Here is a 229,553-nt window from a genome sequence, read left to right on the forward strand (position 1 = left end):
GGGCAGCGAAGCGGCCCCAACAAATGGGCCTGCTGCGCAGTCCAGCGGGACGGTGCGGCGATCCGACAAGCTCCCTCGCCACGCGTTAATCAGTGCTGGTCGATCCCTTAACTGACTGGCATTAGGGCAAGCCCCCTCGCCACAGAACATTCGGCTCACCATGGATGATCTTTATTCCTCGCCACTGTCAGCCAATTTCCAGTACCCAACCGCCTTGACGAACTGCTCCTCCAGCCCATGCTCATCGAGCAACGCCCGACGAATCTGCCGCGACACTTTGCTCTCGGTCGCCACCCACGCGTACAGGCTGCCGGTTGGCACCTGGATCTGGCGCACGGTGGCCAGCAGATTGTCCTTGCCAACTTCACGCAACACCCAGATCACATTGACCTGGGCCGCACTGTGCAGCACTTGCTGCTCCTTGCCGTTTTCCACTTCCACGATCACCAACGCATGGCGGTTGGGCGCCAGGCCTTCCAGGCGCCGGGCGATGGCGGGCAGGGCGGTTTCGTCGCCGATCAGCAAATAGCTGTCGAAGATGTCCGGCACGATCATCGAGCCACGCGGCCCTGCGATGTGCAGGAATTGGCCGGGTTTGGCCTGCTCGGCCCAGGTCGAAGCCGGGCCGTCGCCGTGCAACACGAAGTCAATGTCCAGTTCCAGTTTTTCGAGGTCGTAGCGGCGCGGGGTGTAGTCGCGCATTTCAGGCAGCGGACCGCTGTCCTTGCCGGCGCCCGGCACCAGGGTTTCCAGGGTCGCAGCTTGCTCGGCGTTTTGCGGGAACAGCAGTTTGACGTGGTCGTCCGTACCCAGGCTGATGAAACCTGCCAATTCAGGGCCGCCCAGGGTAATCCGGCGCATGCGCGGGGTCAGGTCGACCACGCGCAACACTTCCAGACGACGGCGTTTGATGTCGTGCATGACACGGGCAATGGTGGTGATCACTTCAGTCATTCGGCGCTCTCCTGAACGGGTTGAACGGCAGGGCCGTCGACGATGGCTTTGGCCGTGTCGTTGAGCAAGTCGCGTACCCGCAGGATTTCTTCCGGGCTCCAGCGGCCATGGTGCATTTGCAGGGCGTGGCGCAGGTTGTGCACCGCCTCGTGGATTTCGGGTGGACGATCATGGCCTCGCAACGAGCGCTTGCTCACCTCGATGCGCATGCGAACGCCATCCAGCGCAACGGCCTGCTCACTCAAGGACAGACGTCCGGCGTCGGTGATTGTGTAACGTTTTTTTCCGCCTTCGGCGTCACCCTGGATCATTTCGCTTTCTTCAAGGAACGTCAGCGTCGGGTAAATCACACCGGGACTGGGACTGTAGGCGCCATCGAACATCCCTTCGATCTGGCGTATCAGGTCATAGCCGTGGCACGGCTGTTCGGCGATCAGCGCCAGCAGCAGCAGTTTCAGATCGCCGGGGGCAAATACCCGTGGGCCGCGACCACCGCGTTCGCGGCCGGGGCGTTTCTCGAAGCCGTCGCGGCCGTCACCGTGTTCGCGATGGGGGGAATGATGGTCTCTCATTTCGTCTTCTCTCGTCGTGTTTAGATACAACTTAAGATATATCTTTAGTCTGAATCAAGGCGTTTTCCGTGCGGGGCGACCTCATGCCGACGAGCGGTGGCGTAGCAAAATGTATGGAATCCATCGAAAAACCCCTACCGCCTGCCTCTATTTCTACGTACACCCGGTTATTCAAGAATCTTAAAGTTATTACTCTAAAGTTTTTGAGCTTATATTCTAAAGGGCGTAAAAGTCCCCATGTTAATTGGCTAGAACCGCTGTATGGTTATTTTCAATAAAACTGTATGTAGGGCATAACTTACAGTCACTGATTGATATTTTGATTTTTTGCGGTTTTGTCTTTCTGGTCATGAGGTAGTTGAACTACGAGCTCATAGGAAGTTGCCTGCTTACTTTCCAGAGCGATAAGTCGATCATGCCCCGGCGTTGAAAGCTTACAGCCACCGGCCTTCACGGCTATGAGCTGTGTGAACTTTCAATGGACCGATCCTTTAAAAGAAAACAGGTACTGAATGATGTTCAAGAAATTTGCAATCGCTGCCCCACTGGCTGTTCTGGCTCTCCAATCCTCCATGGCTTTCGCCGCGGGCGAGGCTGCTCACTCGATCAATCTCATCGCTCACGTGCCAACCAATGGCTTCTATGTAGTGCCAACCGACCCTGATCTGGTCAACAAGGATCAGGACATGAGCTTCCAGCCAGCCACTGGCAAGATGGGAGAAGTCAATGGTTTCTTCGATGTGCGCAACAATAACGGCTCGGTTCACGCCAGTCTGGAAAGTGCACCTAAATTGATCTCCGGTGCTCAGTCGATTGATTTGAAAGTCGAGTTCAATAACAAGGAACTGACGCTCACTCCACAACTGGTCGTGGGTGAATCCGAGTCCGACGCGAACTACCGCGCGCCGCTGAAAATCACCGCCAAGGGCACAACTTTCCAGCCGGGTGACTACACCGGTGTGGTCGCAATGACCTTCGACGCCGTTGCTCCGGTCGCCACGCGTTGATCGAACTTCAAGGCAACAAACGCTAACTGCTCAAGTGGCGTTAACCGGCGGACAAGCCAACCGGCCTGTCCGCCGGACTCCAACCCGTTCGTAACCAGAGTAAGAGTTCATGTTCCCGATGACACCCATCGCGGCTGCGCTTGCGCTGTTGTTTTGTGCCAGTGCAGCGGCGGCTCCCGTTTCCTCCGCCGGTACGACACCGCGAAGTCTGTTGGCCCAGGCCAAAGGCCTGCCGGCAGATTTCGAGGAGCATTTCTTTGATGTGCCTCTGGCTGTTCGGGTGGAACTCGATCAGCAACCGCTGGGTGAGGCCATGGTGGTGTTGTCTCGCGATGATCGCATTACCTTGCTTGAATTTACCGACACCAGCGAAAACCGCTTCGGCCCCGCCGAGCGGGAAAAGTGGGCCAGTTATCTCAAGCCAGGTGTGCCGCTGGGCACGTGCACCGGTTCGTGTCCGGATCAGGTGTTGGCCGTGCATTACAACCTGGAAAACTCCCTCGTCTCGATCCTCACCGAAAATGCTGAGCGCGACGTCGAGGACAAGCGTTATTACGAACAGCCTGATGGCGGCAGCAGCGGTCTGATGGTACGCAACCAGCTCAATCTCAACGGTGGCCAGCAACAGGATCTGGGCGGACGCTTCGGTCTTGAAGCCAGCGCCAGCCTGGGCAACTGGAGCCAGACATTCAACATGCAGCTGGCCCGTCTTGGCGGTCCGGATGACAAGCTTTATCACGCGGTCCATGAGCTTTACACCCAGCGCGAATTGCAAGGCAGTTTCTTTCGTCTGGGTTATTTCACCCCCAATTCCGAAGGACTGACCCGTCAGCCGCGCACGTTCGGCACCAGTCCCGACACGGCTATCGGCGTCATGTATGGCAGCTCCGACAGCCTGGCGATCAACAGTCCGATGCCCAGCGTCTATCCGATCTACGTCACGGCCAACCGCCAGGGCTCGGTGGAAATCTACCGCGACGGTCTGTTGATCAATACCCAGTCGGTGCCCGCCGGTTTGCAGACCCTCGACACTCGGCCGCTGCCGGGCGGGATCTATGAAGTCGAAGTGCGCCTGATCGAGGACGGACAGATCACCTCGAGCACTCAAGAGTTGGTGTACAAGCCCAACAACTGGCGCAACCTCGACGAGCGCTGGCGCTACAACCTGTTCGCCGGGGAAGAAAGCAAACTGTGGAGCAACTGGAATCAGCAGTCCAGCGGCAGCACCACGGCCGGGGCCTCGGTCAATTACCTGGCGCACCCACGGGTTATCCTAGGGCTGTCGGCGCGCCAGGTTCGCGAAAAACTGCAATACGGCAGTTCCGTCGACTGGACCCTGGCCAATCACCTCAGCCTGTACGCCAACGTCTACCAGACACAGGACCACGGCACCGGTCTGGACCTGCAAAGCCTCTATAGCTATGGCGCCGGCAGCGTGGTGATCAGCCACAACCGCAGCTGGCTGGACACCACCAACCTTTACGAAACCCTGCCGGATGGCACCCGGATACGGCAACGCAACGTATTCGTCGGTGAGACCAGCAACTCCTCGCTGGCACTCAATCATCGACTCAACAGCAAAAGCACGATCAATGCCCGGGTGTCCCACAGCGAGGGCAACGTCGAAGGCGTCGGCCTCGATCTGGGCTGGAACCAGCGCACCAACCTGTTTGGCAGCGATGGCAACTGGCGGCTGTCATTGTTCGATCGGCCAGGCAGTTTAAGCAGCGGCAACGACCGCAATCGCGGCGTCGACCTGAGCATCAACCTGGCACTCGGCGCACCTGGACAGCAGATCAGCGGCAGCATCGGTTCGCGCACGGCCCGAGACGGCGGTCGCGACAACAACGCCTCCATTGGCTGGCGCAAAGACCTGAAAGATCACGTGCTGCAAAACGTCTCGGTGACGGCGCTCACCGATACCTACGGCGTCGGCGTTTCCAGCCTCGCCAACTTTCGTACCGACGCGATCAATGGTGATGGTTTCGTTCAGCGATCGTCCTTCAACGGCAATTTTACCGGCGGCCTCAACCTGGACAGTACCCTGGTCCTCGGCGGCCAGCAGATGGTGTTGACCAGCCAGCATGAGATGCGTGGTGCCGGGCTGATTGTCGATGTGGAGTCGGACATCGACGACATTGCCCTGCGCGCCGACGATTACAGCGGCGGCAGCGCGGCGCTGAAGCCGGGACGCAACTTCATCCCGATCACCGCGTACCAGAACAGCTCGGTGAGTTTCGATTTCGAAGGCAACCATGTGCCGGCGGCCACCATCGAACCGGCCCGCACCCGTTATCACTTGAACAAGGGTGGGGTCGAGTACCGCAAGGTGCGGGTGATGAAAACCCTGACCGTGCTGGGCCGGCTGGTCGATTCGCAAGGGCAGCCGCTCAAGGGTCACCATGTGATCAACCACGCCAGTCGTGGCGTGACGGAGGTCGATGGTTTCTTCTCGATGGAAATGAACGCCGGTTCGCCGACGCTGGAAGTGCGTCAGGGCAACCAGTTGCTGTGCCAGTTCCGTCTCGATGCCGACCGGCATCGCAGTGAAAACAACGTGCTGATGATCGGTGACCTGCGGTGTACGCCGGACACCTTGGCCGATATCACCTTCACCGAGCAGAAGGCGGGTTGAGGATGAAAAGGTCTATACGTTCACTGGGGGGCCTGACGGTGTTGCTGCTGTTGAGCCTGGCAGGTGAACCGGTATCGGGCGCAACCATGGATATCCGCGCGGTGTTCCGCCCCGACCCGGCAAACCCGATGCACAACGAATTTATCAACATGACGCCCGTCACCGGGCATTGCGCGAATCAACCTGCGTTCTGCAAGGAGAGAGAACTGTTTTCTCTGCTGACACCGATCGGCTTTCGGTCTGTCGGTGCGATCGAGGCCGGGCACAACGACCCGCGCAGGGCCCCGATGTTTCGGGTTCCGGGGGACTGGCGAAGGCTTAGTGTGCGGCATGCCGACACGCAGGAAGAGGCCGAGGTCGAAGTGCGGATCGTCTCGATCGGAGGCCGCTACATTCTTTCCGATACGGCGGAAAACCTGGTGGGCGAAGGTGAGCCCACGACATGGCCCGGCTGGCATATACGCCTGTTGGGCGACTGGACCTGGGCACCGCCATCGCCGTGCAGAAGTACCGGAGGCATGTATGCGTGGCCAGACGCCAGAACGTTCTTCTGGCTGACGTCCGGAACGAGCGTGTGTGCCGCCCGGGCCAATTACCGCATCCCCGGCTTTACCTATGAGCAGGTGCAGATTGGCTACGAACTGCGTACGCCCAACCCGCTGAAAATGTCTTCGGGCCAATACTACGGTGACCTGACCTACACCGTCGGGCCCGGAATGGATTTCGACATGGGGGACATCATGCAGCCGGACGACTCGGTATTGACGCTCAATTTCAACCTGGACGTAGAGCACACCCTGAAGGTCGACCTGCCACCGGGTGGAAACAAAGTGGCGCTGGAGCCAGAAGGCGGCTGGAACCGCTGGATCGAAAGCGGTCGCCAGCCGACGCGGATTTACCGCGATCAACTCTTCTACATTTCGGCGACCTCGCGCTTCAGCGTGATGATGCAGTGCGATTCGCTGGGCGGTACTCGCTGTTATTTGCGCAGTGAAAACGGCGACAGCACACAGGTCGAGACACGGCTAAGTCTACCCGTGGGCATCACCGGCCCCGGTGGTGGGGCGGTCAATCAGACCCCGTTGTTGAATAACGTTTGGGTAGGCCCGTTTCAGCCTGGTCACTATCTGGATCGCAAGCCAGGTTCGCTGCGTTTCGAGATGCCGCGGGACGCGATCGACTTTCTGATACGCCCCGGCTTCAGCGGCACGCTCAGGGGCAATATCACCATTATCTGGGATTCGGAAGTGTGAACCTCCGCAACCCTCCATTTTCGAATTTTGTGAGATTGAAAACATGACACGTCTGTTTTTGCTGTCGATGCTCAGTGTGTTTTGCGTGGCGGCTAACGCCGGGCCGCAAATCAATGTCGGCACGGTTTATGACTATCTGGATGGCGACAAAAGTACTTACCTGAAGCGGGTCTTCAACAGCGGTGACAGCACCGCATTCGTCAAGGTCAACGTATTGGAGATCGTGTATGACGCTGACGGTACATCTCGGGAAATCCCGATCGAGACCTCCGCTGACAAGGCGTCGCGCAATGGCCTGATGGCCAGCCCCGCGCGGCTGATCGTGCCGGCGCAGGGTATGCAGGGCACTCGCCTGCTGTACATGGGTGAACGTGACCGCGAACGTTATTTCCGCGTGCGTTTCGTGCCGGTGGTGCCGGAAAAGGAGGACGAATTCGTGGTCAGCGGCGAAGAGCGCGAAGACTACAAAAAGACCCTGAGCGCCGGCGTCAACGTCATGACCGGGTTCGGCACGATCTTCTTCGTGCGACCCAAAGACGCCCGTTTCGAAACGGCCATCACTGAAACCGACAGCCGTTACGAACTGCGCAACAACGGCAACTCGGTGCTCGTCATCGATGAGTTCAAAAACTGTTCATTGAGCAAGGAGAGCGATTGTGGAGCCACCACTAAACACCATGTTCTGGCGGGTAAATCATTCGGCTTCGACAAGGAAAAGGGCCGTGAATACCGTTTCAAGTTGCTCGAAGGCGAACGTAAACAGGACTTGAAGGTAGTTAGCCGCTAACGGCTGCTTCCATGGGCGGGGTAGGTAATGAATATGAGCAAGCAAGGCGCCGTCGTCGTACTGATGGCAATCACTGGACTGATGAGCGCCATGAGTTGGGCCGCTCGCGAAGAGCATACGTTCGAAGTGTCGCTGACGGTTCCGAGTCGGGCTTTCTACATCATTCCGTCCGAACCGGACTGGATTCATCGGCCGCAGCCACTGCTCTGGAGCTACCCCACATCAACCTTGGGCAGTCTGCGCAAGGATTTCGATGTGCGCCACGACACCAGCGCGATTGAAGCGCGCCTGGAAAGTACGCCCTACCTGTCGAATGGCAGGCCGGACGACGACATCGCACTGCGGGTCAGGTTCAACGGCGTTGAACTGAGTTCTGTCATGCGCCAGGTCGTGTCTCGGGAAGAAGCCGCGGCGGGCAAGCGGGTGGCGCTGGAGATCGACCCGGTGAAGCCAGTCGGCGGATATCGCGCGGGTGATTACGCCGGCAACGTCTTGCTGCTGTTCAACGCCAGAGTGCCGGGAGAATGAAGCGCCCAGTATCGAATCTATCGGGAATGACACGAATGGAATGTTTGAAAAAATTGACCGGTAAATTGGCGTTGCTGATGACGCTGTGCGTGCCCTCGGCAGAGGCGGCGAACCAGGAGATCCGCGCGTTGTTCAGGCCGGATCCTGCGCAACCGAACAGGAACATGTTCATCAACACGACGCCCAACAGCGGATATTGCGCGATTCATCCAACCGAATGCGCGGGCAAAAAGATGTTCAGCATCCAGGTGCCGATTCGTTTCAACTCCACGCGCCCCATCTCTCCCGGCCTCTCGGGTGTAGGGGTGAAAGCGCCTGCCGATTGGCGGCAGCTGACCGTCACCAATCGGGATACCCAGGAAACGGAAACCGTCGAAATACGCATCACTGGCATGGGTTCAAGATATTCACTGAGTCATTCAGCCGCCAGTCTGGTGGGGGTGACAGACATACTTGAAGGTCACCAAAAGCTTTGGATCGGTGGCATCGGCGGCAGCTGGGATTACGCAGCCCCGCCTTGTCTGTACAGCGGTGTAGGAAGCTACAGCGATAAGTCCTATAGTTTTTTCTGGAAGACGCCAGTGCAAGCGGCGTGTACCAAGGTACCCGCGTTCCAAATTCCAGCCATGGCGTTCGAGTACTTCGATTTTGCCTATGAGCTGCGCACGCCCAATCCTATGGGCATGTCGACTGGGCTTTACACCGGGTCGCTGGCGTATTCCGTCGGGCGGGGTGGAGACTTCGATATGGGGCAAGCGATGGCGCCGGACCAAACTTCGCTGGACCTCGATTTCGTACTGGATGTTCAGCACACGCTCAAGGTAGACCTGCCACCGGGTGGGAACAAGGTCGCGCTGCAGCCCGAAGGCGGCTGGCAACCCTGGATCGAGAGCGGTCGCAAGCCGACCCGTATCTACGCCGACCAACTGTTTTACATCTCGGCTTCGTCGATGTTCAGAGTCACGTTGCGTTGCATTAAAGCGGACGTGCTCGCATGCGCTCTTCGGAGTCCGAACGGTGAAAGCGCTGTCGTAAACGTAATACTCACCCTGCCCAACGGGATCGAGCTCAACAATGTGCCGGTCAAGGAGTTTTATCTGCAGGTCGACGTTCCGCGCGGACCTTTTCAGCCTAAGCATTATGTGGATCGAAAAGGCGGGTCGTTGCGTTTCGAGATGACCCAGGCTTCCATCGATTTGTTGTTCCGCCCTGGATTCAGTGACACGTTCAGCGGCAACATCACCGTTATCTGGGACTCGGATGTGTGACGTTTGGCAATTACCGCAAGGCTCCTGAAGGCAGGGCAACTGCCGGAACTTCAGGAGCCGGTTACCCGTTTACAACGCGTGTTTATCCAGCAGCATTCGGGTCAGGCTTCGTCCCAGTTGCAGTTTTTCATCGGCCAGCGCGTTGACGCTTTGCGAGTAAGCCTGCTCATTGATTTCGCCAGCTTCCCTGCGTTGTTCGAGAAGTCGCAACTTCTCATCGAACGCCCGATCATCTGAACGGAATCTCAGGTCATGGGTCTCGCGCAGGTACCGGTCCCAGAACGGCTGCTCGAGCATGGCGTCAAGCAAGCCGTCCCCTTCCTCCAGCGCCAACACGGTGGTGTAGGCCTGTTCGATGGCGTTGTCGCTCACGGCGGCGATCTGCCGGTAAAGCATGTCCTCGGATTGCCAGGGCAAACCAAGGCGCAATGCCAGGCGGGTTTGATACGCCAGGTAAATTTCCACTTCTTCGGCCCTGCTCGGGCGTGAAAGTGCATCGGCCCGGGCGATGTCGTTGACCCGTTGCAAACGCGCGGCGCCCTTGCTCAATTTCACCAGCCGGGCTTCCAGTTCGCCGGCGTAGGTCGAATACGCATACGCCTGTGAGGCGAGCGCCTGCACGCCCATGTTGTTGAAAACTTCGGAGCTGGCATCGGCACAGGTGGTGGGTTGCTCGGCGGTCTGGAACAGTTTTTCGCGCAGTGGCGTATCCAGATCCACCGCATCGATCAGTTCCCAGACGCGACGGGACAAGGCTTTGCGCGTAGCTCCACCGGCTCTGAAATCGGCCGAATGGGTCAGGCTATCGATGATTCTGAAGAAGCCTTCGCTGTTCGGCTCATTCATGAGATTGTCCCAGGCCTGGGCCCTGTAAGTCCCCAGGCCAGGCGAGTTCGCACCCCAAAGCGAGGAGTCATCATCGACCGGCCATTTGGCGCGCGCATTGGCGGCCAGAGGGGCATAGGTGTTCTGGCGCGGCAAGCCCGATGAATCGCGGTACTGGAACAGGAGCTGGCGCTGGATATCGTGCAAGGAGTCGATGTCCAGCCGCGCGCGCGCCACTAGAAGTGCTTGCCTTGATCCGTTGACGACAGTGGGGACGGTCTTGATCGGGTTATTCCGCAGATCAAGAAAAAAACCCGTTGGACGATGTTTGCTCAGCAGTCCGTCTGGCCAGGCATCGATCCCGGTGTTTGAAAGGTTGAGCACTTTCAGGCGTGGCATGCGCTCGACATTGGGCGGCTGGCCCAGCGGGTTGTTGTCGAGCCGCAAGGTCTGCAGGCGTGTCAGATGCTTCAATTGCTCGACCGCCTTGGTGTTCAGCGCAATATGATTGTGGCTCAGCCGTAGGGTTTCGAGCAGGTGCATGCTGGCCACATTGTCTGGCAAGCGGGTCAGCTGACAGCGACGTGCGCTCAGATGGCGTAGCCGGGAAAAATTTTTCAATAACCCCGTGGAGTCCGGCGAGATTTGCGTCCCATCCAGATTCAAGGTGCTGATCTGTTCAAGATAAGGGCGGATGTCTGGCAGCTTTTTCCACCAGGGCTCCAGGTTCATACTTTGTAATTCAGTGGACAAGTCCAGTGCATAACCCTTGTCGAAGTGAGTACTGCGCTCACCCAATACCCGAGCTTTTCGCTGTAAGCATTCCATCAGGCGATCAGCGATAAAAATGACTTCCTTGGGCGCAAGGAACGTGTTATCGGGCTCGAACGGCGTGTGCTTTACCTTCCATGCGTCAAGGATGTTTTGCAGTTCTATGAGTCGTTGTTTTTGATTTTTTATCCACTGAAAAGGATCGATGCCAGGAGGTATTGAGCGGACAAGATTATCGACTTCATATTCGCTCAGGTGTGGATGCAGTTTTTTTAGCGCTTGCTCGACGGTGACTGGCTCTCTGGAAAATACGGGGCCGCGCAACATCAGGCTCGTTTCCAGCTCCGCCACCGGACGAATGGAGGGTTCCAGCAAGAGCGTGCGGCGTTCGGCCGGTGGCCGGGACTTGACCATTATCCACTGCTTGAACGCTTGCCCCTGGCCGAGCCCATAGCCCAATGAACGGCGAGCCCGCTCGGGCATGGCACCCAGGAGTGCTTCATAAAAGTCGACAGCATCGGAAAGCTTGCGATGGTGGCCATCAACAACTTCATAACGGCCATGTTCGTCGCGTAACAGCATTCGAATATTGAGCGCATCGTCAAGACCGACACTGCAACGCAAAGGACCGTCGGCGGTGCCGTCACGTATTTCCAGGCGCAGATCGCGCAAGATCCCACTGGTCAAACGCAGCGCGTTGAGCGACAGGCGCTCGGTGTCGGCTGTCAGTCGTTCGTTCTGGTAGAAGCCTTCACAGGCCCGTGTCGCGCGGGTTTCAAAAGCACACTCACGGGCGCGGCTTTTGAGGTCCAGCGGCAGGCGCTGCTGCTCGGCAACGATGCGCAGATCGTCTTGTCTGGCATTAGCGACAAGGCGTTCGGCGATGATCGTCGGCAGTTCAGGGTATTGCCGCTGCATGACCTGAACGCGTCGATCGGTACTGCGCGCGCGCGAGCGATAGATGTAATCCGCGATGTCGGCCTTGCGCCCTTCGACCTGGTTGGCCAGGCGATCACGCAGGCGCTGCACCTTCGCCTGTCTGGAGAGTCCCGGTCCGACCAGCGCTTCGAGCTGTTGCTCATCGAGAAACCTGACGACCCGCTCCGGCAATTTGCCTGCCATTACATCCGCCAGCCCGATATTCAACGTCCGTTCCGGCCGGGCATTGGCGTTGCCGTACAGGCGGGACGCGCCGAGCAGGTCGGATCGTTCATATACCCTCAAGGCATGGTCGAACGGCCAGCCCGGCAGTTCGGTGATCAGTTGCTCGAACCAGTGCGATGACGGGTCTATCGGGCTTCCCGAACGAATCTGCGTGGTCGTGGCGGCGACATCTTCCATCGTCCGGAAGCGGATTACCGTGTCTTCCAGCAATAGCGGCGGCTCGGCGTTTTCGACATGCACGCGCCGCAGTGCGTCTTCTTCGGTGCCGCTGATCAGGCGGATGTCTTCCAGTTGCTGGGGGTTCAAGCCATCGGTCATGTGCCCCAGCCGTTGCATCAACTTCGGGCCCTCCCAGGTCAACGGGTTTTCCCCTTCATGACGCCAGGCGCCGCGACCGTTATGGGTCAGTTTCGGCGCATAGGCTTCGGGGCGAGTGGGGTGTTCAAGTCGATACTGTGCAGTTTGCGGATCTTTGCGGGTCACATAGTGGCGACCTTCCAAAGGAAGAATATCCTGGCCTTGATGGTGATGCAGGCCGAGCCGGTCGGGCCTGGAATCGGTTGGCAGCGACAGGTCAGGATGGGCGTAGGGTTCGATGTCCGGGTGCCACAAGCGGGTTTCACCGGTGGGCAAGCTCACTGGTTGCAGGCTCTCGATCCCTGTAGAAACCTTGAGCCGGAACGCGTCGGCGATGCTCGCCCCGGCGGCAAACGCGGCCAGTTGAACCACGTCCGTCACGACCCCCACAATGTGATCCGCGGCTTCTGCCCATAGTCCCTCGGCCAGGTCCACAGCGCCTTCAATGACATCACTGGTCAGTTGATACGCCGTGTAGGCCAGCATGAGTTCGCCCAGCCCCGGAACGAACGGCGTGGCAATCAACAGCGCGACATTGAAAATATCGGAGGCTATTTTTTTGAAGTTGTCCCACCAGGCCCACCGGGCCTTGCGATCGGTATCGGCGGTCGACACGGCGATGTCCCGCGCGTCATTGAGGATCTTGTTCAGTTTGTTTTGATAAAGATGTACCCAGAGTTCGCCCGTGATTGGCTCGATGTCGAAACTCAAACGCGGGTTATCGATCGGCACATCCCGCCAGCTTGGGCCCGGATCGAACGTTTCCTTTCGATGCCATTTGACCTCGAACAGGCGTTGTTGCAGCCCGCCGAAGAAATGCCCGCGTTGCGAATGGTCGATGAACCGGCTGAAGAACTGGCGGTACGTCATCCCGGTGGACGCGATAAGCGCGTCGTCGCGCAACTGGCGCGTCAATTCGTTCATGAACGCGACGGTCGAGGGGTATTGCTTGAGCGGGTGCTGCGGATCCTGCGGCACATAAGCGATCACTGGCATCACCTGGTGCGATTGCTCCAGGTCCGCAGTGATCAGTACGATGCCGGTCAAGGGGATGTCGAGAATGGACAGGTCGGCAAATTGCACCGGCTTGCCTTTCCAGGTGGTGTTGCGCTGGCCCTCCAGCATTTCAATGACCCTGTCGCGGGCATCGGCGTCGATATCGCCGGCCATCGTTGCCTGTTCCACGGCGGCTCTGAAAGCGGCTTTCTCGCTTTCAACGATACGGCTTTGGAGCAAATACTTTGCGGCACCATCACGGGGCAGTAACTGTTCTTCCAGGTATCGGGTGTAGTGGGCGCCGATATCCAGCTCACGGCACAACGCCTGAAACCTTGCGATGGAGAGTTTGTGCTTGATAGGCAAGACAACGAACTGACCATGCTGATCGGGTTGGCTGATGTAATCGGAGTCCGGTTCGCAGGTTTCGCCAAGGGCGAAGTTGTGCAGTGCGGCGTCGATCAGCGAAACAGTGCGGGCGACGACACCTCCGGACGTATCGATGACATACCAGGGCTGTTCTTTGGGCAGATAAAGATGCAAATACGTTTTTTTAACGTCGACATCGATATCCAGTTTCTTCAACGCATCGGTGAGTAGGGGCTCGGCAAATTCATAAACGTTTTGCAACGGGTCGAGAAACCGATCCACCTTGTTGCGGGAAGACCAGAGTTCGAGGCTGGCTTTTTGTAAGCGGGATTGATCGAGTGCAGTGGCAGTCTTGAGCCAGGGCGCGGGCGATTTTTCGACGCGGCCCAGTTCCCGGACATTTCGCAATGAAGTGCTTTGAAAGACCGGATGAATCCGGTTTTTGATCAATTCGTAGTGCCGGCCTTTATGGTCGGTTGTCGACGTACTTCCTTGTAAGTCAGGCATGTTGTTAATAAACCTTGAGTGTTAATGGGAGTCATCAGCCTAACGCCCAAGGCTCAAAGTAAAAGTCTGAATTATTGTTGCTTGAACAGTGTCTTTGCTCTCAATGCATTGGAATTATCCATGCCGAAAATAGTTAATTACCGCCGCACGACGTAATGGTTTTGTTAACGCCGCGCGACATCAGTCGGCAAGCAACCTGTTTTGCTGCCAGGTTGCAGGTACGGCATGAGAATCGGTGCCATGCCTTTGAGCACCTGCACCGGCAACGCCGAGGTGAACTTGTAGGCTTCGGCTGTTTGCCCGGGCACGAATGCGGTCAGGGTGCCGAAGTGTGAATCGCCAATGTAGAAGACAAACGTCGCCGTCCGGTTGATGGATTTGGAGCTCAGAATCCGCCCGCCTGAACCAATGGCTTCAATGCGGTTGTCCCCTGTGCCCGTTTTGCCGCCCATGGCCAACGGGTTGCCATCCGGGGTTACAAAACTGCCGGACACCCGTTTCGCCGTACCGGCATCCACCACCTGCGACAAGGCTTCGCGCATGGCCGTGGCAACTTCGGATGGCATGACCCGTTTGCCGACGTTCGGGTCATTGATCAATTTGGTTTCATACGGTGTGTTGGCCGCGAAATGCAGACTGTCGATACGCAGGGTCGGCATGCGCACACCGTCATTGAGGATGGTGCCGATCAGTTCCGCCAATGCTGCCGGACGGTCGCCGGAGCTGCCGATGGCGGTCGCCAGTGAGGGCACCAGGTGATCGAACGGATAGCCGACTTTCTGCCAGCGCTGGTGAATGTCGAGGAATGCTTCGATCTCCAGCATGGTGCGGATGCGACTGTCGCGGGCACCCTTGTGTCTGCTTTTGAACAGCCAGCTGTAGACTTCCTGGCGTTCGAACTGGCTGGCTTTGACAATGTCGCCCCACTTGGCGTCGGGGTGATTGAGCAGGTAGCCCATCAGCCAAAGGTCCAGCGGGTGAACCTTGGCGATGAAGCCCTGGTCCGGCAAGTCATAGGCGCCGGGAGCGTAGGCCTCGTAGAGCCGCACGAGACGCTCGTCAGTGAGTTTTTCAGTGAGCTTGGCGCCGGTGAGGTGCGAGCGCACGAAGGCGTTGAAGCTTGCCTGACTGGCCTGTGGCAGCAGGTAGCGGTGCACGGCGGCCAGGCGGATCGGGGTCGGGCGCATGCTGTCGAGGAAGGTCTCGAGCCGGTCCTGGGTGTCTTTGTTCTTGTACTTCTTCCAGAACTTGAGCAGGAACGAAGTGCCCTCGCGGTCGGCGAATTCGGCCAGGTATTCCTGGCGCCGCGGGTCGCGGTCGTCCTTGAGCATTACGGCACTGCTGTTCGGGCCGGAGTAGGTGGTGTAGCGCACCAGGTCACGCATCAGGCGAATGAACGGCAGGTTGATCGACTCGCGCAGGGCGTCGCGCAGGGTCGGTATGCGGTCGTTGTCTTCCTTGCGGAAGTTGTTGAACACGTGCAGGCCGCCACCGGTGAAGAACGCCTCGCCGGGGCTGGCGGAGTATTTGCGGTCCAGGGCTGCGCCGAGCATTTTTTTCAGGTCGCGGTCCTTGTTTTCGATCAGGTAATCGACCGCCCAGCGGCTCAGGCGGTCCTGCTCCGGCACGTCGACTTTCTTCAGTTCCGGGACGGTCATGCCGGCGTATTTGTCGTGCAGCTCGGCGATGATTTGCAGGTAGGTGGTCAGCACGCGCATTTTCGCGGTGGAGCCCAGCTCCAGTTTGCTGCCTTCGTTGATGTCGAATGGCTGGTCGGTGCTGTCGGTCTGCACCCGTACCCGCGAGCCGTCCGGGGTCAGTTCGAACAGGGTGAAGCTGTAGCGAACCTGGGTGGTGCTGGTGGGGGTCAGAAGGCGTTCGCCCATCAGGCCGATTTGCGTGGCAAAAGCGGGGTCAGCCAGTTTTTTCAGGTACTCGGTGGCCTCGGCTTGCAACTCGCCTTGCAGGGTGCTGGTGGCGGACAGGTCAAGTCGGTCGAGGTCATACAGCGGGCGATTGAGCATGCCGGCCAGGCGGCTGCGCGCGACACTGATGCCCTTGTTGGCTTCGATCGGTTGAATGGTCGGCTGGGTGGCCCAGTCGCGGTAGGTCAATTTGCTGGCCAGGGCGGCGGCGGCGAACTGAGCGTCGATCACATTGTTTTGCGCCAGCAGACGAATATGGCTGTCGGTGAGGTCGGCCAGTTCATCGTGACCCTTGGTCAGGTAATGCGACGGGCGGCGCTGGGCGATCATCAGCGACAGCATTTCACGCAGGGCCAGGCCTTTTTCCGCCATGGTTTTTGGGTCCGTTGCTGTGCTGGTCAGGACTTCGTTGGCCTTGTTGAAGTCGGAGCCATACCACACGCGCAAGCCCTCAGCCATGCCATGCACTTCGCCGTGGCCCGGTACGGCCGACAGCGGCACGCTGTTGAGGTAGTCGCGAACCACGTTCTGCCTGGCTTCGAGGGTTTGTGGCCCGGCCTGATAGGCGCGTACGGTGGCGGAAATCATCTGGCGAATTTTTTCCGCGCCATTGACCGTCAAGCCATCGGGGGAGTGCCGGTACTTTTCCAGTTGCGTGGCCAGGGTACTGCCGCCGGCGGATTGGCCGGGTACGTGAAACAGCTTGGCCACCTGTGACCACGCCGCCATGCCGAACCGCGGCCAGTCCACCGCCGGGTTGGCCAGCGGTTGCCTGGGGTCCAGCAGAAAGCGGTTCTCGATGAACAGCAGGCTGTTGACCACTACCGGCGGGATCGAGGCAAAGGTTGAATAAAGCTGCTGCGGATAGTTGTACTGATACAGCGGCGCTGCGCGGCAATCGGTGATCGACAGCCCGGCCTGGATTTTCTCGGCATAAGGCACGAACAGGCCTTTGTCGCTGTACTTCAACAGCGCCGGAGAAAAGCGGGTTTGCGCCTCAACGACGAAATTGCGCTTGATCAGGCGCGGCAGGAATTCATCCAGCGAGCTGTAGCCCAGGCGCCGATCGAACGGACCGTCGCCCGGATAGCGGATCGCATCGCTGGGGCCGGGTTTGAGCTCAAAGCTCAGGGACGCTGCATATTTGCTGACTTCCCGGGCCTGGAATTTCGAGGTACGCATTTCCCTCGCAGCCGCCAGCCCCACGACAATCGCGATGATCAACAGCAATAGCCAGAACGCTCCCCATCCGTGTTTGGAACGGCGGGGTTTTTCAGGTGGCGGCGCTTCATCCTCACGTTCAGTCGGAACCACGGTTTTACTCGAATCGGTTTGCCACAAAGCGCCCATAGTCGACTGATCCATTTACGCAGATTGATCGGACTTGACTCAAGCTTAGACGGTGGTTGGCGAGGGTGAAAAAAATGTGAAGGGCAAAATGATGCACGGACACATAACTAATCGGGCTGCTTGAAGCACTTGTGGCGAGGGGGCTTGCCCCCGTTCGGCTGCGAAGCAGTCGCAAATCCGGTAATCGCGGTGTGCCAGACGCGACAGAGGTGACCTGAATGATGGGCCTGCTTCGCAGTCCAACGGGGGCAAGCCCCCTCGCCACAAAACGCTCGGCGTATGGACTGCCTGTTTACAGCCAACATGCATCCCAGAGCGGATAGTCGCCAATTTTATCCACAAGCCCCGCTCTGAGTGGATTGGCAACGATGTAGCGAGCGAACGGTAGAAGTTCTTCTCCATCGCGAATGGCCCGGTCGTGGTAGCCGGTTTGCCAGAGCGGTCCATGGCGGCCGGTGATTTCATTCACTTTGCGGGTGCAGCGTGACTTGATGGCTCCGATGACATGCCCAAGATTGCCTTCCTCCAACTGCATCAACCAATGAAAGTGATCGGGCATGACCACCCATGCGATGGAGTTCACTACGTTGGTTTCATGAGCTCGGCGCAGTTCTGCAACAAGTAAGCGTCCCAAATGCCAATCCGAAAAGACCGGTTGACGATCATGAACAACGGCGGTGATGAGATATGCCCGACCGCTCTCGGAATATCGGCCCAGACGCAAGCGGTGGGAGTTGGGTTGAGTTGGCATTCCATTGCTTTCCTTGAGGTTATCAATCGCACATTCAAGGCTAGTACCCGGTTGTCCAGGGCAGATCTGCATGTGTTGAGTGAAAGCTCTGATACCTGTGAAGGAATGACGGCATGAGAAGGCTGTTGTTTTTGTGGCGAGGGGGCTTGCCCCCGTTGCGCTGCGAAGCGGCGCTAAAACCTGCGACTGGTGATTGCCTGGCACACCGCGTTTTACCGTTTTGCGACTGCTTCGCAGCCGAACGGGGGCGAGCCCCCTCGCCACAGTTGTGATAACACCTGGAGAAGGGTGATGGCCTGTAATGGCCGGACTAGAGCTATTTCGAGGGTAAGTACGGCTTTCGTAGGGGCATGACGATGCACCATTGTTGTGCAATACTTCGTGCCGTTTAAATGGCGGAAATTCCTACAAGATCCAGGTGATGCCTCTCCAAAAGTCGCGTTATTGCCGGGGTTTATGGCTGAATTTAGTGGTTTATATAGTGAATATCTCTGTCGTCAGCTTTTTATACTGCCCGACCCGCTGATCTTGCAGGTTTTGTCCTACAGGATGGTTCTGCTTACAAAGCAGGCCCGGTTACGCGAAGCAGCTGGCTTATCGGTCGGGGGCTTCAACGCTCGGTGGTCATATCCAACAACAAGATGAGGTACCCCTTATGCCCGTAGGCAATCACCAGCCCAACGGCGAGACCGCTCAGGGCGGTCCGCTTAAACGTGAACTCGGCGAACGGCATATTCGCCTGATGGCACTCGGTGCCTGTATCGGCGTCGGTCTGTTCCTCGGTTCAGCCAAGGCCATCCAGATGGCCGGCCCCGCCATCATGTTGTCCTACATCATCGGCGGTCTGGCGATCCTGGTGATCATGCGCGCCCTCGGCGAGATGGCCGTGCATAACCCGGTCGCCGGCTCGTTCAGCCGTTACGCCCAAGACTACCTCGGCCCGTTGGCGGGCTTCCTGACCGGCTGGAACTATTGGTTCCTGTGGCTGGTGACCTGCGTCGCGGAAATCACCGCCGTGGCGGTGTACATGGGCATCTGGTTCCCCGACGTGCCGCGCTGGATCTGGGCGCTCGCTGCGCTGATCAGCATGGGCTCGATCAACCTGATCGCGGTCAAGGCCTTCGGTGAGTTCGAGTTCTGGTTTGCCCTGATCAAGATCGTCACCATCGTTGCGATGGTGTTCGGCGGCATCGGCATCATCGCCTTCGGTTTCGGCAACGACGGCGTGGCCCTGGGCATCTCCAACCTGTGGAGCCACGGCGGTTTCATGCCCAACGGTGTAACTGGCGTGCTGATGTCGCTGCAGATGGTGATGTTCGCCTACCTGGGTGTGGAGATGATCGGCCTGACCGCCGGTGAAGCGAAGAATCCGCAGAAGACCATTCCCAATGCGATCGGCTCGGTGTTCTGGCGGATTCTGCTGTTCTACGTCGGCGCGTTGTTCGTGATCCTGTCGATCTACCCGTGGAACGAAATCGGTACCCAGGGCAGTCCGTTCGTGATGACCTTCGAGCGTCTGGGCATCAAGACCGCCGCCGGCATCATCAACTTCGTGGTGATCACCGCGGCGCTGTCGTCCTGCAACGGCGGCATCTTCAGCACCGGGCGCATGCTCTACAGCCTGGCGCAGAACGGCCAGGCCCCGGCCGGTTTTGCCAAGACTTCGAACAACGGCGTACCGCGTCGTGCGCTGCTGCTGTCGATCTTCGCCTTGCTGCTGGGCGTGCTGCTGAACTACCTGGTACCGGAGAAGGTCTTTGTCTGGGTGACGTCCATCGCCACCTTCGGCGCGATCTGGACCTGGGTGATGATCCTGTTGGCCCAGCTCAAATTCCGCAAAGGCCTGAGCGCCAGCGAAGCGGCCGGCCTGAAATACCGCATGTGGCTGTACCCGGTCAGTTCGTACCTGGCGCTGGCGTTCCTGGTGCTGGTGGTCGGCCTGATGGCGTACTTCCCGGACACCCGCGTGGCGTTGTATGTGGGACCTGCGTTCCTGGTGGTGCTGACGGTGCTGTTCTACATGTTCAAGCTGCAACCGACGAATGTTTCGCAAGGTGCGGTGCGTTCGGCTTCGTAAGTTGTAACGCCTGAAAGACCAAAGCCCCGGTCGTAAATGATCGGGGCTTTTTGGTTTTTAAGATCAACAGATCGCAGCCTGCGGCAGTTCCTACAGGGGAATGCGGCCTGATTTTGTAGGAGCTGCCGCAGGCTGCGATCTTTTGATTTTCTGGTTCAAACGCTTGTTGAACTCAAGCCAGGTCGCCAGCAACGCCATCAACCCGGCCCCCACCAGCGCCGTGAAGATCTGCATGGCAACAGCATCGTCAGTCAACGCATTGACCATGTCCGCCAAGGGCGCCAGCAGCACGCCCAGGCAGAAAATCTCCAGCGAGAAACGGCCCATTCGGCAACTTTGCTTCGCGAGCCAGTTTTGCGTCCATCCGCTGTCGGGAATCAGCTTCGCCGTGACGTAGGCCAATGCGAGGAAATGCAGCAGGCGCACGGGGGACAGGTCGGTCTTGCTGATGGGGTACAGCAAGTTCTTCAGGCTCGCCGGCACCACGGCATCGTGTAGATCTGGCCAACGCCACAGGACGGTCAACACACCCGCGGCCACTACATACAGCGCCGCACTGACAAACAACGGCTGGCGTAGCAACGGGCGAGTGTCGGAAAGGCGCGGGCGCTGGCTGTGAATCGCAGCGGCACCGCCGAGTACGAACAGCAACTGCCAGGCAACCGGGTTGAAATACCACACGCCGTCCTTGATGGCCGCCAGGTTCCAGCCCGCCAGTGGCACCATCAGATACAGCGCCAATGACATCGCGACCACCACCCAGGCCTTGCGCACCTGTACGGGCAGCACCAGGGGCAAGCCCGCCAACAGCACGATGTACAGGGGCAACGGGTCCATCAGGTTTGGCTTGAAGCGCAACAGCAGTTCATCGATCAGGGCCTGCTGCGGGTTGCTGATGAAGTGATGCATGCCCATTTCCTCCACCAGATCCCGTGTTTCCACATGGCTGTTGGCGAAAAACACAATGCCCATCAGCATCGCCAGCAGGAAGATATGCACCACGTAGAGCACCCACGCCCGGCGCAGGATTTTCACGCAGGCGATCAGAACGCCTTCGCGCGCCAGGACTTTGCCGTACGCCAGCACGGCCGCGAAACCTGCCAGAAACACGAAAACCTCGGCCGCATCGCTGAAACCGAAGTTACGCAGGGTGATTTGCCCCAACGGGTTGTGGGGCACGTGATCCCAGAAGATGAAGATCAGTGCCAGACCACGAAAAAAGTCGATCCGGTGATCGCGCGCTAACGTCATGACAGTTGGCTCGTAACAGCGGGTGAAGATGGGATTGGCACGTGGGTGCAAAAGGCCCCGCGCCCAAGCGGCGGCGCGCAGGGTGGACTGATTCGCGGGCAATTGCAAAAATCGGGATATTACCGGATGTCTCGGGCATTGCCCCGAAGCTCAACCGCTGGTCTGAAAGGTCCGTTAACCTGCGCTATCTGACAGTAGACAGGCTCCAATATTAATGAGCGCAACGCTCTTAAAACGGGAGCCTCACATGAGACTGTTGTGGAAGGGGCTGTCCAGTTACACGGTGATCGGGGTCGCCAACACCCTGATTCACTGGCAGGTCTTTTTCCTGCTGAGCATGGCGGCCGGCCTCAGTCAGGCGCTCAGCAACCTGGCAGCCTTCTGCGTGGCTGCCTCGTTTTCCTTCTACATGAACGCGCAATTTACCTTCGCCGCCAGTGCCACGGTCGCAGGTTATCTGCTGTTTCTTTTGGGCATGGGGGCGTTGAGCCTGGGTGTCGGCCATCTGGGCGACGTCTGGCAATTGCACGGTTTGTTCACCGTGGCCCTGTTTTCGGCGTTGAGCCTGGTGTTCGGCTTCCTGTATTCCAAATACGTGGTGTTTCGCGAGCGTGATCGATGAAAATCTCGCTCATTGTCCCGGTGTTCAATGAAGAGCAAGCGATCAACCTGTTTTATCAGGCGGTGAGACGCGAGTTGCACCTGCGCGATGCCGAGGTCGAGATCGTGTTCATCAACGATGGCAGCTCCGACCGCACGGCCGAACAGGCTACGGCACTGGCCCAGGCAGATGATCAGGTTATGCTGATCAATTTTTCGCGCAACTTCGGTAAGGAACCGGCACTGTTTGCTGGCCTGGAACATGCCAGCGGCGATGCCGTGATTCCCATGGATGTCGACCTGCAGGACCCGATCAGTGTCATCCCGTTATTGGTCGAGCAATGGCAAAAGGGCGCCGATGTGGTACTCGCCAAGCGCCGCAATCGGGACGTCGACGGCTACCTCAGGCGTCACAGTGCGTCAATTTTCTACCATGTGCTCAATCGCATCGCCTACACGCGCATCGAGGAAAATGTCGGAGACTTCCGGCTGATGGATCGCAAAGTGGTCGACGTGATCCGTTCCCTGCCCGAGCACCAGTTGTTCATGAAAGGCGTGTTGTCGTGGGCCGGGTTCAACACGGCGGTGGTGGAGTATGAGCGGGCCGGGCGGGTGGCGGGGAGCAGCAAGTTCAATGGCTGGAAACTGTGGAACCTGGCGCTGGAAGGCGTGACCTCGTTCAGCACCGTGCCCCTGCGCTTGTGGACATACGTTGGTGGCGGCATTTCGATTTTCGCGGTGCTCTATGCGGTGTACATGGTGCTGGACAAGATTTTCTTCGGCAACAGCGTCCCCGGTTATCCATCGCTGATGACGGCGATCCTGTTTCTCGGCGGCGTGCAACTGATTGGCATCGGCATCCTCGGCGAATACATCGGTCGCATTTATATCGAGGCCAAACACCGGCCGCGCTACGTGATCAAGGACATCGTCGGCGGTAAAGACCGGGGCGGGCGTTAGCATGGGGCGGTTCAACGACTTCCTCGTTCGCGAGCTCAGCCGGCATCAGGTCTGGCGGTTTTTTCTGTTCGCGACCTTCTTATATGTCCTGCCGTTGATCCTCGCGGACTTCCCCTACATCGATGACAACTGGCGCTCGCTGGCGGCAGGCATGGCCTGGGCTGAACAGGGGCGACTGTTCGCCCAGCTGTTCTACAACGCCCTGACTTTCAGCCATGCCGCGCCGAACATCTTTCCCTTGCCCTTGCTGATCGCCACGCTGGCCATGGCGTCGGCGCTGACCAGCCTGACGTTCCATTACTTGCGTCAGCCCACCGTCGCTTGCTGCCTGGTGCTGTTGCCGCTCTGGTACAACCCGTTCTTCCTGCAGAACCTGTCTTATCAATACGACGGTCCCACCACGACCCTGAGCCTGGTGGCGGTGATCTACGCGATCACCTTTCGTCACCCTTTGCGCAGCGTGCAATGGCTGGTGCCATCGTTCCTGATTGCACTGGCGCTGGGGTTGTACCAGATCAGCCTGAATGTGTTCCTGGGCCTGTGTTGCCTGGAGTTGCTCAGGGCCGCCAACGATAAAACCACCCCGGTGCCATGGGGCGACCTGCTGGGCTGGAAAGCCGCCCAGCTCATCCTCGGCGGGTTGATCTACAGCGTCAGTGCTGGTCCGTTCATGGACTCCAATCGCACAGCGTTGCTCAATTGGTCGGCGCATCCTCTATTGCAGATCCAGATCAACATTGCCCGGGTCCTGGAAAAAGTCGTGCTGCTGTTCAATGGTGGATGGCTCTGGGTATTCGGCGGGTTGTTGCTGTTGGCGATGGCCGGGGCGGTGCGGCTGGGACTGAACGTAGCGGCGCGTCAGGACGGTGGACCGAAGAAGCTGTTGATCGGCCTGATGTGTTTGCTGACATTGCCGCTGGTGACGCTGCTGGTGTCCGGTGTCGCGTTGTTTTTCCGCGACTTCAACGAAGGCGCCCGCACCTTGATCGGCTTCGCCGTGTTGCTGGTGTTGCTGTGCTATTTGAGCCATCTGGCGCTGGCGTCGATCCATGAACGACTGCCACTGTTGTTGATCATTCCGCTGCTGGCGATGTTGTCGCTGTCGTTCGCCTATGGTCGGGTGCTGACCGTGCAGAAAACCTTCGCTTCCACGGCGCTGGCCAGCCTTGATTACGACATCGTCAGCCATCAGGCACTGCGCGAGGCCAAGCGGATCTATATGTCGGTGACTTATTCCGACTATTGGTTAACGGCGGCGGCAGGCTCATTCAAGCAGATGCCGGTGCTGCACTACCTGCTCAATACCGACTTTTACATGCTGGCCGAGAATCTGCCGAAAGCGGGTATCACCAACGTGGTGGCGGAGCGGGAGCGGCGCAACGCGACACGGGTCGGTTATCAGGGCTATCCGCCGCTGGTGGACAGCCAGTTCTACCGGATTTACCTGATCGGTGATTACGGTTTTATCGTGATGAAGGAGCCGGCCCCGAGCAAAACGCTGCGTTGGTGACGTGCGATTTCGACCGGGGCGGCGAGGTCATGCAGCTTCTATTTCATGAGGCTCGAAACTGTCGGCCCGAGCCATCTGCCACATCCGCGAGTAGAACTCGCCGTTCACTTCGCCGGTCAGCAACTCGCCCGGCTTGAGGAACACGTGTAACTGCGAGAACAGCTTGATCTCGGTCGCCGACATGCGTCGCACCAGATGCTTGGCCGACAACTGCGAGGGATGTTCGAGGCCGGCGGCGGCGAGCATTTCCGCCAGGGCCTTGAGGGTGTTGCGGTGGAAGTTGAACACGCGCTGGGCCTTGTCCGGCACCACCAGCGCGCGCTGGCGCAGGGTGTCCTGGGTGGCGACTCCGGTTGGGCATTTGTTGGTGTGGCAGCTCTGCGACTGAATGCAACCGATGGCGAACATGAAGCCGCGCGCCGAGTTGGCCCAGTCGGCACCGATGGCCAGCACGCTGGCGATGTCGAAGGCGCTGACGATCTTGCCGCTGGCGCCGAGTTTGATCTTGTCCCGCAGGTTCAGGCCCACCAGGGTGTTGTGCACGAACAGCAAGCCCTCGCGCATCGGCACACCGATGTGGTCGGTGAATTCCACGGGCGCGGCGCCAGTGCCGCCTTCCTTGCCATCGACCACGATGAAGTCCGGGAGGATGCCTGTCTCCAGCATGGCTTTGGCGATGCCCATGAACTCCCATGGATGGCCGAGACAGAACTTGAAGCCCACCGGTTTGCCACCAGACAGTTCACGCAGCTGTGCGATGAAATGCATCATTTCGATCGGGGTGGAAAACGCGCTGTGGCGTGACGGTGACACGCAGTCTTCACCCATCAGGATGCCGCGGGTTTCGGCGATTTCTTTGGTGACCTTGTGCTTGGGCAGGATGCCGCCGTGGCCGGGTTTGGCGCCCTGGCTCATCTTGATTTCGATCATCCGTACCTGCGGCGTCCGGGCTTGTGCCGCGAAGCGTTCCGGGTCGAAACGGCCGTCGCTGGTGCGGCAGCCGAAGTAGCCGCTGCCCAGTTCCCAGGTCAGGTCGCCACCGTTTTCCCGGTGATAGGGGCTGATGCTGCCTTCGCCGGTGTCATGGACGAAGTTGCCGAGCTTGGCGCCCTGGTTCAACGCGCGGATGGCGTTGGCGCTGAGGGAGCCGAAACTCATGGCTGAAATGTTGAATACCGAGGCCGAATACGGCTGGGTGCACTGCGGGCCGCCAACGGTGACGCGAAAACTGCTCGGGTCGCTCAAGGGGGCGGGGCGCATGGAGTGGCCGATGAATTCGAAACCTGACTGGTACACGTCAATCAGCGTGCCGAAGGGTTTGTCGGCGGTTTCGTTCTTGGCCCGGGAGTACACCAGCGAGCGCTGTGACCGAGAGAAGGGCAGGGCGTCGCTGTCGGATTCGAGCAGGTACTGGCGGATTTCCGGGCGGATGCCCTCGACCAGATAACGAATATTGCCGAGGATCGGGTAATTGCGGCGTACCGCGTGCGGACTTTGCAGCAGATCGAACAGGCCGATCAGGCTGAGGACGGCGGTGACGGCGGTAATCGGCCAGAGCCAGTCGTATTCAAGAAACGGCAGGCTGGCGAGGGTGAAGATCACGCAGACGGCAAAGAAGGCGTAACGGCTCAGGAGTGACAGGCTCATACGGTTTCCTTGGGTTCGGACTCGGGTTTAAAGATCGCAGCCTTCGGCAGCTCCTACAGGGGAATGCGATCCATGTAGGAGCTGCCGAAGGCTGCGATCTTTTCAGGCATTTTGTGCCTGCAGAAAAATCGAAAACAGCTCGGACTGGGACTTGATCCCCAGCTTGCTGTACATGTGTTTCTTGTGGACCTTCACGGTTTCGACCGAGATTTCCAGCTTACGAGCGATTTCTTTACTGGAGCAACCGCTGAGCATCAAACGCCCGACATCCAGTTCCCGGGCCGTCAACTGCGCGCCTTTGAGTTGCTGCACCGAGGCCTCCAGCTGTACCCGCCAATCGGCTTGCGCCGGTGCGGGGGCCAGGGCCACGACTTCGTTGATTTCATAGGGTAGACGTTGGCGCAGCAGGCCGAGCACCCACGGCTGGATCAACGACAACAAGGCAATCTGCTGGCTGCTGAAGCGCTGCGTGCTACCCAGCGACAGGCACAGCGTGCGCTCGCCCTCGAGCTGACAATTGAACTGGATTTCGTCGGCCACCACATTCAGACGAAAGTAGCGCTGGTAATACTCGGTCAGCTCGAAGTGCTCCGGGGCCACTTCGGACAGGCGATACAGCCCGGTGCGCGATTGCTCGCGGCAGGCGATGTAGAAGGGGTCGAGCAGGTACAGGCCGCGCAGGTAATCCTGGAACAACTGGTCGGGGCTGCCGTCCTCACCGGGGCATTCGGCAAACACCTGGGGACGCTGATCGGCGCTGAAAAGCAGCGCCACCCAGCTGTCGAAGGACACGTACTGGTCCAGCAACCGGACGAGTTGGGTCCAGAAATTGGGCTTGTCCAGAGCGTCGATCAGTTGCCCTACCGAGCGGTGCCAGGCGATGTCGTCCAACGAGAGTGTCATGCATCTACCCCTATCGTGTTACCCCAGCGGCGTAATTCCCCGCCCGGTTGCTTGCTGCGCATACTGGCGCACAGACACCGACCGGGCAATCTTTCTGCCGCCCGGCCCATGACAAGGAATACCCATGAAGGTCGAACTCGCCCAATTGGCAGGCCGTGACAACGACACGGCCTACAACCTCGAACGCACCCTGGCGGCCATTGCTGCGTGCGCAGCCGGTACACAGCTGATCCTGTTTCCTGAAGGCCACTTGATGGGCTTCCCTTCGGCGCAGTCCGTGGCCGAGGTGGCCGAGGCACTGGACGGACCGTCTGTCAGTGCGGTGATCGCCGCCGCCCGCCAGCGCAATATCGCCGTGGCCATCGGCATGGCCGAGAACGACAACGGCCGTTTCTACAACACCACGCTGCTGATCACTCCTGAAGGCATCGCGCTGAAATACCGCAAGACGCACTTGTGGGCTTCGGATCGCGGGGTCTACGAGGCGGGCGATCGCTACGCCACCTGCCTGTTCAACGGCGTGCGCGTGGGTCTGCTGATTTGCTACGACATCGAATTCCCCGAAAGCGCCCGCGCCCTGGCGCAACTGGGGGCCGAACTGTTGATCGTCACCAACGGCAACATGGACCCGTACGGCCCGACCCACCGCACCGCGATCATGGCCCGCGCCCAGGAAAACCAGGCGTTTGCGCTGATGGTCAATCGGGTGCAAGAGGGTGACGGTGGCTTGTTGTTCGCCGGTGGCAGTGCACTGGTCGATCCGTTGGGTACCTTGTTGTTCGAAGCCGGACGCGAGGAAGGGCAGTTCGCGGTCGAACTGGACCTGAACCAGTTGACGGCGGCGCGCCAGGATTATCGCTATCTGGATGATCAGCGGCTGAGGTTGCCTGGGGAGAGGGTTGAGCATGCGTCCGGGTTACGGGAGCTGCTGATTCCCACGGGCTGAAGATCAAAAGATCGCAGCCTGCGGCAGCTCCTACATTGATCGCGGTCCCCTGTAGGAGCTGCCGCAGGCTGCGATCTTTTAACGATTTATCTGACTCAACGCCAAAGAACAACAACGCAACATCCGTAATTTGCGCCGAACTCGGCTCTGCCATAAATCCAATAAAATTCGGAGTAGTCGCTCATGGCTCGTTTGCAACGCACCCTGTCACTGGGGTCGGTGGTGCTGTTTGGCATCGCCTACATGACGCCGATCATTGTGCTCGGCACCTTTGGCATCCTCGCCCAATCCACCGCCGGCATGGTGCCGGCCGCGTACCTCGCGGCACTGGTGGCGATGTTCTTCACCGCCATGAGCTACGGGCGCATGGCTTCGGCGTTCCCGGTGGCCGGCTCGGCCTACAGCTATGTGCGCAAGGCCATCAGCCCTAAACTCGGGTTCATTGCCGGTTGGGCGGTGCTGCTCGATTACCTGTTCCTGCCCATGGCGATCTGGCTGATCGGCGCTGCCTACCTCAACTCCGCGTTCCCGGCCGTGCCGCAGTGGATCTGGGTGCTGGCGTTCATCGGCATCACCAGCGCGATCAACATCGTCGGCCTGAAACTGGCCAACGGCATCAATGCCTTGCTGATGCTGGTGCAGTTTTTGGTGCTGGTCGCCTTCGTCACGCTGTGCGTGCATTACGTCGGTGGTGATGCGAGCACGCCATTGTGGTCGATCAAACCGTTTTTCAACGGCGACATGCAGATGCCGCTGATCATGAGCGGCGCGGCCATCGCCTGTTACTCGTTCCTCGGTTTCGACGCGGTCAGCACCCTGACCGAAGAAACCCGCGATCCACGCCGTACCATTCCCCGGGCGATCATGCTGATCACCTTGATCGGCGGGCTGATTTTCGTCGGCGTGTCGTACTTCGTGCAGATCGCCCATCCGTCGTTCCAGTTCGACAGCGTCGACTCGGCGGCCTACGAAATTGCCCGCAACATCGGTGGCGACCTGTTCGTGTCGGTCTTCCTGATCGGCCTGATCGTCGGCCAGTTCGCCTCGGGGCTGTCGGCCCAGGCCAGCGGTTCACGGCTGCTGTATGCCATGGGCCGCGACGGCGTGTTGCCAAAAGCGTTTTTCGGCACCTTGCACGAGCGCTTCGGCACGCCGATCAACAGCATCCTGCTGTGCGCCGTGGTGGCATTGCTGGCACTGAAACTGGACGTCACCACCTCGACCTCGTTCATCAATTTCGGCGCGTTCCTGGCGTTCAGCCTGGTCAACCTGTCGGTGATCTTCCATTACTGGATCGGTGGCGAGAAGAAAAGCCCGCGCGAATTCGTGCTGTTCCTGCTGTTCCCGTTCATCGGCCTGGCGGCGGATTTGTGGCTGATGGTCAGCCTCGATCATCTGGCGGTTTATCTGGGCCTGAGCTGGCTGGCGATTGGCGTGGTGTACCTGGCGGTGTTGACCGGTGGTTTCCGTCGGCAGCCACCGGAGATGGATTTCCAGGAAGCGCTCTGAGGCGTCGTCAGGCGGCCGGTCGGGTCTGGCGAAGCGGCAGTTGTATGCGAAACGTCGTCCCGCTCCCCAGTTCGCTGCGCACCGAAATATCGCCACCATGTTTTTTCACGATGCCATAGGACAGGGACAGGCCAAGCCCTGTCCCTTGGCCCACCGGTTTGGTGGTGAAAAACGGGTCGAAGATTTTTGGCAGGGTGTCGGGCGCGATGCCTGATCCTGTATCGGCGATTTCGATCCACGCCGTGTCGCCCTGCGTCCCGGTACTCAGGGTGATGGTGCCGCGTTCGGAACCCATGGCCTGCACGGCGTTGACCACGAGGTTCATGATGACCTGGTTGATTTGCGAGGGTAAGCACTCAATTTCCGGCAGCACCTGGTAATCCTTGACCACATCGGCCTTGTACTTGAGTTCGCAGGCAACGATGTTCAGTGTCGACTCGATGCCCTGTTGCAGATTGGCCCATTGCCATTCCTGATTGCTGTCGATCCGAGAGAAGTCCTTGAGGTCCCTGACGATCTGCCCGACCCGGCTGATTCCTTCCTTCGACGCCTTGATCAACAGCGGCACGTCCTCGCGCAGATACTCAAGTTCGATCTGTTCACGCAAATGCGCAAGTCGCAGCGCTGTCTGGCTGCCCGCCAGAGCCTGTTCTGCGCTGTGATAGGCGTCGAGCATGGTCAGCAGTTGCTGAAAGTAACCATCCAGAGTGCCAAGGCTGGAGGAGATGAACCCGATCGGATTGTAGATCTCATGCGCGACACCGGCCGCCAATTGGCCCAGTGAAGCAAGCTTCTCCGATTGAACCAACTGGCCTTCCAGTTGCTTGCGCCCGTCGATCTCTTGCTGCAATGCCTCGCTGGCCTGCTTGAACTGGGCTGTACGCTGATCCACCAGGTGCTGAAGGTGATGCAACTGCAGCGAAGCCCGCTCGGTCATCTCCCATTTGGTCAGCAGGGTGTTGGCCAATTGCTGAACTTCGATGTTGTCGAACGGTTTTTTCAGGATAAGCAGCCGGTCATGGGCATTCAGACGATTGAGCAGATCGTCCCAGGAATAATCGGAGTAGGCGGTACAGACCACCACCTGTAATTGCGGATCCTGCTGCCACAGATGTTCGATGGTTTTTGCCCCGTCCCAGCCGTCGGGCATGCGCATGTCGACAAACGCCAGCGCGTAGGGGCGTTGCTCCTGCAGGGCCTGGTTGAGTTTGCCCAGGCCTTCTTCGCCACCATAGGCCGAATCCAGTTCGAACGTCGGGCGCTCGGGCTTGGCCTGTTCGCCAAACAAGGCGGCTTCCATCTCGTCGAGTTCTGCCGACCGGGCCGGGGGCGGGGCGAGGATCTTGCGAAAATCGTCGTGGATCGACGGCATATCGTCGATCAGCAGAATGCGGCGGTTCGACAGCTCACTCATGCGTTCTCCGTTACGGTGATCAACGGTATCTGCAAGGTAAACAGCGCGCCCAGGCCCGGGCCGTCGCTGTGGGCGGTGAGGTGGCCGTTCATCTCGATGGCCGCCAGCGCGCAGCTGTGCAGGCCGAAACCATGACCTTCCTTGCGGGTGGTGAAACCGTGGGCAAAAATCCGCGTCATGTTTTCCGCAGCGATACCTTCGCCGTCATCCTTGACGCTGATTTCCAGGAAAGTGTCGTCGATGATTCGCACACCGAGGGTCATTTCCCTGGGCCGGTTGTTGAGGTCGGACATTGCGTATTTGGCATTGCTGATCAGGTTGATCAGGATCAGCAGCAAGCGGTGCTTGTCAACCATCACCTGAGGCACCTCGCTGTATTCCCTGATCACTGTGACGTGGTGCCGGGTCAGCGCGCCGGCATTCATGTGCAGGGCGTCCTCGAGCAGTTCGCTGATGTACAGCGGTTCGGTGATGCTGTGGGCCCCGGTATAGGATTGTTGGGTGGCAACGATGTCCTTGATGTGGTCGACACTCTTGCTCATCTGCCCTAGTTCGTCGGCCATTTCCTGCTGTTCCTGGGCGATGGCGTCGACCAGTTGATTGAGATAACCGGGCAGCAGCTTGCCCTTGTCGTCCTGAGTCAGGAATTGCCCAAGGTCTTGCGGGTGCTCGTTAATCAGTTGCATTGCCTTGCCCAGGCCCCGGGTCTTGCTGCTGCGAAGCTTTCGCGCAATCAGGTCGGAAGAAATGTTCACGCTATTGAGCACGTTGCCGACGTTGTGCAGCACATTGGTCGCGATTTCGGCCATGCCGGCCTGGCGTGCGGCGTCGAGCAGTGCGCTCTGGGCATTCCTGAGCTCGCGGGTACGCTCCTCGACCCGTTGTTCGAGCACGTCGTTGGCGGTCTGCAAGGCCGTATTGACCCGATTGATCTCGGCGAAGCTGCGGATCAGGCGGATGGTCAGCCAGATCAATACCAGCACCAGCAAGACGGAAAGCAGCAACAGGTAGAAATGGTACTTCTTGTCGGTCTTCTCGGCTTGTTGCTGATCACGGTCGAGCATGCTGGTGATGTTGTCCAGACGATCGGCCACAGGAACCGCTTCGATCTCTTCGAGCAAGCCGTTGACGATCGGCTGCTCACGCAAAATCAAGGCAACGTGATTGCTCAGGATCCTGATCGGGGCATGAAACTTCATGGGCAGGCGTTGCATGTTCACCGTCAGTTTGCTCAGCCCCACCTGAATGTCGGCGGCTTTGTCGGCGGAGGTGACCTGCGCGAACTCCAGGGCACTGAGCAACAGGTCATAGGTGTCGGTGGCGATGTTCTGCACTTGCAGCTTGTCGAGATCAGGCAGGTTGGTCAGTTGCGCCTGGATGTCGTCCTCGGCGGTGGGCAGGAAAGCCAGGGAGTTGCGCAACAAGGCGTTGTGCGATTTGAACCGCTCCACCAGACGGGTCTTTTCCTGCATCGCCTGCAGAAAACCCTCATGGGCATCGTCCCATTGCCGTGAGTTGTTGCGGCCATGACCGGACTCCATGGTGTCGAAGCGTTCCCACAGCCGGTTCATCTCGTTCATTGGTGAAACCAGAGGGTCGTAGTTATGCGAAATCGCCACCCTGGATTTGAGGACCTCGGTTTCCCACCGTGAGTCCTGCTGTTTGATCTGGCGTACCAGATCCCGGGACTCGGTGTATGCCACGGTCTGTGCCGAGCTGGATTTGAGGTAGAGAAAGACCAGGATGGAAGCCAGGGTCACGGCGATGATCCCGAGAAACAGCAGGCTGGCGCGACGAGAAATTCTTTTCATGGCTGCCCCTCCCTTTTGCCGGTCAGGGTCTTGAGGAACTTGATGATCAACGCTTTGTCTTGCGCGCTCGGCATGCGCCCCAACTGATACTGGAACATGACGTCCACGGCTTTTTCGAGGGTGGGTGCCGAGCCGTCGTGAAAGTAGGGGGCGGTCAGCGCGACGTTGCGCAGGCTCGGGACCTTGAACACCGAACGGTCCGCTTCGTCAGCGGTGATGTTGAACCGTCCCTGGTCGGTCACGGTCGGGTTGCCGCGATCGGCGATGTAATCACCGAACACCCCGAACTTCTGGAACATGTTGCCACCGATGTTCACGCCCTGGTGACAGGCAATGCAGCCGTAGTCCTTGAAGCGCTGATAGCCGTATTTTTCCTCGAGGGTCAGGATGTCCGTATTGCCCAGCAGGTATTGATCGAAACGGGATCCGGGCGTGAGCAAGGTACGCTCGTAGGCGGCCAGGGCGCTCTGTATGTTGGTTTTGGTCACTGCATCCGGGTACGCCGCGCTGAAGCCTGCGCGGTAGTCTGCATCTTCGGTTATCCGTTGGATGATGGTGTTCCAGTCACTGCCCATTTCGTGGGGACTGGTAATGACCACGTTGCTCTGCGCCTCGAGTGTTTCGACGCGACCGTCCCAGAACTGGCGAAAATTGAGGCTGGCGTTGAACACCGTCGGCGTGTTGATCGATACCGGTTGTCCATCGAAGCCGAGGGAAAATGCGCGGGTGTCGGCCCCGCTCTTGTCCAGTTGATGACAACTGGCGCAGGACAGGGTGTTGTTGACCGACAGGCGCGGATCACTGAAGAGCCTGCGACCGAGTTCGACCTGATTGGGGTTCTGTTTCGGTATCTCGGGCAAAGGTTTGAGCGGTTCGTCCAGCGGCGCGGCACCGGCGACTGCACAGAACCCGTAAAGCAGGAGCGCAAGCGCTCGATGCGCAAGGGGCACTGGCGATTGCCCGGCGAACTCGACGCCGGGCTGCAGTTTCTGGCTGTTCATGAGTCGTCTCGCTGTTCTGCCCAGCCGACGGCCAGCAGCCGCGCAAAAGCGTCTGCCGGCAAGGCCTTGCTAAAGTAGTAACCTTGGCCTTCCTCACATTGATGGGCCTTGAGAAATGCCAGTTGTTCCTCGGTCTCGATGCCTTCGGCGATGACATTCAGCTCCAGGCTCCTGCCCAGGCTGATGATCGCGCCGACCAGGGCGGCGTCGTTGGTGTCATTGCTCAGGCCACGAATGAACGACTGATCGATTTTCAGCACATCGATGGGGAACCGGCGCAGATAGCTCAAGCTGGAATAGCCGGTGCCGAAGTCATCGATGGCCAGCCACACCCCCAGCGTCTTGAGCCGGTGCAACGCGGTCATGGTCGCCTCGACGTTCTGCATCAGTACGCCTTCGGTTATTTCCAGTTCCAGCAGGCAGGGGGGCATTCCCGTCTGTTGGAGTATCTGTTCGATGCTTTCGACGAAATCACGTTGACGAAAGTCGATGGCCGATATGTTGACCGACATGCGGATCTCCGGCAATCCGGCTGCTTGCCAGCATCGTGTCTGGCGACAGGCTTCGGCCAATACCCACTTGCTCAGTGGCACGATCAGGCCGCTGTCTTCGGCCACGGAGATGAATTCGGAAGGATAGATCCAGCCACTCCCGGGTTTTTGCCAGCGCACCAGCGCCTCGGCACCGACCACCTTTCCGCTGCGCAGTTCGATTTTCGGTTGGTAGTGCAGGACGAATTCGTGCTTTTGCAGGGCCTGACGAATACCCGATTCGATGCTCTGCTGCTCCCGGGCACGCTGGTTCATGGCTTCGATGAAGAAACCGATATCGTTCGGGCCGCTTTCCTTGATGTTGCGCATGGCGGATTCGGCTTTTTTGATCAGGTCAATAGCCTCTAACCCGTCATCGGGATAAATGCTGATGCCCAGGCTGGCGGTGATGCTGATCTCCTGGCCGGCGATCGACTGTGGGCTGCGCACGGCACTCAGCAGTTTTTCGGCGATGCCACGGGTCTGCTGGGGGTGGTTGATGTCGCTGAGGATCACCACGAATTCGTCGGCGCCATAGCGAAAGACCGAGTCGGACTCTCGCACGTACTTGAGCAGTTGTTGCCCGACCCGTTTGAGCATTTCGTCCCCGGCCGGGTGGCCCAGAGCGTTGTTGATGCGCTTGAACCGGTCCAGCCCGAGAAACATCACCACCAGATGCTTGTCATGGCGTCGGCAAGTGGCCAGCGACTGGCTCAGGCGATCACCCAGCAATGTGCTGTTGGGCAGCCCTGTGAGGGCGTCGTACTGTAGCAGGTGCGACACCTTGAGCAGTTCGTGGACCCGTGCCTCGATGGTCTGCTCAAGGCTCAACAACTTCAGCGCCGCGTCCTGTGCCAGCTGCCATTTCCAGGTCAGGGCATTGGCCATCTGGCGGATTTCCAGGGTGTCGAAAGGCTTTTTCAGAATCAGCAACTGGTCACCGAACTCCAGTCGTTCGGCCATGGCCTCCCAGCTGTAGTCGGTATAGGCGGTGCACAAGGCAATTTGCAGGTTCGGGTCGGCGTTCCACAGGTGTTCAATGGTTTCCAGGCCGTCCCAGCCGGGCGGCATACGCATGTCGATAAATGCCAGGGCATAGGGGCGGCTATCGGCCAGTGCACGCTCGACCAGCTCCAGGGCTTCCTTGCCCTGGTAGGCGGAGTCGACCTGGAAGGTGAGACGTGGTGATTGCGCAGTCCCGAACAGTGAGTGTTCGAGACTGTCCAGATCCACCTCGTCGCGGGTGCTCGGGGTGAGGGTCTTGCGAAAATCGGCATGGATCGCCGGTGCATCGTCAATGATGAGAATACGTCGGTTGGTCGGGGGGAAAAGTGTTTTCATCCCTCATCCTCCCTGGAGGACGGGGGCGTGATGCTCCCGTCCCTGAGCAATCGGGCCGCTTGTTCAGGATTCACGGCCTCGCTGAAGTAGAGGCCTTGCACGCTTGATAGCGGGGCGGCGGACTCTGGCGTGCGGGGCCGATCCGACGGCTGGACGCCTTCGGTAATGATGCCGATACCCAGGTCCCGGGCGAAGTTGACGATTGCCCGCAGGCTGTTGGCGCCAGCCGCATCCTGGGTCGCGCCGTCGATAAAGGATTGGTTGAGCTTCAGGTGATTGACCTGGTAGGTTTTCAGGTAATCGAATGATGAATATTCGGTGCCGAAATCATCGATGGCGATTTTTACCCCCAGCTCGCGCAGGCGTGGCAGTACATCGTTTTGGGTCCACTTGGTTTGCGCCAGAGTCGCTTCGGTCACGTCGAAACGCAGGTCCCAGGGGGCGAGTTCCCATCGTGCAGTGGTGCGCAGCACGTCGTAAATGAGTTCCGGACCACTCTTTAGTTGCGCCAGGGACAGTTTGATCGCCATCACGGGGGGCGCCATTCCCTCGTTACGCCACAGGCTCATCTGCCGGCAGGCCTGATCCAGCACCCAGCGACCGAGAGGGATGATGGCACCGGTCTTTTCCGCCGCGGGCACGAAAGCCGAGGCCGGCAGCTCGCCGCGCCGGGGATGGCACCAGCGCACTTGCGCTTCCATGCCCAGGATCCTGCCGCTGTGCATATCCACTTCCGGAACGTAATGCAGCGCCAGTTCATCGCTTTCGATGGCCGTCATCAAGTCATTGGCGATCGCCATGCGTTCGGCCACCTCCTGAGTGATCTCCTGCGAGTGGAAGTGATATTGGTTGCGGCCCATTTCCTTGGAACGGTACAGCGCCATGTCCGCCTGGCTCAGCAGGCTGTCGGCGTCGAGGCAGGCGACGCTGTAGCTACTGATGCCGATGCTGACTGAAAGGTGCAGGGCATTGCCGGCGAGGTTATACGGCGTCAGCAGCGCATCGCGGATTTTGGCCGCCATGGCGGCGGACTGGGTCGGGTCGCTGACGTCCAGTTGCAGGATCGCGAACTCGTCTCCTCCCAGGCGTGCCACCACATCGTTTTCCCGCACGCCGGATTTGATGCGCCGGGCCACTTCCTGCAACAGCAGATCGCCCACCGGGTGGCCGAGGGTGTCGTTGATCCGCTTGAAGTGATCCAGGTCCAGATAAAATACTGCGAATTCCGCTGCGCCTCGACGTGCGGCAGCAAAGGCCTGATGCAGACGTTCGATCAGGGTGGCGCGGTTGGCCAGGCCGGTGAGCCCGTCCGTGCGGGCGAGCAAGGCCATTTTTTCCTCGGCCAGCCGGCGCTCGGTAATGTCGAGAATGATCCCTTCGACTTCCAGCAGGCGACCGTCCTGGTCCCGTACGGGAATGTAGCGGTTCTCCACCCAGCGCCATGCACCCTGGCCGGTGCGCAGGCGAAATTCAATCGAGGCGCCCAGCGCATGGCGGTCCAGCACCCGGGCCATGGCCGCATCGACACTGGCTTGATCTTCCGGGTGGATCAACTGCTGGGCCCAGTTGGCCGAGCTCACCAGATCGGCGGCGACGTGACCGTAGCGGGTGATGTTATGGGAAATGTACATCAGCGGAAACGACGGCTCGCCACGTAACCGGTAAAGGATGGTCGGGCTGTTCTGCACGATGATGTTGGCATCGGACAGTTCCCGGGTGCGTTCCTGGACCGCTTGTTCCAGCAGGTTCATCTTGAGCGCGGCGTCTTCGGTCATCTGCCATTTGACCGTGAGGGCGCTGGCCATCTGGCGTATTTCAATCGCGTCGAAGGGCTTCTTCAGAATCAGCAGGCGGTCGTTCAGCGCCAGTCGTTGGTCGATGTCCTCCCAGGAGTAGTCGGAGTAGGCGGTGCACAGCGCCACCTGCAGTTTGGGATCGACCTGCCACAACCGTTCGATGGTCTCCAGGCCATCCCAGCCTGGCGGCATGCGCATGTCGATGAATGCCATTGCATAGGGACGATCATCGGCCAGGGCGGCTTCGAGCCTGTCCAGGGCTTCGCGACCCTGGAACGCCGAGTCCAGTTCAAAATGTTGGGTCTGCGTGGTGTACTGAGTGCCGAACAGGAGGCTTTCGGTTTGTCCCAGACTGTCATCTTCGACAGTGGCCGGGCTGAGTATCTTGGCGAAATCGGCATGAATCGACGCGGTGTCGTCGACGATGAGTATGCGGCGATTGATTTGCGGCGGCCGAAAATTCATTGATCGGCACCCGCCGAGGTACACACGTTCAACTTCGGGAGCATCCTTTTCCCCTCCACACGCCCGCTTGCGGGCCGGTTGTCTCATCCAGTGTGTGAGCATAGTTGTCAGTTCGTCACTTCGCCTGTCGGGTTCAAGGCGATGATTTGCGCCCGTGGCGGAAAATTCATCCAGCCTGTCATTCAGGCATGGGCAAGAAAGGACGTAGGCCCGCGCCCGCTATCGTGGCTATCCGAAGCAGAGCGAATCGCTACTGATGACCCTGGCCCCGATGAAGGCCCCGATGAAGGATGCGGCGCGGTTGATCCTGCACCATCAGGAACGCTGGGACGGCAGCGGTTTCCCCGACCGGCCCCGCAGCTGCTTCAGGCCAAGGCATGACGGCGGACGGTCGGACATGGGATCCTTGTGATTTCCATCAGGGTCCATGGCTGACACATGACATCTGCATCCGCTGTTTCACCGCGTATTATCCATATCGCCGCCGCCCTGCTGATCGGCCCTGATGGCCGCACACTGTTGGTACGCAAGCGCGGCACCACGGCGTTCATGCAGCCGGGTGGCAAGATCGAGCCCCATGAATTGCCGGTTCACGCCCTGGCCCGTGAGCTGGAAGAAGAGCTGGGTCTGGACATCGACCCGGCGCACGCCGTTTATCTCGGTCACTTCTCGGCACCGGCCGCCAACGAGCCGGGTTTTGTCGTCCACGCCGAGCTATTTCAGCTGAATATTGATTCAAACGTCACCCCGGAGGCGGAGATCGAAGAAGTGATCTGGATCGACCCGGCCACCGATGGCGGTATCAGCCTGGCGCCATTGACACGGGACCTGATCCTGCCGTTTTATCGGGCATCGCTGACCGCGATCGCCTGATCATTACGCAAAGGACCTCGCCCATGATCCCGCCTTCAGGACCTGCTGATTTTTGCCGCTGCCGCATTGCATCCTGGTTCGTCAACACCCCAACCTGGCTGGCGATGCAGCGCTATTTCATGGACTTCGTGTTGTCCGGGCTGGCACTGCGGCTGATGCTTGAGCAAAAACGGATGGCTTGAGCATGTGGATCGAACGACTGGATGCCAGCCATGCCCTGGACTACCGGGCGCTGATGCTCGAAGCCTACGACCTGCACCCGCAGGCCTTCACTTCGAGCGTGCGCGAGCGGGCGGCGATGCCGCTGGACTGGTGGGAGTCGCGCCTGACGGGCAAGCTGGACCTGGTGCTCGGGGCATTCGAAGAAGGCCGGTTGGCCGGTATCGTCGGCCTCGCATTCGAGTCTCGGGAAAAGGCCCGGCACAAGGTGACGCTGTTTGGCATGTATGTTTCACCGACGGTTCGCCAGCGCGGGCTCGGCTATCAGCTGGTTCAGGCGGCCTTGGCCGAGGCGCAGAGCCATGCGGGTTTGCGCCTGATCCAGTTGACTGTCACCGCCGGCAACGATGCCGCGTTCAACCTCTACCAGCGCTGCGGTTTCGTCCAGTTCGGCCTGGAACCGATGGCGGTGCGAGTAGGGGAGGATTATTTCGACAAAATCCACATGTGGCGTGATCTGGCACCTGACAAGCGCTAGATTCCCGTTGTATTAGAAGACAGCCCCTTACGAGCTCATAGCCTGAGATGTTGTTTATCGTCAACGCCATGGACGATGAGAACTTCGCCTCAGCGGTCAAGGCTACGGGGCGCAAGAAACTGATCATCGCCGGGGTCACCAATGACGTCTGCACGGTCTATCCGGCGCTGAGCCTGGTGCGCGATGGTTATGAAGTACAGGTGGTTGCTGATGGCGGCGGTTCCCCTGGCGTAATGGCGGATGATATCGCCCTGCGCCGGATGGAAAAGGGCGGTGTGACGCTGACCACTACCAATCAGTCGATCACGGAGCTCGCAGGAAGCTGGGCTACACCCGAAGGTGGTCAGTTGGTACAAGTCCTGATGACGGCACTTCAAGGCTAAATACACCTGTGAGCGATTTGCAGAACCATGATGTGTGGTTCTGCAAATCCTCAGGTGGGCTAGAAGGCTCGCTCCTACTAGCTGTTCGAGGCTACCTCCGGCAGTTGCGGGTGCGATCCACATTTGAGTCGACCTCTCATCGTCCGCATTGGGTTGAATCCACAGCCGAAAGCGGACGTTCCCAGGCACCTGCGAAGTTATGGCGATTTAGTCTTGGTCCGTGGGAAATCAGTGCTCGCCATTAATCTTTCGTGAACATACTCCTCAAATTGTTCGGCTGGCAGTGGCGGGGAAAACAGGAAGCCCTGGTAGGTCTGGCAGCCATGCTTGACCAGAAAGGTGCGCTGAGCTTCTGTCTCCACACCTTCTGCAATCACCGAAAGCCCCAATATCTGGCTCAGGCTCACAATCGCGCAGGCGATGGCGGCGTCGTTGGGATCAACCAGCACATCTCTGATGAAGGACTGGTCGATCTTGAGTTGATCCAGCGGAAGGCTCTTCAGGTATGACAGTGACGAGTAGCCGGTTCCGAAATCATCCAGCGAAAGGCCTATGCCGATCTCTTTCAACTCGATCATTTTGGCGACAGTACTTTCCATATCCTCTATCAGCAGGCCTTCGGTCAGTTCCAGTTTCAATTTCTTCGGATCGGCCCCGGTGTATCTCAGTACTTGCAGTACCTCCTCGACGAAGTCCGGATGGTGAAACTGGCGGGCGCTGACATTCACAGCCATACCCAGTCGGGCGGTTTCCGAATGCTTTGCCCAGGCAACCAGCTGAGTGCAGGCTGCCTGCAGCGCCCAACGGCCTAACGGCAGAATCAACCCCGTTTCCTCTGCCAAGGGAATGAACTCGCCTGGAAACACGACTCCGCGCTCAGGATTCTGCCATCTCATCAGTGCCTCTGCGCCAATGATACGGCCCTCACTATTCACCTGCGGCTGGTAATGAAGAAGGAATTCGTTGCCCTGCAAGCCTTGGCGCAAGTCTACTTCCAGTCTGGCGCGTGCCGTGGCAACCGCCTGCATATCCGGATCGAAGAAGCGCATGGTGTTGCGGCCCGCCGCCTTGGCGCGATACATCGCCAGGTCAGCGCGCTTCATAATATCGTCCACTGTGCTCAGCTGCCCCTGGAACAGCGCAATGCCGAGGCTGGGGGTGCTGTGGTGCTCATATCCATCCAACTGGTAGGAAATGTTCAGAGAGTTGAGAATCTTTTCGCCAATAGCCTTGGCCTGGATAGCTGCTCCTGGAGGATTCTCATTAAGGCCATCCAGCAGGACGACGAATTCGTCTCCGCCCAGGCGAGCCACGGTGTCGCTCTCGCGTATGCAGCCGCAAAGGCGCAGAGCAACTTGCTGCAGCAACATGTCGCCTCTGTCATGCCCCAGCGTGTCGTTCAGTGCCTTGAAGTTATCCAGGTCAATGAGAATTATCGCGCTCGTATGCAGGCTACGGGAGCTGCCCGCCAGCAGATGCTGTAACCGGTCCAGCATGAGCCGCCTGTTGGGCAGCCCGGTCAACTGATCGTAGAAGGCCAAACGCTGGACCTCTTGCTCCGCGGTCTTACGGTGGGTGATGTCAGTATTGATCGACAGAACGGATTGCGGCTGGCCATCATCGTCTCGCACCAGGGTTCGATGACTTTCGAGCGTGATGGTGCAGCCATCCCGGCGTCGAAGTGTAACTTCGTCCGCCCAGTCACCCGTTTCTATCAGGCTGTTAGTGGCCGCATTGAAAGCGGCGCTACCCTGGTAGATCAACTCCTGTGCCGATTTGCCGAGTGCCTCTTCCTTTGACAAACCGTAGAGACGCTCGGCACTTTTGTTCCAGTACAAGATGCGGTTATCCATCCCGTGAACGACAATGGCGTCCTGGGCCTTGTCCAGCAGCGATGCTTGCTGGCGGGCCTGCTTCTCGCTTTCGCGCAACACTGCCAGATAACCTTCCCTTTCGGCTGCTTGCGACTCCATTTCGCGCCTGATCTTGCCCCCGTAGATAACGGCCGCACTGACCATCAGTAGCACGAACACCATGATCGCGTATTCGACCCGGCGCAGTTCTTCGACCGACTCAAGCTCCTCCTCCAGGAGCCTGCTTTGAATCAGGCCAACGCGATCCCGCACGGTACTGAGTGAGGCGAGCAACTGGGCATACTTCCTGTCCATCGTTGCCATGCGTTTGCCGGCATTATCCGACTGCCCCTCCCTGAAGTAGGAAAAGATCAGCAAGGCCTCGTTCACCATTTCGACCATCGCGGCATCAATTGCACCCACCTCATCCTTCAATGCAAGGGTAAAGGCTTGTATATCCGCACTGTGTTCAGCCTCATTGGCGATCCGTACTTCCAACTGTTTTTTGGCCAGTGCCAAATGCTCGTTGAAGGCGCGCAAGGCTTCATTCATGTTCCGCGATTCGGCTTCAACATTATGTGTATCGAACACATTATTGCCCGGCGCATTGACTGTGGAAGCCAGGCTGCCCAGCGTTGAATAGCTCGACAGCTGTTGGACCCACGACTGGTTTGCCTTGATGGAACGGTGATAGGTATCGACGATCAGGTGATTCAATAGCACGCTAAGCACAACAACCAGCACGTCGAATCCCGCAAGAAAAAAGTACATGCGGTGCCATTTGGTCGAGCGCGGCTTATTTGAACTGGTGGGTGGGGCTTGCTTTGCGGTGCTTTTATTCCTGAAAAAATCCATTTCACAATCTCCAAACATAATCCTTCTAAATTGACCAACAGAAGCAGTATTCGGAAACCAATTAACCTTTTGTGCCGACACCTGAACCTGAGAACACACCGCACGTAGCATTAGCCAAATTTTTTCTCTGTTCTGGATTCACGCTGGTTTTCGTGAGCGAAGCTCCCGAGACAAGCAATGGCTACCGAAGCTATACGTCTTAAGTGTCACGCCAACCAACTATTCGACACTAAGCAATGCATTCACTTTTGCCAGGTGTTCTGTTCCTTTCAATTTCCTCAGCCTCGTTCTGCGCCTCTGGCGAGCGTGCAGACCTTGGCCAGCATGTCTGGGGTGAGCATATCCCCGTTTTCGCAGTGCCCGGCCGCACCGTAACGAAAGTCGATTCGATCCTGAGTGATCCCAACAGATCTAGTCCAAACCCTGCGCCTGCCGGTGCAGGGTTTGCTCCATGTCTTCCCGAGTCGTTGCGGATTTGCGCCCCTGAACTGGATGCTTCACGCAGAATAGTCGGGTGACATAGGGCACGTTGCGGGTCATTTCCGCGCAGCCTGCCGGACTGCCTGATCAGTTTCGACAGCAGACCAAGCATAGCCACTAATTTGCAATTATTCTGTTCGCCGACTGCTCCAGGTCGGTAGCAGCCCTTGATGGTCGACAGCTTTCGGCCGATTCTTTTGAAAAAGTCGGCCATGGTTTGCGCATCAGAAAAGTACGCGTCCGAGATTGAAATCTATACTTTTCGGCCTCCAAAAAGCGGACGCCCCCGCGCTCCGCGACGACTGCCTGATCGTTTCATTATCGTGCAGACCTGACAGCAGCGTTTGAAGGGACCATTCACTCATCGAACCAAATTCTCCCAAGCAAGGCAGGTAATGTCGGCAGTTGACCGTCATAGACTAACCTCCACCTCTGACGAACGCTCAAATGAAGGGTTGCCATGGGATTGCAATGAGGCAGATTGGCACTCACTCACTCGTTCCACGCGTAAAAAAATACGTGAAAAAAGTTAGATTAGATAAGTGACTGATTTATGGAAGATAAAACACATATAACTGTTAGCAAGGCTCCGGAACCCATGAACTCTGAAGTCACCGCAGATCCCCTGTGGGAACGGGCTTTTGTGGCGATCCGACAAGCCCCCTCGCCACAAAGACCGCATCGTCTGATTGTTTTAGCGAACTGCACTCACCCCATCCAATGTCGAAAACGACGTGTCCTTGGCCGTCAGCAAGAAGTCGCGCATGTACGGTGCATCCAGCATGTCGGCACGGATTGCCGCATACAACGTCGCGAACAGACCTTTCTCACCCAGCCGCTTGGCCTTCACATAACCCCGTGAGCTGTATTCATGCAGTGCCCAATGGGGCATGCCGCACACGCCACGACCGCTGGCCACCAGTTGCATCATCATCACTGTCAGTTCCGAGGTGCGGACCTGGGCCGGTTCGATATCGGCGGGTTCGAGGAAGCGGGTGAAGATGTCCAGCCGGTCCCGTTCCACCGGGTAGGTGATCAAGGTTTCCGGGAGCAAGTCTTCCGGGACGATGTAGGCCTTGCTGGCCAGGCGGTGCTGGTTGGCCACCGCGAGCATCGCTTCATAAGTGAACAGCGGTACATAGGTGATCCCGGCCAGATCCACCGGGTCGGAGGTCACCACCAGGTCCAGATCGCCACGGGCCAGGGCCGGGAGCGGAGCGAAGGAGAAGCCCGAGGCCAGGTCCAGTTCGACTTCCGGCCAGGCGTCGCGGAACTGGTCGATGGTCGGCATCAGCCACTGGAAGCAACTGTGGCATTCGATGGCCATGTGCAAGCGACCGGCGGTGCCACCGGCCAGGCGACTGATGTCGCGCTCGGCGGCGCGCAGCAGCGGCAGGGTGGCGTCGGCCAATTGCAGCAGGCGCAGACCGGCGCTGGTGAAACGCACCGGTTTGGTCTTGCGCACGAACAGCGGCATGCCCATGCGCTCTTCCAGTTCTTTGAACTGGTGAGACAGGGCCGACTGGGTCAGGTGCAGACGATCGGCCGCATCCACCAGGCTGTCGGCTTCGCGCAAGGCGTGCAGGGTCTTGAGGTGACGGATTTCAAGCACCGGCGGGGGCTCCATGAGAAAAACTTGTCGATAAATCGAAAAGGTTGAGTTTGTCTCATGTTGGGTTGGCTGTCGACAGGAGTGCCCTCTTTTACACCGGAGCAAGTTCGCTCCCGTTAGTGATCAATGTTGTTCACAAACTCTGTGATCGACATAAATCTTGTGAGCGAGCCTGCTCGCGGTGAACGATAACGCGGTCCTGAAGACGACCGCCCGGCACTCTTCATCAAACTGTCATGGAACTGTGGCAGCGCGCTTGAACAAACTTCATCAGACTCGCGCTCTACTGGGGTTCTGCGTTTTGGTGTTTTTCATGGGTGCTTCATTCTTTTCACGAATCGTACTGTTGGCCGCGCTGCTGTTCGGCCTGCCGTCCCTGGCGGCTTCGCGTTGTGACGTCAATGTTCCGACAGAACGGGTGGATCTGGCCCAGGTAAGCCTGGCGTACCAGAGTATCGGCCGTGCGTCGGACCCGGCCTTGCTGCTGGTGATGGGCCTGGGCGGGCAGTTGATTCACTGGCCGGACGAGGTGGTGGTCGCCCTGTGCCAGCAGGGGTTCCGGGTGATCCGTTATGACAATCGCGATGTCGGCCTGTCGACCTGGCGGCAAGCACCGGCCGAAGCCAACCTGACCTTCGAAGTGCTGCGCTACAAACTCGGATTGCCGGTGTCGTCGCCATATTCGCTGACCGACATGGCCGATGATGGCCTGGGGCTGATGGACGCCTTGCACATCGATCAATTCCACGTGTTGGGCGCCAGCATGGGCGGGATGATCGCCCAGCACATGGCGGCCATGGCACCGCAACGGATCGAGAGCCTGACCCTGATCATGACCACCTCCGGCGCCGAAGGCTTGCCAGCACCGAGTGCGGCGCTGGTGCAGTTGTTGTCCCGGCGCGGTGCACCGAGCCGCGAAGTGGCCCTGGAGCAACAGGCCGACTTGCTGGCGGCGCTGGGCAGCCCGATGGTCACCGATGATCGTCAGGCGCTGCTGCATCAGGCGGCGCTGTCCTATGACCGGGCGTTCAATCCCGAGGGCGTGAAACGCCAGATCATGGCCATTCTCGCCGAACCGAGCCGGGTGACCCTGCTCAATCAGTTGCGGGTGCCGGCGCTGGTGGTGCATGGCACGGCCGACCCGTTGTTGCCGGTGATGCACGGGGTGCATCTGGCGGCGCATCTGCGAGGCAGCCAATTGATCCTGATTCCGGGCCTGGCCCATCGCTTCCAGGAGGCATTCAAGGCGCCGTTGCTAGGGGCGGTGTTGCCGTATTTGCGCGAGCACCGTGAAGACACCTCGCACTGGGCGCAGATCGAGCCTGTGGCCGATCGCAACCTCCTCTAACCCCTCGATCCCCTGTAGGAGCTGCCGGAGGCTGCGATCTTTTGATTTTCAGGATTCAGATCAAAAGATCCAGATCAAAAGATCGCAGCCTTCGGCAGCTCCTACAGGGGTAGTGGGCGATCAGGTTTTGCTCAATGGCTTAGCCCGTATTTTTTCACTTTGTCGAACAACGTGGTCTTGGCCATGCCCAGTTCCTGGCTGGCCTGGGTCAGGTTGCCGCCGCTGCGTTGCAAGGCATCGCTGAGCAGGTTGCGCTCGAACGCTTCCACCGCTTCGGCAAACGCCAGACCCTGGCTGCCGCCACTGGCACCGGTTTTCTTGAACGCCGGCAGGCCCAGGGCAAAGCGCTCGGCAACGTTGCGCAGTTCACGCACGTTGCCCGGCCAGTCGTGGCTCATCAGGTTCGAAACGGTCTGGTTGTCCAGCTCCGGTACCGCGCGGTCGAAGCGCAGGGACGACAGCTGCAAAAAGTGCTCGAACAGTTGCAGGATGTCCTCACGGCGCTCGCGCAATGGCGGCAGTTCCAGGGTCACCACGTTGAGGCGGTAGTACAGGTCGCTGCGGAATTCGCCGGCCTTGCTCGACTCGACGAGGTCGGATTTGGTCGCCGCGATCACCCGGCAATCCACCGCCACGCTCTGGTTCGAACCGAGGCGTTCGAGGGTGCGTTCCTGCAACACCCGCAGCAGTTTGATCTGCAAGGGCAGAGGCATGCTTTCCACTTCGTCGAGGAACAGTGTGCCGCCGTCTGCGTGTTCGATCTTGCCGATCCGCCGTTTGCCGGCGCCGGTAAAGGCGTTGGCCTCGTGGCCGAAAATTTCGCTTTCGAAGAGGTTCTCCGGCAGGCCGCCGCAGTTCAAGGCGACGAACTGCTTGGTGTGCCGCCGGCTGAAATCATGCAGGCAGCGTGCGACCAACTCCTTGCCGGTGCCGGTCTCGCCTTCGATCAGCACGTTGGCCGAGGTATCGGCGACGTTGGCAATCAGTTCCCGCAGGTTCTGCATGGCCGGCGAGCGTCCGATGATCCGCCCTTCGAGGGAGTCGCGCTCGGCCAGTTGCCGGCGCAGCGACGACACTTCCCGTGCCAGGCTGCGTTGCTCCAGGGCACGGCGGGCCACGTCCACCAGACGCTCAGGGGAGAACGGCTTTTCCATGAAATCGTAGGCGCCTTTCTGCATCGCGCCGACGGCCATGGAGATGTCGCCGTGCCCGGTGATCAGCACCACCGGCAGGCTGCGGTCGCGGGCCTTGAGCCGGGTCAGCAATTCCAGGCCATCGATGCCCGGCAGGCGAATGTCGCTGACGACGATGCCGGCGAAATCGTCGCCGACCCGCTCCAGGGCTTCTTCGGCGCTGCCCACGCCAATGCAGGGAATGTCTTCCAGGGTCAGCGCCTGTTGGCAGCCGAGCAGCACATGGGGGTCGTCTTCGACGATCAATACACTAAGGTCGTTGTTCATATTGGCTCGGCGGGAGTGGGGCTTACCAACGGTAAACTGAGGACGAATGCGGTACCACCGCTGGACGGGTGCTCGACACCCAGGTGACCGCCGGTGGCGGCAGCCAGGCTGGCGGAAAGGGTCAGGCCAAGGCCCAGGCCCTGTTCGCCGGGTTTGGTGGTGAAGAAGGGCTCGAACAGGTGCTTGCGCGCTTCGGCGTCGATGCCATGGCCGTTGTCACGCACGCGCAGGCGGTATTTGCCATCGAACGCTTCGCCTTCGAGCCACAGCTCGGGTTGCGGCTGCGCTTGCATGGCGTCGAGAGCGTTGCCGATGAGGTTGACCAGAATCTGCTCCAGGCGGGTCTGGTCGATCTGCACCTGCACAGCTTCGAAATGGCGGTGCAATTGCAGAGGGGTGTTCTCCACCCGTGCACCGTGCAATTGCAGGGCCGCGTCCACCGCTTTGCCGAGGCAGGCCTGGCCCTTGTCGTCACCGCGCCGGGCGAACGAGCGCAGGCTGGCGGTGATCCGGCCCATGCGGTCGATCAGTTCGTTGATGGTCTTGAGGTTGGTGCTGGCCACGTCGAGCTGGCCACGTTCGAGGAAGCGCACGGTATTGCCGGACAAGGTGCGCAGCGCCGCCAGCGGCTGGTTCAGTTCGTGGGCGATGCTGGTGGACATCTGGCCGATGGCCGCGAGTTTTCCGGCCTGCACCAGTTCATCCTGGGCGCGGCGCAAAGTCTCTTCGGCGAGCCGGCGCTCGCGGATCTGCCCCTTGAGCCGTTCGTTGCTGGCGCGCAGGTCGGTGGTGCGTTCGGTAATCCGACGCTCCAGCTGATTGTTGGCTTCCTGCAAGGCTTCCCGAGCCGCCAGACGTGTGGCGATCACCTTGCGCCGCTCGTTCCAGGCGATCAACAGAAAGGCACAGAGGGCAAACGCCACGGCCACCAGAATCCCCTGGTTGATCGCTTCGCGGCGCAGGTCCTGGAGCGGCGTGAGCAGGGTGAAATTCCACGGCGTATCGCCGAGCGGCCGGGTTTGCGCCAGGTAACTGATGTTTTCATCGTCGGACGCCAGTTCGCTGTTGGCCGGGAACGTGAGTTTTTCCACGCCTTCGGACAGGGTTTCCCTGGCCAGCGGTTGCAGTTCGTTGAGCGGGAACCAGTAGTACTGCAGGCTGCGGGCGAGTTTTTCCTTGGTTTCTTCGCTCAACGGCACCACCGATTTCAAACGCCGAGCCGGATCGCTGGAGAGAATGATGATGCCGTTCTCGTCGCTGACGAAGGCTTCCAGGCGTGCCCGCTGCCAGCGTTCTTCCATGGCTTCCAGGCGTACCTTGACCACGGCGACGCCGATGATCTTGCCGTGTTCTTCCAGGCCATGGGCCAGGTAGTAGCCGGGTTCGCCGTTGGTACTGCCGATGCCGTAGAAGCGCCCGGGCTGACCACGCACGGCGTTCTGGAAATAGGCGCGAAAGGACAGGTCTTCACCCAGGTAACTGTCGACATCGCGCCAGTTGCTGGTGGCCATCACGCGGCCGGTGGTGTCCATCACGTAGATGGCCCGACTGCGGCTGCGCCGGTTCAGGCCTTCGAGGTAATCGTTGACCGTTTGCCGGTGTTCCGGGGTCGGGTCGGCCAGCAACTGCGAAACGCTGGTTTCGAGCTCCAGCAGGCTGGGCAGGTAGGTGTATTTGCTGATTTCGCTTTCGACGGCACGGGCGTGCAGTTCCAGCTGTCGCTGGCCGTTCTCGCCAAGGCTGCGAATGCCATAGTGCTCACTGACCCAGAAGCCGATATAGCCCAGGCCGATCATCATGGCGATGATCAGCGGTGGCAGGAACAAATGACGAATCAGACGGGGTTTCACGGCGAGTGATGGCATTGCTGCGCGATAAAGATTGGGGTCGCATTTCATCACAGATGCCTTGGGTCAACCACAACACTTGATCGTGAGATACCACCGATCGATGTGGGTGAGAAATCTGTGGCGAGGGGGCTTGCCCCCGTTCGGCTGCAAAGCAGTCGTAAACCCATTGCATGCGGTCTGACTTTAAAATACCGGGGCCGCTACGCAGCCCAGCGGGGGCAAGCCCCCTCGCCACAAAAGCCCGCTCCCACAGGGGGAGCGGTGTTTGCTTAGTGCTGCAGAATCTTGTTCAGGAAGTGCTGCGTACGATCCGCACGGGCGTTGATGTCGCCGAAGAACTCCTCTTTCTTGCAGTCTTCGATGATCTTGCCGGCATCCATGAAGATCACCCGGTCCGCCACTTTACGGGCGAAGCCCATTTCGTGGGTCACGCACATCATGGTCATGCCTTCGTGGGCCAGTTGCACCATCACGTCGAGTACTTCGTTGACCATTTCCGGGTCCAGCGCCGAGGTCGGTTCGTCGAACAGCATGACGATCGGGTCCATCGCCAGCGCACGGGCAATCGCCACGCGCTGTTGCTGGCCACCGGACAGTTGGCCGGGGTGCTTGTGGGCGTGAGCCGACAGGCCGACGCGCTCGAGCAGTTGCAGGCCTTTCTTGGTGGCTTCTTCCTTGCTGCGGCCCAGCACCTTGATCTGCGCGATGGTCAGGTTTTCTGTAATGGTCAGGTGCGGGAACAGCTCGAAGTGCTGGAACACCATGCCCACGCGCGAACGCAGCTTCGGCAGGTTGGTCTTCGGGTCGGCGATGGAGGTGCCGTCGACCACGATGTCGCCTTTCTGGAACGGTTCCAGGGCGTTGACGCACTTGATCAGGGTCGATTTGCCGGAACCGGATGGCCCGCACACCACGATCACTTCGCCTTTTTTGACCTCGGTGCTGCAATCAGTCAGTACCTGGAAGTCCCCATACCACTTGTTGATGCTTTTGATAGAGATCATACGGCGAACCTTTTTTGCAGACGCTTGACCAGCCGCGAGGCGGCAAAGCTGATGATGAAGTACACGAGACCGGCGAAAACCAGGAACTCATTGGAGCGGCCAATGATGTCGCCACTGGCACGCGAAGCATTGAGGAAGTCCACCAGGCCGACGGCGTAGACCAGCGAGGTGTCCTGAAACAGGATGATGCTCTGTTGTAGCAACAGTGGGGTCATCTTGCGGAATGCCTGCGGCAGGATGATCAGGCGCATCATCTGGCCATAAGTCATGCCCAGCGCCTGGGCAGCGCCCATTTGGCCCTTGGGAATCGACTGCACACCAGCGCGGACGATTTCGCAGAAGTATGCCGCTTCGAACATCATGAAGGCCACGATGCAGGAGGCGAACGCGCCGATCGGTGTGTCTTCGCCGGTGATCCAGCGCAGCACGAACGGCACCGCCAGGTAGAACCAGGTGATGACCAGCAGCAACGGGATCGAACGGAAATAGTTGACGTAGGCGCCCGCGATGTTCGACAGCACTTTGCTGTGGGACAGACGCATCAATGCCAGGATGGTGCCGAGGATGATCCCGCCGACCACGCCCATGGCCATCAGCTTGAGGGTCATGATCATGCCGTTCCACAGGCCCGGCAGGGACGGGATGATGCCCGAGAAGTCGAATTCCATCATTTACCCCCTACGGAAATCAGGCCCGGCACGGCGACTTTCTTCTCGACCATGCGCATCAGCAGCATCAGGCTCATGTTCAGGGTGAAGTAGATCAGCGTGGCCAGGGTGAAGGCTTCGAACAGGTTGGCGGAAAACTCGGCAGTCTGTTTGGTCTGCGCGAGCAATTCCATCAAGCCGATCAGCGAGGCCACGGACGTGTTCTTGAAGACGTTCAAGAATTCCGAGGTAAGCGGCGGAATGATGATCCGGTAGGCCTGGGGCAGCAGCACGTTCCAGTAGATCTGCGGCAGCTTGAAACCCATGGCGCGGGCCGCGGATTCCTGGCCTTTTGGCAGGGCCTGGATACCGGTGCGCACCTGTTCGCAAACGCGAGCCGTGGTGAACAGGCCCAGGCACACGACGACGCTGAGGAACGCCGAGGTGGTCGGGTTCAGATCCTGCTTGTACCACTCTTGCAGGTCTGCCGGCAGCAGGTCGGGTACCAGGAAGTACCAGATGAACAGCTGCACCAGCAGCGGCACGTTACGGAAGAGTTCGACGTAGCAGGTGGCGATGCCCGATACGATGCGGTTCGGCACGGTACGCATGACGCCCAGGATCGAGCCCAGTGTCAGGGCGATGATCCAGGCCGCGATGGCGATGCCGATGGTCCAGCCCAAACCGGTCACGTACCAGTCGAAATAGGTCTCGCTGCCCACGCCGGTGGACTTGAAGAACACGCCCCAGTCCCAATTGTAATTCATTAGGGTCTCCCCTCAGTTCAATCGATGTACAAGTGCCCGCCTGGGGGAAGCTCCGTTCCCGCCTGTCCTTGAGGGACAGGCACACGCGCCCGGCTCGACAGCCACCGGTTCGAGTGTTTCCAAAAAATGCCAGCAGGAAGTGACCACCTCCTGAAAGGGCATATGCCCTCTCAGGAGATAAGGTTAGTCAGAAATCAGGATTTCTTGTCGTCAGCCGCTTTATCGGTCGGATTGGCGATCAGGGCCTTGAGCTCGTTGCTCATCGGGAAATTCAGGTTCAGGCCTTTTGGCGGGATTGGCTGCATGAACCATTTTTCGTAGATCTTGTTGATCTCGCCCGATGCGTAGGTGGCCTTGATGGCGTCATCCACAGCCTTTTTGAACGGCTCGTCGCCTTTGCGCACCATGCAACCGTAGATTTCGTAGGACTGCGGAGTACCGGTCACTGCCCAGTCTTTCGCATTCTTGGCCTTGGCTGCTTCACCTGCCAGCAGGGCGTCGTCCATCATGAAAGCCACGGCACGGCCGGTTTCCAGCATCTGGAAGGATTCACCATGGTCTTTGGCGGAGATGACGTTCATGCCCATCTGCTTGTCGGCGTTCATCGACTTGAGGATGCGCTCGGACGTGGTGCCGGCGGTGGTCACGACGTTTTTGCCGGCCAGGTCAGGGAAATCCTTGTACTTGGAGTCTGCCTTGGACAGCAGGCGAGTACCGATTTCGAAGATGCCAACGGAGAAGTCAACTTGCTGCTGACGCTCGACGTTGTTGGTGGTGGAACCGCACTCCAGGTCCACGGTGCCGTTCTGCACCAGCGGGATACGGGTTTGCGAAGTCACCAGGTTGTACTTGACCTGCAGGTTTGGCATGTCGAGGTCTTTTTTCAGCGCTTCGACGACTTTCAGCTGGATGTCGTGGGAGTAGCCGACCGGTTTGCCGGAAGCATCCGCAATGTAGGAGAACGGAATGGAAGCGTCACGATGCCCGAGGGTGATGACACCGGACTCTTTGATCTTCTTCAGGGTGCCGGTGAGTTCGGCGGCGAAAACTGGCGTGCTGATCAGAGCGGCAGCAATGGCTGCGCCCAGGATGTGGGGAACGATGCGCATCAAATTTTCCTCGACATTGTTTTTTTTATGGAGCCAGTTCATCGGCCCTTTTGTGCTGCAAATCACCTGAGCGCTACTGAGAGAAGGCGCAAAGGACATTCGTCGAAGAAGTGTAGAGCATGACTCGTGCCAGACCAGTGCCAATAGGTCATGCTATTGATTTATAAGGAAATTAAATATTTATGGCGCGAATGTTGAGGCTGGATGATCCGGTTAACCGAACTGACCCGCAGGTCGCGTTCGGAAAACCGAATGGCGGTCGGGTGCTACTTGGTCGTCACGGATATTTGCGCTTGTCGGGAGCTGGCGGGAAGTACTGATACAACCAGGTTTCGCTCAGCGTGCGGTCGTTGGTGCGGATGAACAGGCGCAGCTCGACAGGTTCCACGCTGTCATTGGTCGGGTACCAGTCAAACAGGATGCGGTAGCCCTTGATGTCATCGAGCTTGAGCACGCTGAAATCCTTGACCTCGCCGTTCGAGCAAGTGACCACCGGCTCGATGCCCGCAGCTTCAGGCAAGCGGTCCAGGCCGCCGCCGGTGAAGTCCACGGCAAAACGACGGGCCCAGACTGGCGGGTAATGCTCGCCCGGCGCCCAGCCTTCGGTGAATCCGCCCATGCCTGAACGGGTCGCATTGACTCGCGCCAGCGGAGTGCCGACCGGTGGCAGTGCGCTCCAGTAGAGTTTGTAGCCGTAGTTCAACGAATCCCCCGCAGCCACTGGTTTCTTCGGGGTCCAGAAGGCGACGATGTTGTCCATGGTTTCGCCGGTGGTCGGAATCTCCAGCAGATCGATCGAGCCTTCGCCCCATGGGGTGGTCGGTTCGACCCACAGGCTCGGGCGGCGGCTGTACCAGTCGACGGTATCCTGATAGCTGGCGAACTCGTGGTCGGTCTGTACCAGGCCAAAACCTTTCGGGTCCTTGTCGGCGAAAGCATTGAATTGCAGGGTCGCCGGGTTATTCAGCGGGCGGCAGATCCACTCGCCGTTGCCGCGCCACATGGCCAGGCGATCGGAGTCATGGATTTGCGGGTGAATGGTGTCGCACATCCGGCGTTCGTGGGTGCCGCAACTGAACATGCTGGTCATCGGCGCGATGCCCAGTTGGTCGATGGCGGTGCGTGCGTTGACGTGGGCATCGATCTCCATCACCACGCGTTCGGCCTGGCAGTCGATATCGAAGCGGTAGGCACCGGTGGCACTCGGCGAGTCGAGCAGGGCGTAGACCACGAAGCGGGTGCTGTCCTTGCCCGGCGTCTCGAACCAGAACTTGGTGAAGTCGGGGAATTCTTCGCGCTTTTTGGCGTAGGTGTCGATGGCCAGCCCGCGGGCCGACAAACCGTACTGGCCGGTGGCGTCCACCGCACGGAAGTAACTGGCGCCCAGGAAGGACACGACGTCGTGCTTGTCCAGTTCCGGGGCCTTGAACAACTTGAAGCCGGAGAAACCCAAATCGCCCTTGAGCTGTGCGGTGTCGACCGTGGTGTTTTCATAGTTGAACAGCGGCGGGCGGAAATGCACCTCTCGCGCCTGTCGGGTCTTGGGGTCGACGCTGTACATGCGCACCGGCTGCTTGAACCCCATGCCGACGTGGAAAAACTGCACATCCAGCTGGCCGTTCAGGTCATTCCACAAAGAGTGCCTGGCGTCGTAGCGGATCGCATTGAAGTTCTGCGGCGTCATGCTCGCCAGGGTCGGCGGCAACTGTTGCTTGGTGTCCTGGTAGCGATGGCTGGCGAGCTGTTTGGCCTGGAGCTTCAGCGCCTCGAAATCGAACGCGGTGGCCTCGCCGTCAGCGGTGCCGCCGCTGGAGGCCCAGGCCTGGGCCGCCATCAGGCCGGTGGCGGACAAACCGGTGTAGGCCGCGATGGCCATGGAGGCTTTGAGCAAGTTCCTGCGGTGCATAAATACAACCTGTCGTGAACAATCCCGTGCCGTTCCTGGCACGTGCTGGATCAGAAATATCGGTTCGGACATGCCTTCGGCCAAACGCAACGGACTTTTATACAGAGGCCGGATAGCTTAAACCGTTCGATTGCAGAGCTGAATTGATTGATGGCACGGCGCTAGCCCGGCAATGAAACAAGACATGTCGGGAAACAATTCCGACAGTGGTTTCTGATTTAGAGGGCATTTCTGCTTTTTTCGACTAATTACTCTAAAAATTGCTTTTCAGCGCCCGGAATATTTCTATTCTGTGCACATGACCGGTTTATGCCCTTCGGACCGGTGCGGTTCAGTGGGCACCCAGCGGCTGCTGAAAAAGGGATAGGGCGATGCGGTTTTTGCAGTTTCTTTGACGTCTAGAGAAGGACATCGTCCATGTCGAAAGTACAGAACATCACTGAAATGTTGGGAATCTTTCCTTGCCTGGCTAGCGGGCGTCGAAGACGTCGGCTCAATAGCGAGGAAATGAAACTGGTGGAACGCTATCGGGAGCTGTCGGAGAGCGACAGGATTGCGATGAGGTATCTGGTGGATGCGATGCGGAGTGTTTCGCGGTTTTGAAGAAGGCGGGTATTCAGTCGCGGCTGAGTGATTTCTACCAATCTTGCGAGCGCTCCATTCGCTGATGGAGCACTCGCAAAACTTGAATTTTTCCTTGAGAAAATCGGTAAGGAGCAATGAATGGATAACGATCAAGAACCAGCTCTCGTACATCTGGCATGACGGAAGGTCTGCCTGAGCCAGGAAACACTTCCAGTTGTTTGAAGGACTGCAAAATCGTCGAGATGATCTTCATGGCGGCGTCTGCGCCTGCGGTCTCTCGGTAGTGTTCGTGGATATTGTCGAGGTCGCTTTCCGCTTTTTCAGTCAGTACTACGTTCGGCACGTTTTTCCCACTTAGCCTTCACGGCGTCCAGATCGGTGAGTTTCCCAGCATCGGCATCGGCTATACCCTCGCTGATGGCTTGCAGATGCCAAGACTCAGCTTCCACATATCGAACCAGTGCTCGCTTGAGGTGATATTGACGATCGCGATCAGTGGCTGCTGCCAATTGATCCAGTTGTTGAGCCAGAAGCTCTTCGACGCGAAAAGATAGAACGGGCGAGGCCATGACGGCTTTCCTCAATGTGTATACGCTGTAAACCACGTAAACACCCTAGGTTGTACCGTGATGTTCGTCAACCCTCACCACGTGCTGGGTAAAAGACACTCTAGCCAGTGATACCGCAGTGTACGGTGGGGAAATGTTGCGAGTGATTGCCTTGTAAGCAGATTGTCCACAGGCATTGGGGCGAACGCTGTTATCGACTCACCTTTCATGCCTCTCCTGAAGCGGCGATACCGTGGTCATACGGCAAACGGCGCAGACTGTAGCGTCCGCCCCGTTTTCATTAAGGGCTCAAGACTCAGCGGCAGGTGCCCGCAACCGGATAGGGTCGCTGCACCTGCATCAACTCAGGCATGTCTCGCCACTTGATCCACGCGTGATGTTGGTAATGCAGCAAGGGCACCGAGACTCCGGCCCAATTCAGAGAACTCAGGCTTGGCAGGTTTTCTACAGGCGCTGAATTCGCATCACGCAGCGAGGGTATGACTTCGTTGCTCAGCCATTGGCGCAGGTTGCGGTTTTCCGGGACGAAGTGGTGGACCAGCAAGGCGTACATGCCTGATTCGCTGACCATCAGGGTTTCGACCGTTTTGCCGTCCTTGCGCATCCAGACGCTGCGACGTTGGTCGGGATCGAGTTTCAGGGTGAGCCGTTCATTGAGGGGTTTGCCCATCAGGCGCCCAAGGTCCTGAACACAGAACCAAGCTTGGTTGTCTTGCATGAAAGCGTGGAGGAAGCGGTTGTGGCGGGTGAAGACGGTGGGATCGAAATAGGGAAGAGGCGAGCTTTGAGTATGCATTGGCATGGCGTGATTTCCGTTTTGGCTTGGAAAGTCGCCACCAACCCTCCGACAGGTTGGGTGGCGGACCGAGCGGCGTTCGAAGTCGGGACACTTCCAAGTCAAAACGGAAGCCGAAAGGCCCGCGCCACACGGCCCGCCATAATGCAGAACTGAAGGCATAAAACAGCCACAGTTCTATGGGGGCACACGAGCACCGTTTTGACTTGATCCGGCTTCGACTCCGGGCCGCTGATTTGGCAGCGACGGAACAAAGCCTATCGATCAGGCGCTCGCGGCGCCAAGTCTACTCTGGGGACGCTTGTTGTAGGAATCGAGGGTTTTTCATGAAGGCTGTATCTGTAGGAATTTTCTGTTTTTGCGCTGGACAAAACTCGCCCCGAGATCGCACTTGATCCCGGGGCGATTTTCATTAGTGACCAACCTTCCAAGCATCCCCCGCAGGCGCCGTGCCGTGGTCATACGGCTTGGCGATCCACATGTAGAGCAGGCCCAGACCAATCACGATGGCGGTACTCAGCACCATCGCGTAATTGATGTACCAGGCGGCGTCCGGCGTACGTGGCCAGGCCATGTTGATGATGGCGCCGACGCCGTAGACCAGCGCGCCGATGTTCACCGCCCAGCCCCAGGCGCCGAGGGTGAATTTGCCGCTCGGTTTCCAGCCCTTCATGCGGGCGTAAAGGGCCGCGAGCACGATCATCTGAAACGCCAGGTAGATGCCGATGGCCGCGAAGCTGACGATGGTGGCTACCGCGTCTTGCAGGAAGAAGCCGAGGATGATGATCAGTGCCGGCAGGACGCCGGACACGAACAGTGCGGCAACGGGTACCTGAGTCGTAGGGGAAATCTTTTTCAGCAGTCGGCTGCCGATGACCATTTCATCACGGGCGTAGGAATACAGCAGACGACTGGCCGCCGCTTGCAGGCTGATCACGCAGGAGATGAAGGAAATCATCACTACGCCCATCACTACTTTCGAACCCACCGGGCCGAAGGCGTTGTTGAGGATGGTGGTGACTGGATCCTTGTCGGTACCGTTGATCACCGCTTGCATGTCCGGCACGGCCAGGATCAGCGCCAGGCAGGCGAACATCGCCGCGATGCCGCCGATGTAGATGGTCATGCGCATGGCCACCGGGATCTGCTTGCTCGGGTTCGGGGTTTCTTCGGCCACGTCGCCGCAGGCCTCGAAGCCGTAGTACAGGAACATCCCCGCCAGCGAAGCGGTGAGGAACGCTGGCAGGTACGAGCCGTCGACACTGATATCAAAGGTGTTGAACAGCACGCTGATCGGTTGATGACGCTCGAAAATCAGCAGGTAAACGCCAACGATGACTGCGCCGACCAGCTCGCAGAGGAAGCCGAACATGGCGATCCGCGCCAGCACCTTGGTGCCGCTGAGGTTGACCAGGGTGGCGAACAGCGTCAGGAACAGGGCGATGATGATGTTGGTGTTGTTGCTCGGTTCAAAGCCCATCATGGCGGCGAGGTACGGACCGGCACCCACCGCCACGGCAGCGATGGTCACGCACAGGGCGATGGAGTAGATCCAGCCGACCATCCACGCCCAGCGCTTGCCCACCAGACGGCGGGCCCATGGGTACACGCCGCCGGAAATCGGGAACTGCGAAACCACTTCGCCGAAGATCAGGCACACCAGCAACTGGCCGCAACCGACCAGCAAGTAAGCCCAGAACATCGGTGGCCCGCCCGCGGCCAGGCACAAGCCGAACAGGGTATAGACCCCGACGACCGGGGACAGGTAGGTGAAGCCCAGCGCGAAGTTTTCCCACAGGCTCATGCTGCGATTGAAGTTGGAGGTGTAACCCAGTTTGCGTAGTTGCTCGGCATCGCTGTCGGCAAGGGCTGCAGAGAGTTCGGGTAATGCACTCATGTGTGTTTGCTCCGGAAAATCGGCAGATTTCGGATGTCCGAAACCGTGACGGGGCCTTGAGGGCGCCGCCCGGTTCGGTGGTTATTGTTTTGTCTTCTTTGGGGTGGAGCCTGGTGGTGCGTACTGCCGGTTTCTGCCTTGAAACCGTGGTGACACGTTCGCTGTAGGAGCGAGCTTGCTCGCGAAAAACCTGAGGACACCGCGGGGCGTCAGGATCCCCGTGTCATCGTTGACGTCCATCGTCGGAACGCCGCCCGGAGCAAGCTCGCTCCTACAGGCGATGCGTTTCTTAGTGCTTGAACATCACATGCCGTACGACGGTGTAGTCCTCCAGCCCGTACATGGACATGTCCTTGCCATAACCGGACAGTTTCTGACCTCCGTGGGGCATTTCGCTGACCAGCATGAAGTGCGTGTTGACCCAGGTGCAGCCGTACTGCAAGCGGGCCGACAGGCGATGGGCGCGGCCGACGTCGGCGGTCCACACGGAAGAGGCCAGGCCGTAGTCCGAATCGTTGGCCCAGCCCAGCACCTGTGCTTCATCGCTGAATCTGGTCACCGACACCACTGGCCCGAACACTTCGCGACGGACGATTTCGTCGTCCTGCTGCGCGTCGGCCAGTACGGTCGGTTCGAAGAAGTAACCGTCGCCTTCGACAGCTTTACCGCCAGTGATCAAACGAATGTGTGGCTGGGCGATGGCGCGTTCGACGAAACCGGTCACGCGGTCGCGGTGTTGCGCGGTGATCAGCGGGCCGAGTTCGGTCGAGGGATCATCCTGCAAGCCGTACTTGATGCTGCTGACTGCCGCGCCGAGTTTCTCCACGAACTTGTCGTAGATGCCTGCCTGGGCATAGATGCGGCAGGCGGCGGTGCAGTCTTGCCCTGCGTTGTAGAAACCGAAGGTGCGGATGCCTTCGACGGCGGCGTCGATGTCGGCATCGTCGAAGATGATCACCGGGGCCTTGCCGCCCAGTTCCATGTGCATGCGTTTGACGCTGTCGGCGGTGCTGGAAATGATGTTCGAACCGGTGGCGATCGAACCCGTCAGCGACACCATGCGCACTTTCGGGTGGGTCACCAGCGGGCTGCCGACGGTAGGACCACGGCCGAACACCAGGTTGAGCACGCCGGCCGGGAAGATGTCCGACGCCAGTTCGGCCAGGCGCAGGGCGGTCAGTGGAGTCTGTTCCGACGGTTTGAGCACCACGGTGTTACCGGCGGCCAGGGCCGGGGCGATTTTCCAGGCGACCATCATCAGCGGGTAGTTCCACGGCGCGATGGAGGCGATCACGCCCACTGGGTCGCGACGGATCATCGAGGTGTGACCCGGCAGGTACTCGCCACCGGCCGATCCGCTCATGCAGCGGCTGGCACCGGCGAAGAAACGGAACACGTCGGCAATCGCCGGGATCTCGTCGTTCAGCGCGGCGCTGTAGGGCTTGCCGCAGTTGTCTGATTCCAGTTTGGCCAGCTCTTCGCCATGGGCCTCGATGGCATCGGCGAGTTTGAGCAGCAGCAGCGAACGTGCTTTCGGCGGGGTCTGCGACCAGCTGTCGAACGCGGCGTCGGCGGCGCGCACGGCGGCATCGACCTGGGCCTCGCTGGCTTCGTTGATTTCCACCAGCACGCGCCCCAGCGCCGGGTTGAACACCGGTTGGGCGGGGCCTTCGCCGCCTTGCAGTTGGCCGTTGATCAAGAGTTTGGTTTGCATGGCATTGTCCTCATTGACTCTATTATTTTTCTGCTGAAACGTTGCCCCTGTAGGAGCGAGCTTGCTCGCGATGGACGTGAACGATGACGCGTTCAGTCTGGTTAAGCGCGGTGTGTTTGAAATCATCGCGAGCTCGCTCCTACAGGGGATCGGGTTCCTCCAGTTATTCGGTTACTTACCGCCACTTCCAGCCACGCTCTCACCACCCCGGGTCAGGTAATAGGCACCAAGAATCGGCAGCATGGTCACGATCATCACCAGCATCGCCACGACGTTGGTTACCGGCACGTCCCGTGGGCGGCTGAGCTGATTGAGCAGCCACAACGGCAGGGTGCGTTCATGGCCGGCGGTGAAGGTGGTGACGATGATTTCGTCGAACGACAGGGCAAACGCCAGCATGCCGCCGGCCAGTAACGCCGAGCCGAGGTTCGGCAGGATGATGTAGCGGAAGGTCTGCCAGCCGTCGGCGCCAAGGTCCATCGAGGCTTCGATCAAGCTGTGGGAGGTACGACGCAAGCGGGCGATGACGTTGTTGTAGACGATCACCACACAGAAGGTCGCGTGGCCGACGATGATGGTGAACATCCCCGGTTCGATTCCCAGCGTCTTGAAGGTCGCCAGCAGCGCGATACCGGTGATGATCCCCGGCAGGGCAATCGGCAGGATCAGCATCAGCGAGATGCCTTGCTTGCCGAAGAAGTCCCGGCGGTACAACGCGGCGGATGCCAGCGTGCCGAGGACCATGGCGATCAGGGTGGCAATCGAGGCGATCTGCAACGACAGCTTGATCGCTTCCAGCACGTCCGGCCGCGAGAACGCCACGCCGATCCACTTCCAGGTGAAACCCTTGGGCGGGAAGCTGAACGCCGCGTCTTCGGTGTTGAAGGCGTACAGGAATATGATCAGGATCGGGAAGTGCAGAAACACCAGCCCGCCCCACGCTGCGATTTTCAGGCCTATTGAGGCCTGCCCCTGTGATGAAGAGTCAGAGTGCATCGAAGGCCCCCAGTCGTTTGACGATGGACAGGTAGATGGCGATCAGCACGATCGGCACCAGGGTGAAGGCGGCGGCCATCGGCATGTTGCCGATCGCGCCTTGCTGGGCATACACCATGCTGCCGACGAAGTAGCCGGGCGGGCCCACCAGTTGCGGCACGATGAAGTCGCCCAGGGTCAGCGAGAAGGTGAAGATGGAGCCTGCGGCAATGCCCGGGATCGACAGCGGCAGGATCACTTGCATGAAGGTCTGGCGTGGCCTGGCGCCCAGGTCGGCGGAGGCTTGCAGTAGCGACGGCGGCAGGCGCTCCAGCGAGGCCTGGATCGGCAGGATCATAAACGGCAGCCAGATGTAGACGAACACCATGAAGCGTCCCAGGTGCGAGGTCGACAAGGTACTGCCGCCAACCCCCGGAATGCCCAGCACGAACTGCAGGACCGGTTCCAGCCCCAGGTGCTGCACGAACCACTGCGCCACGCCACCCTTTGCCAGCAGCAGCGTCCAGGCGTACGCCTTGACGATGTAACTGGCCCACATCGGCATCATCACCGCGATGTAGAAAAACGCCTTGGTCTTGCCGGTGGTGTAGCGCGCCATGTAGTAGGCAATCGGGAACGCGACGATGGCGCTGGCCATCGACACGACGACTGCCATGCCCAGGGTGCGCAGGATGATGTCGAAGTTCGATGGCTGGAACAGCGCGGTGAAGTTGGCCAGGGTCAGGTCGGGGGTGACCGCCATGGTGAAGTCATCGAAGGTGTAGAAACCTTGCCACAGCAGCACCAGCAATGAGCCCAGGTAGATCGCGCCGAACCACAGCAGCGGTGGCACCAGCAGCATCGACAGGTACAGGTTTGGCCGGCGATACAGCAGGTTGGAGAACCGGCGCAACGGCGAGCCGCCCGACTGGGTTTGAGAGATAGCCAGGGTGTTCATTTCACACCCCGCCCGCAACGGTGTCGTGCAATGCAATCATGGCTTCACGCGCCCAGCGTGCACTGATGCGCTGGCCGGTCTGGTGTTGTGCGCTGGTGTCCTGCCATTGGTTGTTGGCCTTGCTGATGTTCAGGGTCTGGCCGTTTTCCAGTTTCAGCTCGTAGCGGGTGGCACTGCCTTGGTACTGGATATCGTGGAGCAAGCCAGTGACTTCGATTTCGTGGCTGGCCAGCGGGCCTTCGGCGAAACGCACATGCTCCGGGCGAATCGAGAACGGCTGCGGATTGCCGCTGAGCTGCCTGGCCAGGTCGCCGCGAATCACGTTGGAAGTGCCAACGAATTCCGCCACGAAGGTGGTGGTCGGTTTCATGTACAGGTTGCGCGGGCTATCGACTTGTTCGATGCGCCCCTTGTTGAACACCGCCACGCGGTCGGACATCGACAGTGCTTCGGTCTGGTCGTGGGTGACGAAGATGAATGTGATGCCGAGCTGGCGTTGCAGCTTTTTCAGCTCGCCCTGCATTTGCTCGCGTAGTTTCAGGTCGAGGGCACCGAGGGGTTCGTCGAGCAGCAGCACTCGTGGACGGTTGACCAGGGCGCGGGCCAGGGCTACACGCTGGCGCTGGCCGCCGGAGAGCTGCACCGGCTTGCGCTCGCCGTAGCCACCGAGGGCGACCATCTCCAGGGATTCTTCGGCGCGCTTGAGGCGCTCGGCCTTGCCGATGCCTTTAACCTTCAAGCCGTAGGCGACGTTGTCGCGAACGTTCATGTGCGGGAACAGCGCGTAATCCTGGAACACGGTGTTCACGTCACGATGATACGGTGGCAGGCCGGCGGCCTCTTCGCCATGAATCCGGATGGAACCTGCGCTCGGTTGTTCAAAACCGGCGATCAGGCGCAAACAGGTGGTTTTGCCCGAGCCGGATGGCCCCAGCATGGAGAAGAACTCGCCGTCCTGGATGTCGATGGAAACCCGGTCTACGGCTTTCACTTCGCCGAACTGACGGGAGACGTTGGTGAACTGGACTGCAAGCGTCATGGTGCGGTGCTCCAAAAAGACGAAGGCCGTCGCAGCGACCCTGCCTGGACTTCTGAAAAACGGGGATTCTGTTGTAGGAGCGAGCTTGCTCGCGAAAAACGCCCGGTCGACACGTTCATTCAGGATGCCCGCGCGATCGTTAACGACCATCGCGAGCAAGCTCGCTCCTACAGGGGGGCTGCTTTAACGACCGCCCATGATCGCGATGTAATCCTGGGTCCAGCGGCTGTACGGCACGAACTTGCCGCCTTCAGCCTGCGGGGTTTTCCAGAAGGCGATCTTGTCGAACTGATCGAAACCGTTGGTCTTGCAGCCTTCGGCGCCGAGCAGTTCGCTCTCCTTGCACGCCGCCGGAACCGCTGGCAGCGAGCCGAACCATGCCGCTACGTCGCCCTGGACTTTCGGTTGCAGCGACCAGTCCATCCACTTGTAGGCGCAGTTCGGGTGCTTGGCTTCGGCGTGCATCATGGTGGTGTCGGCCCAACCGGTGGCGCCTTCTTTCGGGATGGTCGAGGCGATCGGCTGCTTCTCGTTCATCAGGCCGTTGACCTGATACGGCCACGCGCCGGAGGCGACCACGCCTTCGTTCTTGAAGTCGCTCATCTGTACCGTGGTGTCGTGCCAGTAGCGGTGGATCAACGGCTGTTGGGCGCGCAACAGGTCGAGCACGGCCTTGTACTGGGCTTCGGTCAGTTCGTAGGGGCTCTGGATGCCCAGTTCCGGCTTGGCGGTCTTCAGGTACAGCGCCGCGTCGGCGATATAGATCGGGCCGTCATAGGCCTGCACGCGGCCCTTGTTCGGCTCGCCGTCCGGCAGGTTTTGCGCATTGAACAGCACGCCCCAGCTGGTGGGCGCGGTCTTGAACACATTGGTGTTGTACATCAACACGTTCGGACCCCACTGATACGGGGCGCCGTAGGTCTGCTTGTTGACCACGTACCAGGGTCCATCCTTGAGGCGCGGGTCGAGGTTTTTCCAGTTCGGGATCAACGCGGTGTTGATCGGCTGCACACGCTTGCCGACGATCAGGCGCAGAGAGGCATCGCCGGACGCCGTCACCAGGTCGTAACCGCCCTTGGCCATCAGGCTGACCATTTCATCGGAGGTGGCGGCGGTCTTGACGTTGACCTTGCAGCCGGTTTCCTTCTCGAAGCCGGTCACCCAGTCGTAGGCCTTGTCGCTCTCGCCACGTTCGATGTAGCCAGGCCAGGCCACTATATCCAGTTGGCCTTCGCCCGCCCCGACAGCTTTGAGCGGCTCGGCGGCCTGGACGCTGGCGCTGGCGAGCAGTGCGGTGGTGATTGCACTGAGCAGTGCGGTCTTGTGCACGAACATGGGAATTCCCTCTTCTTTAATTATGGTCGGGGCAGTGTTTTGAACGTGGCGAAGCATGCCGTTGGTGGCTTGTTATTAGCGTAGTCAGAGATGTTCGCCATGGCGGGCCATGATGTGCCGCACCACGCTGTAGTCCTGGAGTGAATCGCTGGACAGGTCTTTGCCGTAGCCCGAACGTTTCAGGCCGCCATGGGGCATTTCGCTGACCAGCATGAAATGGCTGTTGATCCAGGTGCAGCCGTACTGCAAGCGCGCCGCGACCTGCATGGCCTTGTCGAGGTTCTGGGTCCAGACCGACGAAGCCAGGCCGTATTCCGAATCGTTGGCCCAGTCCACCGCTTGTTCCAGTCCGTCGAAACGGGTCACGGTGACCACCGGCCCGAACACTTCGCGCTGGACGATTTCATCGCCTTGTTTGCAGCCGGCCAACAGGGTCGGCTGGTAATAGAATCCGGCGCCGGAATGCACGGCTGCGCCGGTCACCCGCTCGATGTGCTGCTGGCCGAGTGCGCGTTCGACAAAACTGGCCACGCGGTCGCGCTGGCGGGTGCTGATCAGCGGGCCGATTTCGTTGTCGGCGTCGCGTTTGCCGGCGAAGCGCAGGCTGCTGACGGCCGCGCCGAGCTCGGCGACCAAACGGTCATGAATCCCGGCCTGGGCATAAATCCGGCAGGCGGCGGTGCAATCCTGGCCAGCGTTGTAATAGCCGTAAGTGCGCACGCCTTCGACCACGGCCTGAATGTCGGCATCGTTGCAGACGATCACCGGGGCCTTGCCGCCGAGTTCGAGGTGGGTGCGTTTGAGGGTTTTGGCGGCGGCTTGAAGAATTTTCTGGCCAGTGACGATATCGCCGGTCAGCGACACCATGCGCACTTTAGGGTGGCTCACCAGGTGGCTGCCGACGCCTTCGCCACCACCGCAAACGATGTTGATCACACCCCGTGGCAGGATCTCGGCCAGCGCTGGCGCCAGGGCCAGGATCGACAGCGGCGTGTGTTCCGACGGCTTGAACACCAGGGTGTTGCCGGCGGCGAGGGCCGGGGCGATTTTCCATGCGGCCATCATGATCGGGTAGTTCCACGGCGCAATCGACGCCACGACCCCGATAGGATCGCGGCGCACCATGCTGGTGTAGCCCGGCAGGTATTCGCCGCTGAGCTGGCCGGTCTGGCAACGCACGGCACCGGCGAAGAAGCGGAACACGTCGACCGTGGCATTCAGGTCATCCTGACGGGCCAGGTGCAACGGTTTGCCGCAGTTCATGGATTCGAGGCGGGCCAGCAGGTCGGCGTTTTTTTCGATGGCGTTGGCGATCTCCAGCAGCAGGTTCGAGCGTTGCTGTGGCGTGGTGCGCGACCACCCGGCAAAGGCTCGGTGGGCGGCGAGGATCGCGGCTTCGACTTGCTCGGTGCTGGCTTCGGCGATCCGGGTCAGGACTTCCCCGGTGGCGGGGTTGAGAATCGGCTCGACGCAGCCTTGACCGGCGACTAATTCACCATCGATCAACAATGCGGTGAACAACGGGGTCTGCGCGCCAGCCATTTTTCGGGTTCTCTTTTTTTGTGTGGATTGTTGTGTAGACATGGCAGCGCTCCCTGTGACTGGGGCCCGGCCGTCTTTATTGGATGCAACAAGACTAGAGCGCGGACCCGAGGTCGACAAATTCTAAATACTGAAGGTGGCGTTCGATTAAATAGATGGCTTGCGCCCGCCGTGGGGTTGTTCGCGGGCGACCGTGAGGAACGGGTCGACCAGCGCTGGCCGCGCGGTGCCGCGACGCCAGGCCAGGCCGACATCCAGGGTCTGGCTGAGGTCGGCAATCGGCCGGGCTTCAATGATGTCGCCCTCCAGTGACCACGGGCGATAGGTCATGTCGGGCTGGATCGACACGCCCAGTCCGGCGGCCACCAGGCTTCGCACCGCTTCGGTCGAGGCCGTGCGCAGGGTGATGCGCGGTTGCAGCGAGGCTGCCGACCACATGCGCTGGGCATTGCGGTCCATTTCATCGACGTTCAGCTGAATCAATGGCTCGCGGGCCACGTCGGCGAGGTTGATGCTGTCGTGCTCCAGCAACGGGTGTTGGGCCGGCAGCCATAGACGGTGCGGCGAGTGGGTCAGCACTTCGGTCTGCAGGGCGTGGCGGTCTTCGAGGTTGGACAGGATCAGCACACCGACATCGATCTCGCCGCTGACCAGCAAATGCTCGATGTACGGGCGTTCGTCCTCCATCACGCGGATTTCCACGTTGGGGTAGGCACGCTGGAAACGGGTGAGCAAATCCGCCAGGTAATAACCGGCGACCAGACTGGTCACGCCGACGATCAACTGCCCGGCGACCTGGTCGGTGCTCTGTTGCAGGCTGCGCTTGGCGTTATCCACGGTGGCCAGGATCAAGTGCGCCTGGCGCAGGAATTGATGCCCCTGGTGGGTCAGGGTCATGCCCTTGGCGTGGCGGCTGAACAGGCTGACGCCGATTTCCTCTTCCAGTTGCTGGATCGCCAGGGTCAGGGTCGACTGGGAAATGAACGCGGTTTGCGCGGCGGCCGAGATCGAGCCGGTCTCGGCCACGGCGATGAAATGACGGATCTGACGCAAGGTCATCATGGGAAAGCACCCGGTGGGCTGTTTTTATCGATTGGCCAGAGTGTATATCTTTTTTTCTGATGGGCCGGGCCAGGCGGCAATGCGCGGATCGAGGCAATGCAACATCTGGAAGCACTCTCGCCCCCGGCGCGTGGGCACTTTCGTTTTAGGCTGGTGGCCTTGGTTTCAGGTTAAACGTCTTGTGGAGGTGGCAAATGAACACCCGTGGATTGCTCGATCAACTACTCAAGTCCGGCCAGGACCTGTTGCAGAACAAGGCCGGTGGCTCACCGCAAAAGGGCGCGAGCGGTGGCACCGGTGCCCTCGGCGGTTTGCTCAGCGGCGCGAGCGGCGGAGCATTGGCGGCAGGCGCCATGGGTTTGCTGCTCGGCAGCAAAAAGGCCCGTAAAGTCGGGGGCAAGGTCGCGGTCTGCGGCGGTCTCGCCGCGTTGGGCGTGCTGGCCTATAAGGCCTACGGAAACTGGCAGGCGCAGCAGGGCGGCGCGGCCGCTACGGAGCCGCAAACCCTGGACCGCGTACCGGCCGCGCAAGTGGAGTCGCACAGTCAGGCGATTCTCAGGGCGCTGGTGGCTGCGGCCAAGGCTGACGGTCATGTCGATGAGCGTGAGCGAGCCTTGATCGAAGGCGAATTCAGCCGGCTCGACAGCGACCAGGAACTGCAACGCTGGCTGCACGCCGAGCTCAACAAGCCGCTGGACCCGAGCGATGTCGCCCGCGCCGCCCACTCCCCGGAAATCGCCGCCGAAATGTACATCGCCAGCGTGATGATGGTGGACGAGGAAAACTTCATGGAGAAGGCCTACCTCGATGAGCTGGCGCGGCAGCTCGAGCTGGAGCCGGGGTTGAAAGCCGAGCTTGAGAAGCAGGTTCGCCAGGCTTCCCTGTAAGGTCCTGTAAAGATCGCAGCCTGCGGCAGCTCCTACATTGGATCGGTGTTCACTTGTAGGAGCTGCCGCAGGCTGCGATCTTTTGATCTTTGAAGCAGTACTCAATCCCCCAATGACCATTCCACCGCCCCTTTCTACCGAATCACCCCTATCACCTATCCCCCAATTAACGGACAGTCCCAACCCAGAGCCCATCCCGCCTTTTTTCAACGGGATGCGAAGTGGCGCGCATCCGTCTTATAAATGAAACATCGCCCTCGGCTATACTCCCCGCATTTCGAACCGGCCCCGAGGAATGACTGTGAAGAACTGGACGTTGCGCCAACGCATTTTGGCGAGCTTTGCGGTAATTATCGCCATCATGTTGCTGATGGTGGTCGTCTCGTATTCCCGGCTGTTGACGATTGAAAACAGCGAGGCCAGCGTGCGTGAGGACGCTCTGCCAGGGGTGTATTACAGTTCGATGATTCGTGGCGCGTGGTCCGACAGTTATGTACGCATTCAGGCCATGCTCGGCCTGGAGGAAGGGCAGGGCTTCACTGCCGAGGATGCCGCGAACTTCAAGGGCTTCGCTGAGCGGTTGAAGGAGCAGATGGACCTCTACCGTGCAACGATGGCCGACGAAGAAGACAGGGTCGATTACGCAGCGTTCGAAAAACTTCATGAGGACTACCACCGGATTCTGGCCGCGGTGATCGAGTTGCATAAACGCAACCAGAACGCCGAGGCCGTCAACATGTTCAACGGTGAGCTGACCCCGACCTGGATAGCGGGTCGAATGAAGGTCAATGACATCCTGCAGCATAACAAGACCGTGGCGGACACAGAGATCGCGGCCATTGATGATGCGGTGGTCACCGCCAAAGCCATCATGGGCATTTCCCTGGTGATCGCGGTATTGGCCGCCGCCCTCTGCGGCCTGTTGTTGATGCGCGCCATCATGGCGCCGATGAACCGCATCGTGAAAATCCTCGAAATCATGCGCACTGGCGACCTCAGCAGCCGCCTGAATCTGGAGCGCAAGGACGAGTTCGGCGCGGTAGAGACCGGATTCAACGACATGATGACCGAGCTGACGTCTCTGGTGTCCCAGGCCCAGCGTTCGTCGGTGCAGGTGACCACGTCGGTCACTGAAATTGCTGCCACCTCCAAGCAGCAACAAGCCACCGCCACTGAAACCGCTGCGACCACCACGGAAATCGGCGCGACCTCCCGTGAGATCGCCGCCACTTCACGGGATCTGGTGCGCACCATGACCGAGGTCTCCACCGCCGCCGATCAGGCTTCCGTGGCCGCCGGCTCCGGGCAACAGGGTCTGGCGCGCATGGAGGAAACCATGCACTCGGTGATGGGCGCGGCCGATCTGGTCAACGCCAAACTGGCGATCCTCAACGAGAAGGCCGGCAATATCAATCAGGTGGTGGTGACTATCGTCAAGGTCGCCGACCAGACCAACCTGCTGTCGCTCAACGCCGCCATCGAGGCCGAGAAGGCCGGGGAATACGGGCGCGGTTTTGCCGTGGTCGCCACCGAAGTGCGGCGCCTGGCGGACCAGACGGCGGTGGCTACCTATGACATCGAACAAATGGTGCGCGAGATCCAGTCGGCGGTGTCGGCCGGGGTGATGGGCATGGACAAGTTCTCCGAGGAAGTGCGTCGCGGCATGTCTGAGGTGCAGCAGGTCGGCGAGCAGTTGTCGCAGATCATCCATCAGGTTCAGGCGCTGGCGCCGCGGGTGCTGATGGTCAACGAAGGCATGCAGGCCCAGGCCACCGGTGCCGAGCAGATCAACCATGCGCTGGTGCAGTTGGGCGATGCCAGCAGCCAGACCGTCGAGTCTCTGCGTCAGGCCAGTTTCGCCATCGATGAGCTGAGCCAGGTGGCCGTCGGGCTGCGCAGCGGCGTTTCGCGATTCAAAGTCTGATGAGCGAAATCACGGCCAAACGCTCTGTTGTGAAGCAGGCGCTGCATGCATTGTTTCTGGTGTTCCGCATCGGCAGCGAGCGCTATGCGTTGCAAGCCGTCGAGGTGGTGGAAGTGCTGCCGCGCCTGCCCTTGAAGCCCATTCCCCATGTCCCCGCCTGGGTCGCCGGGGTGTTCGCCTATCGGGGCGCCGTGGTGCCGGTGATCGACTTGAGCGCACTGACGTTCGGTACGCCTGCACAGGCCCGTACCAGCACGCGACTGGTGCTGGTCAACTATCGCCCGGATGAAACTGCCGAAGCACAGCTGCTCGGATTGATTCTGGAACAGGCGACCGACACCTTGCGCTGCGATCCAGCGGATTTTCAGCCCTACGGCCTGGAAAATCGGCACACGCCTTACCTCGGGCCGGTGCGCAAGGACGAGCAGGGCTTGCTGCAATGGGTACGGGTCAGTGATCTACTGGACGAACAGGTCCGCGCCTTGTTGTTCCCCTCACCGCCACTGGATCCGGCGCTGCTGGAGGAGCGGTCATGAGCAGCGATCAGCGCTTTTTCGACTTCCTCAAAGAGCGTATCGGACTCGACGTGACCTCGGTGGGGCCGGCAATCATCGAGCGAGCGGTACGCCAGCGCAGCATCGCTGCGCAAGCACCCTCGGCCGATGAATACTGGCGCATCTTGCAGGACTCGCGGGACGAACAGCAGGCGTTGATCGAAGCGGTGATCGTTCCGGAAACCTGGTTCTTTCGGTATCCGGAATCCTTCGCCACCCTGGCGAAGCTGGCGAGCAAACGTCTGGCCGAGATCAATAACTTGCGCGCACTGCGGATTCTCAGTCTGCCGTGCTCTACCGGTGAAGAACCCTATTCCATAGCCATGGTGTTGCTCGATGCCGGGCTCAAGCCACACCAGTTCAAGGTCGACGGCATGGACGTCAGCCCATTGTCAGTGGAAAAAGCCCGGCGGGCGTTGTATGGCAAGAATTCCTTTCGGGGTGATGACATTGCGTTTCGCGACCGTCATTTCATCAATGAAGGCGAGAGCTATCGCCTCGATCAGAGGGTGCTTGAGCAAGTGCGTTTGCAGGTCGGCAATCTGCTGGATCCGGCGTTGCTGGCTGGCGAATCGCCATTCGATTTCGTGTTTTGCCGCAACTTGCTGATCTATTTCGACCAGCCGACCCAGAAACAAGTCTTCGAAGTGCTCAAGCGCCTGACCCACGTTGACGGCGTGCTGTTTATCGGTCCGGCCGAAGGCGGTCTGCTGGGGCGTTTGGGAATGCGCTCGATCGGTATCGCGCAGTCCTTCGCGTTCAGTCGACAGGGGACGCCGGCCCCTGATCCTTTGCCGGCATTCGTTCCAGCGCCATTGCCTGTGCCACAACCGTTGCGCAATCCACCGCCTGTGCCAGTGCGCAGTCGTCCATTCGCCAGTGTTGTGCCGCTGGCTTCTGTGCCGAAAACGTCTGACACCGATACGGCCGTGCTGCTGGCGAACATTGCCGCGCAGGCCAATGCAGGCAAAAGTGCCGAGGCGAGGGCTGCTTGTGAAAGCTATTTGCGCAGTCATGAGCCGGTAGCCCAGGTGTTCTATTGGCTGGGACTGCTCAGCGATGTAGCCGGAAACGTCCTCGAAGCCCAGGGCTTTTATCGCAAGGCGTTGTACCTCGAACCGCAACATCCCGAAGCGTTGATGCACCTGGCCGCATTGCTGCAGGCCCAGGGCGACGTGGTGGGGGCCAGACGATTGCAGGTACGTGCCGCCCGTAGCGCACGCACCACCGACAGTGAGCGTAAACGATGATCGCCTCCGACACCTTTAGCGTCACCCGGGATGCCCAGGCCATCGACGACTGCTGGAACCGCATCGGTATCCACGGTGACAAGTCCTGCTCATTGCTGGTCGAGCATATTCACTGCCGCAATTGTGCGGTGTATTCGGCGGCCGCCACACGCTTGCTCGATCGCTATGCGTTGCAGCAAGAGGATCGCGGGCCAGTGTCCGTCACGGTCGAGAGCGAGGTGAAAACCCGCTCGTTGTTGATGTTCCGTCTGGGTGAAGAATGGTTGGGCCTGACCACGCGCAGTCTGGTCGAGGTGGCGCCGCTGCAGGCGATTCACTCCTTGCCGCACCAGCGCTCCCGGGCCTTGCTCGGCGTAGCGAATGTGCGCGGCGCGTTGGTTGCCTGTCTGTCATTGGTGGAGCTGCTCGGCCTCGACGGCACCAGCAACGTCGCACCCGGTGTGCGGGTCATGCCGCGCATGCTGATCATCGCGGCCCATGGCGGGCCAGTGGTGGTGTCGGTGGACGAAGTCGACGGGATTCACGCCATCGATGAGCGCATCCTCGATACCGCATCGCGCTCGGGTGCTCAGGCCAGCGCCAAATACACCCGTGGCGTGTTGCAATTCAAAGGTCGCAGCCTGCGTTGGCTGGATGAAGAACAGCTGCTGTCCGCCGTGACCCGGAGCCTCACATGACCCCCGAGCAAATGCGCGACGCCTCTTTGCTGGAGCTGTTCAGCCTGGAGGCCGAAGCCCAGACCCTGGTCTTGAGTGTCGGCCTGCTGGCGCTTGAGCGCGACCCGACCCTGGCCGATCAACTTGAATCGTGCATGCGTGCGGCGCACTCACTCAAGGGGGCGGCGCGGATCGTTGGCGTCGATGCCGGGGTCAGCGTTGCCCATGTGATGGAAGATTGCCTGGTCAGTGCCCAGGAAGGGCGCCTGGTGCTGCGTCCGGGGCACATCGATGCGTTGTTGCAAGGCACCGATTTGCTGATGCGCATTGCCACGCCAGGCAGCACGCCGGGGGACGCGGACATCGACGCTTATGTGGCATTGATGGCGCGGTTACTGGACCCGACGGTGCCGTTGATCGCGCCAGCAGAACCGCTGATGGCCGAACTTCAACTCGAAGCACCCGCGCCCAGGGTCGAGTCGCCGGCGCCTGCCGACGAACCGTCATCGGCGCCAGCTCCGCGCAAGACCACACGCACCACCGAAAACGGCGAACGTGTGCTGCGTGTCACCGCCGAGCGGCTGAACAGCCTGCTCGATCTGTCGAGCAAATCCCTGGTGGAAACCCTGCGGCTCAAACCGCACCTTGCGACCATGCAGCGCCTCAAGCGCATGCAGAGCAACAGTCTGCGTGCACTGGAGAGTCTCAACGTGCATCTCAAGGATCATGCCTTGAGCCTGGAGGCTCGGGAAGCCCTTGAGGATGCGCGCCGCTTGCTCGCGCAATCCCAGCAACTGCTCATGGAAAAGAACACCGAACTCGATGAGTTCGCCTGGCATGCCGGCCAGCGGGCACAGGTGTTATACGACACGGCGCTGGCCTGTCGCATGCGGCCGTTTGCCGATGTGCTGACCGGTCAGGTGCGTATGGTCCGTGATCTGGGGCGCGATCTGGGCAAACAGGTGCGACTGGAGATTGAAGGCGAGAAGACTCAGGTTGATCGCGATGTGCTGGAAAAGCTCGAAGCGCCACTGACTCACTTGTTGCGCAATGCGGTCGACCACGGCATCGAAACCCCGGAACAACGCCTGCTGGCGGGCAAGCCGGCTGAAGGTTTGATTCGCCTGCGCGCGTCCCATCAGGCCGGTTTGCTGGTGCTTGAATTGAGCGATGACGGCAATGGCGTGGACCTGGAAAAGGTCCGTCGCAGCATCGTTGAACGAAGTTTGTCGCCCGCGCAAACGGCCGCTCAGTTGAGCGAAGATGAGTTGCTGACGTTCCTGTTCCTGCCCGGTTTCAGTTTGCGCGACACGGTCACCGAGGTGTCCGGTCGCGGCGTCGGCCTGGATGCGGTGCAGCACATGGTCCGGCAGTTGCGCGGCGCGGTGGTGCTGGAGCAGACGGCGGGCGAGGGCAGTCGTTTCCACCTCGAGGTACCGCTGACCCTGTCGGTGGTGCGCAGCCTCGTGGTGGAGGTCGGCGACGAAGCCTATGCCTTCCCGCTGGCGCATATCGAGCGCATGTGCGATCTGGAACCGGCGGATATCGTGCAGGTCGAAGGCCGTCAGCATTTCTGGCACGAAGGCCGGCATGTCGGGTTGGTGGCGGCCAGTCAGTTGCTGCAACGGCCGGCCAGCCAGAACAGCGGGCAAACCCTGAAAGTCGTGGTGATTCGCGAGCGCGATGCGATCTACGGCGTGGCAGTGGAACGGTTTATAGGTGAGCGGACATTGGTGGTGTTGCCGCTGGATGAGCGTCTGGGCAAGGTGCAGGACATTTCCGCCGGGGCCTTGCTCGACGACGGTTCGGTGGTGCTGATCGTCGATGTCGAAGACATGCTGCGCTCGGTGGATAAATTGCTCAACACCGGGCGTCTGGAGCGCATTGCCCGTCGCAGCGATCAGGTGGTCGAGGCGGCCCGCAAACGAATTCTGGTGGTGGATGATTCCCTGACCGTGCGTGAGTTGCAGCGCAAGCTGTTGCTCAATCGCGGCTACGACGTGACGGTTGCGGTGGACGGCATGGACGGCTGGAACGCGCTGCGTTCGGAGGATTTCGATCTGCTGATCACCGACATCGATATGCCGCGCATGGACGGCATCGAACTGGTCACGCTGCTGCGTCGGGACAACCGCCTGCAATCGCTGCCGGTGATGGTGGTGTCCTACAAGGATCGTGAAGAGGACCGGCGCCGTGGACTGGATGCCGGGGCCGACTATTATCTAGCCAAGGCCAGTTTTCATGACGACGCCTTGCTCGATGCAGTGGTCGAGCTCATCGGAGGAGCACGAGCATGAGGATCGCAATCGTCAATGACATGCCCATGGCGGTGGAGGCCCTGCGCCGCGCCCTGGCATTCGAGCCGGCCCACAAGGTGGTCTGGGTCGCCGGCAATGGTGCCGAGGCGGTGCGCCAGTGTGCGCAGGACACGCCGGACCTGATTCTGATGGACCTGATCATGCCGGTGATGGATGGCGTCGAGGCCACGCGGCGGATTATGGCCGAGACCCCATGTGCCATCGTCATCGTTACCGTGGATCGCCAGCAGAACGTGCATCGTGTGTTCGAGGCCATGGGCCACGGTGCGCTGGACGTGGTCGACACCCCGGCCATCGGCACCGGCAATGCCCAGGAAGCGGCCGCGCCGTTGTTGCGCAAGATCCTCAACATCGGCTGGCTGATCGGCGACAAGGGCAACCTCCCGCGTCCGACGCCGGCACCGTTGCGCAGTTCGGGCTCACGCCAGCGCCTGATCGCCATTGGCTCATCCGCCGGCGGGCCGGCAGCGCTGGAAGTCTTGCTCAAGGGACTGCCGAACAATTTTTCTCCGGCCATCGTGCTGGTGCAACACGTTGACCAGGTGTTTGCTGCCGGCATGGCTGAATGGCTCAGCAGCGCCAGCGGCCTCAACGTGCGCCTGGCCGAGGAAGGCGAACCGCCGCAAAGCGGCACGGTATTGCTGGCCGGCACCAATCACCATATTCGCTTGCTGAAAAACGGCACGCTGGCCTACACCGCCGAACCGGTCAACGAGATCTACCGACCCTCCATCGATGTGTTCTTCGAGAGCGTGGCCAGTTACTGGAACGGTGACGCCGTGGGGGTTTTGCTCACCGGCATGGGGCGTGATGGCGCCCAGGGGCTTAAACTCATGCGCCAACAGGGCTTCCTGACCATCGCACAAGACCAACGCAGCAGTGCGGTGTACGGCATGCCAAAGGCGGCCGCGGCCATCGACGCTGCCGTGGAGATTCGCCCGCTGGACAAGATAGCGCCACGATTGCTGGAGATTTTCGCCAAATGAGCACATTTGCCCTCATTCCTGGCTCAGGTAGTACTCAGGTGACCGCACATGACTGAATTACAGCTCGACGACTTCAAGACCGACGAAAACGCCGCCATGGTGTTGCTGGTGGACGATCAGGCCATGATCGGCGAAGCCGTGCGCCGCGGTTTGGCGAACGAAGAGAATATCGATTTCCACTTCTGCGCCGACCCGCACCAGGCCATCGCCCACGCGGTGCGCATCAAGCCAACGGTGATTCTTCAAGACCTGGTGATGCCGGGACTGGACGGTCTGAGCCTGGTACGTGAATACCGCAATCACCCGGCGACCAAGGACATTCCGATCATCGTCCTGTCGACCAAGGAAGACCCGTTGATCAAGAGCGCGGCCTTCGCGGCCGGGGCCAACGATTATCTGGTCAAGCTGCCGGACAACATCGAACTGGTCGCACGCATCCGCTATCACTCGCGCTCCTACATGACCCTACTGCAACGGGACGCGGCTTACCGCGCGTTGCGGGTCAGCCAGCAGCAGTTGCTCGACACCAATCTGGTGCTGCAACGCCTGATGAACTCCGATGGCCTGACCGGGTTGTCGAACCGTCGGCATTTCGATGAATACATGGAGCTGGAATGGCGCCGTTCGCTGCGCGAGCAAAGCCAGTTGTCGTTGCTGATGATCGATGTGGACTACTTCAAGGCCTATAACGACAGCTTCGGCCACCTGGAAGGCGATGAAGCCCTGCGCAAGGTCGCCACGGCGATCAAGGACGCCAGTGCCCGGCCTTCGGACCTGCCGGCCCGCTACGGCGGCGAAGAGTTCGCCCTGGTACTGCCCAACACTTCCCAGGGCGGTGCGCGGCTGGTGGCCGAAAAGCTGCGCCAGACCGTGGCCGCCCTGAAGATCCCGCATAACTCGCCGACCGAAGGTTCGAGCCTGACCATCAGTATCGGCCTGTCGACCATCACCCCGAAAGCAGGCAGCAACTGCCGCGACCTGATCCTGGCGGCGGACAAGGGGCTGTATTCGGCGAAGAACAATGGGCGTAATCAGGTGGGGGTCGGGTGAGCCGCATCTCCCTGTAGGAGCGAGCTTGCTCGCGAAAAACCCAAAGACGCCGCTGGGCATCTGGTTCTATGCGTCATCGTTAACGACCATCGCGAGCAGAGCTCGCTCCTACAGGGCGTGCCTTTTCAGCCAAGCGGACTGCCGTTGCCGACCGTTTCCCGGTATACTCGCCGGCTTTCAAAAGTTCGCCAACGAGTGCTGCCCGTCATGGAAATCAACCCGATCCTGAACACCATCAAGGACCTGTCCGAGCGCTCCGAAACTATTCGGGGGTATCTTTGACTACGATCAAAAGCATGAGCGTCTGACCGAGGTCAATCGCGAGCTTGAAGATCCGAGTGTCTGGAACAAACCTGAATACGCCCAGGAACTGGGCCGCGAGCGCGCTGCGCTGGCGCAGATCGTCGATACCCTCGACGAGCTGAACACCGGTCTGGCCGATTGCCGCGACCTGCTGGACATGGCCGTTGAAGAGAACGACGAAGGCGCAGTGGGCGATGTCGTCGCCGAGCTGGCCCGTCTCGAGGAAAACCTCGCCAAGCTTGAATTCCGCCGCATGTTCAGCCACGAAATGGACCCGAACAACGCCTACCTGGACATCCAGGCCGGTTCCGGCGGCACCGAAGCCCAGGACTGGGCCAATATCCTGCTGCGCATGTACCTGCGCTGGGCCGACAAACGCGGTTTCGACGCGACCATCATGGAGCTGTCGGCCGGTGAAGTCGCTGGCATCAAAGGCGCGACCGTGCACATCAAGGGCGAATACGCGTTTGGCTGGTTGCGGACCGAGATCGGCGTGCACCGTCTGGTGCGCAAGAGCCCGTTCGACTCTGGCAACCGTCGCCACACCTCGTTCTCCGCAGTGTTCGTCTCCCCAGAGATCGACGACAAGGTGGAAATCGAAATCAACCCGGCAGACCTGCGGATCGACACCTATCGTTCCTCCGGTGCCGGTGGTCAGCACGTAAACACCACCGACTCGGCCGTACGTATCACCCACGTACCGACCAATACCGTGGTCAGCTGCCAGAACGAACGTTCCCAGCACGCCAACAAAGACACCGCCATGAAAATGTTGCGGGCGCGCTTGTACGAGCAGGAAATACAGAAACGCAACGCGGCGTCCCAGGCGCTGGAAGACACCAAGTCCGATATCGGCTGGGGTCATCAGATCCGTTCGTACGTGCTCGATGCTTCGCGGATCAAGGATCTGCGCACCAACATCGAACGCAGCGACTGTGACAAGGTGCTCGATGGCGACATCGACGAATACCTGGAAGCGAGCCTGAAATCGGGCCTGTAAAAGACGCCAACACAAGATCGACTGATTCAACTCGATCCCTGTAGGAGCCAGCCTGCTGGCGATCCTCGGGCCGCAAGGCCCGGGGGCAACGAACCTGATGGAATACTTAAAGACATGAGCGACCTAGAACTCGACCCGCAAGCCCTGCAACAGGAAGAAAACTCCCTGATCGCCCTGCGCAAGGAAAAGCTTGCTGCCGAGCGCGCCAAGGGCAATGCCTTCCCCAACGACTTCCGCCGCGAAAACTACTGCGAGCAACTGCAGAAACAGTACGCGGACAAGACCAAGGAAGAGCTGGCAGAAGCGGCGATCCCGGTCAAGGTTGCCGGTCGCATCATGCTCAACCGTGGCTCGTTCATGGTGATCCAGGACATGACCGGGCGCATCCAGGTCTACGTCAACCGCAAGACCCTGTCCGAAGAAACCCTGGCCGCGGTGAAAACCTGGGACATGGGCGACATCATTGCAGCCGAAGGCACCCTGGCCCGTTCCGGCAAGGGCGACCTGTACGTTGAAATGACCAGCGTGCGCCTGCTGACCAAATCCCTGCGTCCGCTGCCGGACAAGCACCACGGTCTGACCGATACCGAACAGCGCTATCGCCAGCGCTACGTTGACCTGATCGTCAACGAAGACGTGCGCCAGACGTTCCGCGTGCGTTCGCAAGTCATCGCCCACATCCGCAGCTTCCTGATGAAGCGTGACTTCCTGGAAGTGGAAACGCCGATGCTGCAGACCATTCCGGGCGGCGCGGCAGCCAAGCCGTTCGAAACCCACCACAACGCGCTGGACATGGGCATGTTCCTGCGTATCGCGCCGGAGCTGTACCTCAAGCGCCTTGTTGTTGGCGGGTTCGAGAAAGTGTTCGAGATCAACCGCAACTTCCGTAACGAAGGCGTTTCGACTCGTCACAACCCTGAATTCACCATGTTGGAGTTCTACCAGGCCTACGCCGACTACGAAGACAACATGGACCTGACCGAAGAGCTGTTCCGCGAACTGGCGCAGCTGGTTCTGGGCAGCACCGACGTGCCGTACGGCGACAAGGTGTTCCACTTCGGCGAGCCGTTCGTGCGTCTGTCGGTGTTCGACTCGATCCTCAAGTACAACCCTGAGCTGACCGCCGATGATCTGAACGACATCGACAAGGCTCGCGCCATCGCCAAGAAAGCCGGCGCCAAGGTGCTGGGTTTCGAAGGCCTGGGCAAGTTGCAGGTGATGATTTTCGAAGAACTGGTCGAGCACAAGCTGGAGCAGCCGCACTTCATCACCCAGTACCCGTTCGAAGTGTCGCCGCTGGCTCGTCGCAACGACGACAACCCGAACGTCACCGACCGTTTCGAGCTGTTCATCGGTGGTCGTGAAATCGCCAACGCCTACTCCGAGTTGAACGACGCGGAAGACCAGGCCGAGCGCTTCATGGCCCAGGTGGCCGACAAGGACGCCGGCGACGACGAAGCCATGCACTACGACGCCGACTTCGTTCGTGCGCTGGAGTACGGCATGCCGCCAACGGCGGGTGAAGGCATCGGTATCGACCGTCTGGTGATGCTGCTGACCAACTCCCCATCGATCCGCGACGTGATCCTGTTCCCGCACATGCGGCCGCAAGCGTAAGTGTTTCAATTAAAAAGCCGCCTTTTCAGGCGGTTTTTTATTGCCTGTCTGGTACAAACGTATCAACTTGTTACTTTCATCTGAGAGGAAATACCTGTCGTGATTCGTGCAATAGCTCAAGAAGGTGCAGCGGGTGTCGCCACTGCGGTCGCTGAAAGTGTTCAGTACCAGGGCCGCAAGGCCAGCCGACAGGGCAGCGAGCAGCGACGACAGGAAATCCTGGATGCTGCCATGCGCATTGTCGTGCGCGATGGCGTGCGCGCCGTACGACACCGCGCGGTGGCCGCCGAGGCGCAAGTGCCGTTGTCGGCGACCACTTACTATTTCAAGGATATCGATGACTTGCTCACCGATACCTTCGCCCAATACGTGGAACGCAGTGCGGCGTACATGGGCAAGCTGTGGGTGAACAACGAAGGTCTGTTGCGTGAAATGATCGACAGTGGCGATGGCAGCCCGCAGGCGCGCTCGAAACTGGCGGACGATATTGCACGGCTGATGACCGATTACGTTCATCGGCAACTGGTCAATCGCCGTGAACATTTGATGGCCGAGCAGGCGTTTCGCCAGGAAGCATTGCTCAACCCGCGCCTGGCCGAGCTGGTGCGCTCGCATCAGCAAATCCTCTTGCAGGGCTCTTGCCAGCTGTTCCAGGTGCTGGGCTCGCGCGAACCGCATCAGGATGCCAAGGTGTTGACGGCGATTATCGGCCGGATGGAATATCAAGGGCTGCTCAATGTAGACGAGCCTGCCGCCGAACAGGAAATGCTCGGCATTCTGACGCGCTACATGCATTTGGTGCTGGCGTCGGTGTAAGTCTATGGGTTGATACAACCCCTGTAGGAGCGAGCTTGCTCGCGAAGGCGCAATGTCAGGCAACATCGATGTCGATTGTCAGGGCGCTTTCGCTGGCAAGCCAGCTCCTACAAGGGGGAGGCGGTGGCCATTTGAGGTCAGCGGTGTGTTCATAGGGAGTATTGAATGAAAGCCTGGCGTGTCGTTGTGATCGCCTTGTCGTTCCTGCTGCTCGGTGGCTGTCTGGTGACCTTCAAGGAACCGCTGCCCACAAGCGAACCCGCGCCCAAAGGATTACTCGGCAAATGGACCAGCACCAATGCCTGGGGCGAGCCGCTCAACCTCGAACTGACCCGCATCGGCGACAACCGTTATCAGGCCGTCAGCTACTACCGGGCCAGGCCCAGGGAACGTGAAGCCTACCCGTTCACCCTGTCGCGCCATGGCAACCGTTGGTATCTGTCGGCGAAGGTGCCGGCGCAATTCGGCGGGCATTTCACCATTGGCGGGTTTGAACTGACCGACAAGCATGAGCTGGTGGTGTACAACCTCGACCTCGACCAGATCAACCAGGCCATGAAGCAAAAAGCCCTGAACGGCGAAAGCTTCCAGACCAACGACGGGGATGGCGTATTGATCGACAGCAACATGGATCAAGTCGCCGCCTACCTCGACGACCCGGCCAATACCGATGTGTTCGTCGAAGCGGTGCGCTATCAGCGTCAGGCCAAAGCCAAATAACCGGCACCAACGGGTTTCTACAGGAGTTTCGGGTGGACGATTACCAACAGTCGATACGCATTTTGTCCGATCGTATTGTGGTGGCGCAGACGCCGATCCGCGTCCTCGATGCGGTCAAATGGGACGACAACATTCGCAAGGGCTTCCTCAAGGCCGATGGCAAGGAAATGCCGGCGGTGGATCGCGACTACTACCTCAACCGGCCGCTGGCGTTCGATTCGAGCAACGTGAAGCTGGAGTTCCAGAACATCGAGCGCGACATTACCCGCCAGCTCGGTCAGTTCAACCCGGTCGGCCAGATCATGCGGCGCATGTGCAAGGAATACCGCATGGTGGTGCGTATGCTCGAAGCGCGTGGCACCGAGGATTTCGGCCTGATTTCCCAGGAGTTGTACGGCGCAGCGTCCGACGCGTTCCACGCCGGCGACCCGACGCTGTCCGACCTGGGCATGATGCTGTCCGAATACCTGAACAACATCGACGGTCGTGGTGACCTCAAGGATGAACCGAAGACATTGACCGCCAAGGAGGCCGTCAGCCTGCTGCAACACCGCTTGAACAAAGTGTTCGGCGAAGCCGAGGATACCATTCGGGTGTTCGAGTCGGACGGCATCGTCGCCGATGCGGCGGCGGGTGCCGACTACATCAAGATCCGCGCCGACGCGATGTTCAACGACCGCGATGTGCGCGCCCTGGAAGTCCACGAAGGGCTGGTGCATGTCGGCACTACGCTCAACGGCCTGAACCAGCCGATCTGCACCTTCCTCGCCAAAGGCCCGCCCTCGTCGACGGTCACCCAGGAAGGCCTGGCGATTCTGATGGAAATCATCACCTTCGCCTCGTACCCGAGTCGCCTGCGCAAACTCACCAACCGCACCCGTGCGATTCACATGGTGGAGGAGGGCGCGGACTTCCTGCAGGTGTTCGAGTTCTTCCGCGAGCAAGGTTTCGAGATGCCCGAGAGCTATAGCAACGCCAGTCGCGTTTTCCGTGGCTCGGTGCCGACAGGTCTGCCATTTACCAAAGACTTGTCCTACCTCAAGGGCTTCATCATGATTTACAACTACATTCAACTGGCCGTGCGCAAAGGCAAGCTGGAGCAGATACCGCTGTTGTTCTGCGGCAAGACCACGCTGGAAGACATGCGCACTTTGCGCCAGTTGGTGGACGAAGGCATGGTAGTGCCGCCCAAGTACCTGCCGGAACAGTTCCGCGACATGAACGCGCTGTCGGCGTGGATGTGCTTCTCCAACTTCCTCAACCACCTGAGCCTGGACCGGATCGAGGCGGATTACTCGAACATCCTGTGATGCTGTCAAAAGATCGCAGCCTTCGGCAGCTCCTACACTGATCCCCTGTAGGAGCTGCCGAAGGCTGCGATCTTGGCAATTGGAGCTTCACCGAAAATCCTTCCTTCCATCGCGAGGTTTCACCGGATGAGAACCCTCGGCATCCTCTGTCTTCTCCTGGTCTTGAACGGCTGCAGTTCGCTGCTGTTCTACCCCGAACCCGGCCAGTTGTTCACTCCGGAAAAGGCCGGGCTCGAATACCGCACGGTCACCTTGAACACCGCCGATGGCCTCAAGCTGAACGCCTGGTGGCTGCCGGTGAAGATGGGTGTCGAGGTCAAAGGCACGGTGTTGCACCTGCACGGCAACGGCGGAAACCTGCCCATGCACCTCGGCGGGAGCTTTTGGTTGCCGAAAAATGGTTACCAGGTGTTGCTTGTGGACTATCGCGGATATGGCTTGTCCGAAGGTGAGCCAAGCCTGCCGGCGATGTATCAGGATATCGACGCCGCATTCGCCTGGCTGGACAAGGCGCCGGAGGTCAAGGGCAAGCCGTTGATCCTGCTCGGCCAGAGCCTTGGTGGCTCGATGGCCGTGCATTACCTGGTGCAGCACCCGCAACGGCAGAAACAACTCAAGGCCATCGTCCTCGATGGCGTACCCGCCAGTTACCGCAGCGTCGGTCAGTATGCGTTGAGCAATTCATGGGTGTTCTGGACGTTCCAGGTGCCGTTGTCCTGGCTGGTGCCGGATGGTGACAGCGCGATCAACTCCATGGCGCAACTCAAGGATGTGCCGAAACTGCTCTACCACAGCATCGACGATCCGATCGTGCCTCTTTCCAACGGCATCCGGTTGTATCAAGCTGCGCCGCCGCCGCGGGTGCTGCAACTGACCCGTGGCGGTCATGTGCAGACGTTCGCCAACCCGGTCTGGCGTAAAGTCATGCTGCGTTATCTCGATGACCCGCAGCATTTCAACGGCCTGCGCCGCCTGGGTGAAATCCCCAATTACCCGGCACCCCCGAATTCCGAAGATGAACCACCAGAGAGTCCGCAATGAGTGAAGAACGTAACGCCATCCCGCTGATCATCACCGGTATCTGCAGCATCCTCGGCACCGTCGGCGCCCTGTGGTGGTACGGCTACCTGCACTTCGCCAAGCCCGAGGATGCGTTGCTGCTCAACGAATTCACCATGCTCAAGACCATTCCGGGCGAAGACTACAAAGTCTCTCTGGAACCGGCCGCGCAAGTCGCGCAGTGCATCGATGGCGTGCTGGTGCTGTTCGACATGGAACAGAAAGGCCTGACCGGCGTGCTGGTCGACAGCAAGAAAAAAGCCGTGCGCTGCATGGGGCAGGAAACGCCGCAGAAGCTGGAGCCGTAACTCAATTTTTCGCAGGCAACACAGAACCAATGTGGGAGCGAGCTGTGGCGAGGGGGCTTGCCCCCGTTCGAGTGCGCAGCACTCACAAGGTCTTCGATACATCGAAATTTTGGGGCTGCTTCGCAGCCCAACGGGGCGGTGCGGCGTTCCGACAAGCCCCCTCGCCACAGCTCGCTCCCACAGGTTTTTGTGTTGTGGCTGATTATTGGGTGTATGAACTCACCGCCGAACGCGGCATCACCGGCTGACTGTCATTGGAAATGGTCACCTCCACCCGACGGTTCATCGCCCGGCCCGAGGTGCTGCTGTTATCTGCCACGGGGTACTCCTTGCCGTAACCCTGGGTGACGATACGCGCCGGATCAACGCCCATCTTCACCAGTGCAGCACGTACGGAACCCGCGCGACGCTCCGACAGCGACTGATTGTGTGACGCTGTACCGGTGCTGTCGGTATAGCCCTCGACAATCACTTTGCGCTCGGGGTTTTCCTGGAGGTACTGCGCCAGTTTATTGATGTTCGCCAGGCCGTTGGCTTTCAGCTCGGCCTTGTCGGTGGCGAACAGCACATCCCCGAAGGTCACCAGCGTCCCGCGATCGGTCTGCCTGGCGTTGAGGCTGTCCTTCAACTGTTTGATCTGCTGATCACGGGCGTCGAGGCGGGCCTGAGCCCGTTGCGCCGAGGCATCTTTCAGACTGGCCTCGGCGGTGCGCAGGGCGATGGTCTGCTTGGCCACTTCGACGCGTTGATTGGTCAAATAGGCAAGCTGGTCGACCTTGGCCGCGTCCTCCTTGTCCATGTAGGCCTTATCGGCCATGTCCAGGTAATCACTGGCCTCCTTGGTTTCCAGGGCCGCAACCTTGGCCGCTTGCGGATCGGTTTGCAGGCCGGTGTAGTTGCTGCGGGCCTGTTCGAGGTTGGCGTTGGGTGGTGTGGAGCAGGCTGTCAGGGCTACGGTGACAGCCAGCAGGGCAGGGATCATCAATTGATCAGGTTTCATGATTTCGTCCTTTTAGTCGAGTGGAAATGCGGGGGGGCCGCGCCGCTTACTGAACGCTGCGCTGGCCTTCCTGACGCAATTCCTGGACGCCTTTCTGCGCGTCCTTCACTGATTGTTCGGCCTTCATCGCCTGGGCCTTGCGCTCGGCCACGCGAGCGTCCCATTCGGCCTGTTCAGCGAGCATCCGGGCCTGGTCGTATTTCTTGTCGTGCATGGCGATTTCGGCTTGCTTGAGCTTGTCCTGGGCCGACTTCATTTCCACGGCGGCGAACTCGGTGCCGCCGGCGCTCACGGCATCGTTGACGGCCGATTGGGTGACTGCGTACTGCTCGGTCGGCGGGTTACCGGCGCAGCCGGCCAGGACCAGGCAGCTGCCCAGGGCCAACGCCGCCAGTTTCAGGCTTTGCGAACAGGTAAATGAGGGGGTTCCGGTTCGGGTTTTCATGGTCTTCAACTCCATTGGGCCAATTCCTGAAAAACGTCGAAGTCCACCCTGGGCAAGGCGCTGAAACCATCAATTGAGGGGTGTTTTGAAACGCTCGTCCCAGGCGTGGTTACTTGGGTTGACCCGAGGCTTTTTTTGAAAGTTCAGAGAATTTAGCCGGCTATTGAAAAAGTCATGATCGAGTCGGTCGGGCTTCAGGACGGGGATTTGCGCCAGGCGCAGCCGTGTTTCCAGGCCTTTGGTCGGCCCGATGAGGCGTGGCTTTTGAAGGGGAATACAGGTCAATGTGGGAGCGAGCCTGCTCGCGAAAGCGTCGTGTCAGTCAACATTCATTCCAGCTGACAGAGCGCCTTCGCGAGCAGGCTCGCTCCCACAGGTACTGTGGAAAATCAGTGTTTCTGTTTGTCGTCAGGCATCGACAAATCATGCAAATGCCGACGGGACAGCGCCAGAAAGCGCGGGGTCGGCCCGATGTCTTCGTACAGCGGATCGCCTTCTTCATCGGTGGCGACCACGGTCGAACCTTTGACATACGGGAAGCTTCTTTCCAGCTCTTCCAGCGCGGCACCGATCAGGTCGCCGAGCAGTTCTTCGGGATGCCGCTTGGGGTACATCTCGACGAGCGCGGCCAGCCGTGCGGCAGACTCCACGTCCAGATGAATCGAGTAGCCGGTGTCGGTCAGGCGACCCTTGGCGTTTTCTTCCCAGTGGTGGGCAAGCTCGCGGATTTTCATATTGACCTCATTGCGCTCCCGCTCGTGGCAGGCAGGGTGAGTGTCCGGCATTGGCCGGCGATAGCCATTGTGCGGCTTATCTTCAGACTAGCTTCAACAGGCAAGGTTTAAAGTCCCTTCGTCGTCTTGCTTGTAAGAACCCGTCTGGGGCGGCACTCTTTAGGTTCTTAGCCGCCCGGATTTTTGCTGGAGACCTGCTGATGACCGATATTGATGCACGCTTGCGCGAGGACGTTCACCTGTTGGGTGAGCTGTTGGGCAACACCATTCGTGAGCAATATGGCGATGGTTTTCTCGACAAGATCGAGCAGATCCGCAAGGGCGCCAAGGCTGACCGGCGCGGCTCCATGGACGCCGAACTCAGTGCCAGCCTCAACCAGTTGACCGAAGACGAGTTGCTGCCGGTGGCGCGGGCGTTCAACCAGTTTCTCAACCTGGCCAATATCGCCGAGCAATATCAGTTGATTCACCGCCGCGAGGAATCCCAGGAGGCGCCGTTCGAAGCCCGGGTGTTGCCGGAGTTGCTTGCGCGCCTGCGCGCCGAGGGGCATGGCGCCGACGCGCTGGCTCGGCAACTGGGCCGGCTGGAGATCGAGCTGGTACTCACGGCGCATCCCACCGAAGTAGCACGCCGCACGCTGATCCAGAAGTACGACGCCATCGCCGCGCAACTGGCGGCTCAGGATCACCGTGACCTGACCAGTGCCGAGCGCGAGCAGATCAAGACCACCTTACAGCGTCTGATCGCCGAAGCCTGGCACACCGAAGAAATTCGCCGCACGCGTCCGACGCCGGTGGACGAAGCCAAGTGGGGCTTCGCGGTGATCGAGCATTCACTGTGGCAGGCCATTCCCAATTATCTGCGCAAGGCCGATCAGGCCCTGCACACTGCCACCGGCTTGCGCTTGCCACTGGAGGCGGCACCGATTCGTTTCGCCTCGTGGATGGGCGGCGACCGCGACGGCAACCCCAACGTGACCGCTGCGGTCACTCGTGAAGTTTTACTCTTGGCGCGCTGGATGGCGGCCGATTTGTACCTACGGGATGTCGATCGCCTCGCCGCTGAACTGTCGATGCAGCAGGCCAACGATGAATTGAGGGCCAAGGCCGGTGACAGCGCCGAACCTTACCGGGCCGTGCTCAAACAGCTGCGCGAACGCCTGCGGGCGACGCGCAACTGGGCACATGCCGCCTTGTCGACGCCAACGCCGGCACCGGCCGATGTGCTGCAAAACAACCGCGAACTGCTCGATCCGCTGGAGCTTTGCTACCACTCTTTGCACGAGTGCGGCATGGGCGTGATCGCCGACGGGCCGTTGCTCGATTGCCTGCGTCGGGCAGTGACGTTCGGTCTGTTCCTTGTTCGTCTGGATGTGCGCCAGGACTCGTCGCGGCACACCGCGGCGATGACCGAAATCACCGACTACCTTGGACTGGGAAGCTACGAGGACTGGAGCGAGGAAGAGCGCATCGCCTTTCTGATGCGCGAATTGAGCAATCGTCGTCCCTTGTTGCCGGCGTACTTCAAGCCTTCGGCAGACACCGCCGAGGTGCTGGCGACCTGCCGGGAAATCGCCGCTGCGCCTGAGGCATCCCTCGGTTCCTATGTGATTTCCATGGCTGGTGCGGCTTCCGATGTACTCGCCGTGCAGTTGTTGCTCAAAGAGTCCGGCGTGTTGCGGCCGATGCGCGTGGTGCCGCTGTTTGAAACCCTCGCCGACCTCGACAATGCCGGCCCGGTGATCGAAAAGCTGCTGCTGTTGCCGGGCTATCGCGCGCGCCTGCAAGGGCCGCAGGAAGTGATGATCGGCTACTCCGACTCGGCCAAGGACGCCGGCACCACGGCGGCGGCCTGGGCGCAGTACCGGGCACAGGAGCGTTTGGTGGACATCTGTCGTGCGCAGCAAGTGGAACTGCTGTTGTTCCACGGTCGCGGCGGTACCGTGGGGCGAGGCGGCGGCCCGGCCCATGCGGCGATCCTGTCGCAGCCTCCGGGTTCGGTGGCGGGGCGCTTCCGCACCACTGAACAGGGCGAAATGATTCGATTCAAATTCGGCCTGCCGGACATCGCCGAACAGAACCTCAACCTGTACCTGGCCGCCGTGCTCGAGGCGACCTTGCTGCCGCCGCCGCCACCTACGCCCGAGTGGCGCCATCTGATGGACGAACTGGCCGCAGACGGTGTCAGCGCTTACCGCGCCGTGGTGCGGGAAAATCCGCAGTTCGTGGAGTATTTCCGCCAGTCCACGCCGGAACAGGAGCTCGGTCGTTTGCCGCTGGGCAGCCGTCCGGCCAAGCGTCGAGCCGGGGGGATCGAAAGCCTGCGGGCGATTCCGTGGATTTTCGGCTGGACCCAAACGCGCCTGATGCTGCCGGCCTGGCTGGGTTGGGAAGCGGCCCTGAGCAAGGCCCTGGAGCGCGGCGAAGGCGAACTGCTGGGGCAGATGCGTGAGCAGTGGCCGTTCTTCCGCACCCGCATCGATATGCTGGAAATGGTCCTGGCCAAGGCCGATGCCGACATTGCGCAGTCTTACGATGAGCGTCTGGTGGAGCCGAATCTGTTGCCATTGGGTGCGCATTTACGCGACCTATTGTCGCAGGCATGCACCATCGTTCTCGGCCTGACCGGGCAGTCGCAGCTGCTGGCACATAGCCCGGCGACCCTTGAGTTCATCCGCTTGCGCAACACCTACCTCGACCCGCTTCATCTATTGCAGGCCGAGTTGTTGGCCCGTTCAAGAGTGCAGGACGTGGCGCAGGGCAGCCCGGTAGAACAGGCCTTGCTGGTGTCTGTGGCGGGGATTGCCGCCGGTTTGCGTAACACCGGCTAAGATTTTTGCCGTGGGGTCAGGCATCCGGCAGGTGAGCCGGATGCCGCCGTATGACGGGTTGAAAAGTGCTGTCAGGCGACAGTTAATGATGGGGTTGCGACTTGGCAAACCGCGCGCAATGGTCGCAAGAGGGAGCGGTTTCTCCGACTTTTGGCGTCTTGTGTGGGCGCACCCTGCTGTGTATCTTGAGCAGCCTTTGGCCGTTTGGGCGGTCACGACCCTATTTTTGAGATTGGCCCCACGAGGCGAATCTGACGTTATCCATATAAAAAATTGAGGAGCACATCGATGCGCGTCATTCTGCTGGGAGCTCCCGGGGCCGGTAAAGGTACTCAGGCTAAGTTCATCACCGAAAAATTCGGCATTCCACAAATCTCCACCGGCGACATGCTGCGTGCAGCGGTCAAGGCCGGCACCGAGTTGGGCATCAAGGCTAAAAGCATCATGGATGCCGGTGGCCTGGTGTCCGATGACCTGATCATCGCACTGGTCAAGGACCGCATCGCCCAGTCCGACTGCGCCAACGGTTTCCTGTTCGACGGCTTCCCGCGCACCATTCCCCAGGCTGAAGCCCTGGTGACGGCCGGCGTCGAGCTGGATGCAGTGGTTGAAATCGCCGTCGAAGACGAAGAAATCGTCCAGCGTATCGCCGGTCGCCGTGTTCACGAGGCCAGCGGCCGCGTGTACCACATCGTCTACAACCCGCCGAAAGTAGCTGGCAAAGACGACGTCACTGGTGAAGAGCTGGTACAGCGCAAGGACGACACCGAAGAAACCGTGCGTCATCGCCTGTCGGTCTACCACTCCCAGACCAAGCCGCTGGTGGATTTCTACCAGAAGCTGGCGGCTGCCAATGGCAAGCCGCAGTACAGCCACATCGAAGGCGTCGGTTCGGTTGAAGCGATCACCGCCAAGGTGCTTGCAGCCCTGAGCTGAAAAACCTGATCCGCTGCATCATCCACGGCCCGCTTGCGGGCCGTAGTTGTTTATACTGACGCACTTTTTTCTGACCTCTTTTACGGAAACATCGATGAGCACCTTGCTGGCCCTGGACACCGCGACTGAAGCTTGCTCCGTTGCCTTGCTGCATGACGGCAAGGTCACGAGCCATTACGAGGTGATCCCGCGCCTGCACGCGCAGAAGTTGTTGCCGATGATCCAGCAGTTACTGGCCGATGCGGGCACCACGCTACAAGCGGTCGACGCCATTGCGTTCGGTCGTGGCCCGGGCGCCTTCACGGGCGTACGCATCGCCATCGGCGTGGTGCAAGGCTTGGCGTTTGCCCTGGATCGCCCGGTGTTGCCGGTGTCGAACCTGGCCGTGCTGGCGCAACGTGCGCTGCGCGAACACGGCGCCACTCAGGTCGCCGCCGCCATCGATGCGCGCATGGATGAAGTGTATTGGGGCTGCTACCGCGAAACGGCCGGGGAGATGCGCCTGGTGGGGGCGGAAGCGGTATTGCCGCCGGAGTCCGCTGCATTGCCGGCCGATGCCAGCGGCGAATGGTTCGGCGCGGGCACTGGTTGGGGATATGCCGAGCGTATCGCTGTCAGCCTGAGCGGGCAGGATGCAGGCATGTTGCCCCATGCTGAGGATCTGCTGACCCTGGCGCGATTTGCCTGGGAGCGCGGCGAGGCGATTGTGGCAGACGAGGCGCAGCCGGTTTATCTGCGTGACAAGGTGGCGACGCCTAAGGCGCGGTAATCTGTACGACCTCTGAGGTGAGGGAGTTTCTGTGGCGAGGGAGCTTGCTCCCGCTGGGCTGCGAAGCGGCCCCCAATTTCATCAGGCGCAACTCGCCGTCAGGTTTTGCGACGGCTTCGCCGCCGAACGGGAGCAAGCTCCCTCGCCACAAAATAATTCACCCATCGGCCAATCGTCATTTTCTAACCCCGGCTTTTAAACCTTTTGCCTTTTATGTGTTCTAGTTATCACTCGGCGGTTTGCGATGTGGGAAATGCGCCACTAAACTGCCATCACTGATTCCGAGTATGCACGCATGCGTATAGACGGCGCCTCCTCTCAGTCCTACCCCATCAAGCGCAAACCTCGCCAAGGCCGCGTGCTGGAGGACGACGCCATTGATATCGAAGGCGAGCTGGAATTTCCGACTGAAGAGCAATTGGCTGCCCGCGCTGCCAAAGCCTCTGCGCAAAAACTGAGCAATCTCCCCGCCCGTCAGCAAGACCTGATTTACCACCGTGTCATGAGCAAAAGCGTGGCGACAGCCCTGGCCAGCTACCTGAGCACCGCCGGTTTTGTCGATTGGGATACGGATGTGCTGGGTCTCGACCTGTACATCTGATGTTGCTGCCGTATTACCTCGGTTGCCCATCCTGGAGCGAGAACGCCTGGCGCGATTACCTGTATCCGCCGGACGCCAAACCCGCCAATTTTCTTGATCTCTATTCCCAGGTATTCAATGCCGTAGAAGGCAACACGACTTTCTACGCGAGCCCGGCTGCCAGCACCGTGCAGCGTTGGGCCGATACCATGCCCGAACATTTTCGTTTCACCGCCAAGTTTCCCGGCGAGATCAGCCACGGTGGAGACCTGCGCGAGCAGCTGACCGCCGCCGAAACCTTCGTGCAATTGCTCAGCCCTCTCGGTGAGCGGGTGTCGCCACTGTGGTTGCAGCTGTCGAAAAGCTTCACGCCCCAACGATTGCCCGAACTGGCCGGATTTATCGATGCCCTGCAGCGGCCGCTGGCCGTGGAAGTGCGGCATGACGAGTTTTTCGCCAAGGGTGACAGCGAGCGAATGCTCAATCGTCTGTTGCTGGATCGTGGCGTCGAACGCATCTGTCTCGATCCCCGTGCGCTGTTCAGTTGCACCTCGACCGAACCTTCGGTGCTCCACGCACAATCGAAGAAACCCCGTGTGCCACCGCGTCCGGCGGCATTTACGCAATGCCCGCAGGTGCGTTTTATCGGCCATCCGACGCTTGAGGCCAACGATACGTTCCTGGAGCCGTGGGTCGAAAAAATCGCGGTGTGGATCGAAGAAGGTCGCACGCCGTACATCTTCCTGCACACCGCCGACAATTTACTGGCCGCGAAGCTGGCGCAGCGCTTTCACGCCAGGCTGATGCTGCGTTTGCCTGGCTTGCCGGCGCTGCCTGAGCTATACAGAGAACCCGCCATCGAGCAACTTGGCCTGCTCTGAGGCGGATTCTTTCCCCTCTTCAGGAGCCTGCCCAATGGATGCGCAAACCCTTCGAGCCCAGGCGTTCAAAACCCTTCATGAACGCCCCGGGGCTTTTGTGATTCCCAATCCGTGGGATGCCGGCTCGGCGAAAATGCTCGCCAGCCTCGGCTTCGAGGCGCTGGCGACCACCAGTGCCGGTTATGCCTTTTCCCAAGGACGTGCCGACGGTGGATTGACCCTCGACGATACCCTGTTGAACGTTCAGGCGATTGTCACCGCCACCGACCTGCCGGTTGCGGTGGACCTGGAAAACGGCTTTGCCGACAACCCGGCCGACTGCGCGAAAAGCATCTTGCGCGCGGCAGAGGCCGGCGCCGTCGGTGGTTCGATCGAAGATGCCACCGGTCGCGAAGAGGGCCCGATCTACTGTTTCGAACATGCCGTGGCGCGCATAGAGGCCGCTGTGGCTGCCGCTCGCAGTCTGCCGTTCTCCTTCACATTGACCGCCCGGGCGGAAAACTTCCTGCACGGCAATCCCGATCTGGCCGACACCATCCGCCGCTTGCAGGCATTTGCCGAGGCCGGTGCCGACGTGCTCTACGCGCCGGGCCTGCGCAGCGCCGAGGATGTGTTGGCGGTGGTGCGCGCCGTGGCGCCGAAACCGGTGAATGTGTTGATGTCGGGGGGCTTGAAGCTGACGGTCGCGCAGTTGGGTGAGATGGGCGTCAAACGCATCAGCGTCGGTTCGGCGCTCGCACTGGCGGCCTATGGCGAATTCTTTCGCGCCGCCGAAGAGATCCAGACGTCAGGCACGTTCGGTTTCACCTCCCGGTCGATGCCGTATCAGAAGGCCAATCAATTCTTCAAAGGCTGAGGGTCAGGCGGCGATACGCAGGTTCTGCAAGATAATCGGGCGGGCCCAGCCATTATCGAAATCGAGTTGTTTCTGCTGCTCCAGCCGTTCTTGCGGCGAGAACGGCGGGAACGGCTTGTCGAGAAGGTCGAGTTCGAATTCGGCAATAGGCAGGTGCAGCGGACGCGGTTGTGGGGCAGGGCCTGCTTCGTATACCGGCTGGCCGGCTTTGAGCACGATCGGGCGAACCCAGCCGCTTTCGAAGTCCTGCTGTTTTTGCTGGGCGACGATTTCATCCATCGGGAACGGTGGGAACGGCTTGTCGGCCAGGTCCATTTCGAATTCGGCAATCGGCAGGAACAGTGGCTCGGGCGGGCGGATTACATTGTCTTTCACCTCGCATTCGCGCTGGGCCACGATGTGCTCCAGCAGCTCGCTGCCGACGGTCGGCTCGACAGGGCTTTGGAGATCGACCGGTGGAAAGTTCAGCGATTGCGGCAGCACTGCACCCGACTGTTCAGCCAGCGCCCGGGCAAAGAAATCCTGCCAGATGTGGCTGACGCCGCTCAGTGCCTGGGTATTTCGCAGGCTGTAATCGCCGTAGGGGGAGATAAAACCTGTGATTGTGGGTTGAATGTCTGACATTTCTCTCGGTCGACGCTCAGCTCTGGCAAAATGCTCGATAGTTTTGTTATCGGCCGTTTTTGCCGATCATTAATTTTTTGAGCGTGTTTTCCGATGATTGATCAACCTGCGGCCTGCCGCATCCATGTCCAGGCCCTGGACGCGGCTTTCGAGCCACAAGCCGAGCAATGGGCCGAGCGCCTGGGCTTGCCGATGCAAGTGGCGGACGGTGAATTTGCCTTGCAGGTGGGCGACCAGGGTTTGCAGCTGCAACAGCTGGGGCCGGATGCACCGGGGCCGGTGCGGGTGGACTTCGTCGAGGGCGGTGCGGCCCATCGCCGGTTGTACGGCGGCGGCAGCGGGCAGATGATCGCCAAGGCTGTTGGCGTTGCCCAGGGTGTGCGTCCGCGGGTGCTGGATGCCACGGCGGGGCTGGGTAAAGACGCGTTCGTGCTGGCCAGTCTCGGTTGCGAGATGAGCCTGATCGAGCGTCAGCCGCTGATTGGCGCCTTGCTGGAAGACGGCCTGGCCCGTGGCGCGGAAGATTTCGATGTGGCGCCGATCGTGGCGCGCATGCGCTTGCTCAAGGGCAACTCGATCGAGGTGATGCGCAACTGGGAAGGCGAGCCGCCGCAGGTGATCTATCTCGACCCGATGTTCCCGCATCGTGAGAAAACTGCGCTGGTGAAGAAGGAAATGCGCCTGTTCCGGCCATTGGTGGGCGATGACCCGGATGCGCCGGCATTGCTCGAAGCTGCCTTGGCCCTGGCCAGCCACCGGGTGGTGGTCAAGCGCCCGCGCAAGGCACCGTGCATCGACGGGCCGAAGCCGAGCCATGCGCTCGATGGCAAGTCCAGTCGGTATGACATCTATCCGAAGAAGGCGCTTAAGCCCTGAAAAGATCGCAGCCTGCGGCAGCTCCTACAGAGGAATGCGGTCTTCTGTAGGCGCTGCCGCAGGCTGCGATCTCTTTGCATGCAACACTTTTTCTATTCGAATCAGGGCCGATAAGCCCGCATAAACAACCCCACCACTTCCTGCACGTGACTCTCGGCGGCCTCGTCGTCCAACGGCTCGCCACAGCCGAAGAGCAGCCGGAAATTCGCTGCGCCCTTGAGCAGGCAGAAGAAGTGTTCTGCTGCATTGCGCGGTTTGTCGATGCGCAATACGCCGCTTTCGTTGACCTTGCTCAACAAGCGTTCCATACCGTGCAGCATGCGCTGAGGCCCGGCCTCGAAGAAGATCAGTGAGAGTTTTGGGTCCTGACTGCCCAAGGCCATGATCAAACGGTGCAGGTTCAACGATTCGTCACTGTTGATCAGTTGATGAAATCCGCGTGCGATGTTCAGCAGCACGGTTTCCACCGCAACCCCTTGCGGCAGTTCGAAGAACAACGTCGGCAACTGCTCCTCGCACTTGGCCATCACGGCGGCGGAGAACAGCGTCTCCTTGTCGTTGAAGTGGCTGTAGACCGTCAGCTTCGACACACCGGCCTCGGCTGCGACGGCATCCATGCTGGTATTGGCATAACCCTTACTCAGAAACAGCACTTTGGCCGCATCGAGAATCGCCTGGCGCTTGACCAAATCCTTGGGTCTGCCTGGGCCACTGGGTGCTGAAAGATTGTTTGGCATATTCGTTTTTATTACTGGACTGGTGAGTTTGCTATTAATAACATACTGCTCAGTATAATTATTCAAAGCACCATTAGCGAAAGGTCCTTTACCATGTTCCGCTATGCCTTGCCCCTCGCGTTGCCAGTCACCCTGGCTTTTTTATTGTCTGCGTGTGGTCACGAAGAGGCACCGACAGCCAGCGTGCGCCCGGCCATGGTGGTCCAGCCAGAGCCTTCGGCGCAGTCCATGGAAAGCTATCCCGGTGAAGTTCGCGCGCGTTATGAGCCGGACCTGGCGTTCCGTATTGGCGGTAAAGTCAGCCGACGACTGGTTGAAGAGGGGCAGCGGGTCAAGGCCGATCAGCCATTGGCGGAGCTCGACCCTCAGGACGTGCGGCTGCAACTGGAGGCTACCCGGGCCCAGGTCGCCGCCGCCGAGGCCAACCTGAACCTGGTGCGTTCCGAGCGTGATCGCTACAAGACCCTGATGGAGCGCCAACTGGTCAGCCGCTCGCAGTACGACAACGCCGAAAACCTCTACCGTTCCGGCGAAGCGCGCCTCAAGCAAATCAAAGCCGAATTCAACGTCTCCAATAACCAGGCCAGCTACGCCGTGTTGCGTGCGCCGCAGGACGGTGTCGTGGCCAAGCGTCTGGTGGAAGTCGGGCAAGTCGTGGCCGCCGGGCAAACGGTGTTCACCCTGGCCACCGATGGCGAGCGCGAAGTCTTGATCAGCCTGCCGGAGCAGAATTTCGGTCGCTTCAAGGTCGGTGAGCCGGTGTCGGTGGAACTCTGGACTCAGCCCGACCAGCGTTTTGCCGGGCGCATCCGTGAGCTGTCGCCGGCAGCCGACCCCAAGTCGCGTACCTTCGCGGCGCGTATCGCCTTCAACACCGGCACAGTGCCTGTCGAACTGGGCCAGAGCGCCCGGGTGTTCGTGCAGGCCGCCGATGTGGTTCCACTGTCCGTTCCGCTGTCTGCGCTGACGGCGGAAAACGGCGTGACCTATGTCTGGGTCGTCAGCGCCAACAATACTTTGAAAAAAGCCCCGGTGCGGGTCGGTGCCTTCGGCGAGAAAACCGTACCGGTGTTTGAGGGTCTCAACGCCAGCGACTGGGTCGTGGCCGCCGGTGTTCATGTGCTTCTGGAAGGGCAGCAGGTACGCCCGGTGGATCGCTCCAATCGTATGGTCAATCTGGCGAACAAGGAGTAAGCCCCGATGCGCTTCAACGTTTCCGAATGGGCGCTGCGTAATCGCCAGATCGTCCTGTTCCTGATGCTGTTGCTGGCCATCGTCGGCGCACTGTCCTACACCAAGCTCGGCCAGAGTGAAGACCCGCCGTTCACCTTCAAGGCCATGGTGATTCGCACCAACTGGCCGGGAGCGACCGCCGAGGAAGTCTCGCGCCAGGTCACCGAGCGCATCGAAAAGAAGCTGATGGAAACCGGCGAGTACGAGCGCATTGTGTCGTTCTCCCGTCCGGGCGAATCCCAGGTCACCTTCATCGCTCGCGACTCCATGCATTCGGTGGAGATCCCGGAGCTCTGGTATCAGGTGCGCAAGAAGATCAGCGACATCCGTCATACCCTGCCGCCGGGGATTCAGGGGCCGTTTTTCAACGATGAATTCGGCACCACGTTCGGCAATATCTACGCCCTGACCGGCGAGGGCTTCGACTACGCCGTGCTCAAGGATTACGCCGACCGCATCCAGATCCAGCTGCAACGGGTCAAGGATGTGGGCAAGGTCGAACTGTTGGGGTTGCAGGACGAGAAAGTCTGGATCGAACTCTCCAACGTCAAGCTCGCCACCCTCGGCTTGCCGCTGGCGGCCGTCCAGCAAGCCCTGGAAGAACAGAACGCGGTGTCGACGGCAGGTTTCTTCGAAACCAGCAGCGAGCGATTGCAACTACGGGTGACGGGGAATTTTCAGACGGTCGACGAGATCAAGAACTTCCCGATCCGCGTCGGTGATCGCACCTTCCGCATCTCCGACGTGGCGGACGTGCGCCGTGGTTTCAACGATCCTCCGGCGCCGCGCATGCGCTTCATGGCACAGGACGCCATCGGCCTGGCGGTGGCGATGAAGGATGGCGGTGACATTCTGGTGCTGGGCAAGGCGCTGGAAGTCGAGTTCGCCCGCATCCAGAAAAACCTCCCGGCCGGTATGGAGTTGCGCAAAGTCTCCGACCAACCGGCGGCGGTAAAAACCGGTGTCGGCGAGTTCGTGCAAGTGCTGGTCGAGGCGCTGGCCATTGTGTTGCTGGTGAGCTTCTTCTCCCTGGGCGTGCGCACCGGCATGGTGGTAGCGCTGGCGATTCCGCTGGTGCTGGCGATGACGTTCGCGTGCATGTATTACCTTGGCATCGGCCTGCACAAGATCTCCCTCGGCGCGCTGGTACTGGCCTTGGGGTTGCTGGTGGACGACGCGATCATCGCCGTGGAAATGATGGCGATCAAAATGGAGCAGGGTTTCGACCGGGTCAAAGCGGCGAGTTATGCCTGGACCAGTACCGCATTCCCTATGCTCACCGGTACGCTGATCACCGCGGCCGGCTTCCTGCCGATTGCCACGGCGCAATCGGGCACGGGTGAATACACCCGCTCGATCTTCGAGGTGGTCACCATCGCGCTGTTGGCGTCCTGGGTGGCCGCGGTGGTTTTCGTGCCGTACCTCGGGGAAAAACTCCTGCCGGACCTGGCGAAGATTCACGCCGCCAAACACGGTGCCGGCCAGCCGGATCCGTATGCCACGCCGTTTTACCAGCGCGTCCGGCGTCTGGTGGAATGGTGCGTGCGCTGGCGCAAAACCGTGATCGCGGCGACCGTGCTGTTGTTCATCGCTTCCATCGTGCTGTTCAAGTTTGTGCCGCAGCAGTTCTTCCCGGCATCGGGTCGCCTGGAGTTGATGGTTGATCTGAAACTGGCCGAAGGCGCTTCGCTGAGCAACACCGCTGACGAGGTCAAGCGCCTCGAGGCGCTGCTCAAGGACAAGGCCGGGATCGACAATTACGTGGCCTACGTCGGCACCGGTTCGCCGCGTTTCTACCTGCCGCTGGATCAGCAACTGCCGGCGGCGAGCTTCGCCCAGTTTGTCGTCCTGGCGAAAACCATCGAGGAACGAGAAACCCTGCGTATCTGGTTGATCTCCGCCCTCAATGAGCAATTCCCGGCCTTGCGCTCGCGGGTTACGCGCCTGGAAAACGGTCCGCCGGTTGGCTACCCGGTGCAGTTCCGCGTGACAGGGGAGCACATCGAGGAAGTGCGGGCGCTGGCGCGCAAAGTCGCGGCCAAGGTTCGCGAGAACCCGCATGTGGTCAACGTCCACCTGGATTGGGAAGAGCCGAGCAAGGTGGTGTACCTGAACATCGATCAGGACCGCGCGCGGGCGCTGGGCGTGAGCACGGCGAACCTGTCCAGGTTCCTGCAAAGCTCCCTGACCGGTTCCAGCGTCAGCCAGTACCGCGAAGACAACGAGTTGATCGAGATCCTGCTGCGCGGCACCTTGCATGAGCGCACTGAACTGTCGTTGCTGCCGAGCCTGGCGGTGCCGACCGATAACGGTCGCAGCGTCGCGTTGTCGCAGATTGCGACTCTGGAGTACGGCTTCGAAGAGGGCGTCATCTGGCACCGCAATCGCTTGCCCAACGTGACCGTTCGCGCGGACATCTATGACAAGCAGCAACCGGCGACGCTGGTGCAGCAGATCATGCCGACCCTCGATCCGATCCGCGCCGAACTGCCCGATGGGTACTTGCTGGATGTCGGCGGCACGGTGGAAGATTCGGCGCGTGGCCAGAATTCGGTGAAGGCCGGCGTGCCGTTGTTCATCGTGGTGGTGTTGACCTTGCTGATGCTGCAACTGCGCAGTTTCTCGCGCACGGCGATGGTGTTTCTGACGGCGCCGCTGGGGTTGATCGGGGTGACGCTGTTTCTGTTGGTGTTCCGCCAGCCGTTCGGTTTCGTGGCCATGCTGGGAACTATCGCGTTGTCGGGGATGATCATGCGTAACTCGGTGATTCTGGTGGACCAGATCGAGCAGGATATTGCGGCGGGGTTGAAGCCTTGGCAGGCGATTATCGAGGCGACGGTGAGGCGGTTTCGGCCGATTGTGTTGACGGCGCTGGCCGCCGTTTTGGCGATGATTCCGTTGTCGCGCAGTGTGTTTTTCGGGCCGATGGCGGTGGCGATCATGGGTGGACTGATTGTGGCCACGGCGTTGACGCTGCTGTTTTTGCCGGCCCTTTATGCAGCTTGGTTTCGGGTTCGCAAAGAGTCGGTTTGATGGTTTGGTCTTGGCGGCCTTCGGGCCGACCAAAATCTTGGTTGATTGAATACATATCCATTCCTGCGGTAACGGCCGCTGGTGGTTTCGCCCTTACGGCGAGTCCCTTTGGCAAACGCCCCAAAGGAACCAAAGGTCTCGCCCCTTACGTACGGCCCCTCGCTAAGGCTCGGTGTTCCTTCGCTCCGGTATTCATCCGGGGGCATTGCCCTCCGGTCGGCTTCGCTTCGACCTACATGCAATGGGTTCGACTGCGTCGAACGGCGCTGCGCGCCCATCCCCGGATGAACACCTCCACTCAGCCTGCCGAGGGGGCGGGTGGATCAAGATCAAGAGCTGCAGGCGAGCTAACGCTCGACCTGTTGAGTGGTGAAGAGCGGAGGTGTACGCCGATCTGCCTTTGCTTTTCTGTAGGAGCTGCGGTGCGGCGATCCGACTTGCCAGCGATGGCGGCCTGCCAGCCGACCTGATTTCGCGGATGTATCACTCCGTAGGAGCTGCCGAAGGCTGCGATCTTTTGATCTTGTTTGTCAGGAATAAAGCCAAAAGATCGCAGCCTCGTTGCACTCGACAGCTCCTACAGGGAAATGCGTACGCATGAAGAACCAGGCCTGCCAGCCGACCAATTTCCTGCAGATTCCCCCAATCCCTGTAGGAGCTGGCTTGCCAGAGAAGGCGGCCTGCCAGCCGACCTGTCTCCACCGGATGTACTCGGTTAAATTGTGGGAGCTGGCTTGCCAGCGAAGGCGGCCTGCCAGCCGACCTGTCTCTACCGGATGTACTCGGTCAAATTGTGGGAGCGAGCCTGCTCGCGATGACGGACTTACAGTCAACAATGTTTATCGCCCAAGCCAACAATTCAGACCATTCCCACAAGACTTTCAGCTTGCCCGTCGGAAGCACGATCTCTAGCCTTCGACCGTCGCTGCCAATTCAGCGACCGGGACTGCAAGCCCGCGAATAGTCGTTAGGCGCCTACTTTGGGAGCTTCGCAATGATCAAAGACAGTCCTGATTACTCTGCCTCCGAATCCGAAAAACAGACGAGAACTTCATTCCGCCCCTGCCCAATTTTCACCATCCGTCCAGACGTCAATTCCGAAACCCTCCTTGTCCATGCCTACGAAACCCTTGCCTCAGCGAATGTGATGGCAACCGAACTGTCGTCCATCCTGAGCGGCCCAGCCTGCAATCTGGCACTCGGCATTCAGCAGATGATTGTCCTGGCGCAGCTATCAGTGAATCGCGTCCTCGATCAGCTGGATCCGCAGCAATAGCAAAAGGAAAAAGCCTGCTGAACCTATACCGGCCAGCGGGCATTCATTGTTCCTACATTGATCTCGGACCCGTCTGATATTGAGGCTAAAAAGCCCAGGTGTTGTACTCAGAGCCCGGTTTCACGCATGTTTGAGACAGTGCCATGAAAAATCCACCCACCTTGAGGGGCCGGTCCGATCCGGTGTTCGATCGGCTGTTGCGATCGCCCCACAAGGAACGCCTTTCGCAATACCTCGCTTTGCTCAAGCCCCTGGACGATCAGGGGCGTTACCTGCCATTCGATTCATTGCGCTACCGCTGGGCGCCTGGGCTGGATTCGAACCTGTGCTGGGCCTTGGTCAAGAAAGCGCGGACTGCACAGTATTCGAGCCTTTTGCCATTGGGTGAACCGGCGTGCTGGCTGAAATTCATGCTGACGCCGCAGGCGCAAAAAGCCATTTCCGTAGTGGATCGTCAGGCGACGACCGCCGTGCTGGAGTACATGACCGGCCAGATTGGCGAGCGCGCTCATTTCAGCTATTTGCTCAATGATCTGATCGAAGACGAGGCCATCAGCAGCAGCCAGTTCGAAGGTGCGGCTACCACGACGCGGGTGGCCAAGGACATGCTCAAGCGCCATCGCTCACCGCGCACGCCTGATGAGCGAATGGTCATCGGTAACTTCAAGATGATGAACTTCGCCTGGGAGCAGCGTTACGAGCCACTGAGCGTTGACCTGATTGCAGCCATGCATCGGGTTGGTGTCGAGGGGATCGACGATTCTCAGTACTCGCCTGGCGCATTCAGGACCAACGATGACGTCGTAGTCCAGGATGGCGAGGGCAATACCGTGCATTCGCCACTGCCTGCAACAGGGCTGGTGTCACGTTTGCAGGTGCTGGCCAAGTGGATCAACCAACCCCACAACAACCCTCATCAAGCGAACTACCTTCATCCATTGATCAAAGCCATCGCGCTGCATTTTGTCTTGGGTTACGAGCATCCTTTTCGCGATGGCAACGGTCGGGTAGCGCGCGCGTTGTTTTACTGGTTCATGTTCAAAAATGATTACTCGGCGTTTCGCTACATCGCCATCAGTGTTTTGTTGCGCAATGCGCCGTTGAAGTACGGGCGGTCGTATCTGAATACCGAGGCGGATGACCTGGATCTGACGTACTTCATCGATTTCCAGTGTTCGGTGGTATTGCGGGCTGTGGGCAGTTTTACCGAGGCGTATCGGAAAAGTCTGGACGATGCGCAGCAATTTGATTGCTGGTTGCGTGAAAGTGGTTTTCTCGACCAGCTCACCGAGAAACAGCGGGCGTTGTTTCAAGTGGCCAGGAGCGGAATGGCCAAGGAGTTCACGGCGGTCAATGTGAAGGAGAATCTGGGTTGTTCTTACAACACAGCGTCAGCCATGCTAAATGGGCTGGTCGCGTTGAAGTTGTTCGAGAAACGCAAGATGGGGCGCGAGTGGGTATTCTTTCTACGACCGGTCTCGGCAACCTGATTCCTTGTAGGAGCGAGCTTGCTCGCGATTGCGCAATATCAGCCAGCATCGATGCCGACTGACACGACCTCGTCGCGAGCAAGCTCGCTCCTACAAGGATTGCGCGTGGCCTAGAGCGTTCCAAACACCTTCTTCGCCAAACTGGTCGCCGCAGCCGCCGGGTTCTGGCGGATGGTTTCTTCCTGTTTGCCGATCATTTCGAACAAGCCATTCAAGGCCTGCTCGGTGACGTAGTTTTCGACGTTGGCATTCTTCGCATCCACTACGCCCATGGTCGCCGCTTGCCCGGCGAACGAGTTGTACTGTTGGGCCAGGCCAACCTTGTCGGTGGCTTGCTTGACGATGGGCAGGAACTTGGCGCGGATCTGTTCGCGGCTGGTCTTGTTCAGGTATTGGGTGGCCGACTCGTTGCCGCCGCTGAGGATGCCCTTGGCGTCTTCAACGGTCATTTTCTTCACGGCATCGACGAGGATGGGCTGGGCCTGGGTCACGGCGGTTTCGGCCGCCTTGTTCATGCTGGCTTCCAGTTCATCGACCTGATCCCCCATGCCGAACTGTTTCATCTTGCTGGCGACTTTGCCCAGTTTGCCCGGCAGTTCGATTTTTACTTCGGGGTTGTTGCTGAAGCCCCCGGGAGTGCCGAGCTGTTTCACGGCCAGTTGCGCACCTTGGGTTAGGGCGTCCTTGAGACCACCGGTGGCGTCTTTTTGCGACAGATCGCTGAGCGACAGCGCCAGAGCGCTGGCAGAGATCATCAAGCCTGCGCATAGGCCGGCGAAGCGAAGGGTAGGGCGGAGCATGGCAGCTTCCTTGTTCAAAAAAGAGAATTAGCGAACGGCGTCGACGCGGATTTTCAGCGGTTGCGGGTCTTTGCCATCAAGCTGCACGGCATGGTTTTCGGTGGTGATGAACATCAGCTTGCCGTCGACTTCGATGCGCGCGCTGACCGAGTAGCGATGGCCTGGTTTGATCTGCGCCGGATCGTAACTCAGATAAAACGGCAGTGGCACCTGGCCTTTGACCTGACCTTTCTGTTCGTCGAGGACAATGGCCGGTGCGTCGGCCAGGGACACGTCCTGCAAGATTACGCTCAGGGTGGCGGTGGGCGGCAGGGCGCTGTGTTGCAGGTAAAAGACTTCGCCGTCGAGGCTGGCTTTCGGGGCAGGTTGCATGGATTGGCAGGCGCCGAGCAAAACCGTAAGCCCGAGGAGAGAGAGTTTTTTCATGAAGCGGATCCTTGTCGTTGGCGCCTGAAGAAAACCGGCGCCAACGACAATTTAGCGGATTTTGCCGGCGATAGCCCTGGTAACATGTTGCAATATGGTGCCAGGGATATCGCCCAACTTACCTCGGGGCGTACTCAGGTGCGGCTGACCAGCACTTCCTGCTCCTTTACATATTCGACACCCAGTTCTACCTGGTGTTGTTGAGTGGTGGTGAAGAGCAGACGGTCTTCGTGGGTGATGCTCGCGTTGATTGCATAGGTATGGCCGGGCAGGACATCGGCAAGCTTGTATATCAGGTTGAAGTTCAGCCCGACATTTTCTGCATTGGGAGTGATCTGTACGGCCAGTTCCTTAGCGGCGACCTCTTGCAGGCTGACATCCAGCAGGCGGACATGAAGAGTCGAGCCAAGTGGCAGCCCAATCTTTTCGAGATAAGTTACGTTGCCTGTAATTTCTTTTTGGCCGTTCATTTTGATTTCCTTATCAATTAGTCGTCGGTATTGACGAGTGCTAACCATAAAGCCGATATCGCGATTTCTATGTAGGACAATTCCTGCGATATAAGACGAAGAGTATGCTCGATATAGCAGAAGCATCCTTGCTTCGACCAAATACACGAGGGGTCAGGGCGGCTTACCAACTCCGCCACATCTTCACTGTGATGCAGTACCACCTGTTGGGCCGGCAATCGCAAGTGTTTTTCCTTGATAGGAGTTTAGGCGAGCTCTCTCGGGTTGTAATTCATGAAAATACTCACGGAAGGAGTTGTTTGACTCAAGTCAACCGGATAATGTTGGCGGGCGGTATGAGTTACAGAGCTGAGAGAGTTGATTTCAGCATAGATACCGTACTTCTCAGCGTGATTTACTTGCAGTGGATCAAAGTGAATTTTGAACTTCACGGTCTGCTCAGCCTCTGTCGGAGCAAGTGCGATGATCTGTTTTTCCAAGACGCCTTGGGTGTTCAGGTTAACCAGTACGACTTTGAGTGCGGTATTGGCGAAGATTTGGTCTTCTTTAAGATGCACTTCTCCGTATACATAAATATTGTCAGTCTTGCTCATTTTTCAATGTCCTTATTTAAGATTGAGCACCCTCTGTGGGCGCTCAATAAAGATAGGCGATGAACAAATTTATTTATGTAGGAATTGTCATTTTTAAGGAGGGGTTGTGTTGTTGAAGTGTGTTCTCAAGTTTCGGTGGTTTCTAAGGAAAGAAGCAATGAGTGACTATTCCTTCGCCCTCCGCCAGGGATATTGAACTGTCAAGTCCTGAGAGGGCGAATTTGCAGTGCTACTGGAGGATTTTAGTGTTCTGCTCTGCCGCATCTTCACTGCGATGCAACGCCACCTGACGGATCGACAAGCGAATCTCCGCCGGCAACACCCGTTTGGCCGCGCCTTCGGCCAGTTCACCGAGCAGTTCGTGATAGCTCAGCTTGCCCGCTCCATCGCGCTTGAGCACGTCGAGGTCGAGCATGGTCTGGATGAAGTGGCGGAACAGGCTCTTGTCGAAGAATTCCGGGGCGTTCAGGCCGTGCAGGATCGACAGGCGCTGGGCCATGACCGTGCACAGGTCTTCCAGTTCTTCGGCGCTGATGCTGTTCTGCCCGCTGTTGAGCAGCAGGGACACGGTCATGTAGAAGCGCTGCAGGGTTTGCGCGATGCTTTTCGACAGCAGCGTCAGCAACACGAAATGCCGGGAGCTGGGTGCCGGGCGCAGGTACACATTGTTCTCGAAACGCAGCAGTCCTTGCTCGACGAACGCCTCCAGCCACTGGTCGATCACCGCATCCAGTTCGTCCAGCGACCAGCGAATGAACAGCTCCGCTTGCAGGTAGGGATACAACGCGCGGGTGTAGCGCAGGATCTGTTCGCGGCTCATGCGCGATGCACTCTGGAAGAAGCTCGCCAGCAGCGCCGGCAAGGCGAAGATGTGCAGCACGTTATTGCGGTAGTAGGTCATCAGGACGGCGTTCTGCTCGTCCAGATAGAGAATCTTGCCCAGGGCATCGCTCTGCTCGGACAGCAGGTCCATGTCCTTCACGTGCTCGATCAGGGCGCGACCATCGCCGTCCGGCAGGGTGGTGTGTGGCGAGTACGGGACCTTGCGCAACAGTGCCAGATACAGGTCGAGCACTCGTGCCATGGCGCGGTCGTCCAGGGCCAGGCGGCTGGTGGACAGCAACGCCAGTGCCACCAGGTTGACCGGGTTGATCGCCGCCGCTTCGTTCAAGTGCCGGGCGACTTTCTCGCCGAGGCGGTTGGTGGTTTCGTTGAGCCAGGCGGGTCTGAACTGCGGGCCGAGGTCCTGTTGGCGCCAGTCCGGCTGTTCGCCGTCGAGGAACTCAGCCAGCTTGATCGGCTCGCCGAAGTTCACCGCCACCTGGCCGAAGCGCTGTTTTAATGCGCCGATGACTTTGAAAATATCGAAGATCGATTCTTTTTTCTTGGCCGCACCGCGCAACTCGCCGAGGTAGGTCCGGCCTTCCAGCACGCGCTCGTAGCCGATGTATACCGGCACGAAGACGATGGGCATGCGCGACGAACGCAGGAAACTGCGTAGGGTGATCGCCAGCATCCCTGTCTTCGGTTGCAGCATGCGCCCGGTGCGCGAACGGCCGCCCTCGACGAAGTACTCCACCGGGAAGCCCTTGGTGAACAGGGTGTGCAGGTATTCGTTGAACACCGAGGTGTACAGCGGATTGCCCTTGAACGTGCGGCGCATGAAAAAGGCACCGCCGCGACGCAGCAGGCCGCCGATCACCGGCATGTTCAGGTTGATGCCGGCGGCGATGTGCGGCGGGGTCAGGCCGTTGCGGAATAGCAGATAGGAGAGCAGCAGGTAGTCGATGTGACTGCGGTGGCACGGCACGTAGATCACTTCGTGACCCTGGGCGACCTCCTGCACGCCTTCGATGTGGTTGACCCTGATGCCGTCGTAGATCTTGTTCCAGAACCAGCTCAGCACCACTTCCATGAAACGGATCGCAGTATAGGTGTAGTCCGAGGCGATTTCGTTGCCGTAGCGTAGCGCTTGAGCTTTGGCTTTCTCCGGCGAGATGTTCTCGCGTTCGGCTTCGTCGAGGATCGCTTGTTTGACCTGTGGCTGGTTGAGCAGGCCTTTGACCAGGTTGCGGCGGTGGGAAATGTCCGGGCCGATCACTGCGGCCTTCAGGTTGCGGAAATGCACACGCAGGATGCGCTGGGCCATGCGCACGGTGCGCTCGTGGCCCTTGTCGTGCTCGATCAGTTCACGCAGGTGGATCGGCGCGGAGAACTGCACGCGGGTCTTGCGTCCCAGCACGATGATGCTCAGCAAGCGACGCAGGCGCCCGGTAACGGCCCAGCTGTCGGCGAACAGGAGTTTCCACGGGCTGTTTTCGCTGTCCGGCGACTGGCCCCAGAACACGCTGACCGGGATGATCTGCGCATCTTCGGCGGCGTTCTGGCTCAGGGCGCTGACCAGGCGGGTCAACGTCGGCGGTGCACCGCGCTTGTCCTGTCGGCCGAGCCAGTCCGGGTCCGGCGTCAGGTAGAAGAATGCGGCGGGTTCCAGCAGGTTGCCCACCGATACCGGCAGCACCGGGCGTGGCAGGCCGGCCTTGCTGCACTCGGTGTCGACCACGGCGAGGTCGGTCAGCGAAGGGTTTTGCAGGACGTAGAACACCGGACGACTGCGGTCGAGGTTGAGGGTGAACGACGACTGGTTGATCGTCTCGGAGCGAACCCAGAGGTACAACAGTCGGCGCAGGGTGCCAAACACAAGACGGCGAAACGGGGAGCGGGTCATACGGCTTCTGCGTGAGTGAATAAAACCGAGCGTTTGCTTGGGAGGGCGATAGTGTGCCGGATTCATCGAAAATCGGCAAAAAAGCGCGAAAGTAAACTCCTGTTGAGAGTTTTAACGTCTGTCATATACTCGGCGCTCTGTCGCCGTTGCCCTCATGGGACCGGTATGCGCAGGCTGACGTTCCCGAGGCTTTCCTGCGAAAAGCCCGATCAATAATAAAAAGGGAGTATGAACAAATGGCAACACGCGAAACCGGCAACGTGAAGTGGTTCAACGACGCCAAGGGCTACGGCTTCATTCAGCGCGAGGACGGGGTGGACGTGTTCGTGCACTACCGCGCGATTCGCGGCGAAGGCCACCGTTCCCTGACCGAGGGCCAGCAGGTTGAATATGCGGTGGTGGAAGGGCAGAAGGGGTTGCAGGCTGAGGATGTTGTAGGTCTGTAAACCCCACGCAAAAACCACTGTAGGAGCGAGCTTGCTCGCGAAGAACTCAAGGACACCGCGTTTTTGCTGAATTGACGCGTTATCGTTGACGACCATCGCGAGCAAGCTCGCTCCTACAGGGGCGGTGTTCAGGCTTTATGCAGTTTTCCAGGTGATTTCTTCTTCACCGTCGGCGCTGATGCGAATCCAGCGATCCGCCGTCTCCTCACCTTCCTCCTCGACCCAGCTACCCGGTGCGCAACGCACTTCGACGTTCAGTGCGGCAAACGCGGCACGGGCGCAGGCGATGTCGTCGTCCCATGGGGTCTGGTTGCTTTCCAGGTACAGGCTGTTCCATTTGCCGACGGCTTTTGGCAACCAGGTCACTGGCACGTTGCCGGCCTTGCACTTGTAGGTCTGGCCCTTCTGGACCCAATCCGTGCACGGGCCCAATGCCGCACCGAGCCAGGCGGAAATGGCCTTGTGGTCGACGTCGGCGTCTTTCAGGTAAATCTCGATATCGGGTTGGCGCATGGATGTCCTCACTGCGGGTCTGAAAAATCCATTCGCGGATTTAGCCGGCCTTGGGCACTCGCCCGAGACCAAAAGGTTATTGAAGAACGAAATAATCGTAGCGCATTGACACCGTGGTCTCGAACGGCTCGGCCTGCTCGATTACCGCCGCACGACGTTCGGAACTGGCGCGCCAGCCGTGGGGCGTCATGGCCAGCAGGTTGGCGCGGTCCTGCGGCTTGTCCAGCGTCAGCTTGAACGTCAGCGTCTCGCTGTGCGCCAGCGCCATGCCTTCCGGCACCAGGTCCAGGTGTTTGTCGTCAATGTATTCACGGACTTCGTCGTACAGCCGTTCACGCAGTTCCATCAGGTGGCCGCTGGTCGGCCCGACTTTCATCAGACCGCCGCCGACGCTGAGCAGGCGTTTGGCTTCTTCCCAATCCAGCGGGCTGAAGACGCTCGCCAGGAACTGGCAACTGCCGGAAGCCAATGGCACCCGCGCCATGCTGGCGATCAACCAGGTGAGCTTGGGGTTGCGTTTGCAGGCGCGTTTGACGGCTTCGCGGGAGATGTCCAGCGCGTAGCCATCAGCGTCCGGCAAGGCCTCGGCGATCTGCGCGGTGTAGTAACCCTCGCCGCAACCGATATCGACCCAGCGGGCCGGCGCGTAACCGGCCGCCAGCTGCGCCAGACGCTTGGCCACCGGGGCGTAGTGCCCGGCATTCAAAAAATCGCGGCGGGCTTCGACCATGGCCTGGTTATCCCCAGGGTCGCGGCTGTTTTTGTGCTGCACCGGCAACAGATTCAAATAACCCTGGCGCGCACGGTCGAAACGATGCCCGGCGGGGCAGGCCACGCCGTTGTCCACCGCGTTCAGCGGTTCACTGCAGATCGGACACGCGAGCATCAGGCGAGCAACTTGATCAGGGTCTGGTAGTAGATTTCGGTCAGCACGTCGAGATCCGCTGCCAGCACACGCTCGTTGACCTGGTGGATGGTCGCGTTGACCGGGCCCAGCTCAACCACTTGGGTGCCCATGGTTGCGATGAAGCGCCCGTCTGAGGTGCCACCGCTGGTGGAGGCTTTTGTTTCGCGACCGGTGATGTCCTTGATGCTCGACGATACCGCGTCCAGCAACGCGCCCGGCTCGGTGAGGAACGGCAGGCCGGACAGGGCCCAATCGACGTGCCAGTCCAGGCCATGCTTGTCGAGGATGTCGGCCACGCGTTTTTGCAGGCCTTCGACGGTGGACTCAGTGGAGAAGCGGAAGTTGAACACCGCCACCAGGTCACCCGGGATCACGTTGGTCGCACCGGTGCCGGAGTTGACGTTGGAGATCTGGAAACTGGTCGGCGGGAAGAAGTCGTTGCCGTGGTCCCAATGCTCGGCGGCAAGTTCCGCCAAGGCCGGGGCGGCGAGGTGGATCGGGTTCTTCGCCAGGTGCGGATAGGCCACGTGGCCCTGCACACCGCGCACGGTCAGCTTGGCGCCGAGGGAGCCGCGACGGCCGTTCTTGACCACGTCACCCACCAGGGTGGTGCTCGACGGTTCGCCGACGATGCACCAGTCCAGACGTTCCTTGCGCGCAGCGAGGCGTTCGATCACGGCCTTGGTGCCGTGGTGCGCCGGGCCTTCTTCGTCGCTGGTGATCAGAAACGCGACTTTGCCCTTGTGATTCGGGTAGTCGGCGACAAAACGCTCGGACGCGACGGTCATGGCGGCGAGGCTGCCTTTCATGTCGGCGGCGCCACGGCCGCAGAGCATGCCGTGTTCGTCGATCAGCGCGTTGAACGGCTCGATCTGCCAGGCAGACACCGGACCGGTCGGGACCACGTCGGTGTGGCCGGCGAAGCACAGTACCGGACCGTCGTCCTGGCCGTGGGTGGCCCAGAAGTTATCCACATCTTCGATGCGCATCGGTTCCAGGGTGAAACCGGCATCGCCCAGGCGCTGCATCATCTGCTTCTGGCAATCGGCGTCGATCGGCGTCACGGACGGACGGCGGATCAGGTCGATGGCGAGTTGGAGGGTCGGCGAAAGGTCGGCGTGGGCCGTCATGGAAAACTCCGGAAGCTGTAAATGTGTAGGAGCGAGCTTGCTCGCGATGGACGTTAACGATAACGCGTGCGATCTGAACAACCGCGTTGCCCTTGCGTTTCTCGCTCGCTCCTACAGGTATTGGGTCTGGCCCTTAAGCCAAGCCCTGCAAAATGGCGGTTATCTTAAAGCAAAACGGCGACCGTTGGCCGCCGTTTAGTGCATCCGCACAGATTTAGACGACAGGTGCCGTTTCAGGCTCGGCGGTCGGTTTGGGCAGCGACGACAGGAACGCCATGATCAGCGCCGCGACGTACGGCAGCGACTGCACCAGCAGCATGGTGACCCAGAAGCGCATGTCATTGCTCGGCAGGCCTTGCACCAGGAAGATTCCCAAGGCCGCGGCCCACAACAGCAGCATGATGAACATCTCTTCCCGGGCTTCCGAAATCGCCACCCAGAAGCCGTGGTTGTCGGCATTCTTCGGCGTACGGAAGAACGGAATGCTGCTGGTGAAGAAACCGTACAGCACGGCTTTGGCAATAGTGTGGGACAACGCCAGACCGGCCAGCGCCGCGCAGAAGGCATCCTTCAAGTTGACCCCGACCGCTCGGCGGTAGAGGAAGATGATCTTGGCGACCTTGAACACGAACAGCGCCAATGGCGGGATCGCGAAAATCAGCAGCGGCGGATCGACCCGGTGCGGCACGATGATCATCGCCGCCGACCACAACAGCGCACCGACGGTGAAGAAGATGTTCATGCCGTCCGCCACCCACGGCAACCAGCCCGCGAGGAAGTGGTAGCGCTGGCCACGGGTCAGTTCGGTGTCTTTGCCGCGCAGCAGGCTGGCGGTGTGACGCTTGATGATCTGAATCGCTCCGTAGGCCCAGCGGAAACGCTGCTTCTTGAAGTCGATGAAGGTATCGGGCATCAGGCCTTTGCCGTAGCTGGTGTGGTAATACGCCGCCGACAGGCCTTTTTCGAATACCCGCAGACCAAGCTCGGCGTCTTCACAGATGCACCAGTCGGCCCAGCCCAGCTCTTCGAGCACCGAGCGACGGGTCATGGTCATGGTGCCGTGCTGGATGATCGCGTCACGGTCGTTGCGGGTGACCATGCCGATGTGGAAGAAGCCTTTGTATTCCGCGTAGCAGAGCTTCTTGAAGGTGCTTTCGTTCTGGTCGCGGTAATCCTGCGGCGACTGCACCACGGCGATTTTCGGGTCGGCGAAGTGCGGCACCATGTGCTTGAGCCAGTTGCGGTCGACGCAGTAGTCCGAGTCGATCACGGCAATGACTTCGGCATCCTTGGCAGTGTGCGGAATCAGGTAGTTCAACGCGCCGCCCTTGAAGCCGGCCAGCGGTGCCACGTGGAAGAACTTGAAACGCGGGCCGAGGGTTGCGCAGTAATCGCGCACCGGTTCCCAGACCGCCGGGTCCTTGGTGTTGTTGTCGATGATCAGGACTTCGAAGTCCGGATAGTCGAGGTTGGCCAGGGCGGTGAGGGTCTGTTTGACCATCTCCGGCGGCTCGTTGTAGCAGGGCACGTGAATCGACACTTTCGGGCGGTAGCTGGAGTCGCCTTCCACCGGCAGGAACTCCCGGCGGCGCTTGTGCACCCACACCGCTTCGGCCAGTTCATGGGCTTCGGTCAGCAGTACGATAAACACCCCTAGCGCACCGAGGGCGAGCAAAAAGCCCACTGTCAGGCTGAACCAGGTGCTGTATTGCTGGCTGTAGTCGTAACCGATCCACACCAGCACCGAACCACAGAGGAAGGCAACGAAGGTCAGGAAGGTGCGGCCACGCTGGCGCAGGGCCGAGCCGTCGATCATCAGCAGGGTCAGCGACAACAGCGCCAATACCACCGAACCAATGGCCAACACGCGCCATTGTGGAATCGCCACCACCGGGCCTTCGAAGTTGAACTTCTGCTGGCGCGCGGCGTTGAACACGCCCCAATAGGCGCCGACAGAACCTTCGTCGCTGGCTTTCCACGGCTGGTCAAACGCTTCGATCACGAAGTAGTTGAAGCCCTGGCGGTTGAGTTTGTTGACCAGGGTTCGCAGGTAGATCGCCTGGTCCGCCGGGGAGGCATCGGCGCCACCGCGCATGCGGCCGTTGCTCGGCCAGCCCACTTCGGACAGCAGCAGCGGCTTTTTCGGGAACATCTTCTTCAGGTCGCGGGCGCGGTCGAGGACGAACTGCCCGGCCTTGTCCATCGGGATGAACTCCCAGTAAGGCAGGATGTGCGCGGCGATCAGGTCGACGTGTTTGGCCAGTTCCGGGTGTTCTTCCCACACGTGCCACTGCTCGGACGTGGTTACCGGCACCTTCACGGCGGCACGCACGCGATCGAGCATGACGCTGAGTTCCTTGGCAGTGATTTCCTTGCGGAAAATCGCTTCGTTACCGACCACCACGCGAACCACGCTGCGCGAGGAGTTGGCGATTTCAATGGCACGGGTGATTTCCCGTTCGTTGCGTTCCTGGTCCGGGCTGATCCAGATCCCCAGGGTTACCCGCAAGCCGAACTCTTCCGCCAGTTTCGGGATGTTTTGCAGGGTGCCATCGACCGAGTAGATGCGGATGTTGTCCGTCAGCTTGCTCATGATCTCCAGGTCGCGACGCATTTGATCGTCGGTCGGGTACTGGTCTTTCTGCGGGAACTGGCCCTGCTGGAAAGGCGAGTACGAGAAACCGGAGATCTGTTCAGGCCAGTTGGGGGCGGTGACCGGGCGGTTGATCAGCGCCCAGAAGCCGGTAAACAAGGCAGCGATGGCGAGCACCACGACCAGGTTGAGTCCAAATTTACGCGATGACATAGTTATTTCGGGTTCCAAAGACTGTGGAACGAAGGAACGGTTGGCGGTCGCCAAGGGGCGCGCATCCTACACCGGGCATTCTCTGGTCGTACAGCGGACAGGGAATTGCCGGACATTGGGCAATCTGGTTTCGCTAAAGTTCTTTCGCTTTTTCCTATAACTGATTTTGTCTTCAACTCGCCATATAATGCCCGCCGGTTTTTGGGGTAATGGTCATGAGTACAGAAGATCCGCGATTTGCAGGCATCGCCCGTTTGTATGGCATCGAAGGTCTTGAGCGCCTGCGCGCGGCCCATGTGGCGATCGTCGGTGTCGGTGGCGTCGGTTCCTGGGCGGCGGAAGCCATGGCCCGTTGTGGTGTCGGCGAGATTTCGCTGTTCGACCTCGACGACGTCTGCGTCAGCAATGCCAACCGCCAGCTGCATGCGCTGGACAGCACGGTGGGTAAGCCCAAGGTCGAGGTGATGGCCGAGCGTCTGCGCGGGATCAACCCGGACTGCACGGTGCACGCGGTGCCTGACTTCGTTACCCGCGACACCATGGCCGAGTACATCACGCCGAACATCGACTGCGTGATCGACTGCATCGACAGCGTCAACGCCAAGGCCGCGCTGATCGCCTGGTGCAAGCGCCGCAAGATCCAGATCATCACCACCGGCGGCGCGGGTGGGCAGATTGACCCGACGTTGATCCAGGTCTGCGACCTGAATCGCACGTTCAATGATCCGCTGGCCTCGAAAGTACGCTCGACACTGCGCCGCGACTACGGCTTCTCACGCACCGTGACCCGCCATTACAGCGTGCCGTGCGTGTTTTCCACCGAACAACTGCGTTACCCGAAACCGGATGGCAGCATTTGCCTGCAGAAAAGCTTTGTCGGTGATGGCGTGAAGCTCGACTGTGCTGGCGGGTTTGGCGCAGTGATGATGGTGACGGCGACCTTCGGCATGGTCGCGGCGACCAAGGCTGTGGACAAGATCGTGGCGGGTGTGCGGCGGCCGGCGGATCGCATCAAACCTCAAATTTAATGGCGATGCCCCCTGTAGGAGCTGCCGAAGGCTCGGGCCGCGTTCGGCAGCTCCTACACTCCGCTCAGGCTCCGCATCCGCTGAAGCACCGCATTCAAGCCATTACTGCGCGACTCGGACAACTGCCGCCCCAACCCCAACTGATTGAACCAGTCCGGCAAATCCACCTGCTGCAACTCGGCCGCCGATAATCCATTGACCCGCGCCAGCAATAACGCCACCAACCCGCGAATCAGCCGCGCATCGCTGTTGGCGCTGAACTGCCAATGGTCATCGTGCAATTCGCCCACCAGCCACACCTGGCTTTCACAGCCGTGCACCCGGTTGGCATCGCACATCTGCGCATCACTCAAGGCTGGCAGACGCTCGCCCCATTGCATCAGCAGGCGTGCGCGCTGTTCCCAGCCGGCCGCTTTCTGAAAGGTCTCGAGTGCCGTCACGGCATCGACAGGCAAGTTCATCGCAATAGCTCCAGCGCCTGATCCAGGGCTTCAAAGAACCGCTCCAGGTCTTCGGAATCGTTGTACAGCGCCAACGACACCCGAATCGCCCCGGCCAGTTGAAAGCTTTTGAGCAGCGGCATGGCGCAGTGATGGCCGGCACGCACCGCGATTCCTTGTTCGGTCAGCAAATGCGCGAGATCGGAGTTATGCACACCTTCGACAGTGAAACTGGCCAGCGCCACTTGCGGCTTGCCCAGCAGGCGAATGCCATTGCGTGCCTCCAGGCCCTTGAACAGACTGGCATGTAGCGCCGCTTCATGGGCGGACACGGCGTCCTGATCGAGCCCGGTGAGGTAATCCAGGGTCGCTCCCAGGCCGATCACACTGGCAATCGGTGGCGTTCCGGCCTCGAAGCCCAGCGGTGCCGGGCGAAAGCGTGCGTCGTGATAATTGGCATCGAGCACCATTTCGCCGCCGAACTGCCAGGGACGCAGCTGTTGCAGCGCTGTATTGCGCCCGTACAGCACGCCCAGGCCATCGGGGCCGTAGAGCTTGTGACTGGAAAACACATAGAAGTCGCAGCCCAGCGCTTGCACGTCGTGGCGGCCATGGACTACGCCCTGGGCGCCATCGATCACGGTCAGGGCGTTGTGCGCCTTGGCCAGTGCCAGCAATTGAGGTAGCGGTTGCCACGCACCAATCACGTTGGACAGTTGACTGACGGCCAACAGACGCGTGCGTGGACCGATCAAACCGGTGGCGGCTTCGAGGTCGATCACGCCGTCGGCATCCAGCGGCAGGATCACCAGTTTCAGGTCGCGACGGTGCGCCAGTTGCTGCCACGGCAGCAGGTTGGCGTGATGCTCCAGGGCGCTGATGGCAATCTCGTCGCCTGGATTGAAAAGATGTTCCAGGCCATAGGCCAGGAGATTCAGCGCGGACGTCGCGCCGTGGGTAAAGATGATCTGCCCGCGATCGCCGGCATTGAGCCATTGCGCGACTTTGCGGCGGCTGTCCTCGAACGCCTGGGTGGCGTGGGCGCCGGGCAAATGCTGCGCCCGATGCACGTTGGCCGCGCCGTTGGCGTAGTAATGCGCCAGGGCATCCAGCAGGGCTTGAGGTTTTTGCGTGGTGGCAGCGTTGTCCAGATAGGTCTGGCCTTGCCGTTGCAGGGCGGCGATGGCCGGAAAATCGGCGCGCCAGGGAGAGAGAATCATCATGTGTTCAGCCCTGTGAACTTGGGCGGGTGTACACCAGACCCCTGTAGGCGCGAGCCTGCTCGCGATGGACGTGAACGATAACGCGCATTATCTGGATAAACGCGTTGCCCTTACGTTTTTCGCGAGCAGGCTCGCGCCTACAGGTGAACTCGTGTGACGCTTAGTTGTGAGCGTGCAGTGCTTCGTTCAGTTCGATCGCCGATTTGTGGGTTTTGCATTCCACGGCACCGGTTTGCGAATTGCGACGGAACAGCAGGTCGGTCTGGCCGGCCAGTTCACGGGCCTTCACGACTTTGACCAGCTGACTGTTCTCGTCCAGCAGCGCGACTTTAGTGCCGGCGGTCAGGTACAGGCCCGACTCGACGGTGTTGCGGTCGCCCAACGGGATACCGATACCGGCGTTGGCGCCGATCAGGCAGCCTTCACCGACCTTGATCACGATGTTGCCGCCGCCCGACAGGGTGCCCATGGTCGAGCAGCCGCCGCCCAGGTCCGAACCCTTGCCGACGAATACGCCAGCGGAAACGCGGCCTTCGATCATGCCCGGGCCTTCGGTGCCGGCGTTGAAGTTGATGAAGCCTTCGTGCATCACGGTGGTGCCTTCGCCCACGTAAGCGCCCAGGCGCAGACGCGCAGCGTCAGCGATACGCACGCCGGCCGGAACCACGTAGTCGGTCATTTTCGGGAATTTGTCCACCGAGAACACTTCCAGCAGCTCGCCGCGCAGGCGGGCTTCGAGTTGCAGTTCGGCCAGCTCGCTCAGGTCGACCGCGCCCTGGCTGGTCCAGGCCACGTTTGGCAGCAACGGGAAGATCCCGGCCAGGTTCAGGCCGTGTGGCTTGACCAGGCGATGGCTCAGCAGGTGCAGTTTGAGGTAGGCCTCCGGGGTGGACGACAACTGGGTGTCTTCGGCCAGCAGGGTTGCGACCAGCGGCTTGTGACTCTCGGCCAGACGGGTCAGCAGGGCAGCCTGGGCAGCGTCGACGCCTTTGAGGGCTTCGGCCAGTTGCGAGGCCTGGGCGGTGCTGAATGCGATGGCCTGATTGCCTTCGGTGTAGCCCAGGATCGGTGCGATAGCGGCGACGACTTCAGCCGATGGATTGAGTGCCGGGGCGGCGTAGAACACTTCCAGCCATGCGCCTTGACGGTTTTGAGTGCCGACGCCGAAGGCCAGGCTGAACAGGGTAGTAGACATGTTGATACCTCTAACAAAATGGAACGGGCTGCTTACTTGAGCGCGGCCGCGTAGATATCTGGCTTGAAGCCAATCAGGGTTCGGTTACCGAGATCGAGCACCGGGCGCTTGATCATCGAGGGTTGTGCGAGCATCAGTTCGATGGCTTTCGTCTGGTCGAGATCGGCTTTGCGTTCGTCGTCGAGCTTGCGAAAGGTCGTGCCTGCACGGTTCAACACCACTTCCCAGCCGTGCTCGCTGCACCATTGGGTGAGGTGTTCACGGTCGATACCGACCGCTTTGTAATCATGAAAGTCATAGCTGACAGCGTGTTCATCGAGCCAGGTGCGCGCCTTTTTCATGGTGTCGCAGGCTTTGATGCCGAAAAGGTGCAACGTTTTGCTTGAAACGGTCAAGGAATCGCCCCCTTTGCAGGTGCCGTAAATATAAAGGTGACGGATTATGCCATGGGCATTGAGTTAAAACGCAAAACCTGTGGAAGCAAGCACGCTCAGGTTGTCGCCTGGAAGCAAGCTCAAGCGCAGGGTCTACACTGCTGTGGGACTTCACATTGGTTCTTTGGCGGCGAAGCGGCCCTTGCGGTTCATTTCACGCCTTAAGCGTCGAGCAGCGCCGGAGTGTGCCCTTGGCAAGTGCCATACCGGCCGGAAAGGATGCCAGCATGCCGCTACCCAAAAAAGGAAACAACCTCCTGACATTGCCGTCTGCCGTCGCGGGCCTGCAAGAAATTCTCCGTGCACCGAAAAACATGACAACCCCGGATACTCGCACGGGAGCCCCGTTTCCGCTCAGATGGCTGGCCGTCGGATTGGTGTTCACGGTTGTGGTACTGCTCACCATGCTTTGGTTCGCGTTCGATTCGTTTCGCAGTGTCACAACGGTGCAACTGCGTGATTTGCATCTTCAGGAACTGAGCGGACGCATCGTCCACCTGGACGAGGTGCTAACCATGTCCGCCCGCATGGCGGCCACTACAGGGGACTTGCAGTGGGAGCGCAGATACCGCCAGTTCGAGCCCAAACTGGATTCCATCATCAAAGAAACGATGCAGCTCACGAGCCTGTCCGAAAGCGCCGAGGCAACCAAACAGACGGACGCAGCCAATCTGAAATTAGTCGACATGGAGAACCAGTCCTTCGCGCTGGTTCGGGCCGGCCAGCCCGGCCAAGCAAAAATCATTTTGTTTGGCGAAGCGTATGAGGCGCAAAAAAAAATCTATGCAGAGGGGATCCTCCGACTCGTGCAGTTCATTCAGGAAGACCTCGCCGCGAGCCAGCGCGACAAGCGTAACCAGGCGATTTTTTTTGTCACCGCTGCACTGCTTTCCATCGTCTTTTTATTCGTCACCTGGCTATTGGTCTGGAGCAAATTGCATAGGTGGCGCGCAGACCAGGCGGCCAACTTCGCCGCGCTCGCAAAGGCGGAAGCGGCGCTCCAGATTGCCCACGACGATCTGGAACAACGGGTAAAGGAACGCACCGAGCAACTGGAGCAAATGCATCAACGGTTACTTGAGGCTTCGCGCAATGCGGGCATGGCCGAAATCGCCAACAACGTGCTGCATAACGTCGGCAATGTCCTCAATAGCGTGAACATCTCGGCCGAACAGGTCAGCCGCAAGATGCACGCCTCCAAATCCCAAGGGCTCGCCAAGGCGGTCCAACTGATAAACGAGCACGCTGCAGACTTGGGCGATTTTATGACCTGTGACGAGAAGGGCAAGTTGCTGCCGGGCTACCTGAACCAGCTGGTAGAGGCATTGGCGGCAGAACAACAGAGTATTGTCGAAGAGCTTGGGCAATTGACCAATAGTGTTGACCATATCAAGGATATCGTCGCCACCCAGCAGTCTTATGCGGGCGTGTCCAGCATAGTCGAACCGTTGCAGATAACCGATTTGCTTGAGAAAGCCCTGCGCATGCAAACAGGGACGCTCACGCGCCATCAGATCACGGTGGTGAAGGAGTTTGCCGAAGTGCCTGTGCTTATGCTGGATCAGCATAAGGTGTTGCTTATCCTGATCAATCTGATCAGTAATGCCAAGCATGCGATGGCTCACTTGGTCGACCGCCCCCGCAAGATGACACTGAGCGTGGATGTCATGGACAAGGGCAGCTTACGGGTTTGCGTGAAGGACGAGGGCGAAGGGATTGCGCCGGAGAACCTGGCCCGGATGTTTGCCCATGGCTTCACTACCCGCAAAGACGGTCACGGATTCGGCCTTCACAGTAGCGCTTTGGCCGCGATGGAGATGGAGGGCACCCTGACAGCTCAAAGCGACGGACCAGGCAAAGGGGCAATCTTTACGCTTGAAATACCGCTCAATTCAGCGGTAGGTCGAACTCCTTGAAGCGATGGCAGGCGTCAACCATCCAAACTCGGCCAGGTGAAGTAACACCTGGCCCTGAGCGGCGGCGCAGTTATTTGCGGCGCTGGATGAACGCGCGAATCCGCTCGGCAGCTTCGACACATTCGGCAAGCGGAGCAACCAGTGCCATGCGTACACGCCCGGCACCCGGGTTGACGCCATCCACATCTCGCGACAGGTAAGAACCCGGCACCACGGTCACGTGTTCCTGCTCGAACAGGTCGCGGCAGAAGGCGGCGTCGTCACCGGCTACATTCGGCCACAGGTAGAAGCTGCCATCCGGCCGCTGTACGTCCATGACCGGGCTGAGGATTTCCAGAACCGCATCGAACTTCTCGCGATACAGCGCACGGTTGGCGCGCACATGCACCTCGTCATTCCACGCGGCAACACTGGCCAGTTGTGTTTGAACCGGCATCGCGCAGCCGTGGTAGGTGCGATAGAGCAGGAAGCCCTTGAGAATGTCGGCGTCACCGGCGACAAAGCCCGAACGCAGTCCCGGCAGGTTCGAGCGCTTGGACAGGCTGTGGAACACCACGCAACGCTTGAAGTCCTTGCGACCCAGTTCTGCGCAAGCGCTGAGCAGGCCTGGCGGCGGGGTTTGTTCGTCGAAGTACAGTTCGCTGTAACACTCATCGGCGGCAATCACGAAGTCATACTCGTCGGCCAGGGCGATCAGCTTTTTCAGGGTTTGCACCGGAATCAAAGCACCGGTCGGGTTGCCTGGCGAGCACAGGAACAGGATTTGGCAGCGTTTCCAGATGTCTGGCGACACGGCGTCGAAATCCGGGTTGAAGCCGTTTTCGTCCAGGCACGGCAGGTAATGCGGCTTGGCCCCGGCGAGGAACGCCGCGCCTTCGTAGATCTGATAGAACGGGTTCGGGCTGACCACCAGCGCGTCATCGCCACGGTTGACCACGGTCTGCGTGAAGGCGAACAGCGCTTCGCGGGTGCCGTTGACCGGCAGTACGTTGCGCGCCGGGTCGATCCAGCCTTTGGGGACATCGAAGCGACGTTCGCACCATGCTGCGATGGCTTCGCGCAGCTCCGGGATACCGAGGGTGGTCGGGTACACGGCCATTTTTTCCAGATTGTCGGCCAGGGCCTCGGCGACAAAGCTTGGCGAACGGTGTTTCGGCTCGCCGATGGACAGCGCGATCGGGCGCTTGTCCGGGTTGGGCGTCACGCTGCCGAGCAGGGCGCGGAGTTTCTCGAACGGGTAGGGCTGGAGCTGGGACAGGGCGTTGTTCATCAATGTATCTCGTTCGGTGTGGGAACGGGCAAGCCCTGTTTCCTGTAGGCGCTGGCTTGCCAGCGATGGTCGTCAACGATAACGCGTGCTTACTGGGTAAGCGTGGCGCTTTTGATTCCTTCGCTGGCAAGCCAGCTCCTACAAAGGGCAGGTTCGCCCCCCGGATAGGGGTCGGTTGATTCAGATGCTGATGCGCGTCAGTTTGATATCGGGTTCCTGGTTGACGCTCAGTTGTTCGACGATCGCATCCTGCAGGCGGCTGCACAGCAGCGGGTCGGACAGCGGCTGGTTGTTGGCGTCGGTGATGAAAAACACGTCTTCCACGCGCTCACCGAGGGTGGCGATCTTGGCGTTTTGCAGCGACAGATCGAACTCCAGGAAAATCGTGCCAATCCGCGCCAGCAGGCCCGGGCGGTCGGGCGCCGTGAGCTCCAGTACCGTCACCTGGCGCTGTGCGTCGTTGTGGATCGTTACCTGCGGCGCAAAGGCGAAATGCTTGAGCTGACGTGGAACCCGGCGTTGGATGATGGTCGGGTAGTCGTCCGGGTTGCGCAGGGCTTCGGTCAGACCGTCACGGATTTGCTTGATCCGCGCCGGGTTATCGCCGATCGAGTCGCCGTCGGTGTCGAGCACGATGTAGGTGTCGAGGGTGAACTGGCTGGTGGAGGTGATGACCCGGGCGTCGTGAATGTTCAGGTTGAGCTGGTCCATCGCGGCCACGGTCACGGCAAAGAAGTCGTGCTGGTCGGGGGCGTAGATGAAGATTTGCGTACCACCTTCAAATTCGCGCTGGGTGGTTTCCTTGATCAGTACCAATGGCCCGCCGTCGGCCGGTTGCTGGAGGATCGCGTCGCTGTGCCAGGCCACGTCGCCGGCGGTGTGGCGCAGGAAATAGTCATCACCCAACTGCGCCCACAGTTGCTCGACATCGTCCGGGTCGGTGCCGCCGCGCACCAGGATATCCAGGGCGGCGCTTTGGGTCTGACGGATCTGTTCTTCGCGGTCCACCGGGTTCTCCAGGCCACGACGCAGGGCGCGCTTGGTCTCGGTATAGAGCTGGCGCAGCAGGCTGGCGCGCCAGGAGTTCCACAGGGTCGGGTTGGTGGCGTTGATGTCGGCGACGGTCAGCACATACAGATAGTTGAGGCGGGTTTCGTCGCCGACGATCTGGGCAAAATCGTGGATCACCTGCGGGTCGGACAAGTCCTTGCGCTGGGCTGTAGTCGACATCACCAGGTGGTTTTGCACCAGCCACACGATCAGGCGGCTGTCCCACACTGGCAGATGGTGGCGCTGGCAAAAGGCCTCGGCATCCACGGCGCCGATGTCCGAGTGATCGCCATGCCGGCCTTTACCGATGTCGTGGTACAGGCCGGCCATGTAGATCAGCTCGGGTTTGGGCAGCTTGCCCATGAGCTTGCTGGCCAGCGGGAATTTTTCCGACACCTGGGTGTACTGCAACTTACGCAGGTGTTTGATCAGGTTCAGGGTGTGCGCGTCGACCGTATAGATATGGAACAGGTCATGTTGCATCTGCCCGACGATAAAACCGAATTCGGGCAGATAACGCCCAAGGATGCCGTAACGGTTCATTCGCCGCAGGTTGCGGTGGATACCGATCTTGCATTTGAACAATTCGATAAACAGGCTGGTGTTGCGAATATCGTTGCGGAAGTCGTCGTCGATCAGGTGACGGTTCTCCCGCAGCAGACGAATGGTGTCGGCGCGCACGCCCTTGATTTCCGGCTGCTGGGCCATCAGCACGAAGATTTCGAGCATGGCGAACGGCGTGCGGCGGAAGACGTTGTCGTTGCGTGCTTCGATGTAGCCGTCATGCAGCTGGAAGCGCGAGTTGATCGGCTGCGGCGGCGCTTGGTCTTCCGGTGCGAGGATGACTTCCTCGAAGTGCTGGATGATCAGGTCGCTGAGCTGGGCGATGCTCATCACCACCCGGTAATACTGCTGCATGAAATTTTCGATGGCTTGCTTGGCGTCGTCGCCTTTGAAACCCAGCAGTCCGGCAATGGTGCGCTGGTGATCGAACAGCAGGCGGTCTTCGGAGCGGCCGGCGAGCATGTGCAGGGCATAGCGAACCTTCCACAGGAACTCCTGGGAAGAGGCGAGCAGGGCATTTTCACTCTCGACCAGGAATCCTTCGCCCGCCAGTGCCCGCAAGTTCAGGGTGCCGTACTCGCGACGGGCCACCCACAGGATCGTCTGGATATCCCGCAGGCCGCCGGGCGAGCCTTTGACGTTGGGTTCCAGGTTGTATTCGGTGTCGTTGTACTTGTGGTGGCGGGCCTTTTGTTCGGCACGCTTGGCCAGGAAGAAGTCCTTGCTCGGCCACATGTGCGCGGTGCTGGTGGCGTCCAGCATGCGCTGGCGCAAATGCTCGGGGCCGGCGATGGTGCGGCTTTCCATCAGGTTGGTGACAACCGTCAGGTCGGCACGGGCTTCGACGGCACACTCGTCGACCGAGCGCACGCTCTGACCGACCTCCAGGCCGATGTCCCACAGCAGCGTCAGAAAACGCTCGATGGAATCGCGGAAAACTTCATGGTCGGCGCTGTCCAGCAGGATCAGCAAATCGATATCGGAGTAAGGATGCAATTCACCACGGCCGTAGCCGCCGACCGCAACCAGCGCGATGTCGGCGTCCTCGCTCCAGTTGAACTGATCCCAGGCTTTTTGCAGGATGTTGTCGACGAACCAGGCGCGATCCTCGATCAGCCGGCGAATGTCCCGGCCGCTACGAAAGCGCGCGTCAAGCACCTCGCGGGCCTGGCGGATCGCCTTCTTGAAGGCCGCGATCGGGCTTGCCTTCAGGGCCAGCTCAGCCTGGAACTGGCCACGGTCGAAGAGTTCGGGATCCACCTGTGGCATCGATTGGCTTTCCTTTCTGTAGGCGATGTACGGTAACGGGATCAGGCCGAAACGCGAGGGATGGTGTCATCGCTGCGCAGGGTGAAGATCTCGTAACCGGTTTCGGTCACCAGCAGGGTGTGCTCCCACTGTGCCGAGAGCTTGCGGTCCTTGGTGATCGCGGTCCAGCCGTCGCCCAGTACCTTGGTGTCGGCACGGCCCTGGTTGATCATCGGCTCGATGGTGAAGGTCATGCCGGCCTTGAGTTCCATGCCGGTGCCCGCGCGGCCGTAGTGCAGAATCTGCGGCTCTTCGTGGAACACCTTGCCGATACCGTGGCCGCAGAACTCGCGAACCACCGAGAATCCGTTCTTTTCAGCGTGCTTCTGGATGATTTCGCCGATGTCGCCCAGGCGGCAGCCGGGTTTGACGATTTCAATCGCCTTGTACATGCATTCCTGGGTCACCTTGGACAGGCGCTCGGCCCAGACCGGCACGGTGCCGACGTGGAACATGCGGCTGGTGTCGCCGTGGTAACCGTCCTTGATGACGGTGACGTCGATGTTCAGGGTATCGCCATCTTTCAGCGGCTTGTCGTTCGGGATGCCGTGGCAGACTACGTGGTTGATCGACGTGCAGATCGACTTCGGATAGCCCTTGTAGTTGAGCGGGGCAGGGATGGCTTTCTGCTCGTTGACGATGTAGTCGTGGCAGATCTGGTCCAGTTGGTCGGTGGTAACGCCCGGCTTGACATATTCGGCAATCATTTCCAGCACATCGGCGGCCAGTTTGCCGGCGATACGCATTTTGGCAATATCCTCGGGGGTTTTGAGGGTGACGGTCATACAGGCTCTCTCTGCGCCAGGCGGCGCTTTCTAAACGGAAAGGGCATTGCGCGATCGATCTTCGCAGCCCTGAAAATGCGATTCTACCAGACGATCAGCGCAAATCCGCGCCTGTGTGCATCGCTTCTCTCTATAGAATGGTGCATTCTTGGCGGATTCCAAGGGATGGAACAAAGCGCCCGCCAGGATTTCAGAATCCGGGTTTCGTTTTGCCCTGCCTTGTGATATAAAATGCGCCGCTTTCCGGGGATGTCCCGAAAAGCCTAAATCCACACACGTGTCGACACGATGACCTGGGTGCCTTCAGCTGATGCTGCTGGTTGGTCATTGGGATACGTGGAGGCCAAACCCGACTTATTAAGGAACTATCATGTCCCAAGTCAACATGCGCGATATGCTGAAGGCCGGTGTGCACTTCGGTCACCAGACCCGTTACTGGAACCCGAAAATGGGCAAGTACATTTTCGGCGCGCGTAACAAGATCCACATCATCAACCTTGAAAAAACCCTGCCAATGTTCAACGAAGCTCTGACTTTCGTAGAGCGTCTGGCCCAGGGCAAAAACAAGATTCTGTTCGTCGGCACCAAGCGTTCCGCTGGCAAGATCGTTGCTGAAGAAGCAGCACGTTGCGGTTCGCCGTACGTCGATCACCGCTGGTTGGGCGGCATGCTGACCAACTTCAAGACCATCCGTGCTTCCATCAAGCGTCTGCGTGATCTTGAAGTTCAAGCAGAAGACGGTACTTTCGCCAAGCTGACCAAGAAAGAAGCGCTGATGCGCACTCGTGACCTGGAAAAGCTGGATCGTTCCCTGGGTGGTATCAAGGACATGGGCGGTCTGCCAGACGCTCTGTTCGTTATCGACGTTGATCACGAGCGCATCGCGATCACCGAAGCCAACAAGCTGGGCATCCCGGTTATCGGCGTAGTCGATACCAACAGCAGCCCGGAAGGCGTTGACTACATCATCCCAGGCAACGATGACGCAATCCGCGCTATCCAGCTGTACATGGGTTCGATGGCTGACGCTGTCATCCGCGGTCGCAACAATGTTGCCGGCGGCACCGTTGAGTTCGCAGCTGAAGAAACTCAGGCTGCAGCTGAGTAATTGACGCCCTGGCGTTGACTCAGTAAGCAAAAAGGGGGCTTGGCCCCCTTTTTGCCACCTCGAAAACCATTTGTCGGCGCCCACTGCTCTATCTGTAACGTGCGGCAGCTAACAAGGGTGGTTCGGGAAGAATTGATCGCCCGTTCGATCGGGTGGAATGGTTGAAAACCTATCCAAGAGGATTTTGAAATGGCAGAGATTACTGCAGCGTTGGTCAAAGAACTGCGCGAGCGTACCGGCGAAGGCATGATGGATTGCAAAAAGGCCTTGACCAAGGCTGGCGGCGACATCGAGAAAGCCATTGATGACATGCGTGCTTCGGGCGCCATCAAGGCTGCCAAGAAAGCCGGCAACGTTGCCGCTGAGGGCGCAATCGCTCTGAAGGAAGACGGTAAATCCGCCGTTCTGCTGGAAGTGAACTCGCAGACCGACTTCCTGGCCCTGCAGGACGACTTCAAGGAATTTGTTGCAGCAAGCGTTGAAAAAGCGTTCGCCGACAAGTTGACTGATGTTGCTCCGCTGATCGAAGCTCAAGAAACTGCTCGCCTGGTACTGGTCGGCAAGGTTGGCGAAAACGTCAACATCCGTCGTCTGGTACGCGTTGAAGGTGACGTTGTCGGTGGCTACCTGCACGGCAACAAGATCGGTGTTGCAGTTGTCCTGAAAGGCGGCAGTGTTGAGCTGGCCAAGGACATCGCTATGCACGTAGCGGCTACCAATCCTGAATTCCTGCTGCCATCGGAAGTTTCCGCTGAAGCGATCGAGCGCGAGAAAGGCGTGTTCCTGACGCTGAACGCTGACAAGATCGCCGGCAAGCCGGAAAACATCGTTGAAAACATGGTCAAAGGCCGTATCAGCAAGTTCCTGGCCGAAGCCAGCCTGGTTGAGCAGGCTTTCGTCAAGAACCCTGAAATCAAGGTCGGCGAGCTGGCCAAGAAAGCCGGCGCTGAAATCGTTTCCTTCACTTACTTCAAAGTAGGCGAAGGCATCGAGAAGCCAGTGGACAACTTCGCAGAAGAAGTTGCTGCCCAGCTGGCTGCCGCCAAGCAATAAGACGGTTTTTTAACTGTCGCCCAGAAGAGGCTGCCCGCTCACGCGCGCAGCCTCTTTTCAGATGGGGCACCAATTTTTAATTGGTTTCCGTTTGGAACTGACTTACAAAGCCATGTTCCGATGGCGCTGAAGCAGCGCCAAGCTAGATTGAACGCCAGCTGTAAACAGCTCGCAAAGAATTTTTAAAATACGCCGCAGGAGAGATTCGCAATGGCTCAGCAGGGCAGTGGTTATCAGGCTCGCTATAAACGCATTCTACTCAAGCTTAGCGGCGAGGCCCTGATGGGCTCGGAAGAGTTCGGGATCGACCCGAAAGTTCTGGATCGCATGGCATTGGAAGTTGGCCAACTGGTCGGCATCGGTGTTCAGGTCGGTCTGGTCATCGGTGGTGGCAACCTGTTCCGCGGCGCGGCGCTCAGCGCGGCGGGCATGGATCGGGTTACTGGCGACCACATGGGCATGCTGGCCACTGTGATGAACGCCCTGGCAATGCGCGACGCGCTGGAACGTGCCAATATCTCGGCCATCGTGATGTCGGCCATTTCCATGGTAGGCGTGACCGATCACTACGATCGCCGCAAGGCCATGCGCCACTTGAACTCCAAGGACGTGGTGATTTTCGCGGCCGGTACGGGTAACCCGTTCTTTACGACGGATTCGGCTGCCTGCCTGCGTGCAATCGAAATCGATGCCGATGTCGTGCTCAAGGCGACCAAGGTCGATGGCGTTTACACCGCTGACCCGTTCAAAGACCCGCATGCCGAGAAGTTCGATCATCTGACCTACGATGAAGTGCTGGATCGCAAGCTGGGAGTGATGGATCTGACGGCCATTTGCTTGTGCCGCGACCACAAGATGCCGCTACGCGTATTTAACATGAACAAGCCCGGCGCCCTGCTGAACATCGTGCATGGCGGCGCTGAAGGAACCCTGATCGAGGAAGGCGAACAATGATCAACGAAATCAAGAAAGACGCTCAAGAGCGCATGCGCAAGTCCGTGGAATCGCTGGCGCACAATTTCGGCCGCATTCGTACCGGCCAGGCGCACCCGAGCATCCTGGAAGGCGTGATGGTTCCGTACTACGGCGCCGACACCCCGATCAAGCAAGTGGCCAACATCACCGTCAAGGACGCCCGTACCCTGCAAGTCGTCGCCTTCGAGCGCAACATGTTGGGTGCTGTCGACAAGGCGATCGGCAGTGCTGGTCTGAACCTGAACCCGACCAACCTTGGCGAGTTGCTGCTGATCAGCATGCCGGCGCTGACTGAAGAAACCCGACGTGGCTTCACCAAGCAGGCTCGTGACGTTGCTGAGGATGCCCGTGTAGCGGTGCGCAACATCCGTCGTGATGCCAACAGCCAGCTCAAGGATCTGGTCAAGGAAAAAGAAATCAGCGAAGACGAAGAGCGTCGCGCCACTGGCGAGATTGACGATCTGACCAAGAAGTTCGTGGCCGAAATCGACGCGAAGCTGGCAGAGAAAGAAAAAGACCTGATGGCCGTATAAGGGTCGCGTTTTCATGGAAAAGACCAAGCAGACTGCACCGTCCGCGGTGCCGCGCCATGTCGCGATTATCATGGATGGTAACAATCGCTGGGCGAAGAAGCGCTTTATGCCGGGTGTCGCCGGGCATAAAGCGGGTGTGGATGCGGTACGTGCGGTCATTGAGGTTTGTGCCGAGGCCAAGGTCGAAGTGTTGACCCTGTTCGCCTTTTCCAGCGAGAACTGGCAGCGTCCGGCCGATGAGGTCAGCGCCTTGATGGATCTGTTCTTCAGGGCACTGCGTCGTGAGGCCAAGCGCCTCAACGACAACAACATCAGCCTGCGCATCATTGGTGACCGCTCGCGTTTTCATCCGGAACTGCAGGCTGCCATGCGTGAAGCCGAGGCCATGACGGTTGGCGCCAATCGTTTTATCCTGCAGATCGCCGCCAATTACGGCGGTCAGTGGGATATCGCGCAAGCTGCGCAACGACTGGCGCGAGAAGTTCAGGCCGGGCACTTGCGTCCGGAAGACATCACGCCTGGACTGCTGCAGACCTGCCTGGTCACGGGCGACCTGCCGTTGCCGGACCTGTGTATCCGTACCGGTGGCGAGCACCGCATCAGCAACTTCCTGCTCTGGCAACTGGCCTATGCCGAGTTGTATTTTTCCGACCTGTTCTGGCCGGACTTCAAACACGATGCCATGCGCAATGCGCTGGCCGATTTCGCTTCCCGCCAGCGCCGCTTCGGTAAAACGAGCGAGCAGGTCGAGGCTGGAGCCCGGGTTTAATGCTTAAACAACGAATCATCACCGCGCTGATCCTGCTGCCGATTGCCTTGTGCGGGTTTTTCCTGCTTGAGGGTTCCGGTTTTGCACTGTTCATCGGTCTGGTCGTAACCCTGGGTGCCTGGGAGTGGGCGCGCCTGGCGGGTTTCGCCGCTCAGGCGTTCCGCGTCGGCTATGCCGCTGTGGTCGCATTGATGCTGTTCCTCATGTACATCCTGCCCGGCCTCGCGCCTTGGGTGTTGGGCGCTTCGGTGTTGTGGTGGGCGGTGGCGACGTACCTGGTGCTGACCTATCCGCATTCGAGCGAGCATTGGTCCAATGCGGCGACCAGGTTGGTGATCGGCCTGTTGATTCTCCTGCCGGCCTGGCAAGGCCTGGTGCAGATCAAACAATACCCGCTGGGTAACTGGCTGATCATGGCGGTGATGGTGTTGGTCTGGGGGGCCGATGTTGGCGCCTACTTCTCTGGTCGTGCTTTCGGCAAGCGCAAGCTCGCACCGCAGGTCAGTCCGGGCAAAAGCTGGGAAGGCGTGTACGGTGGTCTGGCGCTGAGTCTGGTGATTACCGCAACGGTTGCCCTGGTGCGCGACTGGACGGTGGCCGAACTGCTCAAAGGGCTGATCGGTGCCGCGCTGATCGTGTTCATTTCGGTGGTGGGCGACCTCACTGAGAGCATGTTCAAGCGCCAGTCCGGGATAAAGGACAGCAGCAATCTGCTTCCGGGGCACGGCGGCGTGCTGGATCGCATCGACAGCCTGACGGCAGCGATACCGGTATTTGCCGTGCTGCTGTGGATGGCGGCCCCATGAGCCGCTCGCAACAGATTACCGTTCTGGGTGCGACCGGCTCGATTGGCCTGAGTACGCTCGACGTCATCGCTCGCCATCCTGACCGTTATCAGGTCTTTGCCTTGAGTGGCTTCACCCGCTTGAGTGAATTGCTGGCGCTTTGCGTGCGCCATGTGCCGCGATTTGCTGTCGTGCCCGAGGTCGCTGCTGCCCGCACCTTGCAAGATGATTTGCGCGCGGCAGGTCTTTCGACCCGTGTTCTGGTGGGTGAGGAAGGTTTGTGTCAGGTGGCTTCCGATCCGGAAGTCGATACGGTCATGGCGGCCATCGTCGGTGCAGCGGGATTGCGCCCGACACTGGCGGCGGTCGAGGCTGGCAAGAAGATCCTCCTGGCCAATAAAGAAGCACTGGTCATGTCCGGCGCGCTGTTCATGCAGGCGGTGCGCAAGAGCGGTTCGGTGTTGTTGCCGATCGATAGCGAGCACAACGCGATTTTTCAGTGCATGCCGCTGGATTATGCCCGTGGCCTTGAGGCGGTCGGTGTACGTCGGATTCTGCTGACAGCTTCCGGCGGTCCGTTCCGGCAGACGCCAATGGCTGAACTGGCGCATGTTTCTCCCGATCAGGCGTGTGCGCACCCGAACTGGTCCATGGGGCGAAAAATCTCCGTTGACTCGGCCAGCATGATGAACAAGGGGCTTGAGTTGATCGAAGCCTGCTGGCTGTTCGATGCCAGGCCATCCCAGGTCGAGGTGGTGGTTCACCCGCAAAGTGTGATCCATTCGCTGGTCGACTACGTCGATGGTTCTGTTCTGGCGCAATTGGGTAATCCTGACATGCGCACGCCCATCGCCAATGCCCTGGCCTGGCCGGAGCGGATTGACTCGGGTGTGGCACCGCTGGATCTGTTTGCCATTGCGCGGCTGGACTTCCAGGCACCGGATGAAGAGCGTTTCCCTTGCCTGCGTCTGGCCCGTCAGGCAGCCGAGGCGGGTAACAGCGCGCCGGCAATGCTCAATGCGGCGAACGAAGTAGCGGTGGCGGCATTTCTCGACGAACGGGTTCGTTACCCGGAAATCGCGAGTATCATCGAAGAAGTATTGAATCTGGAGCCCGTAGTGGCAGTGGGTGATCTCGAGGCAGTGTTCACGGCAGACGCGAAGGCGCGATTGCTGGCTGGACAATGGTTGAGTCGTCACGGGCGGTAAATGCTGCGGATAGTTGACCCAGGCAGCAGCGGATCGGATTGCGGAGAAAGTAGATGAGTGCGCTCTATATGATTGTCGGCACCCTGGTCGCTCTGGGTGTGCTGGTTACCTTCCACGAGTTCGGCCATTTTTGGGTCGCGCGTCGTTGTGGGGTCAAAGTGCTGCGCTTCTCCGTGGGCTTCGGCATGCCTTTGCTGCGCTGGCACGACAAACAAGGCACCGAGTTCGTCGTCGCCGCGATCCCGTTGGGCGGCTACGTCAAAATGCTCGACGAGCGCGAGGGTGAAGTGCCCCTCGATCAGCTCGGCCAGACCTTCAATCGCAAATCCGTTCGTCAGCGCATTGCCATCGTAGCTGCAGGGCCGATAGCCAATTTCCTGCTGGCATTGGTGTTCTTCTGGGGTTTGGCAATGCTCGGCACCGAGCAGGTGCGTCCAGTCATCGGGGCTGTCGAGTCCGGAAGTATTGCGGCCAAGGCGGGTTTGAGCCCCGGCCAGGAAATCGTGGCCATTGATGGTGAGGCGACTTCTGGCTGGGCGGAGGTGAATCTGCAATTGGTTCGTCGCCTGGGTGAAAGCGGCTCGTTGCAGATAATGGTTCGCGAACAGGGCTCCACGGCTGATTCTCCTCGTGAACTTGCGCTGAACAAGTGGCTCAAAGGGGCTGACGAACCCGATCCTATCCACTCATTGGGGATTCGCCCGTGGCGCCCGGCATTGCCGCCTGTCCTGGCTGAGCTCGATCCAAAGGGGCCAGCTCAGGCTGCCGGCCTGAAGACGGGTGACCGGTTGCTGGAGCTTGATGGTCGTACGCTGGATGACTGGCAGCAGGTCGTCGATACCGTCCGTATGCATCCTGATACCAAAATCATGCTGCGGGTCGAGCGCGACGGTGCTCAAATCGATGTCCCGGTGACGCTGGCCGCTCGCGGCGAGAGCAAGTCACCCAGCGGTTACCTGGGGGCTGGGGTGAAGGCGGTCGATTGGCCACCGGAAATGATCCGCGAGGTCAGTTACGGGCCATTGGCAGCGATTGGCGAGGGGGCTCGACGCACCTGGACCATGAGCGTGCTGACCCTTGATTCTCTGAAGAAAATGTTGTTCGGCGAGCTCTCGGTAAAAAACTTGAGTGGACCGATAACCATTGCTAAAGTGGCGGGCGCTTCGGCCCAGTCGGGTGTTGCTGATTTCCTGAATTTCCTTGCTTATCTGAGTATTAGCCTGGGCGTTCTGAATTTGTTGCCCATTCCGGTACTGGATGGGGGGCATTTGTTGTTTTATCTGATCGAGTGGGCGCGTGGTCGTCCCTTGTCGGATCGGGTGCAAGGTTGGGGGGTACAGATCGGTATCAGTTTGGTGATCGGGGTGATGTTGCTTGCTCTGGTCAATGATCTGGGTCGATTGTAACGCTTCGCTGAATTGCGAATCTGCCGCATTTTGCGGCAGTTTGTTTATTGCCAGTTGGAATAAGAAAGGACTTCATGAAACGTCTGCTGCTAACTGCGGTTCTCACCGTATTGATGATCGCCGAAGTTCACGCCGAGTCCTTCACTATCTCTGATATTCGCGTCAATGGCCTCCAGCGGGTCTCCGCGGGGAGCGTCTTTGGTGCTTTGCCGTTGAACGTCGGTGAACAGGCGGATGATCGTCGCCTGGTGGAATCCACTCGTGCGTTGTTCAAAACCGGTTTCTTTCAAGATATCCAGCTGGGCCGCGATGGCAACGTCCTGGTCATCACGGTAGTCGAGCGCCCGTCTGTTGCCAGTATCGAGATCGAAGGTAACAAGGCGATCTCTACCGAAGACCTGATGAAAGGCCTCAAGCAATCCGGTCTGGCCGAAGGTGAGATATTCCAGCGTGCCACCCTCGAAGGTGTTCGTAACGAACTGCAGCGCCAGTACGTCGCCCAGGGTCGCTACTCGGCTACCGTCGATACCGAAGTAGTGCCGCAACCGCGTAACCGCGTCGGCCTGAAGGTCAACATCAACGAAGGTACGGTTGCCGCTATCCAGCACATCAACGTGGTGGGCAACACGGTTTTCCCCGATGAAGACCTGATCGACCTGTTCGAGCTCAAGACCACCAACTGGTTGTCGTTCTTCAAGAACGACGACAAGTACGCCCGTGAAAAACTGTCCGGTGACCTAGAGCGTCTGCGTTCCTACTACCTGGACCGTGGCTATATCAACATGGATATCGCTTCGACCCAGGTCTCCATTACGCCGGACAAGAAACACGTCTATATCACCGTCAACGTCAACGAAGGCGAGAAATACACCGTTCGTGACGTCAAGCTCAGCGGCGACCTGAAAGTCCCTGAAGACCAGGTCAAGTCCCTGCTGCTGGTGCAAAAAGGCCAGGTGTTCTCGCGCAAGCTGATGACCACCACCTCCGAACTGATCACCCGCCGTCTGGGTAACGAGGGTTATACCTTCGCCAACGTCAACGGCGTGCCTCAACCGCACGATGAAGATCACACCGTAGACATCCTGTTCGCGGTCGATCCGGGCAAGCGTGCCTACGTGAACCGCATCAACTTCCGTGGCAACACCAAGTCTGAAGACGAAGTGCTGCGTCGTGAAATGCGCCAGATGGAAGGCGGCTGGGCTTCGACCTACCTGATCGACCAGTCCAAGACCCGTCTGGAGCGTCTGGGCTTCTTCAAGGAAGTCAACGTTGAGACTCCGGCCGTGCCGGGTGTCGATGACCAGGTGGACGTCAACTACAGCGTTGAAGAGCAAGCCTCCGGTTCGATTACCGCCAGCGTCGGTTTCGCCCAGAGTGCCGGTCTGATCCTTGGTGGCTCGATCACCCAGAACAACTTCCTGGGTACGGGTAACAAGGTCAGCATCGGTTTGACCAAAAGCCAATACCAGACTCGCTATAACTTCGGCTTTGTAGACCCCTACTGGACCGCCGACGGCGTGAGCCTGGGTTACAACGCGTTCTACCGCACGACTGACTACGATGAGCTCGATACCGATGTCGCCAGCTACGCCGTAGACAGCCTGGGTGCCGGTGTGAGTGTCGGTTATCCAATCAGCGAGACTTCGCGTCTGACCTTCGGCCTGAATGCGCAACAGGACAAGATCAAGACCGGTCAATTCACCGTCGACGAGATTTTCGACTTCGTTAACCGTGAAGGTGATCAGTACCTGAACTTCAAGGCTTCGGCCGGCTGGTCCGAATCCACCCTGAACAAGGGCGTATTGGCGACCCGTGGTCATTCTCAAAGCTTGACGGCGGAAGCCACCATACCGGGTAGCGACCTGTCGTTCTTCAAACTCGATTACCGTGGCCAGTTGTTCCAGCCACTGAGCGAAAACTACACCATGCGCCTGCACACCGAATTGGGTTATGGCGACGGTTACGGCTCGACCGATGGCTTGCCATTCTATGAAAACTACTATGCTGGTGGTTTCAATTCGGTTCGTGGCTTCAAGGACAGCACTCTGGGTCCTCGTAGTACGCCGAGTCGTGGCGTAGGTGTAACGGGTAATGCCGGAACGGCGGCTGATCCGGACGATGATCCACTGCCGTTTGGTGGTAACGTCCTGATCCAGGGCGGTGTTGAAGTACTGTTCCCTATGCCTTTCGTCAAGGATCAGCGATCCCTGCGTACTTCGGTATTCTGGGATGTGGGTAATGTATTCGACTCCAAGTGCGAGCAGACGACCAATACCAACCCTGCGTCGAAGTCCAACACGCAGTGCAACGACGTCAGCTTGAGCAATATGGCCAGTTCTGTCGGTGTAGGTGTGACCTGGGTCACCGCACTGGGTCCTCTGAGTTTCGCATTGGCCATGCCAGTCAAGAAACCGGATAACGCTGAGACTCAAGTGTTCCAATTTTCCCTCGGCCAGACGTTCTAAGCGTCTGACCCAAGATAACGACAATGAATTTTGTAGGAGTGCATCGTGCGTAAGTTGACTCAATTGGTTCTCCTGGCCAGCGTACTGGTCGCTGGTCCGGCATTTGCCGACATGAAAATTGCTGTTCTGAACTATCAGATGGCTCTGCTGGAGTCCGACGCGGCCAAGAAATACGCCGTGGATGCCGAGAAAAAATTCGGTCCTCAGCTGACCAAGCTCAAGACTCTGGAAACCAGCGCCAAGGGCATTCAGGACCGCCTGATGTCCGGTGGCGACAAAATGCAGCAGGGCGAACGCGAGCGTCTGGAGCTTGAATTCAAGCAAAAGGCCCGTGACTTCCAGTTCCAGTCCAAGGAACTGAATGAAGCCAAGGCCGTTGCCGACCGTGAAATGCTGAAGCAGCTCAAGCCGAAACTGGACAGCGCTGTGGAAGAAGTCATCAAGAAAGGTGCTTTTGACCTGGTCTTCGAGCGTGGCGCAGTGATTGATGTCAAGCCTCAGTACGACATCACGCGCCAGGTTATCGAGCGCATGAATCAGCTGAAGTAATCCATGACCGTGACCATTAAGCTCGGCCAGTTGGCCGAGTTCCTCGGCGCCACGCTACGTGGCGATCCCGAGAAAGCAATTACTGGGCTAGCCACCTTGCAGGAGGCTGGCCCAGCTCAGTTGAGCTTTCTCGCAAACCCCCAATACCGTAAGTACCTGGCAGGCAGCCAGGCTGCAGCCTTGTTGCTGAAAGCCGCTGACGCCGAAGGTCATTGCGGGGATGTGCTGGTGGTGCCGGATCCGTATGCGGCCTACGCACGTGTTTCCCACCTGTTCGATCCCAAGCCCAAGGCCGCTGCCGGCATACATCCCACAGCAGTGATCGCTGCGGATGCGGTCGTCGATCCTGCGGCGAGTATCGGTGCTTTTGTGGTGATCGAAAGCGGTGCGCAGGTTGCAGCCGGTACGACTGTCGGCGCGCATTGCTTCATCGGTGCTCGCAGCGTGGTGGGTGAGGGGGGCTGGCTCGCGCCGCGTGTGACCCTGTATCACGACGTTCGCGTCGGCAAACGGGTCGTCATTCAGTCCGGAGCGGTGCTCGGAGGCGAAGGCTTTGGTTTTGCCAATGAAAAAGGTATCTGGCAGAAAATCGCCCAGATCGGTGGCGTGTTGATCGGCGATGACGTTGAAATCGGCGTGAATACAGCTATAGATCGCGGTGCGCTGGCCGATACCATCATCGGCAACGGTGTGAAGCTCGACAACCAGATTCAGATTGCCCACAACGTTCAGGTCGGTGATCACACCGCCATGGCGGCGTGCGTCGGGATCTCCGGCAGCACCAGGATCGGCAAGCACTGCATGCTCGCCGGTGGTGTAGGGCTGGTAGGGCACATCGACATTTGTGACAACGTTTTCATTACCGGGATGACCATGGTGACCCACTCGATTACCGAGCCGGGTGCCTATTCTTCCGGTACGGCCATGCAGCCGGCAGCCGAGTGGCGCAAAAGCGCGGCACGCATTCGTCAGCTCGATGACATCGCGCGGCGTCTGCGCCAGCTGGAAAAGCAAGTAGGGGAAGTGACCCCTGACGGTAATGCTTCATCAGATGGCTGATACCATTTCCATATCAAGTGTGCACAGCCGCTAGACTGCCTCCTTGATTTGCTAGAGGAGCGTGCGTCAGTCGCGCGCTCCCAATCTTTACATAGGCTTCCCCCCGAAATGATGGACATCAACGAGATTCGCGAATACCTGCCTCACCGTTACCCGTTCCTGCTGGTGGATCGGGTAGTGGAGCTGGATGTTGAAGGCAAGCGCATTCGCGCCTACAAGAATGTCAGCATCAACGAACCGTTCTTCAATGGTCACTTCCCTGCGCATCCAATCATGCCTGGCGTATTGATCATCGAAGCAATGGCTCAGGCTGCCGGGATCCTTGGTTTCAAAATGCTCGACGTGAAACCGGCCGACGGCACTCTTTATTACTTCGTCGGTTCCGACAAGCTGCGCTTCCGCCAGCCGGTTCTGCCAGGCGATCAGCTGATCCTTGAAGCCAAGTTCATCAGCTGCAAGCGTCAAATCTGGAAGTTCGAATGCCAGGCTTCGGTCGATGGCAAGCCTGTCTGCTCCGCTGAAATCATCTGTGCGGAACGCAAGCTATGAGTTTGATTGACCCTCGTGCAATCATCGATCCGACAGCCGTTCTGGCTGACGGCGTCGAGGTCGGCCCGTGGTCGATCGTCGGCGCAGGTGTGGAAATCGGCGAGGGGACAGTCATCGGGCCGCACGTGATCCTCAAGGGTCCGACGCGAATCGGTAAGCACAATCGCATCTACCAGTTCTCCTCGGTGGGCGAAGACACGCCTGACCTGAAGTACAAGGGCGAGGAAACCCGCCTGGTGATTGGTGATCACAACATCATCCGCGAAGGCGTGACGATTCACCGTGGCACCATCCAGGACCGTTCGGAAACGACCCTGGGCGATCACAACCTGATCATGGCCTATGCCCACATCGGCCACGACAGCGTTATCGGCAACCACTGCATCCTGGTGAACAACACCGCACTGGCGGGCCATGTGCATGTGGAAGACTGGGCGATCCTTTCCGGTTTTACCCTGGTTCACCAGTATTGCCACATTGGCGCCCACAGCTTTTCAGGCATGGGTACTGCAATCGGCAAGGATGTTCCTGCGTATGTCACGGTGTTCGGTAACCCTGCCGAAGCCCGCAGCATGAACTTCGAGGGCATGCGCCGTCGCGGTTTCAGCGAAGATGCGATTCACGCCCTGCGTCGCGCCTATAAGGTGGTTTACCGCCAGGGCCTGACCGTGGAGCAGGCGCTCGTCGAACTCACCGAGCCTTCTGCGCAGTTCCCGGAAGTAGCGGTGTTCCGCGACTCCATCCAGTCTTCGACCCGCGGCATCACCCGCTAATCATGGCCAATCTGCGTATTGCGCTGGTAGCGGGCGAGGCTTCCGGCGACATTCTGGGCGCGGGCCTCATGCGCGCACTCAAGGCTCGTCACCCGGCGGTCGAATTCATTGGTGTCGGTGGTCCGTTGATGCAGGCTGAAGGCCTGACCTCGTATTTCCCGATGGAACGTCTGTCCGTCATGGGCCTGGTGGAAGTGCTAGGCCGATTACGCGAGTTGCTGGCAAAGCGCAAGAAGCTGGTCGCCGACCTGATCGACGCGAAACCCGATGTGTTCATCGGTATCGACGCGCCAGACTTCAACCTCAATATCGAACTCAAGCTGCGTCAAGCCGGGATCAAGACCGTGCATTACGTCAGCCCGTCGGTCTGGGCCTGGCGGCAGAAGCGGGTGCTGAAGATTCGCGAAGGTTGCGACCTGATGCTCACGCTGTTCCCGTTCGAAGCCAGATTCTACGAAGAGAAGGGCGTACCGGTGCGGTTCGTCGGTCATACCCTGGCCGACGCCATTCCACTTGAAGCCGATCGCACCGCGGCGCGGGCCGAACTTGGTTTGCCTGACGGGCCGCTGGTGGCGTTGATGCCCGGCAGCCGCGGTGGTGAAGTTGGCCGACTCGGCGCGTTGTTCCTCGATACGGCCCAGCGCTTGCGTGCGCTGCGCCCGGGCGTGCGGTTTGTCATGCCTTGCGCCAGTGCGCAGCGCCGGGCTCAGCTGGAGGAGTTGTTGGCCGGTCGTGATCTGCCGCTGACCTTGCTCGATGGCAACTCTCATCTGGCCCTGGCAGCCTGCGACGCCGTGCTGATTGCCTCCGGAACCGCAACGCTTGAAGCATTGCTGTACAAGCGGCCGATGGTGGTTGCCTACCGTCTGGCACCGCTGACGTTCTGGATTCTCAAGCGCATGGTGAAAAGCCCCTACATTTCATTGCCGAACTTGCTGGCCCAGCGTCTGTTGGTACCCGAGTTGCTGCAGGACGATGCCACGGTCGAAGCGCTGGCCCAGACCTTGTCACCGCTGATCGAAGGCGGTGAAGAGCAGACCCGTGGCTTTGATGAGATTCACCGGACCCTGCGTCTGGATGCCTCCAACCAGGCTGCGGACGCAGTTCTGAACCTGATCGGCCAAGTTAAATGAGTAAAACAAGCATGCAGATGGGGCTGGATTTCACCTTGGTCGCGCAAGTCGAAGAGTTGGTTGCCGGTGTCGATGAAGTCGGTCGCGGCCCGCTCTGTGGTGCGGTAGTGACAGCAGCGGTGATCCTTGATCCGAACCGCCCGATCCTCGGCCTGAACGACTCGAAGAAACTCACCGAAGCCCGCCGCGAAAAGCTCTACGACGAAATCTGCGAAAAAGCCCTGAGCTGGTGTATCGCTCGCGCCGAAGTCGAAGAAATCGACGAACTCAATATCCTGCACGCCACCATGCTGGCCATGCAGCGTGCGGTCGCCGGGCTGCATATCCAGCCGAAGCTGGCGATGATCGACGGCAACCGTTGCCCGAAACTGCCGATGCGCTCCGAAGCCGTGGTAAAGGGCGATAGCAAGGTTCCAGCTATCGCCGCCGCATCGATTCTGGCCAAGGTCAGTCGCGACCGGGAAATGGCTGCGTTCGAATTGATTTACCCGGGTTACGGTATTGGCGGCCACAAGGGCTACCCGACCCCCGTTCATCTGGAAGCGCTCGCCCGTCTTGGTCCTACCCCGATTCACCGGCGTTCGTTTGCCCCGGTGCGTCTGGCGTATGAGGCGCGGGAAGGTCTCATCGAGAGTTAGTCGCGAGGCTGATTTTTTTTGCCAAGGCCCGGTACAATCCGGGCCTTGTTGTCTTTACGTTCTCAGACAGGATCACTATGCCGGCTTCATTCGTTCACCTACGCCTGCACACTGAATACTCCCTGGTCGACGGTCTGGTGCGGATCAAGCCGCTGGTCAAGACCCTGGTCGGCATGAACATGCCTGCCGTAGCGGTCACTGACCAGAACAACATGTGTTCCCTGGTCAAATTCTATAAAAACGCCATGGGTGCCGGGATCAAGCCGATCTGCGGCGCCGACCTGTGGCTGTCGAACAAGGATCCGGACAACCCGCTGAGCCGGATCAGCCTGCTGGTGATGAATGCCGAAGGCTATCGCAACCTCACCGAACTGATTTCCCGCGGCTATATAGATGGTCAGCGCAATGGCGCGATCATCATCGAGCGCGAATGGGTCGCTGAAGCCAATGCGGGCCTGATCATGCTGTCGGCGGCCAAAGAAGGCGAGATCGGCCAGGCCATGCTCAGCGGCAATCCCGCCGAGGCCGAAACCCTTGCCCGTGAATGGATGGACGTGTTTCCGGATCGTTTCTACCTGGAAATCCAGCGCACCAACCGCCCGAACGATGAAGAACAGCTGCACGGCGCCGTGGCCCTGGCCGAGAAGCTCGGTGCGCCGCTGGTGGCGACCAATGACGTGCGCTTCATCAAGCAGGAAGACTTCGCCGCCCACGAAACCCGCGTTTGCATCGGTGAAGGCCGCGCCCTCGACGATCCACGGCGTTCGAAGAATTACAGCGATCAGCAGTACCTCAAAAGCGCCGAGGAAATGGCCGAGTTGTTCAGCGACATTCCCGAGGCGCTGGAAAATACCGTCGAGATCGCCAAGCGCTGCAACATCGAAGTGAAGCTGGGTACGCACTTCCTGCCCAACTTCCCGATCCCCGATGGCATGACCATCGGCGAGTACTTCCGCAAGGTGTCCTTCGACGGCCTGGAGGAGCGCCTTAGTGTACTGCTGCCCAAGGACACCACCGAAGACTACGAGGCCAAGCGTCAGGTCTATGTCGACCGGCTGAATTTCGAGCTGGATATCATTATCCAGATGGGGTTCCCCGGGTACTTCCTGATCGTGATGGACTTTATCCAGTGGGCCAAGAACAACGGCGTACCGGTAGGTCCTGGCCGTGGATCGGGTGCCGGGTCGCTGGTGGCCTATGTGCAGAAGATCACCGACCTCGATCCGCTGGAATACGACCTGCTGTTCGAACGTTTCCTCAACCCGGAACGGGTATCCATGCCCGACTTCGACGTCGACTTCTGCATGGACGGTCGTGACCGGGTGATCGACTACGTGGCCGAGAAGTACGGCCGCAATGCGGTAAGCCAGATCATCACCTTCGGTTCCATGGCCGCCAAGGCTGTGGTCCGCGACGTGGCGCGGGTGCAGGGCAAGTCCTATGGACTGGCGGATCGTCTGTCGAAGATGATTCCGTTCGAAGTCGGCATGACCCTGGAAAAGGCCTACGAGCAGGAAGAGATCCTGCGCGATTTCATCAAGGTCGATGAAGAGGCTGCGGAAATCTGGGAGATGGCCCGCAAGCTCGAAGGCGTTGTGCGTAACGTCGGCAAGCACGCCGGTGGTGTGGTGATCGCGCCAACCAAACTGACCGACTTCTCGCCGATCTATTGCGACGAGGCCGGTGACGGTCTGGTTACCCAGTTCGACAAGGATGACGTTGAAGCTGCCGGCCTGGTGAAGTTCGACTTCCTCGGCCTGCGAACCCTGACGATCATCGACTGGGCGCTGAAAACCATCAACCGCGACCGCGCCAAGGTCAACGAACCGCCACTGGATATTGCGTTCATCCCGCTGGACGACAAACCGACCTATACGCTGCTGCAAAAAGCCGAAACCACGGCAGTGTTCCAGCTTGAATCCCGGGGCATGAAGGAGCTGATCAAAAAGCTCAAGCCCGACTGCCTGGAAGACTTGATCGCACTGGTGGCGCTGTTCCGTCCGGGCCCGCTGCAATCGGGCATGGTGGACGACTTCATCAACCGTAAGCACGGTCGCGCCGAGCTGGCGTACCCGCACTCGGACTACCAGTACGAAGGCCTCAAGCCTGTACTGGCACCGACTTACGGCATCATCCTGTATCAGGAACAGGTGATGCAGATTGCTCAGGTCATGGCCGGTTACACCCTCGGTGGCGCGGACATGCTACGTCGCGCCATGGGTAAGAAAAAACCCGAGGAAATGGCCAAGCAGCGCGGCGGCTTCATTGAAGGTTGCGCCACCAATAATATCGATGCGGACCTCGCCGGTAACATCTTCGACCTGGTGGAAAAATTCGCCGGTTACGGCTTCAACAAGTCCCACTCCGCCGCTTATGGCCTGGTGTCGTACCAGACCGCATGGCTGAAAGCGCATTACCCGGCGCCGTTCATGGCCGCGGTACTTTCGGCGGATATGCACAACACCGACAAGGTCGTGACCTTGATCGAAGAAGTGCGGACCATGAAGCTGCGTCTCGACGCACCGGACGTGAACACGTCCGAATTCAAGTTCACGGTGAACGAGGAAGGCCGGATCATTTACGGCCTGGGTGCCATCAAGGGCGTGGGTGAGGGCCCGGTCGAGGCGATCACCGAAGCGCGTCTGGCCGGTCCGTTCAAGGACCTGTTCGATTTCTGCGCCCGGGTCGACCTCAAGCGTATCAACAAGCGCACCCTCGACGGCTTGATCCGCAGCGGCGCGCTGGATCGCCTCGGGCCGTATTTCCACGATGAACAGAAAGCCTACCAGGCCAACATCGACCGCAATCGCGCAGTGCTGCTGACGGCCATGGAAGAAGCGATCAAGGCGGCCGAACAAACTGCACGCACCCAGGACAGCGGTCACTCCGACCTGTTCGGCGGTCTGTTTGTCGAAGAAGACGCCGACGTCTACGCCAATCACCGCAAGGCCAAGGAATTGACCCTCAAGGAACGCCTGAAAGGGGAGAAAGATACCCTCGGCCTGTACCTGACCGGTCACCCGATCGACGAGTACGAAGGTGAAATCCGTCGCTTTGCCCGTCAGCGCATCATCGACCTGAAGCCGGCGCGCGATACCCAGACGGTCGCCGGGATGATCATCGCCTTGCGGGTGATGAAGAACAAAAAGGGCGACAAGATGGGGTTTATCACCCTCGACGACCGCTCAGGACGGATCGAGGCCTCGCTGTTTTCCGAAGCATTCCACTCCGCGCAGTCGCTGTTGCAGACCGACGCGATGGTGGTGGTCGAAGGCGAGGTCAGCAATGACGACTTCTCCGGTGGCCTGAAGTTGCGGGTCAAGCGGGTGATGAGCATGGAAGATGCGCGCACCAACCTGGCCGAAAGCCTGCGCCTGAAGTTGCACGCCAAGGACCTCAAGGGCGATCAGCTACGCTGGCTGGGTGAACTGTTGAAGCGTCACCGCGGTGCTTGTCCGATCACCATGGATTACACCAGCCCTGATGCGAAGGCCTTGTTGCAGTTCGGCGAAGGCTGGCGGATCGATCCGGCGGATGCGTTGATTCAAGCCCTGCGTGACCAGTTCGGGCGAGACAACGTCTTCCTCCAATACCGTTGACCGGCAGGTGATATCAGAGCGCCTGCCCGCAACCTGAATTTTTAATCTCGACCTCAACGCGCCTCTCCCTTAAGGTAGGGCGCGAATAGACAACCGGCCGGCCCAAGATCCCTTGGGACTCGACCCAAGACGGACGCCTATGAACCCGAATTTTCTAGATTTCGAACAGCCGATCGCCGACCTGCAAGCCAAGATCGAAGAGTTGCGCTTGGTCGGTAATGACAATTCGCTGAATATCGGCGATGAGATCTCCCGCCTGCAGGACAAGAGCAAAACGCTGACCGAAGACATTTTCGGCAAGCTGACCAGCTGGCAGATCGCACGTCTGGCGCGTCACCCGAAACGTCCGTATACCCTGGACTACATCGAACACATCTTCACCGAGTTCGATGAGTTGCACGGTGACCGTCACTTCTCCGACGACGCTGCCATCGTTGGCGGTATTGCCCGTCTGGACGACCAGCCGGTGATGATCATCGGTCACCAGAAGGGCCGTGAAGTACGCGAGAAAGTTCGCCGCAACTTCGGCATGCCACGTCCGGAAGGCTACCGCAAAGCTTGCCGCCTGATGGAAATGGCCGAGCGTTTCAAAATGCCGATCCTGACCTTCATCGACACCCCGGGCGCCTACCCTGGCATCGACGCCGAAGAGCGTAACCAGAGCGAAGCGATCGCCTGGAACCTGCGTGTCATGGCTCGTCTGAAAACCCCAATCATCGCCACCGTGATCGGTGAGGGTGGTTCCGGTGGTGCACTGGCGATCGGTGTCTGCGACCAGTTGAACATGCTGCAGTACTCGACCTACGCGGTGATCTCACCGGAAGGTTGCGCTTCGATTCTGTGGAAAACCGCCGAGAAAGCACCGGATGCCGCAGAAGCGATGGGCATCACCGCCGAGCGCCTCAAAGGCCTGGGTATCGTGGACAAGGTTATTGGCGAGCCATTGGGTGGCGCGCACCGTGACCCGGCCGCTGCTGCCGCATCGATCCGCGCCGAGCTGAGTTCGCAACTGAAGATGCTGAAGAAGTTCGATAACGACGCGCTGTTGAAGCGCCGTTATGATCGACTGATGAGCTACGGTCTCTAACTGAGCTCGCGGTACCCTTGTAGGAGCTGCCGCAGGCTGCGATCTTTTGACTTTGATTTTAAAAAACAAGATCAAAAGATCGCAGCCTGCGGCAGCTCCTACAGGGGGTTTATGTGAAGCGATCGATCCTGATGAATCCTTCCGATATTGATTGGCATGCCAGGCTCTTGCTGAATCTGAAGCCTTGGCGCAACGCTTTAACCTGGCACATCGCCTTCTCCGGCGGTCTGGACTCCACCGTCCTGCTGCACCTTCTTGCACACCTCGCAAAAACCGAGTCCCTCCCTGCGCTCAGCGCCATCCACGTTCATCACGGCCTTCAAGCCGTGGCCGATGCGTGGCCGGAACATTGTCGTGCTGTGTGCGCTGCGCTGGGCGTGCCGCTGCAAGTGGTTCGCGTGCAGGTGCAACCGGGTGCCAGCCTTGAGCGTGCAGCCCGGGATGCGCGGTATCGCGCCTTCACTGAAACCGTTCAGGCTAACGAGGTGCTGCTGACAGCCCAGCACCGCGACGATCAGGCGGAAACCCTGCTGTTTCGCTTGTTGCGCGGAGCGGGCGTGCGCGGATTGTCCGGTATGCCGCGTCAGCGCCCGTTGGGCAAGGGGCATTTGCTGCGGCCATTGCTTGATGTCACGCGGGCTGAACTGGAGGCTTATGCCAGTGCGCATGGCTTGAGCTGGATTGAAGATCCCTCGAACCAGGATCGGCAGTACTCGCGCAATTACCTTAGGCATCAAGTCTTCCCCGTGCTGATCCAGCGCTGGCCGCAGGCGGTGGCGACCATGGCCCGCAGCGCGGCGCATTTGACTGAAGCGCAGGGGTTGCTCGAAGAGCTGGCCGACATGGATTTGCGTGAGGCCAGCGCTGCCAGTGAGTTCGAATGGCTGGGATTGCGATCCCTTGAACTGGCGCCGCTTGCGCAATTGTCTGTTGCCCGGCAGCGCAATGCCTTGAGTCATTGGCTCGAACCGTTGACCCGTCTGCCAGACACCGACCATTGGTCGGGTTGGGAAGATTTGCGTGACGCGACCGGCGATGCCAGTCCGGTGTGGCGACTGGCCGATGGCGAACTGCGTCGAACGGGCGGGCGGATATGGTGGCTGTCCGGTTGCTGGTTGCGTCCACTGCCCGTCGCCGGAGTGTGGCAGGATCCGGCGTCACCGCTGGCTATCCCGGACAACGGCGTGCTTTCGCTCACCGGGCAAATACCCGATGGCCCGTTACAGATCCGCTATCGTGAAGGGGGAGAGGTCATGGCTTTGCCTGGTCGCGGCCATCGGGACCTGAAACGTTTGCTCAATGAAAACGGTGTACCGTCCTTCGTACGCGGCAGATTGCCGCTGCTCTACAAAGACGACCAATTGCTGGCAGTGGCGAACCTGAAAGGACTCGACGGTAGTGTGAGCGGAGGCTGGAATTTACATTGGCAGCCACCAGGCGAGGATCTGGGTTTGAGATGAAAGGGGCTTTCCGGTAGACTACGCTCCCTTCTTGATACAACTTCTGTGGATTCGCCTGAATTGCAGGAGTTGCCGATTACCAGGCAGTCTTTGCTGGGCGATTCCAAAAAATGTGTAGCGAGCAACGAACCGGTGTTTCATTTTCCGGTCTGTCCCAACGCGGCGGTTTTTTTGAAAGGTGCACTGTGATTAATGCAGGTGATCGGGGGCTTCGGCCTTCCTTCGCTTTCCCCGGCGGCTCGGACCGCTTTAACGCAGACTTCTAGGGTTTTTCATGACGCGCTACATATTCGTCACGGGCGGTGTTGTTTCTTCATTGGGGAAAGGCATTGCATCGGCATCATTGGCGGCCATCCTGGAGGCGCGGGGACTTAAGGTCACCATGCTGAAGCTGGACCCGTACATCAACGTCGACCCGGGCACCATGAGCCCGTTCCAGCACGGTGAAGTGTTCGTCACTCACGACGGCGCCGAGACCGACCTGGACCTGGGCCACTACGAGCGGTTCATCCGCACGACCATGACCCAGAACAACAACTTCACCACCGGCCGTGTCTACGAACACGTCCTGCGCAAAGAGCGCCGTGGTGACTACCTGGGTGCAACCATCCAGGTGATCCCGCACATCACCGACGAAATCAAGCGCCGCATCATCAAGGGTGCGGGCGACGCTGACGTGGCAATGGTCGAGATCGGCGGCACCGTGGGTGACATCGAGTCGCAACCGTTCCTCGAAGCCATCCGCCAGTTGCGTTTCGAAGTCGGCGCCAAGCGCGCGATGCTGATGCACCTGACACTGGTGCCGTACATCGCCACTGCCGGCGAAACCAAGACCAAGCCAACCCAGCACTCGGTGAAGGAACTGCGTTCCATCGGCCTGCAACCCGACGTGCTGGTCTGCCGCTCCGACCATCCGATCGATATTTCCTCGCGTCGCAAGATCGCGCAGTTCACCAACGTTGAAGAGCGTGCGGTGATCGGCCTGGAAGACGCTGACACCATCTACAAGATCCCGGGCATCCTGCACTCCCAGGGCCTGGACGATTTCGTCGTCGAGCGTTTCGGCCTGCAATGCGGCGGTGCCGATCTGTCCGAGTGGGAAGCCGTGGTCGACGCCAAGCTCAACCCTGAGCACGAAGTCACCATCGCCATGGTCGGCAAGTACATGGAACTGCTGGACGCCTACAAGTCGCTGATCGAAGCGATGAGTCATGCCGGCATCAGCAACCGTACCAAGGTCAACCTGCGCTACATCGATTCCGAAGACATCGAGAACCAGGGCACTGCGTTGCTGGAAGGTGTCGATGCCATCCTGGTACCTGGCGGCTTCGGTCTGCGTGGCGTTGAAGGCAAGATCACTGCCGTTCAATACGCTCGCGAAAACAAGGTTCCATACCTGGGTATCTGCCTGGGCATGCAAGTGGCCGTTATCGAGTTCGCCCGTAACGTGATGGGCTGGAAAGACGCCAACTCCACCGAGTTCGATCGTGCCAGCGGTCACCCGGTCGTGGGCCTGATCACCGAGTGGGAAGATGCCACCGGCGCTGTCGAAACCCGTACCGAAACCTCCGATCTGGGCGGCACCATGCGCCTGGGCGCGCAGGATTGCCTGCTGGAGCCGGGCTCCCTGGTCCACGGTTGCTACGGCAAGGACGTGATTGTCGAGCGTCATCGTCATCGCTACGAAGTGAACAACAACCTGCTGCCGCAAATCATGGAGGCTGGTTTGAAAATCTCCGGTCGCTCCGGTGATGGCGCGCTGGTTGAAGTGGTTGAAGCACCGGATCACCCATGGTTCGTCGCTTGCCAGTTCCACCCAGAGTTCACCTCGACGCCACGCGACGGTCACCCGCTGTTCAGTGGTTTCGTCAAGGCAGCGTTGACTCAACACCAGAAGAAGGCGTAACCCCGATGGCACAGAAGATCATCCGCGTCGGCGACATCGAGATTGCCAACGACAAACCCATGGTGCTGTTCGGCGGCATGAACGTGCTGGAAAGCCGTGACATGGCCATGCAGGTTTGCGAAGAGTATGTGAAGGTCACCGAAAAGCTCGGTATCCCTTACGTGTTCAAGGCCAGTTTCGACAAGGCCAACCGGTCTTCTGTGACCTCCTATCGTGGTCCTGGCCTGGAAGAAGGCATGCGCATCTTCCAGGACATCAAGCAAGCCTTTGGCGTGCCGATCATCACCGACGTCCACGAACCTGATCAGGCCGCGGTCGTCGCTGAAGTCTGCGACATCATCCAGTTGCCGGCCTTCCTGTCGCGCCAGACCGACCTCGTGGTCGCGATGGCCGAGACGGGCGCAGTGATCAACATCAAGAAAGCCCAGTTCCTCGCCCCTCAGGAAATGAAGCACATCCTGAACAAGTGCGTGGAAGCGGGTAACGATCAGTTGATCCTCTGCGAGCGTGGTTCGAGCTTCGGCTACAACAACCTGGTCGTCGACATGCTCGGCTTCGGCATCATGAAGCAGTTCGAATACCCGGTGTTCTTCGACGTGACCCACGCGCTGCAAATGCCTGGTGGTCGCTCCGATTCCGCCGGCGGTCGTCGCGCCCAGGTCCTCGATCTGGCAAAAGCCGGCATGAGCCAGTCCCTGGCTGGCTTGTTCCTCGAAGCTCACCCGGATCCGGACAACGCCAAATGCGACGGTCCTTGCGCCTTGCGCCTGGACAAACTGGAGCCATTCCTGGCCCAGCTCAAGGTTTTGGACGAACTGGTGAAGAGTTTTCCGACGGTAGAAACCGCGTAATCCTCAATTCTCCGGTAAAGTACCGCACGATTTAACGCTCAGGCCCTCGGGCCTGAGCCTTGTCGTCTGCAAGACTGCCCGCTGCACCTCACTTGCCGACGATCAAAGATTTCCTACAGCTGCGTCGTTTTCGTCAACTTTGGAGTGTTTACAACAATGGCTAAAATCGTCGACATCAAAGGTCGTGAAGTTCTCGACTCCCGTGGCAATCCCACCGTGGAAGCGGACGTGCTTCTCGACAACGGCATCATCGGCAGTGCCTGCGCGCCGTCCGGTGCTTCCACTGGCTCGCGTGAAGCGCTCGAGCTGCGTGATGGCGACAAGAGCCGTTACCTGGGCAAGGGCGTTCTGAAGGCAGTAGCCAACATCAACGGTCCGATCCGCGACTTGTTGAAAGGCATGGACCCAAGCGACCAGAAAGCGCTCGATCTGGCCATGATCAAGCTCGACGGTACTGAAAACAAAGGTTCCCTGGGCGCCAACGCGATCCTCGCCGTTTCCCTGGCCGCGGCCAAGGCAGCAGCACAGGACCAGGACCTGCCGCTGTACGCTCACATCGCCAACCTGAACGGCACCCCGGGTGTTTACTCGATGCCGGTTCCGATGATGAACATCATCAACGGCGGCGAGCACGCCGATAACAACGTCGACATCCAGGAATTCATGGTTCAGCCGGTTGGCGCCAAGTCTTTCTCGGAAGGTCTGCGCATGGGCACCGAGATTTTCCATCACCTCAAAGCTGTGCTGAAGGCCCGTGGCCTGAGCACTGCCGTGGGTGACGAAGGTGGTTTCGCGCCTAACCTGGCTTCCAACGAAGACGCTTTGAAAGTGATCTCCGAAGCCGTAGCCAACGCTGGCTACAAACTGGGCACCGACGTGACCCTGGCTCTGGACTGCGCAGCCAGCGAATTCTACGAAGACGGCAAGTACAACCTGTCCGGCGAAGGCCAGGTGTTCACCGCCGAAGGTTTCGCTGATTACCTCAAAGGCCTGACCGAGCGTTACCCGATCATCTCCATCGAAGATGGCCTGGACGAGTCCGACTGGGCTGGCTGGAAGATCCTCACCGACAAGATCGGCGAGAAGACCCAGCTGGTAGGCGACGACCTGTTCGTCACCAACACCAAGATCCTGAAAGAAGGCATCGACAAGAAGATCGCCAACTCGATCCTGATCAAGTTCAACCAGATCGGCACCCTGACCGAAACCCTGGAAGCCATCCAGATGGCCAAGGCTGCCGGTTACACTGCCGTGATCTCGCACCGCTCCGGCGAAACCGAAGATTCGACCATTGCCGACCTGGCCGTGGGCACCTCGGCTGGCCAGATCAAGACCGGCTCCCTGTGCCGCTCCGATCGCGTTTCCAAGTACAACCAACTGCTGCGTATCGAAGAGCAGTTGAACGGCAAAGCCAAGTACAACGGTCGCAGCGAGTTCCGCGGCTGATTGTTAAATTGTAAAAAGTCAGCGGATTGTGTCGGAAAAATCGCTACAGCGACGTTTTTGCCACTAATCTGATGCCTTATATGCACAAGCCTGGTTCTTCCAGGCTTCGTGCTATCAGAAGCTTCACGTTTTGGCATGGCTGTCTTTTTTCACTGGATACCTGATATTCGATGCGCAGTCCCAATTGGTTGTTCCTCGTCTTGCTCCTGCTGCTGGCTGGCCTGCAGTACCGCTTGTGGGTGGGTAATGGCAGCCTGGCGCAAGTGGCCGAGTTGACTCAGCAGATTGCCGATCAGCAAGCTGAGAACCAGGCATTGCTGGAACGCAATCGGGTGATGGACGCCGAAGTCAGTGAGTTGAAAAAGGGCATGGAGACCGTTGAAGAACGGGCTCGCCATGAGTTGGGCATGGTCAAGGACGGTGAAACCCTTTACCAGCTCGCGCAATGAACCAGACCTTACCGGCCTTCTGGGCCGTGATTCCTGCCGCGGGCGTCGGTGCCCGTATGGCTGCAGACCGTCCCAAGCAATACTTGCAACTGGGCGGGCGCACTATTCTCGAACACAGCCTCGGCTGTTTTCTTGGTCATCCAGGCCTGAAAGGTCTGGTGGTCAGTCTTGCTGTTGACGATCCTTATTGGCCGAACCTGGCGTGTGCCAGTGATCCGCGTATTGCCCGGGTCGAGGGCGGCTCCGAACGTTCCGGGTCGGTGCTCAATGCGTTGCTGCACCTGCATGCGCAAGGTGCCGACGATGAGGATTGGGTACTGGTTCACGATGCCGCACGGCCGAACCTCAGTCGTGACGATCTGGACAAGCTGCTGGCTGAGCTGGCAGACGATCCTGTCGGCGGACTGCTGGCGGTTCCGGCTCGGGATACGCTCAAGCGAGTCGACAAGCACGGTCGTGTGGTCGAAACCGTGGATCGCAGCGTGATCTGGCAGGCCTACACGCCACAGATGTTTCGCCTTGGGGCGTTACATCGCGCACTGGCTGACAGTTTGGTGGCCGATGCCGTTATCACTGACGAAGCTTCGGCGATGGAGTGGGCCGGTTCGGCACCACGCCTGATCGAAGGGCGGTCCGATAACCTCAAGGTCACGCGTCCTGAAGACCTTGAATGGTTGAGGCAGCGTTGGGCCAATCGTTGCTAAAAGATCGCAGCCTGCGGCAGCTCCTGCAGAAATCGGGCACGACATCCATTTGCGGATCACCCGAAATCCTGTAGGAGCTGCCGCAGGCTGCGATCTTTTGATCTTAAATCCTGTACTCCTGCCTTTCAGCCAATCCCTCCTTCAAAAAATCCACCAGCTTGCGCACCTTCGGCGACAGATGCCGCTGCTGCGGATACAACGCCCAAACGGCAGTGTTCGGTGGTTGATGTGCTTCCAGCAACGAAATCAATGCGCCGCTATTCAAATGTTCCAGCACGTAATAGTCCGGCAACTGACACAGTCCTACGCCCTGTAGCGCGGCATCCAGTACGGCTTGCCCACTGTTGCAACGCCAGTTTCCCTGCACCCTTTGCGAAAACTCCCGCCCGTTCTGCTCCAGTTGCCATAAGTCCGAGCTGCCGATGAGGCAGTTGTGGCGACTGAGTTCCGACAGGCTGTGCGGCCGACCGTAGCGCTCAAGGTAGGACGGCGATGCACAGAGAAACATGCGTCGCGGCGCGAGGCGGGTGGCGACCAACCGTGAATCCTGCAAACGCCCGAGGCGAATCGCCAGGTCGAGGCCTTCGTGCACCAGGTCAAGCTGGCGATTGGTCAGTTCGATGTCGATGCGCAGTTGCGGATACAGCCCCATGAAACGCGTTACCAGCGGCACGATGAAGCGTTCTCCGTAGGCTACGGCGCAGGTCATGCGCAGCATGCCCTTGGGTTCGCTGGTCAGGTCGCCCACCGCCCGCAAGGCCTCTTCGCGGCCGTCCTGCAAACGCTGGCAGTGCTGCAGGAAGGTTTGCCCGGCTTCGGTCAGCGTGACCCGGCGGGTACTGCGGTAGAGCAGACGGGTTTGCAGGCGCTCTTCGAGGCGTACGATTTGTCGACTGATATGGGAAGAAGAAACCCCGAGGCGTTCCGCGGCAGCGGTAAACTGGCTGCATTCAGCCACGGCGACAAATTCGTCGATTCCTTCCCAGCGGTTTTCGGACATGGATGATTATCCCTGTGCAGCAATAATGTTTTGCTTTTGTCCGGATTATTCACTGTAGGGCGCTGTAATACACTCCCTGTCTCGTTTTTTTCACTGGAGAGTCATCATGATCAAGTCGCGCGCCGCCGTTGCCTTCGAGGCCAAGAAACCCCTCGAAATCGTTGAAGTCGATGTCGCCATGCCCAAGGCCGGCGAAGTCTTGCTGCGCGTGGTGGCTTCCGGTGTTTGCCATACCGATGCCTACACCTTGTCCGGTGCCGATCCGGAAGGCATCTTCCCGTCGATTCTCGGCCATGAAGGCGGGGCGATCGTGGAAGCGATTGGCGAGGGCGTAACTTCCCTTGCGGTCGGCGATCATGTGATCCCGCTGTACACCCCGGAATGCGGCAAGTGCAAATTCTGTCTGTCGGGCAAAACCAACCTCTGCCAGGCGATTCGTGCGACCCAGGGTAAAGGCCTGATGCCGGATGGCACTTCGCGTTTTTCCTACAAGGGCGAAACGATTTTTCATTACATGGGCACCTCGACTTTTTCCGAGTACACCGTGCTGCCAGAAATCTCCGTCGCCAAGATTCCTAAAGAAGCACCGCTGGAAAAAGTCTGCCTGCTGGGCTGCGGTGTCACCACCGGCATCGGTGCGGTACTCAACACCGCGAAGGTGAAACCGGGTGACACCGTAGCCATTTTCGGCCTCGGCGGCATCGGTCTGTCGGCTGTCATTGGCGCTGTCAAAGCCAAGGCTGCCCGCATCATCGCGATCGACATCAACCCGGCGAAATTCGAAATCGCCAAGCAACTGGGTGCAACCGACTGCGTGAACCCGAAGGACTTCGATCGCCCGATCCAGGAAGTCATCGTCGACATGACCGATGGTGGCGTCGATTTTTCCTTCGAGTGCATCGGCAACGTACAACTGATGCGCGCGGCGCTGGAGTGCTGCCACAAGGGCTGGGGCGAATCGGTCATCATCGGCGTTGCCGGTGCCGGGCAGGAAATCTCGACCCGTCCGTTCCAGCTGGTCACCGGTCGTGTCTGGCGCGGTTCGGCGTTTGGTGGCGTGCGCGGCCGTACCGAATTGCCAAGCTATGTGGAAATGGCCGAGTCCGGTGAGATTCCGCTGGATACCTTCATCACCCACACCATGGGCCTGGAAGATATCAACAAGGCGTTTGACCTGATGCATGAAGGAAAAAGCATCCGCTCCGTCATCCATTTCTGAGGTCTGTCATGAGCCTGGAAAATATCTCCTGCCAGAAAAGCTTCGGCGGCTGGCACAAGCGCTATCGCCATCGCTCGGAAGTGCTCGGCTGCGACATGGTGTTCGCCGTCTATCTGCCACCGCAGGCGGAGCAGGGTGGCAAGCTGCCGGTGTTGTACTGGTTGTCCGGCCTGACCTGCACCGACGAGAACTTCATGCAAAAGGCCGGCGCCATGCGCATGGCCGCGGAGTTGGGGCTGATCATCGTCGCACCGGACACCAGCCCTCGCGGTCCTGATGTGCCGGGCGATCCGGATGGCGCCTGGGACTTCGGCCTCGGCGCCGGGTTTTATCTAAATGCAACCCAGGAACCCTGGTCGCGCCACTATCGGATGCATGACTATGTCGTGCAGGAATTGCCGACATTGGTCGAAGCCCATTTCCCTGCGTCGGACAAACGCGGTATCAGTGGTCATTCCATGGGCGGCCACGGTGCGCTGGTCTGCGCATTGCGCAATCCGGGGCGCTATCTGTCGGTGTCGGCGTTCTCGCCAATTAACAATCCGATGGATTGCCCGTGGGGGCAGAAAGCCTTCTCTCGCTATCTGGGAGAGGACCGTTCGAAATGGCGCGAATGGGATGCCTGCGCGTTGATTGCCGAGGCTGATGAAAAGCTGTCGCTGTTGGTCGACCAAGGTGATCGCGATGATTTCCTCGCCAACCAGCTCAAGCCGGACGCCTTGCAGCAGGCGGCCAAACTGGCGGGTCACCCGTTGACGTTGCGCCTGCAACCCGGCTATGACCACAGCTATTTCTTCATCACCAGTTTCATTGACGACCACTTGCGGCATCACGCGCATGCTCTAGGTGCCTAATGCAGGTAGAATCACGCCCTGACAAAAATCGGGGCGTTTTTTTATGCGTATTGGCCACGGCTATGATGTGCACCGTTTCACTGAAGGCGATTTCATCACTCTGGGTGGCGTGCGCATTGCACACAGCTTCGGGCTGCTCGCTCACTCTGACGGTGACGTCCTCTTGCACGCCTTGAGCGATGCCTTGCTCGGCGCCGCGGCGCTGGGAGACATCGGCAAGCATTTCCCGGATACCGACTCGCAATTCAAGGGCGCCGACAGCCGTGCGCTGTTGCGTCACGTCGTCGCGCTGGTCCATGCCAAGGGCTGGAAAGTCGGCAACGTCGATAACACCATTGTCGCCCAGGCGCCGAAAATGGCCCCGCATATCGAATCGATGCGCGCGCTGATTGCCGCGGATCTTCAAGTAGAGTTGGATCAAGTGAACGTGAAAGCTACCACCACCGAAAAGCTCGGCTTTGTCGGTCGCGAAGAAGGCATTGCCGTGCACTCCGTTGCCTTGTTGCTGCGCGCATGAACGAGGCGCAACTGCTCGGCCCGCGGGCCTATGGTGAGCCCCTCGGCACCGCGGTACTGAAAGCCATCGCGGAAGATTTCCAGGTCGACGAAGTCCTCGACATCCCCCTGAGTGGCGAAGGCGAACACTTGTGGATCTGGGTGGAAAAACGCGGTCTGAACACAGAAGAAGCGGCACGGCGGATTGCCAAGGCAGCAGGTGTGCCATTGCGCACCGTCAGCTATGCCGGGCTCAAGGATCGTCAGGCGTTGACTCGCCAGTGGTTCAGCGTGCAACTGCCGGGCAAGGCCGACCCTGATCTGTCGGCCGCGCAAAACGATACGCTGAAGATCCTCAAGACCGCCCGCCACAAGCGCAAGTTGCAACGCGGTGCGCACTCGGCCAACGGTTTTACGTTGCGCCTGACTCAATTCGCCGGTGACAAGCCTGCGCTTGAAGAGCGTCTGCAACTGATTGCCAAACAAGGTATCCCCAATTATTTCGGCGCCCAGCGTTTCGGTCATGACGGCGGCAACGTCGTCGACGCACGCGCCTGGGCCGCGCGCAAGGCCTTGCCGGAGCAGCGCAATGTGCGCTCGCGTCTGCTTTCCACGGCGCGCAGTTTTTTGTTCAATCAGGTGCTGGCCGCGCGTGTCGCCGATGGCACCTGGCAGCGTGCCTTGGTGGGCGATCTGCTGGCGTTCACCGACAGTCGCAGCTTTTTCCCGGCAGGCAAAGCCGAGTGCAGCGACCCGCGCCTGGCGATTCTCGATCTGCACCCGACCGGTCCGCAGTGGGGCGAAGGTGACTCGCCGGCCACGGGCGTTGTCCATGAACTGGAGCAGGCCATCGCCGCACGCGAAGCGGATTTGCGTGACTGGTTGATCAACGCCGGTATGAGCCACGAACGTCGCATCCTGCGGCTGCCCATTGGCGGGCTGACGTGGCATTATCCCGAGCCTGACATTCTGCAACTGGAATTCATCCTGCCGGCCGGATGCTTCGCCACCGTATTGGTGCGTGAGCTTGTTGATCTGGTGCCGGTGGGGCAGACGGACAGCCCATGCGTATTCTGATTTCTAACGACGATGGGGTAACCGCACCCGGTCTCGCCGCGCTTTATGCTGCGCTGGCGGATTACACCGAATGCGTGGTTATCGCCCCGGACCAGGACAAAAGCGGCGCCAGCAGTTCGCTGACGCTCGACCGTCCGTTGCACCCGCAAACCCTGGCCAACGGCTTTATCAGCCTCAACGGCACCCCCACCGATTGCGTGCACCTGGGCCTCAACGGCCTGCTGGAGCGCGAAGCGGACATGGTGGTTTCCGGTATCAACCTGGGCGCGAACCTGGGGGACGATGTCCTGTATTCCGGTACGGTGGCGGCGGCCCTTGAGGGGCGTTTCCTGAAACACCCTTCGTTTGCCTTTTCGCTGGTCTCACGTCAGGTAGAGAACCTTCCCACAGCTGCCTATTTCGCGCGCAAACTGGTCGAAGCCCATGCTGACCTGGATCTGCCACCGCGAACGGTACTGAACGTGAACATTCCCAATTTGCCGCTGGACCATATCCGCGGTATCCAGCTGACCCGCCTGGGTCATCGCGCCCGAGCCGCGGCACCGATGAAAGTGGTGGATCCGCGGGGCAAGTCCGGTTACTGGATCGCGGCGGCCGGGGATGCCGAAGACGGTGGCCCGGGTACCGATTTCCATGCAGTGATGCAGGGTTATGTTTCGATCACGCCGTTGCAACTGGATCGCACCTTCAATGATGCCTTCAGAAGTCTGGACGGCTGGCTGGAGGGTCTGCGCTGATGGGTCGCGAACAAGACGATATGCTGCGTCGCGGCATTGGCATGACCTCCCAGCGAACCCGGGAGCGGCTCATCCAGCGCCTGTACGAAGAAGGTATCTCCAACGCCAGGGTGCTGGAGGTCATTCGCCGGACCCCGCGCCACCTGTTCGTCGACGAAGCGCTGGCGCATCGTGCTTATGAAGACACAGCGCTGCCGATCGGCAATAACCAGACTATCTCCCAGCCGTATATGGTGGCGCGCATGAGCGAGCTGCTGCTGGAGGCCGGTCCCCTCGACAAGGTGCTGGAGATCGGCACCGGCTCGGGTTATCAGACGGCGGTGCTGTCGCAACTCGTCGAGCGTGTCTTCTCGGTCGAGCGCATCAAGGTTTTGCAGGATCGTGCGAAGGAACGTCTGGTCGAACTGAACCTGCGCAACGTGGTGTTCCGCTGGGGCGATGGCTGGGAGGGCTGGCCGGCACTGGCGCCGTACAACGGGATTATCGTCACTGCAGTGGCGACCGATGTGCCCCAGGCATTGCTTGACCAGTTGGCACCGGGAGGCCGAATGGTGATCCCTGTCGGGTCCGGAGAAGTCCAGCAATTGATGCTGATCATTCGCGAGGAACAGGGTTTTTCCAGGCATGTTCTGGGGGCCGTACGCTTCGTGCCATTGCTCAATGGGCCACTGGCCTGAGCATTTGTTTCGGCACGCTGAATTCTCTGCGATTGCCTTTGTCTTACAGCGGCATCGTGCGGTTAAACGGATTCATCGTCAGGCAGCAAACGTGTGCGCGACACCGATTCGCTACATTAAAGGTACAGCGTGCACGGCCCGTTATACTTGCGACAGTTCATTGCCGGACTCCGGCATTTCACATTTTCAGCCACCACAGAGGGAGCGGCGGGTGAGTCTCACAGTCATTGCGCAGCGAATGAGTAAAACGAGTTTTCAGCGCCTGGTGACTGGCCTTGTCTTGAGCACCTTGCTGGTCGGTTGTTCCAGCAACAAATCCAGCGATGTTCGTGTCGTGGACCGCAACAATGCCGCGCCTCAGCGCCCGGTCGTGACCACGGGACAATACGTCGTTCGGCCCAAGGACACCCTGTTCTCCATCGCCTTTCGTTACGGCTGGGACTACAAGGCCCTGGCGGCACGCAATAACATTCCTGCGCCTTACACCATTCGTCCGGGTCAGACGATTCGCTTTGATGGTCGCACCGATTCAACGTCGACGACGGTGGTCAGTTCGTCCAGTTCAACACCTTCGTCGTCGAGTAAAACAACGGTCATCCGTCGTCCGGTAAACGGTGCGACCACCAGCACGACAACGATTGTACCGTCCGTCGCGAACAAGCCTGCACCGGCTCCATTGCCCCCTCCCGGGCCAGCCCCGACCGGCTGGGGATGGCCATCTAATGGCATTCTTATCGGGAAATTCTCTTCAAACGGTAGTTTGAATAAAGGAATTGATATCGCCGGAGATTTGGGACAGCCTGTTTTAGCTGCGTCTGATGGGACGGTGGTGTATGCCGGGAGTGGCTTAAGGGGCTACGGCGAATTAGTGATCATCAAACACAGTGAAACCTACGTCAGTGCCTACGGACATAACCGCAGGCTTTTGGTTCGGGAGGGGCAGCAGGTCAAGGTCGGACAGACAATTGCCGAAATGGGGTCAACGGGTACAGACCGGGTGAAACTGCATTTTGAGATTCGCCGCCAGGGTAAACCTGTAGATCCGCTGCAATTCCTGCCACGTCGTTGATCGCTTACCAGCCTGTTCCGTCGCGTAGAGGGGAACAGGCTCCAGCGTTGCCAGGGAGAAAGGCGCCGCTTGAGCTTGAGGTCGAACTCACCAAAGGACTATAACAATGGCTCTCAGTAAAGAAGTGCCGGAGTTTGACATCGACGATGAGGTTCTCCTGATGGAGAGCAGCATCGATATGGATTCGATGTCGAATGATGAAGGGGCGGCTCCACCTTCCGTTCGTGCCAAATCCAAACACTCCGCATCGTTGAAACAACACAAGTACATTGACTACACGCGGGCACTTGATGCCACGCAGCTGTATCTCAATGAAATTGGTTTCTCTCCCCTGCTGTCACCCGAAGAAGAAGTTCATTTTGCGCGCCTGTCGCAAAGTGGCGATCCGGCCGGGCGCAAACGCATGATTGAAAGTAACCTGCGGCTGGTGGTGAAAATCGCCCGACGCTACGTCAATCGTGGGTTGTCGCTGCTGGACCTGATCGAAGAGGGCAACCTCGGCTTGATCCGGGCGGTGGAGAAGTTCGATCCGGAACGCGGTTTCCGCTTCTCGACCTACGCGACCTGGTGGATTCGCCAGACCATCGAACGCGCAATCATGAATCAGACCCGGACCATCCGGTTGCCGATCCATGTGGTCAAAGAGCTGAATGTGTACCTGCGGGCTGCGCGGGAACTGACGCAAAAACTCGACCATGAACCCTCACCCGAAGAAATCGCCAACCTGCTGGAAAAGCCGGTGGGAGAGGTCAAGCGTATGCTCGGCCTGAACGAACGGGTTTCTTCGGTCGACGTCTCGCTGGGGCCGGACTCGGATAAAACCCTGCTTGATACCCTGACTGACGACCGTCCAACCGATCCATGCGAACTGTTGCAGGACGACGACCTGTCCCAGAGCATCGATCAATGGCTCTCGGAGCTGACCGACAAGCAACGCGAAGTGGTAGTACGCCGCTTCGGCCTGCGCGGTCATGAAAGCAGCACCCTTGAAGACGTAGGCCTGGAAATCGGCCTGACCCGTGAGCGGGTCAGACAGATTCAGGTCGAAGGCTTGAAGCGGCTGCGCGAGATCCTGGAAAAAAATGGTCTGTCGAGCGAGTCGCTGTTCCAATAATGCGCTCACTGCGATGGCATAAAAAACCCCGACCGGATCGGGGTTTTTTATTGTCTGAGCAGAAGAACGAGTCCACTCGGGATTTTGGTTTCGTGCTGTAAGTCCAGGCTTACACTTGCGTAAGTGTTCGTTATTTTTACACCCGGGCAATCGTCCATACCGAACTCTATTTTCCTATATCTTTATGATTTATATGGCTATTTTTTATTGTTGATGAATTGTGACAGCTGGAGTTCGCGCCAAGGGGACGGTTGATCTTCGAGGGGAAAACTCTAATATTCAGGTTGTGTCGACGGATAGACACGTCCTTCATGGATGAAGGAAATGGACATCGCAGGACGCGATTCATCAGGACGATGAAAAGGAACACAGGGAATAGGGAAAAAATGTGGGCGGGTCAAACCGCCCCTTTTTTTGCCTGCAGAAAAGCAAAAAGGCCCTTTTGGGGCCTTTTACAGGAACGCGGGGGTAATCAGCGTTCGAGGTCTTTGAGCTTGCTGCCTACAGATTTGTTGATGACGCGATCAAACTCTTCTGCATCTGGCAACGATTCTTTCTTCTCGGTGATGTTAGGCCAGATATCGGCCAACTCAGCGTTCAGCTGAATAAAGTTTTCCATGCCGGCTGGAACTTCATCTTCGGAGAAGATAGCCACGGCAGGGCATTCAGGTTCGCACAGCGCGCAATCGATGCACTCATCCGGGTGGATCACCAGGAAATTCGGGCCTTCGTAAAAGCAGTCCACCGGACAGACTTCTACGCAGTCGGTGTACTTGCACTTGATGCAGTTGTCGGTGACGACGAAGGTCATTTCTAATTTTCTCCTCAGGCGCGGCTTGCTGCGCCCCTTCTCGTAGGGGTCGCCAGGTTCGGGAGCGATAGTCTGCTGGCCAGGCTATTAGCCAGCAGCATCCCAAACCGCGCGAGATTCTAACAGCTTGCAAGCCGCAGCGTTAGATCCGTGTCTTTAGTGTATAGAGCATTTCGAGAGCACGACGTGGCGTCATGTCGTCCAGGTCGAGCTTGGCCAGGTCATCCAGTACCGGGTGCGGCAAGCTGGCAAACAGATCGCTTTGCAGCGGTGCAGCCGGTTTGCCTTTGGTCGGTGCCGGTGTTTCGTGGGGCAGGGCGGTGTCTTCCAGACGGCTCAAATGCTCACGAGCACGGGTGATGACTTCACTCGGTACGCCCGCCAGTTGCGCAACGGCAAGGCCATAACTCTGGCTGGCCGGCCCGGGCAGCACGTGGTGCAGGAACACGATGCGCTCATTGTGCTCGGTGGCATTGAGGTGCACGTTGGCCACCAGCGGCTGGGCTTCCGGCAGGACGGTCAGTTCAAAATAGTGGGTGGCGAACAGCGTGTAGGCACGCAAATGCGCCAGGCGCTCGGCCGCCGCCCATGCCAGGGACAGACCGTCGAACGTGCTGGTGCCGCGTCCGACTTCGTCCATCAGTACCAGGCTGCGCTCGGTGGCGTTGTGCAGAATGTTCGCGGTTTCACTCATTTCCACCATAAAGGTGGAACGCCCGCCGGCCAGGTCATCACTGGAGCCGATCCGAGTGAAGATGCGGTCGACCAGCGACAATTCGCAACTGGCCGCTGGCACGAAGCTGCCGATGTGCGCCAGCAGCACAATCAATGCGGTCTGACGCATGTAGGTGGATTTACCGCCCATGTTCGGACCGGTGATCACCAGCATGCGGGTGTTGTCGTCCAGGCTCAGGTCGTTGGCCACGAACGGCGTGGTCAGCACTTGTTCGACCACGGGGTGACGACCCTGGCTGATGCGCATGCACGGTTCGCTGACGAAGCGCGGGCAGTTCAGGTCAAGGTTCAGCGCACGCTCGGCCAGGTTGCTCAAGACGTCCAGCTCGGCCAAGGCGCCGGCGGTGTCCTGCAAGGGTGGCAGCTGGGCGATCAGATCTTCGAGCAGCGCTTCGTAAAGCATCTTCTCGCGGGCCAGGGCACGGCTCTTGGCCGACAATGCCTTGTCTTCGAACGCTTTGAGTTCCGGTGTAATGAAGCGCTCGGCACCTTTGAGCGTCTGGCGGCGAATATAGTCGGCCGGTGCCGATTCCGCCTGCTTGCTTGGCAGTTCGATGAAGTAGCCGTGGATGCGGTTGTAACCAACCTTCAGGTGCGACAGGCCGGTGCGAGCCTTTTCCCGCGCCTCGAGGTCGATCAGGAACTGTCCGGCATTTTCGCTGAGCGACTGCAGTTCGTCGAGTTCGCTGTCGTAGCCGGTTTTCAGTACGCCGCCGTCACGAATGACCGCGGGCGGGTTGTCGATGATGGCTTTTTCCAGGAGTGCCGCCAGTTCCGGGTAGGTGCTGGTGATGGTGGCGAGTTGCTGGAGATGCGGGGCTTCGAGCTCCGTCATCGCCACTTGCAGTTCCGGCAGTGCGCCGAGGGCGTCACGCAAGCGGGCGAGGTCGCGCGGGCGGGCATTGCGCAGACCGATTCGCGCAAGAATCCGCTCGATGTCGCCGATCTCCTTGAGCTGCGGTTGCAGCCTTTCGAAGCGATAGCCGTCGAGCAGGCAAGTGATCGAGGACTGACGCGCCAACAGCACCGTCAAATCGCGTAGCGGGCGATTCAGCCAACGGGTCAGCTGGCGGCTGCCCATGGCGGTCTGGCAACGGTCCACCACCGATTGCAGGGTGTTGTCGCGCCCCCCGGCCAGGTTGGTGTCGAGCTCCAGGTTACGACGGCTGGCGCCATCGAGCACCACGGTATCGTCCAGGCGTTCATGTCGCAGACTGCGCAAATGGGGCAATGCGGTACGCTGGGTTTCCTTGGCGTAGGCCAGCAGGCAACCGGCAGCGCCGATCGCCAGGGTCAGGTTCTCGCAGCCAAAGCCCTTGAGATCCTGGGTCGAGAATTGCTGGCACAGGCTTTTGAGCGCCGAATCGCGCTCGAAATCCCATGGTGCGCGGCGACGCACACCGCGACGTTTTTCCGCCGGCAAATCCTTGGGCCAGTCATCCGGGATCAGCAGCTCTACCGGGTTGACTCGCTCCAGCTCCGCCAGCAGATTTTCCCAGCCCTTGATTTCCAGCACGCTGAAATTGCCACTGGTGATGTCCAGCACCGCCAGGCCGAACAGGCGCTCATCACCCAGGACGGCGGCGATCAGGTTGTCGCGGCGCTCGTCGAGCAGCGCTTCGTCACTCACCGTCCCCGGCGTGATGATGCGCACCACCTGCCGCTCCACCGGCCCTTTGCTGGTGGCCGGGTCGCCGACCTGCTCGCAGATCACCACCGATTCGCCAAGCTTCACCAGTTTTGCCAGGTAGCCCTCGGCGGCGTGGTAAGGAATCCCGCACATCGGAATCGCCTGCCCGGCCGACTGTCCACGGGCCGTCAGGGTGATGTCCAGCAACTTGGCGGCCTTCTTCGCGTCTTCATAGAAGATCTCGTAGAAGTCGCCCATGCGGTAGAACATCAGCTGGTCCGGGTGCTGGTTTTTCAGGCGCCAGTACTGTTGCATCATCGGGGTGTGGGAGGACAGGTCGGAGACGGCTTTATTCATCGGATTGTCAGGAAGCTCGTTGAAAGAGGTGGGGCAAAAGCGGGGCAACGGCCAGGCTTTTCCGCGATGGGCGCAAGGTTACCATGGGCGGTCTACCCGACGCAGGCATCACGGCCGGGACTCCTTTGCCATTTGAAATCTGGATATGCATGACTTATGCAAATCGGCATTGTCTTCTTTGAGTAGAGCAAGCACTATGCGCGTTATGCAAAAACGCAACGTATCTACCGTATTAAGAGCATTGCTCGATCAGCACGGGATCTCCCCCACGGAGCTTCACCGTCGAACCGGCGTGCCTCAATCCACGCTCTCGCGCATTCTCAGCGGGAAAATCGTCGATCCTTCGGATAGGCACATTTCGAAAATTGCCGACTATTTTTCCGTGAGCACCGACCAGTTGCGTGGCCGCGCGGACGTCGCGCCTGCCGCTAATGCCGGGCGCGCTCCTGTGCATTCGGAACTCAGGGATATAAGTCTGTGGGACGACGATACCCCCGTCGATGACGACGAGGTGTCGGTTCCCTTTCTTCGCGAGGTTGAATTGGCTGCAGGATCAGGAAGATTCGTCATCGAAGAAAGCGAGCGCTCTAGCTTGCGCTTTGGAAAGCGTAGCCTGCGCCATAACGGCGTGCAGTTCGACCAGGCCAAATGCGTGACAGTGCGGGGCAACAGCATGTTGCCGGTACTGCGCGACGGCGCCACGGTCGGGGTCAATGCCGGCAAGTGCGGTATCGGCGATATCGTTGATGGCGACCTTTATGCAATCAACCACAACGGCCAATTGCGGGTGAAGCAACTGTATCGCCTGCCGACCGGGATTCGCCTGCGCAGCTTCAACCGTGACGAGCATCCGGATGAAGATTACACCTTTCAGGAAATCCAGGAGGAGCCGATTGTCATCCTCGGTCATGTCTTCTGGTGGGGTATGTACGCCCGCTAACACTCCTCGCGTTCAGATAGAACCCGCTTCCCGAGCGGGCTTTTTCGTGTGCTGAAAGCATTGAATTGTCTTTTTGTATGCGTTTGTGCATTGACTGATTATGCATCAATGCATAGTCTTGCTGCCTATCTATTCAAGAACGCGGTGTGACCGTTCACTCAAGGAGGCATGAAATGACCGCTGAGCAATATGCGTTGCTGGACATGCCTCTGTGGCTGGTCATCAGTCTGCCAATACTCGGTGGCGTTACCGGTGAAATGTGGCGTGCCGATAAAGAGGGCGTTCGTGGCTGGCTCCTTGTCCGGCGCCTGAGCCTGCGGTCTGGCTCCAGCATGATCTGTGGCGCCTCGGTCATCATGCTGCTGCACGCCGCCAATGTTTCCATTTGGGCCGCTTGTGCGGGTGGGTGCCTGGCGGCGATGGCCGGGACAGACGTGGTTCTAGGGTTGTATGAGCGTTGGGCGGCCAAGCGTATGGGGATCGGACATGTTCCGCCCGGTGACGTGGAAGATTGATTCTCCGACAGTCCCTTTCCAGAGCCTCTGATTCCTCACATTTTGATCGGTCCTGTCGCTTGCAAGTGCGGTCTGCTCGTGTACGGTTAACCTCATCCCGCCCGATCAGGAGATGACCGTGAACGAAATCACCCAGCTCGCCGCTGAACTTGGCAGACGCCTGCAGGTTCTCAATGCCCACGTCACCACGGCGGAGTCCTGCACCGGCGGTGGCATCGCCGAGGCTATTACCCGTATCCCCGGGAGTTCGGCCTGGTTCGAGGCCGGTTATGTCACCTACTCCAACCGGCAGAAAACCCTGCAACTGGATGTCCCGGTGGAGTTGTTCACCACCGTGGGCGCGGTCAGCCGCGAGGTGGTCGAGGCCATGGTCCGAGGGGCACAGAAGAAAAACAGCGCGTATTTCTCCGTGGCGGTCAGTGGCATCGCCGGGCCGGATGGTGGAACGGCGAGCAAGCCGGTTGGCACGGTTTGGCTGGCTTGGGGTGTCGGAGATCAGGTGTTCTGCGAGCGGAAGCACTTCCCGGGTAATCGCGACGACGTCCGCCGACAAACGGTGAAGGCCGCGCTAGAGGGGCTGCTGCGGTATGCCGCGGCAGAAATCTCAAATCAGGGGTAGGCGATCCGGAATCGCTGTGGAATAATACTGGCTACTTATACAGGTGTTGGCCGTCAGGCCTTATTGATTACGTGAGGACTTTAATGGACGACAACAAGAAGAAAGCCTTGGCTGCGGCCCTGGGTCAGATCGAACGTCAATTCGGCAAGGGTGCCGTAATGCGTATGGGCGATCAGGACCGTCAGGCGATCCCGGCCATCTCCACTGGCTCTCTGGGTCTGGACATCGCTCTTGGCATCGGCGGTCTGCCAAAAGGCCGTATTGTTGAAATCTACGGTCCTGAATCTTCCGGTAAAACCACACTGACGTTGTCCGTGATCGCCCAGGCTCAAAAAGCCGGCGCGACCTGCGCATTCGTCGACGCCGAACACGCCCTCGACCCTGAGTACGCCGGCAAGCTGGGCGTCAACGTCGACGACCTGCTGGTTTCCCAGCCGGACACCGGCGAGCAGGCCCTGGAAATCACCGACATGCTGGTGCGCTCCAACGCGGTTGACGTGATCATCGTCGATTCCGTGGCCGCCCTGGTGCCAAAGGCTGAAATCGAAGGCGAAATGGGCGACATGCACGTGGGCCTGCAAGCCCGTCTGATGTCCCAAGCGCTGCGTAAAATCACCGGTAACATCAAAAACGCCAACTGCCTGGTGATCTTCATCAACCAGATCCGTATGAAAATCGGCGTGATGTTCGGTAGCCCGGAAACCACCACCGGTGGTAACGCACTGAAGTTCTACGCATCGGTTCGTCTGGACATCCGTCGTACCGGCGCGGTGAAAGAAGGTGATGAAGTCGTCGGTAGCGAAACCCGCGTCAAGGTTGTGAAGAACAAGGTGGCTTCGCCGTTCCGTCAGGCCGAGTTCCAGATTCTTTACGGCAAGGGCATCTACCTCAACGGCGAGATGATCGACCTGGGGGTTTTGCACGGTTTCGTTGAGAAGTCCGGCGCCTGGTATGCCTACGAAGGCACCAAGATCGGTCAGGGCAAGGCCAACTCGGCCAAGTTCCTGGCAGACAACCCGGAAATCGCGGCAAAGCTGGAGAAGCAACTGCGTGACAAGCTGCTGTCCCCTTCGTCGGTAGCAGACGCCAAAGCTTCTGCGGTCAAAGAGACCGAAGACGACCTGGCTGACGCTGATATCTGATCGAAGCGATGACCGCCGTACTCGATACACTCGTCGCGGTGCGACGAACCGCAATGGACCTGCTCGCACGACGCGAGCACGGTCGTGTCGAGCTGACGCGTAAACTGCGTCAGCGCGGCGCCCTCCCTGAAATGATCGAAACAGCACTCGACCGATTGACGGAAGAGGGGTTGTTGTCCGAAGCCCGCTACCTCGAAAGTTTCGTTTCCTACCGCGCCCGCTCCGGTTATGGCCCTTTGCGCATCCGTGAGGAGTTGAGCCAGCGCGGCCTGCAGCGCACCGATATTGAACTCGCCCTGCGTGAGAGCGGTATCGACTGGCAGGAGCAACTGGCCGATACCTGGCGGCGCAAATTCTCCGGGCAATTGCCGGCAGACGCCCGGGAGCGAGCCAAACAAGGCCGGTTCCTGGCGTATCGGGGATACTCCATGGAAATGATCAACCGCCTGTTCAGCGGTCGAGGAATGGACGATTGAACTGAAACGGCCCGCTATTTCGATAGCGGGCCGTTTTTTTATGCCTCACGTAACCTTTGAGGGCTCCCGCGTGCGTTGCTGCACTTGGGGTTTTGATTGTGCCCAGTTTTCCGGCAGGTTGATGTAGTCCACAAGCTCGCGCAGGCGGCCATGATTGCGGGCGTTGAAGTTGAAGACCAGCCGCGCCAGATGGCTGAATGCGGCTTCGTCGTGTTCTTCGCCGCTGTAAGTTTGCTGATGGAAATGATCGCTCAGACACAGGTCGGCGAAAGCCTCCTGTATGTGTTCGAGTGCGTGGTCGCTGAGTGCGTGATTCATGCGAATCAGGAACTGATGCTTGAGCCAGCGACTGGAGTGGAAGTTGCTGTAGAACTGGTTGATGTGCTCTACCGCTTCTTCGACGTTGTAGACCAGTTTCACCAGCTTCATGTCAGTGGACAGGATGTAGTGGTTTTCCTCCAGTTGCTGGTGAATGAAGTCCAGTGCGCCTTGCCAGAATTTGCCGCCCGGCGTGTCCAGTAGCACCACTGGCACCAATGGGCTCTTGCCGGTCTGGATCAGCGTCAGCACTTCCAGCGCTTCATCCAGCGTACCGAAGCCGCCCGGGCACAGCACCAGGGCATCGGCTTCCTTGACGAAGAACAGCTTGCGAGTGAAGAAGAAGTGGAAGGGCAGCAGGTTGGTCGTGCCGTCGACAGTGGGGTTGGCATGTTGCTCGAAGGGCAGCGTGATGTTGAACCCCAGGCTGTGTGTCAGGCCGGCGCCATCATGGGCGGCGGCCATGATGCCGCCACCTGCGCCGGTAATGACCATCATGTCCGAGCGCGCCAGCGCAGCGCCGAGCTCCCGGGCCATGCTGTAGAGCGGATGTTCCATGGGAGTACGGGCCGAGCCGAAAACAGTGACTTTGCGTCGCCCCTTGAACTGTTCAAGCACGCGGAATGCCTGTTCCAGTTCGCGAAGGGCTTGCAGGGTGATTTTGGCGTTCCAGCGATTGTGGTCTTCCTGGGCCATGCGCAGCACGGTCAGGATCATGTCGCGGTAGATCGGGGTGTTCGGACTGTTGGGTGAAATCAGCTTGAGTTGTTCTTCGACCTTGCTGATGAGGTCGTGGCCGCTTTCTTCAAAATGACGGCTCAGGAGGTCATTCGGTTGGTAAGGCATTCAACTTCTCCTTCTGCACAGAACCCTCGGCCCGAGAACGTACGTCGGTGCCACGACACTCCATGTGTCGCTGTCTGCCCTGGCCCATGCCTGGGCGATCTACTTGATCCGAAAGCATCGGATCATCCAAACAGGTTCTGTTTTTCCCTTGGATGAAAGAAACGTTCGCACAACACGACAAGCGACGGCCAGCCCCTTTCGAGCCCTTAAAAAAGTAAACGTGGGTACCCTGAAATCTAGACCTTCACAGTGATTTGCGCTGCCTTGATCATTGCGCCACAAAGTTTTTCCTGGCAACCGCTTATTGACGATTTGCAAGGTGTATTCACCGCTCGTCTGAACGTGCGTCGCATGTGCGGCGCTCTGATTTACTAAGTTACAAGCGTCACACGACAGCTTTGCGTCAACGGCAGGGCGCACGGTGCAAGCGGTTTAAGGATTTGTCGCTCAATCATGAGTGAGGTGCAGGGAGGCGGTAACCATGACCAGAGTCGTTCTGGAGATCGATACGCAGCTGTATCGATTGCTGAAGTCATCAGCCGAGACCCATCATTTGAGTCTCGAAGAGGAGTGCTGCCGACGTTTGCGCGGTGGCGAACGCCGTTCACATTACTTGCAGGCGCTGCTGGCAGAACTGCGCGCCGAAGATGAACAGCGGCGCGCCAATTCCCGGTGATTACTTTTTCTTCCTGGCCGATTGCAGGCAATCCGATTCCTGGAAACTTGCGGAGCCGACCGGACGGTTGGTCTTCACCTCGGTGAAGTCGTAACGCATGATCGCGCCCTTGGCCATCAGCTTGCGAAACCCTTCGTTTCTGCAGACAGAAGCTCCCAACTGGAAGTACACCGCTTTCGGGTCTGCACGCATCTTGTCGGCATGGCTGCTCTGCACGCTCAGATGGTTGATCAACTGCTTGCCTTCAACGGTGTAGCCTTGATCGAGTATGTCTTCGTTGATCGCTCGTGGAGTGCCGACGCTGCTCTGGGTGGCGACGTTTTGCAGCATTTTGTTCAGTTCCGTGTCTTTCAAGGACGCAGCCTGAGCGTTGAAGGACGACGCCAGCAAAATGGCCGCGGTAGGAACGATAAGGCGCAGCATGAAACTCTCCTGGTTCAGTGATGGGGCTTTGACCCGTCACGTGACTGTGCGTTCAGTGGCGGCGAATTATAGGGGAGGCGGGCTGGACGGTACAGGCTTGCGCCGGGCGGTCTGGTAAACTGCTGGCACTTTTTACCCTGTCGAGTGTTTTTCGTGTCGATTTCCCTTCTCCGTGGGCGTTGCCCGCTATGAGCCATACCCCCGCGCGATTTGCCTTGAATGCCGTAGCCCGCTTGCGCGATCAGCGTGAGGAGGAGGGCATCAAGCCGATTCAGGCCCGCGGCTGGCGTGCGCCGCGTTGCCGTGACTGTCGGGTGATCGAGAGCCACTGCCTGTGCGCATGGCGTCCGCAGGTCGCTACCCGCTCCGGCGTGTGCCTGATCATGACCAACAAGGAAGTGTTCAAACCGAGCAACACCGGTTGGCTGATCGCCGACGTGGTACCTGACAACCATGCCTTCATCTGGTCCCGTACCGAGGTCGATCCGAAGTTGCTGGCGCTGTTGTCCGACCCGAAATGGCAGCCTTACCTGGTGTTTCCGGGGGAGTACGTCGAACCTGAACGCGTGACAAACACTGTGGATGTCGATGGCACGAAGCGCCCGCTGTTCATTCTGTTGGATGCCACCTGGACCGAAGCACGGAAGATCTTTCGCAAGAGCCCCTATTTCGATCGATTGCCGATCCTCAGCCTGCTGCCAGAGAAACTCTCCCGCTACCGGTTGCGCCGCTCGACTCGCAGCGAGCATCTGTGCACGGCGGAAGTGGCGGCGCTGTGCCTCGACCTTGCAGGCGATGTAGCCGCAGCCTCGGCGCTGGATGCCTACTTCGATGTGTTCAGCCAGCATTACCTCGACGCCAAACATCAGTTGGACATGAACGTTTCGACCCCGGCGCACGCCGAGTTGATGCCCTATGTTCAGCCGGTCACTCCGTTGATGGGCTGATTGTTGCGCATACTGCAATAACCTGTACTGGCCATGCTGCTTGACCACCCCGGCTTCGCTGGGCATGCTTGGCGCCGATTAGGGTGCGGCCTGAATTTGCAACGCGTTTTTTTGCGTTGAACGTGCCTTGTCGGTGCAGCTCCGTGGCTGTGCCTTGAGGTGCTTTGGCGAGGTCCGAATGCATCGGGCGTCCCATGAAAAAAACAGGATCATTTGAAAAATGGCCACATACGAAATCCTGATTGCCGATGATCACCCACTTTTTCGTAGTGCCTTGCACCAGGCGCTGACCCTGGGCCTTGGCCCGGATGTCCGTCTGGTGGAAGTGGCGAGCATCGCCGAACTGGAAGTGCGCCTGACGGAAAAATCCGATTGGGATCTGGTGCTGCTGGACCTGAACATGCCGGGAGCCTACGGTTTTTCCGGACTGGTCCTGCTGCGCGGTCAGTATCCGCAGATTCCGGTGGTCATGGTTTCGGCCCAGGAAGAGCCGACCATCATGGTCAAGTCTCGTGAATTCGGTGCCAGTGGCTTCATTCCCAAATCCAGTGACTTGAGTGTGATCCAGAAAGCCGTGCGTGCGGTCCTCGATGGTGATGTGTTCTGGCCGCCGCAGGCGTTCGAAGCGGTCAGCGTCTCGGAAGAGGCCAAGGCGGCCAGCGAAGGTCTTGCCAGCCTGACGCCGCAGCAATTCCGGGTGCTGACCATGGTCTGCGAGGGCTTGCTGAACAAGCAGATCGCCTACGAGCTGAGTGTTTCCGAGGCGACGATCAAGGCGCACGTGACCGCGATTTTCCGTAAACTGAATGTGCGGACCCGGACCCAGGCCGCGCTGCTCTTGCAACAACTTGAGTCAATTTCCAGCCATTAAAGGCTGGCGACTTCACGCTTTTTTGACTTTGGTTGATCTAGCTTTCCCACTTCTTTTTTGTCAGTTGCCCATTCTATGTCACCTTTCAAAGGCCAGACCGGCCTGAAACGCATACTCAATGCCTCTGGTTATTCGCTGGACGGCCTGCGCGCAGCCTTCACCGGTGAAGCCGCCTTTCGGCAATTGGTATTGCTCAACGTCATCCTGATTCCCCTGTCGTTCTTCCTGAATGTCAGCCGGGTCGAACGGGCGTTGTTGATCGCGGTATGCCTGTTGGCGTTGATCGTCGAGTTGCTCAACTCGGCAGTGGAAGCGGCCATCGACCGCATTTCCCTTGAGCGGCACCCGCTGTCCAAGAATGCCAAGGACATGGGCAGTGCCGCCCAGTTCGTGGCATTGAGCATGATTGCCCTGGTGTGGGCGGTAATTCTGCTCTAGGCGATCGTCGGCAGCACGATCTCGTCGCTGCGCCGGACCCCGGCGGTGAAGGCGCGGCACAGATCGAGGAACTCGCGCATCGCTGAGGTCTGATACTTCTGTTTATGCCAGATGAAATAAAACTGTCGCGCCAGATCCAGATCCGGCGTCTCGACAGGCACCAGGCTGCCGCGGCGGAATGCGTCGCGCAAAGCCAGCCTGGAAATGCAGCCAATCCCCAAACCTGACTCCACCGCGCGCTTGATCGCTTCGGTGTGCTCAAGCTCCAGGCGAATGTTTAACGAAGTTCGGTGATGGCGCATGGCTTGATCGAAGGTCAACCGCGTGCCTGAGCCTTGTTCGCGCAAGATCCAGGCTTCGTGACTCAACTCCTCCATGGTCGCCGTGCCACGTTTGGCCAATGGATGCTGAGGGGCGCAAAACACCACCAGTTCGTCTTCGACCCAGCTTTGCACTTCGATGTCTGGGTGACTGCAGTCGCCTTCGATCAGACCCAGATCAATTTCATAGTGGGCCACTTGCTGCACGATATTGGCAGTGTTCTGCACGTGCAGCTTCACCTGGCTTTCCGGATGGCGTTGCATGAAGCTGCCGATCAGCAGGGTGGCCAGGTAATTGCCGATGGTCAGGGTCGCGCCCACGGCCAGTGAGCCGAAGCCGGACTTGCCATTGAGCAGGTCTTCGATTTCCTTGGCCTGGTCCAGCAAGGCCACAGCCTGGGGCAGCAGCTGTTTGCCGAGCGCGTTAAGGCTCAACCGTTTGCCGGCGCGGTCGAACAACTGGCAGCTGCACTGGCGCTCCAGCTCGGTGATCGAGGTGCTCGCCGCCGACTGCGAGAGGTTGAGCAGACCCGCAGCACGGGATACGCTTTCCTGCTGGGCGACGGCGACGAATACTTGAAGTTGACGGAGAGTAAATCGCATATCGATATAACCGATAACCCTTATCTTAATAATCCATTTAACAGATATTGTCGCTGCCTTTAGAATGCGATGCAATTGCGCAGAGTTGGCTTTCTTTGCAGAGCACACCGAGCACGCGCAGATAAATCTCCAGGAGTCCCACGTACATGAGCAACATGAACCACGAGCGTGTCCTCAGTGTTCACCACTGGAACGACACTCTGTTCAGCTTCAAGTGCACCCGTGATCCGGGCCTGCGCTTCGAGAACGGTCAGTTCGTGATGATCGGCCTGCAACAGCCCAACGGCCGCCCGCTTATGCGCGCTTACTCGATTGCCAGCCCGAACTGGGAAGAGCATCTCGAGTTCTTCAGCATCAAGGTGCCTGATGGTCCGCTGACTTCGCAGTTGCAGCATCTGAAGGAAGGCGACGAGATCATCATCAGCAAGAAGCCTACCGGCACGCTGGTACTGGATGACTTGAAGCCTGGCAAACATTTGTACCTGCTCAGCACCGGTACCGGTCTGGCGCCGTTCATGAGCGTCATCCAGGACCCGGAAACCTACGAGCGTTTCGAAAAAGTGATCCTGTGCCACGGCGTGCGTTACGTCAACGAAGTCGCTTACCGCGAGTTCATCACCGAGCACCTGCCGCAGAACGAATTCTTTGGCGAAGCGTTGCGTGACAAGTTGATCTACTACCCGACCGTGACCCGCGAGCCGTTCGAGAACGAAGGTCGCCTGACCGACCTGATGCGCAGCGGCAAGCTGTTCAGCGACATCGGCCTGCCACCGATCAACCCGCAGGACGACCGCGCCATGCTGTGCGGCAGCCCGAGCATGCTCGACGAGACCAGCGAAGTGCTGAACAGCTTCGGCCTGAAGGTTTCGCCGCGGATGCGCGAGCCGGGTGATTACCTGATCGAGCGTGCGTTCGTCGAGAAGTGACCGCAGGTCACTTGTAGGAGCGAGCCTGCTCGCGATGGAGGTCAACGATAACGCGGGAAGCTTGATACCCAGCGGCGTCCTCAGGTTTTTCGCGAGCAGGCTCGCTCCTACAGTAGATTTGCAGCGCATCTGAAAAGCCCGCATGACTTGGGAAGGTCATGCGGGCTTATTCGTTTCCGGCGTTCAGCCCTTTGCGGGAATGACTTCCAGGACGCGGATCAGCTCCGGTGTCGGGTAATGCCAACGCACATCCAGATCCCAGAACTGCGCGCCGTATTCCCGCTCCGGTGCAGGCGTTTGATAGGCCGGGCGCGGATCCTGCGCCAGGCATTGCTCGATCAGCTCAATCAAAGGCTCTTCCAGGCGCTGGGCATGCCCGTGAGCCTGTTGCAGCGCTGTATCCGTCCACTGCACGGGGATCAGCTGCGGCGCGGCGCTGGCGATGCTGTTGGAGGCTGTGTCGATGATGTCGGCGTAGGGCACGTAGGGTTTGATATCGAGAATCGGTGTGCCATCCAGCAGATCGATGCCCGAGATCCACAAGCGGTCGGCTTCGACCTTGTCCAGTTTCACCACAGACTGCCCGATGCCATTGGGGCGGTGGGTGGCGCGGGTGGCGAACACGCCCATGGATTTGTTGCCGCCGAGGCGAGGAGGGCGGACCTTCAGGCGAGGCTTTTCTTCCAGGGCCTGGTGGAACAGGAACAACAGCCATACATGGCTGACCTGCTCCAGGCCCTGTACGGCGTCCCCTTGATCGAACGGTGCCACCAGCTCCAGCACGCCACGGGCGGCCGGGGCCAGTTGCGGCTGGCGCGGAATGGCGAACTTCTCCTTGAAGCAGGAGCGCACGAAGCCGATGGGGGAAACGCTGTAGGTCATGGTTTGGGGTCGAGGTGGATTCAGGTAGGGCATGATGCCGCAAAGATCAAAAGATCGCAGCCTGCGGCAGCTCCTACAGAGGAATTCGTTCGGCGTAGGAGCTGCCGCAGGCTGCGATCTTTTAAAGGCTGAACCCGCCATTCAGGGGAATGATATTCCCGGTCATGTAGACCCCGGCGGTACTCGCCCGCCTCGACATTGGCCTTGGCGATCATTTTACCGGTGCCACGGGTGCCGCCGGTCATCAGGGCAGTGCGGCCTTGCAGGGAAAAATAGGGATGCATGGCGAACCCTGAGAGCTGAGGTCTTTACACCCTGGTCGTCAGCCGCCAGAAGCGGAGCCACTATTTTGCGTGGAATCGGAAGCCATTCGGCCCTGTAGGAGCGAGCTTGCTCGCGATGGTCGTTAACGATAACGCGTATTTACTGGCTAAACGCGGCGCTCTTGAGTCCATCGTCGGAACGCCGCCCGGAGCAAGCTCGCTCCTACAGGGGTAGCAATCAGCCTCGGGGATTACTGCGGGCGAACACGCAGGGTCAGGCCCTTGAGGAAATTGCGCAGCAGCTGGTCGCCGCACGGGCGATAGTTGGTGTGGCCGAACTTGCGAAACAGTGCGCTCAGCTCAGGCTTGGACACCGGGAACTCGGCGGCCTTGAGGATCGCGTGCATGTCGTCTTCTTTCAGCTCGAACGCGACCCGCAGCTTTTTCAGGATGATGTTGTTGGTCACCGGCACTTCGATCGGCTGCGGCGGACGGCTTTCGTCCTTGCCGCGCTTGAAGATCACCAGGCCGTCGAGGAAGTGCGCCATGACTTCGTCCGGGCAGCGTACGAAACCTTCCTCGTCTTCCTCTTTCTTGTCGATATACGTCACCAGGTCTGCCAGGGGCACGTTCAGGCCGCCGAGCTTGATGATCTCGATGACTTTCTTGTCGCTGATGTCGAGCATGTAGCGCACGCTACGCAGTACGTCGTTATGAATCATGTGTGCAGTCCTGATAATTCGGCTATGGGCGCCGCCGAAAACAGCAGCGCCGAAAGGTGTGGTGGCGCGGGGAGCCTTAGAACTTCTCTTTGCCGGACAGGTAGCGCCATTGCCCCACGGGCACTTTGCCGATGGACACGCCGCCGATGCGGATGCGGCGGATGGCGACGACCTTCAGGCCGACGGCTTGGCACAGCAGGGCGATGATGCCCGGTTGCGGGTTCTTCATGGCAAAGCGCAGGCGGTTTTCGTTCTGCCAGCTGGCCTTGACCGCCGGCAGCTCCTTGCCCTTGTAGGTCAGGCCGTGGTTCAGACGGTTGAGGCCGTGAGCCACCATCTCGCCTTCAACCTCGACTACGTACTCTTGCTCGATTTTGCTGGAGTCGGCGGTGAGTTTGCGCAGGATTTTCCAGTCCTGGGTGAACACCAGCAGACCGCTGGCGTTGGCCTGCAGGTCAGTGCTGGCGGTCAGGCGCAGGAAGTGCCCGCGCAACGGGCGCTTGCCGTAGCGGTGTTCTTCGCTCAGGGTCTCGGCGCCGAGGGTGGCCATGGCGGTGTCTGCGTCCATGCCGACGGGCACATTGAGCAGCAGGGTCACCGGTTCCGGAGCGGTGGCCTTGGCCTCTGGATCAAGCTCGACTTTCTGGGTGTCGACCTTGAATTGCGGCTCGTCGATGACCACACCGTCGACGGTGACCCAGCCGCCCTCGATGAACAGCTCAGCCTCCCGACGGGAACAGCCGACGAGTTCGATGAGGCGTTTGGAGAGACGAATCGGGTCAGTCATGTCAGGGCCGTAACAAAAAGGGGGGGGGGCATTGTACCTGCCTGGCACCGGTTAATCCCGGTTCCATTTGCAGGAGCTGCCGAAGGCTGCGATCTTTTGATCTTAAAAGCAAAGATCGCAGCCTTCGGCAGCTCCTACATCGGTATCGGTATCGGTGTTGGGTCAGCCATGGCGTGAATATTGTTGATCCTGACGCAAACGCATGTGCAGCAACGGATACGGCTGGCCCATGCCATCGACTTCCGAGCGACCGATCACCTCGAAGCCCTGCTTGAAGTAAAAGCCCAGGGCCTGAGGGTTCTGTTCGTTGACGTCCAGTTCGTCGGCGTTCAGGTGTTCCAGGGCATAGCGCAACAATTTCTTGCCCAGGCCCTGGCCGCGATGGTCGGGGTCGATGAAGAGCATTTCGATCTTGCCGGCCGCGACGCCGGCGAACCCGGTGATGCGTTGGTTCGAATCTTTGGTGCAGATCAGCATCACCGAGTCGAGGTAGCGGGTCAGCACCAGGTTTTTCAGCAGTTTGATGTAGCTGTCCGGCAGAAAGTCGTGGGTAGCGCGTACCGAGGCCTCCCAGACCCGGGTCAGTTCTTCGTAGTCGCCGAGTTTCGGCGTGTGGATGACCGAATGCTGACGCATGCCTGTCTGCCCCTGATGCGTGAGTGATGTGAGTCCGTTCAATCTCAAACGATAGCCGTAAAAAAGCCCCGCATCTCGTCAAGAGAGCGGGGCTTTGCGTATTTTATGCGTTTAGATCTGTTCAGCCCACAGGTCGTATTCGTCGGCGTCGGTCACTTTGCACCAGACCTTGTCGCCCGGCTTGAGGTTGCTGCCGTTGTCGATGAATACGTTGCCGTCGATTTCCGGGGCGTCGAAGAAGCAGCGGCCCACCGCGCCTTGTTCGTCGACTTCATCGACCAGCACTTCGATCTCGCGGCCGATGCGCATTTGCAGGCGTGCCGAGCTGATGGCCTGCTGGTGCGCCATGAAACGCTCCCAACGATCCTGCTTGACGTCGTCCGGGACGACTTCCAGGTCCAGGTCATTGGCCGGTGCGCCTTCTACCGGCGAGTACTGGAAGCAGCCGACACGGTCGAGCTGGGCTTCGGTCAGCCAGTTCAGCAGGTACTGGAAGTCTTCCTCGGTTTCGCCCGGGAAGCCGACGATGAAGGTCGAACGAATGATCAGGTCCGGACAGATTTCGCGCCAGTTCTTGATGCGTGCCAGGGTCTTGTCTTCGAAGGCTGGGCGCTTCATCGACTTGAGCACTTTCGGGCTGGCGTGCTGGAACGGGATGTCCAGGTACGGCAGGATCTTGCCGGCGGCCATCAGCGGGATCAGCTCGTCAACGTGCGGGTACGGGTAAACGTAGTGCAGGCGCACCCAGACGCCGAGGGTGCTGAGGGCTTCGCAGAGTTCGGTCATGCGGGTTTTCACCGGCGCGCCGTTCCAGAAACCGGTGCGGTATTTCACGTCGACGCCGTAGGCGCTGGTGTCTTGCGAGATGACCAGCAGCTCCTTGACGCCGGACTTGACCAGGCGCTGGGCCTCGTCGAGCACGTCGCCCACCGGACGGCTGACCAGCTTGCCGCGCATCGACGGGATGATGCAGAAGCTGCAGCTGTGGTTGCAGCCTTCGGAGATCTTCAGGTAAGCGTAGTGGCGCGGGGTCAGCTTGATGCCTTGTGGCGGCACCAGGTCGATCAGCGGGTTGTGGTCCTGGCGTGGCGGCACGACTTCGTGCACGGCGTTGACCACTTGCTCGTACTGCTGCGGACCGGTCACGGCCAGCACGCTCGGGTGTACGTTGCGAATGTTGCCTTCTTCGACGCCCATGCAGCCGGTCACGATGACCTTGCCGTTTTCCTTGATGGCTTCGCCGATCACTTCCAGGGACTCGGCCTTGGCCGAATCGATGAAGCCGCAAGTGTTGACGACCACGACGTCGGCGTCCTGGTAGGTGGACACCACGTCATAGCCTTCCATGCGCAGCTGGGTAAGGATGCGCTCGGAGTCGACCAGTGCTTTGGGGCAACCCAGGGATACGAAGCCAACCTTTGGATTGGCCGGCGCAGGAGTGGTGGACATGTCTAACCTCGGTATTTTGTGACGCCGCTTGCCGGGCAGGGCAAAATCGACGGACGGGCGCTTGAAGTGCGCCTCTGATCAAAAAGTGCGCAATTCTAGCGATCAGTCGTTCACTTGACCAGCTTTATGCAGGGAAATACGACGAGTGCTGCGCTATGCTTCGCGCCGTTACGCTTTACTGGTTTTTACTGTCAACAAAACGTCTGTAACGTGAAGTAAAACAGCGCATGCTGCACGACAAAGCATAGTGCTTCTTTCAAAGAAGCCCGGGTCTGAGAAGTAGGAGTGGTGGATGGGTCAGGCAAGTAGTCAGGCTGCAGGTGCCGAACATTCGGCGGTGAAGCCGATCGGCATGCTGGTCGCGGCAGTCGGGGTGGTTTATGGCGATATCGGCACCAGTCCGTTGTACACCCTCAAAGAAGTGTTTTCCGGAGGCTATGGCGTGCCGGTCAACCATGACGGGGTGCTGGGGATTCTGGCACTCATTTTCTGGTCGCTGATCTGGGTCGTGTCGATCAAGTACATGATGTTTGTGCTGCGCGCCGACAACCAGGGCGAAGGCGGGATCATGGCCTTGACCGCACTGGCCCGGCGGGCGGCGGCGGGGCACGCGAAATTGCGCATGTTGCTGGTGGTCTGCGGACTGATCGGCGCGGCGTTGTTTTATGGTGACAGCATGATTACCCCGGCGATCTCCGTGCTGTCGGCGATTGAAGGCCTGGGGCTGGCCTTCGAAGGCATCGACCATTGGGTCGTGCCGCTGTCGCTGGTAGTGCTGGTCGCGCTGTTTCTGATCCAGCGTCACGGTACGGCGCGTATCGGCATTCTGTTCGGGCCGATCATGGTCACCTGGTTCCTCGTGTTGGGGGCACTCGGCGTCTATGGCATCAGCCAGCATCCGGAAGTTCTGCAAGCGATGAACCCGGTATGGGGCGTACGTTTCTTCGTGGTCCATCCGGGCATGGGCGTGTCGATTCTAGGTGCCGTGGTGCTCGCACTGACCGGTGCCGAAGCACTGTACGCGGACATGGGCCACTTCGGCCGCAAGCCGATCGCTCGTGCCTGGTTCATCCTCGTGCTGCCGGCGTTGGTACTGAACTATTTTGGTCAGGGTGCCTTGCTGCTAGGCGACCCGGAGGCGGCCCGCAACCCGTTCTACCTGCTGGCACCGAGTTGGGCATTGCTCCCGCTGGTCGGGCTGTCGACACTGGCCACGGTGATTGCCTCACAAGCGGTAATTTCCGGTGCGTTCTCCCTGACCCGTCAGGCGATCCAGCTCGGTTACATTCCGCGTATGCGTATCCAGCACACCTCCAGTGCCGAACAGGGCCAGATCTACATCGGCGCGGTGAACTGGGCGCTGATGGTCGGCGTGGTGCTGTTGGTGCTGGGTTTCGAATCCTCCGGTGCCCTGGCCTCGGCCTACGGTGTGGCGGTGACCGGGACCATGCTGATGACCAGCATTCTGGTGTCCGCGGTAATCCTGTTGCTGTGGAAGTGGCCGCCGGTCCTTGTGGTGCCGATCCTGTTGGGTTTCCTGTTGGTAGACGGTGTGTACTTCGCCGCCAACGTGCCGAAAATCGTTCAGGGCGGTGCATTCCCGGTCATCGCCGGTTTTGCGCTGTTTGTGCTGATGACCACCTGGAAGCGTGGCAAGCAGTTGCTGGTCGAGCGTATCGATGAGGGTGGATTGCCGCTGCCGATCTTCATCAGCAGCATTGCCGTACAACCGCCCCATCGTGTTCAGGGCACCGCTGTGTTCCTGACGGCACGGCCGGATGCCGTGCCCCACGCGTTATTGCACAACCTGCTGCACAATCAGGTACTGCACGAGCGAGTGGTGCTGCTGACGGTGGTGTACGAAGACATCCCGCGGGTGCCGTCAACACGACGGTTCGAGGTCGATGCCTACGGCGAAGGTTTCTACCGGGTGATTCTGCACTTCGGCTTTATCGACGAGCCGGACGTACCGAAGGCATTGAAACTGTGTCATCTCGAAGAACTGGACTTCAGCCCGATGCGCACCACCTACTTCCTCAGCCGCGAAACGGTCATTGCCTCCAAGCTCGAAGGCATGTCGCGCTGGCGTGAGGCGCTGTTTGCGTTCATGTTGCAGAACGCCAACGGCAATTTGCGTTTCTTCAATCTGCCGCTGAACCGGGTGATTGAGCTGGGGACGCAGGTGGAGATGTAAGCCTCATCAAAAAGCCCCCGTTGCCATTGCGGCAGCGGGGGCTTTTTTGTGTTCTGGGGCAAGAGTCAGTTCAAAGATCGCAGCCTTCGGCAGCTCCTACATTGGAATGTGTACACCCTGTAGGAGCTACCGAAGGCAGCGATCTTTTTGGGAGGCTCTATCAGATCACTCCTGAGCGGTCGTTTCGGCTTCCTTCGCCTGCCGCTTCTCGATCACATCCACCAGACGCTTGGCCAGCGCCGGGTAGTTCTCGTCGAAGTGGTGGCCGCCAGGCAGCTTGATGGCTTCGCCCACAGCAGTCTTGTCGGTGCAGCCGCTTTCGTCGGTTTCTTCTTCACCGTAGATGCACACCACTTTGGCGGCTGGCAGTTTAGCCATTTCCGGGCCGGTGGCGGCTTCTTTGCCGGCATTACCGAGCCAGCCTTCGACTTCGATCTCGAAGCTGCCGGTACGGGCGAAGGCCAGCAGGATGATCGCGTCGACGCGTTGCTGCTCCGATTCGGCCAGGCGGTTGTAGATCGCTGGCAGAACATCTGCGCCGAACGAGTAACCGGTCAGGATGAAGCGCTTGGTGCCCCATTTCTGTCGGTAGTGTTGCATCAGTTCTGCCAGGTCCAGTGCGCTTTGCTCCGGGCTCTTGTGCTGCCAGTAGTAGCGCAGGGTGTCGATGCCGACTACGGGATAGCCGATCTTGGCCATCTCGCCCGCCACGTCGCGGTCGAGGTCACGCCAGCCGCCATCACCGGACAGGAACAGGGTGACAGTGTCCCTGGCCTGGCCTGCTGGCACTTCGACCACCGGGATCTGCAGGCCGCCAGCAGCCTTGTCACCACCGACGAGGATCTTGCGCAGCTCGTTGTTCAGCACTTGTGGCAGGTTGATGTCGTAGTCGCTGATGCTGGTTTCGGCGTTCGGTTGATCGCGCACGAAGCCGGCACTGGTGTCGTCCGGGTTGTCGTTCCATGCCACCAGCCAGTGGCCGTGGGCCGCGCTTTTCGGCAGCAGGTGCGTGCAGCCAGGCTTTTCCAGGGCCAGGTCGACCGAGATGGCCTGAGCCTTGTCGCTCTTCTGCTCGGACAACCAGCGCCAGGCCAGCACGGCGCCCGGGCCGATACCGCTGACCAGGGTCGCCGGGCCTTTCAGCTCTCTCAGGCCCGATTGCAGGGCACGGCTTTGCAGCAGGCAGTCCTTGGGCAGGATCACCTGGACAATCTGCGCCGAGCCGCTACGGCTCAGGGTCATCAATTGCTTGTCGCTGAGTTTCTGGTCTTCGTTGACCGCTACCAGCACCTGGGCGCGCGACGTGTTGCCGGGGGTGACGCGGGTCATCGCCGCACCATCGGCCGGGGTCAGCAATTGGAGGGTCGGTTCCGGTGCCGGGCGTTTCAGGTACCAGTAACCGCCACCGAGAACCAGGGCCACTATCACCAGTGTGCCCAATACATACCGCAAGGAGCGTTGAATCATCAGCGTTTCACCAATCCGGTCAAGCCGCCCGCGATCAGGGCAGCAGTGTCGGCCAGCGCAACCAGCGGATCGAGTCCGGCGGGCACGGCCATATAACGGGGTTCCCAATCAGGCTGGAACTTGTCTTTGAAGCGGCGCAAGCCCTGGAAGTTGTACAGCTGCTCACCACGGCGGAATACCATCGAGCCCAGGCGCTGGGTCAATGGCGCGCCGCGACGGGGTTGCAACCCCGACAACGGCACCATGCCCAGGCTGAAACGCGCGTATCCATGGTTTTTATAATGTTGAATCAGGCCGACCATCATGAACTCCATGGTCAGCTTCGGGGCATCCGGGTGCGCGCGCATCAGGTCGAGGCTGGCCAGGTCATGGCCGTAGGTCTCGAGCAGGTTGGCGAACGCTACCGGGCGTCCTTCGAAACGAATCACCGCGATGCGGAAATACTTGAGGTAGTCATCGCTGAAACGGCCGAGAGAGAAGCCTTTCTCGCGCACGTTCTTGCCGGTCAGCCAGGCATCGGAAATCACCTTGAGCTCATCCATCGGCGCCTGGCCCGGCTCGAAGATCTCCAGCGACAGACCATCGCGGGTGCCTCGGTTCCAGGTGTAGCGCAGGTCCTTCATCTCTTTGCCCTTGGCTTCGAGATCAAAACGCTTGAGGTCGACCCGGGCTTCTTCGCCGAGCTTGATCGCGGTCAGGCCGATGTCCATGTAGTACGGCAGGTTCTCGGCGCGCACTTGATAGAACACGGGACGGGCGTGGTGGATGTCGCACAGGTCGCGGAACTGCCAGATCATTTCTGCCCGTTGCTGGCCCGGGCCGATCGGGTCATACAACGCCACCAGGCTGCGGCCACGGCGGGCGTACATCAGGAACGCCTCGTCGTTGGGGTGAAACAGCAGCGCCTTGTCACCGGTCAGGGCCAAGCCGCCATCCGGTTGGGCCGATGCCATGAGGATCTTGCTGGCGCGCTCCAGTTCGTCGGGCGTCGGCAGGTGGATCACCGGGCGCGCGGTGCGCAGCAGCCAGGTCAGCGACACCACCATCAGCAGCACGGCAGCCCCGAGCAACGAACGCAGGCCGCGTGGGGCATCGGCGTCCAGAGTGAACTGCCACCAGAGTTGATGGCTGTACGGGACGTCCTGATAGGCGAACAGCAGCAACCAGATCGACGCACCGAGCACGCACAGGCTGGCCACCAGGTACAGCGGCGAGAACGGTACTTCGGTCAGGCGGCTGGGGCGATAGAACGAGCGACGGAATACCCCGAGCAGGCTCGCCGTCAGCACCATCAGGCTGGCTTCCTCCCAGTCGAAGCCTTTGAGCAGTGAGAGCAGGGCGCCGACCAGCAACAAAATGGTGGTCAGCATCCATGCGGCCGACAGCCGGCGACGCAGCCCCTGGGCCAGCAACAGGCAAAGAACGCCGACCAGGCTGGCACCAAAGTGCGAAGCATCGACCAGTCGATGGGGGATCAGAAAACCGATGTGTTCCAGGCGAGTATCGATTTCCGGGGTGGCGCCGGAGAACAGCAGGACAACACCGGACAGGAATACCAGCACCGCCAGTATCGGAGCCGCGAGGCCTGAGGCCGCGCGCAACGTCTGGCGTGTCTGGAACAGGCGCTGACCTTCGTTGATCAGCAACAGCAGGCAGGCCACCAGCAAGGGCAGGACAACGTAGATCAAGCGATAGAGCAGCAGGGCGGCCGCCAGTGGCGCAGCACCGAGGGTGTCGGAAAACGCCGCCAGCAAAATCGCCTCGAACACCCCGACACCACCCGGCACATGGCTGAGCACGCCGGCGGCCAGCGCCAACAGGTAAACCAGCAGGAACGCACCAAAGGGCGGTGTTTCCGGCAGCAGCAGATAGAGCACGGTCGCAGCGGCTGCTACGTCGAGGGCTGTGATGATCAATTGCAGGAAGGTCAGGCGACGCCCGGGCAGGCGCAAGGTGCGACGCCCGACCTTGACCAGCAGGTTGTCCGGGTAAGGCTGTTCCGGCAGCCGACGACGGTAGATACCGATAGCCAGCACCGAAAACAGTACGAGCACGGCACCTGCCACCACGCCCAGCAATGTCTCGGAGAGTCCCAGGGCGGTGGACGCCGCCGGCAGGTCGCTGAGCGTCGCCAGGGCAGCCAGCGGCGGCAGGGCGCAACCCAGCGAGAGACTGGCGAACAGTGTCATGCGGGCGACTTCAGCCGCTCCCAGGCCATGGCGGGCATAGAGGCGATAGCGAACCGAACCGCCCGACAACATTGAAAGACCGATAGCGTTGCCAATGGCAAAGGCCGTGAAACCACCCAGCGCCAACTCGCGCGGTGCCAGGCTCACCCCGGCATAGCGGCTGGCCGACCATTCGTAGCCGAGCAGAATGATGAAGCCCACCACGGTTGCGCCCAGTGCGCCCAGCAAGGCAGGTTTCGGGACTTCGAGGATCGAATCGTGCAGCGCGTAAAGATCGAGTTCGCTCAACAGGTGGCGACAGGCAATCAGCGCGATCGCGAACAACAGCAGGGTGACCGCCAGGCCAATGGGTTGACGGTATTTGCTCAAACGATCGAGCAGGCGCAGACGCTCAGCCTTGATCGGTTGTGTCGCTGTGACAGTGTCTTGTGAATCAGACGAGTTGGCGCGCATCAATCACCTCTTGGATTGTGCGCGACAGGATGGGGGTATCCAGCCAAGTTACCAATCCCTGCAGAAAAAAATAATCACAAATATTAACGCCTATCACCGGGCGACGGGGATGGCGCGTCATCAGTCGTGAAGGCTTCAGCCTGCGATAGAGCATAGTCTGAACCCGGCGCATGGGTGCCCCCCCCCAAACGGCTTGCTTCACAGTGACAGGTCATTGTTGCGAAAGGACTTTTTCAACAGATACAAAAAAGGCCACTCTTTCGAGTAGCCTTTTTTGATGTTTGGTTGCGGGAGCCGGATTTGAACCGACGACCTTCGGGTTATGAGCCCGACGAGCTACCAGACTGCTCCATCCCGCGTCTGTGTGGCGGCATTCTATAGAGTAATGCCGGGGTGTCAACCGTTAATCCTGAATCAGGTCAAATAAACGTTGAATCGCGGTAAACGGTCGCCGCGATGGCCTAAGTTTCGGAATCAGAACGATTTCCGGTTTCGGTGTCGTTGAGTGTCCTGACCTTGTTTCGGTGTTCGACGCTACAAAACGAGCACGCACAAAAAAGGCCACTCTTTCGAGTAGCCTTTTTTGATGTTTGGTTGCGGGAGCCGGATTTGAACCGACGACCTTCGGGTTATGAGCCCGACGAGCTACCAGACTGCTCCATCCCGCGTCTGTGTGGCTCATTCTATAGAGATGCGCTCGGGTGTCAACCTCCAATTCCGATAAAACCTCTTCCTGTTCAATCGGTTAGCGTTCAAAAGGGGAGGTCGACCGGTCTGTGAGGCAGGCAGGACAAGGCCTGCGCTTCTATTGAAAGTAATTTTTCGATTGAAAAAATAAATTCACAATCGACTCTTCCTACGATTGGAAAAGAACATTCAGACCACTGGTGCTATATACAGGTGTCGGTGAGATACTGTTTGTCCGGCACGTTATGACGCCTTTTCTTTGCCATGAACACGGCTTTGCTATGACTCAACGCAAGATCATCCACGTCGATTGTGACTGCTTCTATGCAGCCATCGAAATGCGCGACGACCCACGCCTGGCCGGTAAACCACTGGCGGTAGGTGGGGCGGCGGACCGGCGCGGGGTGATCGCCACCTGCAATTATGAGGCGCGAGCGTACGGGGTGCGTTCGGCGATGTCCTCCGGGCATGCCTTGAAGCTGTGCCCGGACCTGACCATCGTCAAGCCACGCATGGACGCCTATAGAGAAGCTTCCAGGGAAATCCACACGATCTTTCGCGATTACACCGAGATCATCGAGCCGCTCTCGCTCGATGAGGCGTACCTCGATGTGTCGGACAGTGCGCATTTCGGTGGTAGCGCAACGCGCATCGCCCAGGACATCCGGCGCCGGGTCTCCAACCAGTTGCATATCACCGTGTCGGCGGGTGTGGCGCCGAACAAGTTTCTGGCCAAGATCGCCAGTGACTGGAAAAAGCCCAATGGCCTGTTCGTCATCACGCCGGACCAGGTCGAGGATTTTGTCAGTGGCTTGCCGGTGAGCAAATTGCACGGGGTCGGCAAAGTCACTGCCGACAAACTCGGCAAGCTGGGGATCACCGATTGCCTGCAATTGCGCGAGTGGGACAAGTTGGCGCTGGTGCGTGAATTCGGCAGCTTTGGCGAGCGACTCTGGAGCCTGGCCCGTGGGATAGATGACCGCGTGGTGCACAACGACAGTCGTCGTCAGTCGATCAGTGTTGAAAATACCTACGACGTCGATCTGCCAGATCTGAAGAGTTGCCTGGATAAATTGCCCGAGCTGCTGGAGACCCTGGCTGGCCGCATGGCGCGAATCGACAGCAGCTATCGTCCGGGCAAGCCATTCGTCAAAGTGAAGTTCCACGACTTCACCCAGACGACATTGGAGCAGGCCGGGGCAGGGCGGGATCTGGGCAGTTATCAGTTGATGCTGACCCAGGCCTTCAATCGCGGCGGTAAACCCGTGCGGTTGTTGGGCGTCGGCGTGCGGCTGGAGGACTTGCGGGGCGGGTTCGAGCAGATGGAGTTGTTTGAGCGGTAAATTCTGAAACACAAAAGATCGCAGCCTGCGGCAGCTCCTACAGAAGAACGCGATCTGTTGTAGGAGCTGCCGCAGGCTGCGATCTTTTTTTGGGGTTTAGTTCAGCCCCGGATTCGCCACCAGTCGCTCGCCATTGCGGGCCAGTGACTTGAGGAATTCGGTCTGCAATTCAGGATCATTGCGCGTCAGTTCGATCAGGCTCTGTTCCAGCTCACTGGCTTCCTCTTCAAGACCCAGCTCCGACAGGCGTTTGACCCGGTGGACCCATTGGCTGACTTCGTCACCCTCGAGATCGTCATAAATCAACCCGTGGGCCTCATAGAGCTTGCTGCGCAAGTTGCTGCTGATGACCAGGGTGGAATCGTTGTGCACGTTGCCCTGGGCATCCTCGACACGGATCAGCAAGCGGCTCAGATGATTGATGTCATGTTCGGCGAACGGGTTGTCCAACAGATTCAGGCGTAACACGCCGTTTTTGTCAGTGGTCAGCTCGAAGGTTTCCTTGCCGGCCTTGACCTCGACCGGGCGCTCGCTCCAGGGCAGGCTTGAGTATTCCGTACGCTTGTCGCGCTGGACTTCATCAATGCCGGCCAGGTTCTGTTGCGCGCGACCGTGGGACTGCACGTTCATGAACGGGTTGAGCCCGGCGAAACCGTAGCTCAGCCAATCCTTGGTCACGCTGTCCGGCAGATTGCCGAGGGCGAACACATTGACCACGTTGGCACCGACACCCGCCACCACGGCCACCGCGCCCAGCGGGATTTCGTAAATCTCCCGCCAGGGTTGGTACGGCGTATAGCGGTCGTAGTGACGCGTGACTTCGTACTCGGTGACTTCGAAAGTCTTCTGCTCGTGAATTTTCACCCGCCGTTGCGGCAGCTCAAGCACCTTGGGCTCACCGACATCGATCTGCAGGCTGTGATCGAGCAGTTTGCGCTCGACACGTTCCTCTTGCTCGCTGCGTTGTGACATGTGGTTGGCACAGCCGCTGACCAGCAGGGTGCCGCACAAGGCAGCACCACCGAGGCCTAAGGTGTTTCGCTTGAACATGACGCCTCTATGTCTGGTATCAGCGGCGGATGCGGGCCTGAAGGAACGACAGTACGTCGTCGACCGGCAGCGCTTGCGCATCGGCCTCGGTGCGACTCTTGTATTCCAGGTTGCCTTCGGCCAGGCCGCGGTCGCTGACCACGATCCGGTGTGGAATGCCGATCAATTCCATGTCCGCGAACTTGATGCCCGGGCTGGTTTTCTTGTCGCGGTCGTCGAGCAGCACTTCGAAGCCGGCAGCGGTGAGTTGCGCGTACAGCTTGTCGGTGGCCTCACGAACCTGTTCGGTTTCGTAGCGCAGCGGCACCAGGGCGATCTGGAACGGCGCGAGGGTGTCGCTCCAGATGATCCCGTTTTCGTCGTTGTTCTGCTCGATGGCAGCCGCTACCACGCGGGACACGCCGATGCCGTAGCAGCCCATTTCCAGGGTGACCGGCTTGCCGTTTTCGCCCAGCACTTCGCACTTCATCGCTTTGCTGTACTTGTTGCCCAGCTGGAAGATGTGCCCGACTTCGATGCCGCGCTTGATTTCCAGGGTGCCTTTGCCGTCCGGGCTCGGGTCGCCGGCCACAACGTTGCGCAGGTCGGCAACGGTCGGAACAGGCAGGTCGCGCTCCCAGTTCACGCCGAAGTAGTGTTTGTCGTCGATGTTGGCGCCGATGCCGAAGTCGCTCATCAGTTCGACCGAACGGTCGATGATGATCGGCAGCGGCAGGTTCAACGGACCCAGGGAACCGGCACCGGCGCCAATGGCGTCGCGCAGTTCGCTTTCCGAGGCCATGACCAGCGGGCTGGCAACGCCTGGCTGGTTGCCCGCCTTGATTTCGTTCAGCTCATGGTCGCCACGGATGATCAGGGCAATCAGCTTGCCTTTCTCTTCAGCGTGCACCACGAGGGTCTTGATGGTTTTTTCGATCGGCAGGTTGAAGCCTTCGACCAGTTGCGCAATGGTCTTGGCATTCGGCGTGTCGACCAGGCGCAGTTCTTCGGACGGAGCGGCGCGCGAGGTTTCCCGTGGCACGGCCTCGGCTTTCTCGATGTTCGCCGCGTAGTCGGAGCCGTTACTGAAGACGATGTCGTCTTCGCCCGATTCGGCCAGAACGTGGAATTCGTGGGAGCCGGCGCCGCCGATGGAGCCGTTGTCGGCTTCAACAGGGCGGAACCTCAGGCCCAGACGGGTGAACACGTTGCAGTAAGCCTGGTGCATGCGGTCGTAGGTGACCTGCAGCGAAGGCTGATCGGCGTGGAAGGAGTAGGCGTCCTTCATGATGAATTCGCGGCCGCGCATCAAGCCAAAGCGTGGGCGGATCTCGTCACGGAATTTGGTCTGGATCTGGTACAGGTTGATCGGCAGCTGCTTGTAGCTGCTCAATTCGTTGCGCATCAGATCGGTGATGACTTCTTCGTGGGTGGGACCTGCGCAGAAGTCGCGACCGTGGCGATCCTTGAAGCGCAGCAATTCAGGGCCATACTCTTCCCAGCGCCCGGATTCCTGCCACAGCTCTGCCGGTTGCGTGCTCGGCATCAACACTTCGAGAGAGCCGGCGGCGTTCATTTCTTCGCGAACGACGGCTTCGACCTTGCGCATTACCCGCAAGCCCATCGGCAGCCAGGTGTACAGGCCCGAGGCGAGTTTGCGGATCATGCCGGCGCGCAGCATCAGCTGGTGGCTGATCACGACCGCGTCGGAAGGCGTTTCTTTTTGTGTGGCGAGCAAAAATTGACTGGTGCGCATGGTTGGCCGTTATCGATTGCTGATGACGAGAAATGACGGAACATTGTACGGGCGAGATCCGCTGGCGTACAGGCGTGCGGTCAGTGGTGTGGCAGGAGGGCACGATTCACTCGGCCCTCCGCGATTGTTCCTGCGTAAAGATCCTACGATTCTTCGGTGACCGGGGTCTGCACCGGTTCCGGTGTCGGTGTCGGACCTTCGCGGCGGTTCTCCTGGAACCAGTGCAAGGCGATCAACAGCAGGGTCGGGACGCCCAGCAAAGCGGTGATCAGGAAGAAGTTGTGGTAACCGAATTTTTCCACCATGACCCCGGAATAGCCACCGATCAGGCGCGGCAGCAACAGCATGATCGAGCTGAGCAGGGCGTATTGGGTGGCGGAGAACTTGAGGTTGGTCAGGCTCGACAGGTAGGCGACGAACGCCGAGGTGGCCAGGCCTGAACTGAAGTTGTCCAGGGAGATGGTCAGCACCAGCATGTTCAGGTTGGGGCCCATATCGGCGAGTATCAGGAACAGGATGTTGGTCGCCGCGGATGCGACGCCGCCGATGAACAGAATCGGCAGGATGCCGAAACGCACGATCAGCAGGCCGCCCATGCCGGCACCTACCAGGGTCATGATCAGGCCGAAGATTTTGCTGACGCTGGCGATCTGGTCCTTGGTGAAGCCCTGGTCGATGTAGAACACGTTGGCCATCACGCCCATGACCGTATCGGACATCCGATAGGTGGCGATCAAACCGAGTAGCAGCAACGCTTGCCAGCGGTATCGCAGGATGAAGTCGTTGATCGGAGTCAGCACCGGTGCCAGGCCGCGACGGCCCATGGCCGAGAGGCACAGGGCGGTGAGCGTGATATAGAGGATGGCCCGCAGGAACGCGCGGTCTTCGAGCAGCAGGTCGAGCACGCTCACGCCTTCGAACAGTACGCTGGCGAAGTCGGTGTAGTAGAGCTGGGTGAACATGGCCGGCACGGACACCAGCAATATGATCAGCACGAACACCGAGGCCAGTTGATGCACGAAGCTGTAGCGCCCGGCCTGCAGTTGCGTGCGCAACGGCACGGGTGGTTCGCGCATGAACGTGGAAGTCAGCAGTGCCGGGACCATCAGCACCCCGAACAGAATGTAAGTGCCGGCCCAGGCCGAATGCTTGTAGTTGAAGCCGGTGGAGCCAAAGCCTTCGGCGAAGTACAGCGCGCCTGCAGTCGCCAGCAGCGCGGCGACCCGGTAGCCGGACATGTAGCTGGCGGCCAGGGCGGCCTGACGATTGTCTTCGGCGATTTCCAGGCGATAGGCGTCTACCGCAATATCCTGCGTCGCTGATGCGAAAGCGACGACCACGGCAATGGCGATCAGCCAGGACAAATGCTTTTGCGGATCGCAGAAACCCATCCCGATCAGGCCAAGGATGACCAGTGCTTGGGACAGCACGAGCCAGGATCGTCGTCGACCGAGTTTGCCAAGCAATGGCAGTCGCCATTGGTCGAGCAACGGTGACCAGACCCATTTGAAGGCATATGCCAGGCCAATCAGGCTTGCATAACCAATGGTTTCACGCGCCACGCCAGCCTCACGCAGCCAGACTGAAAGCGTCGAAAACACCAGCATGTAGGGCAGGCCGGCGGCGAAACCAAGCAGCAACAGCACGAGTGTCGAAGGGCTGGCATAAGCGGCGAGCGCGGCGCGCCAGGTTTTACGGGGCATGGGCTGGAGTCTGCCTCAAGAAATACGGAAACAAAGCGCGCACTCTAACCGCTGTGCTCTACCGGACGCCAGCCATGGCGCTGAATATCAACACGATTATTCAGGACACTGATGCCCTCCATGCGTAATCGTGCGCGCTGCTCATCGCCCGAAGGGCTGCCCGCCGGCAGGCTGATACGCCCGTTTGCACCCAGAACGCGATGCCAGGGTAATTTGCTGTCGCTCGGCAATTGGCTGAGGGTGCGGCCGACCCAGCGGGCGGCGCGACCCAGTCCTGCAAGCTCGGCCAATTGACCGTAGCTGACGACTTTGCCCTCGGGAACTTGCGCCAGTGTCAGATACAGCGCCGTGCGTCGGATTTGCGCCGCACTCTCGGGTTCATCGGTTGGATCGGTCACGTCCGTCATTCCTGAAGAAGTCTGCTTTACCATCTGTAGAGTAAATCCTGTACAGGCGGTTGAGAAATGAACTCAACAGAAATAGTCGGGTCAGTCCTTGTCAGGACATTATTCCTACGGATAATGCCGACTTTTCTCGCAAGCCCGAGCCCGTATTTTGCTTATGTTGTCCAGACCCCTGCTGTGTCTCGCTGTCCTCAGTGCTTCTACTCCCTTGTTAGCCGATACCGTGTGGTTGAAGAACGGTGACAAGCTGAGCGGCAAGATCACGCTGTTCGATGGCGGCAAGCTGCTGATCCAGACCGAGTACGCCGGTGCGGTGACGATCGACTGGAAACAGGTCAAGACTCTGGACAGCGATCAGCAATTGCTGGTCAAGCAGGATGCCTACAGTGGCGAGAAAGCCAAGTCGCTGAAAGCGGCGGACGCCGGCAAGGTCACGCTGGCCAACGGCGACGCACCGAAGACGGTCGAGCTGGCAAGCATTCAGCAGATTCTCAAGCCAAAACCGGTGGTTGAGGATCTGGTGTGGAAAGGCAACGTCGATATCGCGCTGGATTATCAGCGGGCGGAAAACGACACCGATGACTACGACATCGATTTCAAGACCAGTGCGCGCCACGGTCGCTGGCGGCATACCGCCGAAGGTGAATACAACCGCGAGTTCCAGGACGACGTGGTGACCACGGACAACTGGCGGGCCGAGTATTCCATCGACCGATTCCTGACCGAGCAATGGTTCTGGCAGGGGCGCCTGGTGTACAAGCGCGACAAGGTCGAAGACCTTTCCCGTCAGCGCACCGTCGGTACCGGTCCCGGCTATCAGTTCTGGGATAACGAACTCGGGGCGTTCTCCCTGGGCTCGCTGGTCAACCACACGGACTATGAATTCTCCGATGGCAGCAAGGACAATTTCTACGCACTGGCCATGACGTGGGATTACAACCGCTACCTGGTCGGCAAGCGTGTCGAGTTCTTCACCAGTGGTGAGGTCGGCAAGCCGCTGTCGGGTGTGGCCGACTACGCACTCGATGCCGAGATGGGGTTGCGCTACAAGGTGACTGACTGGGCTTCGCTGAACCTGAAGGCGGAGCGGGACATCATCAGCGGCACCGACGATGCGGATCTGGACAAGACACGCTACACCGCAGGATTTGGCGTGACCTGGTAAGACGCTAAAAGATCGCAGCCTGCGGCAGCTCCTGCAGGGGAGTTATGTTCACCCTGTAGGAGCTGCCGCAGGCTGCGATCTTTTTTACCTGTGAAAAACACACAGGCACAAAAAAGCCCCGCTGTTGAGGGCGGGGCTTTTTTACTAAAGCAAGTACAAGTTAGATAACTTGAACTTCTTCAGCTTGCATGCCTTTCTGACCGCGGGTAGCGATGAAAGAAACCTGTTGGCCTTCTTTCAGGCTTTTGAAGCCGTCGGATTGGATAGCTTTGAAGTGAACGAACAGGTCGTCACCGGATTGTGGAGTGATGAAGCCGAAGCCTTTTTCATCGTTGAACCACTTAACGGTACCGGTTTGGCGATTAGACATGGTGTAACTCCTTGAACAAAGATAACTGCGACTCAGGAAGAACCCTGGCCGAGACTGAGTGCAAAGAGCAGGAAAAATTCTTGTAGATGGTTGGATCGAAATTCAACATATCGTGTAGAGATTCTCAGTGACACAAGCAGCACAGTGGCGCCACCTTAACCCTTTTTCCGGGACGTGCCAATGCTTCTTGCGAAGGTTTCTCTGATTTAAGGATCGGCGGTGCGACGGTTCGTCGCCAGCACAGGTAATTCCTGCCTGTTCGGCGAGAATTGCACCGCGGACTTTGAACCCGGCGGCGCGCCCGGTAAGATGCCGGACAGAATTTTTCGACCTCGCTATTCAGGACACCCGCCATGAGCATCAAATCGGACAAGTGGATTCGCCGCATGGCGCAGGAACACGGCATGATCGAGCCGTTCGTCGAGCGCCAGATGCGCGGCAGCGACGATAGCCGTGTGATCTCCTATGGCGTGTCGAGCTACGGCTACGATGTGCGTTGCACCAGTCATTTCAAGGTGTTCACCAACATCAATTCGGCCATCGTCGATCCGAAGAACTTCGATGCCGGCAGCTTCGTCGACATCCACAGCGACGTGTGCATCATTCCGCCTAATTCCTTCGCCCTGGCCAGCACCGTCGAATACTTCCGCATTCCGCGTAATGTCTTGACCATTTGCCTGGGTAAAAGCACCTACGCGCGCTGCGGCATCATCGTCAACGTCACGCCGCTCGAGCCTGAGTGGGAAGGTCACGTGACCCTTGAGTTCTCCAATACCACCAATTTGCCGGCGAAAATCTACGCGAACGAAGGCGTGGCGCAGATGCTGTTCCTCGAATCTGACGAAGAATGTGAAGTGTCCTACAAGGACCGTGGCGGCAAGTACCAGGGCCAGCGTGGCGTGACCCTGCCTCGCACCTGAGTCAACCGTCCGACAAGTGCCGGGAATTCCTGAGCGGGCGTACACTCTATGGGGTGTATTGTTCCGATCCGCGCAAGGCGGGTCGGGTCATCGCTCAGGAGTGCCGAATGAAGATCGATCCGCGAATCAGTGCCGAACTGGCAAGGCTTGAACCCAATCAGGTTGGCATTCTGGCCTGGTCCTTGTTGGCACATCCGCCCGTCAGCATGGCAGGGGGTATCCCCGGCCAGCCTGATCCTGATACCCCGAATGAACAACCTAACGAGCCAGGCGAGCCGACCCTGCCGGATGAGCCACCGCCTTCGCCTGTTGCCTGATAATCCGGACACCGCAGATCCACTGTAGGAGCGAGCAGGGCTCGCTCCTACAGGGTTTTGCGCAGGTTACTTCAGGTTGCCGCTGAGGAACTGCTTCAACCGCTCGCTTTTCGGATTGCCCAGCACGTCGTCTGGCGCGCCTTCTTCCTCAACCAGGCCCTGGTGCAGAAACAGCACCTGGCTCGACACTTTGCGGGCGAAGCTCATTTCGTGGGTCACCATGATCATGGTCCGGCCTTCCTCGGCCAGGCCCTGGATCACCTTCAGCACTTCACCCACCAGTTCCGGGTCCAGCGCCGAGGTCGGTTCGTCGAACAGCATGACTTCCGGCTCCATGGCCAGTGCGCGGGCAATCGCTACCCGTTGTTGCTGACCGCCGGACAGGAAGGCCGGGTATTGGTCCGCCACACGGGAGGCCAGCCCCACCTTGTCGAGGTAGCGCCGGGCGCGGTCCTCGGCTTCTTTCCGGTCACACCCCAGCACCCGACGCGGGGCCATGGTGATGTTTTCCAGCACCGTCATGTGGCTCCACAGGTTGAAGTGCTGGAACACCATGGCCAGGCGGGTGCGAATGCGCTGCAGTTCATTGGCATCGGCCACGTGTATGCCGTGACGGTCCTTGATCATGCGAATGTTCTGCCCGTCGAGGCTCATGGCGCCGTCGTTGGGTTGTTCCAGGAAGTTGATGCAACGCAAAAAGGTGCTTTTGCCCGAGCCGCTGGCGCCGATCAGGCTGATGACATCGCCGGTTTTGGCCTTGAGCGAAACACCTTTGAGGACTTCATGATCGCCATAACTCTTATGCAGGCCTTCGATGGTCAATTTGTACATGGGGGCGTGCATCCTCAAGGCGATAGCAGGTAGCCGCTGCGGTAGGCTTCGGCGCCCGCGACGTGGGCGATTACCATGCCGGCGGTGGCCATGCGCCGCAGCGAACGGACATACATCAGCCCGGCGGTGGTGCAGTGGACAGGGGTGACCTGATCGGTGATCGGGTCAATGATTTCAGCGATTTTCTGCCCTGCTTCCAGGTATTGCCCTGGCAGCGTGTCGTACACCAGCAGTCCGCCGACCGGCGTGGCCACGGGTTCGACCCCGGCCAGGGGCGTGGCCGGGTAGGGCAGTGCCGGCAGCGGCGCCGGTTCGCCGTCGATCGCTCCGAAATGGATCAGGTAATCGATCAAGGCCTGGCAATCGCGGCTGGCGAGCGGATGGTTGACGTCGCCCTGGCCGCGCAACTCGATGGTCACTGCGAAACTGCCGAGGGGAATCTCGAAGCGGTCGCCGAAGCGTTCCTGCAGTTGCAACCACACCAGCGGGAAACTCTCGTCGAAGGACTGACCACCGGAGTCGGTGGCCAGCATGCTGGCCTGGGACTCGATGTAGCGCGCCAATGGCTCGACCTGCGGCCAGGCTTGCGGGGTGGTGTAGAGATGGGCGACGGCTTCGAAGTCGCAGTGCAGATCCAGCACCATCTCGGCATCGCAGGCCAGTCGTTGCAGGGTCAGTCGCTGGGATTGCAGCTGGGTGCCGGCGGCTTTCCCGGCGAGCGCGTTGCGCAGGCTGGCGCGGATCAGCTCGGCGTTACGCTGCGGGTCATCGCCCAATTGTGCTTCGACGGCGTTGCCGACTTCTTCACTGAGGTCGATGAACCATCGATTGAAATTCTGCCCGCTCTCCAGTTCGAAGCGGCCTAGCGGTACATCCATCAGTGCCTGATCGAGGCCGATCGGGTTGGCCACCGGTACCAGCACGATTTCGCTGCGCAGGCGCCCGGCGGCTTCGAGATCCAGCAGTCGCTGCTTGAGATGCCAGGCCACCAGCATGCCGGGCAACTCATCGGCGTGCAGCGAGGACTGGATGTAGATCTTGCCTTTGGCCTTTTCCGGGCCGTAATGGAAGCTGTGGATCTGTCGTGCGGTCCCGGGCACAGGGGCCTGCAGATCATGAATCTGGTGGCGCATTTGTAAATAATCCTAGTGAGTCGGTCCGAGGAAGGCCAGCCATCGGCGTTCGGCAAGGCGGAACAGGCCGACCAGCGCAAAAGTGACGGTCAGGTAGATCAGCGCGGCGATGCCGAACGACTGGAAGGTCATGAAGGTCGCCGAGTTGGCGTCCCGGGCGACTTTCAGGATGTCCGGGATGGTCGCGGTGAAGGCCACTGTGGTCGAGTGCAGCATCAGAATCACTTCGTTGCTGTAATACGGCAATGAACGACGCAGGGCCGACGGCATGATCACGTAGGCGTACAGCTTCCAGCCGGTCAGTCCGTAAGCCTTGGCCGCTTCCACTTCACCGTGGGCCATGCTGCGGATTGCCCCGGCGAAAATCTCGGTGGTGTAGGCGCAGGTGTTCAGGGCGAAGGCCAGGATGGTGCAGTTCATCGCATCGCGAAAGAAGCTGTCGAGCAGCGGTTGGGCGCGCACGGCGGCCAGGCTGTAGATCCCGGTGTAGCAGATCAGAAGCTGGATATACAACGGCGTGCCACGGAACAGGTAGGTGTAGAACTGCACCGGCCAGCGAATGTAGAGGCGCGGTGAAACCCGGGCGATAGACAGCGGAATCGAGACGATGAAACCGAAGAATATCGATGCGCTGAGCAACCACATGGTCATGGCCAGACCGGTGATGTTGTTGCCGTCGCTGTAAAGGAAAGGTTTCCAGTATTCCTGCAGGAGTTCGATCATCGTACGGCCTCCCGGGTACCGGCGGAGTAACGACGTTCGAGCCAGCGCAGAATGAAGTTGGACGCGCTGGTGATCACCAGGTAGATCAGCGCGGCAAGTACCAGGAAGTAAAACAGTTGATAGCTGCTTTTGCCGGCGTCCTGGGCAGCCTTGACCAGATCGGCCAGGCCGATGATCGACACCAGGGCGGTGGCCTTGAGCATTACCATCCAGTTGTTACCGATACCTGGCAGGGCATAACGCATCATCTGTGGGAACACCACGATCCAGAAACGCTGGCCGCGCTTGAGGCCATAAGCGGTAGCCGCTTCGACCTGGCCCCGCGGAACCGCGAGAATCGCGCCACGGAAGGTTTCGGTGAAATACGCACCGTAGATGAAGCCCAAGGTAATGACCCCGGCGCTGAACGGGTTGATTTCGATGTATTCCCATTCCATGAAATCGGTAAACGAGGTCAGCCAGGTTTGCAGGCTGTAGAAGATCAGCAGCATCAGGACCAGGTCCGGAACGCCGCGAATGAGTGTGGTGTAAAGCTGGGCAGGCACGCGCATCAGTTTGACTTTTGACAACTTGGCACTGGCGCCAAGCAGCCCGAGCAACACGGCTACCAACAGCGATAACGCCGACAATTTGATCGTCATCCAGGTGCCTTGCATCAGCAGCGGACCGAAGCCCTTGAGGCTGAAGGCAGAGAGCCCCAGATTTTCCAGTAGGTTTTCAAACATAAATCAGCAGCCTGATCGGATGAAAAAAGCGCCCATCGAGAGATGGGCGCCGGGCATTATTTGCCGCTGTACAGATTCAGATCGCCAAAGTGTTTCTTCTGAATGGTGGCGTAGGTGCCATCATCGTGTAACGCTTTGATACCTTTATCCAAAAGTGCTTTCAGCTCGGTGTTACCTTTCTTAATACCGACCGCTGTTTTGGCCGGCAGCAGTTCATTGTCGACCGGCTTGCTGACTTCGTAGTCGGCACCCTGTGGCGACTTCAGGAAGCCCAGTTCGGCTTGCAGCATGTCCTGGATCCCTGCATCGAGACGACCGGAAGTCAAGTCAGCGTAGACCTGATCCTGGTTGGCGTAGGCCTGGGTTTTTACGCCGGCCTTGTCCAGGATGGCTTTGGCATAGGCTTCCTGAATGGTGCCTTGTTCGTAGCCGACGGTTTTGCCCTTGAGGGACGCGACGTCTGCGGTCACGCCGGAACCTTTCTTGGACACGTAAGCGGTTGGGCCGGAAAACAGCTCGCTGGAGAAGTCGATGACTTTTTCACGGGCCGGGGTCACGGTCATCGACGAGATCACACCGTCGAATTTATTGGCTTTGAGGCCGGGAATCATGCCATCGAAGTCACTTTCGACCCACTTGCACTTGACCTTCAGTTCGGCGCAGATCGCGTTCCCCAGATCGATGTCGAAGCCTACCAGGCTGCCGTCGGCCGCTTTTGACTCGAACGGTGCGTAAGAAGGGTCAACGCCGAAACGCAGTTCTTTGTACTCCTTCGCCATGGCGGAGCCAGCGGCCATGCACAACGCCAGTGCAGAAAGGGTCAGCAATGCTTTTTTCATTATTCAATCCCTAAAACCAATATGAGCGCTTGTGGCGCAGAATTATTGTTACTGGAAAGCGTAAGACCTGTTGAAAGTAGCAATTTCCGAACCAGAGTGCCGAACAAGCGTTTTAAAAGGTGTCTGGAAATAGCCGGAGACAGATTTATGCACGAAAACGGGCGCAGGGAAATGGCCGCACCCGTTCGACTCAAAAAGAAAAAATTTTGAGGATAAAAAGAAGGCTCAGCCGAGCAGATTTTGCAGGGTCGTCAAACTGTCGGCTTCGTCGACCGACTTGTCCTTGCGCCAGCGCAAGATGCGCGGAAAACGCACGGCAATGCCACTTTCGTGACGGTGGGAGAGGGCGATCCCCTCGAAACCCAATTCAAACACCAGGCTCGGCTGGACGCTGCTCACTGAGCCGATTTTTTCCACCGTGGTCTTGCGCACGAAGCTGTCGACCTGGCGGATTTCGTCATCGCTCAACCCTGAATGTGCTTTGGCGAACGGCACCAGGGAACGTTCGCTGGCGTCTGGCGGGCCGTCCCAGACGGCGAACGTGTAATCGCTGTAGAGGCTGGCCCGGCGTCCTTGCCCTCGTTGCGCATGGATCAGCACGGCGTCAACGCTGAAAGGGTCGACTTTCCATTTCCACCACGCACCCACGTCCTTGGTCCGGCCGACGCCGTACAAGGCATCGCGTGGCTTGAGCATCAGGCCTTCGACACCGAGGGCGCGGGATGTCTCGCGCTGGCGGGCGAGGTCGAGCCACGTGTTACCGGTCACCAATGGCGAAAGGTGCAACCGCGGATTGGCGCAGTCACAGGCCACCCGTTCCAGTTGCGCGCGTCGCTCGGCCTGACGCCGGTTGCGCCAGTCCTCACCCTGCCATTCGAGCAAATCGAAGGCGATTAACACGACTGGCACTTCTTCGAGGATTTTCCGGTCCAGGGTTTTGCGAGCGATGCGTTGTTGCAGGAGGGCGAAAGGTTGCGCCGCGGGTTGAAACACATTGTCGATGGCGGTTGGTGCAGATTTCCAGGCGACGATCTCGCCGTCGATCACCGTTCCGTCGGGAAGGCTCAGAAATAAGCTGTCCAGTTCAGAGAAGCGTTCGGTCACCAGCCCTTCACCCCGCGACCAGATCCACAGTCGCCCTTCGCGCTTGATCACCTGGGCGCGGATGCCATCCCATTTCCATTCCGCTTGCCAGTGCTGGACAGGGCCGAGCAGGGCTTCGAATTGTTCCACGGGCGGCGACAAGACGTGGGCGAGGAAAAACGGGTAGGGCTGGCCGCCACGCTGGGCGCGTTCATCCCGGGATTCGGCGGCGATCAGTTTCAGGTAGCGGGTGGCACTGGGGCGATGGGTCTGGTCGGTGTAACCCACCATGCGCTGGGCCACACGTTTGCTGTCCAGGTGAGCCACGGCTGCCAGGGCACGGGTCACCAATAACCTGGACACCACGACGCGCAAGCTGCCGGTGATCAGTTTGATGCAGACCATCAGGCTAGGACCGTCCAGTTGCGTCCACAGCGCCGGTAATCGTCGAGCGAGGGACTGCTCTGTTTCGCCGCGCAGTGGCAGCAATTTGTCCTCGATCCACGCGGCCAGCCCGTCGGTCGAATGATGCGACGCTTGCGGTACGACCAGCGAAATGGTTTCCGCGAGATCACCGACTGCCTGGTAACTCTCTTCGAACAGCCATTGCGGCAAACCGGAAAATGCCACGGCCAATTCGCGCAAGACCCGTACCGGCACCAATTGCCGGGGGCGTCCCCCTGACAGAAAGTACAACGCCCAGGCGGCATCTTCCGGCCTGGCCTGGGCGAAGTAGTTTTGCAATGCCGCCAGTCTGGCGTTGTTCGAGGTGCACCTGTCCAGTTCGGTATACAGTTCGGCGAACGCCTTCATGGCAGCATCTCGGCAGGCTCGGCTTCGGCGATGACCACATCCTCTTCGTGATCACCGTATTGGGTATTGAATTCCATGGCCTCGAGCCCCTGCTCGCGCAGATGGCGTACCAGCGCGCCGACCGAACCATGGGTCACCATGATCCGCTCAGCGCCAGTCTGTTCGATGGCCCAGAGCAGGCCGGGCCAGTCGGCGTGGTCGGACAGCACGAAGCCATGGTCCACACCGCGCTGCCGACGCGTGCCACGCAAGCGCATCCAGCCACTGGCGAAGCCATCGCTGTAATCGCCGAAGCGACGCATCCAGCTGCTATTCGCCGTTGAAGGGGGGGCAAGCAGCAGTGCCTTGCGCATCAGCGGGTCGCTCTTTTTTACGTCGGTGGCATGAATCGTGGGCGGCAGATAAACCCCCGCTTTGCGGTAGATCTCGTTGATGGATTCGACGGCGCCATGCACCAGAATGGGACCGAGTCGTGCGTCGATGCCATGGAGAATGCGCTGGGCCTTGCCGAGGGAATTACAGAACAGCACGCTGGCTTTTTCGACAGCCGCATTGGCCTGCCACCATTGATTGATCTCGGCAAACACCTGTGCCTGGGGTTGCCAGCGGTAGATCGGCAGGCCAAAGGTCGACCCGGTGATGAAGGTGTCGCAGCGTACCGGTTCAAACGGCGCGCAAGTGCCGTCGGGCTCGATCTTGTAGTCCCCGGATGCGACCCAGACTTGTGCGCCGTATTCCAGGCGTACTTGCGCCGAGCCGAGCACATGGCCGGCGGGATGAAAACTGAGGCGCACGCCTCGATGCAGCAGGCGTTCGCCATAGCTCAGGGTCTGCAGGTTGATGTTCTGGCCCAGTCGCGCACGCAGGATGGCCTCGCCGGGCGCTGCCGCCAGGTAATGCTGATTGCCGGCGCGGGCATGATCGTCGTGGGCGTGGGTGATCACAGCGCGTTCGACTGGCCGCCACGGGTCGATGTAGAAGTCGCCGGCGGGGCAGTACAAACCTTCGGGGCGCGAGATAACAAGGTCCATTTCGTTACCGGAGTGGAGGGGCTTGTCAGCTATGAGGTTGGCGTGTGGCGAGAAGTTCTATTTGTTTTTGGGAGGATTAATAACATCCCCTATAGGAGCGAGCTGTGGCGAGGGGGCTTGCCCCCGTTTGAGTGCGCAGCACTCACAAGATCTTCGATACATCGGAAATTTTGGGGCTGCTTCGCAGCCCAACGGGGCGGTGCGGCGTTCCGACAAGCCCCCTCGCCACAGCTCGCTCCCACAGACAGGGGGCGTGGTTATTTGCCGGGCGTCAGCGTCAACCGCGCCTTGCCATAGGCGTTGTCGAAGTTCTGCGGCTGCATCGGCAGGCTCATGTACTGGCCCTTGAGCCAGGGTTCGATGCCGTTAAGGTAGTTCGGGCTGGCCGGGTTGCCGGATTGGCCGGTGCCGTTTTGTGCCATCAGCGGCTCGGACTGGCCGAAGTCGACGATAAAGCGCATGGCTGGTGCCAGCGTAGTGTTGAAGTCCTGGCCCCAGGCGAAGGCGGCGGTGTTGAGCGTGGTGTGATCGCCACCGGCCGGCAGCGGTCCGCGTACGGTCTGGCTGCTGCTGTTTTTCCATTCATAGCGGTGCTGTTTGCCCCACTGCCAGGCCTTGGGATCACTGCCCAATTGGCTGTCGCCTGCGCTGATCGCTGCGGCGAGGCTGCGAGCGAGGATCACCGGTTTGTCTTCTTTCTGTGCGGTGCGCACGTCATCCCAGAACGGGCTGTCTTCACGCCCGAGCAAGTGATCGGCCTGGGCCGCGTAGGAAAGCTTGCCGTTGGCGACGAAGGCCTTCCATGCCGGGCTGCTTTGCGGGCCCAGTTCATCGAGGAAGATCTGCCGGGTGCTTTCCTGCAGGAACAGTTCGTAGATGGCCGCATCGGTGGAGGTCGGGCTGAGCTTGCCGTCGAACGCCATCAGGCGGCTGTAGGCCTCGTGTGCCTTGGCACGATCTGCCGCCGGCAAGGCGTCCATGGCTTGTTTGAGCGGCTGGGTCATGCCCGGCGCTTCAAACATTTTCTTCAGCTTGGCAGCGAAGGTAGTGGTCTGGTCGTATTGCATGGCGATCAGGCTGCGGCTGTCGTGCTTGCCTGCGCCGGCCAGTTCGGCCAGGCGCTCGCCGCGCTCAGGAGCGGCCCAGGAATTGGACAACTGCATGCCGTAGCCATGGGGAATGACCCGCTGGTTGGCAGTGCCGAGCCAGCCCTGGGCCGGGTCCTGGTCGTACGGGTGCAGCATCGGGTCGGCGTAGCCGTCCCAATCGTAACGGCCTTCCCAGCCCGGCGAGGGCAGCAGACCTTCGCCTTCGCGGCGGTTCGGGTAACGACCGGTGACTTGCCAGCCGATGTGGCTTGCGTCGGCAAACACCAGGTTCAGCGCGATGGCCCGAATTTCGCGGCTGGCGTCCGAGGCTTTCTCGACGCTCTGGGCGCGGGACAGGTCGAAGAACGCGTCCAGGGTCTTGTCGTCAGTGAAGCTCGGCATCTGCAAGGCCAGGCCGAAACCATTGGCCAGTGTGGTGCCCTGGGCACTATTGAGCAGCGGGCCATGGCGGGTTTCGTACACCGCTTCGCGAATCGGCCGCTGGCCTTTGACGAAATAGGTTTCGTTGCGCACGATCGCCGGCTGCCATTTCCCGGCGTTTTCGTAGGTGAGCCCGTTGCCCTGGCGTTTGATCTTCTCCAGGAACAGGTCCTGGTTGTCGCCCATCACGGACGTCATGCTCCATGCCACCTTGCCGTTGAAACCACCGAGCACCATTGGCAGGCCCGCGATGGTCACGCCGGACGCCTGATACTTCGGCGCGCGAATCTGCACGTAACTGAACAACGAAGGCACGCCCAGCGGGCCGTGACTGTCACTGGCCAACAGGCTCTTGCCGGTGCGGCTGCGTTGCGGGGCGATGGCCCAGTTATTCGACGAGGTGGCGCCGAGCAGGTTCAGGTCCGACAGTTGCCCGGTGGCCTTGCCGAGTTCGGCCAGCCCCGGCACTTGCCCGTTGAGTTTGATGCCTTGCAGTTTTTCGCTTTCGGCGACCGGCAGTTTTTCGTCGGGAGCCGACGGCGTCAACCACGCCAGTTTGTCGGTGGTGACGCTCTGGGCCAGTACCAGCGCGGAAATTTCTTCCGGCAGGTTGGTCGACTGGCTGAAGTTCAACAGGCAGAAAATCAGCGCCGAATCTTCCGGCTGCCAGTATTCGGGCTGGTACCCGGAGGCCGCGAGGTCCGCCGGCAGTTTGTCGCGGTAGCGGAACAGGTAGGCGTTGACGCCGCGCGCATAGACTTCGAAGAAACGCTTGAGACGCGGCGAAGAGGCCTTGTACAACTCGCCAGCACTTTTCTTCAGGTTGACCGCCCGCATGTAACGGTCGGCATCCAGCAGGTCCGCCCCCTGCATCTCGGCCAAACGGCCCTGGGCCAGCAGGCGCAGGGTGACCATCTGCGTGATGCGGTCGCTGGCATGCACGTAACCGAGGGTGAACAGCGCGTCGTGGAAGCTGTTGCTTTCGATCAGCGGCATGCCCATGGCATTGCGGCGCACCGAAACGTTCTGCGCCAGGCCCTTGAGCGGTTGCACGCCGGAGGTCGGCGGGAGGGTGTCCTGGGCGTTGAAGTTCTGACAACCGGTCAGGCTCAAGACGCCGGTCACTGCTGCGGCAACGCCGAACCGGGGTAGAAAATGAGTAAGGGCTGGCGAGGCCATGGCAAAGCTCCTGCGGGGTGGTGGCGCAATAAAGGCGCTACGTTAGTGAGCAGGTGATGGCCGCGCAAGCGGGGTAAGAGGTTATTTCAAGATTTGTCAAAGATCGCTGCCTTCGGCAGCTGCTGTAGAGATACGCCGATCTCGCGTAGGAGCTGCCGAAGGCTGCGATCTTTTGATCCTCAATAGTGGCTTGCCAGCCGTAACTGGTGATATTGAAGTGCGACACGCTCAACAATCTTTGAGAAAAATCGGCATGGAGCTCAAGGCAAACGCGGCACTTATCATCATCGATCAACAAAAAGGCATCCTGCATCCCAGACTCGGCCGCCGGAATAATCCTCAGGCTGAAGAGCGCATGCTGGAATTGCTCGGCCATTGGCGGCGCACCGTTCGACCAGTGATCCATGTGCAGCACCTGTCCCGCTCGGAGGACTCAGTGTTCTGGCCGCAGCAGTCGGGGGTGGAGTTTCAGGAACGGTTTCAGCCCATGGCCGGTGAACGTTTGATCCAGAAACAGGTGCCGGATGCGTTTTGTTCGACGGGGCTGGAGACGCAGTTGCGCGCGGCGGCGATCGGGCAATTGATCATCGTGGGTGTCGCGACCCACAACTCGGTGGAATCCACGGCGCGTACCGCAGGCAACCTGGGGTTTGATACCTGGGTGGCCGAGGATGCGTGCTTTACCTTCGACAAGGCTGATTTTTTCGGCCATGCCCATAGCGCCGAAGAGGTGCATGCGATGTCGCTGGGGAATTTGCAGGGGGAGTATGCGACGGTTGTCAGCACCGCATGTGTATTAAAGGCGGACTGAAAAACCTGTAGGAGCAGCCGGTCGACGCTCGATTGCTCGCTCCTACAAGGGAACTGCATTCACAGCACAGGTCTGCTCGCGAAGGCGATTCAACAGGCGAAGCAAGCCTTCGCCCGAAGCATCAAGCGCCGTGGCACTTCTTGAATTTCTTGCCGTTGCCGCATGGGCACGGATCGTTGCGGCCGACGTCTTTCAGGGCATTGCGCACCGGTTCCTGGTGAGCGTGGCCGCAGTTCGGACCGTGGACATGGCCGTGGTCGTGATCATGGTGGTGATGGTCATGATCGTGGTTGCAGTCAGGGCCGTGGACGTGGGGTTGCTGGGTCATCGGTGTTGCTCCGGAATTAAATCGGCAGCGATTATCACGCCATTGCGCGCCAAGTGCACGTAGTGGGCGATGAATATACCGGTTTCCAGTTCACCTTCCAGACGATAGGGAATGGGTTGATCGGATTTTTTCAGCAGCTTGGCCAGATCACGGACCTTGGACCACAGGTTGGTGCGGATCGGCACCTTGAAGTAAGCGCTGTGCCTGGGGCCGATGGTGAACCAGTGTTCGTACTCGCCGTCGGCCAGCAGTATGTCACCCAAGTGAACGCGGTACTCCAGACTACGCACCGTCAGGTCGCTGTCGTTGGGGTTGTCGATGCGAAAGTGCAGGAGGAATTTCTGTTCCAGCAGTTTGGCGCTGACCACCTCGATCTTTACCAGATGGACCTCGGGGTCCGGCAAGTCGTCGTCGAACCACGATGCACAGCCGCCGAGTCCGAGTGTCAGGAACAACGTGAGCAGATAGAGTGCGCTGCGGCGGATGATCATCGTGGTGTTTCTCCCTTGAGCCTCGGTCCAGACCCAAAAGATCGCAGCCTTCGGCAGCTCCTGCGGGGTGAACAGACATTCCATGTCCTAACTGCTGAAATACCCTGCGCAACACTTCTTGAACTTCTGCCCACTCGCGCACGGGCAGGTGTCGTTGCGTCCGGGCTTGAGCGGCACGGTGGGGTCGATGAAATACCAGCGCCCGGTATTTTGCACAAATGACGAACGCTCGCGGTGGCTGTGCTCGCCATTGCTGTCGTGCCAGCGTGCAGTGAAGGTCACGAAGGCGTGTTCAGGCTGGCCGCCCAGCACTTCGGAGCTTTCCACCTCAAGGCCCAGCCACGTACTTTGCGCGCTCCAGTCGCTGATCGATTGACGGTCCAGGCCGGCCTGTTGGGCGGGCAGGGTGGTGGCCACCAGATAATCGACCAACCCCAGCACGTAGGCGCTGTAGCGCGAGCGCATCAAGGCTTCGGCGCACGGCGCCGGGTGCCCGGCATGGTAGTGGCCGCAGCAGGCATCGAGCAGGGTGCCGCTGCCGCAAGGGCAAATGGATGTACTCATTGCATTACCACCAGTATTTCCCGAAGTTTTCCGGATTGGCCCAGAAGCGCGAATTGAGCCAGTCGGGGACTTGTTTGTATTCAAGCAGATCGTAGGTAAACAGGGTCAAGACCTGTTCGTCCCGTTGAAAGCGTTCGCTGGCTTGCAGGGCCAGGGAGAAAAAGTCGGTTTCCTGCCAGCCACACGCCGGCAGATCCGCCAACACGGCGATGCGGCTGGCGTTGAGGTTGCGAATGCCGCCCAGCAGATTCAGGCCGTTGCGCTTGGGCAAATGCTCCAGGCAATCGACCACCAGGGCCAGGTCGAATCGGCGGGCCGCCAACTCGTCGGGCAATGGGCCGGGGGCCGCGAAAGCGACGCAGCTGTCCGGGTGCGCGAGCTTGAACGCTTCCAGTGCCGGGAACTCGCTGGCGCCGATCAATAACAGGCGCGCGGGGGCATATCGATCAAGTAAAGCGGCCAGTGCCTGTTGTGGCGTGCGTGAAGAAATACCTGCAATCATCGAAGATCCTCAATCAGATCTGCCAAGACTAGCCTGCCCGAACGTTCGGGCCTAGAGCAGCCCGGCAACAAAAGCGCCAGCCTGTCGTTAATGCACGAATAAACAGCGTGGCCTATTGCTGGCGGAGATTAAAACTCCGGTCTTTACTACCTGAATCGGTTCTAAGCCGATCCCTCAGGAGAAAACTAGATGAGCATAGTACGGACAGCATTACCCTTGGTTCTGCTAACCAGTGTCTTGACTGGTTGCGCAGGTTTGCAGAAAACCGACTGGCCGACCTGTGCGGCGGTCGGTGGTGTCGTGGGTGCGGGCCTCGGTGCGACCGAAAGCTCGGCATGGGCGGGGTATGGTGCTCTGCTCGTCGGCGGTACCGCGGCGGCTTATTGCTGGGTTCATGGTGATGGCGACGAAGACGGCGATGGTGTGCCAGATAGTCGCGACAAGTGCCCAGGCACGCCAAAAGGCGTTAAGGTCGATGCCAACGGTTGCCCACCACCTGCACCTGTGGTCGAAGAGGCGGTTGTGGTTCAGGAAGAAACCATTGTCATCCGCGATGTTCACTTCCAGTTTGATAAAGCCACGCTCACCTCGTCTGACAAGCAAGTACTCGACAAGATTGCCACTCGCCTGAAAGCGGAAGCCCCGACTGCTCAACTGACCGTAACCGGCCATACCGACAGCGTGGGCAGCGACACCTACAACCAGAAACTGTCGGATAAACGCGCCCACTCGGTGGTTGAATACCTCATCGAGCAAGGCGTACCTCGCAGCAACTTCGTGTCGGTTGTCGGTGCCGGTGAAAGCCAGCCAGTTGCGGACAACAAAACCGCTGACGGCCGTGCACAGAACCGTCGTACCGAAATCAAAATACAGCGTTAAGCCCGCCGTATCCGCGGCTTGTGCAGTCGCGGATGCGGGTCTTTACTCCTGTGTGACCGGTATTGGCCGGTGACACAGGAGCTTTCAACATGATCGTTCTCACAAGGACCGTCTTGCCGGTTCTGCTACTTGGCAGCCTCTTGACCGGTTGCGCCACCCACAGCGATGGCACTGCCCCCCTCAATCAACGCACCTGGCCAATTTGCAGCGTGATCGGCGGCCTGGTCGGTGGTGGTCTGGGCGCAATCGAGAGCGGCGCCTGGGCCGCGGGTGGGGCGGCGCTGGGTATCTTGTCCGGCGGCTTGATCTGTTATGCCCAGGATGGCGACGAAGACGGTGACGGCGTTTTCGACCGACGTGACCGTTGCGCTGATACTCCCGCCAATACCCCGGTCGACCATCGCGGTTGCCCGGCGCCGCAGTACCCGGACAGCGTCCAGGCTGAGCCTGCGCAATCCGAAGTCATTACCCTGAGCGATGACGTGCTGTTTGCCTTCAATCAATCCGACCTGACCCCGACGGCGAAGAGTCAGCTGGACGCGTTGATGAGCAAGTTCGAGGATGCCGATGTGGTCAGCATCAAAGTGGTCGGCCATACCGACAGCGTCGGTTCGGATGCCTATAACCAGACCTTGTCGGAGCGACGTGCCAGCAGCGTGGCGGAATACTTGTTAAGCCAGGGTGTGGCGCCGAACAAAGTCACCAGCGAAGGCAAGGGCGCGAGCCAACCGATTGCCGACAACGAAACAGAAGAAGGCCGTGCGAAAAACCGTCGCGTGGACCTGCATATAAACCGCTGAGCCATGAGATAGAGCCGTCGGGCGACATTTGTGATCGGTGCGACGGCCGTTCGGCGGCCTGGATGAAGATTTTTCCGTTGCCCTCTGGCTTATCCCGCGTGGAAGCCGTTACTGTGCGCGCAAACAATAATTCTCATCGGGGGCGCGTATGAAAGTCTTATGGGGACTGGGGCGGTTACTGACCTTGCTGTTCTGGTCGGTAGTGCTGGTCAATCTGCTCACACCGTTCGTCTTTCCGCTGCACCCGTTGGTCAATCTGGCCGGCGGCCTGTTGGGCTTCCTTCATCTTCTGGAAGCGTTGCTGTGCTATCGCAGCCTCCGGGGTCGCGCCCATCCCTGGCTTGACCGTCTGAAGATCATCATTTTCGGCGTATTCCATCTGCAAACCATTCCAGCCCCCACCGCTTCGAAGGCTTCCCATGCGTAAACTCTGTCTGCTCGCCGCACTCATCAGCCCATTGGCCAGCGCACAGGTGGTGAGTGTCGAACCCAACTCGCTGATGCGCTTGCCCAACACCGCCAGCACCCTGCAACTGGAGCGCCTGGAAGTGGCCGATTACGGCACCTTGCTGATTCCCTCGAACGTGACCGAAGTCACCGTGGGTGAATTGCATCTGGGGCGTGAAGCGCGCATTGCCATCGTGCCGGGGGAACAGGCGCTGGCCCTGAAGGTCCGTCGCGCTGATTTGTCCGAAGGCAGTCAGATCACCGCCCGTGGCGCACCCGGAACCTATCAGAAGGCCGCTCGATCCGGACGCAATCTTGATTTGCAGATCAAGGCACTGAACGCACCGCAATTGATCGTTGATGCTCGTGGTGGTGCGGGCGCACCGGGGTTTATTGGTCTCGATGGGGCCAACGGCCAGGAACCGGGCTGCACCTGGGGTCAGGCTGGTCGCGGTGCTGATGGCAGTGACGGCAGCAATGGCCAGCCAGGGGCTCCGGGGGCTCTGGTTAAACTGGCAGTGCCGCACGACTACCCGGCAGACCGAATCAAGGTTCAGGTGGCCGGCGGTGCCGGTGGCCTGGCCGGCCCGGGCGGCAAGCCGGGCGCGGGTGGCAAGGCCAAGGGCTGCCTGATTTACGAGGCTGATGGCGGCAAGAGCGGTAAACCTGGCACCGACGGGCAGCCGGGAGCTGAAGGTGCGGCTGGCTCGGTGACTGTGCAGCGGTTGTAAGCAACACCGAGAGCCTTGTGGCGAGGGGCTTTTGTGGCGAGGGGGCTTGCCCCCGTTGGGTTGCGAAGCGACCCCTGATTCGGTATCCGCAATTCCTCTGAAGGCATGCGGTGCCCGGTTTGCGACGGCTTCGCCGCCGAACGGGGCGGTGCGGCGTTCCGACAAGCCCCCTCGCCACAAAAGCCCCTCCGGCTACATTTACTTCAAAACATCGGCCGAACCGCCGCTATCGCCACCACCGCCAACCCCACCAGAAGATTGATCCCCACCAACCGGCGAATCCGTCCCAGTATCGCGGCCCCCGCGGGCCAGTCCTGCCCGATCACGGCGGTGCGCAGTTCCGGCAGCATCAGCGCCTGAATGCGGATAAACAGCGCGGTCATCACCACATACAACCCCATCATCACCTGTACATAGCGCGGTGCGGTTTCAAAACCGTTGAAGTGCAAATTCAGCATGCCCACGCCGCTGACCGGCAACAGCACCACCGCCACCCAGACCCAGCGGAAAAAACCTTGAAACACTTCTACCCACAGCTTCAGCCGGGCAGGGCCCTCCAGCGCCGTGATCGCCGCGGGGCGCAGGACCATCCAGGCGAAAAACATGCCGCCGACCCAGACCAGGGCCGCCAGTACATGCAGGCTATAAATGAGGCTAAAAGGTGTCATTGGGTTACTCCGTTCTGCGCGGTATTCATTAGCGGGGTATGATAGCGGCCAAACCGAACCACTGAAAATTTATCCAGCGTTTTTGCGCCCGACAATCCATGATCAGCACCGAACTCAAAACCACGATCCAGGGCGCCTACTCGCGTTTTCTCGAAGCCAAGAGCCTCAAGCCGCGTTATGGCCAACGCCTGATGATTGCCGAAGTCGCCAAGGTCCTGGGTGACATCGACACCGACGACGAAGGCCGGCGCAGTGGCGACCCCGCGATTGTCGCGGTGGAAGCCGGCACCGGTACCGGCAAGACCGTGGCCTACAGCCTGGCTGCGATTCCTACGGCGAAGGCCGCCGGCAAGCGCCTGGTAATCGCCACGGCTACCGTGGCCCTGCAAGAGCAGATCGTCTACAAGGACCTGCCCGACCTGATGCGCAACAGCGGGCTGAACTTCAGCTTCGCCCTGGCCAAGGGGCGCGGGCGCTACATGTGCCTGTCCAAGCTCGACATGTTGCTTCAGGAAGGCCACGCGCAGACCGCTACGGCGCAGTTGTTCGAAGAAGAAGGTTTCAAGATCGAGGTCGACGAGGCCAGCCAGAAGCTGTTCACCAGCATGATCGAGAAGCTCGCCGGCAATAAATGGGACGGCGACCGCGACAGTTGGTCAACCGCCCTGGAAGACGCCGACTGGGCGCGCTTGACCACCGACCACAGCCAGTGCACCAACCGTCATTGCCCGAACTTCGGCCAGTGCGCCTTCTACAAGGCCCGCGAAGGCATGGGCAAGGTCGACGTGATCGTCACCAACCACGACATGGTCCTGGCCGACCTGGCCCTGGGCGGCGGCGCCGTGCTGCCGGACCCGCGCGACACCATCTACGTGTTCGACGAAGGCCATCACCTGCCGGACAAGGCCATCGGCCACTTCGCCCATTACACGCGCCTGCGCTCCACCGCCGACTGGCTGGAAACCACCGCCAAGAACCTCACCAAACTGCTGGCCCAGCACCCGTTGCCGGGCGACCTGGGCAAGTTGATCGAGCAGGTGCCGGAGCTGGCGCGGGAGATCAAGACCCAGCAGCAGTTCATGTTCACCGCCTGCGAGCAGGTTGCCGATTTCAAACCCGGCGAAGACGTTGAAGGCCGCGAGCGCCCGCGTCACCGATTCGTCGGCGGTGTGATTCCCGAGCACATGCGCGAGATGGGCATTGAACTGAAGAAAGGTTTCGCGCGCCTGACGGATCTGTTCACCCGCCTGACCGAACTGCTCAAGGAAGGCATGGACGGCGAGGTCAACATTGGCATCGCCAGCAACCAGGCCGAAGAGTGGTATCCGCTGTTCGGCAGCCTGCTGTCGCGTTCTTCCGGCAACTGGGAGCTGTGGACCGCCTTCACCGTCGAAGACCCGGAAGACAACCCGCCCATGGCGCGCTGGCTGACTCTGGCCGAGAGCGGTTCGCTGTTCGACATCGAGGTCAACGCAAGTCCCATCCTCGCGGCGGAAATGCTTCGCCGCAACCTGTGGAACGTGGCCTATGGCTGTTTGGTGACCTCGGCGACCCTCACCGCGCTCGGCACCTTCGACCGCTTCCGCATGCGCGCCGGCCTGCCGAAAAAAGCCGTGACGGCGGTGGTGCCAAGCCCGTTCCATCATGCCGACGCCGGTGTGTTGCGGGTGCCGAACCTGAACGCTGACCCCCGTGATGCAGCAGCGCATACCGCCGCGATCATTCGTGATCTGCCTGAATTGGTCGAAGGCTCGCGGGGTACGCTGGTGCTGTTTTCCTCGCGCAAACAGATGCAGGACGTGTTCGATGGCCTGGACCGCGACTGGCGCAAGCAAGTGTTCATCCAGGGCAACCTGTCGAAACAGGAAACCCTCAACAAGCACAAGGCGCGGGTCGATGGCGGCGACTCCAGCGTGCTGTTCGGCCTGGCGAGCTTCGCCGAAGGGGTCGACTTGCCTGGTGCCTATTGCGAGCACGTGGTCATTGCCAAGATTCCTTTCTCGGTACCCGATGATCCGGTCGAAGCGGCGCTGGCCGAGTGGATCGAAGCCCGGGGTGGCAATCCGTTCATGGAAATCTCTGTGCCGGACGCCTCGCTGAAGCTGGTCCAGGCCTGCGGTCGTTTGCTGCGCACCGAAGAAGACCGCGGCACCATCACCTTGCTCGACCGGCGCCTGGTGACCCAGCGCTATGGCAAAGCCATCCTCAACGCGTTGCCGCCGTTCCGTCGAGAAATTTCCTGAAACACCGGTGGGCAGTTTTGCCCACCGCGTTGTCTATCTCTCTGCCATCGCTTTTCCACTGGCCCATCCGGGTCGTTAGGGAGAATTTCGTTCTCATGATTTGCCGTTCGCTGCGCCGTTCGTTACCTGCCGTTTTTACCCTGCTGTTCGCAACACCGCTGTTGGCCGCTCCCGCCAGCCAACAGACGCTGTTCAACTTTGTACGCCCCGCCGACGTGGTCCAGGTGGCGACTCAGGACGCCAGCCTGCCGCAATCCAACGCCGAGCAAACCCCCGAGGGCGAAGTGCTGCGCCGGGTGACGTTCAACCCGGCCGCCCGGCCGACTTTGCGCCTGGCCCCGCAAACCGGCGCTTGGGACTGGTCGCAGTCGGGCGTCATGAGCCTGCGGATCCAGAGCGCGATGAATTGGTCCCTGACCCTGTACTTGACCATCCAGAGCAACGACGGCAAGACACTGGTCAGCCGCGTCGATTTGCCGGCGGGGCCTGCGCAAACCCTGTTGGTGCCTTTGCAAGCGACATCACCACTGAGCCAGGGCATGAAGGCTGGCCCGCCGATGCCAATGACCGTCGAAGGTCAGCGTGTGTTGCTGGCCAGTAGCGCCGGTGACCTGGATCGCAGCCAAGTGGTGTCGGTGAGCTTGTCGATGGACCAGCCGAAGGTCGCGCAAAGCATCCTGCTGGAACGCTTTGGTGTGCAGGACGGCGATTCGATCACCCAAGCCGTGTATGGCGGACTGGTGGATGCATACGGCCAGTCGACCCGGGCTAAATGGCCGGAAAAAATCAGCAGCGACGAACAACTCAAGGGCGCTGCCGGCAAGGAGCGGCAGCAACTGAAAACCTGGCTGGCTGAGCGCGAAAAGTCCTCCCTGGACAAATTCGGTGGTTTGACCAAAGGCCCGTCCTTCAAGGCCAGCGGTTTTTTCCGCACAGAGAAGCATGACGGTCGCTGGTATCTGGTGACGCCTGAAGGCCACCCGTTCTATTCCCTCGGGGTTAATACCGTGGCCCCGGATGTCAACCAGACCTATGTTGCCGGTCGCGAGTGGATGTTCGAATCCCTGCCCAAGACCGACGAGGCGCTGGCCAGCCACTATGGTGAAGGCGACAACCGTGGCGGCAACGGCGCCGATCAAGGGCGCGGCTACAATGCCGGACGCTGGTACGACTTCTACGCTGCCAACCTGCAGCGTCTGTATGGTGATCCTTGCGCGTTGAGCAGCGAAACCAAGGCCGGCGTCGCCGAAGCGGCCAAGTCCGAAGCGACGGTAGAGAAAGCAGCAGAGCCGAAATCTGTCGAACTGTGCAAAGCGCTGTTCGACGAGCGACGCTGGGCCAGTCACACCCTTGATCGCTTGCAGGCCTGGGGCTTCAACACCATTGGCAACTGGAGTGCGCCGGTGCTGGGCAACGCTGATCGCGTGCCGTACACCTTGCCGCTGTCGATCGTCGGCGACTACGCCAGCATCAGCACCGGTACCGACTGGTGGGGCGGCATGCCCGACCCGTTCGACCCACGTTTCGCCATGGCCACCGAGCGTGCCGTGGCCATCGCCGCTCGCGACCATCGTGACGATCCGTGGCTGATCGGTTACTACGCCGACAACGAACTGGCCTGGGCCGGTCCCGGCGATGACCCGAAAGCCCGTTATGCCCTGGCGTACGGCACCTTGAAAATGACCACCGACGTGCCGGCCAAGCGCGCTTTTCTCAAGCAACTGCGCGACAAGTACCGTAATCAGGCTGGCCTGTCGAAGGCCTGGGGCATTGATCTGCCGGCCTGGGAACTGATGGAAGACCCGGGGTTCGTGCCGCCACTGCCAAGCGCCGAGCACCCGGAAATCGAAGCTGACTTCAAATACTTCCAGAAGGTCTTTGCCGACACTTATTTCAAGACCCTCTCCGACTCCCTCAAGTGGCACGCGCCGAACCAGCTGCTGCTCGGCGGCCGTTTCGCCATCAGCACGCCGGAGGCCGTGGAGTCCTGCGCCCAGTATTGCGACGTGTTGAGTTTCAACATGTATACCTTGCAACCTCAGGATGGTTACGACTTCGCCAAACTGCGCAGTCTCGACAAACCCGTGCTGATCACCGAGTTCAATTTCGGCTCGACCGATCGTGGCCCGTTCTGGGGCGGCGTCACGTCGTTGGCGAAGGAGGAGGACCGCGGCGCGGCGTATGCCAACTTCCTCAAGCAGGCCTTGAGCGAGCCGTCGATTGTTGGCGTGCATTGGTTTCAGTACCTCGATCAACCGGTCACCGGGCGCCTGCTTGACGGTGAAAACGGTCACTTCGGGTTGGTGGGCATTACTGATCTGCCGTTCCAGGGCTTTGTCGACAGCGTGCGCAAGAGCAACCTGACGACGGTCGAGCAATTGGGCAAGGAGGCCGAGAGGTCTGCGGCCGCCGCCGATAAAGCCAGTCATGACGCCGAAGGTGGCCGCAAGGCCGAGGCCGGCAAGGGGCCGGGGAAGGGCGCTGGCGGGCATTCCGGCAAAGGTCATTAATCGCTGAAACCCTGTGGTGAGGGGGCTTGCCCCCGTTGGAGTGCGCAGCGCTCCCAAATTTTTCGGCCGTTGCCGAGATTTGGGGGTTGCTACGCAACCCAACGGGGCGGTGCGGCGATCCGACAAGCCCCCTCGCCACAAGGGATCGGCGGCGAAACAACCGCCCGGCCCAACCCTGTTCCCAAAACCATCAAGGGCTGGAACAATGCCCGCCACTTTGTAGAGCGTTAATCCGGGGAGTTGCGGGTGCAGATTCAGGGTCATTACGAGCTTAAGTTCGAAGCGGTGCGAGAGGCGTTCGCGGCGCTGTTCGACGATCCCCAGGAACGTGGTGCGGCGTTGTGCATCCAGGTCGGTGGCGAAACCGTCCTCGATCTGTGGGCCGGCACTGCCGACAAGGATGGGGCCGAGGCCTGGAACAGCGACACCATCGCCAACCTGTTCTCCTGCACCAAGACCTTTACCGCAGTCACTGCGCTGCAATTGGTGGCCGAAGGCAAGCTGCAGCTGGATGCCCCGGTCGCACGCTACTGGCCTGAGTTCGCCGCCGCCGGCAAAGCGTCCGTCACCCTGCGACAACTGCTTTGCCATCAGGCCGGCCTGCCGGCATTACGCGAGTTACTGGCCCCCGAAGCCCTTTACGACTGGCAAACCATGGTCGACGCCCTGGCCGCCGAAGCGCCGTGGTGGACGCCGGGCGAAGGCCACGGTTACGCGGCGATCACCTATGGCTGGCTGGTCGGTGAATTGCTGCGCCGTGCCGACGGTCGTGGACCGGGGGAATCCATCGTCGCGCGGGTCGCCAAACCGTTGGGCCTGGACTTCCATGTCGGCCTGGCCGACGAAGAGTTCTATCGCGTGGCCCACATTGCGCGGGGCAAGGGCAATGTCGGCGATGCCGCCGCCCAGCGCCTGCTGCAAGTGACCATGCGTGAGCCAACGGCCATGACGACCCGGGCGTTCACGAACCCGCCGTCGATCATGACCAGCACCAACAAACCCGAGTGGCGACGCATGCAGCAGCCGGCCGCCAATGGCCATGGCAATGCCCGCAGCCTGGCCGGCTTCTATGCAGGCCTGCTCGACGGCAGCCTGCTGGAAAGCGAAATGCTCGATGAACTGACCCGCGAGCACAGCCTCGGCGAGGACAAGACTTTACTGACCCGGACCCGTTTCGGCCTGGGTTGCATGCTCGATCAACCGGACGTCGCCAATGCCACCTTCGGCCTTGGTCCGCGGGCGTTTGGTCATCCCGGCGCCGGCGGCTCCATCGGTTTTGCTGACCCGGAGCACGATGTGGCCTTCGGATTTGTGACAAATACCCTGGGGCCGTACGTCTTGATGGATCCGCGCGCGCAAAAGCTGGTGCGGGTTCTGGCCACTTGTCTGTAAAAACGGTCATCGGGTTCCAGTGCTGGAACCCGATTGCCTTTCCAGTTTCAAAGCGTCTGTTTATACGGGCCGATGTGGCCTGATTTTTTTGACTTCATTTTTGTGGATATCCAATGTCATCCAATAAAACCCTCGCCTTGGCCCTGTGCTTCGCTATTACCGGTTGCGCACAGACTCCACAGAAAGACGCGACGGCCCCCGTTGCCAAGACTGAAAGCGGCAGCCACTGGTACTGGCCGTTCGGTTCCGACGACAGCGCCGGCAAGTCCGCGGTCAAGCCTGAGGTAAAACCTGAAGTCAAACCCGTTGCGGTGGCCAAGGCCGAAACCGCTAGCGGCAGCAAGTGGTACTGGCCGTTCGGCGGCAGCGAGCAGAGCACCGCCAAGGCTGTGCCGATGCCAGATCCGAAAGTCACCCAGGCCTGGCTTGACGACTACGAACCGCGTCTGCGCGAGGCGGTCAAGGGCAGCAACATGCAACTCGAGCGCCGCGAAAACGTGCTGGTGGTGACTGCGCCGGTCGAAGGCTCGTTCAACCCTGATCGTCCGACCATGCTGCTGCCGGTCACGCTCGGTCCGTTTACCCGGGTTGCGAAAATCCTTGAAGCCGATCCAAAGACCGCGGTGTTGATCCTCGGCCACAGCGATACGTCCGGCGCTGCACCGGCCAACGTCAAGTTGAGTCAGGAGCGTGCCCAGTCCGTTGCGGCGATTTTCCGTCTCAGTGGTTTGCAGCGTGATCGCTTGATGCTGCGTGGCCTGGGCGGTGATGCGCCGCGTGCCGCCAACGACAGCGTGCAAGGGCGTGCGTTGAACCGCCGCGTGGAACTGCTGGTGACCCCGCAAAACACCATGGTCGCGCTGTTGAGCAAGTACAACATGCCGGCGCCAGCCCCGGTGACCATGGTCGCTGACGTCAAACCGGTCGCCAAGCCTGTTACACCGGCCCCTGCTACTAAAAAAGCGGCCGTTCCGACCATGAAAAAGGCGCCAGCCAAAAAAGCACCGGCCAAGAAAACACCTGCGAAAACCGCAACGCCGGCGAAAAAGACTGCGCCAGCCAAAGCCGCTGCGGCTGACAAGAAAGTCGCCGCCACCGATACTGCAAAGCAGTGATTCGTTAACCAAAAGGAATGCGCCATGACCCAGGGCCTGGCTGATATGCGTCGTGACTACACCCGTGATGGCCTGACCGAGGCACAAGCCCCGGCCGAGCCGTTTGCGCTGTTCCACAAGTGGTTCGCCGACGCGGTGAAAACCGAGCAGGCGCCGGTGGAAGCCAACGCCATGACCCTGGCCACCGTTGACCAGGACGGTCGACCGCACTGTCGCATTCTGTTGCTCAAGGGCCTGGACGAGCAGGGCTTCACCTTTTTCACCAACTACGAAAGCGCCAAGGGCCAACACCTGGCCACGAATCCGTTCGCGGCCATGACGTTTTTCTGGCCGGCGCTGGAGCGCCAGGTGCGCATCGAAGGGCGGGTGGTGAAGGTCACGCCTGAAGAGTCCGATGCCTATTTTCAGGTCCGTCCACTGGGCAGTCGCCTGGGGGCCTGGGCATCGCCGCAGAGCCGCGTGATCGCCGATCGTGGCGAGCTGGAAGCGCTGCTCAAGGACACCGAGCAACGTTTCAGCGACACCCAGCCGCATTGCCCGGAACACTGGGGTGGTTATCGCCTGCTGCCGGAGCGCATCGAATTCTGGCAGGGCCGCCCAAGCCGCCTGCACGACCGCCTCAATTACCGCCAGCAGGGCGCCGGCTGGATTCTTGAACGTCTGGCCCCCTGAGCAGTTTACCCACCGGGATAGTCTGCCGCAGCGGCCTCCAGCCACTTCGGCAGGTCTCGACGCTTGATCTTCTGCGCCTGAGCACTCGCCAACCGTTCGAGCATGAAGGCTTTTTTCTGCTCATCCTTGCCCGCCAGCGCTAGTGCCAGGTCGCGGTCCATCCAGCGTTTGATCCGCACGTACAGCCACCAATGGAAGTACAAACCGGCAACAGTCGTGACGACGATGATAAAATAGTCCATGAGAATCCTTGGCCAGAGGGCAGTTTTCCGATTTTGCCGCTACTGTGTGAGTTCGCGGAGGCGCCTTAACGGAGCCTGAATCAAACCAATTTTATCCGGGCGGTGCCGTGACAGGCGTCAAGCTGCGGAGTTTAATGAATATCTGTTTCTTTGGAGTTGATGCTATGCGTAAGTCTGTTCTACTGGTTGCTTCCTTTTCCACGATGGCAATGTTGCTCACTGGTTGCCAATCGAGCCTGACCGGTGACTCCTACTCCCGTGACGAAGCACGTCGCGTGCAGACCGTTCGCATGGGCACCATCGAAGCATTGCGTCCGGTGAAAATCGAAGGCACCAAAACCCCGATCGGCGGCGCTGCAGGCGCAGTGGTTGGCGGCGTTGGTGGCAGCTCCATCGGTGGTGGCAAAGGCAGTGTTGTTGCTGCGGTCATCGGCGCAGTCGCTGGTGGCCTGATCGGTTCGGCTGCTGAAGAAGGCTTGACCCGCACCCAGGGCGTGGAAATCACCGTGCGCGAAGATGATGGCAGCATGCGCGCCTACGTTCAGGAAGTTCAGCCAAACGAAGTGTTCCGTGTTGGTGAGCGTGTGCGTATCGCCAGTGTGGGTGGCACCAGCCGCGTTTCGCACTAAGCGTAAACAGCGGATAAACAAAAAACCCGATCAGGTGACTGATCGGGTTTTTTGTTTTTGGATGAGGCTAGTCTTGATTGGCGCCAGGAAGTATCGCGGTTTATCAGGATGCCAGGCTGGAACCCTTGCGACTCGCCATCGCCGTCACCCCATAACCGATCAGCGCGGCCAGAATCGAACCGGTCAGGATTCCCATGCGATCCATCCCGGCGAAATCACTCACGCCCGGCTCAAAGGCCAGCGAGCCGACAAACAGGCTCATCGTGAAACCAATGCCGCAGAGAATCGCCACGCCCAATATCTGGCCCCAATTGGCGCCTTGGGGCAGGGCGGCGATACCGGTTTTCACGGCCAGCCAGGTCAGTCCGAAGACACCTATGGTCTTGCCCAGCAACAGCCCGATGGCGATGCCCATGGGGACGTGGTGAGTGAAGCTTTCGACGGTGACACCACTGAGGGACAGGCCTGCATTGGCAAACGCGAACAGCGGCAGAATGCCGTAGGCGACCCACGGGTGCAGGGCGTGTTCCAGGGTCAGCAATGGCGAGGGCTCGGCATTTTTCGTGCGCAGAGGAATGCAGAAAGCCAGGGTCACACCGGCCAGCGTGGCGTGGACACCGCTCTTGAGCACGCAGACCCAGAGAATCAAGCCAATGATCATGTAGGGCCCGAGCTTGACCACGCCGAGCCGGTTCATCCCGATCAGCGCCGCAATACAGGCCGCGGCCAGCGCCAGGGACAGGGTCGACAGTGCGCCGGAATAGAAGATCGCGATAATGATGATTGCGCCGAGGTCGTCAATGATCGCCAGGGTCATCAGGAACAGTTTCAGCGAGACCGGAACGCGTTTGCCCAGCAGCGCCAGCACGCCAAGGGCGAAGGCGATGTCGGTAGCGGTCGGGATTGCCCAGCCGTTGAGGGCCGGTGGCGTGTCGCGATTGAGGTACCAGTAGATCAGCGCCGGCACCACCATGCCACCAATCGCTGCCGCGCCAGGCAGGACGATTTGCGACGGTTTGGACAACTGGCCATCGAGGACTTCGCGCTTCACTTCCAGGCCGATCAGCAGGAAAAACAGCGCCATCAGGCCGTCGTTGATCCACAGCAGCAACGGCTTGGCGATTTTCAGCGCGCCGATCTGCGCCACCACGGGAGTGTCCAGCAGGCCGTTGTACAGCCACGCCAGCGGCGAGTTGTTGATGATCAGAGCCAGAACGGCAGCGGCGATCAGTAACAGACCGCTGGCAGCTTCCAACTGAAAGAAACGCGTGAAAGTGCTACGCAGAGGCAAGGTCGCTCTCCATCCGTGAGTTCAAAAGGTGTTACACCCTAACAAGTACTGTTAGTTGTTAAAACAAAAGTTATATTCTTTTTTGTTATATGCCGTTACAGAGTGAGCCGTCAGTACCGAGTTGAGCCTAGCAGTTGCCGGGCGTATTGGACCTCAGCTGTACCTGTGCTGGATGTAGGTTTTTTCCTAAGCTTATTGGATGAGCCTTGATAAAAGGCCGACTCCTGCCCGATTCAACGAGAAATCCATCATGAGCGACAACCGACAGTGGTCCCGCGAAGCGATCCGGATCATTGAAGCCGATTTCCAGCGCAGCGCCGACACCCACCTGATCCCCTTGCCGCTGCCGGGGTTTCCAGGCATCGAGTTGTACTTCAAGGATGAGTCCAGCCACCCCACGGGCAGTCTCAAGCACCGACTGGCCCGTTCGCTGTTCCTGTACGCGCTGTGTAATGGCTGGCTCAAGCCAGGGGCGCCGGTCATTGAGGCTTCCAGCGGTTCCACGGCGATTTCCGAAGCGTACTTCGCGCGCATGCTGGGCTTGCCGTTCATTGCGGTGATGCCGGCGACTACCTCGAAAGAAAAGATCGCGCAAATCGCCTTCTATGGCGGCCAAAGCCACCTGGTGGACGATCCGACCCAGATCTATGCAGAGTCCGAGCGCCTGGCCCGCGAGCACGACGGGCACTTCATTGACCAGTTCACCTACGCTGAGCGCGCCACCGACTGGCGGGCGAACAACAACATTGCCGAGTCTATCTTTCAGCAGATGCGTTTCGAGCAGCACCCCGAGCCGAGCTGGCTGATTTCCAGCCCCGGTACCGGGGGCACCACGGCCACCCTGGGCCGATACGTGCGTTATCGTCAGCATTGCACCCGCGTGCTGTGTGCCGATGCCGAGCGTTCGGTGTTCTTCGATTACTACCAGACCGGCGATGCCAGCCTGCGACTGGACCACGGCTCGCGGATCGAAGGTATCGGTCGGCCGCGTGTGGAGGCGTCGTTTCTGCCCAAGGTGATCGACGCGATGGTCAAGGTGCCGGATGCCCTGTCACTGGCGGCCATGCACTACCTGGCGGAGCGTTTGGGACGCCATGTGGGCGGGTCGAGCGGGACCAACCTGATCGGCGCACTGATGGCCGCTCAACATATGAAGGCGCAGGGGGAGACGGGGTCGATGGTGGCGATTCTGTGTGACAGCGGCGAGCGCTACGCCACGACCTATTACGATCAGGACTGGCTCAAGGCTCAGGGGTATGAGTTGAGCGGTTTGATGGCTGCGGTGGCGGCGACGGTGGAGCGGGGTGAGGCGCTGCCGGCTAGCGTTTTGCGCGCCAATATCTGACACAAATGAAAAGATCGCAGCCTTCGGCAGCACCTACAGGGAATGGTGTAAATCCTGTAGGAGCTGCCGAAGGCTGCGATCTTTTGCTCTAAGGCTTAAGCCTCGAGGCCGAGGATATCCCGAGCCACAGCCTCGGCAATGCGAATCCCGTCAACACCCGCCGACAGAATCCCGCCCGCATAACCGGCACCCTCACCGGCCGGGAACAGCCCTTTCACGTTCAGGCTCTGCAACGACTCGTTGCGGGTAATGCGCAGCGGTGAGGAGGTGCGGGTCTCGATGCCGGTCAACACCGCATCGTGCAGCGAGTAACCACGAATCTGCTTTTCGAACGCCGGCAAGGCTTCGCGAATCGCTTCGATGGCGAACGCCGGCAGTGCCAACGCCAGATCACCCAGGGCAATACCCGGTTTGTAGGACGGCTCGACGCTGCCCAGTTCGGTGGACGGTTTACCCGCGATAAAATCGCCGACCAGTTGCGCCGGGGCTTCGTAGTTGCTGCCGCCCAGCACAAAGGCGTGGGATTCCAGGCGTTCCTGCAACTCGATACCGGCCAGCGGGCCGCCCGGATAGTCGACTTCCGGGGTAATGCCGACGACGATCCCGGAGTTGGCATTGCGCTCGTTGCGCGAGTACTGGCTCATGCCATTGGTGACCACGCGGTTCGGCTCGGACGTCGCCGCCACTACGGTGCCGCCCGGGCACATGCAGAAGCTGTAGACCGAACGGCCGTTCTTGGCGTGGTGCACCAGTTTGTAGTCGGCGGCGCCCAGTTTCGGGTGGCCGGCGTATTTGCCCAGGCGCGCACGGTCGATCAACGATTGCGGGTGCTCGATGCGGAAACCCACCGAAAACGGCTTGGCTTCCATGAACACGCCTCGCCCGTGAAGCATGCGGAAGGTGTCGCGGGCACTGTGGCCGAGGGCGAGGATCACGTGCCTGGAATGTATCTGCTCGCCACCATTGAGCTCGACGCCGACCAGTTGGCTGTCTTCGATCAATACGTCGGTGACCCGCTGCTGGAAGCGCACTTCGCCGCCGAGGGCGCGAATCTGCTCACGCATGTTTTCCACCACGCCGGTCAGACGGAACGTACCGATGTGCGGTTTGCTGACGTAGAGGATTTCTTCCGGCGCGCCGGCCTTGACGAATTCATGCAGGACTTTGCGACCGAGGAATTTCGGATCCTTGATCTGGCTGTAGAGCTTGCCGTCGGAGAAAGTCCCCGCGCCGCCTTCACCAAATTGCACGTTGGACTCGGGGTTAAGCACGTTTTTGCGCCACAGGCCCCAGGTGTCCTTGGTGCGCTGGCGTACTTCGGTGCCGCGCTCGAGGATGATTGGCTTGAAGCCCATTTGCGCCAGCAGCAGCCCGGCGAAAATCCCGCACGGACCGAAGCCGACGACGATCGGCCGCGTGCTCAGGTCGGCCGGTGCCTGGCCTACCGCTTTGTAACTGACATCCGGAGCCACGTTGACGTTACGGTCATCGGCGAACTTGTGCAGTACCGCCGCCTCATCGCGAACTTCAAGGTCGATGGTGTAGATGAAACACAGTTCGGAGGACTTTTTACGTGCATCGTAGCTGCGCTTGAACAAGGTGAAATCGAGCAGGTCATCGCTGGCAAGCCCTAAGCGCTGCACGATGGCAGGGCGCAGGTCTTCATCGGGATGGTCGATCGGCAACTTGAGTTCGGTGATTCGTAACATGGCGGGATCCGGTTCGCGGGGCGCACAACTGCGCCAGGGCGTTTGAAGCCCGCGATTATAAGCCCCAAAGACAGCGTCCAGTGAGGCAAAAACGGCCTCTCGTCGAATCAGTCGTCGCGCGAGCCGCCGAAATACCCGCATCCACGCTGGACCTGGCCGTCAACGCGCAGCTCGGCACTCATGTGCTGGATGCTGCCAGTGCTGCTGTCGACGCAACGTTGCGGTGCAACCCACAGTTCGATGTGCTGGTTATTGACTTCGGTGCTGAGGTTGAAACGGCCGTCGCCCAGTTGCTCTTCCACGTAGGGCACGGCGAGGGGAGGCTGGCCGGCGCGGTCAATGACCATGCCTTTGCCGCTGACCTTGACGTTCCACTCCGGTGTATGGCCGGCGGCGCGCAGGATCAGCAGTTTGAAGTTCGGATCATCACACGCGGTGCTCGAGGGTTCGATGCGGTACAACTGCTCCAGATCGAGCTGGCCGTCACCACCGCTGCCGGCCACAACGCGCCCACGCACGTCGGCAAACAGTTTGCCCTGCTTGTCCGCCAGGTTGGCGGCCTGCTGCAGGACGCTGGTAGCGCCCGTGTCGTTGACCACGTAGCGGTTTGCCTGGTTGCACGGCTGAAACAGCAATTTGCCGTCCGCCGCGGTCAACTGGCCTTGCATGCGTGTCTGGCCGACATGGGAAACGCTCTGCCGCTCCCCCTCGAATAACTGGCAAGCGGCGAACAGCGGAAGCAGGGCAACGAGGACTAAGGAACGGGCAACACGCATCTTGGGGTCTCCTGACAAGTGCCGCCACGTTACTCAGGCTGACCGTTCATCACAAGACTAGTATTGGTCCGTCGCCGACTTGATGGCTGTTTGCAGCAACATTTTGTGGATTGTTTCTGTGCCGGGAATCAGGGCGCAAAGGTAGGCTGCCACGTTTTTGCAGGAGGAAGGGCATGAAGAAGGTTATGGTCTGGAAGGTTTGGATGTTTTTGCTGGCGATGACAGGAGCGACGGGCACTCAGGCTGCCGAGATCAATTTGTCCTCGGCAACGGACTTTATCCGGATGGAGTTAATACTGAAAGACGTGGAAAGACTGCATTCAAGTTATGAAATGAATGTCACGCTCAGTCCTGAAGCAACTGAGCGTATGCAGCACATTTCCCGCGAATCGATAGGCCAGCAAATGACGCTATCAATTAACGGTTGGAAGATCTCCACGGCGACAGTGCATTCAGTCCTGGGCTCAAGATTCAGAGTCGCCATCCCTAAATCCATTGCCAAGGATTTACTGCCAACGCTAATTGATTGAGCGGAGCTGGCTCAACCTACGTGAAAGGTTTGACCCGTCTGCAAGCCTTCGACACTTTTGGCATAGGCCAATGCCACATCCACCGCAGGAACCGGTTTGTAGCCACGGAAGTAAGGAGCGTAGCTGCCCATGGCTTCAACGAGGACGGTCGGGCTGATCGAGTTCACCCGCAGGCCGCGCGGCAGTTCGATGGCCGCTGCACGGACGAAGCTGTCCAGTGCACCGTTGACCAACGAGGCCGAGGCGCCACTGCGGATTGGGTCGTGGCTGAGCACACCGGTGGTGAGGGTGAACGATGCGCCGTCGTTGGCGAATTCACGGCCGATCAGCACCAGGTTGACCTGGCCCATCAGTTTGTCCTTCAGGCCAAGGGCAAAACTATCTTCGGTCATTTCGGTCAGTGGTGCGAAGGTTACGTTTCCGGCGGCGCAGACCAGAGCATCGAACTTGCCGGTCTGCCCGAACAGTTTGCGAATCGAAGCGCTGTCACTGATGTCCACCTGGAAGTCGCCGCTGGTGCGACCGATGCGGATGATTTCGTGGCGTTGCGATAGTTCTTTGTCGATAGCCGATCCGATAGTGCCGCCTGCGCCGATCAAAAGAATTTTCATGGAAGCTGATCCTCGTTATGGGTTGAACAAGGCATCAGTTTAGGGTGGTTTTTTCTCTAGATAAGCGCACTAATAGGCAACCTTTGGTTTTCAAATGGAAACAATCCATGAGCGAGATGGATGACCTGGCCGCGTTCGCCGTATTGATCGAAGCGGGAAGTTTCACCCTGGCGGCGCAGCAGCTCGGTTGCAGCAAAGGCCAGCTGTCCAAGCGCATCAGCCAGTTGGAGGCGCAGTTTTGCGTGGTGCTGTTGCAGCGCACCACTCGCCGTTTGAGCCTGACGGCAGCCGGCGCTGCGTTGTTACCACAGGCTCAGGCGCTGGTGGTGCAAGTCGAGCGGGCGCGTCAGGCGCTGGCGCGGCTGAAGGACGACATGGCCGGCCCGGTACGGATGACAGTTCCGGTATCACTCGGGGAAACCTTCTTCGATGGCTTGTTGCTGGAGTTCTCCGCCAGGTATCCCCAGGTGCAGATCGAACTGGAGCTCAACAACAGCTACCGCGAACTGTCCCGCGACGGCTTCGATCTGGCGATTCGTTCTGATGTGGCGATTGACCAGCGACTGGTGGCGCGTCCGTTGCTGGCTTGGCAAGAACTGACCTGCGCCAGCCCGGCTTACCTGGAGCAATACGGTGAACCGCAAACGCCCCAGGCGCTGGCCGAACATCGTTGCCTGCTCAACAGCCATTACAGCGGCCGCGAAGAATGGCTGTATCACCAGCAGCATGAATTGTTGCGGGTGCGGGTGTCGGGGCCGTTCGCCAGCAACCATTACAACCTGTTGAAGAAAGCCGCACTGGTCGGTGCCGGTATTGCGCGCCTGCCATCCTACTGTTTGCCAACAGAACTGGCCGACGGGCGTTTGCGATGGCTCCTGCGCGATTATCAGACCCGCAGCATGCCGATGTATCTGGTGCATCCGTATCAGGGCGGATTGCCCAAGCGCACGCAGGTACTGGCGGATTACTTGATTGGGTGGTTCAAGCGCAGTGGGGAGGTGCTGGATCGGCTGTAACGACCCCCTGTAGGAGCGAGCTTGCTCGCGAAGAACGTATAGACACCACGTTCATCCAGCCAGCCACCGTCATCGTTAACGTCCATCGCGAGCAAGCTCGCTCCTACAAGGGATCTCATGCTGGGCACAAAAAAACGGCCCGAAGGCCGTTTTCTGTTTACCGCAATGGCTTAGCCGCCGAGGTACGCTTCGCGCACTTTCGGGTCGGTCAGCAGTGCTTCGCCGGTGCCTTGCATCACCACCCGGCCGTTCTCCAGCACGTAGGCGCGGTCAGCGATTTTCAGCGCCTGGTTGGCGTTCTGCTCGACCAGGAACACCGTCACACCGTCCTTGCGCAGCTGTTCGATGATGTCGAAGATCTGCTGGATGATGATCGGTGCCAGGCCCAGGGAAGGTTCGTCGAGCAGCAACAGCTTGGGCTTGCTCATCAGCGCACGGCCGATGGCGAGCATTTGCTGTTCGCCACCGGACATAGTGCCGCCACGCTGGGCGAAGCGTTCCTTCAGTCGTGGGAAAAGTCCGAGGACCTTGTCCATCTGTTCCTCATAGTCGCCCTTGGCGGTGAAGAAACCACCCATGGAGAGGTTTTCTTCCACGGTCAGGCGGGAAAACACCCGACGGCCTTCCGGTACCACGGCGATGCTCTTGCGCATGATCCGCGAGGAGTCCTGGCCGACCAGTTCCTCACCCATGTAGCGGATGCTGCCGCTGTGGGCCTGCGGCGAACCGCAGAGCGTCATCAGCAGGGTCGACTTGCCGGCACCGTTGGCGCCGATCAGGGTCACGATCTCGCCCTGGCGGACTTCGACGTTGACGCTGTGCAGGGCCTGGATCTTGCCGTAGAAGGTGGAAACGTTTTCGAACTGCAGCATTTACGCTTCCCCCAGGTAGGCTTTGATCACTTCAGGATTGTCGCGGATCTGTTCCGGCGTGCCGTTGGCCAGGGGCGTGCCCTGGTTGATCACGACGATGTGGTCGGAAATGCTCATGACCAGTTTCATGTCGTGTTCGATCAGCAGCACGGTGACGTTGTGCTCTTCACGCAGCATGCTGATCAGCGCCTTGAGGTCTTCGGTTTCCTTCGGGTTCAGGCCCGCGGCCGGTTCGTCGAGCATGAGGATCCGCGGACGGGTCATCATGCAGCGAGCGATTTCCAGACGACGTTGCTGACCGTAGGCCAGGGTGCCGGCAGGACGGTTGGCAAACGCCTTGAGGTTGACCTTGTCCAGCCAGTACTCGGCGAATTCCATGGCCTCGCGCTCGCTTTTGCGGAACGACGGCGTCTTGAACAGACCGGACAGGAAGTTGGTGTTCAGGTGACGGTGCTGGGCGATCAAGAGGTTCTCGACCGCGGTCATGTCCTTGAACAACCGCACGTTCTGGAAGGTGCGCACCACGCCCTTGAGGGCGATCTTGTGGCCGGGCAGGCCCTCGATCGACTCGCCGTCCAGCAGGATGCTGCCGCCGCTTGGCTTGTAGAAGCCGGTCAGGCAGTTGAACACGGTGGTCTTGCCGGCGCCGTTAGGGCCGATCAATGCCACGACCTGTTTTTCCTTCACGCTCAAGGCCACGCCGTTGACCGCCAGCAAGCCGCCGAAGCGCATGCTCAGGTTTTCTACTTTGAGGATCTCGCGGCTCATTTGCGCAGCTCCATGTGAGGACGTTGCATGGGCAGCAGACCTTGAGGACGCCAGATCATCATCAGCACCATCAAGGCGCCGAACATCAACATGCGGTATTCACTGAACTCACGCATCATTTCCGGCAACAGGATCATTACCGTGGCTGCGAGTACGACACCCAGTTGCGAGCCCATGCCACCCAACACCACGATGGCGAGGATGGTCGCCGACTCGATGAAGGTGAAGGACTCTGGTGTCACCAGGCCCTGACGCGCGGCGAAGAAGCTGCCGGCGAAACCAGCAAAACAGGCACCCAGGGTGAAGGCTGAAAGCTTGATGATCGTCGGGTTCAGACCCAGCGCACGGCAGGCGATTTCGTCTTCACGCAGGGCTTCCCAGGCACGGCCCAGAGGCATGCGCAGCAAGCGGTTGATGACGAACAAAGCGAACAGCGCGAGAAACAACGCCACCAGGTAGAGGAAGATCACCTTGTTGATCGAGTTGTATTCCAGGCCGAAGTACTCGTGGAACGTCTGCAGGCCTTCAGCCGCTTTACGTTCGAAAGTCAGGCCGAAGAACGTCGGTTTCTCGATGTTGCTGATGCCGTTCGGCCCCCCCGTGAGGCCGGTCAGGTTACGCAGGAACAGCCGGATGATTTCACCGAAGCCCAGCGTCACGATCGCCAGATAGTCACCGCGCAGACGCAGGACCGGGAAGCCCAGCAGGAAGCCGAAGGTGGCCGCCATCATCCCGGCAATCGGCAGGCAGATCCAGAAGCTCAAACCGTAGTAGTGCGACAGCAGCGCATAACTGTAGGCGCCGACGGCATAGAAGCCGACATAACCGAGGTCGAGCAGGCCGGCCAGGCCGACCACGATGTTCAGGCCGAGGCCGAGCATCACGTAGATCAGCACCAGCGTGGCGATGTCTACCGCGCCGCGAGAGCCGAAGAACGGCCAGATCAGCGCACCGGCGATCAGCGCGATGATGATCCAGCGCTGGGTGGTCGGCAGGGTCAGGAAGTTGCTGGCCTTGGCCGGAATCAGCGGCATGCTGGGCGAGGAGCGCCAGGCCGAGCTGATCTGCTGGTCGAACAGTACACGAAGGAACATCAGCACCGAGCATACGGCGATGGTGATCAGCGTTGTAGTGCTGGTGCCATGGACTTCGAGGTCGATGCCGACGATGGTCAGCTTCAGACCGAGTACCGGGTAGGCAACGGCCCACACCAGCAAGGCACTGAACAGTGCCTGTTTAAGATTCCTAGTCATACTTTCTCAACCTCCGGACGTCCCAACAGGCCGGTTGGCCGGAACAACAACACCAGAACCAATAGACCGAACGCCACGACGTCCTTGTACTGGTCGCCGAAGATATCGGCACCAAAGGCTTCCGCCACCCCCAGCACGATCCCCCCGAGCATGGCGCCGGGGATGCTGCCGATACCACCCAGTACCGCGGCGGTGAAGGCCTTGAGGCCGACCAGGAAACCGGCGTTCGGGTTGATCACACCGTATTGCATGCTCAGCAGCACGGCCGCGATGGCCGCCAGTGCGGCACCGACGACGAAGGTCAGGGCAATGATGTTGTTGGTGTTGATACCCAGAAGATTGGCCATCTTGATGTCTTCGGCACAGGCGCGGCAGGCGCGACCCAAGCGAGAGCGGGAGATGAATAGCGTCAGGCCGAGCATGGCGACAAAGGTCACCACGAACACCACGATTTGCATGTAGGAAATCAGCACTTCATGTGCGCCACCTGGGCCGATGGCAAAGTTGCCCGGAATCAGGTTGGGAATGGATTTGTCCTTGGAGTCTTGCGCCAGCAGAACCGTGTTCTGCAGGAAGATCGACATGCCGATGGCGGAAATCAGCGGAATCAGACGGTTGCTGCCGCGCAAGGGGCGGTAGGCGATCCGTTCGATGCTGTAGCCGTAGGCACTGGTGACGACAATGGTTGCCAGGAAAGCAGCGGTCATCAACAGCGGAACGCTGTCGAGTCCCAGCATGGCCAGCCCGGCGATGGCGATGAACGCCACGTAGGAGCCGATCATGTACACCTCGCCGTGGGCGAAGTTGATCATTCCAATGATGCCGTAAACCATCGTATAGCCGATGGCGATCAGGGCATACGTGCTGCCAATGGTCAGACCATTAACCAGCTGTTGGAAAAAGTGATAGATGTCAGGCATTACAGCGCTCCTAAAAACCTGATACGCATTTCACTGGTGGAGTCATTTTCCCGCCCGAGCCCCGTGGATCTGCATCCACTTCGAATTCGGGGTTTGCCAGCGAACCGCTGATGACGGTTTTGAGATTTTCAGGTGGGGAGACTGGCGGATCACGCCAGCGCGGCCCAATACGTTCGTAAAATAAAGCCCACGGCACGCCGTGGGCTTTATTGGCAGTCAGTCAGGCAACGCCTTACTGAGGCTTGGCTTCAGTTTTAGGTTTGCCGAAGTGCCACTCGTAAACCACAAA

The 229,553-nt window shown here is 59.7% G+C and carries 200 protein-coding genes, 2 tRNA genes and 4 pseudogenes (1 of these 206 running past the window's edge); 108 read left to right on the forward strand and 98 right to left on the reverse strand.

The genetic code is table 11. The features are described from left to right. Positions 1-171: 171 nt before the first annotated feature. On the reverse strand, positions 172-954 hold the full coding sequence (locus KW849_RS14880) for a siderophore-interacting protein (protein WP_218430090.1): 783 nt from the start codon (positions 952-954) through the stop codon (positions 172-174). After that, positions 951-1,526, reverse strand: a complete 576-nt coding sequence (locus KW849_RS14885; RefSeq protein WP_218430091.1) for a PadR family transcriptional regulator — start codon at positions 1,524-1,526, stop codon at positions 951-953. The genes KW849_RS14880 and KW849_RS14885 overlap by 4 nt, the downstream gene beginning before the upstream one ends. Before the next feature lie 512 nt (positions 1,527-2,038). Between KW849_RS14885 and KW849_RS14890 the strand changes: the two genes are divergently transcribed. The 6 genes from KW849_RS14890 to KW849_RS14915 all read left to right on the forward strand — a co-directional run bounded on the left by KW849_RS14890 (position 2,039) and on the right by KW849_RS14915 (position 9,004). Next, a complete protein-coding gene (locus KW849_RS14890; protein WP_223531167.1) occupies positions 2,039-2,533 on the forward strand; it encodes a CS1 type fimbrial major subunit in 495 nt (164 codons plus the stop codon). Between the two features lie 109 nt (positions 2,534-2,642). Continuing rightward, positions 2,643-5,168, forward strand: coding sequence for a CS1-pili formation C-terminal domain-containing protein (locus tag KW849_RS14895; RefSeq protein WP_218430092.1), 2,526 nt, complete (start codon positions 2,643-2,645; stop codon positions 5,166-5,168). 2 nt (positions 5,169-5,170) lie between these two features. Next, positions 5,171-6,421 carry a hypothetical protein gene (locus KW849_RS14900; protein ID WP_218430093.1) on the forward strand — a complete coding sequence of 417 codons (1,251 nt, stop codon included), beginning with the start codon at positions 5,171-5,173 and terminating at the stop codon, positions 6,419-6,421. 43 nt (positions 6,422-6,464) lie between these two features. Next, entirely contained in the window at positions 6,465-7,208 is a 744-nt protein-coding gene (locus tag KW849_RS14905; protein WP_218430094.1) for a molecular chaperone, read from the forward strand. Between the two features lie 33 nt (positions 7,209-7,241). After that, positions 7,242-7,736, forward strand: coding sequence for a CS1 type fimbrial major subunit (locus KW849_RS14910; RefSeq protein ID WP_218430095.1), 495 nt, complete (start codon positions 7,242-7,244; stop codon positions 7,734-7,736). Between the two features lie 35 nt (positions 7,737-7,771). Next, positions 7,772-9,004 (forward strand): hypothetical protein, encoded by a 1,233-nt coding sequence (locus KW849_RS14915; RefSeq protein ID WP_256357239.1) that lies wholly within the window; start codon positions 7,772-7,774, stop codon positions 9,002-9,004. Between the two features lie 69 nt (positions 9,005-9,073). On the opposite strand, the gene KW849_RS14920 is transcribed toward KW849_RS14915, so the two are convergent. The 3 genes from KW849_RS14920 to KW849_RS14930 all read right to left on the reverse strand — a co-directional run bounded on the left by KW849_RS14920 (position 9,074) and on the right by KW849_RS14930 (position 18,019). Then, entirely contained in the window at positions 9,074-13,993 is a 4,920-nt protein-coding gene (locus KW849_RS14920; protein ID WP_256357240.1) for an NEL-type E3 ubiquitin ligase domain-containing protein, read from the reverse strand. 164 nt (positions 13,994-14,157) lie between these two features. After that, positions 14,158-17,268, reverse strand: a complete 3,111-nt coding sequence (locus tag KW849_RS14925; RefSeq protein WP_218430096.1) for a transglycosylase domain-containing protein — start codon at positions 17,266-17,268, stop codon at positions 14,158-14,160. 292 nt (positions 17,269-17,560) lie between these two features. Continuing rightward, positions 17,561-18,019 (reverse strand): transposase, encoded by a 459-nt coding sequence (locus KW849_RS14930; protein WP_218430097.1) that lies wholly within the window; start codon positions 18,017-18,019, stop codon positions 17,561-17,563. Positions 18,020-18,674: 655 nt separating this feature from the next. On the opposite strand from KW849_RS14930, the gene KW849_RS14935 reads away from it, so the two are divergent. Beyond that, positions 18,675-20,096 (forward strand): amino acid permease, encoded by a 1,422-nt coding sequence (locus KW849_RS14935; RefSeq protein ID WP_218430098.1) that lies wholly within the window; start codon positions 18,675-18,677, stop codon positions 20,094-20,096. Positions 20,097-20,186: 90 nt separating this feature from the next. On the opposite strand, the gene KW849_RS14940 is transcribed toward KW849_RS14935, so the two are convergent. After that, entirely contained in the window at positions 20,187-21,347 is a 1,161-nt protein-coding gene (locus KW849_RS14940; protein WP_218430099.1) for an OpgC family protein, read from the reverse strand. A 247-nt stretch (positions 21,348-21,594) separates the two neighbouring features. Between KW849_RS14940 and KW849_RS14945 the strand changes: the two genes are divergently transcribed. The 3 genes from KW849_RS14945 to KW849_RS14955 are packed head-to-tail and all read left to right on the forward strand — an operon-like array spanning position 21,595 to position 24,417. Next, positions 21,595-21,969, forward strand: coding sequence for a GtrA family protein (locus KW849_RS14945; RefSeq protein WP_218430100.1), 375 nt, complete (start codon positions 21,595-21,597; stop codon positions 21,967-21,969). After that, on the forward strand, positions 21,966-22,907 hold the full coding sequence (locus tag KW849_RS14950) for a glycosyltransferase family 2 protein (RefSeq protein ID WP_218430101.1): 942 nt from the start codon (positions 21,966-21,968) through the stop codon (positions 22,905-22,907). The genes KW849_RS14945 and KW849_RS14950 overlap by 4 nt, the downstream gene beginning before the upstream one ends. A 1-nt stretch (position 22,908) precedes the next feature. Continuing rightward, entirely contained in the window at positions 22,909-24,417 is a 1,509-nt protein-coding gene (locus tag KW849_RS14955; protein ID WP_218430102.1) for a glucosyltransferase domain-containing protein, read from the forward strand. 27 nt (positions 24,418-24,444) lie between these two features. Here the strand turns inward: KW849_RS14955 and KW849_RS14960 are convergent, their stop codons facing one another. Then, positions 24,445-26,064 carry an FMN-binding glutamate synthase family protein gene (locus tag KW849_RS14960; protein ID WP_218430103.1) on the reverse strand — a complete coding sequence of 540 codons (1,620 nt, stop codon included), beginning with the start codon at positions 26,062-26,064 and terminating at the stop codon, positions 24,445-24,447. 102 nt (positions 26,065-26,166) lie between these two features. Next, positions 26,167-26,967: a LuxR C-terminal-related transcriptional regulator gene (locus KW849_RS14965; protein WP_218430104.1), complete on the reverse strand. Its 801-nt coding sequence runs from the start codon at positions 26,965-26,967 to the stop codon at positions 26,167-26,169. A 124-nt stretch (positions 26,968-27,091) separates the two neighbouring features. On the opposite strand from KW849_RS14965, the gene KW849_RS14970 reads away from it, so the two are divergent. Both KW849_RS14970 and KW849_RS14975 read left to right on the forward strand, forming a co-directional pair. Beyond that, complete coding sequence (locus tag KW849_RS14970; RefSeq protein WP_218430105.1) at positions 27,092-27,913, forward strand: carbon-nitrogen hydrolase family protein; 822 nt, start codon at positions 27,092-27,094, stop codon at positions 27,911-27,913. Between the two features lie 183 nt (positions 27,914-28,096). Next, entirely contained in the window at positions 28,097-29,422 is a 1,326-nt protein-coding gene (locus tag KW849_RS14975) for an APC family permease (protein ID WP_218430106.1), read from the forward strand. Positions 29,423-29,429: 7 nt separating this feature from the next. On the opposite strand, the gene KW849_RS14980 is transcribed toward KW849_RS14975, so the two are convergent. Genes KW849_RS14980 through KW849_RS15000 form a run of 5 tightly spaced genes read right to left on the reverse strand, consistent with a single transcriptional unit; the run spans position 29,430 to position 37,780 of the window. Next, a complete protein-coding gene (locus tag KW849_RS14980) occupies positions 29,430-30,836 on the reverse strand; it encodes an ATP-binding protein (RefSeq protein ID WP_218430107.1) in 1,407 nt (468 codons plus the stop codon). Beyond that, positions 30,833-32,647: a DAHL domain-containing protein gene (locus tag KW849_RS14985; protein WP_218430108.1), complete on the reverse strand. Its 1,815-nt coding sequence runs from the start codon at positions 32,645-32,647 to the stop codon at positions 30,833-30,835. Before KW849_RS14985 ends, KW849_RS14980 begins: the two co-directional genes overlap by 4 nt. Beyond that, positions 32,644-33,648 carry a cytochrome-c peroxidase gene (locus tag KW849_RS14990; protein WP_256357241.1) on the reverse strand — a complete coding sequence of 335 codons (1,005 nt, stop codon included), beginning with the start codon at positions 33,646-33,648 and terminating at the stop codon, positions 32,644-32,646. The genes KW849_RS14985 and KW849_RS14990 overlap by 4 nt, the downstream gene beginning before the upstream one ends. Next, the gene (locus tag KW849_RS14995) at positions 33,645-35,519 is read right to left on the reverse strand and encodes a bifunctional diguanylate cyclase/phosphodiesterase (protein WP_218430109.1); all 1,875 of its coding nucleotides are present in this window, start codon (positions 35,517-35,519) and stop codon (positions 33,645-33,647) included. Before KW849_RS14995 ends, KW849_RS14990 begins: the two co-directional genes overlap by 4 nt. After that, positions 35,516-37,780: an EAL domain-containing protein gene (locus KW849_RS15000; RefSeq protein ID WP_218430110.1), complete on the reverse strand. Its 2,265-nt coding sequence runs from the start codon at positions 37,778-37,780 to the stop codon at positions 35,516-35,518. Before KW849_RS15000 ends, KW849_RS14995 begins: the two co-directional genes overlap by 4 nt. 211 nt (positions 37,781-37,991) lie before the next feature. On the opposite strand from KW849_RS15000, the pseudogene KW849_RS15005 reads away from it, so the two are divergent. From KW849_RS15005 to KW849_RS15025, 5 genes and pseudogenes are all read left to right on the forward strand, one after another. Next, a pseudogene (locus tag KW849_RS15005) lies at positions 37,992-38,129 on the forward strand (HD domain-containing phosphohydrolase); the annotation flags it as partial. An 89-nt stretch (positions 38,130-38,218) separates the two neighbouring features. Beyond that, a complete protein-coding gene (locus KW849_RS15010; RefSeq protein ID WP_218430111.1) occupies positions 38,219-38,653 on the forward strand; it encodes an NUDIX domain-containing protein in 435 nt (144 codons plus the stop codon). A 65-nt stretch (positions 38,654-38,718) separates the two neighbouring features. Then, positions 38,719-38,835 (forward strand): annotated as a pseudogene (locus tag KW849_RS15015) (LysE family translocator); the annotation flags it as partial. Positions 38,836-38,837: 2 nt separating this feature from the next. Further along, a complete protein-coding gene (locus KW849_RS15020) occupies positions 38,838-39,350 on the forward strand; it encodes a GNAT family N-acetyltransferase (protein ID WP_218430112.1) in 513 nt (170 codons plus the stop codon). A gap of 50 nt (positions 39,351-39,400) precedes the next feature. Continuing rightward, positions 39,401-39,733: pseudogene (locus tag KW849_RS15025) on the forward strand (isochorismatase family protein); the annotation flags it as partial. A 197-nt stretch (positions 39,734-39,930) separates the two neighbouring features. Here KW849_RS15025 and KW849_RS15030 read toward each other — a convergent pair. Together KW849_RS15030 and metR are read right to left on the reverse strand one after the other, a co-directional pair. After that, a complete protein-coding gene (locus KW849_RS15030) occupies positions 39,931-42,441 on the reverse strand; it encodes a bifunctional diguanylate cyclase/phosphodiesterase (RefSeq protein WP_218430113.1) in 2,511 nt (836 codons plus the stop codon). Between the two features lie 1,174 nt (positions 42,442-43,615). Continuing rightward, the gene (gene metR, locus KW849_RS15035) at positions 43,616-44,533 is read right to left on the reverse strand and encodes a transcriptional regulator MetR (RefSeq protein ID WP_007985733.1); all 918 of its coding nucleotides are present in this window, start codon (positions 44,531-44,533) and stop codon (positions 43,616-43,618) included. A gap of 313 nt (positions 44,534-44,846) precedes the next feature. On the opposite strand from metR, the gene KW849_RS15040 reads away from it, so the two are divergent. Then, a complete protein-coding gene (locus KW849_RS15040) occupies positions 44,847-45,881 on the forward strand; it encodes an alpha/beta fold hydrolase (protein WP_218430114.1) in 1,035 nt (344 codons plus the stop codon). Positions 45,882-46,012: 131 nt separating this feature from the next. Here the strand turns inward: KW849_RS15040 and KW849_RS15045 are convergent, their stop codons facing one another. The 7 genes from KW849_RS15045 to KW849_RS15075 all read right to left on the reverse strand — a co-directional run bounded on the left by KW849_RS15045 (position 46,013) and on the right by KW849_RS15075 (position 54,624). Further along, positions 46,013-47,341, reverse strand: coding sequence for a sigma-54 dependent transcriptional regulator (locus KW849_RS15045; protein WP_218430115.1), 1,329 nt, complete (start codon positions 47,339-47,341; stop codon positions 46,013-46,015). Then, positions 47,338-49,239, reverse strand: coding sequence for a sensor histidine kinase (locus tag KW849_RS15050; protein WP_218430116.1), 1,902 nt, complete (start codon positions 49,237-49,239; stop codon positions 47,338-47,340). The genes KW849_RS15045 and KW849_RS15050 overlap by 4 nt, the downstream gene beginning before the upstream one ends. Positions 49,240-49,460: 221 nt before the next feature. Further along, positions 49,461-50,195: an amino acid ABC transporter ATP-binding protein gene (locus KW849_RS15055; protein ID WP_007985725.1), complete on the reverse strand. Its 735-nt coding sequence runs from the start codon at positions 50,193-50,195 to the stop codon at positions 49,461-49,463. Beyond that, a complete protein-coding gene (locus tag KW849_RS15060) occupies positions 50,192-50,863 on the reverse strand; it encodes an amino acid ABC transporter permease (protein WP_108216595.1) in 672 nt (223 codons plus the stop codon). Before KW849_RS15060 ends, KW849_RS15055 begins: the two co-directional genes overlap by 4 nt. Next, positions 50,863-51,609, reverse strand: coding sequence for an amino acid ABC transporter permease (locus tag KW849_RS15065; protein ID WP_108216596.1), 747 nt, complete (start codon positions 51,607-51,609; stop codon positions 50,863-50,865). Before KW849_RS15065 ends, KW849_RS15060 begins: the two co-directional genes overlap by 1 nt. A 194-nt stretch (positions 51,610-51,803) precedes the next feature. Then, a complete protein-coding gene (locus tag KW849_RS15070) occupies positions 51,804-52,718 on the reverse strand; it encodes a glutamate/aspartate ABC transporter substrate-binding protein (RefSeq protein ID WP_008021031.1) in 915 nt (304 codons plus the stop codon). A gap of 277 nt (positions 52,719-52,995) precedes the next feature. Continuing rightward, positions 52,996-54,624: a glucan biosynthesis protein D gene (locus KW849_RS15075; RefSeq protein WP_218430117.1), complete on the reverse strand. Its 1,629-nt coding sequence runs from the start codon at positions 54,622-54,624 to the stop codon at positions 52,996-52,998. A gap of 417 nt (positions 54,625-55,041) precedes the next feature. On the opposite strand from KW849_RS15075, the gene KW849_RS15080 reads away from it, so the two are divergent. Then, positions 55,042-55,227 (forward strand): hypothetical protein, encoded by a 186-nt coding sequence (locus KW849_RS15080; protein WP_218430118.1) that lies wholly within the window; start codon positions 55,042-55,044, stop codon positions 55,225-55,227. A gap of 34 nt (positions 55,228-55,261) precedes the next feature. Here KW849_RS15080 and KW849_RS15085 read toward each other — a convergent pair whose 3' ends face one another. The 11 genes from KW849_RS15085 to KW849_RS15135 form a co-directional block, all read right to left on the reverse strand. Continuing rightward, positions 55,262-55,552, reverse strand: coding sequence for a type II toxin-antitoxin system RelE/ParE family toxin (locus KW849_RS15085; RefSeq protein WP_218430119.1), 291 nt, complete (start codon positions 55,550-55,552; stop codon positions 55,262-55,264). Next, positions 55,530-55,778, reverse strand: a complete 249-nt coding sequence (locus KW849_RS15090) for a CopG family ribbon-helix-helix protein (RefSeq protein WP_150728218.1) — start codon at positions 55,776-55,778, stop codon at positions 55,530-55,532. The genes KW849_RS15085 and KW849_RS15090 overlap by 23 nt, the downstream gene beginning before the upstream one ends. 295 nt (positions 55,779-56,073) lie before the next feature. After that, positions 56,074-56,580, reverse strand: coding sequence for a Bro-N domain-containing protein (locus tag KW849_RS15095; RefSeq protein ID WP_218430120.1), 507 nt, complete (start codon positions 56,578-56,580; stop codon positions 56,074-56,076). Between the two features lie 406 nt (positions 56,581-56,986). After that, positions 56,987-58,471 carry an APC family permease gene (locus KW849_RS15100; RefSeq protein WP_218430121.1) on the reverse strand — a complete coding sequence of 495 codons (1,485 nt, stop codon included), beginning with the start codon at positions 58,469-58,471 and terminating at the stop codon, positions 56,987-56,989. Positions 58,472-58,760: 289 nt separating this feature from the next. After that, the gene (locus KW849_RS15105) at positions 58,761-60,185 is read right to left on the reverse strand and encodes a gamma-aminobutyraldehyde dehydrogenase (protein ID WP_218430122.1); all 1,425 of its coding nucleotides are present in this window, start codon (positions 60,183-60,185) and stop codon (positions 58,761-58,763) included. A 171-nt stretch (positions 60,186-60,356) separates the two neighbouring features. Next, a complete protein-coding gene (locus KW849_RS15110; RefSeq protein ID WP_218430123.1) occupies positions 60,357-61,181 on the reverse strand; it encodes an ABC transporter permease in 825 nt (274 codons plus the stop codon). Next, complete coding sequence (locus KW849_RS15115; protein ID WP_218430124.1) at positions 61,171-62,118, reverse strand: ABC transporter permease; 948 nt, start codon at positions 62,116-62,118, stop codon at positions 61,171-61,173. Before KW849_RS15115 ends, KW849_RS15110 begins: the two co-directional genes overlap by 11 nt. Before the next feature lies 1 nt (position 62,119). After that, positions 62,120-63,157: an ABC transporter ATP-binding protein gene (locus KW849_RS15120; RefSeq protein ID WP_218430125.1), complete on the reverse strand. Its 1,038-nt coding sequence runs from the start codon at positions 63,155-63,157 to the stop codon at positions 62,120-62,122. Positions 63,158-63,340: 183 nt separating this feature from the next. Then, positions 63,341-64,492 (reverse strand): putative ABC transporter substrate-binding protein YdcS, encoded by a 1,152-nt coding sequence (gene ydcS, locus KW849_RS15125; RefSeq protein WP_218430126.1) that lies wholly within the window; start codon positions 64,490-64,492, stop codon positions 63,341-63,343. An 84-nt stretch (positions 64,493-64,576) separates the two neighbouring features. Further along, positions 64,577-66,076 carry a gamma-aminobutyraldehyde dehydrogenase gene (locus KW849_RS15130; protein WP_218430127.1) on the reverse strand — a complete coding sequence of 500 codons (1,500 nt, stop codon included), beginning with the start codon at positions 66,074-66,076 and terminating at the stop codon, positions 64,577-64,579. Positions 66,077-66,181: 105 nt separating this feature from the next. Continuing rightward, the gene (locus tag KW849_RS15135; protein WP_007975056.1) at positions 66,182-67,096 is read right to left on the reverse strand and encodes a LysR family transcriptional regulator; all 915 of its coding nucleotides are present in this window, start codon (positions 67,094-67,096) and stop codon (positions 66,182-66,184) included. Positions 67,097-67,290: 194 nt separating this feature from the next. Between KW849_RS15135 and KW849_RS15140 the strand changes: the two genes are divergently transcribed. The 15 genes from KW849_RS15140 to KW849_RS15210 all read left to right on the forward strand — a co-directional run bounded on the left by KW849_RS15140 (position 67,291) and on the right by KW849_RS15210 (position 83,854). Then, positions 67,291-67,983 carry a tellurite resistance TerB family protein gene (locus KW849_RS15140; protein WP_218430128.1) on the forward strand — a complete coding sequence of 231 codons (693 nt, stop codon included), beginning with the start codon at positions 67,291-67,293 and terminating at the stop codon, positions 67,981-67,983. Between the two features lie 301 nt (positions 67,984-68,284). Continuing rightward, positions 68,285-69,907 (forward strand): methyl-accepting chemotaxis protein, encoded by a 1,623-nt coding sequence (locus KW849_RS15145; protein ID WP_218430129.1) that lies wholly within the window; start codon positions 68,285-68,287, stop codon positions 69,905-69,907. After that, positions 69,907-70,443 carry a chemotaxis protein CheW gene (locus KW849_RS15150; protein WP_218430130.1) on the forward strand — a complete coding sequence of 179 codons (537 nt, stop codon included), beginning with the start codon at positions 69,907-69,909 and terminating at the stop codon, positions 70,441-70,443. The genes KW849_RS15145 and KW849_RS15150 overlap by 1 nt, the downstream gene beginning before the upstream one ends. Beyond that, positions 70,440-71,711 carry a protein-glutamate O-methyltransferase CheR gene (locus tag KW849_RS15155; RefSeq protein ID WP_218430131.1) on the forward strand — a complete coding sequence of 424 codons (1,272 nt, stop codon included), beginning with the start codon at positions 70,440-70,442 and terminating at the stop codon, positions 71,709-71,711. The genes KW849_RS15150 and KW849_RS15155 overlap by 4 nt, the downstream gene beginning before the upstream one ends. After that, positions 71,708-72,388 (forward strand): chemotaxis protein CheW, encoded by a 681-nt coding sequence (locus tag KW849_RS15160; RefSeq protein ID WP_218430133.1) that lies wholly within the window; start codon positions 71,708-71,710, stop codon positions 72,386-72,388. The genes KW849_RS15155 and KW849_RS15160 overlap by 4 nt, the downstream gene beginning before the upstream one ends. Then, positions 72,385-74,664: a hybrid sensor histidine kinase/response regulator gene (locus tag KW849_RS15165; protein WP_218430134.1), complete on the forward strand. Its 2,280-nt coding sequence runs from the start codon at positions 72,385-72,387 to the stop codon at positions 74,662-74,664. Before KW849_RS15160 ends, KW849_RS15165 begins: the two co-directional genes overlap by 4 nt. Continuing rightward, positions 74,661-75,671: a chemotaxis response regulator protein-glutamate methylesterase gene (locus KW849_RS15170; RefSeq protein WP_218430135.1), complete on the forward strand. Its 1,011-nt coding sequence runs from the start codon at positions 74,661-74,663 to the stop codon at positions 75,669-75,671. Before KW849_RS15165 ends, KW849_RS15170 begins: the two co-directional genes overlap by 4 nt. Before the next feature lie 48 nt (positions 75,672-75,719). Next, positions 75,720-76,721, forward strand: coding sequence for a PleD family two-component system response regulator (locus KW849_RS15175; protein ID WP_218430137.1), 1,002 nt, complete (start codon positions 75,720-75,722; stop codon positions 76,719-76,721). Positions 76,722-76,928: 207 nt separating this feature from the next. Beyond that, positions 76,929-78,024 (forward strand): peptide chain release factor 2 gene (prfB, locus tag KW849_RS15180; protein ID WP_115947770.1). Its coding sequence is split into 2 segments (ribosomal slippage): positions 76,929-77,000 and positions 77,002-78,024, totalling 1,095 coding nucleotides; the frame shifts between segments, so codons are not numbered across the junction. A gap of 114 nt (positions 78,025-78,138) precedes the next feature. Next, on the forward strand, positions 78,139-79,641 hold the full coding sequence (gene lysS / locus KW849_RS15185; protein WP_057716207.1) for a lysine--tRNA ligase: 1,503 nt from the start codon (positions 78,139-78,141) through the stop codon (positions 79,639-79,641). Positions 79,642-79,740: 99 nt separating this feature from the next. Then, the gene (locus KW849_RS15190) at positions 79,741-80,457 is read left to right on the forward strand and encodes a TetR family transcriptional regulator (protein WP_218430138.1); all 717 of its coding nucleotides are present in this window, start codon (positions 79,741-79,743) and stop codon (positions 80,455-80,457) included. A 165-nt stretch (positions 80,458-80,622) separates the two neighbouring features. After that, positions 80,623-81,177 carry a hypothetical protein gene (locus KW849_RS15195; protein ID WP_218430140.1) on the forward strand — a complete coding sequence of 185 codons (555 nt, stop codon included), beginning with the start codon at positions 80,623-80,625 and terminating at the stop codon, positions 81,175-81,177. Between the two features lie 32 nt (positions 81,178-81,209). Beyond that, positions 81,210-82,487, forward strand: coding sequence for a flavohemoglobin expression-modulating QEGLA motif protein (locus KW849_RS15200; RefSeq protein WP_218430142.1), 1,278 nt, complete (start codon positions 81,210-81,212; stop codon positions 82,485-82,487). Between the two features lie 126 nt (positions 82,488-82,613). Next, positions 82,614-83,528 (forward strand): alpha/beta hydrolase, encoded by a 915-nt coding sequence (locus KW849_RS15205; protein ID WP_218430144.1) that lies wholly within the window; start codon positions 82,614-82,616, stop codon positions 83,526-83,528. Continuing rightward, a complete protein-coding gene (locus tag KW849_RS15210; RefSeq protein ID WP_007975029.1) occupies positions 83,525-83,854 on the forward strand; it encodes a hypothetical protein in 330 nt (109 codons plus the stop codon). Before KW849_RS15205 ends, KW849_RS15210 begins: the two co-directional genes overlap by 4 nt. A 202-nt stretch (positions 83,855-84,056) precedes the next feature. On the opposite strand, the gene KW849_RS15215 is transcribed toward KW849_RS15210, so the two are convergent. The 3 genes from KW849_RS15215 to KW849_RS15225 form a co-directional block, all read right to left on the reverse strand. Beyond that, positions 84,057-84,854, reverse strand: a complete 798-nt coding sequence (locus tag KW849_RS15215) for an OmpA family protein (protein WP_218430146.1) — start codon at positions 84,852-84,854, stop codon at positions 84,057-84,059. A gap of 46 nt (positions 84,855-84,900) precedes the next feature. Then, on the reverse strand, positions 84,901-85,314 hold the full coding sequence (locus tag KW849_RS15220) for a DUF4398 domain-containing protein (protein WP_218430147.1): 414 nt from the start codon (positions 85,312-85,314) through the stop codon (positions 84,901-84,903). 374 nt (positions 85,315-85,688) lie between these two features. Continuing rightward, positions 85,689-86,033: a pilin assembly protein gene (locus KW849_RS15225; RefSeq protein ID WP_104450704.1), complete on the reverse strand. Its 345-nt coding sequence runs from the start codon at positions 86,031-86,033 to the stop codon at positions 85,689-85,691. A gap of 200 nt (positions 86,034-86,233) precedes the next feature. On the opposite strand from KW849_RS15225, the gene ppc reads away from it, so the two are divergent. The 6 genes from ppc (at position 86,234) to KW849_RS15255 (ending at position 92,886) form a co-directional block, all read left to right on the forward strand. Further along, positions 86,234-88,864, forward strand: a complete 2,631-nt coding sequence (ppc, locus tag KW849_RS15230) for a phosphoenolpyruvate carboxylase (RefSeq protein WP_218430149.1) — start codon at positions 86,234-86,236, stop codon at positions 88,862-88,864. 288 nt (positions 88,865-89,152) lie between these two features. Then, positions 89,153-89,800 carry an adenylate kinase gene (gene adk / locus KW849_RS15235; protein WP_108216627.1) on the forward strand — a complete coding sequence of 216 codons (648 nt, stop codon included), beginning with the start codon at positions 89,153-89,155 and terminating at the stop codon, positions 89,798-89,800. Positions 89,801-89,894: 94 nt separating this feature from the next. After that, the gene (gene tsaB, locus KW849_RS15240; RefSeq protein ID WP_218430150.1) at positions 89,895-90,569 is read left to right on the forward strand and encodes a tRNA (adenosine(37)-N6)-threonylcarbamoyltransferase complex dimerization subunit type 1 TsaB; all 675 of its coding nucleotides are present in this window, start codon (positions 89,895-89,897) and stop codon (positions 90,567-90,569) included. A 295-nt stretch (positions 90,570-90,864) separates the two neighbouring features. Next, entirely contained in the window at positions 90,865-91,170 is a 306-nt protein-coding gene (locus KW849_RS15245; protein WP_218430152.1) for a hypothetical protein, read from the forward strand. Further along, positions 91,170-92,030: a DUF72 domain-containing protein gene (locus KW849_RS15250; protein WP_218430154.1), complete on the forward strand. Its 861-nt coding sequence runs from the start codon at positions 91,170-91,172 to the stop codon at positions 92,028-92,030. The genes KW849_RS15245 and KW849_RS15250 overlap by 1 nt, the downstream gene beginning before the upstream one ends. Positions 92,031-92,064: 34 nt before the next feature. After that, entirely contained in the window at positions 92,065-92,886 is an 822-nt protein-coding gene (locus KW849_RS15255) for an isocitrate lyase/phosphoenolpyruvate mutase family protein (protein ID WP_218430156.1), read from the forward strand. 3 nt (positions 92,887-92,889) lie between these two features. On the opposite strand, the gene KW849_RS15260 is transcribed toward KW849_RS15255, so the two are convergent. Then, positions 92,890-93,510, reverse strand: a complete 621-nt coding sequence (locus KW849_RS15260; RefSeq protein ID WP_218430158.1) for an energy transducer TonB — start codon at positions 93,508-93,510, stop codon at positions 92,890-92,892. A gap of 93 nt (positions 93,511-93,603) precedes the next feature. Here KW849_RS15260 and KW849_RS15265 point away from each other — a divergent pair, with 93 nt between their 5' ends. Next, positions 93,604-94,386: a class I SAM-dependent methyltransferase gene (locus tag KW849_RS15265; RefSeq protein WP_007995774.1), complete on the forward strand. Its 783-nt coding sequence runs from the start codon at positions 93,604-93,606 to the stop codon at positions 94,384-94,386. A 101-nt stretch (positions 94,387-94,487) separates the two neighbouring features. Here KW849_RS15265 and KW849_RS15270 read toward each other — a convergent pair whose 3' ends face one another. Continuing rightward, positions 94,488-95,123, reverse strand: a complete 636-nt coding sequence (locus KW849_RS15270; protein ID WP_218430160.1) for a TetR/AcrR family transcriptional regulator — start codon at positions 95,121-95,123, stop codon at positions 94,488-94,490. A 93-nt stretch (positions 95,124-95,216) separates the two neighbouring features. Here KW849_RS15270 and KW849_RS15275 point away from each other — a divergent pair, with 93 nt between their 5' ends. The 4 genes from KW849_RS15275 to KW849_RS15290 all read left to right on the forward strand — a co-directional run bounded on the left by KW849_RS15275 (position 95,217) and on the right by KW849_RS15290 (position 102,155). Beyond that, on the forward strand, positions 95,217-96,317 hold the full coding sequence (locus KW849_RS15275) for an efflux RND transporter periplasmic adaptor subunit (protein ID WP_218430162.1): 1,101 nt from the start codon (positions 95,217-95,219) through the stop codon (positions 96,315-96,317). Between the two features lie 6 nt (positions 96,318-96,323). Continuing rightward, complete coding sequence (locus KW849_RS15280; RefSeq protein ID WP_218430164.1) at positions 96,324-99,389, forward strand: efflux RND transporter permease subunit; 3,066 nt, start codon at positions 96,324-96,326, stop codon at positions 99,387-99,389. 994 nt (positions 99,390-100,383) lie between these two features. After that, positions 100,384-100,665 carry a DUF6124 family protein gene (locus KW849_RS15285; protein WP_218430167.1) on the forward strand — a complete coding sequence of 94 codons (282 nt, stop codon included), beginning with the start codon at positions 100,384-100,386 and terminating at the stop codon, positions 100,663-100,665. A 143-nt stretch (positions 100,666-100,808) separates the two neighbouring features. Next, entirely contained in the window at positions 100,809-102,155 is a 1,347-nt protein-coding gene (locus tag KW849_RS15290; protein ID WP_218430169.1) for a Fic family protein, read from the forward strand. A gap of 110 nt (positions 102,156-102,265) precedes the next feature. Here the strand turns inward: KW849_RS15290 and KW849_RS15295 are convergent, their stop codons facing one another. From KW849_RS15295 to plsB, 5 genes are all read right to left on the reverse strand, one after another. Continuing rightward, the gene (locus KW849_RS15295) at positions 102,266-102,955 is read right to left on the reverse strand and encodes a DUF4197 domain-containing protein (RefSeq protein WP_218430171.1); all 690 of its coding nucleotides are present in this window, start codon (positions 102,953-102,955) and stop codon (positions 102,266-102,268) included. 27 nt (positions 102,956-102,982) lie between these two features. Continuing rightward, complete coding sequence (locus KW849_RS15300; RefSeq protein ID WP_218430173.1) at positions 102,983-103,381, reverse strand: YbaY family lipoprotein; 399 nt, start codon at positions 103,379-103,381, stop codon at positions 102,983-102,985. A 134-nt stretch (positions 103,382-103,515) separates the two neighbouring features. Then, a complete protein-coding gene (locus tag KW849_RS15305) occupies positions 103,516-103,851 on the reverse strand; it encodes a YbaY family lipoprotein (protein ID WP_218430175.1) in 336 nt (111 codons plus the stop codon). Between the two features lie 245 nt (positions 103,852-104,096). Next, complete coding sequence (locus KW849_RS15310) at positions 104,097-104,444, reverse strand: YbaY family lipoprotein (protein WP_218430177.1); 348 nt, start codon at positions 104,442-104,444, stop codon at positions 104,097-104,099. A gap of 229 nt (positions 104,445-104,673) precedes the next feature. Further along, on the reverse strand, positions 104,674-107,172 hold the full coding sequence (plsB, locus tag KW849_RS15315; protein ID WP_218430179.1) for a glycerol-3-phosphate 1-O-acyltransferase PlsB: 2,499 nt from the start codon (positions 107,170-107,172) through the stop codon (positions 104,674-104,676). Between the two features lie 236 nt (positions 107,173-107,408). Between plsB and KW849_RS15320 the strand changes: the two genes are divergently transcribed. Beyond that, positions 107,409-107,618 (forward strand): cold shock domain-containing protein, encoded by a 210-nt coding sequence (locus KW849_RS15320; RefSeq protein ID WP_007954750.1) that lies wholly within the window; start codon positions 107,409-107,411, stop codon positions 107,616-107,618. A 135-nt stretch (positions 107,619-107,753) separates the two neighbouring features. Here KW849_RS15320 and KW849_RS15325 read toward each other — a convergent pair whose 3' ends face one another. From KW849_RS15325 to KW849_RS15340, 4 genes are all read right to left on the reverse strand, one after another. Next, a complete protein-coding gene (locus KW849_RS15325) occupies positions 107,754-108,131 on the reverse strand; it encodes a hypothetical protein (protein WP_218430181.1) in 378 nt (125 codons plus the stop codon). Between the two features lie 76 nt (positions 108,132-108,207). Then, positions 108,208-109,017, reverse strand: coding sequence for a putative RNA methyltransferase (locus KW849_RS15330; protein WP_218430184.1), 810 nt, complete (start codon positions 109,015-109,017; stop codon positions 108,208-108,210). After that, the gene (gene dapE / locus KW849_RS15335; RefSeq protein WP_218430186.1) at positions 109,017-110,168 is read right to left on the reverse strand and encodes a succinyl-diaminopimelate desuccinylase; all 1,152 of its coding nucleotides are present in this window, start codon (positions 110,166-110,168) and stop codon (positions 109,017-109,019) included. The genes KW849_RS15330 and dapE overlap by 1 nt, the downstream gene beginning before the upstream one ends. 214 nt (positions 110,169-110,382) lie before the next feature. Next, positions 110,383-112,974, reverse strand: a complete 2,592-nt coding sequence (locus KW849_RS15340) for a glycosyltransferase (RefSeq protein ID WP_218430188.1) — start codon at positions 112,972-112,974, stop codon at positions 110,383-110,385. Between the two features lie 209 nt (positions 112,975-113,183). Between KW849_RS15340 and tcdA the strand changes: the two genes are divergently transcribed. Next, complete coding sequence (gene tcdA / locus KW849_RS15345) at positions 113,184-114,002, forward strand: tRNA cyclic N6-threonylcarbamoyladenosine(37) synthase TcdA (RefSeq protein WP_218430190.1); 819 nt, start codon at positions 113,184-113,186, stop codon at positions 114,000-114,002. A 53-nt stretch (positions 114,003-114,055) separates the two neighbouring features. Here tcdA and KW849_RS15350 read toward each other — a convergent pair whose 3' ends face one another. From KW849_RS15350 to KW849_RS15365, 4 genes are all read right to left on the reverse strand, one after another. Further along, on the reverse strand, positions 114,056-114,463 hold the full coding sequence (locus KW849_RS15350; protein ID WP_218430191.1) for a SufE family protein: 408 nt from the start codon (positions 114,461-114,463) through the stop codon (positions 114,056-114,058). After that, positions 114,460-115,665, reverse strand: coding sequence for an aminotransferase class V-fold PLP-dependent enzyme (locus KW849_RS15355; protein WP_218430193.1), 1,206 nt, complete (start codon positions 115,663-115,665; stop codon positions 114,460-114,462). Before KW849_RS15355 ends, KW849_RS15350 begins: the two co-directional genes overlap by 4 nt. A 160-nt stretch (positions 115,666-115,825) precedes the next feature. Beyond that, positions 115,826-116,860 carry a 2,3,4,5-tetrahydropyridine-2,6-dicarboxylate N-succinyltransferase gene (dapD, locus tag KW849_RS15360; protein ID WP_218430195.1) on the reverse strand — a complete coding sequence of 345 codons (1,035 nt, stop codon included), beginning with the start codon at positions 116,858-116,860 and terminating at the stop codon, positions 115,826-115,828. Positions 116,861-116,892: 32 nt separating this feature from the next. Next, positions 116,893-117,201: an arsenate reductase gene (locus KW849_RS15365; protein ID WP_371319146.1), complete on the reverse strand. Its 309-nt coding sequence runs from the start codon at positions 117,199-117,201 to the stop codon at positions 116,893-116,895. A gap of 320 nt (positions 117,202-117,521) precedes the next feature. Between KW849_RS15365 and KW849_RS15370 the strand changes: the two genes are divergently transcribed. Next, entirely contained in the window at positions 117,522-119,210 is a 1,689-nt protein-coding gene (locus KW849_RS15370; protein ID WP_218430198.1) for a sensor histidine kinase, read from the forward strand. 70 nt (positions 119,211-119,280) lie between these two features. Here the strand turns inward: KW849_RS15370 and dapC are convergent, their stop codons facing one another. The 3 genes from dapC to map form a co-directional block, all read right to left on the reverse strand. Continuing rightward, on the reverse strand, positions 119,281-120,480 hold the full coding sequence (gene dapC / locus KW849_RS15375) for a succinyldiaminopimelate transaminase (protein WP_218430200.1): 1,200 nt from the start codon (positions 120,478-120,480) through the stop codon (positions 119,281-119,283). 180 nt (positions 120,481-120,660) lie between these two features. Next, on the reverse strand, positions 120,661-123,363 hold the full coding sequence (locus tag KW849_RS15380) for a [protein-PII] uridylyltransferase (protein WP_218430202.1): 2,703 nt from the start codon (positions 123,361-123,363) through the stop codon (positions 120,661-120,663). A 41-nt stretch (positions 123,364-123,404) separates the two neighbouring features. Then, positions 123,405-124,187 carry a type I methionyl aminopeptidase gene (gene map / locus KW849_RS15385; RefSeq protein WP_108216654.1) on the reverse strand — a complete coding sequence of 261 codons (783 nt, stop codon included), beginning with the start codon at positions 124,185-124,187 and terminating at the stop codon, positions 123,405-123,407. A 370-nt stretch (positions 124,188-124,557) separates the two neighbouring features. Here map and rpsB point away from each other — a divergent pair, with 370 nt between their 5' ends. The 23 genes from rpsB to ispD all read left to right on the forward strand — a co-directional run bounded on the left by rpsB (position 124,558) and on the right by ispD (position 150,692). After that, complete coding sequence (gene rpsB / locus KW849_RS15390; protein ID WP_008052780.1) at positions 124,558-125,295, forward strand: 30S ribosomal protein S2; 738 nt, start codon at positions 124,558-124,560, stop codon at positions 125,293-125,295. A gap of 189 nt (positions 125,296-125,484) precedes the next feature. Beyond that, positions 125,485-126,348 (forward strand): translation elongation factor Ts, encoded by an 864-nt coding sequence (tsf, locus tag KW849_RS15395; RefSeq protein ID WP_218430204.1) that lies wholly within the window; start codon positions 125,485-125,487, stop codon positions 126,346-126,348. A gap of 210 nt (positions 126,349-126,558) precedes the next feature. Further along, entirely contained in the window at positions 126,559-127,302 is a 744-nt protein-coding gene (gene pyrH, locus KW849_RS15400; protein WP_108216656.1) for a UMP kinase, read from the forward strand. After that, on the forward strand, positions 127,299-127,856 hold the full coding sequence (gene frr, locus KW849_RS15405) for a ribosome recycling factor (protein ID WP_218430206.1): 558 nt from the start codon (positions 127,299-127,301) through the stop codon (positions 127,854-127,856). Before pyrH ends, frr begins: the two co-directional genes overlap by 4 nt. 13 nt (positions 127,857-127,869) lie before the next feature. Next, on the forward strand, positions 127,870-128,625 hold the full coding sequence (gene uppS, locus KW849_RS15410) for a polyprenyl diphosphate synthase (RefSeq protein ID WP_108216658.1): 756 nt from the start codon (positions 127,870-127,872) through the stop codon (positions 128,623-128,625). After that, on the forward strand, positions 128,625-129,431 hold the full coding sequence (locus KW849_RS15415; protein ID WP_218430208.1) for a phosphatidate cytidylyltransferase: 807 nt from the start codon (positions 128,625-128,627) through the stop codon (positions 129,429-129,431). The genes uppS and KW849_RS15415 overlap by 1 nt, the downstream gene beginning before the upstream one ends. Then, on the forward strand, positions 129,428-130,618 hold the full coding sequence (ispC, locus tag KW849_RS15420) for a 1-deoxy-D-xylulose-5-phosphate reductoisomerase (RefSeq protein ID WP_218430209.1): 1,191 nt from the start codon (positions 129,428-129,430) through the stop codon (positions 130,616-130,618). Before KW849_RS15415 ends, ispC begins: the two co-directional genes overlap by 4 nt. Before the next feature lie 53 nt (positions 130,619-130,671). Further along, entirely contained in the window at positions 130,672-132,024 is a 1,353-nt protein-coding gene (gene rseP, locus KW849_RS15425) for a sigma E protease regulator RseP (RefSeq protein ID WP_218430211.1), read from the forward strand. Positions 132,025-132,098: 74 nt separating this feature from the next. Then, entirely contained in the window at positions 132,099-134,489 is a 2,391-nt protein-coding gene (gene bamA, locus KW849_RS15430; RefSeq protein WP_218430213.1) for an outer membrane protein assembly factor BamA, read from the forward strand. A gap of 45 nt (positions 134,490-134,534) precedes the next feature. Beyond that, positions 134,535-135,038, forward strand: a complete 504-nt coding sequence (locus KW849_RS15435; RefSeq protein ID WP_108216663.1) for an OmpH family outer membrane protein — start codon at positions 134,535-134,537, stop codon at positions 135,036-135,038. A 3-nt stretch (positions 135,039-135,041) separates the two neighbouring features. Continuing rightward, positions 135,042-136,097: a UDP-3-O-(3-hydroxymyristoyl)glucosamine N-acyltransferase gene (gene lpxD / locus KW849_RS15440; protein ID WP_108216664.1), complete on the forward strand. Its 1,056-nt coding sequence runs from the start codon at positions 135,042-135,044 to the stop codon at positions 136,095-136,097. 108 nt (positions 136,098-136,205) lie between these two features. After that, positions 136,206-136,646, forward strand: a complete 441-nt coding sequence (gene fabZ / locus KW849_RS15445; protein ID WP_007978374.1) for a 3-hydroxyacyl-ACP dehydratase FabZ — start codon at positions 136,206-136,208, stop codon at positions 136,644-136,646. Continuing rightward, complete coding sequence (lpxA, locus tag KW849_RS15450; protein ID WP_218430215.1) at positions 136,643-137,419, forward strand: acyl-ACP--UDP-N-acetylglucosamine O-acyltransferase; 777 nt, start codon at positions 136,643-136,645, stop codon at positions 137,417-137,419. Before fabZ ends, lpxA begins: the two co-directional genes overlap by 4 nt. 2 nt (positions 137,420-137,421) lie before the next feature. After that, entirely contained in the window at positions 137,422-138,552 is a 1,131-nt protein-coding gene (gene lpxB, locus KW849_RS15455) for a lipid-A-disaccharide synthase (RefSeq protein ID WP_218430216.1), read from the forward strand. Between the two features lie 11 nt (positions 138,553-138,563). Then, positions 138,564-139,190, forward strand: a complete 627-nt coding sequence (rnhB, locus tag KW849_RS15460) for a ribonuclease HII (protein ID WP_108216667.1) — start codon at positions 138,564-138,566, stop codon at positions 139,188-139,190. 77 nt (positions 139,191-139,267) lie between these two features. Further along, positions 139,268-142,789, forward strand: a complete 3,522-nt coding sequence (gene dnaE / locus KW849_RS15465) for a DNA polymerase III subunit alpha (protein WP_218430218.1) — start codon at positions 139,268-139,270, stop codon at positions 142,787-142,789. Positions 142,790-142,928: 139 nt separating this feature from the next. Further along, a complete protein-coding gene (locus KW849_RS15470; RefSeq protein WP_218430220.1) occupies positions 142,929-143,876 on the forward strand; it encodes an acetyl-CoA carboxylase carboxyltransferase subunit alpha in 948 nt (315 codons plus the stop codon). Between the two features lie 131 nt (positions 143,877-144,007). Then, positions 144,008-145,336 (forward strand): tRNA lysidine(34) synthetase TilS, encoded by a 1,329-nt coding sequence (gene tilS / locus KW849_RS15475; RefSeq protein ID WP_218430222.1) that lies wholly within the window; start codon positions 144,008-144,010, stop codon positions 145,334-145,336. A 274-nt stretch (positions 145,337-145,610) separates the two neighbouring features. Beyond that, positions 145,611-147,242, forward strand: a complete 1,632-nt coding sequence (locus tag KW849_RS15480) for a CTP synthase (RefSeq protein WP_095943886.1) — start codon at positions 145,611-145,613, stop codon at positions 147,240-147,242. Between the two features lie 5 nt (positions 147,243-147,247). Further along, complete coding sequence (gene kdsA / locus KW849_RS15485; RefSeq protein WP_218430224.1) at positions 147,248-148,093, forward strand: 3-deoxy-8-phosphooctulonate synthase; 846 nt, start codon at positions 147,248-147,250, stop codon at positions 148,091-148,093. 156 nt (positions 148,094-148,249) lie between these two features. Continuing rightward, positions 148,250-149,539: a phosphopyruvate hydratase gene (eno, locus tag KW849_RS15490; RefSeq protein WP_056720952.1), complete on the forward strand. Its 1,290-nt coding sequence runs from the start codon at positions 148,250-148,252 to the stop codon at positions 149,537-149,539. Between the two features lie 170 nt (positions 149,540-149,709). Continuing rightward, the gene (gene ftsB, locus KW849_RS15495) at positions 149,710-149,988 is read left to right on the forward strand and encodes a cell division protein FtsB (RefSeq protein WP_007996937.1); all 279 of its coding nucleotides are present in this window, start codon (positions 149,710-149,712) and stop codon (positions 149,986-149,988) included. Further along, positions 149,985-150,692 (forward strand): 2-C-methyl-D-erythritol 4-phosphate cytidylyltransferase, encoded by a 708-nt coding sequence (ispD, locus tag KW849_RS15500; protein ID WP_218430225.1) that lies wholly within the window; start codon positions 149,985-149,987, stop codon positions 150,690-150,692. The genes ftsB and ispD overlap by 4 nt, the downstream gene beginning before the upstream one ends. A gap of 103 nt (positions 150,693-150,795) precedes the next feature. On the opposite strand, the gene KW849_RS15505 is transcribed toward ispD, so the two are convergent. Continuing rightward, a complete protein-coding gene (locus KW849_RS15505) occupies positions 150,796-151,692 on the reverse strand; it encodes a LysR substrate-binding domain-containing protein (RefSeq protein ID WP_218430227.1) in 897 nt (298 codons plus the stop codon). Between the two features lie 106 nt (positions 151,693-151,798). Between KW849_RS15505 and KW849_RS15510 the strand changes: the two genes are divergently transcribed. The 8 genes from KW849_RS15510 to rpoS all read left to right on the forward strand — a co-directional run bounded on the left by KW849_RS15510 (position 151,799) and on the right by rpoS (position 158,934). Next, complete coding sequence (locus KW849_RS15510; RefSeq protein WP_108216673.1) at positions 151,799-152,911, forward strand: S-(hydroxymethyl)glutathione dehydrogenase/class III alcohol dehydrogenase; 1,113 nt, start codon at positions 151,799-151,801, stop codon at positions 152,909-152,911. Positions 152,912-152,919: 8 nt separating this feature from the next. After that, complete coding sequence (gene fghA, locus KW849_RS15515) at positions 152,920-153,765, forward strand: S-formylglutathione hydrolase (RefSeq protein ID WP_218430228.1); 846 nt, start codon at positions 152,920-152,922, stop codon at positions 153,763-153,765. 43 nt (positions 153,766-153,808) lie between these two features. Next, the gene (gene ispF / locus KW849_RS15520; RefSeq protein ID WP_218430230.1) at positions 153,809-154,282 is read left to right on the forward strand and encodes a 2-C-methyl-D-erythritol 2,4-cyclodiphosphate synthase; all 474 of its coding nucleotides are present in this window, start codon (positions 153,809-153,811) and stop codon (positions 154,280-154,282) included. After that, positions 154,279-155,337: a tRNA pseudouridine(13) synthase TruD gene (truD, locus tag KW849_RS15525; protein ID WP_218430232.1), complete on the forward strand. Its 1,059-nt coding sequence runs from the start codon at positions 154,279-154,281 to the stop codon at positions 155,335-155,337. The genes ispF and truD overlap by 4 nt, the downstream gene beginning before the upstream one ends. Beyond that, on the forward strand, positions 155,325-156,074 hold the full coding sequence (gene surE, locus KW849_RS15530) for a 5'/3'-nucleotidase SurE (protein ID WP_108216677.1): 750 nt from the start codon (positions 155,325-155,327) through the stop codon (positions 156,072-156,074). The genes truD and surE overlap by 13 nt, the downstream gene beginning before the upstream one ends. Before the next feature lie 41 nt (positions 156,075-156,115). Further along, the gene (locus KW849_RS15535) at positions 156,116-156,751 is read left to right on the forward strand and encodes a protein-L-isoaspartate(D-aspartate) O-methyltransferase (RefSeq protein ID WP_177323574.1); all 636 of its coding nucleotides are present in this window, start codon (positions 156,116-156,118) and stop codon (positions 156,749-156,751) included. 211 nt (positions 156,752-156,962) lie between these two features. Further along, positions 156,963-157,820: a peptidoglycan DD-metalloendopeptidase family protein gene (locus KW849_RS15540; RefSeq protein ID WP_218430234.1), complete on the forward strand. Its 858-nt coding sequence runs from the start codon at positions 156,963-156,965 to the stop codon at positions 157,818-157,820. A 106-nt stretch (positions 157,821-157,926) separates the two neighbouring features. Beyond that, positions 157,927-158,934: an RNA polymerase sigma factor RpoS gene (gene rpoS, locus KW849_RS15545; protein WP_108216679.1), complete on the forward strand. Its 1,008-nt coding sequence runs from the start codon at positions 157,927-157,929 to the stop codon at positions 158,932-158,934. A 472-nt stretch (positions 158,935-159,406) separates the two neighbouring features. On the opposite strand, the gene fdxA is transcribed toward rpoS, so the two are convergent. Both fdxA and mutS read right to left on the reverse strand, forming a co-directional pair. Then, positions 159,407-159,745 carry a ferredoxin FdxA gene (gene fdxA, locus KW849_RS15550; RefSeq protein WP_218430236.1) on the reverse strand — a complete coding sequence of 113 codons (339 nt, stop codon included), beginning with the start codon at positions 159,743-159,745 and terminating at the stop codon, positions 159,407-159,409. A 142-nt stretch (positions 159,746-159,887) separates the two neighbouring features. Continuing rightward, positions 159,888-162,467 (reverse strand): DNA mismatch repair protein MutS, encoded by a 2,580-nt coding sequence (mutS, locus tag KW849_RS15555; protein WP_218430237.1) that lies wholly within the window; start codon positions 162,465-162,467, stop codon positions 159,888-159,890. Positions 162,468-162,672: 205 nt separating this feature from the next. On the opposite strand from mutS, the gene KW849_RS15560 reads away from it, so the two are divergent. The 5 genes from KW849_RS15560 to recX all read left to right on the forward strand — a co-directional run bounded on the left by KW849_RS15560 (position 162,673) and on the right by recX (position 166,159). Then, on the forward strand, positions 162,673-163,407 hold the full coding sequence (locus tag KW849_RS15560) for an XRE family transcriptional regulator (RefSeq protein WP_218430389.1): 735 nt from the start codon (positions 162,673-162,675) through the stop codon (positions 163,405-163,407). A gap of 173 nt (positions 163,408-163,580) precedes the next feature. Then, on the forward strand, positions 163,581-163,922 hold the full coding sequence (locus KW849_RS15565) for a phage holin family protein (protein WP_218430239.1): 342 nt from the start codon (positions 163,581-163,583) through the stop codon (positions 163,920-163,922). Between the two features lie 118 nt (positions 163,923-164,040). Then, positions 164,041-164,541, forward strand: coding sequence for a CinA family protein (locus KW849_RS15570; RefSeq protein ID WP_108216872.1), 501 nt, complete (start codon positions 164,041-164,043; stop codon positions 164,539-164,541). Between the two features lie 83 nt (positions 164,542-164,624). After that, positions 164,625-165,683, forward strand: coding sequence for a recombinase RecA (gene recA / locus KW849_RS15575; protein ID WP_060541059.1), 1,059 nt, complete (start codon positions 164,625-164,627; stop codon positions 165,681-165,683). 8 nt (positions 165,684-165,691) lie between these two features. Next, entirely contained in the window at positions 165,692-166,159 is a 468-nt protein-coding gene (gene recX / locus KW849_RS15580) for a recombination regulator RecX (protein WP_218430240.1), read from the forward strand. 45 nt (positions 166,160-166,204) lie between these two features. Here recX and KW849_RS15585 read toward each other — a convergent pair whose 3' ends face one another. Further along, complete coding sequence (locus tag KW849_RS15585; RefSeq protein WP_218430241.1) at positions 166,205-167,323, reverse strand: TIGR00730 family Rossman fold protein; 1,119 nt, start codon at positions 167,321-167,323, stop codon at positions 166,205-166,207. 481 nt (positions 167,324-167,804) lie between these two features. Between KW849_RS15585 and KW849_RS15590 the strand changes: the two genes are divergently transcribed. Further along, positions 167,805-167,999, forward strand: coding sequence for a hypothetical protein (locus tag KW849_RS15590; protein WP_218430242.1), 195 nt, complete (start codon positions 167,805-167,807; stop codon positions 167,997-167,999). Here the strand turns inward: KW849_RS15590 and KW849_RS15595 are convergent, their stop codons facing one another. Next, on the reverse strand, positions 168,000-168,422 hold the full coding sequence (locus KW849_RS15595; RefSeq protein ID WP_218430244.1) for a PA3611 family quorum-sensing-regulated virulence factor: 423 nt from the start codon (positions 168,420-168,422) through the stop codon (positions 168,000-168,002). Between the two features lie 188 nt (positions 168,423-168,610). Here KW849_RS15595 and KW849_RS15600 point away from each other — a divergent pair, with 188 nt between their 5' ends. The 3 genes from KW849_RS15600 to KW849_RS15610 all read left to right on the forward strand — a co-directional run bounded on the left by KW849_RS15600 (position 168,611) and on the right by KW849_RS15610 (position 170,678). Next, positions 168,611-169,369: a tRNA-uridine aminocarboxypropyltransferase gene (locus KW849_RS15600; RefSeq protein ID WP_218430246.1), complete on the forward strand. Its 759-nt coding sequence runs from the start codon at positions 168,611-168,613 to the stop codon at positions 169,367-169,369. A gap of 220 nt (positions 169,370-169,589) precedes the next feature. Continuing rightward, complete coding sequence (erdR, locus tag KW849_RS15605; RefSeq protein ID WP_108216688.1) at positions 169,590-170,240, forward strand: response regulator transcription factor ErdR; 651 nt, start codon at positions 169,590-169,592, stop codon at positions 170,238-170,240. Positions 170,241-170,315: 75 nt separating this feature from the next. Beyond that, positions 170,316-170,678: a diacylglycerol kinase gene (locus tag KW849_RS15610; protein WP_007996906.1), complete on the forward strand. Its 363-nt coding sequence runs from the start codon at positions 170,316-170,318 to the stop codon at positions 170,676-170,678. Here the strand turns inward: KW849_RS15610 and KW849_RS15615 are convergent. Continuing rightward, positions 170,675-171,601 (reverse strand): LysR family transcriptional regulator, encoded by a 927-nt coding sequence (locus KW849_RS15615; RefSeq protein ID WP_218430248.1) that lies wholly within the window; start codon positions 171,599-171,601, stop codon positions 170,675-170,677. The two genes, KW849_RS15610 and KW849_RS15615, sit on opposite strands and share 4 nt — an antisense overlap. A gap of 146 nt (positions 171,602-171,747) precedes the next feature. On the opposite strand from KW849_RS15615, the gene fpr reads away from it, so the two are divergent. Next, on the forward strand, positions 171,748-172,527 hold the full coding sequence (gene fpr / locus KW849_RS15620; protein WP_003443014.1) for a ferredoxin-NADP reductase: 780 nt from the start codon (positions 171,748-171,750) through the stop codon (positions 172,525-172,527). A gap of 183 nt (positions 172,528-172,710) precedes the next feature. Here the strand turns inward: fpr and tsaA are convergent, their stop codons facing one another. The 6 genes and pseudogenes from tsaA to rimO all read right to left on the reverse strand — a co-directional run bounded on the left by tsaA (position 172,711) and on the right by rimO (position 177,266). Continuing rightward, positions 172,711-173,409 carry a tRNA (N6-threonylcarbamoyladenosine(37)-N6)-methyltransferase TrmO gene (gene tsaA / locus KW849_RS15625; RefSeq protein WP_218430249.1) on the reverse strand — a complete coding sequence of 233 codons (699 nt, stop codon included), beginning with the start codon at positions 173,407-173,409 and terminating at the stop codon, positions 172,711-172,713. A gap of 185 nt (positions 173,410-173,594) precedes the next feature. Continuing rightward, positions 173,595-173,693, reverse strand: a pseudogene (locus tag KW849_RS15630) (3-oxoacyl-ACP reductase); the annotation flags it as partial. Positions 173,694-173,923: 230 nt separating this feature from the next. After that, a complete protein-coding gene (locus KW849_RS15635) occupies positions 173,924-174,394 on the reverse strand; it encodes a DUF1456 family protein (RefSeq protein ID WP_218430251.1) in 471 nt (156 codons plus the stop codon). Between the two features lie 76 nt (positions 174,395-174,470). After that, positions 174,471-175,181: an rRNA pseudouridine synthase gene (locus KW849_RS15640; RefSeq protein ID WP_218430253.1), complete on the reverse strand. Its 711-nt coding sequence runs from the start codon at positions 175,179-175,181 to the stop codon at positions 174,471-174,473. Between the two features lie 162 nt (positions 175,182-175,343). Beyond that, positions 175,344-175,817 carry a GNAT family N-acetyltransferase gene (locus tag KW849_RS15645; RefSeq protein WP_108216692.1) on the reverse strand — a complete coding sequence of 158 codons (474 nt, stop codon included), beginning with the start codon at positions 175,815-175,817 and terminating at the stop codon, positions 175,344-175,346. Between the two features lie 111 nt (positions 175,818-175,928). Further along, the gene (gene rimO, locus KW849_RS15650) at positions 175,929-177,266 is read right to left on the reverse strand and encodes a 30S ribosomal protein S12 methylthiotransferase RimO (RefSeq protein WP_008052161.1); all 1,338 of its coding nucleotides are present in this window, start codon (positions 177,264-177,266) and stop codon (positions 175,929-175,931) included. Positions 177,267-177,558: 292 nt separating this feature from the next. Here rimO and KW849_RS15655 point away from each other — a divergent pair, with 292 nt between their 5' ends. After that, on the forward strand, positions 177,559-179,460 hold the full coding sequence (locus KW849_RS15655) for a potassium transporter Kup (RefSeq protein ID WP_218430254.1): 1,902 nt from the start codon (positions 177,559-177,561) through the stop codon (positions 179,458-179,460). Positions 179,461-179,625: 165 nt separating this feature from the next. On the opposite strand, the gene KW849_RS15660 is transcribed toward KW849_RS15655, so the two are convergent. From KW849_RS15660 to KW849_RS15675, 4 genes are all read right to left on the reverse strand, one after another. Continuing rightward, positions 179,626-180,927 (reverse strand): virulence factor family protein, encoded by a 1,302-nt coding sequence (locus KW849_RS15660; protein ID WP_218430255.1) that lies wholly within the window; start codon positions 180,925-180,927, stop codon positions 179,626-179,628. Continuing rightward, entirely contained in the window at positions 180,927-183,569 is a 2,643-nt protein-coding gene (gene mprF, locus KW849_RS15665; protein WP_218430256.1) for a bifunctional lysylphosphatidylglycerol flippase/synthetase MprF, read from the reverse strand. The genes KW849_RS15660 and mprF overlap by 1 nt, the downstream gene beginning before the upstream one ends. Positions 183,570-183,851: 282 nt before the next feature. Continuing rightward, a tRNA-Met gene (locus tag KW849_RS15670) sits at positions 183,852-183,928 on the reverse strand. Positions 183,929-184,160: 232 nt separating this feature from the next. Further along, positions 184,161-184,237, reverse strand: a tRNA-Met gene (locus KW849_RS15675). Between the two features lie 300 nt (positions 184,238-184,537). On the opposite strand from KW849_RS15675, the gene dinB reads away from it, so the two are divergent. Further along, positions 184,538-185,599, forward strand: coding sequence for a DNA polymerase IV (gene dinB / locus KW849_RS15680; protein WP_218430258.1), 1,062 nt, complete (start codon positions 184,538-184,540; stop codon positions 185,597-185,599). A 96-nt stretch (positions 185,600-185,695) separates the two neighbouring features. Here dinB and KW849_RS15685 read toward each other — a convergent pair whose 3' ends face one another. The 4 genes from KW849_RS15685 to KW849_RS15700 all read right to left on the reverse strand — a co-directional run bounded on the left by KW849_RS15685 (position 185,696) and on the right by KW849_RS15700 (position 190,494). Then, positions 185,696-186,649 (reverse strand): hypothetical protein, encoded by a 954-nt coding sequence (locus tag KW849_RS15685; RefSeq protein ID WP_218430260.1) that lies wholly within the window; start codon positions 186,647-186,649, stop codon positions 185,696-185,698. 19 nt (positions 186,650-186,668) lie between these two features. Continuing rightward, a complete protein-coding gene (locus tag KW849_RS15690) occupies positions 186,669-188,384 on the reverse strand; it encodes a proline--tRNA ligase (protein WP_218430262.1) in 1,716 nt (571 codons plus the stop codon). A gap of 143 nt (positions 188,385-188,527) precedes the next feature. Then, complete coding sequence (locus tag KW849_RS15695; RefSeq protein ID WP_218430264.1) at positions 188,528-190,087, reverse strand: AmpG family muropeptide MFS transporter; 1,560 nt, start codon at positions 190,085-190,087, stop codon at positions 188,528-188,530. Between the two features lie 44 nt (positions 190,088-190,131). Beyond that, positions 190,132-190,494 carry an MGMT family protein gene (locus KW849_RS15700; RefSeq protein WP_256357244.1) on the reverse strand — a complete coding sequence of 121 codons (363 nt, stop codon included), beginning with the start codon at positions 190,492-190,494 and terminating at the stop codon, positions 190,132-190,134. A 154-nt stretch (positions 190,495-190,648) separates the two neighbouring features. Here KW849_RS15700 and KW849_RS15705 point away from each other — a divergent pair, with 154 nt between their 5' ends. Continuing rightward, on the forward strand, positions 190,649-191,656 hold the full coding sequence (locus tag KW849_RS15705) for a DUF481 domain-containing protein (RefSeq protein WP_218430268.1): 1,008 nt from the start codon (positions 190,649-190,651) through the stop codon (positions 191,654-191,656). Positions 191,657-191,816: 160 nt separating this feature from the next. Here the strand turns inward: KW849_RS15705 and KW849_RS15710 are convergent, their stop codons facing one another. Beyond that, entirely contained in the window at positions 191,817-192,026 is a 210-nt protein-coding gene (locus KW849_RS15710; protein WP_002554837.1) for a cold-shock protein, read from the reverse strand. Positions 192,027-192,379: 353 nt separating this feature from the next. Between KW849_RS15710 and dcd the strand changes: the two genes are divergently transcribed. Then, a complete protein-coding gene (gene dcd / locus KW849_RS15715; protein WP_085724551.1) occupies positions 192,380-192,946 on the forward strand; it encodes a dCTP deaminase in 567 nt (188 codons plus the stop codon). Between the two features lie 107 nt (positions 192,947-193,053). Next, a complete protein-coding gene (locus KW849_RS15720; protein ID WP_218430270.1) occupies positions 193,054-193,263 on the forward strand; it encodes a hypothetical protein in 210 nt (69 codons plus the stop codon). Positions 193,264-193,329: 66 nt separating this feature from the next. Here the strand turns inward: KW849_RS15720 and KW849_RS15725 are convergent, their stop codons facing one another. The 8 genes from KW849_RS15725 to KW849_RS15760 all read right to left on the reverse strand — a co-directional run bounded on the left by KW849_RS15725 (position 193,330) and on the right by KW849_RS15760 (position 203,149). Continuing rightward, positions 193,330-194,094, reverse strand: a complete 765-nt coding sequence (locus KW849_RS15725; protein ID WP_218430272.1) for an ABC transporter ATP-binding protein — start codon at positions 194,092-194,094, stop codon at positions 193,330-193,332. A 14-nt stretch (positions 194,095-194,108) separates the two neighbouring features. Then, positions 194,109-195,227, reverse strand: coding sequence for a succinylglutamate desuccinylase/aspartoacylase family protein (locus KW849_RS15730; protein WP_218430273.1), 1,119 nt, complete (start codon positions 195,225-195,227; stop codon positions 194,109-194,111). Positions 195,228-195,239: 12 nt separating this feature from the next. After that, positions 195,240-195,950: an ABC transporter permease gene (locus KW849_RS15735; RefSeq protein WP_218430274.1), complete on the reverse strand. Its 711-nt coding sequence runs from the start codon at positions 195,948-195,950 to the stop codon at positions 195,240-195,242. Continuing rightward, positions 195,947-196,675, reverse strand: coding sequence for an ABC transporter permease (locus KW849_RS15740; RefSeq protein WP_108216707.1), 729 nt, complete (start codon positions 196,673-196,675; stop codon positions 195,947-195,949). Before KW849_RS15740 ends, KW849_RS15735 begins: the two co-directional genes overlap by 4 nt. Positions 196,676-196,731: 56 nt before the next feature. After that, positions 196,732-197,514 (reverse strand): transporter substrate-binding domain-containing protein, encoded by a 783-nt coding sequence (locus KW849_RS15745; protein ID WP_007996874.1) that lies wholly within the window; start codon positions 197,512-197,514, stop codon positions 196,732-196,734. A gap of 225 nt (positions 197,515-197,739) precedes the next feature. Next, the gene (locus KW849_RS15750; protein ID WP_218430276.1) at positions 197,740-199,410 is read right to left on the reverse strand and encodes an ATP-dependent DNA ligase; all 1,671 of its coding nucleotides are present in this window, start codon (positions 199,408-199,410) and stop codon (positions 197,740-197,742) included. Then, positions 199,407-200,441, reverse strand: a complete 1,035-nt coding sequence (locus KW849_RS15755) for a ligase-associated DNA damage response exonuclease (protein WP_218430278.1) — start codon at positions 200,439-200,441, stop codon at positions 199,407-199,409. The genes KW849_RS15750 and KW849_RS15755 overlap by 4 nt, the downstream gene beginning before the upstream one ends. Before the next feature lie 257 nt (positions 200,442-200,698). Further along, positions 200,699-203,149, reverse strand: coding sequence for a penicillin acylase family protein (locus KW849_RS15760; protein ID WP_218430280.1), 2,451 nt, complete (start codon positions 203,147-203,149; stop codon positions 200,699-200,701). Between the two features lie 253 nt (positions 203,150-203,402). Here KW849_RS15760 and KW849_RS15765 point away from each other — a divergent pair, with 253 nt between their 5' ends. After that, the gene (locus KW849_RS15765; RefSeq protein ID WP_218430390.1) at positions 203,403-203,960 is read left to right on the forward strand and encodes a cysteine hydrolase family protein; all 558 of its coding nucleotides are present in this window, start codon (positions 203,403-203,405) and stop codon (positions 203,958-203,960) included. A 121-nt stretch (positions 203,961-204,081) separates the two neighbouring features. Here KW849_RS15765 and KW849_RS15770 read toward each other — a convergent pair whose 3' ends face one another. From KW849_RS15770 to KW849_RS15785, 4 genes are all read right to left on the reverse strand, one after another. Further along, the gene (locus KW849_RS15770; RefSeq protein WP_007955014.1) at positions 204,082-204,288 is read right to left on the reverse strand and encodes an SEC-C metal-binding domain-containing protein; all 207 of its coding nucleotides are present in this window, start codon (positions 204,286-204,288) and stop codon (positions 204,082-204,084) included. Beyond that, entirely contained in the window at positions 204,285-204,779 is a 495-nt protein-coding gene (locus tag KW849_RS15775; RefSeq protein ID WP_218430391.1) for an LEA type 2 family protein, read from the reverse strand. The genes KW849_RS15770 and KW849_RS15775 overlap by 4 nt, the downstream gene beginning before the upstream one ends. Positions 204,780-204,866: 87 nt before the next feature. Then, positions 204,867-205,343, reverse strand: coding sequence for a YchJ family protein (locus tag KW849_RS15780; RefSeq protein WP_218430282.1), 477 nt, complete (start codon positions 205,341-205,343; stop codon positions 204,867-204,869). Between the two features lie 4 nt (positions 205,344-205,347). Further along, positions 205,348-205,845 (reverse strand): DUF6231 family protein, encoded by a 498-nt coding sequence (locus KW849_RS15785; RefSeq protein WP_218430284.1) that lies wholly within the window; start codon positions 205,843-205,845, stop codon positions 205,348-205,350. Between the two features lie 189 nt (positions 205,846-206,034). Here KW849_RS15785 and KW849_RS15790 point away from each other — a divergent pair, with 189 nt between their 5' ends. The 4 genes from KW849_RS15790 to KW849_RS15805 all read left to right on the forward strand — a co-directional run bounded on the left by KW849_RS15790 (position 206,035) and on the right by KW849_RS15805 (position 208,702). Beyond that, positions 206,035-206,724 (forward strand): OmpA family protein, encoded by a 690-nt coding sequence (locus tag KW849_RS15790; protein ID WP_218430286.1) that lies wholly within the window; start codon positions 206,035-206,037, stop codon positions 206,722-206,724. A gap of 89 nt (positions 206,725-206,813) precedes the next feature. Continuing rightward, on the forward strand, positions 206,814-207,524 hold the full coding sequence (locus KW849_RS15795; RefSeq protein ID WP_218430288.1) for an OmpA family protein: 711 nt from the start codon (positions 206,814-206,816) through the stop codon (positions 207,522-207,524). A gap of 148 nt (positions 207,525-207,672) precedes the next feature. Then, positions 207,673-207,951 carry a DUF1145 domain-containing protein gene (locus tag KW849_RS15800; RefSeq protein ID WP_218430289.1) on the forward strand — a complete coding sequence of 93 codons (279 nt, stop codon included), beginning with the start codon at positions 207,673-207,675 and terminating at the stop codon, positions 207,949-207,951. Continuing rightward, entirely contained in the window at positions 207,944-208,702 is a 759-nt protein-coding gene (locus KW849_RS15805; protein ID WP_218430291.1) for a collagen-like protein, read from the forward strand. The genes KW849_RS15800 and KW849_RS15805 overlap by 8 nt, the downstream gene beginning before the upstream one ends. 203 nt (positions 208,703-208,905) lie before the next feature. Here KW849_RS15805 and KW849_RS15810 read toward each other — a convergent pair whose 3' ends face one another. Continuing rightward, positions 208,906-209,370: a CopD family protein gene (locus KW849_RS15810; RefSeq protein WP_218430292.1), complete on the reverse strand. Its 465-nt coding sequence runs from the start codon at positions 209,368-209,370 to the stop codon at positions 208,906-208,908. A 98-nt stretch (positions 209,371-209,468) separates the two neighbouring features. Between KW849_RS15810 and dinG the strand changes: the two genes are divergently transcribed. The 5 genes from dinG (at position 209,469) to pdxH (ending at position 217,302) form a co-directional block, all read left to right on the forward strand. Continuing rightward, positions 209,469-211,613, forward strand: coding sequence for an ATP-dependent DNA helicase DinG (dinG, locus tag KW849_RS15815; RefSeq protein ID WP_218430293.1), 2,145 nt, complete (start codon positions 209,469-209,471; stop codon positions 211,611-211,613). A 95-nt stretch (positions 211,614-211,708) separates the two neighbouring features. Next, positions 211,709-214,123, forward strand: coding sequence for a beta-galactosidase (locus KW849_RS15820; RefSeq protein WP_218430294.1), 2,415 nt, complete (start codon positions 211,709-211,711; stop codon positions 214,121-214,123). A gap of 246 nt (positions 214,124-214,369) precedes the next feature. Next, positions 214,370-215,515 (forward strand): serine hydrolase domain-containing protein, encoded by a 1,146-nt coding sequence (locus tag KW849_RS15825; protein WP_218430295.1) that lies wholly within the window; start codon positions 214,370-214,372, stop codon positions 215,513-215,515. 113 nt (positions 215,516-215,628) lie between these two features. Continuing rightward, a complete protein-coding gene (locus tag KW849_RS15830; RefSeq protein ID WP_218430296.1) occupies positions 215,629-216,630 on the forward strand; it encodes an OmpA family protein in 1,002 nt (333 codons plus the stop codon). A gap of 24 nt (positions 216,631-216,654) precedes the next feature. Next, positions 216,655-217,302 (forward strand): pyridoxamine 5'-phosphate oxidase, encoded by a 648-nt coding sequence (gene pdxH, locus KW849_RS15835; RefSeq protein WP_218430297.1) that lies wholly within the window; start codon positions 216,655-216,657, stop codon positions 217,300-217,302. A 5-nt stretch (positions 217,303-217,307) separates the two neighbouring features. Here the strand turns inward: pdxH and KW849_RS15840 are convergent, their stop codons facing one another. Then, on the reverse strand, positions 217,308-217,544 hold the full coding sequence (locus KW849_RS15840; RefSeq protein WP_108216725.1) for a hypothetical protein: 237 nt from the start codon (positions 217,542-217,544) through the stop codon (positions 217,308-217,310). A gap of 164 nt (positions 217,545-217,708) precedes the next feature. On the opposite strand from KW849_RS15840, the gene KW849_RS15845 reads away from it, so the two are divergent. Further along, positions 217,709-218,173 carry a glycine zipper 2TM domain-containing protein gene (locus tag KW849_RS15845; RefSeq protein WP_108216726.1) on the forward strand — a complete coding sequence of 155 codons (465 nt, stop codon included), beginning with the start codon at positions 217,709-217,711 and terminating at the stop codon, positions 218,171-218,173. Positions 218,174-218,276: 103 nt separating this feature from the next. Here KW849_RS15845 and nhaA read toward each other — a convergent pair whose 3' ends face one another. Beyond that, positions 218,277-219,464, reverse strand: coding sequence for a Na+/H+ antiporter NhaA (gene nhaA, locus KW849_RS15850; RefSeq protein WP_218430298.1), 1,188 nt, complete (start codon positions 219,462-219,464; stop codon positions 218,277-218,279). 247 nt (positions 219,465-219,711) lie between these two features. Between nhaA and KW849_RS15855 the strand changes: the two genes are divergently transcribed. Further along, positions 219,712-220,809, forward strand: coding sequence for a PLP-dependent cysteine synthase family protein (locus KW849_RS15855; RefSeq protein ID WP_218430392.1), 1,098 nt, complete (start codon positions 219,712-219,714; stop codon positions 220,807-220,809). A gap of 95 nt (positions 220,810-220,904) precedes the next feature. Here KW849_RS15855 and KW849_RS15860 read toward each other — a convergent pair whose 3' ends face one another. Next, on the reverse strand, positions 220,905-222,518 hold the full coding sequence (locus KW849_RS15860; RefSeq protein ID WP_218430299.1) for an NAD(P)/FAD-dependent oxidoreductase: 1,614 nt from the start codon (positions 222,516-222,518) through the stop codon (positions 220,905-220,907). A 107-nt stretch (positions 222,519-222,625) separates the two neighbouring features. Then, positions 222,626-223,294 carry a COG3650 family protein gene (locus tag KW849_RS15865; RefSeq protein WP_218430300.1) on the reverse strand — a complete coding sequence of 223 codons (669 nt, stop codon included), beginning with the start codon at positions 223,292-223,294 and terminating at the stop codon, positions 222,626-222,628. A gap of 173 nt (positions 223,295-223,467) precedes the next feature. On the opposite strand from KW849_RS15865, the gene KW849_RS15870 reads away from it, so the two are divergent. Then, positions 223,468-223,824, forward strand: a complete 357-nt coding sequence (locus KW849_RS15870) for a hypothetical protein (RefSeq protein ID WP_218430301.1) — start codon at positions 223,468-223,470, stop codon at positions 223,822-223,824. An 11-nt stretch (positions 223,825-223,835) separates the two neighbouring features. On the opposite strand, the gene KW849_RS15875 is transcribed toward KW849_RS15870, so the two are convergent. Further along, complete coding sequence (locus KW849_RS15875) at positions 223,836-224,435, reverse strand: short chain dehydrogenase (protein ID WP_218430302.1); 600 nt, start codon at positions 224,433-224,435, stop codon at positions 223,836-223,838. 107 nt (positions 224,436-224,542) lie between these two features. On the opposite strand from KW849_RS15875, the gene KW849_RS15880 reads away from it, so the two are divergent. Beyond that, the gene (locus KW849_RS15880) at positions 224,543-225,451 is read left to right on the forward strand and encodes a LysR family transcriptional regulator (protein ID WP_218430303.1); all 909 of its coding nucleotides are present in this window, start codon (positions 224,543-224,545) and stop codon (positions 225,449-225,451) included. A gap of 170 nt (positions 225,452-225,621) precedes the next feature. Here the strand turns inward: KW849_RS15880 and KW849_RS15885 are convergent, their stop codons facing one another. The 5 genes from KW849_RS15885 to KW849_RS15905 all read right to left on the reverse strand — a co-directional run. Further along, complete coding sequence (locus KW849_RS15885) at positions 225,622-226,323, reverse strand: ABC transporter ATP-binding protein (protein ID WP_218430304.1); 702 nt, start codon at positions 226,321-226,323, stop codon at positions 225,622-225,624. Continuing rightward, positions 226,324-227,091, reverse strand: a complete 768-nt coding sequence (gene livG / locus KW849_RS15890) for a high-affinity branched-chain amino acid ABC transporter ATP-binding protein LivG (protein WP_108216735.1) — start codon at positions 227,089-227,091, stop codon at positions 226,324-226,326. It abuts the gene before it with no gap. After that, positions 227,088-228,344 carry a high-affinity branched-chain amino acid ABC transporter permease LivM gene (locus KW849_RS15895; protein ID WP_108216736.1) on the reverse strand — a complete coding sequence of 419 codons (1,257 nt, stop codon included), beginning with the start codon at positions 228,342-228,344 and terminating at the stop codon, positions 227,088-227,090. Before KW849_RS15895 ends, livG begins: the two co-directional genes overlap by 4 nt. Next, a complete protein-coding gene (gene livH, locus KW849_RS15900; protein WP_108216737.1) occupies positions 228,341-229,264 on the reverse strand; it encodes a high-affinity branched-chain amino acid ABC transporter permease LivH in 924 nt (307 codons plus the stop codon). Before livH ends, KW849_RS15895 begins: the two co-directional genes overlap by 4 nt. Positions 229,265-229,496: 232 nt before the next feature. Further along, positions 229,497-229,553, reverse strand: partial view of a branched-chain amino acid ABC transporter substrate-binding protein gene (locus tag KW849_RS15905; RefSeq protein ID WP_218430305.1) — the 3' portion only. 1,071 nt of this gene lie beyond the right edge of the window; only the last 57 of its 1,128 coding nucleotides appear in the window; the start codon falls outside the window, past its right edge — the gene reads right to left on this strand; the stop codon is at positions 229,497-229,499.

This window comes from Pseudomonas sp. PDM26 (genome assembly GCF_019219185.1).
In the GTDB taxonomy this organism is placed as follows: Bacteria; Pseudomonadota; Gammaproteobacteria; order Pseudomonadales; family Pseudomonadaceae; genus Aquipseudomonas.

Excerpts from the sequence above, each read along its gene's own strand:
- KW849_RS15880 (WP_218430303.1), top strand. The coding sequence starts at position 224,543 with ATGAGCGAGATGGATGACCTGGCCGCGTTCGCCGTATTGATCGAAGCG.
- KW849_RS15780 (WP_218430282.1), bottom strand. The coding sequence starts at position 205,343 with ATGAGTACATCCATTTGCCCTTGCGGCAGCGGCACCCTGCTCGATGCC.
- truD (WP_218430232.1), top strand. The coding sequence starts at position 154,279 with ATGAACGAGGCGCAACTGCTCGGCCCGCGGGCCTATGGTGAGCCCCTC.
- KW849_RS15065 (WP_108216596.1), bottom strand. The coding sequence starts at position 51,609 with ATGAATTACAATTGGGACTGGGGCGTGTTCTTCAAGTCCACCGGCGTG.
- KW849_RS15050 (WP_218430116.1), bottom strand. The coding sequence starts at position 49,239 with ATGAAATGCGACCCCAATCTTTATCGCGCAGCAATGCCATCACTCGCC.
- KW849_RS15640 (WP_218430253.1), bottom strand. The coding sequence starts at position 175,181 with ATGACTGACCCGATTCGTCTCTCCAAACGCCTCATCGAACTCGTCGGC.
- KW849_RS15070 (WP_008021031.1), bottom strand. The coding sequence starts at position 52,718 with ATGCGCATCGTTCCCCACATCCTGGGCGCAGCCATTGCTGCCGCTCTG.
- surE (WP_108216677.1), top strand. The coding sequence starts at position 155,325 with ATGCGTATTCTGATTTCTAACGACGATGGGGTAACCGCACCCGGTCTC.
- KW849_RS15170 (WP_218430135.1), top strand. The coding sequence starts at position 74,661 with ATGAGGATCGCAATCGTCAATGACATGCCCATGGCGGTGGAGGCCCTG.
- KW849_RS15510 (WP_108216673.1), top strand. The coding sequence starts at position 151,799 with ATGATCAAGTCGCGCGCCGCCGTTGCCTTCGAGGCCAAGAAACCCCTC.
- KW849_RS15175 (WP_218430137.1), top strand. The coding sequence starts at position 75,720 with ATGACTGAATTACAGCTCGACGACTTCAAGACCGACGAAAACGCCGCC.
- pdxH (WP_218430297.1), top strand. The coding sequence starts at position 216,655 with ATGACCCAGGGCCTGGCTGATATGCGTCGTGACTACACCCGTGATGGC.
- KW849_RS15810 (WP_218430292.1), bottom strand. The coding sequence starts at position 209,370 with ATGACACCTTTTAGCCTCATTTATAGCCTGCATGTACTGGCGGCCCTG.
- KW849_RS14880 (WP_218430090.1), bottom strand. The coding sequence starts at position 954 with ATGACTGAAGTGATCACCACCATTGCCCGTGTCATGCACGACATCAAA.
- KW849_RS15740 (WP_108216707.1), bottom strand. The coding sequence starts at position 196,675 with ATGTTTGAAAACCTACTGGAAAATCTGGGGCTCTCTGCCTTCAGCCTC.
- KW849_RS15615 (WP_218430248.1), bottom strand. The coding sequence starts at position 171,601 with ATGCGATTTACTCTCCGTCAACTTCAAGTATTCGTCGCCGTCGCCCAG.
- KW849_RS15775 (WP_218430391.1), bottom strand. The coding sequence starts at position 204,779 with ATGATCATCCGCCGCAGCGCACTCTATCTGCTCACGTTGTTCCTGACA.
- KW849_RS15250 (WP_218430154.1), top strand. The coding sequence starts at position 91,170 with ATGTTGCTGCCGTATTACCTCGGTTGCCCATCCTGGAGCGAGAACGCC.
- KW849_RS15355 (WP_218430193.1), bottom strand. The coding sequence starts at position 115,665 with ATGATGATTCTCTCTCCCTGGCGCGCCGATTTTCCGGCCATCGCCGCC.
- KW849_RS15805 (WP_218430291.1), top strand. The coding sequence starts at position 207,944 with ATGCGTAAACTCTGTCTGCTCGCCGCACTCATCAGCCCATTGGCCAGC.
- KW849_RS15560 (WP_218430389.1), top strand. The coding sequence starts at position 162,673 with ATGCAAAAACGCAACGTATCTACCGTATTAAGAGCATTGCTCGATCAG.
- KW849_RS15055 (WP_007985725.1), bottom strand. The coding sequence starts at position 50,195 with ATGATCTCTATCAAAAGCATCAACAAGTGGTATGGGGACTTCCAGGTA.
- rimO (WP_008052161.1), bottom strand. The coding sequence starts at position 177,266 with ATGTCCACCACTCCTGCGCCGGCCAATCCAAAGGTTGGCTTCGTATCC.
- fghA (WP_218430228.1), top strand. The coding sequence starts at position 152,920 with ATGAGCCTGGAAAATATCTCCTGCCAGAAAAGCTTCGGCGGCTGGCAC.
- KW849_RS15285 (WP_218430167.1), top strand. The coding sequence starts at position 100,384 with ATGATCAAAGACAGTCCTGATTACTCTGCCTCCGAATCCGAAAAACAG.
- KW849_RS15365 (WP_371319146.1), bottom strand. The coding sequence starts at position 117,201 with ATGAAAAAGGCGCGCACCTGGCTCGATGAACACGCTGTCAGCTATGAC.
- KW849_RS15260 (WP_218430158.1), bottom strand. The coding sequence starts at position 93,510 with ATGTCAGACATTCAACCCACAATCACAGGTTTTATCTCCCCCTACGGC.
- KW849_RS15100 (WP_218430121.1), bottom strand. The coding sequence starts at position 58,471 with ATGAGTGCATTACCCGAACTCTCTGCAGCCCTTGCCGACAGCGATGCC.
- ispD (WP_218430225.1), top strand. The coding sequence starts at position 149,985 with ATGAACCAGACCTTACCGGCCTTCTGGGCCGTGATTCCTGCCGCGGGC.
- KW849_RS14975 (WP_218430106.1), top strand. The coding sequence starts at position 28,097 with ATGGCTCGTTTGCAACGCACCCTGTCACTGGGGTCGGTGGTGCTGTTT.
- ppc (WP_218430149.1), top strand. The coding sequence starts at position 86,234 with ATGACCGATATTGATGCACGCTTGCGCGAGGACGTTCACCTGTTGGGT.
- KW849_RS14930 (WP_218430097.1), bottom strand. The coding sequence starts at position 18,019 with ATGCCAACTCAACCCAACTCCCACCGCTTGCGTCTGGGCCGATATTCC.
- KW849_RS15030 (WP_218430113.1), bottom strand. The coding sequence starts at position 42,441 with ATGGATTTTTTCAGGAATAAAAGCACCGCAAAGCAAGCCCCACCCACC.
- KW849_RS15280 (WP_218430164.1), top strand. The coding sequence starts at position 96,324 with ATGCGCTTCAACGTTTCCGAATGGGCGCTGCGTAATCGCCAGATCGTC.
- KW849_RS15010 (WP_218430111.1), top strand. The coding sequence starts at position 38,219 with ATGACATCTGCATCCGCTGTTTCACCGCGTATTATCCATATCGCCGCC.
- KW849_RS15845 (WP_108216726.1), top strand. The coding sequence starts at position 217,709 with ATGCGTAAGTCTGTTCTACTGGTTGCTTCCTTTTCCACGATGGCAATG.
- KW849_RS15470 (WP_218430220.1), top strand. The coding sequence starts at position 142,929 with ATGAACCCGAATTTTCTAGATTTCGAACAGCCGATCGCCGACCTGCAA.
- tcdA (WP_218430190.1), top strand. The coding sequence starts at position 113,184 with ATGGTCATGAGTACAGAAGATCCGCGATTTGCAGGCATCGCCCGTTTG.
- ydcS (WP_218430126.1), bottom strand. The coding sequence starts at position 64,492 with ATGTTCGTGCACAAGACCGCACTGCTCAGTGCAATCACCACCGCACTG.
- KW849_RS15795 (WP_218430288.1), top strand. The coding sequence starts at position 206,814 with ATGATCGTTCTCACAAGGACCGTCTTGCCGGTTCTGCTACTTGGCAGC.
- KW849_RS15255 (WP_218430156.1), top strand. The coding sequence starts at position 92,065 with ATGGATGCGCAAACCCTTCGAGCCCAGGCGTTCAAAACCCTTCATGAA.
- KW849_RS15350 (WP_218430191.1), bottom strand. The coding sequence starts at position 114,463 with ATGAACTTGCCTGTCGATGCCGTGACGGCACTCGAGACCTTTCAGAAA.
- KW849_RS15595 (WP_218430244.1), bottom strand. The coding sequence starts at position 168,422 with ATGCTGCGCCTTATCGTTCCTACCGCGGCCATTTTGCTGGCGTCGTCC.
- KW849_RS15105 (WP_218430122.1), bottom strand. The coding sequence starts at position 60,185 with ATGCAAACCAAACTCTTGATCAACGGCCAACTGCAAGGCGGCGAAGGC.
- KW849_RS15310 (WP_218430177.1), bottom strand. The coding sequence starts at position 104,444 with ATGAGCAAGACTGACAATATTTATGTATACGGAGAAGTGCATCTTAAA.
- KW849_RS15220 (WP_218430147.1), bottom strand. The coding sequence starts at position 85,314 with ATGGAGTTGAAGACCATGAAAACCCGAACCGGAACCCCCTCATTTACC.
- dapE (WP_218430186.1), bottom strand. The coding sequence starts at position 110,168 with ATGACGGCCCACGCCGACCTTTCGCCGACCCTCCAACTCGCCATCGAC.
- KW849_RS15535 (WP_177323574.1), top strand. The coding sequence starts at position 156,116 with ATGACCTCCCAGCGAACCCGGGAGCGGCTCATCCAGCGCCTGTACGAA.
- KW849_RS15020 (WP_218430112.1), top strand. The coding sequence starts at position 38,838 with ATGTGGATCGAACGACTGGATGCCAGCCATGCCCTGGACTACCGGGCG.
- dapD (WP_218430195.1), bottom strand. The coding sequence starts at position 116,860 with ATGTCTACTACCCTGTTCAGCCTGGCCTTCGGCGTCGGCACTCAAAAC.
- KW849_RS14970 (WP_218430105.1), top strand. The coding sequence starts at position 27,092 with ATGAAGGTCGAACTCGCCCAATTGGCAGGCCGTGACAACGACACGGCC.
- KW849_RS15130 (WP_218430127.1), bottom strand. The coding sequence starts at position 66,076 with ATGTCTACACAACAATCCACACAAAAAAAGAGAACCCGAAAAATGGCT.
- KW849_RS15565 (WP_218430239.1), top strand. The coding sequence starts at position 163,581 with ATGACCGCTGAGCAATATGCGTTGCTGGACATGCCTCTGTGGCTGGTC.
- KW849_RS14905 (WP_218430094.1), top strand. The coding sequence starts at position 6,465 with ATGACACGTCTGTTTTTGCTGTCGATGCTCAGTGTGTTTTGCGTGGCG.
- KW849_RS14910 (WP_218430095.1), top strand. The coding sequence starts at position 7,242 with ATGAGCAAGCAAGGCGCCGTCGTCGTACTGATGGCAATCACTGGACTG.
- KW849_RS14940 (WP_218430099.1), bottom strand. The coding sequence starts at position 21,347 with ATGACGTTAGCGCGCGATCACCGGATCGACTTTTTTCGTGGTCTGGCA.
- KW849_RS15340 (WP_218430188.1), bottom strand. The coding sequence starts at position 112,974 with ATGTCATCGCGTAAATTTGGACTCAACCTGGTCGTGGTGCTCGCCATC.
- KW849_RS15080 (WP_218430118.1), top strand. The coding sequence starts at position 55,042 with ATGTCGAAAGTACAGAACATCACTGAAATGTTGGGAATCTTTCCTTGC.
- dinG (WP_218430293.1), top strand. The coding sequence starts at position 209,469 with ATGATCAGCACCGAACTCAAAACCACGATCCAGGGCGCCTACTCGCGT.
- adk (WP_108216627.1), top strand. The coding sequence starts at position 89,153 with ATGCGCGTCATTCTGCTGGGAGCTCCCGGGGCCGGTAAAGGTACTCAG.
- KW849_RS15720 (WP_218430270.1), top strand. The coding sequence starts at position 193,054 with ATGAAGATCGATCCGCGAATCAGTGCCGAACTGGCAAGGCTTGAACCC.
- lpxA (WP_218430215.1), top strand. The coding sequence starts at position 136,643 with ATGAGTTTGATTGACCCTCGTGCAATCATCGATCCGACAGCCGTTCTG.
- KW849_RS15270 (WP_218430160.1), bottom strand. The coding sequence starts at position 95,123 with ATGCCAAACAATCTTTCAGCACCCAGTGGCCCAGGCAGACCCAAGGAT.
- KW849_RS15110 (WP_218430123.1), bottom strand. The coding sequence starts at position 61,181 with ATGCACTCTGACTCTTCATCACAGGGGCAGGCCTCAATAGGCCTGAAA.
- KW849_RS14915 (WP_256357239.1), top strand. The coding sequence starts at position 7,772 with ATGGAATGTTTGAAAAAATTGACCGGTAAATTGGCGTTGCTGATGACG.
- uppS (WP_108216658.1), top strand. The coding sequence starts at position 127,870 with ATGGAAAAGACCAAGCAGACTGCACCGTCCGCGGTGCCGCGCCATGTC.
- KW849_RS15320 (WP_007954750.1), top strand. The coding sequence starts at position 107,409 with ATGGCAACACGCGAAACCGGCAACGTGAAGTGGTTCAACGACGCCAAG.
- KW849_RS15150 (WP_218430130.1), top strand. The coding sequence starts at position 69,907 with ATGAGCGAAATCACGGCCAAACGCTCTGTTGTGAAGCAGGCGCTGCAT.
- lysS (WP_057716207.1), top strand. The coding sequence starts at position 78,139 with ATGAGCGACCTAGAACTCGACCCGCAAGCCCTGCAACAGGAAGAAAAC.
- KW849_RS14965 (WP_218430104.1), bottom strand. The coding sequence starts at position 26,967 with ATGACACTCTCGTTGGACGACATCGCCTGGCACCGCTCGGTAGGGCAA.
- KW849_RS15785 (WP_218430284.1), bottom strand. The coding sequence starts at position 205,845 with ATGATTGCAGGTATTTCTTCACGCACGCCACAACAGGCACTGGCCGCT.
- KW849_RS14990 (WP_256357241.1), bottom strand. The coding sequence starts at position 33,648 with ATGAACAGCCAGAAACTGCAGCCCGGCGTCGAGTTCGCCGGGCAATCG.
- pyrH (WP_108216656.1), top strand. The coding sequence starts at position 126,559 with ATGGCTCAGCAGGGCAGTGGTTATCAGGCTCGCTATAAACGCATTCTA.
- KW849_RS15885 (WP_218430304.1), bottom strand. The coding sequence starts at position 226,323 with ATGCTGCAGTTCGAAAACGTTTCCACCTTCTACGGCAAGATCCAGGCC.
- ftsB (WP_007996937.1), top strand. The coding sequence starts at position 149,710 with ATGCGCAGTCCCAATTGGTTGTTCCTCGTCTTGCTCCTGCTGCTGGCT.
- KW849_RS15695 (WP_218430264.1), bottom strand. The coding sequence starts at position 190,087 with ATGCCCCGTAAAACCTGGCGCGCCGCGCTCGCCGCTTATGCCAGCCCT.
- erdR (WP_108216688.1), top strand. The coding sequence starts at position 169,590 with ATGGCCACATACGAAATCCTGATTGCCGATGATCACCCACTTTTTCGT.
- KW849_RS15860 (WP_218430299.1), bottom strand. The coding sequence starts at position 222,518 with ATGTTACGAATCACCGAACTCAAGTTGCCGATCGACCATCCCGATGAA.
- tsaA (WP_218430249.1), bottom strand. The coding sequence starts at position 173,409 with ATGACCTACAGCGTTTCCCCCATCGGCTTCGTGCGCTCCTGCTTCAAG.
- KW849_RS15610 (WP_007996906.1), top strand. The coding sequence starts at position 170,316 with ATGTCACCTTTCAAAGGCCAGACCGGCCTGAAACGCATACTCAATGCC.
- lpxD (WP_108216664.1), top strand. The coding sequence starts at position 135,042 with ATGACCGTGACCATTAAGCTCGGCCAGTTGGCCGAGTTCCTCGGCGCC.
- KW849_RS14900 (WP_218430093.1), top strand. The coding sequence starts at position 5,171 with ATGAAAAGGTCTATACGTTCACTGGGGGGCCTGACGGTGTTGCTGCTG.
- fabZ (WP_007978374.1), top strand. The coding sequence starts at position 136,206 with ATGATGGACATCAACGAGATTCGCGAATACCTGCCTCACCGTTACCCG.
- rpsB (WP_008052780.1), top strand. The coding sequence starts at position 124,558 with ATGTCCCAAGTCAACATGCGCGATATGCTGAAGGCCGGTGTGCACTTC.
- KW849_RS15755 (WP_218430278.1), bottom strand. The coding sequence starts at position 200,441 with ATGGACCTTGTTATCTCGCGCCCCGAAGGTTTGTACTGCCCCGCCGGC.
- KW849_RS15505 (WP_218430227.1), bottom strand. The coding sequence starts at position 151,692 with ATGTCCGAAAACCGCTGGGAAGGAATCGACGAATTTGTCGCCGTGGCT.
- KW849_RS15660 (WP_218430255.1), bottom strand. The coding sequence starts at position 180,927 with ATGATTCAACGCTCCTTGCGGTATGTATTGGGCACACTGGTGATAGTG.
- KW849_RS15770 (WP_007955014.1), bottom strand. The coding sequence starts at position 204,288 with ATGACCCAGCAACCCCACGTCCACGGCCCTGACTGCAACCACGATCAT.
- KW849_RS15760 (WP_218430280.1), bottom strand. The coding sequence starts at position 203,149 with ATGGCCTCGCCAGCCCTTACTCATTTTCTACCCCGGTTCGGCGTTGCC.
- KW849_RS14925 (WP_218430096.1), bottom strand. The coding sequence starts at position 17,268 with ATGGGCGCTTTGTGGCAAACCGATTCGAGTAAAACCGTGGTTCCGACT.
- KW849_RS15830 (WP_218430296.1), top strand. The coding sequence starts at position 215,629 with ATGTCATCCAATAAAACCCTCGCCTTGGCCCTGTGCTTCGCTATTACC.
- rnhB (WP_108216667.1), top strand. The coding sequence starts at position 138,564 with ATGCAGATGGGGCTGGATTTCACCTTGGTCGCGCAAGTCGAAGAGTTG.
- KW849_RS15265 (WP_007995774.1), top strand. The coding sequence starts at position 93,604 with ATGATTGATCAACCTGCGGCCTGCCGCATCCATGTCCAGGCCCTGGAC.
- KW849_RS15045 (WP_218430115.1), bottom strand. The coding sequence starts at position 47,341 with ATGAACAACGACCTTAGTGTATTGATCGTCGAAGACGACCCCCATGTG.
- KW849_RS15870 (WP_218430301.1), top strand. The coding sequence starts at position 223,468 with ATGAAGAAGGTTATGGTCTGGAAGGTTTGGATGTTTTTGCTGGCGATG.
- ispF (WP_218430230.1), top strand. The coding sequence starts at position 153,809 with ATGCGTATTGGCCACGGCTATGATGTGCACCGTTTCACTGAAGGCGAT.
- KW849_RS15300 (WP_218430173.1), bottom strand. The coding sequence starts at position 103,381 with ATGAAAAAACTCTCTCTCCTCGGGCTTACGGTTTTGCTCGGCGCCTGC.
- KW849_RS14885 (WP_218430091.1), bottom strand. The coding sequence starts at position 1,526 with ATGAGAGACCATCATTCCCCCCATCGCGAACACGGTGACGGCCGCGAC.
- KW849_RS15225 (WP_104450704.1), bottom strand. The coding sequence starts at position 86,033 with ATGAAAATCCGCGAGCTTGCCCACCACTGGGAAGAAAACGCCAAGGGT.
- KW849_RS15000 (WP_218430110.1), bottom strand. The coding sequence starts at position 37,780 with ATGAATTTTCGGCCGCCGCAAATCAATCGCCGCATACTCATCGTCGAC.
- KW849_RS15600 (WP_218430246.1), top strand. The coding sequence starts at position 168,611 with ATGAGCCATACCCCCGCGCGATTTGCCTTGAATGCCGTAGCCCGCTTG.
- ispC (WP_218430209.1), top strand. The coding sequence starts at position 129,428 with ATGAGCCGCTCGCAACAGATTACCGTTCTGGGTGCGACCGGCTCGATT.
- KW849_RS15765 (WP_218430390.1), top strand. The coding sequence starts at position 203,403 with ATGGAGCTCAAGGCAAACGCGGCACTTATCATCATCGATCAACAAAAA.
- KW849_RS15840 (WP_108216725.1), bottom strand. The coding sequence starts at position 217,544 with ATGGACTATTTTATCATCGTCGTCACGACTGTTGCCGGTTTGTACTTC.
- KW849_RS15875 (WP_218430302.1), bottom strand. The coding sequence starts at position 224,435 with ATGAAAATTCTTTTGATCGGCGCAGGCGGCACTATCGGATCGGCTATC.
- KW849_RS15820 (WP_218430294.1), top strand. The coding sequence starts at position 211,709 with ATGATTTGCCGTTCGCTGCGCCGTTCGTTACCTGCCGTTTTTACCCTG.
- livG (WP_108216735.1), bottom strand. The coding sequence starts at position 227,091 with ATGAGCCGCGAGATCCTCAAAGTAGAAAACCTGAGCATGCGCTTCGGC.
- KW849_RS15165 (WP_218430134.1), top strand. The coding sequence starts at position 72,385 with ATGACCCCCGAGCAAATGCGCGACGCCTCTTTGCTGGAGCTGTTCAGC.
- frr (WP_218430206.1), top strand. The coding sequence starts at position 127,299 with ATGATCAACGAAATCAAGAAAGACGCTCAAGAGCGCATGCGCAAGTCC.
- KW849_RS15790 (WP_218430286.1), top strand. The coding sequence starts at position 206,035 with ATGAGCATAGTACGGACAGCATTACCCTTGGTTCTGCTAACCAGTGTC.
- KW849_RS15705 (WP_218430268.1), top strand. The coding sequence starts at position 190,649 with ATGTTGTCCAGACCCCTGCTGTGTCTCGCTGTCCTCAGTGCTTCTACT.
- KW849_RS15735 (WP_218430274.1), bottom strand. The coding sequence starts at position 195,950 with ATGATCGAACTCCTGCAGGAATACTGGAAACCTTTCCTTTACAGCGAC.
- rseP (WP_218430211.1), top strand. The coding sequence starts at position 130,672 with ATGAGTGCGCTCTATATGATTGTCGGCACCCTGGTCGCTCTGGGTGTG.
- recX (WP_218430240.1), top strand. The coding sequence starts at position 165,692 with ATGACCGCCGTACTCGATACACTCGTCGCGGTGCGACGAACCGCAATG.
- KW849_RS15295 (WP_218430171.1), bottom strand. The coding sequence starts at position 102,955 with ATGCTCCGCCCTACCCTTCGCTTCGCCGGCCTATGCGCAGGCTTGATG.
- KW849_RS15210 (WP_007975029.1), top strand. The coding sequence starts at position 83,525 with ATGAGTGAAGAACGTAACGCCATCCCGCTGATCATCACCGGTATCTGC.
- KW849_RS14995 (WP_218430109.1), bottom strand. The coding sequence starts at position 35,519 with ATGAAAACACTTTTCCCCCCGACCAACCGACGTATTCTCATCATTGAC.
- KW849_RS15075 (WP_218430117.1), bottom strand. The coding sequence starts at position 54,624 with ATGCACCGCAGGAACTTGCTCAAAGCCTCCATGGCCATCGCGGCCTAC.
- KW849_RS15655 (WP_218430254.1), top strand. The coding sequence starts at position 177,559 with ATGGGTCAGGCAAGTAGTCAGGCTGCAGGTGCCGAACATTCGGCGGTG.
- bamA (WP_218430213.1), top strand. The coding sequence starts at position 132,099 with ATGAAACGTCTGCTGCTAACTGCGGTTCTCACCGTATTGATGATCGCC.
- mutS (WP_218430237.1), bottom strand. The coding sequence starts at position 162,467 with ATGAATAAAGCCGTCTCCGACCTGTCCTCCCACACCCCGATGATGCAA.
- KW849_RS15370 (WP_218430198.1), top strand. The coding sequence starts at position 117,522 with ATGCCGCTACCCAAAAAAGGAAACAACCTCCTGACATTGCCGTCTGCC.
- KW849_RS15730 (WP_218430273.1), bottom strand. The coding sequence starts at position 195,227 with ATGCGCCACCAGATTCATGATCTGCAGGCCCCTGTGCCCGGGACCGCA.
- KW849_RS15645 (WP_108216692.1), bottom strand. The coding sequence starts at position 175,817 with ATGCGTCAGCATTCGGTCATCCACACGCCGAAACTCGGCGACTACGAA.
- KW849_RS15095 (WP_218430120.1), bottom strand. The coding sequence starts at position 56,580 with ATGCCAATGCATACTCAAAGCTCGCCTCTTCCCTATTTCGATCCCACC.
- KW849_RS15305 (WP_218430175.1), bottom strand. The coding sequence starts at position 103,851 with ATGAACGGCCAAAAAGAAATTACAGGCAACGTAACTTATCTCGAAAAG.
- KW849_RS15585 (WP_218430241.1), bottom strand. The coding sequence starts at position 167,323 with ATGCCTTACCAACCGAATGACCTCCTGAGCCGTCATTTTGAAGAAAGC.
- KW849_RS14920 (WP_256357240.1), bottom strand. The coding sequence starts at position 13,993 with ATGCCTGACTTACAAGGAAGTACGTCGACAACCGACCATAAAGGCCGG.
- dinB (WP_218430258.1), top strand. The coding sequence starts at position 184,538 with ATGACTCAACGCAAGATCATCCACGTCGATTGTGACTGCTTCTATGCA.
- KW849_RS15700 (WP_256357244.1), bottom strand. The coding sequence starts at position 190,494 with ATGACGGACGTGACCGATCCAACCGATGAACCCGAGAGTGCGGCGCAA.
- KW849_RS14895 (WP_218430092.1), top strand. The coding sequence starts at position 2,643 with ATGTTCCCGATGACACCCATCGCGGCTGCGCTTGCGCTGTTGTTTTGT.
- KW849_RS14935 (WP_218430098.1), top strand. The coding sequence starts at position 18,675 with ATGCCCGTAGGCAATCACCAGCCCAACGGCGAGACCGCTCAGGGCGGT.
- KW849_RS15120 (WP_218430125.1), bottom strand. The coding sequence starts at position 63,157 with ATGACGCTTGCAGTCCAGTTCACCAACGTCTCCCGTCAGTTCGGCGAA.
- KW849_RS14890 (WP_223531167.1), top strand. The coding sequence starts at position 2,039 with ATGATGTTCAAGAAATTTGCAATCGCTGCCCCACTGGCTGTTCTGGCT.
- map (WP_108216654.1), bottom strand. The coding sequence starts at position 124,187 with ATGACCGTCACCCTCAAAACCCCCGAGGATATTGCCAAAATGCGTATC.
- KW849_RS15215 (WP_218430146.1), bottom strand. The coding sequence starts at position 84,854 with ATGAAACCTGATCAATTGATGATCCCTGCCCTGCTGGCTGTCACCGTA.
- KW849_RS15140 (WP_218430128.1), top strand. The coding sequence starts at position 67,291 with ATGAACACCCGTGGATTGCTCGATCAACTACTCAAGTCCGGCCAGGAC.
- KW849_RS15415 (WP_218430208.1), top strand. The coding sequence starts at position 128,625 with ATGCTTAAACAACGAATCATCACCGCGCTGATCCTGCTGCCGATTGCC.
- KW849_RS14985 (WP_218430108.1), bottom strand. The coding sequence starts at position 32,647 with ATGAAAAGAATTTCTCGTCGCGCCAGCCTGCTGTTTCTCGGGATCATC.
- KW849_RS15685 (WP_218430260.1), bottom strand. The coding sequence starts at position 186,649 with ATGTTCAAGCGAAACACCTTAGGCCTCGGTGGTGCTGCCTTGTGCGGC.
- livH (WP_108216737.1), bottom strand. The coding sequence starts at position 229,264 with ATGCCTGACATCTATCACTTTTTCCAACAGCTGGTTAATGGTCTGACC.
- KW849_RS15090 (WP_150728218.1), bottom strand. The coding sequence starts at position 55,778 with ATGGCCTCGCCCGTTCTATCTTTTCGCGTCGAAGAGCTTCTGGCTCAA.
- KW849_RS15745 (WP_007996874.1), bottom strand. The coding sequence starts at position 197,514 with ATGAAAAAAGCATTGCTGACCCTTTCTGCACTGGCGTTGTGCATGGCC.
- KW849_RS15750 (WP_218430276.1), bottom strand. The coding sequence starts at position 199,410 with ATGAAGGCGTTCGCCGAACTGTATACCGAACTGGACAGGTGCACCTCG.
- KW849_RS14955 (WP_218430102.1), top strand. The coding sequence starts at position 22,909 with ATGGGGCGGTTCAACGACTTCCTCGTTCGCGAGCTCAGCCGGCATCAG.
- KW849_RS15590 (WP_218430242.1), top strand. The coding sequence starts at position 167,805 with ATGACCAGAGTCGTTCTGGAGATCGATACGCAGCTGTATCGATTGCTG.
- KW849_RS15330 (WP_218430184.1), bottom strand. The coding sequence starts at position 109,017 with ATGCTCGCGTGTCCGATCTGCAGTGAACCGCTGAACGCGGTGGACAAC.
- KW849_RS14945 (WP_218430100.1), top strand. The coding sequence starts at position 21,595 with ATGAGACTGTTGTGGAAGGGGCTGTCCAGTTACACGGTGATCGGGGTC.
- tsf (WP_218430204.1), top strand. The coding sequence starts at position 125,485 with ATGGCAGAGATTACTGCAGCGTTGGTCAAAGAACTGCGCGAGCGTACC.
- lpxB (WP_218430216.1), top strand. The coding sequence starts at position 137,422 with ATGGCCAATCTGCGTATTGCGCTGGTAGCGGGCGAGGCTTCCGGCGAC.
- KW849_RS15155 (WP_218430131.1), top strand. The coding sequence starts at position 70,440 with ATGAGCAGCGATCAGCGCTTTTTCGACTTCCTCAAAGAGCGTATCGGA.
- KW849_RS15160 (WP_218430133.1), top strand. The coding sequence starts at position 71,708 with ATGATCGCCTCCGACACCTTTAGCGTCACCCGGGATGCCCAGGCCATC.
- KW849_RS15115 (WP_218430124.1), bottom strand. The coding sequence starts at position 62,118 with ATGAACACCCTGGCTATCTCTCAAACCCAGTCGGGCGGCTCGCCGTTG.
- KW849_RS15725 (WP_218430272.1), bottom strand. The coding sequence starts at position 194,094 with ATGTACAAATTGACCATCGAAGGCCTGCATAAGAGTTATGGCGATCAT.
- KW849_RS15040 (WP_218430114.1), top strand. The coding sequence starts at position 44,847 with ATGGGTGCTTCATTCTTTTCACGAATCGTACTGTTGGCCGCGCTGCTG.
- dapC (WP_218430200.1), bottom strand. The coding sequence starts at position 120,480 with ATGAACAACGCCCTGTCCCAGCTCCAGCCCTACCCGTTCGAGAAACTC.
- plsB (WP_218430179.1), bottom strand. The coding sequence starts at position 107,172 with ATGACCCGCTCCCCGTTTCGCCGTCTTGTGTTTGGCACCCTGCGCCGA.
- fdxA (WP_218430236.1), bottom strand. The coding sequence starts at position 159,745 with ATGACCTTCGTCGTCACCGACAACTGCATCAAGTGCAAGTACACCGAC.
- dcd (WP_085724551.1), top strand. The coding sequence starts at position 192,380 with ATGAGCATCAAATCGGACAAGTGGATTCGCCGCATGGCGCAGGAACAC.
- KW849_RS15480 (WP_095943886.1), top strand. The coding sequence starts at position 145,611 with ATGACGCGCTACATATTCGTCACGGGCGGTGTTGTTTCTTCATTGGGG.
- KW849_RS15195 (WP_218430140.1), top strand. The coding sequence starts at position 80,623 with ATGAAAGCCTGGCGTGTCGTTGTGATCGCCTTGTCGTTCCTGCTGCTC.
- mprF (WP_218430256.1), bottom strand. The coding sequence starts at position 183,569 with ATGCGCGCCAACTCGTCTGATTCACAAGACACTGTCACAGCGACACAA.
- KW849_RS15205 (WP_218430144.1), top strand. The coding sequence starts at position 82,614 with ATGAGAACCCTCGGCATCCTCTGTCTTCTCCTGGTCTTGAACGGCTGC.
- KW849_RS15690 (WP_218430262.1), bottom strand. The coding sequence starts at position 188,384 with ATGCGCACCAGTCAATTTTTGCTCGCCACACAAAAAGAAACGCCTTCC.
- KW849_RS15290 (WP_218430169.1), top strand. The coding sequence starts at position 100,809 with ATGAAAAATCCACCCACCTTGAGGGGCCGGTCCGATCCGGTGTTCGAT.
- recA (WP_060541059.1), top strand. The coding sequence starts at position 164,625 with ATGGACGACAACAAGAAGAAAGCCTTGGCTGCGGCCCTGGGTCAGATC.
- rpoS (WP_108216679.1), top strand. The coding sequence starts at position 157,927 with ATGGCTCTCAGTAAAGAAGTGCCGGAGTTTGACATCGACGATGAGGTT.
- KW849_RS15135 (WP_007975056.1), bottom strand. The coding sequence starts at position 67,096 with ATGATGACCTTGCGTCAGATCCGTCATTTCATCGCCGTGGCCGAGACC.
- KW849_RS14960 (WP_218430103.1), bottom strand. The coding sequence starts at position 26,064 with ATGAGCCTGTCACTCCTGAGCCGTTACGCCTTCTTTGCCGTCTGCGTG.
- KW849_RS14950 (WP_218430101.1), top strand. The coding sequence starts at position 21,966 with ATGAAAATCTCGCTCATTGTCCCGGTGTTCAATGAAGAGCAAGCGATC.
- KW849_RS15275 (WP_218430162.1), top strand. The coding sequence starts at position 95,217 with ATGTTCCGCTATGCCTTGCCCCTCGCGTTGCCAGTCACCCTGGCTTTT.
- eno (WP_056720952.1), top strand. The coding sequence starts at position 148,250 with ATGGCTAAAATCGTCGACATCAAAGGTCGTGAAGTTCTCGACTCCCGT.
- KW849_RS15380 (WP_218430202.1), bottom strand. The coding sequence starts at position 123,363 with ATGCCACAGGTGGATCCCGAACTCTTCGACCGTGGCCAGTTCCAGGCT.
- dnaE (WP_218430218.1), top strand. The coding sequence starts at position 139,268 with ATGCCGGCTTCATTCGTTCACCTACGCCTGCACACTGAATACTCCCTG.
- tilS (WP_218430222.1), top strand. The coding sequence starts at position 144,008 with ATGAATCCTTCCGATATTGATTGGCATGCCAGGCTCTTGCTGAATCTG.
- KW849_RS15060 (WP_108216595.1), bottom strand. The coding sequence starts at position 50,863 with ATGGAATTCGACTTCTCGGGCATCATCCCGTCCCTGCCGGGCCTGTGG.
- fpr (WP_003443014.1), top strand. The coding sequence starts at position 171,748 with ATGAGCAACATGAACCACGAGCGTGTCCTCAGTGTTCACCACTGGAAC.
- KW849_RS15710 (WP_002554837.1), bottom strand. The coding sequence starts at position 192,026 with ATGTCTAATCGCCAAACCGGTACCGTTAAGTGGTTCAACGATGAAAAA.
- tsaB (WP_218430150.1), top strand. The coding sequence starts at position 89,895 with ATGAGCACCTTGCTGGCCCTGGACACCGCGACTGAAGCTTGCTCCGTT.
- KW849_RS15325 (WP_218430181.1), bottom strand. The coding sequence starts at position 108,131 with ATGCGCCAACCCGATATCGAGATTTACCTGAAAGACGCCGACGTCGAC.
- KW849_RS15895 (WP_108216736.1), bottom strand. The coding sequence starts at position 228,344 with ATGACTAGGAATCTTAAACAGGCACTGTTCAGTGCCTTGCTGGTGTGG.
- KW849_RS14980 (WP_218430107.1), bottom strand. The coding sequence starts at position 30,836 with ATGAGTGAGCTGTCGAACCGCCGCATTCTGCTGATCGACGATATGCCG.
- KW849_RS15245 (WP_218430152.1), top strand. The coding sequence starts at position 90,865 with ATGCGTATAGACGGCGCCTCCTCTCAGTCCTACCCCATCAAGCGCAAA.
- KW849_RS15635 (WP_218430251.1), bottom strand. The coding sequence starts at position 174,394 with ATGATTCATAACGACGTACTGCGTAGCGTGCGCTACATGCTCGACATC.
- KW849_RS15865 (WP_218430300.1), bottom strand. The coding sequence starts at position 223,294 with ATGCGTGTTGCCCGTTCCTTAGTCCTCGTTGCCCTGCTTCCGCTGTTC.
- kdsA (WP_218430224.1), top strand. The coding sequence starts at position 147,248 with ATGGCACAGAAGATCATCCGCGTCGGCGACATCGAGATTGCCAACGAC.
- KW849_RS15800 (WP_218430289.1), top strand. The coding sequence starts at position 207,673 with ATGAAAGTCTTATGGGGACTGGGGCGGTTACTGACCTTGCTGTTCTGG.